Origin of the sequence: Bacillus sp. FJAT-28004, from assembly GCF_001280845.1 — a bacterium.
GTDB lineage: Bacteria > Bacillota > Bacilli > Paenibacillales > Paenibacillaceae > Pristimantibacillus.
Genome location: NZ_LGHP01000001.1, coordinates 2,253,303 through 2,483,988, shown reverse-complemented (window position 1 = coordinate 2,483,988; position 230,686 = coordinate 2,253,303). Strand labels below are relative to the sequence as shown.

Annotated in this window: 217 protein-coding genes and 2 pseudogenes (2 of these 219 only partly in view); 50 read left to right on the top strand and 169 right to left on the bottom strand. The window is 43.5% G+C overall.

The features are described from left to right. On the bottom strand, positions 1-387 hold the 5' end (the start) of the coding sequence (aroC, locus tag AC787_RS10615) for a chorismate synthase (protein ID WP_054024750.1). Its footprint begins 669 nt before the window's first position; only the first 387 of its 1,056 coding nucleotides appear in the window; it begins with the start codon at positions 385-387; its stop codon lies off the left edge, out of view. A 116-nt stretch (positions 388-503) separates the two neighbouring features. Between aroC and AC787_RS10610 the strand changes: the two genes are divergently transcribed. After that, a complete protein-coding gene (locus AC787_RS10610; RefSeq protein ID WP_054024749.1) occupies positions 504-1,382 on the top strand; it encodes a LysR family transcriptional regulator in 879 nt (292 codons plus the stop codon). Positions 1,383-1,437: 55 nt separating this feature from the next. On the opposite strand, the gene AC787_RS10605 is transcribed toward AC787_RS10610, so the two are convergent. Then, complete coding sequence (locus AC787_RS10605; RefSeq protein ID WP_054024748.1) at positions 1,438-2,463, bottom strand: NADH:flavin oxidoreductase/NADH oxidase; 1,026 nt, start codon at positions 2,461-2,463, stop codon at positions 1,438-1,440. A gap of 162 nt (positions 2,464-2,625) precedes the next feature. Between AC787_RS10605 and AC787_RS10600 the strand changes: the two genes are divergently transcribed. From AC787_RS10600 to AC787_RS34450, 3 genes are all read left to right on the top strand, one after another. Then, positions 2,626-2,964: a winged helix-turn-helix transcriptional regulator gene (locus tag AC787_RS10600; protein ID WP_054024747.1), complete on the top strand. Its 339-nt coding sequence runs from the start codon at positions 2,626-2,628 to the stop codon at positions 2,962-2,964. 128 nt (positions 2,965-3,092) lie between these two features. Then, a complete protein-coding gene (locus AC787_RS10595; protein ID WP_054024746.1) occupies positions 3,093-3,989 on the top strand; it encodes a rhodanese-related sulfurtransferase in 897 nt (298 codons plus the stop codon). 98 nt (positions 3,990-4,087) lie between these two features. Then, a complete protein-coding gene (locus tag AC787_RS34450) occupies positions 4,088-4,234 on the top strand; it encodes a hypothetical protein (protein ID WP_162839309.1) in 147 nt (48 codons plus the stop codon). 83 nt (positions 4,235-4,317) lie between these two features. Here AC787_RS34450 and AC787_RS10590 read toward each other — a convergent pair whose 3' ends face one another. The 3 genes from AC787_RS10590 to AC787_RS10580 form a co-directional block, all read right to left on the bottom strand. Beyond that, positions 4,318-4,845 (bottom strand): hypothetical protein, encoded by a 528-nt coding sequence (locus AC787_RS10590; RefSeq protein WP_054024745.1) that lies wholly within the window; start codon positions 4,843-4,845, stop codon positions 4,318-4,320. A 78-nt stretch (positions 4,846-4,923) separates the two neighbouring features. Continuing rightward, positions 4,924-6,018, bottom strand: a complete 1,095-nt coding sequence (locus tag AC787_RS10585) for a glucosaminidase domain-containing protein (protein WP_054024744.1) — start codon at positions 6,016-6,018, stop codon at positions 4,924-4,926. Between the two features lie 326 nt (positions 6,019-6,344). Beyond that, positions 6,345-7,352 carry an SDR family oxidoreductase gene (locus AC787_RS10580; protein WP_054024743.1) on the bottom strand — a complete coding sequence of 336 codons (1,008 nt, stop codon included), beginning with the start codon at positions 7,350-7,352 and terminating at the stop codon, positions 6,345-6,347. Between the two features lie 163 nt (positions 7,353-7,515). Between AC787_RS10580 and AC787_RS10575 the strand changes: the two genes are divergently transcribed. Beyond that, positions 7,516-8,046 carry a PCYCGC motif-containing (lipo)protein gene (locus AC787_RS10575; protein ID WP_268760165.1) on the top strand — a complete coding sequence of 177 codons (531 nt, stop codon included), beginning with the start codon at positions 7,516-7,518 and terminating at the stop codon, positions 8,044-8,046. Positions 8,047-8,147: 101 nt separating this feature from the next. Here AC787_RS10575 and AC787_RS10570 read toward each other — a convergent pair whose 3' ends face one another. Next, a complete protein-coding gene (locus tag AC787_RS10570) occupies positions 8,148-8,657 on the bottom strand; it encodes a hypothetical protein (protein WP_054024741.1) in 510 nt (169 codons plus the stop codon). Between the two features lie 195 nt (positions 8,658-8,852). Between AC787_RS10570 and AC787_RS10565 the strand changes: the two genes are divergently transcribed. Genes AC787_RS10565 through AC787_RS10555 form a run of 3 tightly spaced genes read left to right on the top strand, consistent with a single transcriptional unit; the run spans position 8,853 to position 11,881 of the window. Then, entirely contained in the window at positions 8,853-9,632 is a 780-nt protein-coding gene (locus tag AC787_RS10565; RefSeq protein WP_054024740.1) for an SDR family NAD(P)-dependent oxidoreductase, read from the top strand. 18 nt (positions 9,633-9,650) lie between these two features. Beyond that, positions 9,651-10,439, top strand: a complete 789-nt coding sequence (locus AC787_RS10560; protein ID WP_235560947.1) for an SDR family NAD(P)-dependent oxidoreductase — start codon at positions 9,651-9,653, stop codon at positions 10,437-10,439. A 53-nt stretch (positions 10,440-10,492) separates the two neighbouring features. Next, positions 10,493-11,881, top strand: a complete 1,389-nt coding sequence (locus tag AC787_RS10555) for a mandelate racemase/muconate lactonizing enzyme family protein (RefSeq protein WP_054024738.1) — start codon at positions 10,493-10,495, stop codon at positions 11,879-11,881. A 172-nt stretch (positions 11,882-12,053) separates the two neighbouring features. On the opposite strand, the gene AC787_RS10550 is transcribed toward AC787_RS10555, so the two are convergent. From AC787_RS10550 to AC787_RS10535, 4 genes are read right to left on the bottom strand one after another with little or no spacing between them, the layout of a single operon-like run. Further along, complete coding sequence (locus tag AC787_RS10550; RefSeq protein WP_054024737.1) at positions 12,054-13,058, bottom strand: mannonate dehydratase; 1,005 nt, start codon at positions 13,056-13,058, stop codon at positions 12,054-12,056. Between the two features lie 24 nt (positions 13,059-13,082). Further along, positions 13,083-14,429 (bottom strand): ABC transporter substrate-binding protein, encoded by a 1,347-nt coding sequence (locus AC787_RS10545; RefSeq protein WP_054024736.1) that lies wholly within the window; start codon positions 14,427-14,429, stop codon positions 13,083-13,085. Between the two features lie 38 nt (positions 14,430-14,467). After that, positions 14,468-15,298, bottom strand: coding sequence for a carbohydrate ABC transporter permease (locus AC787_RS10540; RefSeq protein ID WP_054024735.1), 831 nt, complete (start codon positions 15,296-15,298; stop codon positions 14,468-14,470). Next, positions 15,295-16,257 carry a carbohydrate ABC transporter permease gene (locus AC787_RS10535; protein ID WP_082360707.1) on the bottom strand — a complete coding sequence of 321 codons (963 nt, stop codon included), beginning with the start codon at positions 16,255-16,257 and terminating at the stop codon, positions 15,295-15,297. Before AC787_RS10535 ends, AC787_RS10540 begins: the two co-directional genes overlap by 4 nt. 230 nt (positions 16,258-16,487) lie before the next feature. Between AC787_RS10535 and AC787_RS10530 the strand changes: the two genes are divergently transcribed. Next, positions 16,488-17,393, top strand: coding sequence for an RraA family protein (locus AC787_RS10530; RefSeq protein ID WP_054024734.1), 906 nt, complete (start codon positions 16,488-16,490; stop codon positions 17,391-17,393). A gap of 98 nt (positions 17,394-17,491) precedes the next feature. Here the strand turns inward: AC787_RS10530 and AC787_RS10525 are convergent, their stop codons facing one another. Together AC787_RS10525 and AC787_RS10520 are read right to left on the bottom strand one after the other, a co-directional pair. Further along, the gene (locus tag AC787_RS10525; RefSeq protein ID WP_054024733.1) at positions 17,492-18,661 is read right to left on the bottom strand and encodes a helix-turn-helix domain-containing protein; all 1,170 of its coding nucleotides are present in this window, start codon (positions 18,659-18,661) and stop codon (positions 17,492-17,494) included. A 46-nt stretch (positions 18,662-18,707) separates the two neighbouring features. Beyond that, positions 18,708-19,355 (bottom strand): GntR family transcriptional regulator, encoded by a 648-nt coding sequence (locus AC787_RS10520; protein ID WP_054024732.1) that lies wholly within the window; start codon positions 19,353-19,355, stop codon positions 18,708-18,710. A 202-nt stretch (positions 19,356-19,557) separates the two neighbouring features. Here AC787_RS10520 and AC787_RS10515 point away from each other — a divergent pair, with 202 nt between their 5' ends. Then, positions 19,558-20,748, top strand: coding sequence for an ROK family protein (locus tag AC787_RS10515; protein ID WP_054024731.1), 1,191 nt, complete (start codon positions 19,558-19,560; stop codon positions 20,746-20,748). A 54-nt stretch (positions 20,749-20,802) separates the two neighbouring features. Here the strand turns inward: AC787_RS10515 and AC787_RS33195 are convergent, their stop codons facing one another. From AC787_RS33195 to AC787_RS10460, 11 genes are all read right to left on the bottom strand, one after another. Continuing rightward, positions 20,803-21,252, bottom strand: coding sequence for a zinc ribbon domain-containing protein (locus tag AC787_RS33195; RefSeq protein WP_235560946.1), 450 nt, complete (start codon positions 21,250-21,252; stop codon positions 20,803-20,805). 236 nt (positions 21,253-21,488) lie between these two features. Next, a complete protein-coding gene (locus AC787_RS10505; RefSeq protein ID WP_054024730.1) occupies positions 21,489-22,514 on the bottom strand; it encodes an acyltransferase family protein in 1,026 nt (341 codons plus the stop codon). Then, complete coding sequence (locus AC787_RS10500) at positions 22,504-23,355, bottom strand: D-alanyl-D-alanine carboxypeptidase family protein (RefSeq protein ID WP_235560945.1); 852 nt, start codon at positions 23,353-23,355, stop codon at positions 22,504-22,506. The genes AC787_RS10505 and AC787_RS10500 overlap by 11 nt, the downstream gene beginning before the upstream one ends. Beyond that, complete coding sequence (gene alr / locus AC787_RS10495; RefSeq protein WP_054024729.1) at positions 23,307-24,479, bottom strand: alanine racemase; 1,173 nt, start codon at positions 24,477-24,479, stop codon at positions 23,307-23,309. Before alr ends, AC787_RS10500 begins: the two co-directional genes overlap by 49 nt. Positions 24,480-24,484: 5 nt before the next feature. After that, positions 24,485-25,561 (bottom strand): D-alanine--D-alanine ligase family protein, encoded by a 1,077-nt coding sequence (locus AC787_RS10490; protein WP_054024728.1) that lies wholly within the window; start codon positions 25,559-25,561, stop codon positions 24,485-24,487. A gap of 117 nt (positions 25,562-25,678) precedes the next feature. Then, positions 25,679-26,887, bottom strand: a complete 1,209-nt coding sequence (locus AC787_RS10485; RefSeq protein ID WP_054024727.1) for a VWA domain-containing protein — start codon at positions 26,885-26,887, stop codon at positions 25,679-25,681. A 1-nt stretch (position 26,888) separates the two neighbouring features. Continuing rightward, positions 26,889-29,216, bottom strand: a complete 2,328-nt coding sequence (locus AC787_RS10480; RefSeq protein WP_054024726.1) for a DUF5682 family protein — start codon at positions 29,214-29,216, stop codon at positions 26,889-26,891. Further along, entirely contained in the window at positions 29,213-30,304 is a 1,092-nt protein-coding gene (locus AC787_RS10475) for an AAA family ATPase (protein WP_054024725.1), read from the bottom strand. The genes AC787_RS10480 and AC787_RS10475 overlap by 4 nt, the downstream gene beginning before the upstream one ends. Next, on the bottom strand, positions 30,280-32,088 hold the full coding sequence (locus tag AC787_RS10470) for a hypothetical protein (RefSeq protein WP_054024724.1): 1,809 nt from the start codon (positions 32,086-32,088) through the stop codon (positions 30,280-30,282). Before AC787_RS10470 ends, AC787_RS10475 begins: the two co-directional genes overlap by 25 nt. A gap of 21 nt (positions 32,089-32,109) precedes the next feature. Further along, the gene (locus tag AC787_RS10465) at positions 32,110-33,549 is read right to left on the bottom strand and encodes an SWIM zinc finger family protein (RefSeq protein WP_054024723.1); all 1,440 of its coding nucleotides are present in this window, start codon (positions 33,547-33,549) and stop codon (positions 32,110-32,112) included. A gap of 120 nt (positions 33,550-33,669) precedes the next feature. Beyond that, positions 33,670-34,674: an aldo/keto reductase gene (locus AC787_RS10460; protein WP_054024722.1), complete on the bottom strand. Its 1,005-nt coding sequence runs from the start codon at positions 34,672-34,674 to the stop codon at positions 33,670-33,672. A 184-nt stretch (positions 34,675-34,858) separates the two neighbouring features. On the opposite strand from AC787_RS10460, the gene AC787_RS10455 reads away from it, so the two are divergent. Beyond that, positions 34,859-35,659 carry an AraC family transcriptional regulator gene (locus tag AC787_RS10455; protein WP_054024721.1) on the top strand — a complete coding sequence of 267 codons (801 nt, stop codon included), beginning with the start codon at positions 34,859-34,861 and terminating at the stop codon, positions 35,657-35,659. A gap of 51 nt (positions 35,660-35,710) precedes the next feature. Here AC787_RS10455 and AC787_RS10450 read toward each other — a convergent pair whose 3' ends face one another. Next, positions 35,711-36,139, bottom strand: a complete 429-nt coding sequence (locus AC787_RS10450; protein WP_054027015.1) for a GNAT family N-acetyltransferase — start codon at positions 36,137-36,139, stop codon at positions 35,711-35,713. 305 nt (positions 36,140-36,444) lie between these two features. Further along, positions 36,445-37,023: a class I SAM-dependent methyltransferase gene (locus AC787_RS10445; RefSeq protein ID WP_054024720.1), complete on the bottom strand. Its 579-nt coding sequence runs from the start codon at positions 37,021-37,023 to the stop codon at positions 36,445-36,447. Positions 37,024-37,167: 144 nt separating this feature from the next. Between AC787_RS10445 and AC787_RS10440 the strand changes: the two genes are divergently transcribed. Together AC787_RS10440 and AC787_RS10435 are read left to right on the top strand one after the other, a co-directional pair. Beyond that, positions 37,168-38,007, top strand: coding sequence for a sugar phosphate isomerase/epimerase family protein (locus AC787_RS10440; protein ID WP_054024719.1), 840 nt, complete (start codon positions 37,168-37,170; stop codon positions 38,005-38,007). A gap of 96 nt (positions 38,008-38,103) precedes the next feature. Beyond that, positions 38,104-38,904, top strand: a complete 801-nt coding sequence (locus tag AC787_RS10435) for a (2Fe-2S)-binding protein (protein ID WP_054024718.1) — start codon at positions 38,104-38,106, stop codon at positions 38,902-38,904. Positions 38,905-38,993: 89 nt separating this feature from the next. Here the strand turns inward: AC787_RS10435 and AC787_RS10430 are convergent, their stop codons facing one another. From AC787_RS10430 to AC787_RS10410, 5 genes and pseudogenes are all read right to left on the bottom strand, one after another. Further along, positions 38,994-39,929 carry a tyrosine-type recombinase/integrase gene (locus AC787_RS10430; RefSeq protein ID WP_054024717.1) on the bottom strand — a complete coding sequence of 312 codons (936 nt, stop codon included), beginning with the start codon at positions 39,927-39,929 and terminating at the stop codon, positions 38,994-38,996. A 165-nt stretch (positions 39,930-40,094) separates the two neighbouring features. Continuing rightward, positions 40,095-41,312 carry a Ger(x)C family spore germination protein gene (locus AC787_RS10425; protein ID WP_235560944.1) on the bottom strand — a complete coding sequence of 406 codons (1,218 nt, stop codon included), beginning with the start codon at positions 41,310-41,312 and terminating at the stop codon, positions 40,095-40,097. Continuing rightward, positions 41,309-42,403, bottom strand: a complete 1,095-nt coding sequence (locus AC787_RS10420; RefSeq protein WP_054024715.1) for a spore germination protein — start codon at positions 42,401-42,403, stop codon at positions 41,309-41,311. The genes AC787_RS10425 and AC787_RS10420 overlap by 4 nt, the downstream gene beginning before the upstream one ends. Positions 42,404-42,432: 29 nt before the next feature. Further along, positions 42,433-43,881: pseudogene (locus AC787_RS10415) on the bottom strand (spore germination protein); the annotation flags it as partial. A 268-nt stretch (positions 43,882-44,149) separates the two neighbouring features. Continuing rightward, a complete protein-coding gene (locus tag AC787_RS10410) occupies positions 44,150-46,093 on the bottom strand; it encodes an ATP-dependent DNA helicase (RefSeq protein WP_054024713.1) in 1,944 nt (647 codons plus the stop codon). A 272-nt stretch (positions 46,094-46,365) separates the two neighbouring features. Between AC787_RS10410 and AC787_RS10405 the strand changes: the two genes are divergently transcribed. Continuing rightward, entirely contained in the window at positions 46,366-46,758 is a 393-nt protein-coding gene (locus tag AC787_RS10405) for a DUF5658 family protein (protein WP_054024712.1), read from the top strand. A 92-nt stretch (positions 46,759-46,850) separates the two neighbouring features. Further along, entirely contained in the window at positions 46,851-48,074 is a 1,224-nt protein-coding gene (locus AC787_RS10400) for a voltage-gated chloride channel family protein (RefSeq protein WP_054024711.1), read from the top strand. Between the two features lie 51 nt (positions 48,075-48,125). Here AC787_RS10400 and AC787_RS10395 read toward each other — a convergent pair whose 3' ends face one another. The 13 genes from AC787_RS10395 to AC787_RS10335 form a co-directional block, all read right to left on the bottom strand. Beyond that, positions 48,126-48,968 carry an undecaprenyl-diphosphate phosphatase gene (locus AC787_RS10395; RefSeq protein ID WP_054024710.1) on the bottom strand — a complete coding sequence of 281 codons (843 nt, stop codon included), beginning with the start codon at positions 48,966-48,968 and terminating at the stop codon, positions 48,126-48,128. A 113-nt stretch (positions 48,969-49,081) separates the two neighbouring features. Beyond that, positions 49,082-49,957: a radical SAM/SPASM domain-containing protein gene (locus AC787_RS10390; RefSeq protein ID WP_054024709.1), complete on the bottom strand. Its 876-nt coding sequence runs from the start codon at positions 49,955-49,957 to the stop codon at positions 49,082-49,084. A gap of 131 nt (positions 49,958-50,088) precedes the next feature. Then, positions 50,089-50,766 (bottom strand): DUF4166 domain-containing protein, encoded by a 678-nt coding sequence (locus AC787_RS10385; protein ID WP_054024708.1) that lies wholly within the window; start codon positions 50,764-50,766, stop codon positions 50,089-50,091. 26 nt (positions 50,767-50,792) lie between these two features. Beyond that, positions 50,793-51,698 carry a DoxX-like family protein gene (locus AC787_RS10380; RefSeq protein ID WP_054024707.1) on the bottom strand — a complete coding sequence of 302 codons (906 nt, stop codon included), beginning with the start codon at positions 51,696-51,698 and terminating at the stop codon, positions 50,793-50,795. 2 nt (positions 51,699-51,700) lie between these two features. Continuing rightward, a complete protein-coding gene (locus tag AC787_RS10375; protein WP_054024706.1) occupies positions 51,701-52,159 on the bottom strand; it encodes a thiol-disulfide oxidoreductase DCC family protein in 459 nt (152 codons plus the stop codon). A 135-nt stretch (positions 52,160-52,294) separates the two neighbouring features. Beyond that, positions 52,295-52,933 carry a response regulator transcription factor gene (locus AC787_RS10370; RefSeq protein ID WP_054024705.1) on the bottom strand — a complete coding sequence of 213 codons (639 nt, stop codon included), beginning with the start codon at positions 52,931-52,933 and terminating at the stop codon, positions 52,295-52,297. A 24-nt stretch (positions 52,934-52,957) separates the two neighbouring features. Further along, positions 52,958-54,271 (bottom strand): sensor histidine kinase, encoded by a 1,314-nt coding sequence (locus tag AC787_RS10365; RefSeq protein ID WP_054024704.1) that lies wholly within the window; start codon positions 54,269-54,271, stop codon positions 52,958-52,960. A gap of 138 nt (positions 54,272-54,409) precedes the next feature. After that, entirely contained in the window at positions 54,410-54,625 is a 216-nt protein-coding gene (locus AC787_RS10360; RefSeq protein WP_054024703.1) for a cold-inducible protein YdjO-related protein, read from the bottom strand. Between the two features lie 46 nt (positions 54,626-54,671). After that, positions 54,672-55,760: a lactonase family protein gene (locus tag AC787_RS10355; protein ID WP_054024702.1), complete on the bottom strand. Its 1,089-nt coding sequence runs from the start codon at positions 55,758-55,760 to the stop codon at positions 54,672-54,674. Between the two features lie 117 nt (positions 55,761-55,877). Continuing rightward, entirely contained in the window at positions 55,878-56,066 is a 189-nt protein-coding gene (locus AC787_RS10350) for a hypothetical protein (RefSeq protein WP_054024701.1), read from the bottom strand. 24 nt (positions 56,067-56,090) lie between these two features. Next, positions 56,091-56,810 (bottom strand): DsbA family oxidoreductase, encoded by a 720-nt coding sequence (locus AC787_RS10345; RefSeq protein ID WP_054024700.1) that lies wholly within the window; start codon positions 56,808-56,810, stop codon positions 56,091-56,093. Positions 56,811-56,963: 153 nt separating this feature from the next. After that, positions 56,964-57,620, bottom strand: coding sequence for a spore cortex-lytic enzyme (gene sleB / locus AC787_RS10340; RefSeq protein WP_082360964.1), 657 nt, complete (start codon positions 57,618-57,620; stop codon positions 56,964-56,966). Between the two features lie 315 nt (positions 57,621-57,935). Further along, positions 57,936-58,733, bottom strand: coding sequence for a TerC family protein (locus AC787_RS10335; RefSeq protein WP_054024699.1), 798 nt, complete (start codon positions 58,731-58,733; stop codon positions 57,936-57,938). 456 nt (positions 58,734-59,189) lie between these two features. On the opposite strand from AC787_RS10335, the gene AC787_RS10330 reads away from it, so the two are divergent. Next, positions 59,190-59,819, top strand: coding sequence for an NAD(P)-dependent oxidoreductase (locus AC787_RS10330; protein WP_054024698.1), 630 nt, complete (start codon positions 59,190-59,192; stop codon positions 59,817-59,819). 197 nt (positions 59,820-60,016) lie between these two features. After that, positions 60,017-61,111 (top strand): tyrosine recombinase XerS, encoded by a 1,095-nt coding sequence (gene xerS / locus AC787_RS10325; protein ID WP_054024697.1) that lies wholly within the window; start codon positions 60,017-60,019, stop codon positions 61,109-61,111. 48 nt (positions 61,112-61,159) lie between these two features. On the opposite strand, the gene AC787_RS10320 is transcribed toward xerS, so the two are convergent. The 3 genes from AC787_RS10320 to AC787_RS10310 all read right to left on the bottom strand — a co-directional run bounded on the left by AC787_RS10320 (position 61,160) and on the right by AC787_RS10310 (position 65,583). Then, positions 61,160-62,968, bottom strand: a complete 1,809-nt coding sequence (locus tag AC787_RS10320) for an ABC transporter ATP-binding protein (RefSeq protein WP_054024696.1) — start codon at positions 62,966-62,968, stop codon at positions 61,160-61,162. Positions 62,969-62,983: 15 nt separating this feature from the next. Further along, positions 62,984-64,729 carry an ABC transporter ATP-binding protein gene (locus tag AC787_RS10315; RefSeq protein ID WP_054024695.1) on the bottom strand — a complete coding sequence of 582 codons (1,746 nt, stop codon included), beginning with the start codon at positions 64,727-64,729 and terminating at the stop codon, positions 62,984-62,986. Between the two features lie 311 nt (positions 64,730-65,040). Further along, positions 65,041-65,583, bottom strand: a complete 543-nt coding sequence (locus AC787_RS10310; protein ID WP_054024694.1) for a hypothetical protein — start codon at positions 65,581-65,583, stop codon at positions 65,041-65,043. A 208-nt stretch (positions 65,584-65,791) separates the two neighbouring features. On the opposite strand from AC787_RS10310, the gene AC787_RS10305 reads away from it, so the two are divergent. Next, positions 65,792-66,769 carry a YpdA family putative bacillithiol disulfide reductase gene (locus AC787_RS10305; RefSeq protein ID WP_054024693.1) on the top strand — a complete coding sequence of 326 codons (978 nt, stop codon included), beginning with the start codon at positions 65,792-65,794 and terminating at the stop codon, positions 66,767-66,769. A 68-nt stretch (positions 66,770-66,837) separates the two neighbouring features. Here AC787_RS10305 and AC787_RS10300 read toward each other — a convergent pair whose 3' ends face one another. From AC787_RS10300 to AC787_RS10255, 10 genes are all read right to left on the bottom strand, one after another. Continuing rightward, positions 66,838-68,163, bottom strand: coding sequence for a DUF4129 domain-containing protein (locus AC787_RS10300; RefSeq protein WP_054024692.1), 1,326 nt, complete (start codon positions 68,161-68,163; stop codon positions 66,838-66,840). Next, positions 68,160-69,302, bottom strand: coding sequence for a DUF58 domain-containing protein (locus tag AC787_RS10295; RefSeq protein ID WP_054024691.1), 1,143 nt, complete (start codon positions 69,300-69,302; stop codon positions 68,160-68,162). The genes AC787_RS10300 and AC787_RS10295 overlap by 4 nt, the downstream gene beginning before the upstream one ends. A gap of 8 nt (positions 69,303-69,310) precedes the next feature. Then, positions 69,311-70,270 (bottom strand): AAA family ATPase, encoded by a 960-nt coding sequence (locus AC787_RS10290; protein ID WP_054024690.1) that lies wholly within the window; start codon positions 70,268-70,270, stop codon positions 69,311-69,313. A gap of 15 nt (positions 70,271-70,285) precedes the next feature. Next, the gene (locus AC787_RS10285) at positions 70,286-71,209 is read right to left on the bottom strand and encodes a polysaccharide deacetylase family protein (protein ID WP_054024689.1); all 924 of its coding nucleotides are present in this window, start codon (positions 71,207-71,209) and stop codon (positions 70,286-70,288) included. Then, a complete protein-coding gene (locus AC787_RS10280; RefSeq protein ID WP_054024688.1) occupies positions 71,209-72,195 on the bottom strand; it encodes a phosphotransferase in 987 nt (328 codons plus the stop codon). The genes AC787_RS10285 and AC787_RS10280 overlap by 1 nt, the downstream gene beginning before the upstream one ends. A 6-nt stretch (positions 72,196-72,201) precedes the next feature. Further along, entirely contained in the window at positions 72,202-72,882 is a 681-nt protein-coding gene (locus tag AC787_RS10275; protein WP_054024687.1) for an MOSC domain-containing protein, read from the bottom strand. Between the two features lie 383 nt (positions 72,883-73,265). Continuing rightward, positions 73,266-73,871, bottom strand: coding sequence for a response regulator (locus AC787_RS33190; RefSeq protein WP_054024686.1), 606 nt, complete (start codon positions 73,869-73,871; stop codon positions 73,266-73,268). A gap of 62 nt (positions 73,872-73,933) precedes the next feature. Next, the gene (locus AC787_RS10265) at positions 73,934-74,545 is read right to left on the bottom strand and encodes a DUF3298 and DUF4163 domain-containing protein (RefSeq protein ID WP_054024685.1); all 612 of its coding nucleotides are present in this window, start codon (positions 74,543-74,545) and stop codon (positions 73,934-73,936) included. Positions 74,546-74,560: 15 nt separating this feature from the next. After that, positions 74,561-75,073: a GNAT family N-acetyltransferase gene (locus AC787_RS10260; RefSeq protein ID WP_054024684.1), complete on the bottom strand. Its 513-nt coding sequence runs from the start codon at positions 75,071-75,073 to the stop codon at positions 74,561-74,563. After that, positions 75,070-75,795 carry a phosphonate ABC transporter ATP-binding protein gene (locus AC787_RS10255; RefSeq protein WP_054024683.1) on the bottom strand — a complete coding sequence of 242 codons (726 nt, stop codon included), beginning with the start codon at positions 75,793-75,795 and terminating at the stop codon, positions 75,070-75,072. Before AC787_RS10255 ends, AC787_RS10260 begins: the two co-directional genes overlap by 4 nt. A 159-nt stretch (positions 75,796-75,954) precedes the next feature. Here AC787_RS10255 and AC787_RS10250 point away from each other — a divergent pair, with 159 nt between their 5' ends. Further along, complete coding sequence (locus tag AC787_RS10250) at positions 75,955-76,179, top strand: hypothetical protein (RefSeq protein ID WP_054024682.1); 225 nt, start codon at positions 75,955-75,957, stop codon at positions 76,177-76,179. A 345-nt stretch (positions 76,180-76,524) separates the two neighbouring features. Then, positions 76,525-77,259: an HAD family hydrolase gene (locus AC787_RS10245; protein ID WP_054024681.1), complete on the top strand. Its 735-nt coding sequence runs from the start codon at positions 76,525-76,527 to the stop codon at positions 77,257-77,259. Between the two features lie 84 nt (positions 77,260-77,343). Here the strand turns inward: AC787_RS10245 and AC787_RS10240 are convergent, their stop codons facing one another. From AC787_RS10240 to pdhA, 11 genes are all read right to left on the bottom strand, one after another. Then, positions 77,344-79,596: a type IA DNA topoisomerase gene (locus tag AC787_RS10240; RefSeq protein WP_054024680.1), complete on the bottom strand. Its 2,253-nt coding sequence runs from the start codon at positions 79,594-79,596 to the stop codon at positions 77,344-77,346. Positions 79,597-79,854: 258 nt separating this feature from the next. After that, complete coding sequence (locus tag AC787_RS10235) at positions 79,855-81,006, bottom strand: glucosaminidase domain-containing protein (protein ID WP_054024679.1); 1,152 nt, start codon at positions 81,004-81,006, stop codon at positions 79,855-79,857. Between the two features lie 50 nt (positions 81,007-81,056). Continuing rightward, positions 81,057-81,377: a hypothetical protein gene (locus tag AC787_RS10230; protein WP_054024678.1), complete on the bottom strand. Its 321-nt coding sequence runs from the start codon at positions 81,375-81,377 to the stop codon at positions 81,057-81,059. Positions 81,378-81,487: 110 nt separating this feature from the next. After that, on the bottom strand, positions 81,488-82,975 hold the full coding sequence (locus AC787_RS10225) for a glutamate synthase subunit beta (RefSeq protein WP_054024677.1): 1,488 nt from the start codon (positions 82,973-82,975) through the stop codon (positions 81,488-81,490). Positions 82,976-83,221: 246 nt separating this feature from the next. Further along, positions 83,222-83,713 carry a dihydrofolate reductase gene (locus AC787_RS10220; protein WP_054024676.1) on the bottom strand — a complete coding sequence of 164 codons (492 nt, stop codon included), beginning with the start codon at positions 83,711-83,713 and terminating at the stop codon, positions 83,222-83,224. Between the two features lie 39 nt (positions 83,714-83,752). Further along, positions 83,753-84,709: a thymidylate synthase gene (locus AC787_RS10215; RefSeq protein ID WP_054024675.1), complete on the bottom strand. Its 957-nt coding sequence runs from the start codon at positions 84,707-84,709 to the stop codon at positions 83,753-83,755. Positions 84,710-84,764: 55 nt separating this feature from the next. After that, positions 84,765-85,250: an acyl-CoA thioesterase gene (locus AC787_RS10210; RefSeq protein ID WP_054024674.1), complete on the bottom strand. Its 486-nt coding sequence runs from the start codon at positions 85,248-85,250 to the stop codon at positions 84,765-84,767. 112 nt (positions 85,251-85,362) lie between these two features. After that, complete coding sequence (gene lpdA, locus AC787_RS10205) at positions 85,363-86,778, bottom strand: dihydrolipoyl dehydrogenase (RefSeq protein ID WP_054024673.1); 1,416 nt, start codon at positions 86,776-86,778, stop codon at positions 85,363-85,365. 3 nt (positions 86,779-86,781) lie between these two features. Further along, positions 86,782-88,113, bottom strand: coding sequence for a dihydrolipoamide acetyltransferase family protein (locus AC787_RS10200; protein WP_054024672.1), 1,332 nt, complete (start codon positions 88,111-88,113; stop codon positions 86,782-86,784). Between the two features lie 14 nt (positions 88,114-88,127). Next, positions 88,128-89,105 (bottom strand): alpha-ketoacid dehydrogenase subunit beta, encoded by a 978-nt coding sequence (locus AC787_RS10195; protein WP_054024671.1) that lies wholly within the window; start codon positions 89,103-89,105, stop codon positions 88,128-88,130. Between the two features lie 20 nt (positions 89,106-89,125). Then, positions 89,126-90,193, bottom strand: coding sequence for a pyruvate dehydrogenase (acetyl-transferring) E1 component subunit alpha (pdhA, locus tag AC787_RS10190; RefSeq protein WP_054024670.1), 1,068 nt, complete (start codon positions 90,191-90,193; stop codon positions 89,126-89,128). 290 nt (positions 90,194-90,483) lie between these two features. Between pdhA and AC787_RS10185 the strand changes: the two genes are divergently transcribed. Beyond that, positions 90,484-91,221 carry an alpha/beta hydrolase gene (locus tag AC787_RS10185; RefSeq protein ID WP_054024669.1) on the top strand — a complete coding sequence of 246 codons (738 nt, stop codon included), beginning with the start codon at positions 90,484-90,486 and terminating at the stop codon, positions 91,219-91,221. Positions 91,222-91,288: 67 nt separating this feature from the next. On the opposite strand, the gene AC787_RS10180 is transcribed toward AC787_RS10185, so the two are convergent. Both AC787_RS10180 and AC787_RS10175 read right to left on the bottom strand, forming a co-directional pair. Further along, complete coding sequence (locus tag AC787_RS10180) at positions 91,289-91,783, bottom strand: low molecular weight protein-tyrosine-phosphatase (RefSeq protein ID WP_054024668.1); 495 nt, start codon at positions 91,781-91,783, stop codon at positions 91,289-91,291. Further along, on the bottom strand, positions 91,780-92,421 hold the full coding sequence (locus AC787_RS10175) for a trimeric intracellular cation channel family protein (RefSeq protein ID WP_054027013.1): 642 nt from the start codon (positions 92,419-92,421) through the stop codon (positions 91,780-91,782). The genes AC787_RS10180 and AC787_RS10175 overlap by 4 nt, the downstream gene beginning before the upstream one ends. Positions 92,422-92,645: 224 nt before the next feature. On the opposite strand from AC787_RS10175, the gene AC787_RS10170 reads away from it, so the two are divergent. After that, positions 92,646-93,284: a thiamine diphosphokinase gene (locus AC787_RS10170; protein WP_054024667.1), complete on the top strand. Its 639-nt coding sequence runs from the start codon at positions 92,646-92,648 to the stop codon at positions 93,282-93,284. A gap of 79 nt (positions 93,285-93,363) precedes the next feature. On the opposite strand, the gene AC787_RS10165 is transcribed toward AC787_RS10170, so the two are convergent. The 22 genes from AC787_RS10165 to AC787_RS10065 all read right to left on the bottom strand — a co-directional run bounded on the left by AC787_RS10165 (position 93,364) and on the right by AC787_RS10065 (position 120,507). Further along, the gene (locus AC787_RS10165; protein WP_054024666.1) at positions 93,364-95,337 is read right to left on the bottom strand and encodes an endonuclease MutS2; all 1,974 of its coding nucleotides are present in this window, start codon (positions 95,335-95,337) and stop codon (positions 93,364-93,366) included. A gap of 445 nt (positions 95,338-95,782) precedes the next feature. Continuing rightward, complete coding sequence (locus tag AC787_RS10160; RefSeq protein ID WP_054024665.1) at positions 95,783-96,559, bottom strand: MBL fold metallo-hydrolase; 777 nt, start codon at positions 96,557-96,559, stop codon at positions 95,783-95,785. Continuing rightward, positions 96,556-97,230, bottom strand: a complete 675-nt coding sequence (locus AC787_RS10155) for a hypothetical protein (RefSeq protein ID WP_054024664.1) — start codon at positions 97,228-97,230, stop codon at positions 96,556-96,558. Before AC787_RS10155 ends, AC787_RS10160 begins: the two co-directional genes overlap by 4 nt. 14 nt (positions 97,231-97,244) lie before the next feature. Further along, positions 97,245-97,904, bottom strand: a complete 660-nt coding sequence (locus tag AC787_RS10150) for a GNAT family N-acetyltransferase (RefSeq protein WP_054027012.1) — start codon at positions 97,902-97,904, stop codon at positions 97,245-97,247. Positions 97,905-97,947: 43 nt separating this feature from the next. Beyond that, positions 97,948-98,811 carry a carbon-nitrogen hydrolase family protein gene (locus AC787_RS10145; protein ID WP_054024663.1) on the bottom strand — a complete coding sequence of 288 codons (864 nt, stop codon included), beginning with the start codon at positions 98,809-98,811 and terminating at the stop codon, positions 97,948-97,950. Positions 98,812-98,836: 25 nt separating this feature from the next. Next, positions 98,837-100,195, bottom strand: a complete 1,359-nt coding sequence (locus AC787_RS10140; protein ID WP_054024662.1) for a HAMP domain-containing histidine kinase — start codon at positions 100,193-100,195, stop codon at positions 98,837-98,839. Next, positions 100,192-100,890, bottom strand: coding sequence for a response regulator transcription factor (locus AC787_RS10135; RefSeq protein ID WP_054024661.1), 699 nt, complete (start codon positions 100,888-100,890; stop codon positions 100,192-100,194). Before AC787_RS10135 ends, AC787_RS10140 begins: the two co-directional genes overlap by 4 nt. A 203-nt stretch (positions 100,891-101,093) precedes the next feature. Beyond that, entirely contained in the window at positions 101,094-102,644 is a 1,551-nt protein-coding gene (locus AC787_RS10130) for an ABC-F family ATP-binding cassette domain-containing protein (RefSeq protein ID WP_054024660.1), read from the bottom strand. Between the two features lie 86 nt (positions 102,645-102,730). Next, positions 102,731-104,347: a serine/threonine-protein kinase gene (locus tag AC787_RS10125; protein WP_054024659.1), complete on the bottom strand. Its 1,617-nt coding sequence runs from the start codon at positions 104,345-104,347 to the stop codon at positions 102,731-102,733. A 147-nt stretch (positions 104,348-104,494) separates the two neighbouring features. Continuing rightward, positions 104,495-105,526, bottom strand: coding sequence for a glycoside hydrolase family 88 protein (locus AC787_RS10120; RefSeq protein WP_054027011.1), 1,032 nt, complete (start codon positions 105,524-105,526; stop codon positions 104,495-104,497). Positions 105,527-105,551: 25 nt separating this feature from the next. Further along, positions 105,552-106,388 carry a carbohydrate ABC transporter permease gene (locus tag AC787_RS10115; protein ID WP_054024658.1) on the bottom strand — a complete coding sequence of 279 codons (837 nt, stop codon included), beginning with the start codon at positions 106,386-106,388 and terminating at the stop codon, positions 105,552-105,554. A gap of 2 nt (positions 106,389-106,390) precedes the next feature. Further along, positions 106,391-107,290, bottom strand: coding sequence for a carbohydrate ABC transporter permease (locus AC787_RS10110; RefSeq protein ID WP_054024657.1), 900 nt, complete (start codon positions 107,288-107,290; stop codon positions 106,391-106,393). 102 nt (positions 107,291-107,392) lie between these two features. Next, the gene (locus tag AC787_RS10105) at positions 107,393-108,730 is read right to left on the bottom strand and encodes an ABC transporter substrate-binding protein (RefSeq protein ID WP_054024656.1); all 1,338 of its coding nucleotides are present in this window, start codon (positions 108,728-108,730) and stop codon (positions 107,393-107,395) included. A 116-nt stretch (positions 108,731-108,846) separates the two neighbouring features. Next, positions 108,847-110,403, bottom strand: a complete 1,557-nt coding sequence (locus AC787_RS10100; protein WP_054024655.1) for a response regulator transcription factor — start codon at positions 110,401-110,403, stop codon at positions 108,847-108,849. Beyond that, positions 110,396-112,150 carry a sensor histidine kinase gene (locus AC787_RS10095; RefSeq protein ID WP_054024654.1) on the bottom strand — a complete coding sequence of 585 codons (1,755 nt, stop codon included), beginning with the start codon at positions 112,148-112,150 and terminating at the stop codon, positions 110,396-110,398. Before AC787_RS10095 ends, AC787_RS10100 begins: the two co-directional genes overlap by 8 nt. Positions 112,151-112,302: 152 nt before the next feature. Beyond that, complete coding sequence (locus tag AC787_RS10090) at positions 112,303-113,319, bottom strand: SAM-dependent methyltransferase (RefSeq protein WP_054024653.1); 1,017 nt, start codon at positions 113,317-113,319, stop codon at positions 112,303-112,305. A 1,335-nt stretch (positions 113,320-114,654) separates the two neighbouring features. Beyond that, positions 114,655-114,987, bottom strand: a complete 333-nt coding sequence (locus AC787_RS10085) for a cyclic-phosphate processing receiver domain-containing protein (protein WP_054024652.1) — start codon at positions 114,985-114,987, stop codon at positions 114,655-114,657. 28 nt (positions 114,988-115,015) lie between these two features. Further along, the gene (locus AC787_RS10080) at positions 115,016-115,846 is read right to left on the bottom strand and encodes an Fpg/Nei family DNA glycosylase (protein WP_054024651.1); all 831 of its coding nucleotides are present in this window, start codon (positions 115,844-115,846) and stop codon (positions 115,016-115,018) included. A 38-nt stretch (positions 115,847-115,884) separates the two neighbouring features. Beyond that, positions 115,885-116,697, bottom strand: a complete 813-nt coding sequence (locus tag AC787_RS10075) for a TIGR01457 family HAD-type hydrolase (protein WP_054024650.1) — start codon at positions 116,695-116,697, stop codon at positions 115,885-115,887. A 137-nt stretch (positions 116,698-116,834) separates the two neighbouring features. Next, positions 116,835-118,136 (bottom strand): ribonuclease H-like domain-containing protein, encoded by a 1,302-nt coding sequence (locus AC787_RS10070; protein WP_054024649.1) that lies wholly within the window; start codon positions 118,134-118,136, stop codon positions 116,835-116,837. Further along, a complete protein-coding gene (locus AC787_RS35055) occupies positions 118,133-118,264 on the bottom strand; it encodes a hypothetical protein (protein ID WP_268760164.1) in 132 nt (43 codons plus the stop codon). The genes AC787_RS10070 and AC787_RS35055 overlap by 4 nt, the downstream gene beginning before the upstream one ends. After that, positions 118,261-120,507: a DEAD/DEAH box helicase gene (locus AC787_RS10065; RefSeq protein WP_054027010.1), complete on the bottom strand. Its 2,247-nt coding sequence runs from the start codon at positions 120,505-120,507 to the stop codon at positions 118,261-118,263. The genes AC787_RS35055 and AC787_RS10065 overlap by 4 nt, the downstream gene beginning before the upstream one ends. A gap of 329 nt (positions 120,508-120,836) precedes the next feature. On the opposite strand from AC787_RS10065, the gene AC787_RS10060 reads away from it, so the two are divergent. Both AC787_RS10060 and AC787_RS10055 read left to right on the top strand, forming a co-directional pair. Then, complete coding sequence (locus AC787_RS10060) at positions 120,837-121,124, top strand: autorepressor SdpR family transcription factor (RefSeq protein WP_054024648.1); 288 nt, start codon at positions 120,837-120,839, stop codon at positions 121,122-121,124. After that, positions 121,121-121,732 carry an SdpI family protein gene (locus AC787_RS10055; RefSeq protein ID WP_054024647.1) on the top strand — a complete coding sequence of 204 codons (612 nt, stop codon included), beginning with the start codon at positions 121,121-121,123 and terminating at the stop codon, positions 121,730-121,732. The genes AC787_RS10060 and AC787_RS10055 overlap by 4 nt, the downstream gene beginning before the upstream one ends. Positions 121,733-121,766: 34 nt before the next feature. On the opposite strand, the gene rnz is transcribed toward AC787_RS10055, so the two are convergent. Then, positions 121,767-122,708 (bottom strand): ribonuclease Z, encoded by a 942-nt coding sequence (rnz, locus tag AC787_RS10050; protein ID WP_054024646.1) that lies wholly within the window; start codon positions 122,706-122,708, stop codon positions 121,767-121,769. A 111-nt stretch (positions 122,709-122,819) separates the two neighbouring features. Further along, on the bottom strand, positions 122,820-126,236 hold the full coding sequence (gene metH, locus AC787_RS10045; protein ID WP_414730977.1) for a methionine synthase: 3,417 nt from the start codon (positions 126,234-126,236) through the stop codon (positions 122,820-122,822). A 166-nt stretch (positions 126,237-126,402) separates the two neighbouring features. Here metH and AC787_RS10040 point away from each other — a divergent pair, with 166 nt between their 5' ends. Further along, on the top strand, positions 126,403-126,951 hold the full coding sequence (locus AC787_RS10040) for a 1,2-dihydroxy-3-keto-5-methylthiopentene dioxygenase (protein WP_054024644.1): 549 nt from the start codon (positions 126,403-126,405) through the stop codon (positions 126,949-126,951). 73 nt (positions 126,952-127,024) lie between these two features. Here the strand turns inward: AC787_RS10040 and AC787_RS10035 are convergent, their stop codons facing one another. From AC787_RS10035 to AC787_RS10000, 8 genes are all read right to left on the bottom strand, one after another. Continuing rightward, on the bottom strand, positions 127,025-127,813 hold the full coding sequence (locus AC787_RS10035; RefSeq protein ID WP_054024643.1) for an HAD family hydrolase: 789 nt from the start codon (positions 127,811-127,813) through the stop codon (positions 127,025-127,027). 24 nt (positions 127,814-127,837) lie between these two features. After that, positions 127,838-128,344, bottom strand: a complete 507-nt coding sequence (locus tag AC787_RS10030; protein ID WP_054024642.1) for a hypothetical protein — start codon at positions 128,342-128,344, stop codon at positions 127,838-127,840. Between the two features lie 26 nt (positions 128,345-128,370). Then, the gene (locus AC787_RS10025) at positions 128,371-129,360 is read right to left on the bottom strand and encodes an aldo/keto reductase (protein ID WP_054024641.1); all 990 of its coding nucleotides are present in this window, start codon (positions 129,358-129,360) and stop codon (positions 128,371-128,373) included. A 45-nt stretch (positions 129,361-129,405) separates the two neighbouring features. Further along, positions 129,406-129,597, bottom strand: a complete 192-nt coding sequence (locus tag AC787_RS10020) for a DUF896 domain-containing protein (RefSeq protein WP_054024640.1) — start codon at positions 129,595-129,597, stop codon at positions 129,406-129,408. 121 nt (positions 129,598-129,718) lie between these two features. Continuing rightward, on the bottom strand, positions 129,719-130,801 hold the full coding sequence (locus AC787_RS10015; protein ID WP_054024639.1) for an efflux RND transporter periplasmic adaptor subunit: 1,083 nt from the start codon (positions 130,799-130,801) through the stop codon (positions 129,719-129,721). A 26-nt stretch (positions 130,802-130,827) separates the two neighbouring features. Continuing rightward, positions 130,828-132,180, bottom strand: a complete 1,353-nt coding sequence (locus AC787_RS10010) for an ABC transporter permease (protein ID WP_054024638.1) — start codon at positions 132,178-132,180, stop codon at positions 130,828-130,830. After that, positions 132,170-132,889, bottom strand: coding sequence for an ABC transporter ATP-binding protein (locus AC787_RS10005; RefSeq protein ID WP_054024637.1), 720 nt, complete (start codon positions 132,887-132,889; stop codon positions 132,170-132,172). Before AC787_RS10005 ends, AC787_RS10010 begins: the two co-directional genes overlap by 11 nt. Before the next feature lie 166 nt (positions 132,890-133,055). After that, a complete protein-coding gene (locus AC787_RS10000; RefSeq protein WP_054024636.1) occupies positions 133,056-133,430 on the bottom strand; it encodes a LysM peptidoglycan-binding domain-containing protein in 375 nt (124 codons plus the stop codon). A 158-nt stretch (positions 133,431-133,588) separates the two neighbouring features. Here AC787_RS10000 and lexA point away from each other — a divergent pair, with 158 nt between their 5' ends. Then, positions 133,589-134,209: a transcriptional repressor LexA gene (gene lexA, locus AC787_RS09995; protein WP_054024635.1), complete on the top strand. Its 621-nt coding sequence runs from the start codon at positions 133,589-133,591 to the stop codon at positions 134,207-134,209. A 79-nt stretch (positions 134,210-134,288) separates the two neighbouring features. Here lexA and AC787_RS09990 read toward each other — a convergent pair whose 3' ends face one another. From AC787_RS09990 to AC787_RS09875, 24 genes are all read right to left on the bottom strand, one after another. Further along, entirely contained in the window at positions 134,289-134,765 is a 477-nt protein-coding gene (locus AC787_RS09990) for a GNAT family N-acetyltransferase (protein ID WP_054024634.1), read from the bottom strand. Positions 134,766-135,176: 411 nt separating this feature from the next. Further along, the gene (locus AC787_RS09985; RefSeq protein ID WP_235560943.1) at positions 135,177-135,806 is read right to left on the bottom strand and encodes a hypothetical protein; all 630 of its coding nucleotides are present in this window, start codon (positions 135,804-135,806) and stop codon (positions 135,177-135,179) included. A gap of 245 nt (positions 135,807-136,051) precedes the next feature. After that, positions 136,052-136,474, bottom strand: a complete 423-nt coding sequence (locus AC787_RS09980) for a VOC family protein (protein WP_054024633.1) — start codon at positions 136,472-136,474, stop codon at positions 136,052-136,054. A 210-nt stretch (positions 136,475-136,684) separates the two neighbouring features. Further along, the gene (glnA, locus tag AC787_RS09975; RefSeq protein ID WP_054024632.1) at positions 136,685-138,013 is read right to left on the bottom strand and encodes a type I glutamate--ammonia ligase; all 1,329 of its coding nucleotides are present in this window, start codon (positions 138,011-138,013) and stop codon (positions 136,685-136,687) included. 45 nt (positions 138,014-138,058) lie between these two features. Beyond that, positions 138,059-138,469, bottom strand: a complete 411-nt coding sequence (locus AC787_RS09970; protein WP_053376247.1) for a MerR family transcriptional regulator — start codon at positions 138,467-138,469, stop codon at positions 138,059-138,061. 62 nt (positions 138,470-138,531) lie between these two features. Then, the gene (locus AC787_RS09965) at positions 138,532-139,824 is read right to left on the bottom strand and encodes an aminotransferase class I/II-fold pyridoxal phosphate-dependent enzyme (RefSeq protein ID WP_082360702.1); all 1,293 of its coding nucleotides are present in this window, start codon (positions 139,822-139,824) and stop codon (positions 138,532-138,534) included. Positions 139,825-139,943: 119 nt separating this feature from the next. Then, positions 139,944-141,233: a GTPase HflX gene (hflX, locus tag AC787_RS09960; RefSeq protein WP_054024631.1), complete on the bottom strand. Its 1,290-nt coding sequence runs from the start codon at positions 141,231-141,233 to the stop codon at positions 139,944-139,946. Positions 141,234-141,259: 26 nt separating this feature from the next. Further along, positions 141,260-142,249: an AAA family ATPase gene (locus tag AC787_RS09955; RefSeq protein WP_054024630.1), complete on the bottom strand. Its 990-nt coding sequence runs from the start codon at positions 142,247-142,249 to the stop codon at positions 141,260-141,262. A gap of 116 nt (positions 142,250-142,365) precedes the next feature. Beyond that, entirely contained in the window at positions 142,366-143,016 is a 651-nt protein-coding gene (locus tag AC787_RS09950) for a YdcF family protein (RefSeq protein ID WP_054024629.1), read from the bottom strand. After that, complete coding sequence (locus AC787_RS09945) at positions 143,013-143,570, bottom strand: DUF402 domain-containing protein (RefSeq protein ID WP_054024628.1); 558 nt, start codon at positions 143,568-143,570, stop codon at positions 143,013-143,015. Before AC787_RS09945 ends, AC787_RS09950 begins: the two co-directional genes overlap by 4 nt. Positions 143,571-143,794: 224 nt before the next feature. Continuing rightward, complete coding sequence (locus AC787_RS09940) at positions 143,795-144,442, bottom strand: peptidylprolyl isomerase (RefSeq protein ID WP_054024627.1); 648 nt, start codon at positions 144,440-144,442, stop codon at positions 143,795-143,797. Between the two features lie 17 nt (positions 144,443-144,459). Beyond that, positions 144,460-146,928, bottom strand: a complete 2,469-nt coding sequence (locus AC787_RS09935; protein WP_054024626.1) for a PBP1A family penicillin-binding protein — start codon at positions 146,926-146,928, stop codon at positions 144,460-144,462. Between the two features lie 152 nt (positions 146,929-147,080). After that, positions 147,081-147,326 (bottom strand): RNA chaperone Hfq, encoded by a 246-nt coding sequence (gene hfq / locus AC787_RS09930; protein WP_054024625.1) that lies wholly within the window; start codon positions 147,324-147,326, stop codon positions 147,081-147,083. A 17-nt stretch (positions 147,327-147,343) separates the two neighbouring features. Further along, positions 147,344-148,357 (bottom strand): tRNA (adenosine(37)-N6)-dimethylallyltransferase MiaA, encoded by a 1,014-nt coding sequence (miaA, locus tag AC787_RS09925; protein ID WP_082360701.1) that lies wholly within the window; start codon positions 148,355-148,357, stop codon positions 147,344-147,346. After that, positions 148,354-149,130, bottom strand: a complete 777-nt coding sequence (locus AC787_RS09920; RefSeq protein WP_054024624.1) for a class I SAM-dependent methyltransferase — start codon at positions 149,128-149,130, stop codon at positions 148,354-148,356. The genes miaA and AC787_RS09920 overlap by 4 nt, the downstream gene beginning before the upstream one ends. Continuing rightward, positions 149,127-151,202 (bottom strand): DNA mismatch repair endonuclease MutL, encoded by a 2,076-nt coding sequence (gene mutL / locus AC787_RS09915; RefSeq protein ID WP_054024623.1) that lies wholly within the window; start codon positions 151,200-151,202, stop codon positions 149,127-149,129. Before mutL ends, AC787_RS09920 begins: the two co-directional genes overlap by 4 nt. Before the next feature lie 27 nt (positions 151,203-151,229). Next, a complete protein-coding gene (gene mutS, locus AC787_RS09910) occupies positions 151,230-153,929 on the bottom strand; it encodes a DNA mismatch repair protein MutS (protein WP_054024622.1) in 2,700 nt (899 codons plus the stop codon). A gap of 1,342 nt (positions 153,930-155,271) precedes the next feature. After that, complete coding sequence (locus tag AC787_RS09905; RefSeq protein WP_054024621.1) at positions 155,272-156,687, bottom strand: putative amidoligase domain-containing protein; 1,416 nt, start codon at positions 156,685-156,687, stop codon at positions 155,272-155,274. 138 nt (positions 156,688-156,825) lie between these two features. Continuing rightward, positions 156,826-157,389: an outer spore coat protein CotE gene (locus AC787_RS09900; RefSeq protein ID WP_054024620.1), complete on the bottom strand. Its 564-nt coding sequence runs from the start codon at positions 157,387-157,389 to the stop codon at positions 156,826-156,828. Positions 157,390-157,992: 603 nt separating this feature from the next. Beyond that, a complete protein-coding gene (locus AC787_RS09895; protein WP_054024619.1) occupies positions 157,993-158,961 on the bottom strand; it encodes an aromatic acid exporter family protein in 969 nt (322 codons plus the stop codon). Positions 158,962-158,999: 38 nt separating this feature from the next. Continuing rightward, entirely contained in the window at positions 159,000-159,797 is a 798-nt protein-coding gene (locus tag AC787_RS09890; protein ID WP_235561065.1) for an ABC transporter permease, read from the bottom strand. Between the two features lie 82 nt (positions 159,798-159,879). After that, positions 159,880-160,677 (bottom strand): ABC transporter ATP-binding protein, encoded by a 798-nt coding sequence (locus AC787_RS09885; RefSeq protein WP_054024618.1) that lies wholly within the window; start codon positions 160,675-160,677, stop codon positions 159,880-159,882. 27 nt (positions 160,678-160,704) lie between these two features. Further along, a complete protein-coding gene (locus AC787_RS09880; protein WP_054024617.1) occupies positions 160,705-161,715 on the bottom strand; it encodes an ABC transporter substrate-binding protein in 1,011 nt (336 codons plus the stop codon). A 160-nt stretch (positions 161,716-161,875) separates the two neighbouring features. Further along, complete coding sequence (locus AC787_RS09875) at positions 161,876-163,390, bottom strand: carboxypeptidase M32 (RefSeq protein WP_054024616.1); 1,515 nt, start codon at positions 163,388-163,390, stop codon at positions 161,876-161,878. A 141-nt stretch (positions 163,391-163,531) separates the two neighbouring features. On the opposite strand from AC787_RS09875, the gene AC787_RS09870 reads away from it, so the two are divergent. Next, complete coding sequence (locus tag AC787_RS09870; RefSeq protein WP_054024615.1) at positions 163,532-163,864, top strand: iron-sulfur cluster biosynthesis family protein; 333 nt, start codon at positions 163,532-163,534, stop codon at positions 163,862-163,864. Then, positions 163,861-164,421: a beta-class carbonic anhydrase gene (locus tag AC787_RS09865; protein ID WP_054024614.1), complete on the top strand. Its 561-nt coding sequence runs from the start codon at positions 163,861-163,863 to the stop codon at positions 164,419-164,421. Before AC787_RS09870 ends, AC787_RS09865 begins: the two co-directional genes overlap by 4 nt. 35 nt (positions 164,422-164,456) lie before the next feature. Here AC787_RS09865 and AC787_RS09860 read toward each other — a convergent pair whose 3' ends face one another. After that, positions 164,457-164,996 carry a DUF309 domain-containing protein gene (locus AC787_RS09860; RefSeq protein WP_054024613.1) on the bottom strand — a complete coding sequence of 180 codons (540 nt, stop codon included), beginning with the start codon at positions 164,994-164,996 and terminating at the stop codon, positions 164,457-164,459. A gap of 192 nt (positions 164,997-165,188) precedes the next feature. Here AC787_RS09860 and AC787_RS09855 point away from each other — a divergent pair, with 192 nt between their 5' ends. From AC787_RS09855 to AC787_RS09845, 3 genes are all read left to right on the top strand, one after another. Continuing rightward, positions 165,189-165,605, top strand: coding sequence for a hypothetical protein (locus tag AC787_RS09855; RefSeq protein WP_054024612.1), 417 nt, complete (start codon positions 165,189-165,191; stop codon positions 165,603-165,605). Positions 165,606-165,607: 2 nt separating this feature from the next. Then, positions 165,608-165,886: a YxcD family protein gene (locus AC787_RS09850; RefSeq protein ID WP_063847509.1), complete on the top strand. Its 279-nt coding sequence runs from the start codon at positions 165,608-165,610 to the stop codon at positions 165,884-165,886. 180 nt (positions 165,887-166,066) lie between these two features. Further along, positions 166,067-167,986 carry a glycosyl hydrolase family 18 protein gene (locus AC787_RS09845; RefSeq protein ID WP_054024611.1) on the top strand — a complete coding sequence of 640 codons (1,920 nt, stop codon included), beginning with the start codon at positions 166,067-166,069 and terminating at the stop codon, positions 167,984-167,986. 59 nt (positions 167,987-168,045) lie between these two features. Here AC787_RS09845 and AC787_RS09840 read toward each other — a convergent pair whose 3' ends face one another. Then, positions 168,046-169,320, bottom strand: coding sequence for an ATP-binding protein (locus AC787_RS09840; RefSeq protein ID WP_054024610.1), 1,275 nt, complete (start codon positions 169,318-169,320; stop codon positions 168,046-168,048). A gap of 448 nt (positions 169,321-169,768) precedes the next feature. Between AC787_RS09840 and AC787_RS09835 the strand changes: the two genes are divergently transcribed. After that, positions 169,769-170,542: a DeoR/GlpR family DNA-binding transcription regulator gene (locus tag AC787_RS09835; protein WP_235560942.1), complete on the top strand. Its 774-nt coding sequence runs from the start codon at positions 169,769-169,771 to the stop codon at positions 170,540-170,542. Beyond that, complete coding sequence (gene nagA, locus AC787_RS09830; protein WP_054024609.1) at positions 170,532-171,680, top strand: N-acetylglucosamine-6-phosphate deacetylase; 1,149 nt, start codon at positions 170,532-170,534, stop codon at positions 171,678-171,680. Before AC787_RS09835 ends, nagA begins: the two co-directional genes overlap by 11 nt. Before the next feature lie 41 nt (positions 171,681-171,721). Here nagA and AC787_RS09825 read toward each other — a convergent pair whose 3' ends face one another. Together AC787_RS09825 and AC787_RS09820 are read right to left on the bottom strand one after the other, a co-directional pair. After that, positions 171,722-172,600: a helix-turn-helix transcriptional regulator gene (locus tag AC787_RS09825; RefSeq protein WP_054024608.1), complete on the bottom strand. Its 879-nt coding sequence runs from the start codon at positions 172,598-172,600 to the stop codon at positions 171,722-171,724. Positions 172,601-172,724: 124 nt separating this feature from the next. Continuing rightward, on the bottom strand, positions 172,725-173,732 hold the full coding sequence (locus AC787_RS09820) for a zinc-dependent alcohol dehydrogenase (protein ID WP_054024607.1): 1,008 nt from the start codon (positions 173,730-173,732) through the stop codon (positions 172,725-172,727). Positions 173,733-173,946: 214 nt separating this feature from the next. On the opposite strand from AC787_RS09820, the gene yjcZ reads away from it, so the two are divergent. The 3 genes from yjcZ (at position 173,947) to AC787_RS09815 (ending at position 175,177) form a co-directional block, all read left to right on the top strand. After that, positions 173,947-174,033 (top strand): sporulation protein YjcZ, encoded by an 87-nt coding sequence (gene yjcZ, locus AC787_RS35335; protein ID WP_082360698.1) that lies wholly within the window; start codon positions 173,947-173,949, stop codon positions 174,031-174,033. Between the two features lie 174 nt (positions 174,034-174,207). After that, on the top strand, positions 174,208-174,324 hold the full coding sequence (locus AC787_RS33175; RefSeq protein ID WP_082360697.1) for a sporulation protein YjcZ: 117 nt from the start codon (positions 174,208-174,210) through the stop codon (positions 174,322-174,324). A 538-nt stretch (positions 174,325-174,862) separates the two neighbouring features. Beyond that, the gene (locus AC787_RS09815; RefSeq protein ID WP_054027003.1) at positions 174,863-175,177 is read left to right on the top strand and encodes an antibiotic biosynthesis monooxygenase family protein; all 315 of its coding nucleotides are present in this window, start codon (positions 174,863-174,865) and stop codon (positions 175,175-175,177) included. Here the strand turns inward: AC787_RS09815 and AC787_RS35050 are convergent. Further along, positions 175,170-175,301 (bottom strand): hypothetical protein, encoded by a 132-nt coding sequence (locus AC787_RS35050; RefSeq protein ID WP_268760163.1) that lies wholly within the window; start codon positions 175,299-175,301, stop codon positions 175,170-175,172. The two genes, AC787_RS09815 and AC787_RS35050, sit on opposite strands and share 8 nt — an antisense overlap. A gap of 123 nt (positions 175,302-175,424) precedes the next feature. Continuing rightward, positions 175,425-176,444 carry a zinc-dependent alcohol dehydrogenase family protein gene (locus AC787_RS09810; RefSeq protein ID WP_054024606.1) on the bottom strand — a complete coding sequence of 340 codons (1,020 nt, stop codon included), beginning with the start codon at positions 176,442-176,444 and terminating at the stop codon, positions 175,425-175,427. Positions 176,445-176,558: 114 nt separating this feature from the next. Here AC787_RS09810 and AC787_RS09805 point away from each other — a divergent pair, with 114 nt between their 5' ends. Continuing rightward, positions 176,559-176,951: a winged helix-turn-helix transcriptional regulator gene (locus tag AC787_RS09805; protein ID WP_054024605.1), complete on the top strand. Its 393-nt coding sequence runs from the start codon at positions 176,559-176,561 to the stop codon at positions 176,949-176,951. Positions 176,952-177,137: 186 nt separating this feature from the next. Here the strand turns inward: AC787_RS09805 and AC787_RS09800 are convergent, their stop codons facing one another. From AC787_RS09800 to AC787_RS09790, 3 genes are all read right to left on the bottom strand, one after another. Further along, positions 177,138-177,821, bottom strand: coding sequence for a DUF7002 family protein (locus tag AC787_RS09800; RefSeq protein WP_054024604.1), 684 nt, complete (start codon positions 177,819-177,821; stop codon positions 177,138-177,140). Between the two features lie 165 nt (positions 177,822-177,986). Further along, a complete protein-coding gene (locus AC787_RS09795) occupies positions 177,987-180,416 on the bottom strand; it encodes a heavy metal translocating P-type ATPase (RefSeq protein WP_152970693.1) in 2,430 nt (809 codons plus the stop codon). Positions 180,417-180,440: 24 nt separating this feature from the next. Next, a complete protein-coding gene (locus AC787_RS09790; RefSeq protein ID WP_054024602.1) occupies positions 180,441-180,641 on the bottom strand; it encodes a cation transporter in 201 nt (66 codons plus the stop codon). Positions 180,642-181,007: 366 nt separating this feature from the next. Between AC787_RS09790 and AC787_RS09785 the strand changes: the two genes are divergently transcribed. Next, a complete protein-coding gene (locus tag AC787_RS09785; RefSeq protein WP_054024601.1) occupies positions 181,008-181,355 on the top strand; it encodes an EamA family transporter in 348 nt (115 codons plus the stop codon). 354 nt (positions 181,356-181,709) lie between these two features. Here the strand turns inward: AC787_RS09785 and AC787_RS09780 are convergent, their stop codons facing one another. Both AC787_RS09780 and AC787_RS09775 read right to left on the bottom strand, forming a co-directional pair. Continuing rightward, positions 181,710-182,084: a DoxX family protein gene (locus AC787_RS09780; protein WP_054024600.1), complete on the bottom strand. Its 375-nt coding sequence runs from the start codon at positions 182,082-182,084 to the stop codon at positions 181,710-181,712. A 254-nt stretch (positions 182,085-182,338) separates the two neighbouring features. After that, entirely contained in the window at positions 182,339-182,776 is a 438-nt protein-coding gene (locus AC787_RS09775) for an RrF2 family transcriptional regulator (RefSeq protein WP_054024599.1), read from the bottom strand. A gap of 262 nt (positions 182,777-183,038) precedes the next feature. On the opposite strand from AC787_RS09775, the gene AC787_RS34445 reads away from it, so the two are divergent. Both AC787_RS34445 and AC787_RS09770 read left to right on the top strand, forming a co-directional pair. Beyond that, on the top strand, positions 183,039-183,188 hold the full coding sequence (locus AC787_RS34445) for a hypothetical protein (RefSeq protein ID WP_162839308.1): 150 nt from the start codon (positions 183,039-183,041) through the stop codon (positions 183,186-183,188). A gap of 253 nt (positions 183,189-183,441) precedes the next feature. Continuing rightward, positions 183,442-183,870: a VOC family protein gene (locus tag AC787_RS09770; protein WP_054024598.1), complete on the top strand. Its 429-nt coding sequence runs from the start codon at positions 183,442-183,444 to the stop codon at positions 183,868-183,870. Positions 183,871-183,956: 86 nt separating this feature from the next. Here AC787_RS09770 and AC787_RS09765 read toward each other — a convergent pair whose 3' ends face one another. Then, positions 183,957-184,493: a DUF1697 domain-containing protein gene (locus tag AC787_RS09765; RefSeq protein ID WP_054024597.1), complete on the bottom strand. Its 537-nt coding sequence runs from the start codon at positions 184,491-184,493 to the stop codon at positions 183,957-183,959. Between the two features lie 221 nt (positions 184,494-184,714). On the opposite strand from AC787_RS09765, the gene AC787_RS09760 reads away from it, so the two are divergent. Continuing rightward, on the top strand, positions 184,715-185,008 hold the full coding sequence (locus AC787_RS09760) for a hypothetical protein (protein WP_054024596.1): 294 nt from the start codon (positions 184,715-184,717) through the stop codon (positions 185,006-185,008). A gap of 94 nt (positions 185,009-185,102) precedes the next feature. Here the strand turns inward: AC787_RS09760 and AC787_RS09755 are convergent, their stop codons facing one another. The 3 genes from AC787_RS09755 to AC787_RS09745 all read right to left on the bottom strand — a co-directional run bounded on the left by AC787_RS09755 (position 185,103) and on the right by AC787_RS09745 (position 187,338). After that, positions 185,103-186,002, bottom strand: a complete 900-nt coding sequence (locus AC787_RS09755; protein WP_054024595.1) for a hypothetical protein — start codon at positions 186,000-186,002, stop codon at positions 185,103-185,105. A gap of 140 nt (positions 186,003-186,142) precedes the next feature. Continuing rightward, entirely contained in the window at positions 186,143-186,568 is a 426-nt protein-coding gene (locus AC787_RS09750; protein ID WP_054024594.1) for a hypothetical protein, read from the bottom strand. 155 nt (positions 186,569-186,723) lie between these two features. Further along, positions 186,724-187,338 carry an acyl-CoA thioesterase gene (locus AC787_RS09745; RefSeq protein WP_054024593.1) on the bottom strand — a complete coding sequence of 205 codons (615 nt, stop codon included), beginning with the start codon at positions 187,336-187,338 and terminating at the stop codon, positions 186,724-186,726. A gap of 166 nt (positions 187,339-187,504) precedes the next feature. Here AC787_RS09745 and AC787_RS09740 point away from each other — a divergent pair, with 166 nt between their 5' ends. Further along, on the top strand, positions 187,505-188,398 hold the full coding sequence (locus tag AC787_RS09740; RefSeq protein ID WP_054024592.1) for a LysR family transcriptional regulator: 894 nt from the start codon (positions 187,505-187,507) through the stop codon (positions 188,396-188,398). A 106-nt stretch (positions 188,399-188,504) separates the two neighbouring features. Here AC787_RS09740 and AC787_RS09735 read toward each other — a convergent pair whose 3' ends face one another. The 16 genes from AC787_RS09735 to AC787_RS09660 form a co-directional block, all read right to left on the bottom strand. Then, positions 188,505-189,536, bottom strand: coding sequence for a Gfo/Idh/MocA family protein (locus AC787_RS09735; RefSeq protein ID WP_082360696.1), 1,032 nt, complete (start codon positions 189,534-189,536; stop codon positions 188,505-188,507). Beyond that, complete coding sequence (locus AC787_RS09730; RefSeq protein WP_054024591.1) at positions 189,533-190,570, bottom strand: zinc-dependent alcohol dehydrogenase family protein; 1,038 nt, start codon at positions 190,568-190,570, stop codon at positions 189,533-189,535. The genes AC787_RS09735 and AC787_RS09730 overlap by 4 nt, the downstream gene beginning before the upstream one ends. A gap of 208 nt (positions 190,571-190,778) precedes the next feature. Beyond that, positions 190,779-191,798: a LacI family DNA-binding transcriptional regulator gene (locus AC787_RS09725; RefSeq protein WP_054024590.1), complete on the bottom strand. Its 1,020-nt coding sequence runs from the start codon at positions 191,796-191,798 to the stop codon at positions 190,779-190,781. An 85-nt stretch (positions 191,799-191,883) separates the two neighbouring features. Next, a complete protein-coding gene (locus tag AC787_RS09720; RefSeq protein ID WP_054024589.1) occupies positions 191,884-192,693 on the bottom strand; it encodes a Cof-type HAD-IIB family hydrolase in 810 nt (269 codons plus the stop codon). A 4-nt stretch (positions 192,694-192,697) separates the two neighbouring features. Further along, positions 192,698-193,528 (bottom strand): carbohydrate ABC transporter permease, encoded by an 831-nt coding sequence (locus AC787_RS09715; protein WP_054024588.1) that lies wholly within the window; start codon positions 193,526-193,528, stop codon positions 192,698-192,700. Next, positions 193,525-194,448, bottom strand: a complete 924-nt coding sequence (locus AC787_RS09710) for a carbohydrate ABC transporter permease (RefSeq protein WP_054027001.1) — start codon at positions 194,446-194,448, stop codon at positions 193,525-193,527. The genes AC787_RS09715 and AC787_RS09710 overlap by 4 nt, the downstream gene beginning before the upstream one ends. Positions 194,449-194,538: 90 nt before the next feature. Then, positions 194,539-195,930 (bottom strand): ABC transporter substrate-binding protein, encoded by a 1,392-nt coding sequence (locus tag AC787_RS09705; protein ID WP_054024587.1) that lies wholly within the window; start codon positions 195,928-195,930, stop codon positions 194,539-194,541. 122 nt (positions 195,931-196,052) lie between these two features. Continuing rightward, positions 196,053-198,053: a glycoside hydrolase family 127 protein gene (locus tag AC787_RS09700; protein ID WP_054024586.1), complete on the bottom strand. Its 2,001-nt coding sequence runs from the start codon at positions 198,051-198,053 to the stop codon at positions 196,053-196,055. Positions 198,054-198,343: 290 nt separating this feature from the next. After that, positions 198,344-199,159, bottom strand: a complete 816-nt coding sequence (locus AC787_RS09695) for an AraC family transcriptional regulator (protein WP_054024585.1) — start codon at positions 199,157-199,159, stop codon at positions 198,344-198,346. A 4-nt stretch (positions 199,160-199,163) separates the two neighbouring features. Beyond that, positions 199,164-200,051 (bottom strand): sugar phosphate isomerase/epimerase family protein, encoded by an 888-nt coding sequence (locus AC787_RS09690; RefSeq protein ID WP_054024584.1) that lies wholly within the window; start codon positions 200,049-200,051, stop codon positions 199,164-199,166. Between the two features lie 61 nt (positions 200,052-200,112). Beyond that, a complete protein-coding gene (locus AC787_RS09685) occupies positions 200,113-200,862 on the bottom strand; it encodes a phytanoyl-CoA dioxygenase family protein (RefSeq protein WP_054024583.1) in 750 nt (249 codons plus the stop codon). A gap of 160 nt (positions 200,863-201,022) precedes the next feature. Beyond that, on the bottom strand, positions 201,023-201,844 hold the full coding sequence (locus AC787_RS09680; protein WP_054024582.1) for a carbohydrate ABC transporter permease: 822 nt from the start codon (positions 201,842-201,844) through the stop codon (positions 201,023-201,025). Positions 201,845-201,849: 5 nt separating this feature from the next. Next, entirely contained in the window at positions 201,850-202,737 is an 888-nt protein-coding gene (locus tag AC787_RS09675; protein WP_054024581.1) for a carbohydrate ABC transporter permease, read from the bottom strand. A 97-nt stretch (positions 202,738-202,834) separates the two neighbouring features. After that, entirely contained in the window at positions 202,835-204,133 is a 1,299-nt protein-coding gene (locus AC787_RS09670; RefSeq protein WP_054024580.1) for an ABC transporter substrate-binding protein, read from the bottom strand. Between the two features lie 141 nt (positions 204,134-204,274). After that, positions 204,275-205,099, bottom strand: coding sequence for an AraC family transcriptional regulator (locus AC787_RS09665; RefSeq protein WP_054024579.1), 825 nt, complete (start codon positions 205,097-205,099; stop codon positions 204,275-204,277). A 226-nt stretch (positions 205,100-205,325) separates the two neighbouring features. Continuing rightward, positions 205,326-206,408, bottom strand: a complete 1,083-nt coding sequence (locus AC787_RS09660) for a glycoside hydrolase family 172 protein (RefSeq protein ID WP_054024578.1) — start codon at positions 206,406-206,408, stop codon at positions 205,326-205,328. 267 nt (positions 206,409-206,675) lie between these two features. Between AC787_RS09660 and AC787_RS09655 the strand changes: the two genes are divergently transcribed. After that, entirely contained in the window at positions 206,676-207,557 is an 882-nt protein-coding gene (locus AC787_RS09655; RefSeq protein ID WP_054024577.1) for an AraC family transcriptional regulator, read from the top strand. A gap of 83 nt (positions 207,558-207,640) precedes the next feature. Here the strand turns inward: AC787_RS09655 and AC787_RS09650 are convergent, their stop codons facing one another. From AC787_RS09650 to AC787_RS34745, 3 genes and pseudogenes are all read right to left on the bottom strand, one after another. Beyond that, positions 207,641-209,056 carry a sialate O-acetylesterase gene (locus AC787_RS09650; RefSeq protein WP_054024576.1) on the bottom strand — a complete coding sequence of 472 codons (1,416 nt, stop codon included), beginning with the start codon at positions 209,054-209,056 and terminating at the stop codon, positions 207,641-207,643. Between the two features lie 31 nt (positions 209,057-209,087). Then, entirely contained in the window at positions 209,088-209,768 is a 681-nt protein-coding gene (locus tag AC787_RS34750; RefSeq protein ID WP_054027000.1) for a vWA domain-containing protein, read from the bottom strand. Between the two features lie 63 nt (positions 209,769-209,831). Continuing rightward, positions 209,832-210,350: pseudogene (locus AC787_RS34745) on the bottom strand (TerD family protein); the annotation flags it as partial. A 188-nt stretch (positions 210,351-210,538) separates the two neighbouring features. On the opposite strand from AC787_RS34745, the gene AC787_RS09640 reads away from it, so the two are divergent. Beyond that, positions 210,539-210,949: a hypothetical protein gene (locus tag AC787_RS09640; RefSeq protein ID WP_054024575.1), complete on the top strand. Its 411-nt coding sequence runs from the start codon at positions 210,539-210,541 to the stop codon at positions 210,947-210,949. A 159-nt stretch (positions 210,950-211,108) separates the two neighbouring features. Here the strand turns inward: AC787_RS09640 and AC787_RS09635 are convergent, their stop codons facing one another. Further along, on the bottom strand, positions 211,109-211,918 hold the full coding sequence (locus AC787_RS09635) for a helix-turn-helix domain-containing protein (RefSeq protein ID WP_054024574.1): 810 nt from the start codon (positions 211,916-211,918) through the stop codon (positions 211,109-211,111). Positions 211,919-212,024: 106 nt separating this feature from the next. Here AC787_RS09635 and AC787_RS09630 point away from each other — a divergent pair, with 106 nt between their 5' ends. Continuing rightward, complete coding sequence (locus AC787_RS09630; RefSeq protein WP_054024573.1) at positions 212,025-212,834, top strand: phytanoyl-CoA dioxygenase family protein; 810 nt, start codon at positions 212,025-212,027, stop codon at positions 212,832-212,834. A gap of 156 nt (positions 212,835-212,990) precedes the next feature. Here the strand turns inward: AC787_RS09630 and AC787_RS09625 are convergent, their stop codons facing one another. From AC787_RS09625 to AC787_RS09600, 6 genes are all read right to left on the bottom strand, one after another. Then, complete coding sequence (locus tag AC787_RS09625) at positions 212,991-216,683, bottom strand: Ig-like domain-containing protein (RefSeq protein ID WP_054024572.1); 3,693 nt, start codon at positions 216,681-216,683, stop codon at positions 212,991-212,993. 83 nt (positions 216,684-216,766) lie between these two features. Continuing rightward, positions 216,767-218,359: an extracellular solute-binding protein gene (locus tag AC787_RS09620; RefSeq protein ID WP_054024571.1), complete on the bottom strand. Its 1,593-nt coding sequence runs from the start codon at positions 218,357-218,359 to the stop codon at positions 216,767-216,769. Between the two features lie 25 nt (positions 218,360-218,384). After that, on the bottom strand, positions 218,385-219,281 hold the full coding sequence (locus tag AC787_RS09615) for a carbohydrate ABC transporter permease (protein ID WP_235560940.1): 897 nt from the start codon (positions 219,279-219,281) through the stop codon (positions 218,385-218,387). A gap of 2 nt (positions 219,282-219,283) precedes the next feature. After that, a complete protein-coding gene (locus AC787_RS09610; protein ID WP_082360960.1) occupies positions 219,284-220,141 on the bottom strand; it encodes an ABC transporter permease in 858 nt (285 codons plus the stop codon). A gap of 355 nt (positions 220,142-220,496) precedes the next feature. Next, the gene (locus AC787_RS09605) at positions 220,497-222,821 is read right to left on the bottom strand and encodes a helix-turn-helix domain-containing protein (RefSeq protein ID WP_054024568.1); all 2,325 of its coding nucleotides are present in this window, start codon (positions 222,819-222,821) and stop codon (positions 220,497-220,499) included. Positions 222,822-223,110: 289 nt separating this feature from the next. Then, positions 223,111-223,452 carry an antibiotic biosynthesis monooxygenase gene (locus AC787_RS09600; protein WP_321166113.1) on the bottom strand — a complete coding sequence of 114 codons (342 nt, stop codon included), beginning with the start codon at positions 223,450-223,452 and terminating at the stop codon, positions 223,111-223,113. A gap of 215 nt (positions 223,453-223,667) precedes the next feature. On the opposite strand from AC787_RS09600, the gene AC787_RS09595 reads away from it, so the two are divergent. Together AC787_RS09595 and AC787_RS09590 are read left to right on the top strand one after the other, a co-directional pair. Continuing rightward, positions 223,668-224,447 carry a hypothetical protein gene (locus AC787_RS09595; RefSeq protein WP_054024567.1) on the top strand — a complete coding sequence of 260 codons (780 nt, stop codon included), beginning with the start codon at positions 223,668-223,670 and terminating at the stop codon, positions 224,445-224,447. A 176-nt stretch (positions 224,448-224,623) separates the two neighbouring features. Next, positions 224,624-225,391: a class I SAM-dependent methyltransferase gene (locus AC787_RS09590; RefSeq protein ID WP_054024566.1), complete on the top strand. Its 768-nt coding sequence runs from the start codon at positions 224,624-224,626 to the stop codon at positions 225,389-225,391. 101 nt (positions 225,392-225,492) lie between these two features. Here AC787_RS09590 and araA read toward each other — a convergent pair whose 3' ends face one another. Both araA and AC787_RS09580 read right to left on the bottom strand, forming a co-directional pair. Continuing rightward, positions 225,493-226,983, bottom strand: coding sequence for an L-arabinose isomerase (gene araA, locus AC787_RS09585; RefSeq protein ID WP_054024565.1), 1,491 nt, complete (start codon positions 226,981-226,983; stop codon positions 225,493-225,495). A gap of 309 nt (positions 226,984-227,292) precedes the next feature. Beyond that, on the bottom strand, positions 227,293-227,478 hold the full coding sequence (locus AC787_RS09580) for a hypothetical protein (RefSeq protein ID WP_054024564.1): 186 nt from the start codon (positions 227,476-227,478) through the stop codon (positions 227,293-227,295). A 240-nt stretch (positions 227,479-227,718) separates the two neighbouring features. Between AC787_RS09580 and AC787_RS09575 the strand changes: the two genes are divergently transcribed. The 3 genes from AC787_RS09575 to AC787_RS09565 are packed head-to-tail and all read left to right on the top strand — an operon-like array spanning position 227,719 to position 230,566. Beyond that, entirely contained in the window at positions 227,719-228,585 is an 867-nt protein-coding gene (locus AC787_RS09575) for a class I SAM-dependent methyltransferase (RefSeq protein ID WP_054024563.1), read from the top strand. Continuing rightward, on the top strand, positions 228,585-229,298 hold the full coding sequence (locus tag AC787_RS09570) for an RluA family pseudouridine synthase (RefSeq protein WP_054024562.1): 714 nt from the start codon (positions 228,585-228,587) through the stop codon (positions 229,296-229,298). The genes AC787_RS09575 and AC787_RS09570 overlap by 1 nt, the downstream gene beginning before the upstream one ends. Before the next feature lie 20 nt (positions 229,299-229,318). Further along, positions 229,319-230,566 carry a CapA family protein gene (locus AC787_RS09565; RefSeq protein WP_054024561.1) on the top strand — a complete coding sequence of 416 codons (1,248 nt, stop codon included), beginning with the start codon at positions 229,319-229,321 and terminating at the stop codon, positions 230,564-230,566. 20 nt (positions 230,567-230,586) lie between these two features. Here the strand turns inward: AC787_RS09565 and AC787_RS09560 are convergent, their stop codons facing one another. Then, positions 230,587-230,686, bottom strand: the 3' end of a protein-coding gene (locus tag AC787_RS09560) for a MarR family winged helix-turn-helix transcriptional regulator (protein ID WP_054024560.1). Its footprint extends 305 nt past the window's final position; the window shows 100 of its 405 coding nt (coding positions 306-405); its start codon lies beyond the right edge, outside the window — the gene reads right to left on this strand; its stop codon occupies positions 230,587-230,589.

Below are 230,686 nucleotides of genomic sequence, written 5' to 3'. Positions count from 1 at the left end.
TCTTCCCGATGCTCTCCCGCTTCCACGGTGATCACGTATCCCATATTTTTTCAAGTACGTATAGTCCGCATGTCCTGGACGAAAGGAATTTTGAATATCATTATACGCATCAGGCTTCATATCTGTATTATGCAGCATGATAAAAAGTGGAGTTCCTGTTGTTTTTCCTTCGAACATGCCAGAAAGAATGCGAATGACATCATATTCTTTGCGCGGTGTAGTGACAGAGGATTGTCCTGGCTTCCTTCGATCCATTTGTGTTTGAATATATTTCTCATCTAGTTCAACGCCTGGTGTAACGCCGTCTACAATGACGCCTACTGCTTCTCCGTGAGATTCTCCGAATGTTGTTATTTTAAAGCTTTCCCCAAATGTGCTTCCTGCCATAATGTAGGCCTCCCGATTGAATGCTTTGACGCATTCGTTATTTGTCCATTATAATTTTGAAAGTGAAATAAATGAAATCGAAATATCGAAACCTTGTCATAGAGAGGAACTATATCATGTTAATGAATATGGAATGGTATCGTATTTTTCTTCATACAGCCAAATTAGGCAATTTGACAAAAGCAGCACAAGAACTGCATATTACGCAGCCTTCCGTCAGTTATGCGATTAAACAATTGGAAGCGCAGCTTGACGTGAAGCTGTTTGATCGATTATCCAAGGGCGTGAAGCTTACGCCAGAAGGGATAGAGGTACTCGCCTATGTAGAGAAATCGTTTACGATACTGCAAGCTGGTGAAACGCAGTTACAAGCGCTAAAAAATCTTACAGCAGGCGAGCTGCGAATTGGTGCAAGCGGACCTGTGATCAAGCATTTGCTGCTGCCGCTGCTCGACACCTTTCACGCAGAGCATCCCGCTGTGCGCATTCGATTATCCCAAGGAAAAACGTCAGATATACGCAACCGTCTATTAGCAGGTCAAATTGACATTGGTCTTGTTCACTTACCTCTCTCTGATCATGATCTAGTCATCTCGCATCTTACCGAAATTCAAGACTGCTTTGTGGTTGGAGAATCTTATCGTCATTTAGTTGATACCCCCTTTACTGCTCAAACATTAGCAAAGCTGCCTCTTTTGCTGTTATCTGAAGCGAGCAGCACGAGATTGTTTATTGAGCAGTGGTTTGCTTTACAAGGAATAACGCCAGATGCGGATATGGAGCTTTCTAGTATGGATATGCTAATTGAAATGGCTATGCGCGGTTATGGAGCAGCCTTTGTCACACAATCGTTTGTTGATCAAGAACTGGATAATAAAAAACTATTTCAATTACAGACGATTGAACCTATTCCTACACGCTCCGTAGGTTTTGCTACTAGGCGCAATTCCTCACTTCCCATCATCGCAAAACGATTTATTGAGTTGCTTGAATAACAAGAAGAGCCTCTCGGCGTCCAAGAGGCTCTTCCTATTATCTACGTTTTGATTATCAGTATGCTCTTTCATATTGCTTTGCTGGTACTGACTCGCCTTTTACTGCTTGAATCGCATGCAGTGCCCAATAAGGGTCACGCAGCATTCCGCGAGCTACAGCTACTAGATCTGCATCTTCACTCGCAATCGTGGCCTCAGCAAGCTGCGGATTCTCTAGCATGCCGACTGCAATAACGGGTACTTGCAGCGCTTCTTTAAGAGCACGTGCCAAAGGCACCTGATAACCAGGGTAGTTGCCCGGACGACGTGCTCCGACAGGTCCTTCGCCGCCGCTGGATACATGAAACACATCCACTCCAGCTTCTTTGTAACGTCTGCTCAGTTCTATGCTATGGTTCAAATCATAACCATTATCCATATATTCAATGGCAGAAATACGCATGATGAGCGGCATTTCTGCTGGCATCACGCTTTTCACTGCTTGAACGACCTCGACGCCAAATTTCGCCAAATCCTGACCATACTCATCCTCACGAATATTCATACCAGGGGATTGGAATTGATGCACCAAGTAGCCATGAGCACCATGAATTTCAATCGTATCTACACCCGCTTCCACTGCTCGCCTTGCTGCCTCTTTAAATTGATCTACAATAATTTTAATTTCATCAACCGAAAGTGGTTTAGGTGTTTTGTAATTTGGACCTGCTGATATAGCTGATGGACCGACTGGCTGCTTCGCGTCCTCCGCTTTTCGTCCAGCATGCGCGATTTGAATACCTATTTTCGAACCATATTTATGAACTTCTGAAATGATGCGTTTGAAAGCTGGTATGTGCTCATCCGACCAAATCCCTAAATCTTGATCTGTAATTCGACCATCTGGATCCACATCTGTCATTTCCATTATGATAAGACCAGTACCCCCTATGGCACGAGATACATAGTGAACATAATGCCACTCATTTGGTATACCATCTTTCGCGTCTACGGAGTATTGACACATAGGAGCCATTACAATTCTATTCTTGAGCTTAAGATCTTTAAGGGCAAACGGTGTATCTAAATGTTTAAACGACATTATATATTCTCCTCTTTGTTAATTAGATTAGGTATTCGTAATTCTATTTTTACCACAGTAAGTATTAATAGGGAAGTAGTGAACTTTTTTTCATATAGTTTCCCTAAAGTTACTTTTGTATTATACTTGAGAAAAACGAGATGAATTTATAGAGGTGATCTGATGAATGAATTAAAACCGCTCGTTTTAGAGCGTGGCACTTACGGCGTCCCTTGCGTCATAGGCACGGTGCTCGATATTATCGGTACCAAGTGGACCTTTCTCATTATTCGTGACTTGCTGCTCGAAAACACGTTGCGTTTTAGTGAATTGTTGAAATCTTTGGAAGGTATAAGTCCCAAGACACTTTCCCTTCGATTGAAGGAGCTTGAGGATCAAGGCATCGTCAGTCGAACCATTTTTGCTGAGGTTCCCCCAAGAGTAGAATACACCATTACTGAAAAAGGTAAGCGATTAGAACCAATCTTTATCGAGCTGAAGCGATTCGGACTTACTTTATAATACAATCGTTTACAAAAAGGATCGTCTCCAGTCATCGCTTTAGGAGACAATCCTTTAGTTGAAATTATTTGCGATGTCAATTATAATATAGAATGCTTTTATTTGTTTACCGGAAAGGAAAGACTACGATGAGCGAAGCTAATCATTTTCGAGTTTTATTGTATTATAAATTTGTAACTGTACCGGATGCAGAGCAATTTGCCGCTGATCATCTTGCATATTGTAAGGATTTAAATGTAAAAGGCCGTATCTTAATTGCTGATGAAGGCATTAACGGAACGCTCTCAGGAACGATTGAGCAAACCGAACAATATATGGCGCATATGCGTGCGAATCCGCTATTCTCAGACATGGTGTTCAAAATCGACGAAGCAGATAAACATGCTTTCAAGAAGATTTTTGTGCGCTACAAGAAAGAGCTTGTGACGCTGCGTTATGATAAGCCACTAGATCCAAACACATTAAGCGGCACTCGTTTATCTCCTAAAGAGTTTCATGAATACTTACAAAGAGAAGATGTCATTGTGCTAGATGGCAGAAGCGATTACGAATACGATCTCGGTCATTTCCGCAACGCGATCAGGCCTGATCTAGAAACATTTAAGGAATTTCCTGAATGGCTTCGCGAGAATATGGCGGATTTTAAAGATAAGCCGATCCTTACCTATTGCACAGGCGGCATTCGCTGCGAGAAGCTTACAGGCGTTATGCTTAGTGAAGGCTTCAACGATGTTTATCAGCTAGAGGGCGGAATTGTAACCTACGGCAAGGATGAAGAAGTACAAGGCAAACTGTTTGATGGCAAATGTTATGTATTCGACGAAAGAACGTCCGTAGTCATTAATCAAACGGATGAAGCGGTTGTCGTTGGCAAATGCCACCACTGCGAGCAGCCTGCCGATACCTATATCAATTGTGCGGATGACTCCTGTCATTTGCAGCATATCGTATGTAAAGAATGTGAAGAATCGAAACATGGCTTCTGCTCCACTGCATGCGAAGAGCACGTTGTCAGCGTAAATTAATAGGCGAGCAACCGTAGATTTTGGTTATTTTTCTGGAACATGGTTAACCTAAATTAGCCTCGGGGTTTTAGGCAATCACGCTAGTGGAGGTTATTTGGATGGCTAACAACAAACACAAGTCGATTCCAAGCAAAAATCAAGCGTTTGTAGACAGCTCCAAAGAAGCGGAAAATAATTCAGCTTCGGCGAGAGCAGAGAATACCAATCAAAAAGGCCATGTTCCTAATAGCCCATCAACGGGCTAGCCGAATAATCGTTTTGGATCATAAAAAAGAGCTGCCGATGAGTTTTACTCGCGGACAGCTCTTTTTTATGTATTCCAACAGCATTATTTTGTGATGATCGCTTCCCAGCGATGCTGATATTGAATGAGACGTGGATGGAGCTTAGCAGGTTCCTCCGTCAACAACAGTCTGAGTTTCACGATCCACTCCTCGAACGATGAGAACGAAGCGAACAAATTCGCCATCTCACCAGTCATGAGTATAAACAGCGGTTTTGGATAGGTTTCCGCCAAATGTCTTAATGCAAAATCGATTGGCGTATATTTTTTGCGTTTAATTTCAAAACGTTCAACAACAATGTTCGTCTCCGCTCTGTCCCGCTTCCATTCATGCAGCCGATCTTCACGTTTATAAAATGGGCTGACGTCCTCTTTTGACATACGTTTTATGCTTAGCTCATGTAAAGGATAAAGAACTAGCTTACGAAAGGATCGTGCCTTCACCCAATCTGCGGCTAGATCAAGCTCTCGTTCCGTTGTATGCTCAAATGTATCATAGTATATAATCGTACCCTTGAGCTCATCTACTGGCGGCTCATAGCCGAACGGCATCTTCTGAACGTTATCCACCATTTATTTGCAGCCTCCTACTATCCAAGTCGTCAAATGCCTAGGAGCCCAAAATAACATATTTGGTGTGAAAATGCCATGTCAGAGCTTACTATAGTCTCTTTTCATAATATTTTTCACTAAACTTGGCCATTTGGAGTTGGAAGGACAATATTTTCGGGCAACCTTCTCTATTGTAGTTAGCCCCTTGCCAACGTAGTGTTTGGAGAGGAGCTGTCCAAACTTTCGCACACTATCTCCTTTCGTTTTAAAGCTAAACGCTTTATTGTACTTGTCGCCATCTATGGCATTCAAGCCGAATAAGTTATTTTTGCTTTTGGCCAGTCGGCTTTTGCCGTTTCCACTCTCCAGCTTCATGACGGCTATTGTAAAATAAGCATTTATTCCGTATTCTTCCTCGACTTCAAGGATAGCTTGTTCCAAATCATGTCCAGATAGTGCTGTGCCTTCAAATATTTTCTCAATATGTTCAATGGTGAGACCAGAGTCAGACTCAACGGTTGATGTCGGCTTGGTGAGTTCTTCCTCTACTTCCTCTACTGCCTCTTCTAAAATCTCAATTTTATCCAATCGCATCTCTTCGCTTTTTTCATTACGTGTAATTGTAGGTTGAGGAATAGCCTCAGAAGCAAAGGATAACACGGTTACTTCCTTTTTCACCTTTTTGGCATAACCGCCGTGTACAAATCCACCATCTTGCAGCTTGAGCCAACCATTATCCGTTTCTTCCGTTATTTCAAGCTTTGAACCCTTCTCTACAACCTTTATGATATCCGAATTGGCGCTCGGTTTTGTTCGAATGTTAAGGTAATACGCGGTAACCTCATATGTATTTGTAAGTTTTTCGACGATTGCTGGCGGTTGTTCGACTTGTAGATTCGACTCATGAGGGGTGTTTAGAGGCTGTTCAGATGAATTGACTGTTTCTGCGCTTATTTCGTTGAATGTCGGAGATACTGGAGCTGGAGTGGGTGAAGCGGTGACTTTATCAATGAGTTCTAGGCTGTCAACAGCAAGCGGAGATAAGTTGGATAGGGATAATGATTCTATTGCTGGCGTTTCTAACGATTGTGAATCCGATTCGTTATTTAAAGGTTGGACATACATTCCTAAAGTAATGACTAAAGATAAAACGAGCAAGTAAACAAATAAATGCTGATTCAACTTTTTTCGCATGATTATACCTCTCCCTTTTGTTAATGAAGTATACTTGTTACGATATAAGTTAGATGGCGAGAATAAGCAGGCACCAAGAAAACTGGACGGTCTGTGAAGATTATATGTCGCTTATTCCTTCAAAAGACGAGTTTTTGTCATTGTTGTAAATTATGAGAAAAATTTCAGAGTCTGAGGTTCAACTTTATAAATGCCAAAAAAGCTCTTATTCCCTAGAGAATAAGAGCTTTTTTTGAACTTATAAAAGCGTAAAAAAAAATTTCATTTTGCTTCAATTGAGCTGTTCTTCCCTAGATAGTCATCAGCTCATAATGTTTGCTTAAACGTTATTTTTTAAATCCGGCTGCATGTGCAGCGATAATCATATCCATCTGCTCATTCCAAGCTGCATCTTCGGTGCATCGCTCAGGGTGTGCTTCAAACCAAGCAACCGTCCGTTTAATCCCTGCTTCAAAAGTCAGATCCGCTGAAAAATCTTGAACTAAGCTTTTGATTTTGCGGTTGTCAAACACGCTGGTAACGGATTTATCGCCGAGCAAGCCGCCCTCAAGATCTGGATCATGTGAAATGAGAAACTCGGATGAAATGTGGACAAGCTTTGGTTCTACACCGGCTGCTAATCCAATAGCCTCATAAATTTGATTCCAGGTTAATACCTCATCTGAAGTAATATGGTAAGCCTGGCCAATCGCTTCCGCTCGTCCAAGCAAGCCGACAAACCCTTTAGCAAAATCGGTATTATGTGTCATCGTCCATAGTGAAGTACCGTCTCCATGTACAATAACGGGATGTCCCGCACGCATCCGTGCGATCAGAGACCAAGGATGCTGCCAACTATTCAAGGCAGCCGGGATCATCGTATCGCCATAGGTAAACGACGGTCTTACTATCGTGACTGGAAAACCAGTGGACGCCTGCTCTTCGAGCAGCAGCTGTTCACAAGCAATCTTGTCCCGAGAGTATTGCCAATACCGATTCTCTAGCGGCGTTGCTTCTTCTGTGATGATATAGTGCTTAGGCGGCTTCTGGTAAGCAGAGGCCGAGCTTATGAATATGTATTGATTCGTACGACCGCGGAACAACGCAATGTCCGTTCTAACATGCTCCGGTGTGAAGGCAATCCAATCGACGACCACATCAAACTGGTAACCTTCAAGTGCAGAAGCTGCCTGCTCGGGGTCGCGTATATCGCCTTTTATGACCTTTGCACCCTGTGGTACAAACTCGTCCCGCTTGCCTCTATTAAATAGATAGAGTTCAATTCCGCGTTCTAAAGCCAGCTTCGAAACGGCTTCACTTATTAACCCTGTTCCACCAATAAACAATACCTTCATCGACAATCGCTCCTTTTTTATCTTGGCATTTGTTACGATTAAATGGGAGAGCTTACGGCTTAAACGACCGAAATCGTCAATTAATAGTACCATAAGCGTTACTGTTTTAATATTTGAAAATGTTATAATAATACCAATGAATAGAAACAAGGAGTTGCTATACTTGAAACGATTAGCAAAAACAACAATTTATTCGGTTCTGCTCTCTTCTATGCTGCTCAGCGCATGCAGCAGCCAGACAAATTCTACGGGATCAGCGACTAACGCGCATGAAGCAAACAGCGGCAATCATGGTGATCATCAAACGGCATCTGGGGATTTGCAAGAAACGACAGCCTCGCTTGATATTTTACCTACTTTCCTGGACGGCGCTTCTGACAACCTGCGGATCGCCTATCAGACAGCTGCGACCGTCACGGATGTTTTGCCCTATATTCCTTGTTACTGCGGATGTGGCGAGAGCGCGGGACACCAAAGCAATCTTAATTGTTTTATTGCGGATATAGAGGAAGACGGCTCGGTTGTCTGGGACGATCATGGCACTCGCTGCGGTGTATGCATCGAAATTGCCGTAACAACGGCAGCCATGAAGTCTTCTGGGATCGAAGTAGAACGAATTCGCCAAATCATCGACGAAACGTACAAAGAGGGCTACGCCAAGCCAACTCAGACTAAGCTTCCTCCCGCTTCCTAATACGTATAATTTCAAGCTATAAACAAAATGACAGTCCAGAACATGAGCATTCGTTCTAGGCTGTCATTATAGCTTGGCACATACTTGGAGCTCCACATTCTTTATTCCTCTAACACATTTTTTAGTACCGCATATGCCCCCTCTGTTTTCTTAATGATATATTGGGAATGCTTTCGATCAATCATTCTGCTGCTAGCAGTGAAATCAGCTATCGCCCTGTCTAGTGTAATATCAAGGACAACTTCATCATCATTTACAAAAACCAGCTTATGTATCGACTCGTCCAGCATAGGAAAATCCCCTATCATCTTTCTATCTATTAAATACCCGACATATGAAGTTTCAGAGTTCCATGCCACTCCGACTGCTTTTTCCATCTCTTCTCTTGAACCATAAGTCTGAAACATAAACATTTTATCCCAATCAAATGTCGCGACATCCTTCATATCAAATGGTTTTCCCTTTTGCACCGCAGTCTTAAGTTGCTCTGTGAACATGGCTTCATGATCGTTAGTAACCCTAGTCATTCGATAGTTCGAGTAACTCAAAATAAGAGGAAGAAAAATAATGATTAGGAGCGCTATGATCACCCATTTTATTATTTTACGCATGGCTTCCCCCTCAAGCATGATTCCTATACGCTGTTAATAACGAATGCAAGCATTAGGTTGTTGCAGCATTCGAGGATTAAGCAAGAAAACAAACAAAATCATAATTTTACAGCATCGCTATGCTAGGACCAAAGTTACTAAAATAAAGCTATAAGATCATTTTATTAACCGATGTCTGCTTTATGGAGGGGATCTATGCGATTGCCAAATCAGATTGTATTTATTACGGATTCAGACAGTGACAGCGGGAAAGCGATGATTAGTCGTTTGACGGAAAGCGGAGCGCATTTTATTTTGAACAGTTATTCAGGAGGCTCCGCGATTGGGGCGGAATTAAAGCTAGTTCAGGACGCAGGTTTGCAGGCGATTGTTGTCTCGATTGATCTTTGTAAAAGCACTGAGGTGTCTGATATGCTTCTATTCGCAGAACAACAGCTCGGTACGGTTGATATTCTCGTTCACAACAATAAAGAAATTTTCCCAAGCACCATTGAAGACGGCGAGGAAGAGCTTTTCCAGCAAAGCATAGCACTAAACGCCAAATCCGCATTTATTTGTACGCAAGCGGTCGGCAAACAAATGATGATTAAGCAAGCTGGGAAAATCATCTATGTCTCTTCTATTCATGCAGAGAAGCCCACCGGTTCAGCCTTTACCTACAGCATTGCAAAAGGCGCAGTCAAAATGCTTTCAAAAGAAGCAGCCCTTGTATTAGGCCGATACGGGATCAGTGTCAACACCATTGAAGTTGGTGCGGTTGCTGGCGACGATGAGCTTTTTCACAGTAATCTTTCTACTTTGTATAACGATTATGAATTTAAGGTGCCTAATGCTGTTTTGTGCAGCTATGAAGATCTTGCCGAGCTTGTCTATTTTCTCTCTTCCGAAGAAGCGAGACTCATTAATGGAACAGATATTAGGTTGGATGGCGGATTTCTGCTTCATTATATGAATTTCAAAATGAAAAAACCGTAATCGCCGGTAAGGAGGTGTATGATGAGTATCGTTGGCAAAATCGCTTTAGTTACCGGTGCCGGAACGGGAATTGGCAAGGGAGTCGCAATCGAGCTTGCGCGGCGTGGCGTGATGGTTGCCATTCATTACAACCAAAGCGACGCCGGCGCGCTCCACACGAAACAGATTATTGATGATTTCGGCGGAAACGCGATGATCGTACAAGCTAATATTGCACATAAAGATCAAATTGATCGCATGGTTGGTTGCATCGTTAGTCATTATGGCGGCATTGACATTTTGGTGAATAATGCAGCTTTGCAGCTGAATTACGGATTTTTTGAGCATGATGAATCCTCGTTCGATCGTATGATGAATATTAATTTAAAGGGCTATTGGCAATGCATACAGGCTGTGGTTCCTTATATGAAAGCAAAACAATCTGGACGCATTATTAATATGTCCTCTGTCCATAGCAAACGTCCAACCGACTTCGATGTTGTTTATTCGATGACCAAGGGCGGGATTCGCATGTTAGGTAGAGAAAGTGCAATTGAACTTGCCCGTCATGGCATTACCGTAAATACCATTGAGCCTGGTGCTGTTGATGTTGGCAAACAAAGTGCTCGTGAATCTAAGCCAATTATGACTGCCGAGGACATCGAGAAGAACAAAAAAACGAGACGTTCGATTCATGATAAATTTCCGCTTGGCCGCGTTGGCCGTCCACTCGATGTAGCTCAGCTCGTTTGCTTCATTGCCTCGGATGAAAGCGAATTCATGACGGGCTCGTCGATCAGGCTCGATGGCGGCAGTATGCTGCTCTAAATCAGCTGGACCAATCATTTGATCCCTATCCTAAAATCAAGGAGTGACCATTCATGTCCAACAATCCTTCTTTTGAAGAAACACTAGCCTATGTCAGCAAGCATGCAAGCCCTTCCGCACTTCGGATTACAGATATTCGCTTCACCGATATTGTAGGTGGACCTTTTCATAGCAGTCTAATAAAAGTGTATACCAATCAAGGGCTTGTTGGGTTTGGCGAAGTACGTGACGGAGCCGATAAAGTATATGCTCAAATGCTGAAAGGACGATTATTAGGCGAAAACCCCTGCAATATCGATAAGCTGTTTCGCAGGATCAAGCAGTTTGGCGGTCATGCTCGTCAAGGTGGCGGGGTAAGCGGGCTCGAAATCGCCTTATGGGATTTGGCCGGAAAATCATACGGAGTGCCGATCTATCAAATGCTCGGAGGCAAGTTTCGCGACAAAATTCGGATGTACTGCGATACGGAAGTCGTCGGCAAGGATACAGGCACCGCCATGGGGCTTGCACTCCAGAAGCGTATGGAGGAAGGTTTCACCTTCTTGAAGATGGATCTAGGCATCGGTCAAATTATTAATGAGCCCGGTACTTTGAGTGCTCCGATTGGCTTCATCGATGAGATGCGAAATGCCTCAAAAAACCGTTACAGTGCGAACCATGACACCTTAACTGAAGAAGAAATTCGAGATATCCGAAATCAACATTACGATATTCACAATATCCCCCACCCTTTCACGGCGATTCATGTAACGGAAAAGGGACTTGATATGCTGGAGCAATATGTGGCGGATGTACGCGCTGTGATTGGGTATGAGGTTCCGCTGGCCGTAGACCATTTTGGACATATTGGACTTGAGGATTGTATAAAGCTTGGCCGCCGCGTAGATAAATTCAACTTGGCATGGATGGAGGATATGCTTCCATGGCAGTATACCGAGCAATATGCGAAGCTCGCCCGTGCGGTTGCTACACCGATTTGCACTGGTGAAGATATTTATTTGAAAGAAAATTTCAGGCCGCTGCTTCAAGCTGGCGGTGTATCGGTTATTCATCCAGACGTTCTGACGACTGGCGGTATTTTGGAAACGAAAAAAATTGGTGATATGGCACAGGAATACGGCGTCGCCATGGCGATTCATATGGCTGAGAGTCCTATTGCTTGTCTCGCAGCAGCCCATGTCGCAGCAGCGACGGAGAACTTTATGGCGCTTGAGTATCATTCCTGCGAAGTACCTTGGTGGGATGATATTATTATAAGCAATAAACTTCCGAAAAAGCTTGTTCAGAAAGGCTTCATTCATATGACGGATGCACCTGGTCTTGGCATTGATGACTTGAATGATGAAGTACTCGCACAGCATCTGCATCCAAAGATCCCGGGGCTCTGGGAGCATACGGACAATTGGAATCATTACCATTCCAATGATCGGCTTTGGAGCTAATTCGTAAATATAGTCATGCTGATGAAGGAAAATCGAAGCGGGACGCTTAACGGCGCTCCGTTTTTTTATTTTGAAGTCTGTTTGTTTAGGTGAAATTATTCTAAAAAAAAAGCACCTTCAGTTCCACTAAAAGTGGAATTGAAGGTACTTTCGATTGGATGATAGGATGACGCTACCTGGATATGTTAACACTCGTCGCCGTTTCATTTGACACTCGAGCAGCTGCAGCTGCCTCCATCAAACCGCGAATATATCCGATTCCGTATAAGCGACCTAACAGCTCATAACCTGGATTAGCGTTATCCTCGCCTTCCATTGTCGGCACATGATCCGGTCTGGCCGGTCCGTCAAAACCGACCTCAAAGTACGTTTGCATCGCCTCTAACATATTCGTTTGCCCGTCATCGTGGAACGTTTCCTCAAACTTCTCCGGTGTTCCTTTAACATCGCGAAAATGTACGAAAAACATTTTATCCTGATTCGCAAAGTGTCGGATTATGCTCGGAATATGTTCTCCAGCTGTAGCTAATGTTCCTTGGCATAAAGTAATCCCATTATATGCGCTTGGAACTAAATCTATAGCCCGCTGCAGGGCTGCTGCGCTTGTCAATATTCGCGATATGCCTCTAATCGGTGTAATCGGAGGATCATCCGGATGAAGCGCAAGCTTTACTTTCGCCTGCTCTGCAACGGGGACTACATGTTCCATGAAATATTGAAGATTTTCCCAAAGCTGCTCCTCACTAATCCTCCCTGCCTCGGTTAACGGTGCATCCTTCATTAGGCTGTGATCATAGCTGGAGACAAGCGCTCCGCCGCGCGTCCTTGTTGTTGTAGACGTTCGAAACCAATTGAATTGAGCCATGAAATTGTAGCAAAGAACGGGAATTCCTGCTGCACCCATGTTCGTAATAAATTGTTGGAACACTTCGATCTCGGCGTCTCTCCCAGCCGTTCCAAGCTTAATTTCGTTGCTCGGAGGCATCGATTCAATGACGTTAAGCGTAAGACCAAAATCGGCAAACCTCTGTTTCATTCGGATAAGGGGCATTAGATCCCATGGTTTTTCCAGCTTTTCCTCCCATGGCAAGCCCCCCACTGCGTAATCGACACCAAGCTGCTTCGTCAAATGCCATAGTCTGTTCGGTTGAGACGGAAATACTTCTGCTAATTGCATCTAATTAACACCTCCATTTTTTTATTAGCCAGCAACTTTTGCTGCCAAATCCTTGCCCATCTTGTCTATCTTGTTGTAAGCATCTTCAATCGATTGCTGTCCGAATGTAACAGCCTCCATCTCTTTCTTATACGTATCGACCCATTCTGAGAAACCTGCTGCCGGAGGGTAGAACGGCAAAGCCTTGTCTAGCGAGAGATCATAAATTTCTTTACCGAGCTTATCTTTAGCCTCAAGGGTAGGCTCCAGCTCTTTATAAATGTCAGGGTTAATCGGAATGCCGCGTGTGAGACCAAGCGCTTTACCGGCTTCTTTATCCGTAATAAACCACCTTAGAAAGTTTTTTGCTTCGTCTTTATTTTTAGAATTCGCACTTACGCTCATGAAGATCGTTGATTGCGCCCAGCCGCCCCCAGATGGTCCAACAGGGAGGTTAACCACGCCAACCTTTCCTGGCATTAGCTGCTCTAAAGCGCTGACCGAGCCGGTTGTTGCGCCTCTTGTCATCACGACACCGGATGCCATTGGATCAGCTTGCGGGTCATTTTCCAGAAAAGCAGCTGCTTTTTCGGCTGGAGGTACGATCTTAGCTTTGCGGAACTCCTCATACGTCTGGTAGAAGGTCATAAACAAATCCTTATCGAGCGTAAAGGTTTTCCCGCCATCGGACATTACTGGCGGCTTGCCCATCGACGTCTGATAATAGTTAAAGCTATCCCATGTAGTCGTATCGCCTATTGGATATTTACCATCGGGCAGCTTCGCCCGAGCGTCTCTTGCCCACTGAAAAAATTCATCATAAGTCCAATCCTTATGCGGAAGTGCAATGCCGTGTTGCTCCAGCTCCGCTTTATTGAACGCCAAGCCTTGCGCATTCTGGCTAAGCGGAATACCGTATAACTTCCCGTCGATTTGTAAATTAGAAATAACGGATGGATCAACGATACCGCTAAGATCGATGTCGGAGAGATCCTCAAGTTGACCGCGTGATACATATTCTTGAATGTAGGCAGCATCCATTTGCAGCACGTCAGTTATAGACTTCGAGGCAGCAAGTGTCGGAAGCTTCTGCCAAAACGCATCCCATGCCATAAACTCCGGCTTAAAAGAAACGTTTGTATTTTGCTGCGAGTAAATTTCAAGCGCTTTTTTCGTTGCCTCGTGGCGGGCATCGGGCCCCCACCACATAATGCTCAGCGTCGTTTTGGCGCCAGAATCTTTACCGCCTTGATCATCTGGCTTTGCTGTGCTCTTCGTTCCTTCGTTCGTCTGATTCTCTTCATTGCTGCTGCCGCTTCCGCTGCAAGCGGTCAACACAAGCAGTAATGCCAGCATCAACAGCCCAAAGCTCTTTGACCAGTTTTTGTTCATCACCTTGCATCCCCATTTCATTTATAAAATGTAATACCTTACCCTTTTAACCCTGTAGTAGCTATTCCTTCGACAAAGTGCTTCTGCGCAAAGAAAAAGATGATGACCGAAGGAAAGATCGACAGCAAGGACATCGCAAGCAATTGTCCCCACTGGATATCGAATTGATCAATGAACATACGAAGCGCTAACCCAACGGTGAATTTATCGACGGAACTTAAATAAAGCACTTGAGCAAAGAAGTCGTCCCAGCTCCATATAAACGTGAAGATCGCTACCGTAACTAGCGCTGGCTTCAGCAAAGGCAGTATCACTCTTAAAAAAATGCCGTATACGCTTGCGCCGTCAATCGTTGCAGCCTCATCCAAATCTTTAGGAATGCCACGAATAAATTGCACGAGTAAAAAGATAAAGAATGCGCCGCCTCCGAAAAAATGCGGAAGCACGAGCGGTACGTAGCTATCAACAAATCCGAGCTTATTGAACAAAATATACTGCGGGACTACCGTTACTTGCCCTGGTAGCATCATGGTCAGAAGTAGAATTGAAAACCAAAAACCGCGCAGCTTGAAGTTAAGTCTTCCGAAGCCATAGGCTACGATCGCAGCTGTAGCCACGCCGCCGATGACATTTCCAAGCTCCATGAGCAGTGTGTTGCCAAAGAAATGAGCAAAAGTATATTCGGATGAGAAGTGCCAGCCATCCCAATAGTTGCTCCACATTGGCGTACTCGGCCAGATCGTCGGCAAGCTGAGCTCCTCCGTCTTTTTTAAAGAGGCTCCTGCCCACCAGATGACCGGGTACAACATAAGAACCGAGAATAGGGTCAGATACAAATGGCTCGTCAGCTTGGATCGCAGCGAATTCATTTGGTTTTCCCCCCATCTGATTCGTAAAACACCCAGTACTTCGAAGCCGCGAAGTTAATAAGCGTCAAAAGTGCAACAATCGTTAGCAAAATCCAAGCAAGCGCAGAAGCATAGCCCATCTGATAATGCTTAAATGCTTTCTCGTACAAAAACATGGCATACATATAGGTTGAATTAATCGGGCCGCCCTTTGTGATAATGAATGCTGAAGTAAACGTTTGGAATGAACCAATAATGCCCAGTACGAGATTGAAGAACATAACCGGCGAGAGCATCGGCAGCGTAATGCTAATGAACTTCCTTACCTTGCCTGCTCCATCGACAGATGCCGATTCATAAAGCTCTTGCGGCACTTGCTTTAGTCCAGCTAGAAAAATAACCATCGTCGAGCCGAATTGCCATGTATTGAGTAAAATCAATGTGCCGAGCGAAGTATCCGGATTGGATATCCAGCCAACTCCCTCGACCCCAAACCATCCGAGCACTTGGTTGATGTAGCCGTCAATTCCGAACATATTGCGCCAAAGCGCTGCTACTGCGATGCTTCCTCCGATTAAGGATGGAAAGTAAATGGCTGTTCGATAAATATTCATGCCACGGATGTTTTTATTGAGTGCCAAAGCGACCATTAGCGAGAAAAATAGCTTTAGCGGTACTGAGAATAGTACAAACATAAACGTCACGCTGAGTGACTTTGTGAAGGTTGTATCGCTAGTGAATATTTTGGTGTAGTTGTCCATGCCCGTCCAAACCGGGTCCTCCAGCAAAGAATATTCGGTAAAAGACAAATAAAAAGATTGTGCGATTGGCCAAAGCGTCAGCAGTAAAAAGCCAATTAGCCAAGGGGATATAAAAATGTATCCGGCTAGATGAGCAACTCCATGTTGTTTGCTTTTCGTTTTTGCTAGCTTGCTTTTGGGTATAGCTGTTGACGTAGTCTCAGTCTTCACTCCAATCATCTCCTCCCCCTTCATGGATAATGTTCCTTTACTTTATACGAAAGCGGTTACATGATTGAAGGTGAAGAATTTATGAAATCGTTTGTTTTTATATAGTGTGAAAAATTCATAGATTATCGCAAAATGCCTTAAGAAAGTCGCATCGACAAATACGCGAAAGTCCCTAACAATAGATTTAGGAAGCAATCCACACCAGCCATCAACACACTATTTCAAAAAGAGGTGCTCAGATGAAATTTGATAATCCGGAAGACATGATTCAGATTACGCCGCTTTGGGAGGGAGAACGCTTTCCGAATGGACGCCCTAAGGTTTCCGAAGATGTTCTTCGCCGCATGCGTAAAATTACATTGGAGGAAGCTTGGGGTCCGCTCTGGAACAGAGGTTATGCTTACCAGTTCGAAGGGGATTTCAAAATCGTTCACCCGAATAAAATAATGGTCGGACGTGCAGTAACAGCCGTAATGGTGCCAAAACGGCCGGATCTACATGAAACCTTGCTGAGCTATGGGCATGAACAAGAGGATCGCAAAGGCTTTTTCAATCAATGGGTGATCGATTCCCTTGTGGAGGACGATGTTGCGGTCGTGGATATGTTCGATAAAGTACATCTCGGCACCTATGTAGGCGGAAATTTATCCACTGCCATCTCCACGCGCACGAAGCGCGGCGGTGCGGTGATTTGGGGCGGCATTCGCGATAATCAACAAATCGTTGAAATCGAAAACATTAATGTGTTCTATCGCGGCAGCGATCCTACTGCTATTGCAGACGTGACAATGGTAGGCATGAACGTTCCGACACGAATTGGCAAAGCCATATGTATGCCTGGCGATGTCGTACTGGGCACCCCTTCTGGCGTCATCTTCATTCCGCCTCACTTGGCTGAGCTGACTGTCGTTCAAGCGGAAAAATCACAAGTGCGAGATGTGTTCGGCTTCGTAAGGCTGCGTGAGAGCATTTATTCGACAGCGCAAATTGATGCCGCTTGGGACGTTGGGCTTTGGACGGATTTTCTGAATTGGTTCGAAAATGATGCAGCCGCAGCGGAATATCGTCATCTAAACTGGGAAGCAGAGCTTGCGGAAGCACAAATGAAGGATCGCAACGGTCCGCAAAGCGATGTTCGACTTTAGAAGCTCAGGTTGAAACGAGCGCAAGCATGTACATGCATGAAAAAAGGACTCTAGCTGGCTCACGCCGCCGATAGAGTCCTTTTATTATGAGCTGAAGCTTATTTACCAATAGATTCCCGATATTCACTAGGCGAGAGCCCAACCTTTTTCTTGAAGATTTGACTAAAATATCGCGGATCTTGATAACCAACCTTCTCTGCTACCTCATAATTTTTGTAATGAGTGCTCTTCAGCATATCCTTCGCTTTATCCATACGAATATCCGTCAAATGTTCGATGAACGTTTTTCCTGTATTCATCTTGAATAACAGACTCAAATAGGTTGGTGTCATATAAACCTTCTGAGCAACACTTTGAAGGGACACATATTGGCATTCCTGCTCCATATGATGAATCGACTTTTTAATAATGCTGCGGTGACTCTCTTTCTGGCTATGCGTGAGCACTTCCTTCAGACCAATCAGAAAATGAATAACATAATGCTTAATTTCCTCCAGCGTCGCAAGCTTCACGATCGACATGACGTCAAACCTGTCATACGTGCTAACATGCTCTGCTTCTGACAACACACGTTTCTCTATTCCTACGAGCAGCCTAACTGTCACATCGTACACGCTTTGTGTATCGAGCGGCCCCTTTTGAAGCAACACATCATAAAAAAACTGAACACTTTGTTCAATCTCCGCTGTCGTCTCCGCGGCTTTATATGCATCGAACAGCTCCTTCTCTTTATCTGAAGGGTAATGATGCAGCGATTCATATCGTCCCAGCTCACTATAATAAATAATTTTGCCCGTTCCACTATAAAACTTATATTGCAGCGCGCGTGCTGCCTGCCGATAAGAATGTACAATATCATAGAGATGGCTGCATGGCTTTCCTACCCCAATATTAAACGGCTGCCGATACTGCTCTTTAAGCATGGTCTGAATCGTTTTGATAGGTTCCTTCGACACCCATGAGAAGAGCATACCGACTCTGCCCTCTTCATCCACAAAAACGACGCTGCTTTCGTTCATTTTCTTCTGTAAAAAATCACGGATTTGTTCCAAATAAATTATTTTTTCATGCTCGTCCTCAAAATGAACAGTCGGCTCAACTAGAGCCAAAGCCGGAAAGGTGTAATAAGGATTTAGCTGAAGCCTGGATAAGCTTGCCTTCAAATCCGACTTCATTGCACTGGCATCAGACATCAAGTTTCGTAGGAAACGCTCCCTCATCCAAGTAAGAATAACATCTTCTTTAAATAATAACCCCTCGCTTAGCATTCTTCATATCCCCCTCTGGTAAGGTCGACTTGTGAAATGAATGACTTTAATTGAGATGAATCATTTTGTAAGAGTGCATATGCAGAGTAAAGGCTTCTTCCGCTAGTGCAGCATCGCCTGAGCGCATAACATCTACCAGCCGAAGATGCCAATCAGCCAGCTCTTCTGTAGAGTAAAAGCGATTCGATATGGCCATGAACCGCATCACTTTGATTCGCATTCGATTCCACAGATCAAGAATCATATGGTTATCACAGCGTCTATAAAAAAAACCATGAAATTCCATATCCAGCTCCAAAATGTTCAATATATCATTTTGCTCATGAGCGAGATCCATTTGACGGATAATATCTTCTAAGTAGTTAAAATCATTTTCGTTTAATTGCTTCATGGATTGTCGTACAGCAAAACCTTCAATGATCTCTCTCAGCTCGAAAATATCTTTAATTTCCTTATCCGTTATGTAAGAAACAATCGATCCCTTATTTGGAATACCCGTTATAAATCCAGCTGACTTCAATCTCTCCAGCGCTTCGCGAACCGGTGCTTGACTGATGTTGAATTTCTTGGCGATCTCAAGCACGAGCAATCTAGCACCCGGCTGCAGCTCACCTGCTAGAATTTCTTTCTTCAATGCAGTGTAGACCTGCTCGCTAATCGAGTTAACTAAAGGAATCGGCATGTTCTCAAACATCAATTTCACTTCTCCGTTTCCGATTATCGATTATCGATAATCTGCTTTATAACAAGATTATAGAACCAATTCCTATTTATAACAACCGATTATATTGTCGAATAAATATTTTTTTTGGCTTTATCTAGTCATGCAAATCAATAGAGAATATAATAGAGATTGGTTAATATCCGATAAAATTACTTGGACAAATGGAGATTTAATGATGAATGTAAAGCAGCCGACAATAAAAAAACAAGTTTTTGATCTCATTATTCGCGATGGACTCGTTTCCAAAGCAGCCTTAATGGCGCGACTATCGATAACTTCCACCAGCTTGTCGAGATTGCTGGAGGAATTACTGACGGATGGTCTAATTCTTGCTTCTGAGCTAGGACGTTCTACTGGTGGACGAAAACCTATCTTATATCGCGTCAATCCGGAGCATCGTGCTGTATTTGGTTTGGAAATTTCCCGGTTTTTCTCATCTATAGGCTTGTACGACTTGAATTTAAAGCCGATTGCTTTCGAGCGATGGAAAATGGATGAGCGAATGACGCCGGAGACACTAGTGACCAAAATCACTAAAATCGCAGAACGTATGATGAGTGACTTTAACATTGATCGTGATAAAGTGATTGGAATCGGGATTGGTGCCGTAGGCCCCTTAAGTCGTGAAGATGGCGTTATATTGAAACCCCGCTATTTTCCTGCGCGAGGCTGGGTAGATATTCCCATCTGTGACTGGTTAGAGCAGCGGCTTGGCATGCCTGCCCTACTCGATAATGGAGCGAACACAGCAATTATTGGCGAGCACTGGGCGCTGCGCAATGAAGAGCTTGAGCATATGCTTTATGTTCATGCGGGAGTTGGCTTGCGTACCTCCATGATGTCCGGTGGACAAATCGTTAGAGGCGCCGTAGATATGGAAGGCTCATTCGGTCAAATGATCATTCAGACGGATGGTCCAAGGCTTGGTGACGATGGTAACTATGGAGCGCTTGAGGCGCTTGTTTCCATTCCGGCGCTGGAGAAGAAAATACGCTCTCAATTAAAGCTTGGCCGATCAAGCTCGTTAATCGATATTCCGCCAGAAGAAATTCAATTTGATGCTCTTCAAAAAGCTTATATACAAAAAGATGCATTCATTACGGAGCAATTTCTACAAACGGCTACCTATCTTGGAATAGGTATCGCTAATCTTATAAATATATTGCATCCAGAAGCCGTCATATTAGGTGGTCCGCTCGTCAATGTGGATAAAACAATCTATGAAACGGTGATTCAAGTTGCACGGAGCAATATTTATTACTCGCCACAATATGAACCCAAATTTTCGCAAGGCCAACTGACTGAGGATGCCGTGACCGCTGGTGCGGCAATTATGCTGCTTCAGGATTGGGAGCTAAGTTAGAAGAAAAGAAAGAACGATGCTGGTTAACACCTGCATCGTTCTTTCTTTTATGAATCAATGGCCTCTTTGTATAGTCGGATCATATATTTCAACAAACCCGCATTGCATACAGGAAACGAATAAATAATGTTGATATTGAATGTTTAAAAGCTTGCTAACTCCTGCACCTGTCATGGCCACTTCATTTATGTCGCATTCATCATGGTAACATTTTGTGCATTTGAACGAATTTGCAATTCTGCTGTTTATATCACGCTCATCCAGCTCGAGCACAGAATCTTCCAGCTCATGTTCCTGCTCTTCAAGGAAGGGAACTAAATGCTCATCTAGAACTTCTTGTTTACATTCCGGACAATAATTATGCTCGAGAATAACATGGTTGCTGCACCAAGGACATTCAATCATGAAGATACTCCTTCCTTCTAATACGTTCTCAAAAGCAAACTTATGTGAACGATTGCTCAGTATAACGGCATATAAAGATATTCGTTGCTGCGTTGCCATTTCCTTTCCTTTTATACAACCGCGAAAAAAAGACAAAACATCTCTTTCGATGTTTTGTCTTCTTGCGTTAAGAATCCTTCGATCTGTTGGCCATATCGATGATCATTACGATAAGCACGAGTAGTTGAATGAGCAATTCGATACTCATTGCAATCCCTCCTAGCTGCATGTAATGCTCCTTCGCTGCGGCCTCTCCTCTCGTTCCCTTGCCTAACGAACATCTCCCATTACCATATCTATGGTCGAAACTTAAATTTTATGACGGATATTCGTACGGCGACTGCAGCCATAAAGATTGATGTAAGACATACAGCGACAAAATGAATCAAGCTATTTGTGATGAATAAAGCCTCTAGCTTCACAAACTCAGCTGCGCCTCGAACAAGCACGATAGCGATCGGGTGTAAAATGTAAATCCATACTCGCCACTCCCTGAATGCTTTGCCTGTTCGGCCTTTCCAGGATAATGCCCATTGAAACAAAAAATAAGTTGCAGGCCAAGCAAATACGTACATACTGTCATGACGTGGATATTGTATAGCTTTCAGTATAGAGGCTTCAGTAATCATAAGAGCCAACGATACGAGAAACAAAGCGGCGTATGCGATCGGTTTTCTAGCCGGCTGCGGCTTCTTTGCTGCCCATATGCCCAATATGAGATAGATTGGTGCATAGAAAAGACCATTTCGTGTGTAGTCAAAAATATGAAACATCCATTCATAGAAATGCTTTAGAAAGGCTATGTTTTGCGTAATCCCATAATAACTATCGCCAAGAAGTCCAACGGCATAGAGCAAAGAACCAATAACGAGCAACATGGAAAGCGACAATTTCTGATACAAATAATAAGTAATAAAAAGTCCGATGATCAGCGCAGGCAAATACCACAAATGATAAAACGTTCCATCGAAAACAATATCTCTCATAAAGGATACGAAGGTGAAATGATCAGAGAAATCACCTTTGTACACATTCAAAGGAATGTATAACAAAATAGCGATCGAATATAGCCATCCGATTTTTTTTATATAGCCGAATAATGCCTTTTGATCTTTAACTTTATCTCCTGTCAGCTTCCGAAAGAAAAAGAAGCCTGTTGACATAAAAAATATGGGCACCGCTAAGCGCGAGATGATACCGCTAAATAGAAAATCGGTATATTCGTTATAGGAAAGCAGAGGGCTGGTATGGTTGGCAATAACGAATAGGGCCGCAATAAATTTAAGCCAGTCGAGCCCGCTGTAATTTGGTTTAGAGACCATGCGTTATTTGCCCTTTTCCGGTGAAAGCCGTGACGATAAAACCATCCCTGTTATTGCCTGATAAACGATACAGATCACCATTTATAATCGGAACGGACGTGGTTAGTCCATCCTCTGCCGGCACATAATAAATCTGTACAAGCATGCTCTCCGTTTCGACGGTGAGATAATCTCCGCCATACCTAAATTTTCGGACAAAATCGATGTATTCCTCTAAGCACAAATCATGCTGCTCCATGATTTCGGCATGTGGATAACCAACATAACGGAAATGCCATGGCTCACAAGAGATGTTTGTAATGGCCTCTTTTCCTGCTTTGTACCTCTGAATAAAGCCATTTTCCGCAGCAAGCTGCTTAAAAGTCATATAGATACCGCTATCCGGGAAAGACGGCGCAATAAAGTCAACTTGGTCGTCAATTTTTCCAACATCAATGGCAAGTCCAGTTTGATGTTCGCTATGTCCTGGTAACGCCACATAACAAGCCGTATACTCGGCACCGTTTTCCACTAGTGAGGTTTCATAAATTTGCTCCTGCTCCTCTCTCGTTCGAAAAGCGCTAACAGATACGATGTCATTCATTCCTTGCGATTCATGAAGAAGCGCTATGAAATGCTGCAAGCATGTTTTCTCCAAAAGCATGCCATCCTCCAGCTCTATCATGTCAGGATTTGTGCTAAGCGGGATCAGCTTGTCTAAAGGAATGGGCTGTTTTATTGGGTTGGCTTGATTGACCAATACCAGATGTCCTTCATAAATTTCTGCTCGACTAACTTGAACCGCGGTATGTTTTACATAACCGCTTTCTTGAATGGTTTCTGTTTGGTTCGTTTGCCCCAATGTGTCCAAGCCTCCTCTACGTCTTTGTATTTCCTTGTCACTCTAGCTGTTAGCGACGTTGATATTTCTTGTGATACGCTGCCGATATGTGAGGCAAGCTCTGCAAACGTGATTTCTTCTTCTCCTTGTCGTCCGATTAAAGTCACCTGCGTTCCTTCAGCGCAAGGTCCAGGCAGCTTTACCATAAGCTGATCCATGCATATTTTGCCGACGACTTTTGCTCGTTGTCCGTTGACCAGCACCTCGGTGTTCTGCATACCTTGTGACCAGCCATCCGCATATCCAATAGGTACCGTTCCAATCCATTGCTCTTCATCTGCCTGATAAGAATTGTCGTATCCCAGGTACTCTCCTTTGTTCAGCTTCTTAATCTGCATGAGCTTGCTATGCAAGCTTAAGACAGGTTCAAGCTTCACAGAATGTACAAGCTTTTCCGGATAAAAGCCATACATCGCTGCACCTATGCGTACCATATCCATCGCAAGCTTCGGGAAACGAAGCGCAGCTGCACTCCCCGCACAATGATAATGGCGAATATAGAGTCCAGATTTTTTACTCCAATCCATCATCTCCATGAATCGATTCGTTTGAAGCTCAAGAAATGTAGTGTCTGCTTTGCCTGCGGTGGCAAAATGGGTATAAAACCCATCTACTACGATATCTGCCGCCGTTAGCCAAGGCACGAGCTCGTCCCATTCTTTTTGAGATTGAATGCCAATTCTCCCCAATCCCGTATCCACTTTCACATGTATCAGAAGCTTCTTGGCAGATGAGGACGGTTTGTATTTTCTCATCTCTTTGAACCATGAGGCATTTATAACGGTTAACATCAAATCATGCTCTATCGCCAAGTGAACATATTCAGCATGAATGGGTGTCAAAATAAGGATAGGCAGCGTTATTCCATATGATCTTAGGCGGAGCGCTTCTTCTAAATAAGCAACTGCCAGAACATCCGCGCCCGCTTGTTCAGCCATTTGAGCGGATTCAAGATCGCCATGCCCGTAGCCATCAGCTTTCACGACAGCCATCAGCTTGACATGGTTTGACAACGTTTCGCGAATTTGAATCAGATTGCCCCGTATATGGTTCAAATTAATCTCAGCCCAAGTATCTCTAAGCATATCGATCACCTCGTATACTGAATTGATTGTTTTTCGGCATGACGCGTGAAAGCATAATCAATTAATTTCTCGACTAGCTCTGAATAACGGGTACCATTCGTACGCTCCCACATCACCGGATACATGCTATAATTCGTAAATCCAGGCAGCGCATTGATTTCATTCAAATACAACTGACCTTCACCATCTAAGAAAAAATCTACCCTGGCAAGCCCCGAGCAGCTATGCACGTGATAAGCTTTGATGGCAAGCTCCCTAATTTGCGATGTGATTTCTTCGGATAATAGGGCTGGAATCGACATCGTAAGCTGCTTGTCCATGTATTTGGACTCAAAGTCGAAAAATACATGGTTGTGTATGAATTCACCTGGCAGTGAAGCAAACGGCTTCTCATTACCCATAACAGCCACTTGTATTTCTCTACCTAACACTTCGCTCTCAACCACGATTTTGTTGTCATACTTAAATGCTTCTGTAATGCCTGCAACCAACTCTTGTTTGCCGTGGCATCTGCTTATGCCGATGCTTGATCCAAGTGAAGCAGGCTTCACATAACAAGGATAGCCAATCGTTTCCTCTGCCTTTTGCAGCACTTGCGAATGATCTTCCAGCCATTGATCATATCGATATACCAGATAATCGACCTGATGAATATCAGCTTGCGCTAACAGCTGCTTCGATATGGCTTTGTCCAGCGTAAGAGCTGAGGACAATACACCATTTCCAACATACGGAACATTGAGCAATTCCAGCAGTCCTTGTACGGTTCCATCCTCTCCATACGAGCCATGCAGCAGCGGCAAGACGACTTTTTTCCCTGATAATGCTAATTGATTAATTAACACCTGTCCGATGGACTGAGCTTCGCTCCTATGCTTCGGCAAGGCAATGAGATCGTTTAATTGAAGTCCTTCACGATTTAGCTTGTCTGGCGTACACCATAGTCCTTCACGAGTAATATAGATTGGGAATACTTCAAATTTAGAATCATCTATAGAATTTATGACCGTATATGCTGTTTTTAATGAAACCTCATGCTCGACGGATTTACCACCGTATAGGACATAGAGTTTTGTTTGCATGAAAAAAACCTCCTAAAATCGACTTGTTATCTATAACTAAAGATAACCGTCAATCGTTAAGAGGCTTGTAAGTAAAGTTTAATTAAAGCTTAAGATTCCATAAATTGTTTATAAGGTTTATTTGCCCGCTGGATCGATTGCACCGGCAAGCTCCTGCAAATCTCGCCCTTGCAGCGCACCCGCAATCAGCTCTGGGAGCCGGTCTGGCGTACAGCCGAAGCAAGGAATACCGAATGTAGACAGCCGCTTCGCGAGTGCTACATCATAGGAAGGAGTGCCGCTATCCGACAAGGCTAACAAACAAATGACGCTAACCCCAGATTGCCGCATGTTCTCCATCCGCCTAATAAGTGATGCTTGATTGCCGCCTTCATAGAGATCCGAAATAAGAATAAACAACGTTTTCTTTGGGTCGCTGATGAACTGCTCGCAATATTGAACCGATTTGTTGATGTCTGTCCCGCCACCGAGCTGAATGCCGAATAACATATCGACCGGATCATTGGCACATTGCTCACTTAAATCGACAACCTCCGTATCGAATGCAACAACATGTGTATCAAGGGCAGGCAAACTGGCAAAAATAGAGCCAATAATGGAAGCGTAAATGACCGAATCCGCCATGGATCCGCTTTGATCAATATCAAGAATGACTGTCCATTCCTTACTTCGCCGAGCTCGTTCAAAAAAATAAAACCGTTCCGGAATAAGTTTTTGACTATCCAAATCATAATGCTTCAAATTTCTGCGAATCGTCGTTTTCCAATCCAAACCAGTCATCGATGGCAGCGGTGAATGTTTTCTTCGATTCAGAGCTCCTGTAACAGCACGGCGTATTTCATGCTCTAATCGTGCCAATATTTCATCGACTACTTCACGTACGAGCAATCTCGCCGTTTCTTTTGTTTTTTCTGGGATACGCCCTTTTAACGCAATGAGTGTCGCTACCATCCGAATATCGGGTTTCACTTGACTTAGCGTCTCAGGTTCGAACAACAGCTGTGTCAAGCCCTTCCGTTCAATCGCATCCGCTTGAATAACCGACACAATATCAGAGGGAAAGAAGCTCCGTACGTCACCAAGCCATTTTGTTAGTTTGGGAGATGACGCGCCAAGACTTGCTGAACGTCCGCCGCTGTTTTTTTGCTTATCTGTCATGATCTCCGATGTATCATCGTAAATGGCTGCAAGTGCTTGATCCATCAAGCTAAGCTCATCATCGAGCAATTGTTGACCGCTCGCCATGTCTGTCAGCTTATCGTTTGCAGATTGACCCAGAATGAGGCGCCAGCGCTTTAATTGTTCGAACTGCTCATTATTGCTCATGTTATAAGTCTCCAAAGTCGAACTCATTGAGTTCGTCTATTTTTTGTTGCTCCTCATTGCTGAGTGGCCGCTGCAATACATCTGCCGCCTCTATCGTTCCAAAACACCATAAATCACCCAATAATTGTGCAATCGCGTTTTTCTCTCTAGCTTCGAAGGAAGAAAAAGCTCTTCTAAGAAACACAAGTGATCGTCTGAATTGCTCTTCATCAAGTGATTGCGTATAAAGGTCGAGTTGTTCCCATAACTGCCTTCGAGACAGCAGCACATAACGATTGCGGAGTGACATGCCTTCAAACCAGCCTGCTCCGATATCAGCAGGTATGCCTAGGGATAATCGCCTTGACACTTCTCGTGCTAACCGCTCATTGTCAATCAGGTTACGCTCAAGGAGCAAGGCGAATGCTAGACCTGACAGCTTAGCATTACGATCATCGCGATAAGCAAGCTGCTCCAGCTGCTGCACCCATCGCTCGTCATCAACAACCTCAAAGTGCTGCTGCGATACCGCATGTATATCGATGATCGCGGAAGCCATATTTGTAGAGGCATCGTCACTGCATATTGATGAATCAACAAGGAGTAGCGTTCCTCTCAAAAATAACTGTTGAAGCAGAGGAACGAGCACAGCAGTATCCATTTTTCGAACATCGCCGAATTGAACGAGTATAGACAACTCACGAAGTGTCCCTGCAATTTGAGCAAAGTCTCCGGCTTCAACAGCCAGCTCCTGCAGTGTGCGTCGAGCATCTTCCATTGATGTAGGGAGCCCGCATTGCCATGCAGCTTTAACGAGTGCTGCTGCTTCGAGTATGTTAGCACTCTGCGCCAAAGACTCCTTGATCGAGAAAGCCGCAGCTAGCTCGATCGTCTCCCCTTTCATAATAGACTCAACGACCTCAATCTCAGCTTCTGGTGTCCAGCGCAGCACCCAATGCTCTGCCCATGTTGCCCCGTCCTGTTTGACTGCCCTCTTCTTAGCGAAGCTAATTTCTAGGAGCTGAAGGCGCTCAAGAAAAAAGGATCTTCTTAAATCAAGAAAAGCGGCATCCTCCGATTTCACCCTTCTGTTTTCCCGAAGATCAAGCTCTAGGTCAGTCGCCACCGTCGTTTTATATTTTTCCAGCTTCAATCCCTTCAAATTCCGAATGAGATCCTCTTGAATAGGGGTTTGACTTATTCCGTCTGGCAAAGAACCGATTGCGGTGCCGATATTCGTTCTTGCGAGCGCATCAGCTACAATCGAAAGCTCGCCATATCCGAGACAAGTAATTGCGGCATCTTGAAGATCACGCAGTGTAGGCAATCTTCCTCCGTGCAAGGAAGCCAGTGATTCAGCTAGCCTTACTGCTTCAATTACTGATGCGGCTGAACGGAAATTTCCACTCTGCCGCATATAACCCGCAATGGTTGCTAAATAAAGCGAAGACAACTTCCCGTGGTCACCGCTGACTAAACATTGCCAAGCAAGCTCAAAATAAGACGGAGCCGCATTGCCTGCTCCATAGCCTGAATGACTTGATAGCTTATAATACGAATATGGCATAAGCGTCAGCTTGGTCGGTATCTTTGGCAATGCTGCCTCTTCTTGCTCAGTCATGCCATCAAATCCCGCTTCAAGTGCTGAAATGTGATACGCTCCGGTTACGACTACAATTCGATCAGCTGGTATGCCACCATCAATCGCTTCAGCAATCCGTGCACGCATATAAGCCTCGCGAATATCATTGTGAGCAGTCTCTAGTGGCGTATAAATACGTTCATCAGTCTCAGAAATCTGCCGCATCTCGCTTGAAAATGCATGAATGGCATGGCGGTATGTGTTAGGCTCACTGCTATGTTCAAATGAACGTTCCCAATAGGTTTCGTAATCTGATTCTCCCGCTGAAATGGCGACTTGCTCATAACGATCATTGATTTGTTCACGATGCGTGCGTGCGCCTTCAGCATAACCAGCTTTTTCACTAGCAGCACTCAATTTCACGTGAAGGCTAACCGATACATCAGACGGCAAGTCAATGAACCTAGCTTCAACGCCATTTCTAGCTGCCCATAAGAATGCTTGATACTCCGGAGAATATTCCGCTAGCGGAAAAACAAGCGTTCGGATTGGCAGCTGATCAGTATAAGCTAATATGGCAATAGGCGGCTTTACACCCTTTAACGTGATTTGACTAATGAGCTCCGTTGCATCCGAAGGCCCTTCTACGAGCACGAGCTGTGGCTTTACTTCTTGAAGAAAAGCTTGCAAATGAAATGCTCCGGTCGGTGAGAGATGCCGTACGCCGAATAAATGGACGCCGTAATTGGATACGGCAGCCGTACTCACGAACTCAGCTCACGGCAAGCACGATATAGCCCTCGCCACTCGGCTCCCCGTTTTTTCATCACATTCTCCAAATATTCCTTCCACACCGCATCATCTTTTGCTTCATCCTTAACGACCGCTCCGAGCAAGCCTGCAGCTAGATCTTCCTCGGCTACTTGACCATCGCCGAAGCTGCTTGCAAGCGCCATACTATTGATCAGCAAGGATATTGCTTCCGCAGTCGAGATTGCACCGCTTGGCTGCTTCAGCTTTTCCTTGCCGTCTAAAGTCATCCCGCTGCGCAGTTCGCGGAATATAGTAACGACCTTGCGCACCGCTTCCTCTTCGGGAACCGCTTCACCAAGCCGGTAATTGGAAGCAATCTCGCTTACGCGTTTGCGAACGATTGTTACTTCCGTTTCTAAGTCTGATGGTGCCGGAAGCACAACGATGTTGAAACGCCGCTTTAAAGCTGCGGACATATCGTTGACACCGCGGTCGCGCGTATTCGCTGTTGCAATAATGGAGAAACCTCTCGCAGCCGGGATGTCTCTGCCAAGCTCAGGTACAGAGATCGTCTTTTCCGATAGAATGGAAATCAAAGCATCCTGGACTTCTGAGGCACATCGTGATATTTCTTCAAACCGCGAGATTCCTCCTGCTTCCATCGCACGATAAATCGGACTTTTGACGAGTGCTTCCTCGGATGGTCCATTAGCTAGCAGCATCGCATAATTCCAAGAATATCGTACCTGTTCTTCACTCGTTCCGGCGGTTCCTTGAATGACTTTTGATGAATCACCGTGAATGGCTGCCGTCAGATTTTCTGAGAGCCATGACTTCGCCGTTCCTGGCTCCCCTATAAGCAGCAATGCACGGTCAGTTAGCAGTGTCGCAATCGCAATTTCAACTAATCTCGTATGACCAATGTATTTTGGCGTAATTTCAACTTTACCAGCGCGACCACCTGTTATAAAAGTTAACACAGCCCGCGGCGATAGCTGCCAGCCTGCCGGCTTCTCTCCTTTGTCATGCTTTTTCAGCGCTTCCAGCTCATGCGCATATAACAGCTCTGCAGGCAATCTTAAAATAGTTTGTTTTTGATCCATGCTAGAAATCCCGCTCCTTCTGGTTTCGACTCAAGCTCCGCTGGCTTAGCGGCAATGTGTTCGGCTAGCTGCTTCATTTGGTCACGTGAGTGCTCACTAGACATTTTTTCTGCTATTTGCTGAAGCCTCTCCGCATATCTGCCAGGAAGCATAGCAATTAATAGCTGCAAATCTCGGTCCATATAATAAAAAGATTTTTGTGTAGAAAGCTCCAGTGCTGACATTAGCATCTCTGGCGTTTCAGTATGTCCGAGTCGGAATAGCGTGTACAAAATATGGATCGATCGCTGCTTCATTAGCTGAGGCGCTACTTTCGCTTTTTCGACTAAATAGTGGATTGCCTTCTCATTGGGACGTTCGACTAATCGGCATACCAGCTCTTCCTCATTTAATGTGATAAAGCGATCTGCCCATCTTGCATCCCAGCTCCATTGCTCTTGATTATGCGCGAATACGGCTTGAACAACCGAATGAGGTGTAAGTTCATAAATGGCTTGTAAAAGCTCGCGAGCTGTTTTACTCTTTTTCTCTACTACATATCCTTCATATAAATCAAAAACATCTGCAGGGCTCAGCACTTGCTGTGCAGCTTTGAACGAATATGCAATCAAATAGGAGCGCCGATCGCGAATCTCATGAAGAAATTCTAATGCCTCATTATTTTTTGAATCTAATATAATGTCAGCAGCTTGACTCATCATCGGTTCCATTTCTTTGAAATCAAGCTGATCATTATTTATCATTTGCATTAGAAAATCTCTTACGGATAGATCGTTTGTTTTCGATTCTAGACAAGTAAGAACGGCGGTCAGCTTTTCCCTCCAAGCTTCTTCTTGTTTAGCTGAAACGGCGCGTTCTACCAGCTCTAAGCCGAAAGTTAGCAATTGCTCGGTTAATGCAGGGAGTTCACACGCTTGGATGGGAGCGATAGTTATGTCCGTATCTTTTTTCTTAAATGAATCCATCAATCGATCCACGACATGAGCGGAATGGAAGCGGGATAATGCCATTAATGCAGCGCTGCGAACCTCCTTTTTCCGATCATGCGATAGATCGAGCAATTCTTCCTCGAAGCTCGGCAAGCCAGCCGTTAAGGAAATAGCTGCTACGCGAACCGGCAAACCTCCGTCCTTTTGTGCAGACAGCAGAGTCGGCCATAGTTCTTTCTCGTTCTCCGTCAGCTTATAAAGACACACGAGCATTCTCGCGTCGCCGCTGCCTCCCTGCATATCGAACTCCCCATGCAGAATTGGCAAAGCAGTCGAACCTATTAGTGGAATCACATGTTCTGCGACATAATCTGCGATTTCAGAATAGCTGTCCCTCAATGCGTTTACGGCTGGCGCGAATGTTCTGATATCGATAAACAGTCCTGCTTCTACCCCATGCTTAATGACTTCCAGTCGATTTGGCCCTCGAAGCGTCAGTGAATCTATGAGCGGCTTAAGTTTTCGATAAGGGATGCTCGTAATCACTTTGTTATTTGTTTGTTCGATTCCTGCGGGCAGCAGTTCACCTGGCGCTTCGATAGAACTTTGCGTATGCAAGACTGCTTGCAGTAATACCATTAAATCCAATAGCTTGTCTGCCGCATTTTCTTGCTGAGCACGCGTTACACCTTCTACTTCTTCCGCTACTCGTTTGAAAATCGGTGCCTTCTCACCAAACTGCTGCAACTGTGGAAGAAATCGTTTTAAACGCATATCATCTACCGCCATACCCGCACCCGCTATGACTAAACGGCGGGCATCTTCATGCAATTCTCGCAATAATGGGATACTCATACTCGGCTCCTTCGTCAACCATTAATAGAATAAGCGGATCATTTCTTGCTCGGTAATTAGTGCCAACGGCTGAGCGACTAACCTTCCTTCAGTGAGACGATCCTCGAACATAACCAGTACCGCCACATTTGCAAGCAGCTCTTGGTTTAAATTGCGGAACAGCTGTAAAGTAGGATGATCCATTTTTGATATGGTATCCAGCGGAAGTCTGGCTCCTTGCTCATCAACCAGAACATAACCGCCTTCCGTATTTGCCACCTGAGCAGCATGAAGAAGCATGACCGGGTTATGGTCTGCTAATGGGTTTTTAAGTTGATTTTTCACCGTTTTTATTGCTGCTGGAAAGGATCGCTCTGCAAAAGAACGAATTACAATACGATCGCTTGGATTCAGCTCGCGAATCGTCATATCCTCGCAGCGGACTCTTTTATTCAGATCGCCTGGATAAGTGAATAACTCCTTCGTTTGGACAACCATATAGAAGCTATCCTCTTCCTTCATATGTTTGGCGGCTCGGAAAGGTCGGTAGCTGCGCGTGACGACGATTTCGCCAGCTTGAAGCTGTACCCAATATCCTTCATCAACATGCTCGCCGCGTGCTTCGTCGGAATAGGAGCGGAAAGAAAGTTGTATAAGCTCCACATTTTCACGGATAAGTCCATGCTCACGCAATTCTGCTAACTGCCATGCATGGCCGATTTTTTCTTCTAGAACACTTGTGATATCCATTGGGATGTTCGGATCTTCCATACGTGCCTTCAGATAATCACGGCTGCGCTTAATTAAAGCATGCAAAGCAGCAAGCTGTTCACAAACTTCAGAATAAATGGATTCAGGATTATCGCTAGAGCCTACTGAAACCAATATCTCACGAAAGGCCGCTTGTAGTCCGGGTACATAGTGATTGCCAAGCTGCTTTGCTTGCTCCTCATACATGCGAATAGACCTTTTATCCAAGGCCGCTAAACCGGTTTGAACGATTTGCTGAATGAGCTTGTGAGCGAGCTCTACCCCTTCGAGCTGTGAAGCAAGCTTCTTGACGAGGGCGTTTTTGTTAACCTTGCGTTTAGTCTCCGTGCCAGCTGGAATCGCGGCAGCTTCCTTTTTCTTCTCTTCGCGCTTGTCCGCTTTCTCTCGCTTATCTGCAATATCAGCAGGCATTTCTTCAATAGTAAAAGCCTTTTCTCCAGCATATGCGTACATCAATCCCAATATATGTTTGCAAGGAAATTGACGACTAGGACAGGAACAACGAAATACAGGCTGTTCGACTTTAACGAAATCAACGGAGCAGCTATAGGGCTCTTTGCCGCTTCCCTTACATTCCCCGAATAATAACAAGCCATCTTCCGTGCGGCATAATCTCTGAAAGCTATTTTTGCGAACGAGATCATTACCGTTTTTGATTGCTCCCTCATTGGGAGCCATTGCATCGATATAAGCTTCAGTCAGATGGGTCATAGTTTCCCTCTCTTGTCAGGTTGGATTTAAACGTTTATTTCCACAAAACACGCATCATTTCCTGCTTTTGTATGCTATATAAATACAGAAAAACCCAGGCGTATGCGCCTGGGTTAGGTATTACCACGGAATATCTCCAATATTGTGCATAATAGCGTCGATCTGGGCTAATTCCTCAGCTGATAACGGAGCGCTCTCAAGCGCCTTTACATTTTCTTCAATCTGACTAACGCGGCTAACACCGATCAAAGCTGATGTGACTCCGCCTTCGCGCAGTGCCCATGTCAATGCCATTTGGGACAAGGTTTGGCCTCTTCTTGCGGCTAGCTGTTCTAGACTGCGGAATTTTTGAACTCGTTCTGCCGAAATCGCTTCCGGTTTCATCGTGCTGGAAGCTGCCTTGGATTCCGCTTCAATTTTATCGACATATTTATTCGTTAGCTGACCTCTTCCTAGCGGACAATAAGCGATCGATCCTACACCATTCTCCGTAAGTACTTCCTGCAAACCATCCTCAATCCAACGATTCAGCATGGAGTAATTCGGCTGATGAATGAGGCAAGGCGTTCCAAGCTGTTTCAAAATTTTAATAGCTGCGCTTGTCTGCTCCGCACTGTAATTGGATAAACCAACATACAATGCTTTGCCTTGTCTAACAGCATGATCTAATGCGCCCATTGTCTCCTCCAGCGGCGTTTCTGGATCAGGACGATGCGAATAAAAAATATCGACATAATCGAGCCCCATTCTCGTTAAGCTGCGATCCAAGCTGGACAGCAAGTTTTTGCGTGAGCCCCATTCGCCATATGGACCTTCCCACATATAATAGCCCGCTTTTGTTGAAATAAGAAGCTCATCGCGATAGGGAGCCAAATCCTTCTTGTACACAGCCCCGAACGTTTCTTCAGCAGAGCCGGCAGGCGGCCCATAATTGTTCGCCAGGTCAAAATGGTTAATACCAAGATCGAACGCTTTTAACAACATCGCACGTGAATTTTCAAGCGGTTGATTGCCGCCAAAGTTTTGCCATAGGCCTAAGGATATCGCAGGCAGCTTGATACCACTTTTGCCTGCGCGTTTGTACAACATTTCCGAATAACGTGATGGATCAGCAGCATAAGGCATTTATCATTTTCCCCTTTATTAATAAAATAATTTCTTCACTTGAAACATGCTATAATGATCACAACTTTCCGTTTTTACTTTCAAAGTATAGCTTAATACTTCTACATTAAGGAATGTCTACATGCAAGTCATATATGTCATAATGTAATATGTTTTAGATCGATGACAAAGGAAGTGACAACGAGTGAGTGAACGCTATGACCTGATCTACTATTATCACGGGAAACAATTTTGTGAACCAGGCTATCGCTGGGGACCGGGGGTAAAGGATCATTATAAAATATTATTTATTCATGAAGGCAGAGGCACCTATCAGATCAACGGAAAAACATATGCCTTAAAAAAAGGACAAGGCTTTATGGTATTTCCAAACACAATTTGCCTTATGAAGGCGGACATGCAAGATCCGTGGGTTTATTCGTGGATTGCTTTTCAGGGTACATGTGTTGATCGTTTACTTGAACAGGTTCAATTAAGCAAAACAAACCCTTATTTCACATATGCTCCAGCAAATTGGTTTGAGCCATGGTTAGAACAGCTTGATGAAACTGGGGTACATGAGAAAAACAGCGGTCTTATCGTGCATAGTCTCCTCTATCGTCTTATTTCGGATTGGATCGACATGTTGACTGCTCCTAATCAAATGGGTTATTTACCGAAAGCAAAGGATGTGTATGTTCGCAAAGCGATCGATTACATCAAAATGAACTACTATACCAAAGTAAGCATAACCGAACTGGCCAAGCTAATCGGCATAGACCGTATTTACTTATCCGCTTTATTCAAAGAGGTTGTACAGCAATCTCCTCAAACCTATTTACTGCATTATCGAATGGATAAAGCTTGTGATCTAATGAACAATCTACAGCTCTCTGTATCCGAAATTTCCCATTCTGTTGGGTATAACGATCCTCTTCTCTTCTCGAAAATGTTCAAGAAAGTGAAGGGTGTGTCCCCCACTCATTATCGAAAAAAAATCGTATAAAGCAATTAAAAAAGAGAGCCTGTATAAGCTGGCTCTCTCCTTGCATTTTATTTAATGTGATAAAACTTTAACCATCTTAACATGTGGGATATTCTCTTCCATAAAGATGGTGGATGCTACTTCATAGCCCTGTTTTTCATAAAAAGCTGCTGCTTGAACTTGTCCATGCAGCTTCGCTTTCTTAAGCCCTTTTTCATGTGCAATCAACTCAAGCTCATCCATGATAGCTTTGCCAAGTTTATGCATGCGGTGTGAGGCTAAAACGCAAATTCGCTCTATTTTCGCCATATCATCAACGATCCGGACTCTACCTGTTCCAACCGGTACATTCTCGTAATAAACGAGAACATGGTCAGCGATAGCATCGAATTCATCAAGTTCTACTTCCTCCGCAACACCTTGCTCTTTCACGAAAACTGTTTTTCGAATCTTGTATGCTTCTTCCAATTGCTCATCTGTCGATACACGTTTTGTTTCCATGTTTCTCTTTCCTTCCATAAAGAAATCTCTATAATACTGCGACTGAATGGTCTCTATGTATTATTATAATGCTATTTCCCTGATTAGCAAAAGTTTATCGGTATTTCAATCGAAAAGATATTATGGCTGGCGGCATTCAGCTGCGCCTTCCACTTAACTCAAGCTTAAAAAACGATCGAACTAAAAAGCGAAAAAGGGGTACCCACAACATAATTTCACTTATGCTGCGCAGCCCCCTTAGTAGAGTACAAACATTATTTTTCAATTTGATATCCAAGGTTCGAGTAATTTTCTGGATCCTCCTCTCAGCGCTGCTGCTTCTTCCTGCAAATATACACAAAAGCAGGCGGAACGTTCAAAGGTACAAATTTGATTTCCTCAATATGAAAGTGTGTGCTTAATTGTTTCTTCATCTGCTGCGAATACTGAAAGGCAATAAACAATCCTTGATCCTTCAATGATTTCACAATTTGCTCCATCAGCATATCCCTCAGCGTCTGATTGAAATTGAAAAAGGGCAATCCACTAATGACACAGTCCAATTGTTCGATTCCTTCTTGGTTTAAAACTGCTTGCAGATTTGTCGAGTTCTCATAACATACAAAATTAGGGTAATTTTTTTCTAATGTTTTTAACATATAGGGATCCTTCTCAAAAAGAAAAACCTTTGTTTGACTGTGAACAGCTTCCTGAATATACTTTGTGATCGCACCGGTTCCTGCACCAAGCTCTGCAACCGCATAAACCTCATGCCATGGAACACGCTCAACCATCTTTTGGGCTAAAAACTTAGAGCTTGGCATTACGCTTCCGATTTGCCCAGGCTTATATAAGAACTTATATAGAAATAAAAATTTTTCCTGTATCGATTTTTTTATTCCCATTGTTGACTGAAACCTCCCTTACATTAAGATCGGGAAAAATGACCAACTAGAGGAGTAATATGCCAAAAGTGAAGCTTTTTTTCGGCTTGATGCATGCTATGCTAACCTTAGGTTCAAACAATATATTAAAAGGCGGGATAATTAGTGTCATATCTATCGATTAGTACATGGAGCCTTCATCGTAATCTTGGTCCTCTTCACTGGACGGTATGGGATAACGAAACTAACACGCATCTGACGCAGATACAGGATCAACCACTGCTTACACCTTTGCTAGAGCTTCCAGCCGAAGCAGCTTCAAGAGGTTATCACGCACTCGAGGTTTGCCATTTTCATTTTCCTTCAACTGAATTTGATTATTTAGAGCAGCTTCGCCGCTCTTTTGACGAATCTGCTATTAAGTTTGATACACTGCTGCTTGACTATGGTGACCTAACAGCTCCTGATGCGACTAAAAGATCCGCTGATCTCAATCTCATAAGGAATTGGATTGATATAGCTTCACATTGTGGAGCTAAACAAATTCGTGTTATTGCAGGTGAAGCTTCGCCAAACGATCATCAGGCGATTCAATTGTCAGCTTCTGCCTTATCCGAGCTTGCACAATATGCAGCTTCCAAAAATGTTCATGTTATAACCGAAAACTTCAAAGCGCTTACGTCTACATCCGAAAGCAGTCTTCAGCTGCTTGCACAAGCTGGTAAAGATGTAGGATTTATAACCGATTTCGGGAATTATCATAGTGCAGACAAAATTTCAGAAATAGGCGATACTGCGGCGTTAAGCGTCTCGATTCATGTTAAACCTAGTTATAATGAGGCTGGTTTTCCTGATCAAGAAGAACTTCTTTCCTATCTGACTAAAGTTGAACAAGTTGGGTTTAAAGGTGCTTATGTCCTTATTTATGATGGTCCCGGGGATATGTGGGAAGGGCTTGAGCGAGTTAAAGCGATAGTCGAACCATTTATATTGACAGTCCGCTAGCCCCCTCCTATACTTATAGAGTGGAATAATGATAATCATTATCGAGCAAACATACTCTATACGTATTTTTGAGAAAACGAAATGGGGCACAAATAAATGGAACATGACATGGACTTTACACTTGTCGAAACATATTTTCATATTTCCCCGAAAGGAGCCGCTCATCCCTTGCTTGAGCTGCCTGCGACTGGCTTTTACGATAGAGATGTTGCGCATGCAACGCTAATAAAAGCCGGAGAAATGGTGCAAGCAACGGGCATGCAATTAGCTGCTTCTTTTGTAGGAATGTCCTTCTTTAATTTGTGCATAACAAATCTCTTTTTTATCGCTCAATACAACCGTTATTTGGATTTATCACTACATAATTTGACATACCAGCTTGAAAAACACGACGATCATGCTCATCTCGGCTTCAAAATTAATGAGCTTCGCTGGACTGAGGTGCCAATCGAAGAACAGGAAAGAAAACCATTTTTAGAGCATGCCTTCAGAACTAGTTTCATGGATGAGATAAACGATATTGTCGAAGCTGTAGCCATAAGCGCCGGTGTGAAATCCGCTATGATCTGGAACCAAGTTGGTGGACAAATTCATGCCGTTATCGATTTTCTAAAATATAATATGAACGATCAGACGCTTCTGACAGGAGTACAGCGTGATCTCGATGTCATATTGGGTCTTTCTGCTGATGTATTTAACCGGAAACGGAATCCTTTTGTACACAAACCTCGGTATATCGATGATCCGTGGTCTCCAGGTGGTCCTCAGATGGTACTCCGCTCCTCATGCTGCATGTATGATTGTCGTGTTGATGGTGTGAAATGTTATAGCTGCCCGCGTATGCTGCCTGAAGAACGTGAAGAACGACGCAAGCTGGTTGAAGCTGGCGCCAATTAAAAAAAGCTGATGACAGATACCTCGGGTATCTTGTTATCAGCTTTTTTTGAGTTTTTTCATAATTGCGATATAAGTTAACATAATTATTATTACGTAACCATAGTTTGAAACTTCATTGGAATTTTGCTTGAAATGTTGTTCATCGCATTACGAAGCTGTTTATTATCGATATGCGTATAAATTTGTGTCGTCTCGATACTCGCATGTCCAAGCAGCTCCTGCAATGTCCGAATGTCTGTACCGCTGCGTATTTGCATCGTTGCGAAAGAGTGCCTCAGCTTATGGCTGGATAGTCGTTTATCCGCAAGTGCAGGCATCGCTTCTTTTAACAGCTTGATCGTTTCATCGGCAACAGTCTGTATCATACGGATTGATAGCCTTCGACCAAATTGAGATACAAAAAACGGTTGTTCCTTGCCCTGTCTGCATTCCTTGCGTTCGGTGAGCGCTTCATTTAAAACATGCTGCAGTGCATCAGGCAATGGAATGACACGCCATTTACGCCCTTTTCCGAGAATATGGATTGAGCCATCCTGCCTAAAATCCTGCACATTCATTCGATGCACCTCACCTACACGAAGACCGGCATAGGACATTAACAGAACAATCGCGACATTTCGAATATAGTATTTCCCCTGTATCGCCTGCAGTAGTGCATCAAGTTCGTTTTCTTCCAAATAAACGGGAATCCGATTTTTCTCCTGTTTCGACTTTGCAATAAGTGCAGCAGGATTGCCTTCTAGATGCTCCATCTCGATCAACGCTTTAAAAAATGAACGCAAAGAAGAAAGCTTGCGATTGCGCGCTTCGTCTCCTGCTCCCTTCTCACGGCAAACGGCCATATAACGCATAATATCCATTTTCGTAATATTTTTCGTTTCAGTTGGATGTACAGTATGTAGAAAAAAACGAACATCATTTATGTATGCTTGGTGTGTGGACTTCGTCATCCCTTTATTTTTCATCCATATCGAAAATAACTCCATTTCTAATCCGTAGCTATCCGTCACCTCATGTTGTCCCATTCGCAAGAAAATCCTCCATAAAAATCCTATTTTTATGCTCTATTTAAGTGACCATTACTCTATTATGATAGCTTAAAAGTTGATATAAAAGCAAACTGCGTGAAATATGTATTTCACGCAGTTTTTTTGAGAAAGCAAATCAGGATATTTCCGCTAAATTAACGATTAATGCTCCTGTTTTGCGCCAGTATCGGTAATGGTCAGCTTTATGCTATAGGTTATCGGTATCCGACTGAACTCATCATCCCAATCATCCTTAACCTTCTGCCACTGTTTAGGATGTTCGATGCTTAATCGTTTACCAAAACCCACAACATCCGTTTTATAATCTTTTTGAATTTTACGTAATCCTATGTTTACGAGTCGTCTTACTTCTTTCTCTGTTGATTGTAAAGCCTTACTATTCAATTCATTATCTGTAGGTTCATTTGCGACTACCCATTCTTCGATCAACCGGCCTTCTGATTCAATATGCACATGAAAACTAATTTTTCCGTTCTTGATCTGTGATTTCATTTTACTTTTCATCGTTTTTATTTCATAGGCGATAACTTGCTTTGTTTTTTCATCATAACTCTTCACTAAACCCCCTTTTCCTTTGCCTGATAACCACATGACGCCTAACAACTCATCTTCCGATAATCTTCCTCTAAATTTTTGAGTTTTGCCTTTTATGACGGATGCTCCTGAGAACTTTACTTCACCATCAGTAGCAACAACATTTTGCAACAAATAACTTGATTTGGCATTCATCTTACCTTCAACTTTGATAATAGACATTGGTGGTAAAATCTTCAAAGTACGATAACGATTTTCTACCATGTTAATAACGCGAAAGGCCGGAATGACGGAATTACCTTTTGTATCGAATACTTTCCTCGCTAAACCGCTGCTCATGACGATAAGACAATTAGGTCGAAGATCATTGTCCCTTAATACAAAGTTAAGAAGATTATTCATACTGTATAGACGAGATAACTTCTCATTTATAACAATCAGCTTCAAATGATGACCGATAACGGGTCGTTCCATTCGAGCTGAATATTCCCTTACCATTTCAAAGAGGGAATCTCCCGTCTCTGACACATTTATATAGGGTTTTGCTGTAGTACCTCCGCCAGAATTAGCATCTTTTCCTTCAGATTGTTTATCTATGATTTGCAACGTAAAGGTAATTAAATCCTTTTTCCGATATGAAGAAACGAGCCTGTCCATTTTTTTTTCAATCTCGGTTTGGTTAGCTACATCAAGTGCCATGCCAACAAATAAACCAAGATCCTCGATCTCATCCGTGCTCCAACAACCTGTTTGAAAGATTAACACTAGAAAGCTTATACTAACCAAAAGTAAACGTCCCCGTTTATTGCATTGATTAAGCATCATTTCACGCTCCTTTTCTTCCATTTCGTCAACAATAAAAGGATTATTGTCAATGTAACGAACATATAAAGAGCAGTTTTGCCCAGCAAATCACCAAATACAAAAAGCAAGCTTGTATTTTTGGGAAGCGTTGAAACAATAAATACAATGGGTAGCAAAGCATAAAAACATTTCATCATTTTAACCTTGCTTATTTGAGATATTCCTAGTGCAGATGCATAGTACGAGATAGTGAACGACGAATATATCTGCATGATCCATATCACAAGTAAAAATGATTCAAACCTTTCAAATATTAAACCAGAAAGCTCAAAACTTCGAACAAGATCCAATGTTGGCCATGTCCTTGTAATAACGCCTTGTACCGACAATCCGCCTATTACAATAATGACAGTTAGCAAATATATGAAAAATGGTATCATTGTTCCATAAACGACTGCCTTTACCGATTTGTTAGGATTGTCCATAAAAGCTGTTAACACCAATATTATTTCAACTCCGAGAAAAGACAGTGCAGTTGTCTTTACTCCTCTTAAAACAGGAATAATCCCTTCACCCAATACTGGACGCAAATTATCTAATTCAAAAATCCTTAAAGACATTAACATGACTAACACATAAATCACGATAGTTACAGGCAAAATCAACTCGAATAATCTGGCTATAGGATTAATGCCACTGGTCATTAAATACAAACTCACCCACATAAATACCATGACAATGGCCCAGGACGGTGTCCCCTCAAGTAAAAAAAATCCCGTCACTTCCGCAAGGACGCGTACCTGGTAAGCAGCAGTCATAAAGAAATAAAAGACTACCACGAGACCAATCACGCCTCCGAAACTTTTTCCAAGAAGCTTCTGACTATATTGAAACACCGTTTGACTTGCATGCGACCTTGATAATATAGCCATAAGCACGCCTGCCGCAATCGCGACAGCACCCCCAATAATTACGGATATCCAGACATCAGGTGTACCCACCACTGTTGTGGACGCTCTAGGCAAAGTAAGAATACCTGAACCTAACATAAAGTTGGATATGATAACCGCTGTTTGAATGGTAGTAATTCGATCTTTGGGGCTATTACTCATAAGATGCCTTCTTCCAACGCTATATTTATTTACTTTTTCTTCCGCTGATTGTCTTTAGGTTGCAGCATTTCTGGTCTTTTTTTCATCATAAATACAGGCATGCGAACAATAAAATCTTTCCAATCGCTAATGCGATATGGAACCGCCGGACTCGCATAAGGTACGCCAAAGCTCTTTAGTTTGACAATATGCGAACTTAACATGAGAGTAAATAAAATTACGCCATACATGCCGAAGGCAGCGGCGCAGAACATAGCTGCAAAACGAAGCATCCGAAGGGCAATCCCAGCGTTATATTGTGGAATCGCAAAAGAGGAAATCGCAGTAACAGCAACAACAATGACAAGAATCGGACTAACGATTCCTGCTTGCACAGCCGCTTCTCCAATGATTAAGCCTCCGACAATTCCCATTGCAGGTCCGATAGGTTTTGGCAGACGAAGTCCAGCTTCCCTTAATATTTCAATGGCTATCTCCATAATGAGTGCCTCTACGAGGGAAGAAAAAGGAACACCAACCCTAGCGCCGATGATAGAAATAACTAGCTTAGTTGGAATAAGTCCTGGATGGAAAGAAATGAAAGAAATATACATCGCTGGTGTTAGTAATGCAATCATTGCCGCTAAAAAACGAAGCAATCTAAGCAATGAACCAACCATCCAACGCTCATAATAGTCCTCAGGCGATTGTAATAGCATGCTAAAAGTAACGGGAGCGATTAATGCAAATGGTGTACCGTCTAGCAAAATAGCGACTCTGCCTTCCATCAAAGCACTAATCACACGATCTGGCCGTTCCGTACTTTGCACCTGCGGAAATGGACTCAAAAAATTATCTTCGATGAGTTGTTCAACATATCCTGATTCCGGTAGATTATCGATATCGATCTTGCTTACTCTAAGGCGGACCTCTTCAACTAATTCAGGATCGGCAATGTCTTTGATATAAGCAATGATGAGTTGCTTCTTAGCTCGTGTACCAACATGCATACTTATGAACGCCAAGCTATCATTCTCACCATGTCTTCTCAAAATCGCGGTATTGTCTGATAGGTTCTCATTAAAGCCTGCTCGAGGTCCTCTAACTAATGCTTCCGAGATCGGTTCCTCAATGTTGCGAGATTTACTCCTAGCTGTGCCAATGATAATTATTTCATGAATGCCATTTACGAGCACTGCCGTTGCACCCATTAACACCTTCGGCAACATTTCCACTACATTTTGGACTTCAGATAACTGACTGACCGTTAATACTTGATTAGTTAAAAACGATTTGGTTATCGATTTGCCTTCTCCTTGAACAGCCATCAGCGCTCTCAAAATATGCTGATCAATCAAATCACAATCCGCTAATCCATTTACGAATACGATAGCTGCACTAATGCCTGTATCCCCAATGGAGAACTCTCGTACCAAAACATCAGAATGGAACATCATTTGTTCATGAATAGATGCTAATCGATCTTGAATATTCTCACTCATCGGATCACTCACCATCGGCATGGCGAGACCTATTGAATATAAACGATATGAGGAGTGGAATCACGAGGGTGACAATAGCTTCTACGTATACCGTCCACTCAGGAATGTTTATTTGATCGGTAATAGACATGGCAGATACACCCCTTGTAGTTTTTTGTCGAATTACATCTATTTTTGCCGTAATATATGGGTTATAAACTTGTGCGTAATCAAAGAGCAGGAAATAAAAAAAAGGAGAAGGGTTTCCCCTTCTCCTTTACTTATTTTATGAATAACTTAGTGCTACACCTTTCGGAAGTACGCCTTCCACCTGTGAACGCACATAGCTGTCATTCATTTTTTCTCCGAAAATAACGATTTTGCCGCTATCTTCACGTGTTCTAATCAACCGTCCGATACCTTGTCGTAAACGCAGCAGCATGTATGGCATATCCACTTGCTCAAACGGTAATTCCGAATCATTCCTTCTCGCTGCAAATAATGGATCATTTGGAGGAAACGGAAGTTCCCATACAATAACCTGAGAAAGGGATGGACCTGGAATATCTAAGCCTTCCCACAATGTTACTGCGCATAAAATACTTGCTTCATCCTGTTGAAACTGCTCGATCAGATAACTGATTTCGCTTGTGCCCTCATAAAAGAAAGTATAAGCCGAACTATCCGTATGCTTGTCCGATTCTGTCTTGAACTGCTCTAATTGCTCCATGGAAGGGAATAAAATAAGCGTTCTCCCACCCGACTGCTTGAGCAAGCGATACGTTTCATCAACCTTATCATTTAGCCCCTTAAAATGTTCTGCTTTTGGTATTTCCACAGTCATTTGCTGCTCATAGTCATACGGCGATGGAACCGAAAAGGATAGTGAGCTATTCATACCCAATATGTCCATCATATAATTAAAAGAACCGTTAACCGAAAGCGTTGCTGAGGAAAATACGATTGGCATTTTACGAGAGAATACTTGCTCCTTCAGTACTTCCTTCACCACTTTAGGCATTATTACAAGTGATGTGCCTTCTTTATCCTGTGACACCCAGCTAATCGGCTTGTCCTCTTGCTTGAATAAAGAAAGGGCAAATTGGATCATCTCCAAATGCTCTTCGACAATTTTCAACTGATACGTATCTATCGTGTATAAGCCACTTTCGAATACAAGTTCTTCTTCGATAACCGAGAGCGTATCCTGCAAACGATTGATTTCTCGAATGAGCTCAGCACTCCATATGATTTCCTTGCGATCCGAAGCAGGAACCTTCTGACTGTGCTTATTCATCATTTTAAACAAGTATTCACTTTGGGTAATAGCGTCCTCAACAGCTACAGCAAGAGATTCACGAATCTCTTCTTGCAGCAGCCTTGTTACAATTCCTTCAAACACAGCATGATTCAGCTTGTAGGTCAGTGCTTGCTGTGCAGCTGTTTCAAGCAAATGACCCTCATCGAAGACAACCGAACTATACTCTGGCAGCAGCGGTAGCTGGCCTTCGCGTTTTCTAGCCTCATACGTCCATATATGCTCCATATAGAAATCATGCGAGCAAATAATGACATCGGCAGATTTACGATAATGATCGCGTGACAAAGTTTGACCGCAGCGATGCCTCACATCACATACTAAGCAGTCCTGGAATACATCCCAGCCCAGCTCGTTCCACTGCTCGTCATTCAAGCTAGGATAGTCCTTGCGATTTCCGTATGGATGGAAACTCTGCATGGAATCCTGCTTATGCACGAAGCTTGGGAGGTCACGAAAAATACTGTCATACAACTCGGCATCATCTTGTCCAGCTCTTGCATCATCAAGCTTTTTTAAGCAAATATATTGATCTGCTGACTTACCTAATCTAGCATCGATCGTGAGGTCCAAGTACTTTCCAAGCTTTGCAATATCGCCTTCAGGCTTCACGAGCTGTTCAATTAAAGATTCATCGGCACAAGCAATAATAGCCGGTTTTCTTGTGTACCGTGCATAAGTAATCGCATAAAGCAAGTAAACGAATGTCTTGCCAGTACCTACCCCTGCTTCTGCAAAAATCGTTTGCTTATCCGCAAAAGCACGTTCCAATTGAAAAGCCATATAAATTTGTTCATCTCTAATTTCAAAACCAGCTTCAGGCAGTTTCTCATAAAAAACATCAGCGATCCAATCGCTAGCCTGCTGTATAAAAGGTTGTTTCGGGTCAAAATCAAATGGATATTTATTCAAGGTTGCTTGCCTCCATATAGTAGGCACAAACGGCTGCGTGCCTGCACACTGCCGACTGTGAAATCTCCTGTACTAATCGTACATTCAAATATATCACTAGAGTGCCTACTTAGTCAAAGATTGCTAAGCTTTACTTCATTATGTAACCGTGAACTTTCATTTTTAAAGTTCATTATTTACGATCATAGATACCGTAAGCTTAGAACACGTTTCGGGCACAATGATCGTAGGTCCTTAGGAATGATAAGCCATATGAGGCATATGCATCTGATATGCAAGTTTATCATCATTTTTTTCAGAATGGAGGCTCAACTGCCATTACAGCTCTAAAACAATGGGACTTAAAACCGCTGCTGTTCGGATTACTGTTTCTTTGCTTTGCTGATGCTGTGTTCACTGACTTCGGTTTGCGGCTTTCTCTAATTGAGGAGCTTAATCCACTCGTTAGAAAACTTTATAATTGGAATATCGTAAGCTACTATACGATGAAACTGCTGCTTCCCCTGCTTCTTATACTTATTTATTATCGTATGAAAAACCGTTTTTGGATAAACCCGTGTATTCTTATTACCGTGTTCATCTATTTTCTCGTCAATGTTTATCACCTTATATGGATCTCTTATGGCGTCCATGACGGCTGGTTTTCACTCGATTCGCTGTTATGAATTTCTTTACCTCTTTTAAGAGTGTTGTATAATAGCAAATAGATACCATACAAAACACTTTTTCTCTCAGGAGCCTAAAGGAGTTCACATTAATGATCGAAAAAAGGCATTTAGCACCTCTCGTCCTCTCCAAATATATGTTAAAATGGCTGCTCATAGCAGGAGCGGTCGGAATCCTCTCTGGTTCTGCTTCCGCCTTCTTCCTTGCTAGTCTCGACTTCGTAACAGAAACACGGATGCAAAACCCTTGGTTACTATGGCTGCTTCCTTTAGGCGGCGCCTTCGTTAGTTATCTCTACCTCAAGTTTGGGAAAGAAGCAGGAAGAGGAAATAATCTAATCATAGAGCAAATACATTCTGGTAAAGGCATGATCCCGTTAAGAATGGCACCGTTTGTCCTGATTGGGACGTTAATCACCCACTTATTTGGCGGTTCTGCAGGGCGAGAAGGAACTGCAGTCCAAATGGGCGGCAGCTTAGCTGAATGGTTTGGTAAGCAGATCAAAATTAACCAGCTTGACCGGAAAATCATTCTGATGTGCGGCATCAGCAGCGGTTTTGGCGCGGTTTTCGGAACGCCGCTTGCGGGTACAGTATTTGGATTAGAAGTACTTGCTATCGGAGTCATTAGCTATGAAGCGCTGCTCCCCTGCTTTATCGCAAGTTATGTCGGGCATTTGGTTACTACAGCATGGGGCATTAAACATATCTCCTATTCAATAGGTGCTGTGCCTCCGCTCGACTGGCTTCTCATTGTCAAAATTGTAATGGCCTCTGTCTTTTTTGGTTTAGCAGCATTATTATTCACACAGCTGGTTCACGGATTCAAACGCTTATTTAGTAAATGGTTTAAAAGTCCTGTTTACAAAAGCTTTTTTGGCGGAATATTCATTATCGCTCTCGTCTATGCGATCGGAACGCGTGATTATTTGGGATTAAGCATTCCGCTGCTTCAGCAATCCTTTCAAGAAGCGGTTTCACCGCTCGTATTTCTATTAAAAACATTATTCACTGCCATTACGCTTGGGACAGGCTTTCAGGGCGGTGAGGTAACACCACTCTTTGTCATTGGCGCTACGCTCGGAAGCGCACTTGCAGGCTTGCTTCATGCCTCCGTCCCTCTGCTCGCTGCCATTGGCTTCGTATCCGTATTCAGCGGCGCAGCCAAGACGCCAATAGCTTGCTTCATAATGGGCATCGAATTATTTGGCGCTGAAGGTGCAATTTATTTATTTATCGGCTGCATGATCGCTTTTATATGTTCCGGTCGAATCGGCATCTATGAAACTCAAAAACCAGCTGAATTACGCTCTTAAACAAAAAATGGCCTGCTCCTTATCTTACGGAAGCAGGCCATTTTCTTTTGGTTAAAAATAAACGATGTAGATAACTGCAGCAAGCACGATGCGGTAAATCGCAAAAGGTACAAGCTTGATTTTGTTAATGAGCTTCAGGAAAAAGCGAATGGAAATAAGGGCAAATACAAATGCGCTCAGGAAACCTGCGATAAAAAACGGCAATGAGTCTAACGTGAAGTATTCCCAGTTTTTCGCCAAGGACAGCAAGCTTGCACCAGCCATGATCGGCACTGCCATGATGAAAGTGAAATCAGCAGCTGCACGGTGACTCATGCCTAGCAGCACCCCTCCAGAAATGGTGGAACCGGAACGGGAGAACCCTGGCCAGAGAGAGAAACATTGAATCAGACCTACTGACAAGGCTTGCTTATAGGTGATCTGGTCAACCGTATCAATCTTTGGTTTCTTAGGTCCAAAGCGATCAGCAATGATCATAAATATAGCTCCGATAACTAGGCCAACTAGCACTGTACGTATGGAGAATAAATACTCATCAATGTAATCATCAAACAACAGACCGAGCACACCAGCTGGGATAAGTCCAACTATAACATGTGTAAGCTTAAGCTTCTTTTTCGGTTCAGATGAAGCTTGTGATGCTTCCTTGCTTCCTCTGTTTAAACCCAGCAAATCAATAAATCGATTTCGGAAAATAATGACTACTGCTAAAATTGAACCGAGCTGAATGACAATTTTGAAGGTGTTCGCAACGTACTTCGTCAAGTACTGTTCTGTTTGAAGCCACATATCGTCAACAATGACCATATGTCCCGTCGAGGATACGGGTGCAAACTCCGTTAATCCTTCAACAATTCCCAAAATAATCGCTTTTAAAATCGTAATAAAATCCATGTGTAGTTGAATCTCCTAACTCTCTGATTGATAGAAAGACGACAAAGAACAGCACGGAATAAATCATAACACAAAATGACCCTACTCAACAATTCCAACTGAGTACCTATAATTCAGCCGAAACGCTGACGATAGCCGCATTTCCTGCATAGCTCCTCTACTGCTTCCCGTCTTGAGAAACCTTCATAAAGGTTAGTTGATCGTTCGTTCTCAATAATTTCTGAGAAATGAGTATCATGAATGTTTCCTAAATTAATAACGCCTTCTCCGTCCAAGCAGCATGGGATGACCGTTCCGTCAATGAGAATACCTGCTTGATTCCGCAAAGCATGGCAAAAACCTTTCCCATTATACTCAGGTTCTTTTAAATCCGGCCATTTGAATTCAGGATCTTGGTTTAAATAGATGCGCTCCGCTATTTTCACACCTGAGCCAGGTATGAATTTTTCCTCAATTTTATAATCAAGATCAAACGCCTTCTCAATCATGCCCAGCAGCTCGCGATTTTTGTTTTTCTGCTGGTTCGTTTCATTGTCCATATCAAGGTTCCATAGCCGAAACGATATAATAATGTTGCTGGTAGCTACAGCTTCTTTAACGAAGGACAAAATTTCTGCAAGATAGCCCTCTTTATTCGTTGAACCTGCATGGCCGTCAAAGCTGTGCAGCGAGAAGTTGATTTGACGCAAAGCTGGCTTATTCAGAAGCTTTTCTTTGTTTTTAGTAATAAGGGTCCCATTAGACGTAATATTTACTTTGAAGCCCTTCTCATGGCTAATATCGAGCAGCTCGTCCATCTTAGGGTGCAGCATCGGCTCGCCTTTTACATGAAAATAAATATAATCGGTATGCGGTTTGATCTGATCCAGCGTTTTTTTGAAATCCTCTACTTTAATGAAACCTTTCGCCCGAAGTGTGGGCGGACAGAAGCTGCAGGATAAGTTGCATATGCTTGTCGTTTCTATATAAAACTTTTTAAATTTTTTCATTAGTCATGTACTCCGTTTCCCATGGATCCAGCTGCTTAAACCTCGTTAGATTGGATCTGCTTATCGTGTCAGTTTCTATTATACAACGCCGAACACGAAAGTGACAAAAAGGAATAAACAGCAACGGCCGTTTATTCCCTCTTCTCGTCACGCAATGGCCGAATTCCGATAGGAATCGCCTCAGGCTCACTCTTAATGAATGTAGCTTGGAAGGAACCTTCATAGCGGAAGATTTGACCAAGAATAGGATTGCGTACATCAACCGATATTTTGTAACAGTGCTCCTCATCGTCATACCATTCGTTAACCTCTGCTCTGCCCGTAAATAATTTAGGAAATCGAAATTGAAGCCGTCCTTCATAGAAGCGCTGCTCACCAGAGATGATTCGAATTCCACCCTTTGAAGACACTGTAACATCCAAATCGACTGCTAAATGTTGTTTATTACCTAGATAATCAACAATAACTTCCCGTTCTCCGCTATACACCATCGTTGCGTCAAAATGCCTAATTGTCTTTGGAAACTTAAACTTACGGATCCAAGAAACCGTTTCACGCCCCAACGAATCCCTATATGCAAAGTTTTCAATGGAAAAAGGGATGTTTTTACCGCCCTGAGGGAACATGATATGGCGAAAGGATCCGATAAACAACGGCAGCGCAACAAGCTTGTTATACCAGATCAATTGCATTACTCCATGACCAATCGACGCGGAACGGTCCTGACTGCAAAAACCAAAACGCTGCTGTATTCGAGGATGAAGCTTTTGAAAATCAGCTCCTAACGCTTGTTCATATATTGAACTCATGGTGATTTCCCCCATTTCTAATACGACTATTTATATTGTCTCTTACAGCGTCTTGCTTGCGGTAAGTGGCGTCTGCTTAAATAGGCTGTTAAACCTAATCCAATCATTGGCAACGATAGCGTAATCGGATTAAAAGGTGACGTTAACACTTCTGGGTGAAATAGAAGCGCTGGTGTGGTCAACAAAAATAATGCCAAAACGTGAGCGATAAATATCCACTTTCTCCTATGAAAACAAGCTATCAGCACTCCAAATCCCATTTCACAGATGCCTACCAGATGAACCATTGGCAGTTCCATCCCTTTGAACAAGCCAAGCTGCTTCATCATGGCCAGCTCACCTGTTTCCGGAAAGAGAAGCTTAGGAACAAGCCCTTTATAACACCAGAGCAGCACGATGAGGCAAATACTCAAATAATGAATCAAGGCTCTCTCTGCAACGACGGAAGGAGGAATATGTTCCTCTAGCCATATGCGCAATCGATCGAAGCTCCAGGCTGTAGCCCAGCCGAATATGGGGCGAAATATAAAACGATCCAATACTCGCCCTGCAATACCGAAACGTGTCTGATAATTAAATAACGTAATAAAAGTGAGCTTATCTCCCTGATCCTTGTACTTCCAATAACCGCCTCCCATTCGAATAAGCGAGACTGGTTGAGCGGAAGCGAAGGTTAATGTGGATACTCTTTCTTTGCTGTCCTTCATTGTCGTACAGCTTGTTTCTCCGGTACCACTTATTTTTAGACCAAAGCCAATTCTCGTTTCATATCGAAACTTCTGTATGTCGGATTCATTGGTTTGGGGAAGATACTGAATCTGCGAGAAACGTAGATCCCATTGCTCATGAAGCTGAGGATTTTGCGTATGCATCCAGAGCTGATCTAAATTTGCTCGGATTTCAAGCTCGACATAGATCGGTTTATTGTTCATCTTTACTCTCCCTCACTTCGCTTGCTATGAACATTACATTCATCCATAAATCTGTTTATTAGGTCTGGTGTCGGCATAATGCACACATCATTCTTTTCAAACCAACGATAACGATTTCGAGCAATACGATCATAAACAAGGTTTCTCCAAGCAAGCGGCACGAGAATAAACGGATACAATAACCACCACCAACCATCAAGCCTGCGTAAAACTCGAAGCGCAGCTTCAGATTTTGTATAGTAAATCTTCGACTGCACCATCACGAACGTATCCAGATCATCTAGGGGTAAGTTCCCATCCCTCAAGAGATGCTGGCCAAATGGCGACTGAAGTGTAGCGAACCGAAAAAACTTTTTCTTGTCTCTTTTCACGACAAAACGGGTGATTCTATTACATAACATACATTGTCCATCAATTAGAAGCACAGTAGTATCGTCGTTCCGTGAGGTCATTGTTTTCATAATAAATCGCTCCCTCTCTCATTCCATTTTAAACGCAAGCAACGTTTTTACGGCAGTTCTATCTTTCGTAGAACGACAAAAAAAGAGGTACTACATGACGTAGTACCCCTCTGATTCCAAGCTATATCAATACGATTAATGCTTATCTTCTCTTTGAAAAATCCCTCTTCGTTTCACTTTTTCTACTGCTTCTTTACTGCTGCGTACGCCAAGCTTCTTCAGCATTTTATTGACCTGATTTTTGAGCGTGCTCTCAGCCTTGTAGAGCTTCTTCTCAATTTGTGATTGCGTGTAACCTGCTTCAATAAGCTCGAATACCTCTCGTTCTGCACCAGTCAGTTCCTTGAGCTGCTCCTCGCGCTTTAGCCGAGCTAGCTCGTTAAGTAAAGCTTCCATTGGAGCAGGATGATGATAGACGCTTCGAATCGTTTGCGGCAGCTCCTGAAAGCGTGTCTTCTCCAAATACTGCACAGCGCCTGCTGTAAAGGCTTGAGTCATAGTTTGCTCATCATTTAATGACGTTAACATTATTATTTTGGCTGGTGAGTGCTCATGCATTAGAATTGCCGTATGAATACCGTCAAGCCGGCTGCCCTCAAGCTGAATATCCATTAGTACAACATCAAATGTGAGCGTTTGCGCCAAACTGATCGCATCACTAGAATTCGTAGCGGTACCTACAACGAGCAAATCAGGCTCTTTATTCAAATAGGTAGTGAGCGCTTTAATCCAGTCCGTATCATCCTCTACAATAAACACTTTGATGTGACTCAAGATGGCTCTCTCCTTCTCTACGATTTATAAAATCTTTTTTCGCGGCCAAACTAATGCTGCACGCGTCCCTAATCCTTCTTGGCTGGTCAGTATGACCTTTGCACCACTCTTTTGCATGACATTATAAACGTAAGATAAGCCGAGTCCAAAATTCCGCCCGCTTTTCCCGCTGCTATAGAAAGGATCAAACACTTGACTCAGCTTCTCCTCCGCGATTCCTATTCCGCTATCTTGCACAGACAGCTCGGCGCCATTCTTGTAAGCTGCAAGCCTTACCTCAACAGCTCCACCAGTTGGCATCGCATCGCTCGCATTCATAAGCAGGTTCCCAAATGCCTCGCTTATATGAATCGGATCACATAGGATGACGGGACGATACTCATACTTCGCGTTTACTGTTATTCCTTTATTTTTCAACAAACCTTCATGCTGAAAAAGCACTTTCTCGATGAGCTGATCCAGCTGTACCGGTTGCTCTTGCAACGAGATGTCCTTTATTTGACTATGAATACGACTGATCATCTCAAGCATATGATTGGATGCATTCGTAATGATTTGCATATGTTGCATAGACTGCTCATTCGATTCTGGCAGCAAATTTTTTAAGTTTTCCGTGCTGATCGCTATTTTTCCAATTTCATTTTTTATCGTATGATTAAGCATCGTTGTGCCTGTACTAACTGCTCGCATTGCACTCTCCATAGGATCATGCTCGAAGCGAAGTTTAACACCGAGAACACCGTACATGAACGTACATAACAGCGCGACCGACAGCGAATAAATCATAAAAACAGAAATATAATTAAAAAATTCAAATTCAGGAGAAATAACCTTTGCTACATAAATGAAGATAAGAACAGCAAGCAGTGTCGGAACCATAATGATTGTTGTAATAAATCGACTTCGCTTTAACCTCTTATCATGCTCTTTCCAATAGGATGCGAATAATAAATAACAGGAAATTAAGTAATATGGCGCGCTCCATAATAGCAAAAGATTAAAAAACCATTGCTCATCGGAAGAAATCATCACAAACAAAGCCATCAAAAAAATCGGAACAGAAAGATAAAATTTTAGTTTTTTTCTCATTCGATTATTGTTTAGTACAGATGCATATAAGAGGCTAAAAATAAAAACAGCATATGGCGTAAATGTATAGTTGAGAAATTGTAATACATTAGTAAGATGAAATAACCCTTTGTCTAACAACACTTCTGAGAGTCCGCCAATTGAAGCGCTGCATAAGAAAAGCGCGGCCCAGCGATTCGACTCGCTCCTGCGATTGTTTAATATGACAATTACGGCTGCCGTAAATAGAGCGATAAAATAAAACAGCATAACGAATACCATCCTGTCATTGTTTGTATGTCTATCCTAACATATTTGACTATCTGTTAGTCGAATCATTGCAACTTGCCATAAAAAAATCCCAATCCAACTCATAAGAGTGGATTGGGATTTTTTTGGATTATCATGTTAGTAGTCCGATTTCGGCTTACGTGGCTGAGGTTTCGGCTTGTTCTGAACGGCTGGCAGATGCCTCATGCTTCTGAGCATCGGTCCTTTGCAGATGGGGCATGTTTGCTCCGTAGCAGCAAACTCATCTCTAACCCATGCTTTGCATTCCGGATTTTTACATTTGAAAATTTTGGTCGCTTTTAATTTCGGTTTTTCATCTTCGTTAGTAGCCACGCTTTTCTTATTCCCCTTTTCTTTCTATGCTTACATCATTAATTATTTATAGCGTTAAATAAACAGGGACTACACAAACTGGTTTGGATAATGTCATGCTATTACCCGTAAACGTCAATTCTCCACTTGCTTTATTAACTTTGAACGTAACGATATTGTTTGTATCTCGGTTTGCAGCCAGTAAATATCTGCCGTTTGGTGTCAATGCAAAATGACGCGGATGACCGCCTTCTACTGATATATGCTGCACCAGAGACAATGATCCAGTCTGCTCATCGATTGCGAAAACAACAATACTGTCATGACCACGATTGGAACCATATACAAATTTGCCGTCCGTAGATACTGTAATTTCGGCGCAAGAATTTTCATCCTTAAAATCTGCCGGAAGAGTACTTACGGTTTCTTTTGTCGTCAACTGGCCGGTCTCTTTATCGTATGTAAACGAAGTAATCGTTGAATCCACCTCATTGATGACGTAGACGAACTTTCCATTCGGATGAAACGATAAATGACGCGGGCCAGCACCTGGATGCAGAGAAACCTCGCTTTGATGAATGAGCTTATTAGCAGCTTCGTCCAAGCGATAGGTTACAATTCGATCAAGACCCAGATCGGAAACTAACAAATAGCGACCGTCAGGACTATAGAACGAGGAATGAGGATGCGGTCGATCCTGGCGTTCTGGATGCTGACTGCTGCCTACATGTTGTTTCACATCAAGCTGTTGACCAATAGCACCCTCTTCTGTAATGTCAAAAAGTCCAATCATACCGCCATGATAGCTCGTTACCGTCAAAAATCGGCTATTTTCATCACGCTGAATATGGCAGGTCGTTGATGCGACCGTCTCTTTACGGTTTATGAGCCGTAATGAGCCCTCCTTGGAATCAATGGCAAATGCAGCAGCTTCTCCAACCTTTTGACCAGATTTATTTATGGTCTCAGAAATTGCGTACAATAGCTTGCGGTCTGCATCTACATTGAGAAACGTCGGATTTCTAAATTCAGCAACCGCGTCCGTCAACGTTAATGTACCCGATTCTTCATCGAATGCATACACGTATACGCCATTCTCCTCGGCTTCCGCATAAGAGCCCGCGAACACTAGTAGACGTTGATGTTCATTTGTCACGTTTAATACCCCCTAAGCATTTGCATGTCAACATATCTTAATAAGCGTCTGACTTTTATACCGTTATCTATTATAAGTTGTGAAAGCTAATCCGACAAATTGGTTTTTTTATACTATTCATTTACGACTCCAGCTGCTGCCTGTCCAGACAACAAAGTCGCCGAGGTTTACTCCCTCAGCGACCTTTGTTAATGGCACTTCGATACGTTTTGCATTTACAAGTATAAAAGCAGCTTTCTCGTTCAAATCAATGATTTCACCTATTCGCTCAATTTGACAGTTTCTCCTAAGAGTTGCATCCTCCACGAGATTGCCGCCTCCCGTAAGCTATTAAGACTTGGGTGAGTCAGGAACGCAATAACCATCAGTACAGGTAACATCAGCGTCCCCTTCGTTTACTTGAATAAAGTTCGGATGTTTTTCTTCCCACGCTTTGTTTAATGTATCCAAAAACACCTCAGGCGATTGCGCGCCGGAAACTGCATATTTACGATCAACAACATAAAAAGGAACACCACGTATGCCGAGCTTGCTGCCTTCCTCTTCTTCTTCACGAACGTTGTCAGCGAACTGGTTAGTCTCGAGCATCGCAGCTACTGCTGCTGCGTCAAGGCCAGCTTCTGCAGCAATTTCAGCAAGTCGCTCGCGATTGCCTACGTTTACACCATCCGTGAAATATGCTTTGAACAATCTCTCGGAAACTTCCTTTTCCTTGCCCATCTGAGTAGCAAAGTGAACGACACGATGCGCGTCGAACGTATTTGTAGAAACCGTACCATCAAAATGGAATGCGAGTCCTACTGCTGCAGCTTGTTCCGCCACATTAACCGTTGTTTCCTTCGCTTTCTCCACGCTCATTCCGTATTTAGAAGCAAGCATGCTATATGTGCTTATATTCGAATTAGGATCAGCACCAGGGTCTAGCTCAAAGCTCCGGAACACGATTTCGATCTGCTCTTTATGTGCGAATTTCGCAAGCGCGAGCTCGAACTTTCTTTTTCCTATATAACAAAACGGACATACATAATCCGACCAAATTTCAACTTTCAATGCAGACACCTCCAGAATGTTTTAAAAAAAGTATGATACTATATTTCTTATTGTAACATGTTTGAACAACTTTTTGAAAACAACACGTTGGACTTTATTATAAATACAAAAAGATTCTTATCGCAAGTTTCCTTGTCGATAAGAATCTTTTGTTTATACTGCAAATATATGACGTCCGATTTTTAATGTTTGCTTGCGGGACCAAATCCATTCAGAAGTAGCTGTCTCCGGATTAAAATAGTAAAGTGCTCCACCCGTTGGATCATACCCTTTTACAGCTTCCTGTGCTGCTTTATAGGCTGTTTTGTCCGGAGTAAGTTTATATTGTCCATCATCAACAGCAGTAAATGCTCGCGGCTGTTCAATAACACCTCTAACTGTATCTGGGAAACTGGACGATGCCAATCGATTCATAACTACGGCTCCAACCGCAACTTGTCCTTTATACGATTCACCACGAGCTTCTGCATAAATGATTCTTGCCAGCAGATCAAGCTCACCTTGGTTCACAGAAACACTTTTAAGTGTTTTCCAAGTCTGTGTGCCTGCAACACCATCAGCAACTACACCATAATCCTTCTGAAAACGTTTCAGTGACTCTAGCGTTGTTGTGCCAAAATAGGCAGTTACATCTTTATTAAAATAACCAAGTGTTTTTAACCGATATTGTAAATCAGGCACATCAGGTCCCGAGCTTCCTACCTTTAATGTTGCAGGCGGAGCAGCATGTGCAGCTTCGAGTGGAATTGAAAATGCCAGCATAAATATTATAATAAGCGCCATACTATGTTGTATGAATTTACTGTTCATCATTAGGAATGAACCTCCTTTTTCTTTAGCGTACATACAAATTGTCCGCAATTTGGAAGAAGATTGGCAACTCTTCAACAGACTCGTTTGAGTTTAGCACAGTTAAAATGGAATTGTAACCGAATTTGCAGAATTGCATTTATTTACTAATTTACAAGATCGCAAAATTCTGAAACGAAATAGGAATTGGAAAAAGGTCTTTTCAATAAATTGAAATATGCGATTCTGGATAAATCGAGAGCTATTTAAAAAGAAAAAAACTGTTGAGTTTTCTCAACAGTTTTTTCTCGTTTATCATGATTAACATTAATAGATTTAGTTATTATTAGTAGCTACTTTAGCGTCCGTTGACTCCTCTTTGTCGCTCGATAAGAACCAACCTATAACTGCGATCAAGACAAGGACAACATAGAAAGTGATTTTCCAAGCAGGTGAATGGGAGAACGATTCTGGTATAATCGCCAGTTTAGGGTGAGACAATGTTACAACAGCCAACTTGACGCCTACCCAACCGACAATAACAAATGCAGCAACTTCAAGTCCAGGTTTGCGCTCAAGCAGTTTCACGAAAGCTGAAGCGGCGAAACGCATAATGATTAGACCAATAAAACCACCGATAAAGATTACCGCAAAATGACCGCCATCCATTCCGCCAATCTTCGGCAAATTGGTAGTTGGAAGTGCCATAGCAAGCGCAACAGCTGCTAAAATGGAATCTACTGCGAATGCGATATCCGCAATCTCCACCTTTAATACGGTTAACCAGAAACCGCTCGCTTTTTTATTTTCTTTTTTGTCTACTGTAACATTATCGACATGTTTCTTGAAAATAACTTTTCGTAAAATATGGTTTAACGCAATGAACAATAAGTACAACGCTCCAATTGCTTGTACCTGCCACACATCCACTAAGAAAGAAATAGCGAATAATGAAGCAAATCTGAAAACAAAAGCTCCTGCTAAGCCATAGAACAATGCTTTCTTACGTTCCTTCTCCGGTAGATGTTTGACCATAATAGCCAACACAAGTGCATTGTCTGCTGCGAGCAAACCTTCAATAGCTATGAGGATGAGCAGAACCCATCCATATTCCATTAACAAACCAAAATCCATACTAGATTCCTCCCTTTCGACTCTGCATAAGTAAATTTAACTTGCGCTTACACCCAAAAAATAGACCTTTGCCGACTAGTGGCAAAGGTCTCGCTAACAACGTTAAGTTGCCAATAAAGCCGGAGATCGTTAGATTCTCGTAATGACGACTTTACTGTAGCAGCTACTCCCCTTTGGAATGAAGCACGATGAAGTTATAAAAAGGTATACGGGCTGTTTATAAATGGGTTTCAAAATTAAAAAACAATTTAACTATTTTTTATTTTAGATGAGCCGTTGTGCGAATCTTCATAAACCCAAAACTTCATATTGACAAAAATCTAAACTTGTAACTATAATAGTTACATCAAGCGAACGCGTCGCTTTTATTTTTTAGTCTGATTGTAACAATTATTGTTACAACTCATGAAGTTAGATTGCAAAATAATAAAACCTTAAGAAAAAGGAGTTTTTCAAATGAAAATAGCTGTTATTGGTGCTGCAGGACGTGCTGGAAGTCGTATCGTAGAGGAAGCCAAAAACCGAGGTCACCAAGTTACTGCCATCGTACGTGATGCATCAAAACTCACGAGCACGCAAGGATTCGAAGTTTTGGTTAAAGATGTGTTTCAAACGGGCGCTGAGCTAAACGAGTTTGATGTTGTTATTAATGCTTTCTCAGCGAAACCAGGCGTTGAGCACCAGCATGTGGAAGTAATCAAGCATTTGATCGAGGTACTTAAGAAATCCCCTAATACCATTCTTTATAATGTTGGCGGCGCAGGCAGCTTGCTCGTTGATGACAAGGGTACGCTTTTAAAAGACACACCTGAGTTCCCATCCATCTATTATGCTACGGCTAATGCACAAAGCGAGCAGCTTGAAGTACTTCGCGGCGAGAAAGAATTGAAATGGACTTTCTTTAGTCCAGCTGCGATGTTTGAGCCAGGAGAGAAAACAGGAAAAGTTCAACTAGGCAACGATCATTTTCTATTAAATGCTAGTCATGAGAGCAAGATCAGCATGGAAGATTATGCTGCAGTATTGCTTGATGAAATCGAAAATCCGCAGTTTCTAAATCGCCGCTTCACAGCAATCAACGTATAAGGATCATACCGAGGACAAGTCTCTGTTAAGAGGCTTGTTTTTTTGCAACTAGCCTATTCTGACGTTGTACCCCCCTACTGTAATTGTTACAATATAACTATTCATATCAATGATGTCTTCATTTGTTTACATAATTATTATTATGTTCATTTAGCATCATTAATCATTCATGCCATTAACTTTAGGAGTGACTCGTCATCAACATTATTAAGCAAAAAGATCGCGAAGAGCTCGACAAGAAGCTACCTACTATGCCTTGGTATATTGAAAAGTTTATCAATTACAAACTTCCGGATTTATCCCCCTCATCACTTGTAGAATATATGAGAGATTATGAAACGTTTCTTAACTGGTTGATGGCAGAAGGTCTATCTGAGGCAGCAAATATTAGAGATGTAGCGTTACTTGAACTGGAAAAGCTGCATATGGACAGCATTGATGGCTTCCGTATGTATTTATCGACACACAAAGTGGAGCGTAACAGTAAAACGACGATCTCACGCAAGCTTTCCTCCCTCCGTTCGTTGTTTCATTATTTAAGCCAAATTGCTGAGGATGAGGAATTTTACCCTCTGCTTAAACGAAATGTAATGGCTAAGGTAACGATCAAGCGGACTCATAAGCCGAAAGATACAGCCGCAAAGCTTGAGGGAAAATTGCTTCAAGAAGAGGAAATATCCGAATTTATGGCTTATATAAAGCAGCATTATGGGACGGATGTCGCCAAAAACAAGCAGGCTCTTTACGCATATGAGTTAAATATGACAAGAGATGCATGTATCATTAGCTTTATTTTACATTCAGGCTTACGTGTATCTGAACTCGTCAACTTAAACGTCGATGATATCGACCTTAAGAAAAAACTTTCCTATGTTTATCGCAAAGGTAAAAATGATGATACGTTTAAAACCCCTGTTTATTTTCGCCAAGAGGCCGTTGAGGATTTACAAGCTTACTTGACCCTAAGGGATCTCCGTTACAAAGCACCTAAAAGAGAGAAAGCTTTGTTTCTAGCCGTTGCTAATGGGAAAAACGAAGGCTCACGCATGACAAAACGAGCTATTCAAGAAATGGTGCTCAAATATGCCAAACGCTTTGGAAAACCCTACTTATCCGTACATAAGCTCAGACATAGCTTCGCCACTGACTACTACTTGCGAAACGACATTTACAAGACCCAGGAGCAGCTTGGGCATGCCTCACCGGAAACGACGCAAATATACGCACACTTAACCGATAAAACGATGGCACAAGCAATCGATCGAACAAAAAAAGAGGACGAGACGAGCTAACGCAACTATGCGTTAGCCTGACTTGACCTCTTTTCTTTATTAATGCCATTAAGAACTTGTTTGCAAAATAACAGATTCCTGCATAGAAAGCTGCGTTAGAACAAGATTTGAGTAGATGCCGCCTTTCTTCATCAACTCCGAATGCGACCCCTGCTCAGCAACTCGGCCGTTCTCAATGACGAGAATGAGATCAGCGTCCTTAATGGTGGATAGTCGGTGCGCAATAATAAATGCCGTTCTGCCCGCAAGCAGCGTCTGCAATGCCTCTTGGATATGCTGCTCTGTTTCCATATCTACGCTAGAAGTAGCCTCGTCTAATATGAGTATGCTAGGATCTGATAACAAGACGCGTCCGAAGGCAAGCAGCTGCCTCTGACCGACAGAGAGCTTCGATCCTCGCTCCTCCAGCTGTGTCTGATAGCCATCTGACAGCTTGCTTACGACGCGGTCGAGCCTCACACTCTCGGCTGCTCTAAGCATCTCTTCCTCCGTGGCATGGTCGTTTCCATAACGTAAGTTCTCTTCTACCGTACCCGCAAAAATAAATGAATCTTGCAGCACGATTCCCATTTGCTTGCGCAGAGATTCGAGTGTTGCCTGCTTGACATCCATTCCATCAATACGAACGGTACCGTCAGTTGCATCGTAGAAACGCATCAATAAATTAACGATCGTACTTTTTCCTGCGCCAGTTGGTCCGACTAAAGCGACTCTTTGCCCTGGCTTGACGTGGAAGGAGACGTTATGAAGCACGTCAGGCTTATTTTCCTCATATCGGAACGATACATTATCAAAGTCAACCTCGCCACGAACCTGCGGCAGTTCTAGTGCATGCTTACTATTTTTTACCTCAGGATCGGTGTCAAGCACTTCAAAAATGCGCTCGGCTGAGGCCATGGCGGACAACAGCTGACTGTACACCTTGGATAACGCGCTCAGAGGACCCCAGAACCGCCACAAATAGTTAATAAAAGCCATAATAAAGCCAAGCGTTATTGCACCCTCAATGACCCTCATAGCTCCAAACCATACAACGATGCAAGTACCCAGCATTCCAATCATTTCAACTAGTGGATATACGGTAGATTCCAACGTAATTGCCCGCATGAACGCGCCTTTGTTGCGAGTATTTATGGCTTCAAATCGCTCATTATTTGTCCGTTGGCGGGAGAATGCTTGAATGACACGTATCCCTTGAATCGTTTCGTTAACATTACCGTTAATCGATGACATTGTTGAGCGTGAACGCGACCATGAACCTTCGATTTTTGGACGGAGCTTCGCGACGATGAAATAGAGCAGCGGCATCATAATAAACGAAAGCAGAGCGAGCTGCCAATCCATCCACATCAAAATAATGACGATGCCGAGTAAATGTGTAACCTCCATCACCATCGTAATCAAGCCGCCGTTGATCAGCTCACCTATCGCATTCGTATCGTTAGTAATTCTGGACATGATTTTACCTGCCGGCCGTCCGTCAAAAAAACGAAATGACAAGGTTTGCAAATGATTAAATAATTGCTGACGAAGATCAAACAAAATGCGTTGTCCTGTAAAATTGATCCATTTGGTATGCATATAGCTGAACAACCAGCCTATTAGCTTAACGCCAAGCAAGACGGCACCTAATACATGAATAACGGAATAATCTGTTTGGTTGATCCCTTTATCTATGATATACGCAAGAATAATCGGCTCGGATAAGCTTAATAGCATATTAATAAGAACGATAATAATGACCCATGTCATTAATTTGCGATACGGGATAAGATATTGCAGCATACGCCGCATGTATTTGCCATTAAACGGCTTCTCCTCCACATCATTATCCATATCCCATTCCACTTGACTCATGATCTCACCTCTTTTCTATTGATGAGCGATTTGCTTCTGTCTATCGAACAATTGACGGAAGAAGCCACTGCCTTCGTTTAATTCCTTATGTGTACCTTCTTCAGCCACGCGGCCATTTTCAAGAACAATAATACGATCTGCATGCTGAATGGAAGAAAGCCGCTGCGCGATAATAAACGTCGTCCGCCCTTTCATTACTTCTAACAGAGCTTCGTGGATTGCGGATTCAGTTGCTGTATCTACGCTTGCCGTCGCTTCATCCAATACAAGAATCGGTGGATCCATTAAAATAGCACGAGCAAGCGCCACACGTTGTCTTTGCCCGCCTGAGAGTCCGACGCCTCGCTCTCCGATCCGCGTATCATAACCGTTTGGCATGCTTTCGATAAAGGAATGAATCTGTGATTTGCGTGCTGCTTCCTCAATTTGCTCCTGCGAAGCATCAGGATGACCGTAGGCGATATTATCTCGAATCGACGCTGAGAACAAGAAGGTCTCTTGCGGTACGATGCCTATGCTGCTCCGAAGTCCGTCAAGGTCGTATTTCCGCACATCTACGCCATCGATGAGAACACTGCCTCCGGACACATCATAATAACGTGAAAGCAAACCAATGAGACTGCTTTTGCCTGATCCCGTTGCTCCAAGTACACCGATAACCTCACCTTGCTTCACTTGGAAAGAAACCTCATCCAATATTGGCTTATCCTTCGCTGTATCCTGATCCGAAAAGTAGAATGTTACTTGATCGAATACTACATTACCGCGCATACCGCTTGTATCTTTAGCTTGATCGGGATTTTGGATATCAATCGGTGTATCCAGCACTTCAAATACGCGCGGAGCCGCTTTAATCGCTTGCTGAAAAATATTAATTTGCCAGCCAAGCATATTAAGCGGCCAAATGATGCCCCATGTATACCATTGGAACGCCATAAAGGTACCAATTGACATTTCGTCGCGAGCGACAAAGATAGCTCCGATCCAGATCATCATGACAAAGGTGAGACCGCCGTAGAAGCCCATTAACGGAAATGCTTTTGCCTCCAGCCTTGCCCGATCCATATTCGTATCGAAATTTTGCTCGTTTCGCTCTGCGAACTTCTGCTGCTCTACCGTCTCGGTCGCAAATGATTTGACTACTCGAATGCCTGAAATATTTTCTTGAAGCGTTGTCGTTAAACGCCCCATTTGTTCGCGAATATTGGACCAAGCTGGTCCTACCTTGTGGTTAAAGCGAAATAACACTAACAAAATAAAAGGGATTGTTATTAAGCTGATTAAGGTTACCTTCCATTGCATTGTCATCATGAAAATAGTCGTTCCGACAAATGTAAGCAAGCCAGTAATTAGGTTCATCGCTCCAAACCCGACAAAGTTTTTTACCGCGTCAATATCACCAGTCATTCTCGACATCAATTGCCCGGTCTGTGCGCGGTCATAATAAGAGAATGATAAGCGCTGCAGATGCTCATATAGCTCCTTCCGAAGCTTAAACACCACATTTTGACCGACCAGCTCTTGGGAATATCCTTGTATGAACATGCCTAAGCTTTTTAAAGCTTGAATGCCTGCCAAAGCAAGTGTTAATCCTATAACGACGGACATATTGCTTTTTCCAATTCCTTCATCAAATATTAAGGCTAATACCCACGGTGCCACCAAATCAAATATCGTCGCAAAAATCATAATGATTACCGCTGTAAATACCCATTTGGCACTTGGTCTTACATAAATCATCAAACGTAACAGCGTTTTCATTGGAGTGCCCCTTCCCCTGTAGGAAACAAAAAAAGACCTCAAGCCAAAGTCGGCTTGAGATCTTCGTATAATAGCGTGCAACGCTTAAAATAGCTACGTTGACACCAATGAACGAAGGCAGCCCGATCGGCATGTTTGAATAAATGGCTGGAATTTCATGCTAAACTGTGCGTCGCCGTCAATCATTCCCATCCAATTATTAAACATTCGTGAGCCCCCCTTTTCGTATCCATTTGATCATATTTTCCTAACCCATCCAAATCTTAACATCAGTTTCTGCCTTTACGCAAGAGGTGTTTACAAAAAAAAATTTAAAACCTGTCCGACTCGTTGGGCAAATCAAAGTCGCTTGAGGAGATGCCTTCCTCCACTGCAAACTCAAAATCCTCAATATCGTAAATTTGTACTGGAACCTCAGCTTCAATAAGCTTATCCTGAAACTCAAACTGATCAGACAACAATGGTACCTTCAGCTTCAAGCCTGTTAACAGCAATTCAGTTTCGATCGGATCGAACATTTCACCATAATACGCGTTATCGACAGCATGCACGACCGTAAAATGAATGGTATCGTTTAGAATTAGCGGCGAGCTTTCTCGCCAAGGCACCTGCATCGCCTTTTCTATTTTTTTGCTGTTGAGCGCGTCCTCAAAAAAAGCGATCAGCTCATTTATTTTGGATTTTACATGACCATCATCATCTGGATCATCCATGACAGGTTCAACACCGTCTCTCATATCATATAGCTCAGCTATGGAAGAATAAGGAACGACAAAATCTATTGGACGACTCGGAACAAGAAGATGTCCATACGTTGCCACCATTACTGCCTCTATTACAAAACGTCGCCGCATGTGATCTCCTCCTATCATATTGTGAAGTAAAGCTAGTTTCAAAGAACCGGTATACAAATAAGAATGGTTACACATTATTATACAATAATACATTGCATGTAAACGAGAGCCATACATCCAAATTTGCACAATATGTGTGCCTCGCAGTAAAATGATCGTTATATTAGAAGTTATAATAGCTTCGTTATATTATAGGAGGGTAACACGAATGCAAAAAGAAGAAGCCATTATTATTGGAGCCGGCCCGTGCGGCTTGGCAGCAGCGATTGAACTCGAACGAATTGGTCTTCAGCCACTTGTCATAGAAAAACGCAACATTGTTCATTCGATCTCGCAATATCCAACCTACATGCATTTTTTTAGCAGCCCTGAGATGCTTGAAATCGGTGGAATACCCTTTACGACAGCTAACGATAAACCTTCCAGACTGGAAGCACTCCATTATTATAGAACGGCCGCTCAGCGTAATCACGTTCGTGTACAAGCTTATGAAGCGATAAAAAGCATTACGCCTGAGGACGGTCAATTCATTTTACAGGGTGAAGATCGGTTTGGGGAGAAACGCCTATACAAAAGCAGATATGTCATCATTGCTACAGGTTATTTCGATCATCCAAACGAACTGGGTATTCCCGGCGAGCAGCTCAATAAAGTCAGTCATTTTTTCCGCGAATCGCATCCTTACGTTGGAATGAAGGTCGCTATCATTGGCGGAAGCAACTCAGCGATCGATGCGGCATTAGAGCTAGAACGTGTCGGTGCAGATGTAACGGTCGTCTATCGCGGCAATGATTACTCCACTAGTATTAAGCCTTGGGTCAAGCCAGGTTTCCAGAGCAAGGTAACCAAAGGCTCCATTCGCATGCTGTTCCAGTCAACCGTAACCTCTATCGAGAACAATTATATAACGGTTCATGGTCCTGAAGGCGACATCCAGATTGAAAATGATTTTGTTTTGGCTTTGACTGGCTTCCACCCCGATCGCAACTTCCTTAACGCAAGCGGCGTTACGATTGAGGAAGAAGGTTATCCTACTTTCAACGAAGATACGATGGAGACGAACATTCCTGGCATATATCTCGCAGGAGTCGTAGCATCAAGACATGAAGCAAATGAGATTTTCATTGAATCCGGACGTTATCATGGTCATAAAATAGCCGAGCATATTCTAAACCTCAAATCATGATATTGCTTTACTGTAAATAATATCAAAAAAAAAGGAATCAGCCCAATTAGGCTTGATTCCCTTTTTTTTTACTGGTTTTTAAAAGCATTGATTTGTTGGTCATCCGGCTGCTTATCGCCATACCTTGCTTCCTCATACACCTCAATAAACCGAGGCATACCCTCAATCTTCAACTTACCATCCTGCCATTTACTAAGATCTTCCGATGTTTCGCGAGGAGTCATATGTTCTTTGACCATATAACCCTGCTCGGCGCTGCTCTTCAGTAAACGAGTATATAAAAACCTGATTTTTTCCGTATTTGTACGCAGCTCATTCCATTCCTGTGCAAAGGACCGTTTCTTTGGCAGCAGCTTTTTCAGCTTATTACTCATTTGCTCTCGTAAATTAGTTAATGTCATTAAACTCTCGACTTCATCCGTAAAGCCGACCCCGCCATTGCGGCTATCTGCTCCTCTCTCCTGCAGTTTAGCAGCAAGCAGCTTCGCCCATTGCATTAACTTTCTAACGATAAAATAGAACAAAATACAGAAGATGATGATGACTAGCACGATGGCAAAGATTTTTGCAATTTGTTCCAGCAGCAGCATCCAATCGGATGGCGGCTTGGACTCCTCCATGGGCATTTGAGGAGTTGAAGAATCAATAGGAGGCTCATCAAGCGGTGCTTGCTGCCTCGACTGATTAAACCAGTTCATCATTCGCTCAATGATCGAATGAAAGAAGCGCTCAATCATCTGCTGAATTTGGCGGAATAAAGCAAGGATACTAATGATACTAACGATTACAACAATTAAAATACGATTTTGGCGTTTAAAAGCAAGAGTCGCCGACGTTTTACCTGAATCTACTGTTTCACTGTTCAAATGCCGTTCATTTGCAAAAAAGAAAAATAAAATAACGGCAGCAATTCCGCATACGATTAAAATCCCGTTATACTCTGTCAGTCTTTTTAACACAATTACTTTTAAGGGCTGTACTGCTACATAAAGGATAACGCCAATCAGCATCTGGGTATTGGGAAACGAGAAGGACCATCCGCGCAATTGCGACGACATGCCTCTCATTGCAGCGAAAGCAGCAATAAGTCCGCATATAACCATTGGAATGATAGCCGTATCTCCTACCCATGCGACAAAGAACAACCCGCTATGCAATGCCCCTATTGCGATCGCTAAAAGCAGCTTCACACCGTAGCGTAATCTTGAATAATTTCCAAGGATTACCGAACTAGCCCAGTAACAGAAAGGAATAGTCGCTATCCAAGGCCATACGGCTGCTGTAGGCAGCAGGTAAACTGCTATAGTGATAAATACGGGCAAATAAAAGAGCAGTTCGATAACGCCTTGACCAAAGATGTTTAAAGTAAGAGATCGCTTCTTTGGCTCATTCACGCGATCACCTCTTCTCTGCCGCGACTTGATATCGCTTGTCCATCATCGTTATTTGCGGTCTGAGCTTTATCTGTCAGCATCCAAACCGCTACGGCATTTCCGTTGTAGCGCAGCTGATCGGCTTGCTTCTCCAGCTCTTCGTTCCAATAGGCTGTAATCATGAGTACATCCCGTTCGCTGTATCCGCTTTTTGCTTCACGTTCTATTAAATGATGAAACAGCTCGGTTCGTTCAATGTCAAGCTTCGCCATTTCCTCCCAAATAACGATTAAATGCTCATGTCCGCCTCGCGGCTCGATGTGAACGCTTTCCATCATACCAGTTAAAGGCATATTAGATGCAAATCCAACTTCCATGCCCTGCTGTATGACAGCTTGGGCTGCTCCAGCTGCCCATTCTATGCCGCGCTCGATTAATCCAAGATCAGTTACGTTTCGCCACATGCCCTCTACATCGTCAACATTCAAATAAATCATTAGCCTGCGGTCCGCAGTGAAATCATACTGATGTACTTGAAGGCTTCCTGTCTTCGCCGTTGCTTTCCAGTTGATTTGCTTATACGTATCGCCAGCTTGATACTCACGCACACCCGCAATGATGAATGGATCATTGATGATCCAGCGGCGAATTGATTGATCCCCCTGCCAGCTATGATAAGGAAGCTCATGAATGGGCACATCTGCAGGCTTTGGATAGACGAGCAGCTCACCCTGAAGGGCAATTTGAGCGGACGCATTGGTTAAACCTAGCGGATCACCGCCCGTTAACGTTACGGTTTGAAGCTTGTACCAACCTCGCTTCGCACAGGTAATGCGATGAGTGCGCGTAATTTTCGTATACGGTGAAAGGCTGAAGAAGCTCTTATGGTTCTGATAAAGCTGCCCGCTGCTGACAGAGAAATTATCTAGCTGTTGAAAATGTAAATGCGTGGAAAGCTGCGACTCCACACGCAGCCAAGGAACCGGCAGCCATTTAGCATTGGCCATCTCTTCGATCATCTCGACTTGATCACCGCTAAAACATGATTTGCTCGTAAAACGCCGTTCATATTTAATACGGCGCAATACGAGCTTTTGAAATAATTTGCCCTGTAATGACAAAATGACGATTGCAGCCAAAATAAACCAGAATAAAATCATCGTGCCGCCTAACGAACCGATACGCCTGCTTCAGCAGGCACGGCCGTCAAACGAATAATGTCATCAATAATGGATTCCGCCTGATTAGCGGTACGATGCATGCCGCGAATGGCTAATCGGTGGGACAAAACAGGCTTTGCCATTGCCTTAATATCATCTGGTGTTACGAAATCGCGCCCTCGCAAAATGGCATGCACCTGAGACGCACGCAGCAGCGCTTGACTGCCACGCGGACTAACACCAACGGAAACCTCCTCACGCCTCCGTGTCTGCTCTACGATTTGCAGCAAATACTGAAGAATGTCATCCGTCACTTTCACGGCTGAATACGCTTGCTGAGCCTTCTGAATGACATCGATGCCAGCAACCGGCTCGAGCTGTGCTAGCGGATCATGATCTTTAAAACGCTTTAATAGCTGCAAACCTTCTTCAGTCGTCGGATAACCCATTTTTATTTTGAATAAGAAACGATCTAGCTGTGCTTCCGGAAGGGGAAACGTCCCTTGATGCTCAACAGGGTTTTGTGTAGCAATAACCATAAAAGGACGCTCCAAATATTTGGTTTCCCCATCGATGCTAATTTGGCGCTCTTCCATGCATTCAAGCAAACTCGATTGTGTGCGAGGCGTCGCACGATTAATCTCGTCAGCCAACAGTAAATGAGTAAATAATGGACCAGCTCGGAATTCGAACTCGCTTATCTTTTGATTATAGAAATGAATGCCACTCAGATCCGACGGAAGCAAATCTGGCGTAAATTGAATTCGTCTAAATGATAATGCTAATGATTTGGCCATGGATTTAGCAAGCAATGTCTTGCCTGTTCCAGGTACATCCTCGAGCAGCACATGCCCTGAGGTAAGGAGTCCAATTAGCAACAATTCTACAACTTCTTCTTTGCCTACGATGACGCGTCCAATATTGGATTTCACTTGTTCAGCTAGTTGTTTAATCGTTTCAAAAGACATAAGTCAACTCCTTCATTATGTTTTAAAGCCAGTTCGATCACGCTGCAGCTTCTGCAGTTCCCGCCAGCGAATCATGCGGATGCCTTCACTTTGCATCGTCTTCTTAATCTCAGGATCACGGAATAAATCTAGTTCCATTCCCCTCTTCAGAGGCTGCATGTGAAAAGCATTCAGCTCATCGGTTACAAGAGACGGATGAATAATGATTTCAGAAACACCTGATTGCAAGCCTTCAAGCACCTGCTGCATGCTTGCCTTTAGAGAATCATACGTTTCGCCATCCTGCAAATGAAATGGCAATCCGATTAAATAATCAAGGATAACAACACCTTTCGAATCCGCAAGCATAGCAAGCTGTTTCGCCTGCTCTTCAAGCTCTGGCGAGGCCACTTGGCCAATATTTTGCCGTAAATTACGAGGCAAACGGAATGGCAGGCCATAGGAAGCGCATACATCCAAAACTATAGACAAGAAATTCCTGCCTGTTGCTAATCCATACAAACTTCCCATGTGATTGTCAGCATGGGATGGTTTCATCCCCATAGCAATAGCCATTTCAATTTGTGCGATAAGTTCTTCCTTTACTTGCTCTGGATCTGCTTGCAGTTCAAAGGTTTTGCTGTCCTTCGGGAAATAATTTTCATGAGTAACAAGTGAACTTGTGCTTCCTTTACGGTTAACAGGACCCCAGCGGTACATGTCCCATTCACTAGTAAATGTAAAGTGGACACCTACATCGATTTGCGGGTGACGCGCACTCCAAAGCGCTGCTTCCCTCGCCCAACCACAAGGCATCATAATAGTCGCCGAGCTAACCGTCTGTTCAAGCAGCAGCTGCTGAATGCCGATATTTACCGAATGGCATACTCCGTAATCGTCTGCGTTAATAATCAGCAGTTTCTCGTTCTCGCCGTAACCGAGTGCTTTTGCTAAGCTCATTAATAATCATCCTCCCAATGTTCATTGATCCAGCTGAACCCAAACGTTGTCTGATCGATAATGCCACAAAGTATTTCCTCTTTATCTAAATTATCTCTTAAACGCACGGCAAAATGCAATGCTACATCTAGCAATCTTAATTTCATTAATATCGGCAATATCTTTAATTCATGATGAGTTAACGGATTCGTATCTTGATAACCCTGCAATAAACGTTTCACATTAGCTCGTATATTAGGGTCATCTGGTTTAAGGATATCGACGATAATTACAGCAAGCTCCATCGCTCTAACATCAACTGTTGTGAACTCAAAATCCAGCACGCCTATGATCGCATCGCCCTGAGAAACCGTATTATTAAAAACCAAATCGCCATGGATCCATTGTTTCGGCAGCTCTTCAAGCTTATTGCATTCCTCTATGAGCTTAAGCCGCTCCTCATGCAATGCCATGAAGCTTGATTTTCTACTCGCAAGATCTTCTGATTGAGATTGATATGTCATTGCAAAAAAGGCTTCCTCATCCATAGAGGCATATGTATTCTCTAACATGTAATATGGGCTGTACAGCGGCTTTCCTCTCAGGTTTATGCTGCTTAAGGCACTCGAGAGCTTCGCTGCTGCAACACCTAGTGCATAAACATGATCTGGGTTTGAAACCGTCGGTCGGTCACCCTCAATATAATGAAATAGTGAAGATAATGTACCATCCGCTGCAACGCTGATCGTATCGCCCTTTTTATTATGAACCGGAATCGGCACCTGAAAGGTCAGATCTTGTTTATTCAATGCGTCCAGTACTTCATGCTCCAGCCCCACAATATTGCTATCCTTATGGTTATTGTAAATACGCAGAACAAATTTTCTATTTCCCGACGAAATGATACGGGTCGTATTATTCATCCCGCTCTCCCGATGCTCAATAAGGCAAGGCTCTGCGAACTCATATTCATTTAAATAAGCCGTAAAATCTATGCTGTCTTTCAAAACTGACTAGCCTCCTTGATGGTCCAGCTGCAATCTATTCAATCGAGTTCCAAGCTGTTCCAGCCAGCTCGCAGAGAGTTCTTTTACGTCAAGCAGCTCACTTATGCCTTTTAAGTCTTCCTTATCTCGGTACATGACACGGTTAGCTTCCAAGACCGTCTTGCGAGCAGGATGTTTATATGTAATCTCAAACGTCATTCCAGCCTGTATACTGCCTTCTTGAAGTACACGGAAATAAAGTCCTGTATAACCCTCTCGCTGAATATGACCCGGCAATTCTGGCAGCTTATGTCGTAACCCAAGCTTATAGCACGGCTGTCTTGGCTGACTCACTTGGAGGATGACATCGCCAGCTTGGATAATGTCACCGATACACAAATCCTCCTCTGTCCAATTGGATAGTGTGAAGTTTTCGCCAAAGGCTCCGTAATCAAATGGCTCCTCGTATTGCTCACGCCAATAAGAGTAACGCTCCTGGAAATACACACACACCGCTTTGTCCGGACCTCCATGATGAACGGTATCACCCTGTCCATCACCCTGCAGCCCCGTTGTGGTCAGCGCATGGGCTGTCAGAGTAGGCTGCTTGAAGATGCCCGATAAGATCTCTTTGCTGCCATAAGCAATCGATACAGGCATGCCCACATTGAGTGATACGAGACTCGCAGTCTCTATCTGATGAGTCATATGTATTGTCCCTCCTAAGTTTATCTCTTATTTAACTATTATAAGCTTCATAGGGAGATGTTGGCAAAGAGATCTAACCACATCTATTACTCATGTGGTTAATCCATTGCCAACCTTACTTTCGACACATTCTACTTTCGTTAGCCTCTGAGTTGTCGAAAACCTCTCTTTCATGTTACTTATTGCGCTTCCCCGGGAAATGTTTTTTAAATAGTCCGACTATTTCCTGAAATGGTTCCGTATTATTTCCCGCAGCAAACTATGAATATTTAATAGCTTGCTGTATGAGCTGCTGGGGTGTTGCATGCAAAAGGACAAACGAATAACGCTCAAAATAAAAAACTCGCATCCAACTAGATGCGAGTCAATTGATTATATTTTTTTTACTCTGCTTGATTAGAATTCTGTTCCAGAATGCTGAGAACGAGCCCTTTGAGCTCTATAATATCAAAGGGTTTCGTAAAGCATTGGGTAATTCCGAGAGCAAGGGCTTCTTCCATTTTCTCGGGATCGGCATATGCCGTAATGAGGATTACAGGCACCTCTGGCGACAGTTTTCTTATCCCTTTTAAAATATCAATACCGTTTATTTCTGGCACTTTCAAATCGAGCAGCACACAATTTGGCCTTTGCTGTTCAAAAATGTCCAATGCGATGCTGCCATTCTCAGCTTCATAAACTTCGATTCCCTGAGCGGTAAACAATTCGGCAAGCATCTTTCTAATGTAGGGTTGATCGTCTACAACTAAAATCTTATCATTCAAACCCGTTGATTGGTGAACCGAGTTTGTAGTGGTTTTTACAATGGATCCAGAAAGCGGTTGATCAAATATTCGATTAGTAGATATTGAAGTAACCATTACGGATGGGAGATCTGGCATACTTGCTTTGAAGTGTTGCTGCTCCTTTTCCATTTTTCGTTGATGAAAGAAGACAAACGACACCGCGACAATCATAGCTGCAGCGAAAAGAATGAGAAAATAAATCAATGCGTTGTCTCCTTATGTTCTTAGGCTGAATTACTGCTTAATGAAAATGGACTAATTCAGATTTAGTCATTAACGAGCATCGGTCCAAGTGGACCATCTTCATTTATAATATCTTGAAGTTCGTAAACGGATATCGGAAAATACAGAAACCCAAACACATATGCTGCCAGCTCATAAAGCTGGAAGTATACCACGAGTGAACGATCAGCCACGTAATAGTCCTGGTCAGGCCTTATCGTTTTGAAAGGCTCCAGCGTATCAATCTTTCTTGCCAAGATTTGTGCGCTTACGATGGCGCTAATCTGTCCAACATAGTCCGATCCAGGTTTAAATAGCTGAGCAAGCGTATAGGTTTGTCCTGTCGATTGCTTAAAGGTCAGTGATTGCTGAAGCGTCAAGCCATGAGCTCCGCCCGTATAGGCATAATTGAACAACGAGAGACTAAGATAATCCTTTTGATTGTTCTTCTGTTCATAATAGCCAATCATCTGAGCCCTCGGATCATCAAGCGAGCCTTGATTATGAACCATCTGCTGCACCGTATGATGAATTAAATGGTTAATCTTCTTATCTGCGGCTTCGCTTCTGCCTCCGCTCACATACGGCAATGACAGCTCAGCTTTCGGAAAATCAGCTTTTGCAGTTTGTATAACAACGGGCGGTTGAAATGACATATGAAAGACACCTTCCTATTCGGTAAGATGCTCCATTGTATGCAAAACACGTCTCATCTCATGCCAAACGATTCCACCATGCGTGGAGGCTGATACCCCTCTTCGCTCGAATTGCTCCGATTCATAGAAGGGAATAAGATGCTCCTCGCACATCAAAATAATCGAATCGATGCGGGATAACATGCATTGTTCGACTAGCTTCCGCAGCAATAACGAACCGATGCCTTGTCCTCGAAAATGGTCATCTACTGCGATCGTAAGGATGCAAAAGTTGTTCCCATCCAAAAGATCGGCTTGATTTCCCTTCATCTCGTCACCGCAATCAGTCTGAGAAGTACGAATACCATTTGTTATTCCAATTAATTGGTCACCAAGCCAAACCGACCAAAAAAATGAACGGTAATGCTTATAGCGAAATTGAAAGCCAGCCATGGTAGCAGCAGCTTCTGGCGAATAGCATTTTTGTTCTAGCTTAATGGCTGCGTCGAGTTCCTCTTCTGCGATGGTGCGTAGTTCAATTTCGTTCACAGGAGCGCCTTCTCACGTTCAGTCAACCTTCTGCCACTTACGTTAAGAACAAGCTTTCCGTCTTTCAAGCCGAGAATTTGATCAGCGAATCGCTCCGCCCAGTCACCCTGATGCATAACAGCTATCACGATGACACCTTGCTCCTTGCATAGCGCTTTCAAATCAGTTAGAACTTGATCAGCCGTATGAGGATCAAGACCGGAAACGGGCTCATCTGCTGCAATGACCTTAGCGCCATGAACGAGTGCTCTTGCGATGGCCATACGTTGACGTTCGCCGCCGCTAAGTGTACTCGCCTTCTGATGCGCTTTATCGATCAAACCACGCTTTTCAATCATGTCCATTGCACCCATGTAATCGTCGTTACGAACCATGCCTGTCCATCTGCGCCAAGCAGGCGTCTGTGAGATTGAACCGATAATAACATTTTTCAGTCCAGTCTTGTTCGGGAATAAAAAAGGCTTTTCCTCCACATAAGCAACCTCTCTCCGAACTTTAAGCTTGCCTTTGAATCCCTCTTTGAAAATATCTTTGCCGTCAAATTGATAGGAGCCTTCGCTCCACTTTTCTTGCAAAGCAAGGCATCGTAGCAGCGTGGACTTCCCACTTCCGCTATCGCCTTTAATGGCAATAAAATCGCCAGGATAAGCCTCAAAGCTAATATCATCGAGCACCTTAGGCCCGCCGGGAATTCGTCTGGATAGGTTCTTTACTTTGATCATTTTCCGCTCTCCTTCTGTTTGCAGCAACTAATTCTATGAATCTAGTTTACGTTAAACAAAAAACAGTTTCCATACGAACAAATGTTTGGTATAATAAAAAACAAGAACAAACGTTCTAATGATCGACGAATTCAACATTTTGAAGGAGGCCTGATCACCATGAATAACATCTGCGAAAATTTCCGATATGTAGAAAATGAACGTCTAGGACGCGACTTAACTTTTAAGTTTTATGCCGATGGACGGCTTATTATCATCGATAATGTAGCAGAGGAGGTGATCACTCCCAAGGATTTAAAGGGCGCCAGCAAGGACTTCTACGTTCGTAGACGTATCGCTTTCATTAAAAATCAATTAAGAGCCTCACAGCTAAAATATGCATAGTATTTGTTAAAAGGAGAGCTGAAGTTATTCAGGCTCTCCTTTTTCGTTTATTAAAACTTGCTTCATTAAGTGAGTTGTTTGTTAATGCCGTTTAAGCTCGACGGTCGCTTCGCGAATTTATCAGTTTTAAGCTTTCCTGCCTGTCCGCGTATGCTAGAAGTATTTTGTCGATCACTTTTACCGTTTCTGTTAAATGCCAATCTAATCACCTCCACTATCATTATGCCGGTTTTTTTGGATATCTATGTAAAAGAAATTCATCACTCGCTCCTTACATTGACTCGACCCTACCACTTGCGGTAGATTGATCATACAGTTTCAAGTTTCGCAAAGGAGATCGAATAAATGAAGCAACAAATTATGTTTGACCTCGACGATACATTAATTCACTGCAATAAATACTTTTACTTAGTCATTGATCAATTTATTGATGCGATGACTACTTGGTTCGGAAGCTCTCCCCTCGTTTCTGTTCAAGCTATTCGAGATAAGCAAATGGAGATCGATATTGCAGGCGTTGCTGTGTTTGGATTTAAAAGTGAGCATTTCCCACAATCATTTGTTGATACTTACATTCACTTCTCTCATTTGATCGGTCGCAAACGATCCACAAATGAAGAAAATTTTTTGTGGAAACTTGGCTTAAGTGTATATGAGCACGATAGCGAGCCGTATCCAAATATGGAGCAAACGTTATTCTCACTGGCGGAAGCCGGTCATGAGCTTCATCTTTACACGGGCGGCGAGCTGCCCATTCAACGACGCAAGATTGAGAAATTTAATCTCGAGCGTTACTTCGATTCACGGATTTACATCCGCCGCTTGAAGAATAGCGATGCATTAGAGACTATTTTGTCCGCGGGAGCCTTCGATCGCAACAGTACGTGGATGGTTGGTAACTCCATTCGAACCGATGTTGTCCCTGCTTTAACAGCTGGTATCCATGCCATTCATATGCGTGCGATAACCGAATGGGAGTATAACGTCATTCAGATTGAAGTCGAACCAAAAGGTGCTTTTTTAACCTTAGATCATCTGAAGGACGTTCCTGACGCGATTCACGGCTACGTAAATCGATAATTAATCGACTAAATCAAATAACCCGAATTCGTCACTTTTTGCTAATGACGAATTCGGGTTTTATTATGTGAGAAAAAAGATCTACTATTCGATTGCTAATTCTCCGGTATCCACATCTCTAAGCACAATTTTTCCTTCTCCAGGCGAACCATCCGGAAGCTCAAGCTTCAGTTTTGTCGTCTTCCCCTTCTCGACTAAAGCTTTCACCTGCGTGTCCGTCAAATCCCGTCCAAAGCTCTGCTTCCATATGACGAATTTACAGCCTTCTTTGTAGTGAGAACAGCCATAACCTTTGCGGCCCATAAAGATCGAACCACCGCAGCCAGCCCTCGGACAAGTGGCGATCACAGTCGGAGTGCTTGACACCGCAGCTGCCGCTGTACTTTTTTTCGCCGTTCCTGCTGTTTTAGTTGATGCTGCACGGGTTCGAGTTGCCGTCCCTGCCTTGCCGCCAGAGCCTCTAGCGGGAACAGGAGCTTCACTCTCAAAAGATGTTTTAGCAGCGCGTGACTGAACGCGAACCTTGTCCACAATCATCGTGGCGAATTTTTTTACATTTTCCATGAACTGTCCATCTGAAGCGGTTCCTCTGGAGATTTCGTTTAGACGTCTCTCCCATAACCCCGTCATTTCAGGTGAGGTAAGCAAGTCGATGCCTGCACCACGAATCAGCTCAATGGCCGTCCGGCCTTTTTGTGTAACTTGTATTTTCTTGCCCTGCATTTCCACATACCCTACGTTTTTCAGCCGCTCAATCGTAGCTGCACGTGTAGCAGGCGTACCTAAGCCGGAATCCTTCATCGCATCGCGGACATCCTCGTCCTCAATTTGCTTGCCTGCGCTTTCCATTGCTTTAAGCAGCGTTCCCTCAGTGTAATGCTTAGGAGGCTGTGTGTCCTTCTCTTTCACAATGGCATCCGAGCAAGTAATCCCTTCATCAGCGGATATCGAGAAAGGCTCATTCACCTCAATTTCCTCGTCCTCAGCTTCTTCCTTATCCTTGCTTTTAGCCGTTGTCTTTGCCTTCTCCTTCTTCTGATCAGCATAGATCACCTTCCAGCCCAAGCTTAGAAGCTCCTTAACCGTCGTTTTGAACATTTCGTTCTCCACCTCAGTCATAACCGTGTGCACCTTGTATTCAGCAGCAGGATAAAACTGGGACAAAAACCGTCGCACAATCAAATCATAAAGCTTTTGCTCATCTGGGCTAAGTCCATTTGCTTTGCGATTCGTTGGCAAAATAGCGTGGTGATCCTCTACCTTTGTCGGATTGCAAATGAATTTATTCCCCTTATGCACAAGGCTTCGATTTGCCCCTTTTACGAGATCATCATAGGCTGTGCCTTGAAGGGCATTCAACGTTTTGTGCATCTCCGGAATGTTCTGCTCAGTAACGTAGTTTGAGTTTGTTCTTGGATAAGAGATGACTTTATGCTTCTCGTATAACGCCTGCGCTGTATCCAGCGTTTTTTTTGCAGAAAAAGCATACTTGCCATTGGCTTCCCGCTGCAAAAGAGTGAGATCGTATAGCTTAAACGGATACTCCTTCGTATCTTTAACCTCATACGACGCAATACGCCCCTCCTTGCCCTTAACCTTAGCAGCAATGGCCGCAACTTTATCTTGATCCGTCATTCTCTCGCCTTGCCACATACCGCGGTAAGACATCTCATTTTGAGTGAAGTGCCCTTCTAGTTCAAAAAATTTCAATGAAGAGAACGCTTCGATCTGCTTCTGCCGATCATAGATAAGTGCGAGTACCGGCGTCTGAACTCTTCCAACCGACAGCAGTACATTATGCTTCGTTGTAAAAGCGCGAGATCCATTCATTCCGATGAGCCAATCCGCCTCGCTCCTTGCTGTTGCTGCACGGGTCAAATTCTCATATTCGGCGCCCTCTTTCAGTTCCTCAAACCCTTTTCGGATCGTCTCCGGTGTAAGGTCTGAGATCCAAAGCCGCTTAACGGGTTGGTTTAATTTAAGATGGCGCTGTATGAGGGAGAAAATATATTGGCCTTCTCGCCCGGCATCGCAAGAGTTTACAAGCAGATTGCTGCGCTTTGCCAGATCGCCGATTACCTTAAGCTGATCGATTGTTTTTTTGTTCGGTACGAGCTTGAATTGTGTCGGTATTATGGGAAGATCATTTATATTCCACTTTTTGTAACGATCATCATATGCATCAGGCTCTGCAAGTCCAATCAGATGACCGATAGCCCACGTAATAATATATTGTTCGCCTTCTATGTAGGAACGGTGATTTTTTGCTTTAGGATCGATTGCGGCTGCTATATTTCGTCCCATATCAGGTTTCTCCGCAATGATTAGTGTCTTCAAAAGATAATCGCTCCTTCTTTAAACATTTCGAAAGTCTAACGCCTATCACTCTCCACAAATCGTAATAGAACGTTTCGCACTGTACAGCCACTAGAACATTTTACAGATTTCTAGGTGAAAAAGAAATGCTTTTCCTAATTTCAGAGTATGGAAGTTGTCCATAGAAAAAAGTAAAACCCAACGGGAGGGTTATCCCAATTGGGTTCACTGATAGTCCAAATCTTTATTTTACGTTCATTTTTCTGAAGTAAGCGAACACTATTTATTATTAGGCGGCGTTTCCATATAGGCAATGATTTTGGCGAAAATTGTCCGAACGCCGTCCGACCATTTTGGGTCTTCCGCATACTTCCGATTTATCCATGTAAAAGGGTCTACATCCGCTGGTCTGTCTTTGCTTAAATTAAATACCGTGCGCGCCGCAATTTCTGCGGATTGTTCAATATCTGTATTAAAATCCTGCCAGCTATGAAAAACATTAAAAGGATTATTCGCAATCTTCTTGTGCTGCTTATTCGACTTCGGTACAAACCCTTGCTCTTGACCAGTAATGGCAAATAAGACAACAGGATGTATATCGAAGGTTTGCGCAGCAGTTATAATCGCATCAAAATAAGGCTGTTCAGCTAGTATGGATGATTTCGACTGTAAAAATGATACCAACCGTGTTTGATCAAATTCTTGATAACGAAGCTCGGCAGGCAGCCCATCTATCGGAACGACAATCGGTTGAACTTGTTTTATGACAACCGGTGGCTGCAGCTTATTGTTTGACGGCTTATTTAAGGACCAGCCATACATTAAAGTAGCAGCAATTAATAAGAAACTTAAAGTACTGTAAATATAAGTTCTTGTACTAATCCTGCGTGTTAATGCTTCGCTCCACTGGGTTATAGGAAGAGATATGACTTCAGCAGTGCTCGAAGCCTGCACCATGGTTCGCGATTCGACACCTTCAGATGCTAGCAAACCCCTCAGCTGCGTCAAAAGGCCGTTCTCAGCCTCGTTCGAATCCATACCCGATTGGTCCCTTGTTAATAAGAGCTCGTCCATTACACGCTGCATGAGCGGCTTCTTACAGCTTACGAGCAGCTGTTCCTCCAACCAATCATGGAACGGATCATATATATCTGTCGAAGTTCGGTCTAGTCCTAAACAAACTTGAAAAATGTCTTCCGCTCTAACAGGTCTTTGTCGCTCCAAAACGGTTGTTTTTATGAGCGTCTCTGTGACGTAGCGTTTGATGCTGCTCTCGAAATTCGGCAATTGCTTATGTATAATGCGTTTGACTGCGTCGGCTACGATTTCCGCTCGTTTTTCCCCAGGCATCGCAGCGTATTTGTGCTGAACATAACTTCGAATATTTCGAACGTCTGTTGGTGACAAAACATATGCTTCATCGGCTGGCATGACGAATCGCCCCTTTGCGTCATCTCAAACCGATTTTACCACAACTTTCCTTATGACAGTGAGCTTAGTTTTTGAATTTCTTCTTGAATATATGATTGCATAATAAAGGCCGTTATTTGTTCCTTCTCGCTTACCGTAAATTGATATTCGCAATCACAGCCTTCATCATGCGGGACCATTTGTGCTATCCTTCCATCAATGGTACAAATGACGAGTATCGTGAAATCGATCATATCATCCGGCATTTCCGTCTCAGAAGCATGCTCGACATGCAAAATGATATCTATCCATTGTTCATTCCTGCGTTCGATCGTTGGCTGAAAAGAACGAAATATCAGTTCTGTCATTTTCTCTGATTCGTATTTGATCATAATGTGTCTCCTCTGTACGATGTATTGCCTCTATTCTCAGCAAGAAAAGCGCCCTAAGGCGCTTCTCATACATCTTATTATACTTTTTTTAATCATCTCTCGTCCAATGATTAAGGAAGCATCGATGTTCCCATCAAATATTTATCAACTTCACGTGCTGCCTCGCGACCTTCGTTAATCGCCCAAACGACTAAGCTTTGACCGCGACGCATGTCGCCAGCAGCAAATACTTTATCAACATTGGTGTTGTATTTACCATAAGTTGCTTTTACGTTAGTACGACGGTCTTGTGCAAGTCCAAGCTGTTCAATCAGTGTCGTTTCAGGTCCTTCAAAGCCGACCGCGATAAATACAAGATCTGCAGGCCATACTTTTTCTGTGCCAGGAATTTCACTATATATTTTGCGTCCAGTCTCATCAACTGTGCGTTCAATTTGAACCGTATGAAGCTCTTTTAGGTTTCCGTTTCCATCGCCAACAAATTTCTTCGTCAGTACAGAAAACGCGCGAGGATCTTCGCCAAATAGTGCTTTTGCTTCCTCATGAGCATAATCCAGTGTATAAACATTCGGGAATTGCGGCCATGGATTTTTCATGTTGTCACGCTCAAGCGGCGCTTTAGCATGTGTGCCGAATTGCGTAACCGACTTGCAACCGTGACGGAGTGCAGTGGCCACACAGTCAGAACCTGTATCTCCGCCGCCAATAACGATAACGTCCTTATCTTTTGCGGAAATATAGTTGCCATCCTCTAGATTAGAATCCAAATAGCTTTTAATTGTGCCATTCAAGTAATCCATCGCCATATGAACACCGTTTAAATCGCGGCCTTCCATCTCAACGTCGCGAGCTCTTGTCGAGCCTCCGCAAAGAACGACTGCGTCAAAGTTATTAACCAGCTCGTTAGCTGTAATATCTTTGCCGATTTCTGTATTGGTTACAAAATCAACGCCCTCTGCTGCCATCAAATCAACACGGCGCTGAACGACATGTTTCTCAAGCTTCATCGTAGGAATACCATAGGTTAGCAAGCCGCCGATGCGGTCTGCGCGCTCATATACCGTAACGGTATGTCCTGCTTTGTTTAACTGGGCAGCAGTTGCCATACCCGCAGGCCCAGAACCTACTACGGCAATCCGTTTGCCAGTGCGTACTTTTGGCGGTTGTGGAACAACCCAGCCCTCTTCAAACCCGCGATCAATGATTGCTTGTTCAATCGTTTTGATCGTTACAGCATCACCTATTAAGCCAACCGTACAAGATCCCTCACACGGCGCTGGACAAACCCTGCCAGTGAATTCAGGGAAATTATTCGTTTTATGCAGACGGTCAAGCGCTTCGCGCCATAACCCACGATAAATCAAATTATTCCATTCTGGAATCAGATTGTTTACCGGACAACCAGAGACCGAACCTGCCAGTTCAATGCCTGTATGGCAATATGGCGTACCACAGTCCATGCAGCGAGCCCCTTGCGTCTTTAATTGCTCATCCGAAAAATGCTTATGAAACTCTTGCCAGTCTTTGATACGCTCTAGCGGGTCGCGATCGGCCGGCAATTCGCGCTGAAATTCCATAAAACCAGTAGGTGTAGACATGATCGCATTTCCTCCATCCATATTTCCCGTTAACCACTGCTTAGATTCTCTTTCAAACTATATCGGGAATTCTTCAAATATTCAATAACAAACTTTCTGAAAAAACGAATATTTTGTCTAAAGCACTCGTTTACTATTTTACAACATCCTAGCATTCAAGTACTTATGAAGGTAATGGATTATGCGTACAATCATTTGCACTTTCTGACATATCGTTCGTCAAACGTTCGGTTTTCACTCTAAAATCTATACATCTTGTCGAATAAACGTTTGAAACGTGAAAGCATACTTATTTTTTTCATCGCTCTCTCTGCTCTCGCTTTCCACGAGCTGCCATTGCAAATCAGAGAAAATAGGGAAGAAAGCATCTCCGCCTTCAATATCAACTTCTACTTTCGTAAGCAAGATCTTATTAGCAAAAGGCAGGAACTGCTCATAAATATCAGCTCCGCCTATGACCACAAGCTCTTCGTCTGTATAGACTTCAAGCGCTTCCTCGATCGAATGAACGATCACACAGCCTTCTGGGTGGAAATCCGTCTGACGCGTCAATACGACATTTTTCCGGTCATCAAGCGGCTTAGGAAGCGATTCAAACGTCTTCCGGCCCATCAGCACCGTTTTGCCAATCGTCATCTTCTTGAAAAATGCCATTTCCGCAGGCAAGCGCCATGGAAGTTTATTTCCTATTCCAATCGTCCGGTTACGATCCATTGCAGCAATCAACGTAATATTCATATTCGTTTACTCCTTCCTATTCCTAGTCGATAATAAACTTTAAACCGCTACTGGCGCTTTAATAGACGGATGCGGGTTATAATCCTCAATGGACAAATCTTCAACAGCAAAGTCGAAAATCGTTTTTTTGTCAGCGTTTAATTTTAACAGAGGAAGTGGTTTAGGCTCTCTGCTGAGCTGAATATCGATTTGCTCCAAATGATTCGTATAAATATGAGCGTCACCAAGCGTGTGAATGAACTCTCCAACCTCAAGCCCGCACTCATGCGCAATCATATGCGTCAGTAACGCATAACTCGCGATGTTAAACGGTATGCCGAGGAAAATATCCGCACTGCGCTGGTAGAGTTGACAGGATAACTTGCCGTTTGTTACGTAGAATTGGAACATCGTATGACATGGAGGCAGAGCCATGCTCGGCACATCCTCTGGATTCCAGGCCGATACGATCAGCCTCCGCGAATCCGGATTTTTCTTGATCGTCTCAACGACGTCCTTAAGCTGATCGATGGCACTGCCTTGGGTCGTCTTCCAATCCCGCCACTGCTTGCCATATACGTTGCCAAGCTCTCCAAATTCAGCGGCAAACGGATCATCGGTCAATATATGCTGTTTAAAAAGATCCATCTGCTCGTCATAAGCTTTGGCGAATTCAGCATCCGTCTGTGAACGTAGGCCAAAATTTGTCATGTCAGGACCGTTATAGGATGTACTTTCGACCCATCTTTTGAATGCCCATTCATTCCAAATATTGTTATTATGTTGAAGAAGATAACGAATGTTCGTATCTCCTTGAATAAACCAAATCAACTCACTTGCAATTAATCGGAAAGGCACACGTTTCGTTGTAAGCAGTGGAAAACCCTCACTAAGATCAAAACGCATTTGATATCCAAAAGTTGAAATGGTACCCGTTCCAGTGCGATCCTCTTTTTTGGTTCCATGCTCTAAAACATATTTTAACAATTGCAGGTAGGTTTGTTCGCTTTTGCTCATTTGGACATTGCTCCCTATCATGAAAAAATCAGAAAAATAACAATTTATTATATCATCATCCGGGATTTCTGTCCTGTTTTCGTTTCTTTCTGAGCGCATGCCTCTCAGGGGCTGAACGATGCAGCTTAATCTCTTCTTCCGTCTCTGGAACGACAATCGGGACAATAGCAGGCTTACCGTTATCATCGATCGCAACAAAAGTAAAAAAAGCAGTAACTGTCGTTTTGCGCTCACCGCTAAACAAATTTTCAGATTGCACTGACACGAATACTTCCATGGAACTGCGATTTGTCCACGAGACAAAGGCTTCAACTTCAATGACTTCCCCGACCCGAATCGGCGCCAAAAAATCAAGGCTGTCCGTGGAAGCAGTTACGGCTTGCATGCGTGCATGTCTCATGGCAGAGATCGCAGCTACTTTATCCATATACTCCATCAGTTTTCCGCCAAACATCGTATTGAAATGATTCGTATCCAAAGGAAAAATAAGCTGCGTCATAATTGTTCGAGAATCTTTTGCAGGCTTGGTCGCTTGCTCCATGTTCGTGTACGCCTCCTTATTATTGCATTGCAGTCCTTGATGCGCAAAGAGGCCCCGCCGGCTGGATAGCCGCGTGACCTCTGATTTCGCAAAACGATAACATTATTGCGATTTATTTAATAAATGTGTGGATTGGGTGGCCTAGTGCAACTTCAGCTGCATCTAGCACGATTTCACCAAGTGTAGGATGCGCGTGAATCGTAAGCGCGATATCCTCAAGAGTTGCACCCATTTCGATAGCAAGAGCAAGCTCAGCGATCATATTGGAAGCCTCAAGACCGATGATTTGCGCACCGAGCACAAGACCGGAATCTGCGTCGGATACTAGTTTAACAAAGCCTTCATTTGCGTTAAGCGACATCGCGCGTCCATTGATTGCGAACGGGAATTTGCCAACCTTCACATTATGGCCTTTGTCTTTTGCTTCCTTCTCACTGAATCCAACGCTTGCGCATTCTGGATCAGAGAAGCAAACTGCTGGTACACATTTGTAGTCAATAACACTGGATTGACCAGAAATAGCTTCAGCTGCAATACGACCCTCGTACATTGCTTTGTGCGCAAGTGCAGGACCCGCAATGATATCGCCAATCGCGTAAATGTGCGGAATGTTTGTACGGCATTGCTCATCAACTTCAACTAAGCCACGATCGGAAAGCTTCACGTTGATTAGGTCAAGACCAAGCTCACCATCGGTATTTGGACGACGTCCAACCGTTACAAGCAGGTAATCCGCTGTTACTTTCTCTTCTTTATCACCAACTGTATAAGTTACAGTTACGTCTTTATCCGTTTGCTCAGCACCTTTTGCTTGTGCGCCAGTAATGATATCAACATTCGTGCTTTTCAGTTTCTTAGCAACGATGTTAGACATATCTTTGTCAAAGCCCGGCAAAATTGCGTCGGAACCTTCAATTACTGTTACTTTTGTACCGAATTTGGAATACATTTGACCAAGCTCGATACCGATATAGCCGCCGCCGATAACGACAAGGCTCTTCGGAATTTCTGGCAAGGACAATGCACCTGTTGACGATACGATGCGACCAGTGAAAGGGAAAGCTTTAAGTTCAATTGGACGTGAACCAGTAGCAATAATACAGTTTTTGAAACGGTAACGAGGCGCTTCTTGATCATTGAATACACGCGCTTCGTTTTCGTTAATAAACATAACTTCGCCTTGGAAATATTGGACTTTGTTTGCTTTCAGAAGTGAAGCAACGCCGCCTGTCAATTTTTTCACGATGCCGTTTTTGAACTCTTGTACTTTAGTAAAGTCAACTTTAGCTTCTCCAACTTCGATACCGAATGCAGAAGCATGGCTGATTGATTCATATTGATGTGATGCGGAAATAAGTGCTTTCGATGGAATACAGCCCACATTCAAGCATACGCCGCCTACATGTTCTTTATCCACGATAAGTACGTTTTGACCTAGTTGAGCAGCACGAATCGCTGCTACATATCCACCTGGGCCCGCACCAATAATTAGAGTATCAATATCTAGGGAAGCATCACCAACAACCATGTCTTATACCTCCATTATGAACAGTTCTGGTTGACCCAGAAGTGTTTTGATGTAATTCATAAAGTTTTGTGCTGTTGCGCCGTCGATAAGACGGTGATCGAAGCTCAGTGAAAGAGCCATTACAGGAGCAGCAACGATTTCACCATTGCGAACAATAGCTTTCTCTGTAATTCTACCTGTACCAAGAATCGCAACTTCTGGGAAGTTGATTACTGGAGTGAAGAACATACCGCCAGCGGAACCAATGTTGGAAATCGAGATTGTGCTGCCTTTTAGCTCGTTAGCAGCAAGTTTACCGTCGCGACCGCGAGCAGCTAGATCACGAATCGAGTCAGCAATTTTGAATAGGTTTTTACGATCTGCATCTTCAATAACCGGCACGATTAGGCCGTTATCTGTATCTGTTGCGATACCGATATTGTAGAATTTACGAAGAACGATTTCTTGGTTTGCCTCATCAAGCGTAGCGTTCAAGATCGGGAACTCGCGGCATGCTGCCACAAGAGCTTTCACGATGAACGGCAAATACGTAAGCTTGGAGCCTTTTTTCTCAGCATAAGGCTTATATTTAGCACGAAGTGCTACTAGCTCAGTTACATCAACTTCATCCATAATCGTAACGTGTGGAGCTGTATAAACCGACTTCGACATTGCATTAGCAATGATTTTGCGAATGCCTTTGAATGGTACACGCTCTTCTGGACGATATGGTGTTCCAGATGTTGTTGCGGCAGGCTTAGCTTCGACCTTCGCTGCAACTTCTGCATTGCTTGGTTGTTCAACTGCAGGAGCAGATGCATCTGTAGCCGTAACTGCAGGAGCGCCGCCAAAACCAGTTACGTCATCACGAGTGATACGTCCGTTTTTGCCAGTTCCGCCTACTTGCGTTAGGTCTACGCCTTGCTCGCGTGCAAATTTGCGAACGCTTGGTGTTGCTAGTACAAGACCCCCTGTAGCTTTTGGTGCTGCTGTTGCTGCTGCCTGGGCTGCTGGAGCTTCTGCTTTAGGAGCCTCTACTGCTAGAGCTGCCGCTGCAGGCGTTTCTGCTTTAGGAGCCTCAGCTGCTGCTGGTTCTGCTTGCTCTGGCAATTCGCCTTCTGCATCAATGATGGCAACAACTTCGCCAATGTTGCAAACTTGACCGTCTTTTACGAGCACTTCTAGTACTTTACCATTTACAGGGCAAGGTACTTCCACGATCGCTTTATCGTTTTGAACTTCCATAATAATGTCATCATCTGTAACCGTGTCTCCAACTTTGATATGCACTTTAATGATTTCGCCTTCGTGCAAACCTTCGCCGAGCTCTGGGAAACGATATTCGAATTTAGCCACCGCTTTAACCTCCTTTAAAAGTTCAGTACTTTGTTAACCGCTGCAGAAATACGAGCTACTGAAGGAAGCCACGCATCCTCAACTAGAGCAAACGGATATACGGTATCCGGTCCAGCTACACGAAGTACTGGAGCTTCTAAGTGCAGAATTGCTTTTTCATTGATTTGGGCAATGATTTCTGCTGCTGCGCCAGAAGTTTTTTGTGCTTCTTGTACAACAATTGCACGGTTTGTTTTCTTAATTGAAGCAACGATGGTATCGATATCTAAAGGAAGCAGTGTGCGAAGATCAATTACTTCTACACTTACGCCTGTTTTTTCAAGCTCTTCTGCTGCTTTGACAGCAGTGTGAACCATAAGACCGTAAGAAATGATCGTTACGTCACTGCCTTCGCGAACAACGTTAGCTTTGCCGATTTCAACTGTATATTCACCTTCAGGCACTTCAGCCTTGAATGCGCGGTACAAGTTCAAGTGCTCCATGAAGAATACTGGATCATTTTCACGGATTGCAGAAATCATCAAGCCTTTTGCATCGTAAGGGTTTGAAGGAATGACAACCTTGATACCCGGAGTTTGAATGGCAAGACCTTCAAGGGAATCCGTGTGCAGCTCTGCCGCTTTAACGCCGCCGCCAAAAGGCGTACGGAATACGATTGGCGAGTTGTAGCGTCCGCCAGAGCGGTAACGCATACGAGCAGCTTGGACAAAGATTTGGTCAAGCGCTTCATAAATAAAACCTACGAATTGGATTTCAGCGATTGGACGGAAACCTTGCAAACCCATACCAACTGCCATACCTGCAAGAGCTGACTCAGCAAGAGGCGTATCAAATACGCGATCTTCACCGAATTCATCCTGCAAACCTTCTGTCACACGGAATACACCGCCGACCTTACCTACGTCCTCACCGAAGATGACAACGTTCGAATCACGTTTCAATTCTACGCGCATCGCATCGCGAATTGCTTCCAACATATTCATTTGAGCCATGATCGTCTGATCCTCCTCTACTATTGAAAATCGTCCTTTTGCTCTTCCAAGTATTGCGGTGTTGTTTCAAACATGCTATCGATCAAGCCTGCTACAGTCATTTTTTCAACTGCTTCAGCTTTTTTGATGTGCTCAGTTACTGTTGCTTTTGCTTCATCTTTCACGCGGTTTGTGTCCTCTTCTGTCCACAAGCCTTTTTTCTCTAGGTATTTACCAAAACGAACAAGCGGATCTTTCAGAGCCCATTCTGCTTCTTCATCTTTTGTACGGTATTTAGTCGTATCATCCGCCAAGGAATGCGGACGGAAACGGTATGTCAGAAGCTCGATCAATGTAGCGCCTTCGCCATTGCGTCCACGCTCTGCTGCTTCACGAACGGCTTTAATAACCGCAAGCACGTCCATTCCATCAACTTGAACACCTTTGATACCAGCAGCAACAGCTTTATGTGCAACTGACAACGCGCCTGTTTGCTTGGAGTAAGGTGTAGTAATGGCATAACCGTTGTTTTGAACAACATAAATAACTGGCAGTTTATAAGCGCCTGCGAAGTTCATGCCTTCATAGAAGTCGCCTTCTGACGAACCGCCGTCGCCTGTATATGTGATAGCTACACGCTTTTCATTCTTTTTCTTAAATGCCATTGCAACGCCAGTAGCATGCAATACTTGTGCGCCAATAATAATTTGCGGCATTAAAACATGTACATCCTCAGGAATTTGACCACCTTGTTGGTGTCCGCGAGAATATAGGAATGCTTGATATAATGGCAAACCGTGCCATACAAGCTGTGGCATATCACGGTAACCTGGGCAAATGAAATCATCTTTGTTCAATGCGTATTCGCTGCCGACCATCGATGCTTCTTGGCCAGACACTGGAGCATAAAAACCTAATCTTCCTTGGCGTCCTAAATTAACAGCACGCTCATCCCATGTACGAGTAAATACCATGCGGTACATAATTTCTTTTAATTGGTCATCAGACAATTCCGGCAATAAATCCGGATTAACAACTTCCCCGTCGAGTGACAAGACAGAAAGCGGAGTTACCGGTTCCGTTTGAACTTCGTATGGCAATTTGCTCATTTTGAACGCTCACCTCAATCGAAATATTTGAAAATCGTTTACCTCTGTTATAGAATTATTATAAACCTGTTTAATGAAAATGGTCAAAGCAAAAAACACAAAAACCGTTGTTTTTTCACCGATTCTCATCATTCTTTTAAGAAATTGTATATGCTACAGACATTTTTTTTTAGTATAACAGCATAATACAATAGGACAGAAATAGATGTGATTCCTTTGATTGTCTTTATATTGTTTACCCACAACAGATGTTTTCCATTCAATAAATCAAATAGATAGGGGAGAAAGAAATGACAGATGAGCGATATTTAAAGAGAACGATAGTGAAGGAGACCGTACCAAGCCAATTTTTACCGGAGCAAAGTCGTAATTTACGTATCTTTTTGCCGCCTGGCTATAATGAAGTACTTAGCTACCCAGTCATATATTGCCAGGATGGTGAAGATTTTTTCAACTTCGGGCGTATTGCGACTACTGCCACTCGATTAATTTTGGATGAAGGACTTGAACCTTTCATCATTGTAGGCGTCGATGTCGACAAAAAGCAGCGCACTGAGGAGTATACGCCAGACGGCAATCGACATGAGGCGTACATTCGTTTTTTCGCAGAGGAGCTACTACCGTTTGTTGAAGAACGTTATGCCGTAAGACAAGACCCCGAACAACGTTTATTAGCGGGTGATTCGCTTGGCGGCTCGGTTTCCTTGCATTTGGCTCTCTCCTATCCGCATCTCTTTACACGCGTCATGTCCTTATCCGGTGCTTTTTATGGTGTATCACAAAATATTATCGCTTCAGCAGGCGACCTAAGCTGGCTGAAAATCTATATGATCGTTGGACTCCAGGAGGATGCCTACGAAACCGATCGTGGTATATTTGATTTTGTGGCCTTGAATCGCAATGCCAAAGCGCTGCTCGAGCTTAATCAGGCGTCTGTCTTCTATGAAGAGAAAGATGGCAAACACCAATGGGGCTTTTGGCAAAAAGAGCTCGATCAAGCGCTAACCTATTTCATTGATGTAGAATAATCAAATGAAAAGCTGTTCAGCAAGCTCCATTCGGAACTGTTGGACAGCTTTTTATTATTAAAATTTATTATTTTATTTGTAAATCAGCTTTAACCCGGTTAAGAAGCTCCTTGCATCCACTGTCCACTAGCTCATAAACAAATGGGAAATTACCTTCATAATAAGGATCAGGCACATCAGCTATTCCCTTGCCCGGCAATAGCTCCATAAAAGTAAACAACCGTTTCGATTCATCGGCAGAGGCTTGACCCTCCCCAAAAAACAGCTTGCGTACATCGCGTAAATTGTTCGTATCCATACATACGATGTAGTCAAAGGTTTTGAAGTCATCCGGTGTTACTAATCGAGCTTTCATCCCCTGGTGTGAAATCTGGTGCTGATCCAGTTGCTCCCTCGTGCCCTCGTGAGGCGGATTCCCCAAATGCCAATCACCGGTACCGGCGGAATCGACTGTTATTTGATCTGCTAAGTTTGCTAGCTCAACCTGATGGCGCATAACAGCCTCTGCCATTGGAGACCTGCATATGTTTCCGAGACATACAAATAAAATACGTGCTTTCATGAGATTCCTCTTTTCTGCTGTTCATTAGATGTATCAATATGTAACGAGCGTCTGGGCAGCTTCCACTTGAAATAAACAGAAAGCATTCGGAAGCTAATTATGATAACGAATAGAACCAAGAGCTCCAAGGATGATTTAAACCAACCAAGTCCAATCGCGAGACCTGCAAGCATTGCCCATACGGCATAAATTTCATCTTTTAGCACAAGCGGTTTACGACCAGCCAGCACATCGCGAATAATGCCGCCGCCTATCCCTGTCAGCATAGCTGCAACAAGTACTGCACTAAGCGGATGTTTCATCTGCGTAGCATAAAGCGCCCCCTGAATAGCAAAAGCAGATAATCCAATGGCATCAAAAAAAGCCTCGCTCCGTCTCCAGCGCTGAATCCAGTCGACTGGCAAAAGAAATGCAATCGTCATTGCAATAATGGCTATTTTCAGCAGGTATCCTTGATTCCAAAGTGATGTAACCGGCATGCCGATCAAGAGATTGCGCACGACGCCGCCTCCAAACGCTGTGACAAGGCCAAGCACGAATACACCTAGTATATCGTATTCTTCCTCCATAGCCACAATCGCTCCACTGACTGCGAAAGCAATTGTACCGATTATGCTAAAAATACCAAAAATGTCCATACTCATAGCAAATGCGCCTCGCTTCCCGTCCATGAACCGATCCCTTCATCGGTACTTTCATTCATCATTTTAGCTGGGAGTTTGTGGATACGCAATGACAATTTTCGTGATATTTATCAAGTAATACATAGAGTTATTCCGCTGCCTCTAGTTTTTTTAGAACAAAAGGCTTTATACTTGTGTGAATAACATTCGATAACGTGAATAAGAAAGGAAAATTCGTCATGCAACCTCGCATCGTAATTTGCACAGGCGGCCAGCTTGGCGCTTGGGCACTTGCACATATAAAACCAAATGATCTGCTCATTGGAGCAGATAGCGGTGCTCGTTTCCTGATCTCAAATGGATTGCGTCCAGATATTTCCATCGGAGATTTTGATTCAGTATCCGAAGAAGAATTGATAGAGATTCGTAAAAACAGCGGTCAAACGATTGCCTGTGACCCTATCGACAAAAATTATACCGATACGGAAATGGCCGTTCGTCTAGCCTTGGATTTGCAGCCTACCGAATTAATCCTACTTGGCGCGCTGGGCACAAGGTTTGATCATTCTCTAGCAAATGTACATCTGCTTGCATTATCGACAAAGCAGCAAGTGAAAACGACGATCATTGATGATCATAACAAAATTTCTCTCGTGACTGATCAAATCACGATCGAACAGCAAGGATACCCGAATGTCTCTTTACTTCCTCTAACACTAAGCGTAGACGGAATTACACTTCATGGATTCCAATATCCGTTGACTGACGCTGAGTTAACAATTGGCCAGTCACTCGGAATCAGCAATGTCCTTGTTTCGTCTACAGGCATCATCACTATACGAAAAGGCTTATTACTGGTCATCCAAAGTCGTGATTAGCTAATCCATTCTTCAACAAAAGACCCAGCCTAGGTGATTGCACCCGCGGCTGGGTTTCTTGTTTTACATGTTTAAACCATCAGAGAAGCTCTTCCTCTTTTGTAACAATCTCTAAGCCTTCTACATGCTTGCGATTCATCAACTTGCGAGTTTTTCTGTTTTCTTTTGATTCAAACACGATATCGAGGTCATACTCCTCATTTTGATCCGGGTAAAGCTTTATTTTGGCGATATACAGCTTCAACCGTTTGTGATTAAACGTAAGCTTTTGTCCTTGTATCTGTACAATAACGTTGCCTCGCTCATCTGCTGGACGATAAACAACACCCATTTTATTAAGTGGATAGATCCATACCGCATCGCCTTTCTCAAATGGTTTCGTTGTTTTTTTCAAGCCCTGTGTGTTACTTTCATTAGGCACACTCTTATTCAATTTGGGGAGCTCAGCTTCAGCTATAGAAGACGTTTTCTGAACTTTCTTTTCATTTCGCGTGTGCTCGCTTATGCGTTTCTCTCCCGATTGATTATCCTTCCGCACTAGCAATTGTTCTGCACGCAACATGACCTCTTCCGGCAACCCGAATCGTCTTGCAATCGCAAATGCATGGCTTTCTCCTGCTTCACCCATCTCCAAGCGATACAACGGCTTTAATGTTTCCGCATCGAAAGCCATTTTCCCATTCTGACATCCGTCAGTCCGAGCAGCAAAAGCTTTAATTTCATTAAAATGTGTTGTTGCCGCTGCTAATGCCCCTCGTTTCAACAATTGCTCCAATAGTGCGATGGAGAGAGCAATGCCTTCTGATGGATCGGTACCCGCTGCCAGCTCATCGAGCAGAAGCAGAGCTCTCGGACCAGCTGCTTGAAGCATATCCTTCAGTACGGTGATATGAGAAGAGAATGTGCTAAGTGACTGTTCCAGACTTTGACCATCTCCAACATCGGCGATGACATGCTGGAAGACGCCCATCTCACTCCCTTGCTCGGCTGGAACAAGCAACCCCGATTGTACCATGAGCACGAATAATCCAATGGTTTTCAAAGTTACCGTTTTACCACCCGTGTTCGGTCCAGTTATAATCAACTGTTTCCATTTATAACCGAGCTCCACATGAAGCGGTACGCTATTTTGCCCAAGCAGTGGATGACGTGCGCTAACGAGACGTACAACAGGCTGTTCTGATAAAGTAATTCTTTTACCTTCATAAGAACGAGACAACTTCGCCCTAGCCGTAATGAAATCAAATGAAGCCATAGCTTCTACATTACGAAACAACTCAAAGGAGAACGACTCTGTATATTCGGACAATCGGGATAAAATAACGGTGCGCTCCCGCTCTTCATCTGCCTTCCATTGCTGCAGCTCTACCTGAAGCTCGGATGCATCTAATGGTTCCACGAATAAGGTCTGACCACTTGCGGACTCATCCCATACCGTCCCGGGTACCTGCTTGCGATGCTCGCGTTTTACCGCAATAACAAATCGATCATGGCGTTTACTGATGACTGGCTCTTGCAGTGAAGTTCGGTACTTATAAAGCGCATTCTCCATTTTTTTCTGGATTTTATCCTCCGTTGCGTAAATATGTCTGCGGATGTAGGCAAGATCAGGGCTAGCTTGATCGGTTAACTGTCCGTAACGGATACAACGTTTTAGTTCATCCCTCAGCACAGGGCAATCGTACATGGATTCCGCATAGGCAGCTATCGTTGGCGCAATTTCACGCTTGCTGAACATATACTTTTTCATTTGCACAACAGATGTCAGCCATACTGACAACTGCTCGAGTTCCTGTTCGTTATAAATTCTACCCTTGCCGAGCAGCGACAGAAATGAATCAATTCCATCCATCGCAGATAACGGAATACTTGCGCCACTTCTGAGAAGCTCAGCAGCCTCATACGTTTCTTGCAGCCAAGCTTCAACTTGACGATGCTTCGTGCTTGGTTCAAGTCGTTCAGCTAACAATCGTCCTGCTGGTGAAATCGTGAAACTTACTACACCTGCTTTTACTTTATCAAATTCTAATCTTCGCCAAGATGCTTCATTCATCTGTGTGGCCTCCTCTATTTTTGAAAAAAAAAAGACAGAAACAGAACGCGGGCGCGTTCCATTCCTGTCTTCGATCGACAAATGCTCCAATACCATTTCCATTGATAACGAAATCGTTAACATGTAAATGGATATAAAAAAACCGCGCTGCGAGAGCACGGTGATTGGGCCGCTGTCGAATTGCTTCAGGCGGAAATCCTCATGTCCAGAACTCTTGGCGTCAGATCACGAAATAAAGCCTCGCATCTCAGTGTTTTCACACACCGGGAATCGTTGCAAGACCAACGTTCATCTGACTATATCCAATTTATGAGTTATGGACACCAGCAAACATTAAAATTTCCCCTTTAAGCATAAAGTTAATAGTAGATCCAAAAAAGGATTCATAAATACTGTACAAAAAAGACAAGCATCTTGTCAAGCAAGACTTAACCTATTCCTAAAGCTATAACGAAATTGCCATTCCCGTTCGTGCAAATTGAAGTTGTTCGGGCAGCTTATAATCTCTTCTAAGATCGATATCATGCGACATATGTGTGAAAATGGTTTGTTTTGGCTTCCACTTATGGATAAGCTCGATAGCTTCAATAACATCATAGACAGAACGGGTTTCATACGCAAAAGGCTCTTCGTAAAAGCTTGTACCAAGCACAAGCAAGTCAAGATCTACCAAATGTTTCTGCTGCTCATCAGTCAAGCCGATGGAGTCTGAGCAATATACCCATTTACAGCCTGTTTCAGTATGTTCGAATCGAAAGGCATAGGCATAGCCGTTTTTACCGTGATTGACACGCCAGCTATATGCACGCCATTTACCGAACATAACAGGAGAATCGAAAGAATGGAATTCGATCTGCCGGCTTAACCAAGGAAATCGATCTAATACTTCTTGAATGACTTCCGCAGGCGCGTAGGCTTGACCACGTTTTCCCGTCCAACGGCAAGCGTCTGCCCACTCCACTAATCCGCCGATATGGTCAAAATGAGCATGCGTGATAAGCAGTGTATCGATTTCACGTATTGCTGCCATTTCCAATTGTTTTGCGAAGTCCGTCCCGCAGTCAATCCACACCGTTCCTGCTTCCTGATCCTCAATCTGCAGCGATGACCTATAGCGACGATTTTCCTGCGTATCCCGTGCTTCCATACAAACCTCGCATTCGCAATAAATGCGAGGTACACTCATGGAATCTCCGGTTCCTCTGAAAATCAACTTCGTCATAGCGGCAGCAGCTCAAACGTCTCCGATGCACGGATTTGTTCCATCATTTGAAGCCATTGTTCAGGCTTGTTTGGCAGTGCTGCATAGTAGCCTTCTAGGAATGTGGCAATAAGAGCTGCGTCAATCGTAGTTTGTTCTTCATCTTTCGGCAGGAAGCAAAAATCCAGTTCAGAGACTGCTTGACCTTCGTGGTCCCAAGAAGGGTGAACGTAAGGAAATGCGATTCGCTTGTAACCGATATGCGACAGAACTTCGCGACGAACAAACGGATTCATAGGAGAAACTCCGCCGAATGCATGCTCTTCAGCACGATATGGATCGTATACTTCAGCGAACATGCCAATCGAAACCGTACCGGATTGCTCAGCTAGCTTCTGCAAATCTTGTTCCCGTTTACGCAGCAGAAAGCGACCAATACCGAGTGATGGTTTTCCGATAATCGTAAAGTCAGTCATAGCCACACGCAGCTCTGGATAATAACGGTATTCGGTTGAGCCTACCACTTCCCCCTCATGTATCGCCACATAAACATGAATGGTTGGATCTTCAAGAGGTTCCCGCCATAACTCATAAGCAAGAACTTCCTCAGGTGGAAAAATCGTTTGAAGAAGCTTATGTAATGGACCAAAATACTTGTCTTCAATTGTTGTGATACGATGATAGATTAGCATATATGTACATCTCCTTATTTAAATGGATTACGCCACTCCATAATGGCAGCACAATTGTGTGATTGCTCATCGTCTAAATAGTTATGAGCAACGCCAATTGGCATTCGTCCGCATTTAAGCAAAAATGTAATAACTGGGTCTTTCCATTCACCCTGCATCACTTTATCCAAATACTCCTCTGGAGAAATCTGATGCGAACGAGCTCCATAACCAGGCATGCGACCGCCACCGAGCAATCTCAGAAGTCCTAGCTGGACAACGGTCTCATACATCGACTGCATGAGCCATTTGCCAATACCAGATTTACGGTATTCCGGTATGACGCAAAGGTCTATTACATAAAGCGTATCTCCGCTCTCCTTATGATTGCGAATATAACCACTGTCAGAGATAGTCTCCCAATTATGATCATGACCATATTCATTCATATCGATTCTTAATCCGGTCATGGAGCCAATAATCGAACCATCAACCTCAGCGCATATGGCACCCTCTGGGAAACGAGTCACATGTTCAGTTAATTGATCTTTATTCCACCATAGCTCCTGCGGGTAAGGTGGGGGGAAGCTTAGCCGCTGAACATGAATTAAACCCTCAAAATCGGCTAAATTATAATGACGAATGATAGCTTTTTGCGGTTTTCCGTCAATGAACAAGTACAACTCTTTACGCATCGCTTCGCCCATTCTCCTCTTATTGAAGAGCTTTCTTATTTGATCAATTCCAATCCGTATACAAATCTGTTCGACGATCACGCCATGTGGTGACTGAGCCTTTCTGTCTCACTTCCTCAAGCAGAGACAAATCAAGATCGGCCACGATGAGCATATCATCGTTGATGATGCCTTCGCTCAAAATGCCGGCAGGCGGGAAAGGAATGTCATTCGGAGCTATAATAGCAGCTTGACCGAAGTTTGCACGCATGAGATCTACTCTCCGAAGTGATCCAACCGTACCCGTTGTTACGATGTACACTTGATTCTCAACCGCTCTAGCATGACAGCAATAACGTACACGATAGAACCCATGACGATCATCCGTGCAAGATGGGCAGAAAATAACATCTGCTCCTTTAGCCCTTGCCATTCGAACGATCTCTGGAAATTCAATATCATAACAAGTAAGCATCGCAATGGTTCCAAATGCGGTCTCGAATACCTCAAGACCTTCACCTGCCGACATATTCCAGCCTTCTACTTCAGCTGGTGTGATGTGGATTTTATGCTGAACGTCTATTTTTCCATCAGGATGAAACAGATGTGCAGCATTGCGCAAACTTCCATCCGCTTGCTTAATAACGTGGGTGCCCCCAACAATGTATACCGCATACTCAGCAGCTAGGGAACGAAATAGAGCTAAGTAACCCTCGGTAAAGTCGGGAAGACGGTCGATAGAAAGAAGCGCATCTCCCTGCTCATCTCCAATCGACATCAATTGTGTCGTCAGAAACTCTGGGAATAAAATAAATTGTGACCCGTATTCTGAGGCATTACGAACATAGTGAGTCACTTGCTCTGCAAATTGCTCAAACGTGTTAATATCAGCAAGCTTATACTGAACGGCTGCCGTACGAAACTTCATTCGTTATGCCCTCCAATGATATAGGTTATTGTTTACGCTGTTTAAACTGTATGGTAATCGTTGTGCCTAAATCCGGCAGACTAAATACATCTACCTTTCCTTCATGCAAATCAATGATTCGTTTGGCGATGGACAAACCAAGTCCAACACCGCCGGTTGCGCGGCTTCTGGCACCATCGACACGATAGAAACGCTCAAAAAGATGCGGAATTTCGTTTTCTGGTATGCCCATTCCTTTATCCTTGACCTCGATTTTCACGATATGTCTAACGAGCGTAATCGTTATATCGATAGGGTCCTTCGAGTATTTAATGGCGTTATCGAGCAAAATGACTAGCAGCTGCCTAATTTTGTCCTTATCTCCGACCATTCGAACGACCTTGGACATCGCCTTCACCCGAATCGGTCTGCCAAACGTCGTTTGCAGCATCGTTGCAAGCTCATCAACCACTTGAACAACGTCAAACAGCTCCTGCCGCAGCCAATCCTCTTGCTCTGCCTCAGCAAGCATTAGCATCGACTTCGTTAAATTTTGCAAACGATTCGCTTCTTTATCAATGGCCTCTATCGCTTCATTTCGCAAGCTCTCATCATCACGGCCCCAACGTTTTAGCATGCCAGCATAACTGCTAATAACCGTAAGCGGCGTTTTAAGCTCATGAGAAGCATCTGCAACGAACTGCTTCTGTTTTGCAAATGTACGGTCAAGTCGTTCGATCATCTGATTAAATGCACGGACCAGCTGCAAAAGCTCGGCAGATTCCTCGCGGTTACTAAGCTCGATTTGTCTAAGCTTTCCGCTTCGATCAATTTCGCGCATCGTGTTAACCATTTGTTGAATAGGTGCCGTTAGTCTTGAGGTAAACCAATACGTACCGAATATGGCGAAAAGAATAGCACCGCCACTCGTCACGCTTAACGCAGCAACCAGTACCTGCAAATAATTGTCCAATTCATCTAATATACGATTAATCTCAAGCATAGCAATAACACGATTGCCGTCATATAGCGGAACTCGCATAAACAGAATTCGCTCTCCGCCCTTCGTAATCATCCCCGTATGGTGATGTACCTCAAAGGTCGCTGGCAGCTGTTGCAGCAGCTCATCCGTTCCTGTTATATTTACGACCCTGTTATTAGGCGCAATGATGCGGATCATTTCGTTTACGTTGTAATACTCATTGAGCAGCTCCGGATAGTTTAATCCTCGGCCGCTCTGAATTCGGGGATTCTCAAGCATGAGATTCACCTTATTCGCAATGACCTCTTCTTCACTTTCAGTCGTAATTTTGATCACATAGAAATACACAAAAATATTAAATAGTATCAAAATAAAAATGAGCCAAAAAATGGTGAAAAGCGTGAACCGTTTGCGCAGTGTCATGCATCGGGCTCCTTTATCATATAACCTACTCCTCGTACCGTATGAATAAGCTTATGACGATAACCCTTGTCCAATTTTTGACGCAAATAACGGATATAAACATCAACTAGATTTGTTTCACCGATAAAATCATATCCCCAAACTTCTGATAATATATCTTCACGCGACTTCTCATCATTTTTGTTCTCCACAAGGTAAACGAGCAGCTCAAACTCACGCGGTGTTAGTTCGATTAATATGTCCTTGCGGTAAACTTTACGCGTGCGTAGCTCAATAGTTAGGTCTCCAACCTTTATCATATCAGAGCCTTCTGCTTCCTTCGGATACTGCTGGAATATACGCAAAATGTTGCGAACACGCGCCAACAGCTCCTCCATTGCAAACGGCTTAGTAACATAATCATTAGCACCATGCTCGAATCCGCTTACTTTATCCGGTACGGTGTCGCGAGCAGTCAATAATATAATGGGTACTGGATTTCCTGCTTGGCGCAGTAATCGCAGCACTTCAATTCCACTCATTTCAGGCAGCATCACATCGAGCAATACAAGCTCCCACTCACCTGTCGAAGCCATCTCATATCCAGTTCTGCCATCAGCTGCAGTTCCTACGGTATATCCCTCATGTTCAAGTTCAAGTTGTAATATTCGGGAAATACCCGATTCATCTTCGACGACTAGAATACGTTCTTTCATCCTAGAGGACCACCTGCTTCCAGTTGTAAATAATATTAATTCTGTTGATCAACCATATCATCATCTATAAGAACGGTTAAATTTATCATAATGAAGACGTTTCACAAATGCAAGCAAGCCGATCTACAGGAAGAGTAGACCGGCAATTGCCACGGAGGGTGTTTATCTACACGAAGATAAATCATATTAAGCTAAAACCACTCCTAGTTTTGCATCGACCAGGCTTCTACATCCCATGTTTTGGTAGCCATATCCTCGTAAAATTCCGGTTCGTGAGAGACGAGAACGACAGTTCCTTTATAAGCCTTAAGTGCACGCTTCAACTCTGCTTTGGCTACGACGTCCAAATGGTTCGTCGGCTCATCGAATAAAATCCAGTTGCTCTCGCGCATCATAAGCTTGCAAAGACGAACCTTTGCTTGCTCACCACCGCTAAGCTGGTTAAGTGAACGTGTTATATGCTCATTCTTCAAGCCGCAGCGCGCTAGCGCACCCCGAACCTCTGATTGGGTCATAAAGGAGAACTCATCCCATACGTCCTCTAGCGGCGTCATCGTCGGAGCTTTCGCTTCTTGCTCAAAGTAAGCAGGATTTAAATAATCCCCTAAATAGGTTTTGCCATCAAGTGCCGGAATTACGCCAAGAATGGTTTTGAGAAGCGTAGATTTACCAACGCCATTGCAGCCAACGATAGCAATCTTATCACCGCGTTCAATGACCATATCCATCTTAGGCAAAAGTGGTCTGTTGTAGCCGATCACCATGCCTTCTGCTTCAAAAACAGTCTTGCCGCTCGTTCTCGACTCTTTAAAACTAAATGTTGGTTTTGCTGCTTCTTCCGGTTTATCGATACGGTCTATACGATCGAGCTGCTTCTCACGACTCTTAGCACGTCCAGATGTCGAAGCGCGCGCTTTATTTTTTTGAATAAAATCCTCTTGTTTCTTAATGAAATCCTTTTGCTTCTCGTAAGCGTCGATGTGCTGAGCCTTGTTCAAATCAGCCATTTCAAGAAACTTATCATAATTGGCCGAATAGCGCGTCAGCTTCGTAAATTCAAGATGATAAATAACGTTGACGACTTGATTCATAAAACTCGTTTCATGCGAAATAAGAACAAACGCATGCGGGTAGTTTTTCAAGTAATTGGTCAACCAATTGATATGCTCTTCATCCAAATAGTTCGTAGGCTCATCGAGCAAAAGAACACCTGGTTTCTCAAGGAGCAGCTTAGCTAATAGCACCTTTGTCCGCTGACCACCGCTAAGTGCGGTAACGTCTCGATCAAGTCCGATCGCATTAAGACCTAGCCCGTTTGCCATCTCATCTACTTTTACATCGATTAAATAGAAATCGCCAATCTCCAGCTCTTCTTGAATTTCGCCCATCCGCGATAGCAGCTCATCCAATTGATCTGAATCTGCATCGCCCATTTGAGCTGCAATGTTATTTAGCTCTTCTTCCAATAGCAGCAAAGGTAAAAACGCATCCTTCAGCACGTCGCGGATCGTTTTGCCTGCTTCAAGCTTCGTGTGCTGATCCAAGTATCCGTAACGAACACGCGGTGTCCATTCGACTTTTCCTTCGTCTTTAAGCAGCTTGCCTGTTAAAATATTCATCAGCGTTGATTTGCCTGTGCCGTTCGCTCCAACTAGGCCAACATGCTCCCCGTCCAACAAACGAAAGGATACATTTTTAAAAAGTACACGATCTCCGAACGTATGTGATAATTGCTCAACTGTTAACAAACTCATTTGTCTTTATCTCCATTCATATATGAACCATAATCTTAGCTTGAGAATTGTGTCGTTTTGCCCGTATCATTGTACCACAAATATGGTCATTCTGTGTTCATTTCCTTATAAAGGAGCTTCAAAATGGGCAATAGCGCATGTTTTAATGTTTTGTTTAAGCGTAATTCATCCGTTGCCCATCGCCCTTTCCATTGCATCGAAAGCAGTGTCTCTTGTGGGAGGAGGGGCACGATTGCCTTCGGCTTATCAGGAAATAAGGAAAGCCATTCGTTACGTCCATGGAATGGAATATCCTTATTGGCGATGAAAAACAATTTACCGCCAGAGGTTTTCAATTCTTCTTTCAAGTTCATAAGCTTCTTTAATTCACTTGTTTGCCATTTGACCACGACCGGATCTCCGATTACAAAAACAAACTGCGCCTGTTTCAGCAAGGATAATGAATTTGATTCATTCCATCTCCCAGAGAAATCGATGAGCTGAAATAAACATTGTGAATAACGAAACATCTGTTCAAATGTCTGAGCTTCATATTGATATTCGGAGCATCGTTCAGGGTGAAATGAAAACCAATTTACAGCAAAATCATTATGTTTATATTGGACGTAGCGTTTATCAAATATGATCCGATCAGACTGTCCTTGTTTGCTGATATTTTTATGTCCAGTTAACCATGCATGCCATTCAGGACGAATATCGTCGAATTCGACTGCTGCTACAGAGGCACCTTGCCGACCAAGCATAACAGCAAGTGAATGCGTCAAAAAGGTAGCCCCTGCACCTGAAGATATGGATAATAAACCAATACGCTGTTGGTTTATTGGTGCCCTTGATTTGTTTTTCTCTTGAAACGAAACGGATAATTTCGTACGGTTGGGCTCGGCAAAATCAGCCAGTGCCTCCTCTACTTCAACGATAGTGCCATATCGGTATTGCGGATCAGACTGCAGCAGACGTTTCAAGACGATTTTGAATGCTTTTGGAACGTCTGACTGCAGGCAGGCGAATAACTCAGACTCCGCTGCTTGTCCAGCTTTTTGACGATAAACGTTACCCTCACTGGCCATAAAATACAGAAGCGCTCCGAGTCCATAAATGTCCGTTCGCTCGTCGCTTTGCCCTGTGCCCGCTTGTTCTGGAGCTGCGAATCCAATTGTGCCCAGCTGCACGGTATCCTTTTCCTTTCCCGTTATGTACTGGCGTGAAATGCCAAAATCAATTAATTTTACATTCCCTTTTATATCTATCATCACGTTTGAAGGCTTCAAATCTCGATGTATGATTGGAGGAGTATGTTCATGCAAGTAACGAATGGCTGAACAGAGCTGTAATCCGATAGCTATTAATTGTGGAAATGTTAACCATGCTGTGTCTGCATGGAATATGTGTGCAACAGTATGACCGTCAATATATTCCATTACAAGTGCCTCGTATTCTTGATCATGCGGCGGGAAGTAGTCAACCATCAAAGGAAGATGAGGATGCTCGATCTTCATCATCATCTTTGCTTCTTCCGCGTATTTTCTGCCGCCTGGCAAAGGTGCGATTACTTTGATCGCTCTACGTTTATTTGCGAGCTTCAAATCATCTGCGGCGTATACGACACTCATGCCTCCTCGTCCCAAAATACTTACAATTCGATATCGACCACCGATCACCGCACCAAGCGCATACGGGGCAAATACAAGTTCCGAACGATCCATAATGATCCCTCCTTCATGAAATAAAAAACAAAAAAGGCATCCCGACGCCGCTTGTAAAGTTACAAGCGGCATCAGGATGCCTTCCTGAATGCTTATCTATTAGTGCTAATGTAACATATAAATGAAGAATGGAACAACAAGCATTATTTAAAATACACGTTTCTTGGATTTCAGCAGCTCTGCTAGAAATGCAAGCACGAGTCCTTGACCCCAGCCTTGCACTCGTTTGTGAGCAACATCTCGGTACCCCTGCAAATCGTTCATAACAGCTGTGCCAGCAGATACATTCAGCACTGCGCCTTCCTCGGTAATTTGGCTTAAAATACCATCGATCGAGCGTTGAATGTATTTGTTGTACAAGGAGCCAAAGGCGAATAATCCAGTTGCTATCCCTGCTGATCCTGACGTTTCAAAATAGGAACTGTCATCGTTCAGAACCGTATGCCAAAGTCCATTTTCTGCCTGCAAACGTACTAATGTACTCAGTTGATCACGCATCGAGCCTTCAATAATCATGAATGAAGGATGCTGAACAGCTATATGCGGCAATGCCTTTGCCATCGTAAGAGCAGCCCATGAGTTGCCGCGTGCCCAGAAGATCGAGGACATATGATTTTGTGCGATATTGTCCCAGCCATGATAGTATAGGTTTGAAACTGAATCCTGTAGAAAATGCTCATGTCCGTGATACTGCTTTAATCCATCTTCCAAATAATCGTTACGTCCCAATAGATGCCCCATACGAACGAGGAAATAGCCCGCCATCATCATCGTATCCACCCAAGCTTGCTCGGGAAAAAGATAAGTTTCTGAATTGACCGTGTGCTGGAAGATGCCATCTGCGAATCGAACGGCATCATTTTTTAGGTACTCCGCCTTTTGAATAGCAACATCTAAATATTTTTGGTCATCGGTCGCTTTGTATAGCGAGATTAAAACATGACCAATCGATACACCGTTGACCGATAACTTTGGCAATCCGTCCTCAAGCTTCTCATCAATCCATTCCTGTAATAGCTGAATGTAGCGTTCATTTCCTGTTGCTTCGTAGGCTTCCGCTACCCCATAGAAAGCGACACCGCCTGGCCAATCCCAGCTAAAATCCATTCTAAATGTGCGATCTACTACACGATCTATAACATCTTTTATATGATTTTCGTCAAATTGAAGCTGTGGCATTTCCATCTTCCTCTCCCCTATATCATTATTTCAATCCACTTGTGCTAATGCCTTCAACAATGTACTTCTGGAAAGCAAAGAAAATGGCAAGTACCGGAATGAGGCTGACGATCGACATCGCGAACATGGCACCCCAGTTTGAGACGGTATCACTATCAAGAAACATTTTCAGACCCATCGACACAGGATACAAACTTGGACGATTCAAGTACAGAACCGGACCGAGCAGGTCCTCCCAGCGCCAGTAGAATGAGAAAATTGAAGCTGTTGCTAGTGCTGGAACAACGAGCGGCAATATAATTCGGAAAAACAAGCGGAATTTGCCGCAGCCATCGATTGTTGCAGCTTCATCAAGCTCATTAGGAATGGTCCGAATGAATTGGATGAGCAAAAAGATAAAAAACGGAATGCCAAAGTACTGCGGTATAACGATTGGCTTGATTGAGTTTAGCCATTCAAGCTTGGCAAACAAAATATACTGCGGTACAAGCACCACATCATGCGGCAGCATAAGTGTAACCATCATGATGCCAAACCAAAACGTTTTACCGGTAAAATTAAGTCTTGCAAAACCAAAAGCGATAAAAGCAGATGATAATACAGCTCCAATGGTAGATAAAACAACAATTTCGAGCGAGTTCATTATAAAGTTTCCGAACGATTGACCAGCGATGCCGATCCAGCCTATTTTATAATTTTCCCAAATCCAAGGCTGTGGAATTAACGAATCGGCCGTTGCAAAAATGAGATTGCTTTGTTTGAATGAACTCATTAACAGCCATAACACAGGGTATACCATTACTAATGCGAGCGCAGCGACAAATACGTGGTAGATCGGCCATTTCACCTTTTTGAATGTCATGTTTAATGGCCACCTTTCGACTCGTAATGAACCCATTTTTTAGAGGTATAGAACAGGATACCTGTCAGAATAGCGATAATGATGAGCATTACCCACGCCATCGCTGATGCAAATCCCATATCGAAATAAACAAAAGCCTGACGGAACAAATAAAGTGAATAAAGAAGTGTGCCGTCTAATGGTCCGCCCTCGCCTTTTGAAATAATGTAGGCAGGAACGAAGGTCATAAATGCCCCGATGGTTTGCATGATTGTATTAAACAAAATGATTGGACTAAGCATTGGCAATGTAATTTTGAAGAAGCGAATGACGGGTCCTGCTCCATCCACATTAGAAGCTTCGTACAATTCTGGCGGTATATTTTTGAGTCCAGCTAGAAAAATAAGCATCGACGAGCCAAATTGCCAAACGGATAATGTAATGAGCATCCACAGCGCAGCTGCAGGTTCAGCAAACCATCTCACGCTATCTAAACCGAGTGCATTCAGAAATATGTTTATAACGCCTTCGTCGCCGTACAAGTTACGCCACATGATCGATACTGCAACGCTCCCGCCAATAATCGAAGGAAGATAATAAACGGTCCGATATAACCCGATTGCTTTCGAGGCTGTATTCAAGATCATTGCAATAAATAAAGCAAATGCCAGTCTAAGCGGTACACCGATAAATACGTATAAAAAAGTTACTTTCAAAGATGCCCAAAACTTCGAGTCATCCAAAAACATCGTCTGGTAATTCTCTAATCCGATGAAGGATGGTGTCGATAAGAGATCATAATCCGTAACCGAGAAATATAACGACGCGATGGCTGGAACCAAGGTGAACAATAAAAATCCGATTACAAATGGACCAATAAAGGTGTATCCGATCAAGTTGTTTTTAAATGATAGCGATTTCATCTTATCCAACTCCTATACGAAGTCTAGCGTGCCACAGGATCTTTATTAATGAAGAAGCGATGATCGATCTATCGACCAACCATCGCTTCTACTCAAACAATATTACTTGTTTTTCTTCAGAATGGAGGTTGCTTCGTCTCTAAATTTCTTAGCTGCATCTTCTGGCTTAATTTTGTTGTAGTTCATTTGCTCAGCAAGACTAGTCAACGATTTGAATACTTCAGCAGAACCGATTGGATCAGCTGGATCCATTGGTGAGCTGTTCGTTTCTGCCCAAGCTACATAATCATAAACTTGAATCTGAGCTTCAGTGGAAACCGCTTTTAACGCTTCTTTCACTTTTGATGAAACAGGCACGCCGCGATCGCCTAATATCAATTTGTTTGCTTCGATATCATTTACGAAGAAGTTGATAAATTTAGCTGCTTCTTCTTTAACTTTCGAATTCTCAGATACGGAGAAGAACATACTTGGCTTAAGGAACAAGCCTTTATTCATATTAGGACCAGCCATCGGAGCTATGGCTAGCGGGCGGTTAGCCACTTGCTGCAAGCCAACATATTGGTTCGACCATTGCCATACGCCAATGCCTTGGTTCAATACGAGATGGCTGTCTTCCGCTCCTTTGATTTGAGCAAGTACATCTGGTGATGGCACTGCGCCATCAATAACTAGTTTAGCCAGCATACCGAAGAAATCGGTGAACAACTGATCATCTTCATAACCAAGACCATTGCCTTCTGCGTTAAACAATGTTTTATCTAATGTACGTAGGTAGTAGCCGAAGAACACTTCTGGACGCATACCGCTATCGAAGAAAAGTCCTGCTGCTTTTGCTTTGCCAGCCATATCTAAGTAATCATCCCAAGTGAAGTTTTCAGGGATGGATTCAATACCAGCTTTTTTCAATAGTGCTGGATCGTAGTTAAAACCAAGAGCATTGACACCAAGGTTCATACCATATAGTCCATCGCCTAGTTTACCGCCATCAATCGCGTTCTGGCTGATATCGCTGACGTCAATTTGATTGCCGAGGAACGGAGTCAAATCAGCCAGTTGTTTTCTACCAGCATATTGGGAATAGTTTTGCGTATCGATTTGGATGATATCAGGAAGCTCATTTGCAGCTGCTTGAGGAGCGAGCTTTTTCCAGTAATCATCATAGTTTGCATATTCCATTTCAATCGTGACATGAGGATTTTTTGCTTTGTACATTTCAATAACTTTCATCGTGTAATCATGACGAGGTTGACCACCCCACCATGCGATACGAAGAGTAACCGGTTTTGCTTCTGCTGACTCTTCTTTCACTTCATTAGTTGATTTTGGCGCGTTGGTAGCGTTAGTTGATTTTTCATTGTTTGCGTTTCCGCCGCAAGCGCTTACGAGAACGAGTGCAAAAGCCATGAGCAGTAAAAGCATTTTCTTCGGTGCTTTCATTGTGTTACGCCCCTTCCAGACTCTTTAATGTTGTTTACAAGCTTTATTATAGGGTGAATGTTTAATGGTCGGAATTAAAAAAACCGCTTTCTTTGTTAAAAAAACAGAGGTCGCCATTATGGCGACCTTTTGAATTCTGATGGCGTAGACCCCGTGTGCTTTTTAAATACCTGACTAAAATATTGCGGATTATCTCCAAACCCAAATTTCTCAGCAAGTTCAAAAACCTTCACATCGCCTGTCTTCTCGATCTCTTCCATCGCCCGCTCCATCCTTAATCGAACGACGTAGTTTGAGAATTTCTCACCCATTTCCTTCTTAAACAGCTTGCCTACATAATCAGCGTTCATATATAAAATTTCACTCGCAACCCAGTTTAGCGATAAATCTGGATTTGAAATATGTGCTTCAATTACTTGAATCATCTTTTGAATAATACCGGAGTGCTTATTAGTATGTGTGTGGAAATTGTTCAAGCAAATTTGCTCTGCGCATTCGGTAACGAATTGTTGTGTCGTTTTTAGTGTAGTAAATTGATCGAATCCAGCAATCTTTGTTAAATATTCATTGATTTCTTCAGGTTTGCCTTGTCGAACGATTGATATGTAAAGCGGAATAACATAAGATTTCGAGAGATGCATATCCATACGGCTGTCGGCGAGCATTACAAAATAGTTTTGCAGCTCTTGCTGAACAAATGCCCAGTCCCCTGATTTCACGTGCATGCAAAGTGGTTCTTCATCATAAAAGAAAGGCTTAAGCGCAGTGTCATCTCCTCTTTCGACATCCTTCTGCGTAATGATGCTTCCTTCTCCTAAATAAAACTGATAGTTTAAACATTCCAGCGTATCACGGTACATTTTACGAGCATCGATTATTTGACCCGCATTGCTGACTGCCACCGTGGCATCCAATTTATAATAGGAAGAGAACGTTTGCTTAATTTCAATTAATTGTGCGAATAAGACTTCTGGTTCGTCGATTTCTTTAATAAGCAGCAGCACATGTTTACCTATCGTCGTACTGAGGAGTACCGTCGGTTTGCCGAGTACATCCTGGGCGATATTTTTGACGGCAAACAAATGCTCAAATTCAAAAACACCCTCAATTTGAAACAAAATCAGCTGAACCTTCTCATTGTCTACCGTGATATGAAATAGGTTGCCATAGTCATCCCAATCACGCTGACCATATGTCTTATTCGTAACAAGCTCCTTAAGAAATTGCTCCTTCGCGTGAGGAAGCACCTTTGAGAGCTCCTTTTGGATATGGAGCATGAAGCTTTCTTGCGTATGCTGCTTCTTTAGCTCTGAAATGACCTCCGTCAAAGCATCTGTAATCGTATTTTCATTGCATGGTTTCAGCAAATAATGCTTTACACCAAATTGCATCGCTGTTCGAGCATAATCGAACTCACTAAAGCCAGATAGTAGGATAAAAGCGATATGCGGGTACTCAGCGTTCACTTTTTCCACTAATTGCAATCCATTCAAGCCTGGCATTTTGATATCCGAAATGACGATATCTGGCATATGGCTCTCGATAAAAGCCATCGCTTCAAGTCCATTGCGCGCCGTTCCTGCCAGTTCAGCCTCATATGCATTCCAATTCACTGTGCGCGATATGCCTTCTACGATTATTCGTTCATCATCAACCAACAAAACCTTATACATCGGAATCCCTCATTTCATAAGGAAGCATTAACTTAACACTTGTACCGCCACTCGGCCTGCTCTCCACCATTAAACCATATGATTCACCGTACAGAAGCTTTATGCGGTCTTCAATGTTTTTCAAGCCTAAACCTGAGCCTTTCGTTTGCACCTGTCCGCTTAATAACTTCATGACAAACTGCTCTTCCATGCCTGGACCATTATCCTCTACTGAAATAAACCATAACTCATTCTCAACATAAGCATGAATTTTTATTTTACAAGTGTCAATCATTTGTTCAAGCCCATAGTTAATAGCATTCTCAACGAGCGGTTGAAGAGAGAGCTTTGGAATACTGCAGTTAAGCAGCTTGTCCGGTACATCGATGTGGAAATCAAGCCTTTCTTCAAAACGGTATTTCTGAATCGTGACATAATGATTAATGATGGCCAGTTCCTTGCTTAGCGGAATGAGCGGCTCCTTTAGATTGATTGACGTTCTGAGCAATGAGCCCAGAGCTTCAACCATTTGAGAAATATGCGTTTGATTGCTTAACTTAGCGGACCAGTTAATCGATTCTAATGTGTTGTATAGGAAGTGAGGATTGATCTGAGCCTGCAGCGCTTTAAATTCGGTATCGCGTATCGTAAGCTGCTTCACGTAGTTTTCATGTATAAGCTCATTGATTCGTTCAATCATAATTCGAAAGTTTCGATGCATTTGACCGGCTTCATCCATTGCAAGTGCTCTCTCATTCGGCTCTTCGGTATATTCAAAGTTGCCCAACTGTACCCTTTTCATTTTTGCGTTCAAACGTTCAATGGGCTCAGTAATGCCGTTAGCGAAGCCAACAGCAATCAAAAGGATCACGATAAATAATATAGCAAAAATAATAATAATCGTATTTTTCACTTTCACAACACGTTCAAAAATATCATCGAATGGAATCAGTGTGTAGTAGGTCCAATCTGTATAGGTTGACGCTATATAAGTAACGAAATATTGCTTGTCCTCATACTGAATAACTTTGTAACCCTCTTTGCCAGGTAACGCGGATAAGGAATTTTTAGAAAAAGCCGTTTCTTCTGGATACACCGCTTCATTATTTTTCATAATGATTAACTTCGCATCGTTGCTGTTCATACCTTTAGCGAGGTCACTAAATAGTTTGTTCATATCGATGCGAAGCGCTAATGTCCCAAGATAGTCTAGGCTGAGCTGCTCAAACGAACGCACCTCACGTGCAGCAATTAAGGACTTATCATTGCTGTAGGGGGCAATCCAGGTGTTTCCCCCCTTTCTCACTGCTGTAGCATTTTTAAAAGCATCCAAACGATCCTGGTAAATCGTTATCGAATTTGCACCCACCGCGTACTCATTATCATTTACGTCATACAGCTGGGCGGAAAGCACATATTTATCGAGCGCCCCGATATTGACCATTCTCTCCTTTACCGTTAATTGCACGACATAGTTATCGTAATCGGACAATCCACTCTTAATGGATCTCAAATAATGCTGGATCGTTGAATCCGTTGAAAGCATAAAGGTGAGCTTCTCCATTTTTTTCAGCTCGTTCTCGATACTTAGCGACGATAAACTGAGCGCTTTGGACGATTGCTTGTATATTTCCTGATCATAAAAATCAAATGCATATTGTTGAATGATAATTGCAAGCATGGCAACGACTAACATGATTACTGATATCAACACAAACATTTTGTGCTTGATTCGCAAATTCATATAAAGCGCTTTCAAATTGGGCATCGACCAAGTCTCCTTCAAGTGATTACAGCTATTATCCATATATTTTCAACCTGATTCGACTAATTGTGAATAGACATAAGCTGTTCCTCGTAACCATGGTTTGCTAGATGCGAAAAAGAGCGCCCTCCTTGCAGTAAGGGGGGCGTCTCCTGTTATTTTTTGATCAAATAAAGTGTTATTTCTTCTCTATTATGGAACAGTTGCTTCGCTTTTTGTAGCTTGAATTCCGTTGAAAGCCGTGAAATCACATCTCGGATCGTTTGGAGCGGTTTGCGGTGCATAAGCTTAACCGTAATAATGGCTGTTGCACCCTTCGTTAGCGCAGGCTCAAGATCGAGAACCAGCTTGCACATCATCATAGGACTCCAGCTCATATCACAAACAAGCAGCTGGAATGAATCTGGATTAAATTTCACTTCCGATGCATTTCGCTTTAAATAAGTTAACGTTGGATAGGCCATGAGAGATGGATGCAATTCAGCAGGATCGATCGCGGTAACCCGCAAGCCGCGTTCCAACAAAAGTGAAGTCCAGCCTCCTGGTGCTGCACCAACATCGAGTGCATTCTGAAAACCAGCGTAGTTCAAGTTGAATGCACGTTCCGCTTCTAGCAGCTTGAATTTGGCACGCGAGACTTGTCCTTCTTCACGCTGAAAACGAACCGCTCCACCCGGCCAATCCGACAGCATGTCCGATGGCGATCCAAAACCGACATATAGCTGATTTACCGCCGCATAGATCGCAATAATAACGTCTGGCTGCTGCACAACAGGCTCCGCGTCAATTTCCTCGAGCACAGCATCAATGACCGCTTTTGTATCCGAAGCCGAATACACAAACTCAGACTTAGATGTACGTCGAATATGAACGGCAACTCGTTTATTTTCAAAAGTTAATACTGCATTTCGGACCATGCTAGACAATTGTTCTAAATCATTAGCATTTCCTGTTATTTCAATCGTACGATCCACCGGCTGCACATGGCGTAAAAAGATCGGCTCTTGCTGATGAATAGATTGCAGCGTCTCTTCCCGTGTGAGCGGGCTCGACATTAAGAACACTTCGCCTGCTGCTAGCTGTGTGAAGGCTACACCCTCAATTAGCCTCCGAAGCTCCTCCATCGCATATGGTGCATAAGTTTGATTAGCTGTTCCGATCCATTGACTCACGTATGTTAAACCTCTTTCGTGTTTGATTACCCTTGGTCCCTAGAGGGATTTTTTCACCCTTGCCCTCGAGGGTTGCAACCCCGAGCCCTTTAAGGGAGTTTACAACCCCCAGCCCTGAAGGGAGTTTACAACCCCAAACCCTTAAGGGAGTTTACTACTCAACTCTACAAGAGCTTTACTACTCAAACTCTTCAAGCGCTTTACTACCCAACCCAAAGGGCTTTTCGAACCCACCCAAACCCTCCCTTCCAAGGGAGGGCCCCAAGGGTTGCACCCTCTGGACACCCGCAACTCGACTAACGTTGGCGTTAATGCGGCGCAGGTTTGTTATGTTTGCTTAGGATCGCTTTCGTCCCTTCGGGACACGCTGGAAGTTGGTGTAAGAATATTGGTGGAAGTGAACTGGTTGAACTTGTCGTTCTCCTGCTTACTACTTGAACCATCAAGTGCAATACTGCCCTTTTCATTAGGGCTTTTCGACCTCACCCAAACCCTGACCTTCCAAAGGATTACAGAAGGGTTGCACCCTCTGGACACCTGCAATTGGACTAACGTTGGAGTTGAAGCAATTCACACATGTTATGTTTGCGTAGGAGCACTTCCGTACCTTTGGGACATCCTTAAAGTTGGTGGTGTTTAAAGGTATTAATAGTTTTAAGTTGTGTGGGTTAGGAAGCCTTTGTAATTACTAATTAGATTCAAAGCAATCATTTTCATATTTTAGGCATTATTTAATGACCTTAAACATGTCATTTGTTTATAAATACATGATTAGAACCATTTATATTTTTAACCTTTGTTTGCATTATAACCGAATAAGTCACATTTCGTGAAATTATTCGAGTGATTTTTTCAACCAATATTACTTCTAGTTCTCACAATAGAAAAAAATCCATTCCTTCCTATTGTCTTTTAATACCCGTTTATGTATCAAATCGACGAAAATAGATCTAAAAATTAGACTTATGGTAAACCCGAGCTTGTCCATGATCTTATCTCGTAATGTTGATTTTTAGAGAGGGTGAAAGCCTCTCCAGTGTAAGCGTGTCCTAAAGGGACGAAAGCGTTCCATGCTCTACCCAAACTTAGGAGCGCCGGTTAGACTCTCACGTTAGTCCAGTTGCGGGTGTCCAGAGGGTGCAACCCTTGGGGCCCTCCCTTGGAAGGGAGGGTTTGGGTGGGTTCGAAAAGCCCTTGGGGTCGAGGTTGTAAATTCAATTAGAGTTTCGCAATAAAAAGCCCTTAAGGGTCTGGGTTTGTAAATAGCCCTTAAGGGTTTGGGTGTAAATGCCCTTAAGGGTTGGGTATAAAAAGCCCTCGAGGGTTGGGTGTATATTAACGACCCGCTATATTATTGATTAGCGCGTCCGGCATCGGACCATTGAACAGCTTGGTCTCAGCCGGCGCATTCGTTGAAAGCATATGATACATTTGCATGCGACCAGCGGCACTTGAGGTGTGTAAGTATATTTGATCGGGATAACGACCCGTCTCAACAATATGGCGCACAACCTCATAGCCTGTAGGCTGAGACCACCCTAGATCGTAATCCAGCGACAAAATACCTACTTCCTCAAGATCAAGCAGCTGCTTGCACTCTTCTGCGTTGCTTGCCAAAACAAATCCTTTTGGACAAGTGCGATAATCGTCTAAATAAACATGAATCATGAGTGAATCCCCCGTTCAACCGATAGACTCAAAGCTTACTTATTCCCTCATCTTGTTGACAATTAGGACAGGCATACGCTTTACGACCAGACACATCGATTTTCTCGATCACAGTATCGCAGCGTGAACATAATAGACCCTCACGCTCGTAAACTTGAAAGTGATTACGATGTTTCCCAGTCAAGCTGTCCCCCTCATAAAACGGATACTCCGCCGCTCCGCCTTGTGAAATCGCTTCCTTTAGTACATTATGCATCGCTGCGTATAGGCGTTCCCACGCTTCGCTTTCGATCGCTGGAATTTTGGTATCGGGACGAATGGCTGCAGCAAAACAAATCTCATCCGCATACACTGCACCTATTCCTGAAATCACGTTTTGGTCGATTAGAGCCGTTCTAATCGCAACTCGTTTTTTGGCAAAAAGTGCAATGAAACGCTGAAGTGTCACTCTTTTGTCCATAGCATCTGGTCCAAGGCGTCCAAGTTTACCCTCGACTTCCTTCACGGTCAAGAGCTGCAAATCTTCCGCTCGCAAGCCCACTCCGTACAATACGACTTCGCCGAAAATCAGTTTCAACTGAACATTGCGGTCAGGTTTGTCAGTCGCGCTGCCTCTATACAAATAAGCCCCTTGCCCCAAATGAAGCAATAGACGTTTTCCATTATCCAAGTGTAAAACTAAATGCATGCCTCTTCTTTCTATAAACCATACAACTTTACTAATGACATCACGCCCAATTTGTTCTTCACTTGCTTGAAAAACTTTAACATTAGTTATCTCGATACCGGTAATTTGGGCGCCTGCGAATTGCTCCGCCAATAAAGCCCGATAATTTTCCAGTTCCGGCAATTCATACATGAAAACTCGCTTCCTTCCTATTTTCTTCGTTATAAGTCTTAACAATCTCTATGATCAGATATATAAGAACGAAGCTCTTCTAAATGATTACAAATAACAGTCGGCTTACACCCTGCCTGACCCATATAATACTCGATGTTCTCAGCTGTTGTAAGTCCAGTCAGAACAAGGATCGTACCGCAGCCAGCTGCTTCACCAAAAGCGATATCTGTTGCCAAATTGTCGCCTACTACCCAGGTTTCATCTGCTTTTAAGCCAATTGCTCTTAATGAATAACTCATGAGGATGGAAGAAGGCTTGCCAATGAGGATAGGCTCTTTGCCGCCTGCTGCCTTTAACATAGCGCCTATAGAGCCCGCTCCCGGAATGAGGCCATCGCTGGATGGCAGCAGCAAATCAGGATTTGTCATAACGAATATTGCCCCGCTGTGAATATACCGAACCGCCTTCGTTAATCGCTCATAGGTGAACGAGCGGTCTATCCCTTGTAAAACAAAATCCGGTTGTTCCTCTGTCAGAACTAACCCTGCTTCTTGCACAGCCTGCTTTAATCCAGCCTCACCAACGACAAATACTGAAGCAGCTGGCTTGATCGAAGCGATATGCTCGGCAGCCGCTTGGGCTGATGTACATACATCTTCAGCAGCAGCAGGAATGCCCATTCTCATTAGCCTCTCAGCAACCTCATCTGGTGTAGACGAAGAATTGTTTGTAACAAAGCGATAGGGGAGCTTTATCTCTCTCAAATAAGAGATGAGCTCGGCTGCACCATCGATTTGATGAGTACCGTGATATAACGTTCCGTCAAGATCAATTAATAAGCCACGCATAACTGGCAGTCCTACTGTCATAGTTTTAATCCTCCTAAGCGTAAACGGCAGTCGCCACTATATGGTGGTCAAGCTTACGTTTTCCTTTGAAAGATAAGCTATATAATAGATCTGCAACTGTCTGTTCACGCTTTTATCCTATTTTAAAAAGTAGCTTCTTATTGAACATTTTTGGTTGATTTGCGTCGCAGCCTTGTTATTCGATTGCGCAAAGCCTCGAGCTCCGCTCTTTTTTTGGTATCGCGACGAACGAGCTGCGAATGATTCAAAGCATGTTCAAAAGCTACATTCGCATGTCCTAATGCCGACTCGAAATCTTTGATCTTATGCTCATAATACATAGCAAGCTCAATGCTTGCCTCATGGGCTGCAGATCCAAAATTTGTCGAAGAATGAATAATAGCCTTCTGCCACAATAACACAGCACGATCCCAATTTCCAGCCTTCTTGTCCCGCGCGGCAAGCATGACTAACGTAGATGGTTTCGAGTTCTCTTCCTTCATGGCCATATCGAATAAATGACAAGGAAGCTCGTTTTTGCCCATACGCTCGAGCCAAAGTCCTGTGCGCACCATCTCCTCCGGCTCATCCGGAAGCGGAATATACTTGCTGATGTTGCCGTTTAATAAATGCCCAAATCGAATCGCTAGACAAGCTAGAGAGAGCATATCAATTTCGTTATGGCGAAAAACCCCTTCAAGCGGCGCTGGATCTCCATTCGCCAAAAATTCAAAATAGAGTTGAGGAGCTAATGATCCTGGAACATCGTCCTCTCGGTGAATACCGAGCCGTTCTTCTTCAACATGGCTTAATTTACAAGAAACGAGCGTATTTCGCCAAATGGATCTAGCGGGATGCAAAAAATCAAGATGCTGAGGTTCCCACATTTTACGGCCAAGGCCATTCATAATAAAACGACTTTGAACGAGCGGCCAATCGAATGTTTTTCCGTTATAGGTGGACAAAAAAGTATAATGATTCAGCTTCTCCATTAAAAAATGAAGCATCGCTCGCTCTTCAGCAGGGTGCCTAATCAAAGCTTGCTCGATAACAAAATGCTCCTTTGACATATAGCCTATTCCAACCATGAAAGGAACGTTCCCTGCTCCAACGCCTAATCCTGTTGTTTCCAAATCGAGAAACATAATTTGTTCAGCAGACATTTGAGATTCAGGATGAAACGCCGTTAAGGCAGGCGCAGAATCGTGCAGCTCTACTAAAGCATGGTGACCATGACGATAATCTGACGGATAAATGATTTTTCGAAGGAGAAAGCTTCCTATTTCGTTCGTAACCAACTTGACATCGAATGTCTCCCACACGGGTGAAAGCCATTCTTCATCGTCTTCAGGTTGCTGTACTATCTGCTCTCCACTTGCAGCTCCCGCTGCTACAGGCTGTTTGTCTTCCTCTCTGCTGTCTCCCCGCAAACGATTCATTCTATCCCGTAATAAACTCATCGATTGCCCTCCGCTTCATTAAGAAGATAATGTGTTTGCTTTTGCAGACCAACAAATTGAATCGGTCCTAGCGGAGCAATATGAACGAACTGCATTTCGTTCTTGCTAATAAAACCATAGTTAATCATAATGACCTCAACAGCTCTAAGCTTGTTTGTTTTGTATGAAGTCCATGTATCTCTGTACCGATACAAGAAGGACAGCCGTCTTCACATGGACATTTTCTAATTAATTTTATTGCCGCTTCTTTTACTTCATCAAACCGTTTATAAACGTCCTCAGAAAGTCCAATACCTCCGGGGTAATGGTCATATATGAATATCGTAGGCAGCTGCGTATGTTCAGCCCTTATTTGTGAAACGACATGAATATCATTTCGGTCACACATAACATGAATGGGTACGATATGCCTTAATACATTTGCTATTCCAAGCAGCAGCTGTTCAAGTGTTTTTGTTTCAATTGTCGGGTCTACCTCTTTTAATTCTATCCAAGTTGCGCTGGTGTGCAGTTCATCTTCTGGAAGGTTAACTTGACCATACCCGATATTTTCAAAACTGCTCAATCGAATTTTTTTGAAAAGTGTGGCTAGGAAATTTACTACGACGTCTCCATATATAATAGATGAAGTACGCCTGCTCTCCGTCCTGTCTGCAGCTAATACTTTAAGTTTTACCGCCAGGTTCGCGTCTGTATAATACTCTACATCGACTTTCCGGACATAAGCCTTCTTATGCTCCCAATCCAGTTTTTCGACTTGGTACTGTACCCCTTCATGTAAATATATAGCTTCATCATGTAAAAGGGTCATTGCGCTAAAACGATCCATTTCTCCAATGATTTTCACGTTCGCTATTTCTGACTGGTCGATAATGACTACATTTTCCTGCGCGGCAGAACGCAGACTAACTTCACTCGCTGGGAAAGCCAGATTAGCCCAGTAAAACGTATCACCTGCATGGGTTAGCACCCGTTCTTCTACTAGATATTCCAAAATGTCTACAATTTCTATGGTGCCGAATTCTTCCCCCTTCTTAAAGGGTAGTTCATAGGCTGCACAGCGTACGTGATCGACTAGAATGAGTAAGTTTTCCGGGTTAATTCTAGCGGATTCCGGGGACCGATCAAAGAAGTATTCAGGGTTTTGGACGATATACTGGTCTATAGGCGTATTACTTGCTACCATTAGTACAAGAGCTTCTCCATGACGTCTTCCAGCCCGGCCTGCTTGTTGCCATGTACTTGCTACGCTCCCTGGATAACCAGTCATAATACAGACTTGCAGTTGCCCAATATCTACACCTAGTTCCAAAGCATTTGTACTGACCACGCCTAATATTTCGCCGTTCCTTAATCCTCTTTCGATTTCCCGCCGTTGATTAGGCAAGTAGCCGCCACGATAGCCCCGTATGGATTTGGTCCCGATTTCATTTTTAACCAGTTCCTGTATATGGCTTAAAATGATTTCTACCCTTACCCGGCTGCGAGCAAAAACAATCGTCTGTATTTTATTCGTTAAAAATTCCTTAGCTAATTGGTTTACCTCTACAGTAGAACTTTTTCGTATATTGAGTGGCTTATTCACGATTGGAGGGTTATAAAAAACAAAATGTTTCCTTCCTCGTGGTGCACCGTTATCGTTAATTAACCGCATAGGGTTCCCTGTCAACTGTTCTGCTAGTTCCTTTGGGTTTGCTATTGTGGCAGAAGTACAAATAAACAGTGGATTGCTTCCATAAAACTTGCATATCCGTTTGAGCCTGCGTATGACATTCGCTACGTGACTTCCGAATACGCCCCTATAAGTATGAAGCTCATCTATAACGATATATTTAAGATTGCTAAATAAACTTACCCATTTTGTATGATGAGGAAGTATTGCAGAATGTAACATATCGGGATTCGTAATTACGATATGCCCTACATTTCTTACTATAGTTCGAATGGCAGGGGAAGTATCGCCGTCATAGGTAAAGCTCTTAATATCAATTCCCATTTCGTTTATGATTTCAGTCAATTCGCTTTTTTGATCTTGTGCAAGAGCTTTTGTTGGAAATAAATAAAGCGCTCGGCTGCCGTCGTCTTCCGCAATCGCTTGTAATACTGGAAGGTTATAGCAAAGTGTTTTTCCAGAAGCGGTCGGCGTTACAGCTACAATATTTTCACCTTTACGTATTGTTTCGTAGGCTGAGTGCTGGTGTGTATATAACTGTTCTATTCCTCGTTTTACGAGAGCCGATTTAATCCTAGGATCGACACTTTCTGGTAGAGGTTTTGTTTTCGCTTCTTGAGGCTCTATTTCAGTCCAATTGATAATATTTTCATTGGCTCTTAAATTTTGTATCATTTCCGAAAGTGATTTCTTTTTTATCATTTCTTAGCACCTCACTATACCCTATATATTAGCGAATATCTGTTCCCTTTACTAGTCTTTACTTCTGGGCACGCAGCGCATAAAAAAAACCGCTTAGCAGCAAATAACTTGTTGCTAAGCGAAAAGGGTCTGCTTTGCCATTTGACAAAAAACGCCTTTCTCCATCTGCGACATTTCCTGCACGACAAAGCGTTTGTGAATGGGTTCGCTCACGTATATCAAATTGACAGCCGAAACTAGAACCGATATAGTAAATTTATATTATAATTAGATGGTTGTTTAAATATCTAACAACGACATAAGAATAGCTGGAAAGGACATCTTATATGTCAATCAATCTAGCCTTTAAAGCACTATCTGACCCTACAAGACGGAAAATATTAGATTTATTGCGTGAGCGAGATTTGACTGCTGGAGAAATTGCTGACCATTTTCAAATGACAAAGCCGAGCATCTCTCATCATCTCAGCCTATTAAAACAAGCAGAGCTTGTATCCGATGAACGGCATGGCCAGCATATTTATTATTCACTCAACACAGCCGTCTTCCATGATTTAATGAACTGGATGAATTCCTTTCAACAGAGCGAATCCGAAGGGATTGTAGGGAAATGAAAGCAAGTATATTCTCTTGGATTATTGTTGCCATTGCTTTAATCGCGAGCATCGTGACCTATCCGGATTTACCCGAGCAATTGGCGATTTACTGGGATATGAACAATGGAATCAATGGATTGGCGCATAAAGCATTTACATTGCTTCTGTTCCCTGCATTCATGGTCATCTTAATAGTCATCCTTCCAAAAAAACATGCTTCCCAAGATCAAAAGCCTAATCTGCATACGGTTCAAAATGTAGTTTTGATCAGTTTGCTCGTGCTTCATGGTGTAACCATTGCTTCTGGCTACGGATTATCCATTGATATCACCAAAGTCATCGTCTCTATGATCGGCATTATTTTCACAGCAGCAGGCTTGTATATGCCGCATTTTCAGCCAAACAGCTATATTGGAATTAAGACAGTAAATACACTTGGTAGTGAAGCCGTTTGGAAAAAAACACATCGTGCAGCATCCAAATTTTATGTGTTTGGCGGATTACTGATGATAGCATCGACATTTATCCCAAGCCCTTATCAGATGTTCGTTTTCTTTGGTATTGTTATCATCGTCGTATTAGCATCTGTATTCCTATCGTTTCACTTTGGCAAAGATAATAAATAAAGTAAAAACACGAGGTTATCCTCGCGTTTTTACTTTATTCCGTATGGTTCACTCGCTTTATTTCAATATGAAGAAAATCTGTTGCTGCGGTGACAGGTGAGAAATGTACGCCTGCCTCCTCCTCTAGCTGCACGAGATCCTCATTGCTGTATCGCCCGCTAAAATGAGTCATCACTAGCTGCTTTGCGTTTGCTCTTGCAGCTGTATTTGCCGCCTCCGCCGTAGTACAGTGTCCAAACTCATGCGCCTTCTCTTCCATTCCAGCAGCGAAGGTTGCTTCATGAACGAGCAGATCTGCATCTTTAGCTAATGTGATAGCATTATCGCACGGCTTCGTGTCTCCAAGCACAGTGATTACTCTCCCAACATATGTAGGCCCTGTAACATCCTCCGTCCGAATGAGTAATCCACTCGGTGACGTGACAGACTGTCCTCTCTTCAAAGCGCCATACAGAGGACCTGCTTCTATCCCATAATCCTTAAGCTTATGAACAAGCAGCTTGCCCGGTTGATCTTGTTCGGTTACGCGATAACCAAAGCAGGTCACACGATGCTCCAGCGGCGCAACCTCAACCTTAAATCGCTCATCCTCAAAAACAATTCCTTCATTACCCGTTATTTCGTGAATAATCAGCTCATAATCAAGCTGTGTTGCACTAATAGAAAATGTAATTTCGATGTAGCTCTTTATTCCTACAGGTCCATACAGCTGGACGGAAGTAATACCACCATCGAATGAACGACTGCTAAGCAAGCCAGGCAGCCCATAAATGTGATCACCATGCAGATGCGTTATAAAAATGAATTCAAGCTTATTCAGCTTGAGCGGCGTTCGCATAAGCTGGTGTTGTGTAGCCTCACCAGCATCGAATAACATCCAGCTGCAAGCAGGCTCAGGAAGCTGAAGCGCCATGGCCGTTACATTGCGATACTTCGAGGGTCTGCCAGCACCCGTCCCCAAAAACCACATATTCATGTTATTATCCACCTCACTCTTAGCACTGTGGCCTAGACTTCTAAAATTGAAACGAAGAGCCCTCTCAAGCTCGTTCGTACGAACGCTTAGGGGGCTCTCATTTATTATACGCTATAGTTTCTCTACATTAAAATATTGTGCTTCAGGATGAGCGAATACCATCGCAGATACCGATGCCTCAGGCTCCATCATGCAGCCTTCAGTCAATTCGACTCCAATATCTTGCGGTCTCATCAGATCGAACAACGGCTCCTGATCTTCAAGGTTTGGACATGCCGGATATCCGAATGATACGCGAATACCTTGATAACGTGCACCATGACGCTGCTTCATCGTCATTTCAGCTGGATCTGGATAACCGCAGATGTCACGCATAATATGATGGACGCGCTCAGCCATACCTTCTGCAACCTCAAGGGCTACGGACTGCAGTGCATGTGAGCGCAAATAGTCTCCGTTATCCTTCCACTCATTCGCAATTTCTCGAATGCCGTGTCCAGCGGTTACCACAAGAAAACCAACATAATCCATAACGCCGCTGTCCACTGATTTCAAGAAGTCGGACAAGCAAAGGTACGGCTCAACCTGTTGACGAGGGAAAGTAAATCGCTTAATCTCCTGCCGTGGATCCACTGGGTTGTAAATAATAACATCATTGCCCGAGGATTGCGCTGGGAAGAAACGGTACATTCCGTGGGTCTTGATAATGCCATCGGTTGTCCCTTTTTGTAAAATTTCATCAACAGTAGCTTTGAGTTGAACCGCTTTTTCATTGCCATCCTTCAATAATTGATCGACGTTGCCTTTTAGTCCGAGGTGATGACCAAGCAGCATCTGCATATTTACATAAGGAATGACATGAGGAAGCGGCACGTCACGAAGAATATGCCGATCTAGATCCGGTGGCGTAAATACAGGCGCATCCGGTGAAATCTTAGAACGCACAGCCCGTGTTAATTGTGGCAATGGTTTCTTTTCTTCTTCGTATATTCCGCCAGATGCCTTGAATGCAGCCATCTCGTCTTCAAGCCGTGAGCGATGCTCCGGGTCCATCAGCTTGTTGGCGATATCCAGACCGTCCATTGCATCCTTCGCATAAAGAACAAGACCGTCATATTCCGGACCAATTCTCGTTTTGGTAAATTTACGTGTAAGCGCCGCGCCACCAACAAGAATAGGTGCATCAATGCCGGCAGTTCGCAAATCCTGCGCCGTAATAACCATTTGTTGTGCTGATTTAACGAGCAAACCAGACAATCCGATGGCATCGGCCTTCTCATTGCGATAAGCCTCGATTAATTGCTCAGGCGGCACCTTAATGCCTAGATTTATTATTTTGTAACCGTTGTTTGACAAAATAATTTCGACAAGGTTTTTACCGATGTCATGCACATCGCCTTTCACGGTTGCCAAAATAATTTTACCTTTGACGGAGGATTCATTTTTTTCCATAAACGACTCTAGATAGGTTACAGAAGCTTTCATGACCTCAGCGCTTTGAAGCACCTCTGCTACGATAAGCTCGTTTCCGTTGAATAACCGTCCAACTTCCTCCATCCCGCGCATTAGCGGCCCGTTGATGACTTCCATCGCCGTATATTTCTTTAGCGCCTCATCAAGATCTGGGATAAGTCCTTCTTTTGTACCTTCCACTACGTAGGAGCCTAGACGTTCCTCAAGCGATAGATTCGAAATTTTCTCTTTCTTCTCTACCTTCTTGTCACGGAATGCTGCAACGAACGCAGCAAGCGTCTCGTCCGTCGTATTGTAAATAAGCTCTTCAGCAAGCCGCCGCTCTTCATCAGGAATCGAAGCATAACGCTCCAGCTTCTCCGTATTTACAATGGCGTAGTCTAAACCTGCTTTTGTCGCATGGTATAAGTACACGGAGTTGAGTACTTCCCTTCCCGCATCCGGCAAACCGAAGGAAATGTTGCTTAGTCCCAAGATCGTTTTGGCAAGTGGGAACTTCTCTTTAATCATCCGAATTCCTTCAAGCGTCTCGACGGCAGAACCGATATATTGCGGATCACCCGAGCCGACAGGGAACATGTTTGGATCAAAAATAATGTCCTGAGGATTCATCTTGTACTTCTGAGTCAGAAGATTGTAGGAACGTTCCGCAACTTCCATCTTCGCATCGCGAGTTACTGCTTGGCCGCGTTCATCGATTAAAATCATAACTACAGCTGCTCCATAACGATGAATCAAAGGCAAAATCTTCTCAAACTTGGATTCACCATCCTCCAAGTTAATGGAGTTAATGATCGCTTTGCCTTGCGAATATTTAAGACCCAGCTCAATAATATGATCATAAGTTGAATCCAGCATCAGCGGGGCTTTAATTTTCTTCACGACTTGCGGTAAAAATTGATGAACCGCATAAGCTTCATCGATATCGGTATCCTGCAAGTTGATGTCGATAACATGAGCGCCGCCTTTAACCTGTGCACGCGCAATTTCTGAAGCCTCGTCAAACTTCTCTTCCTTAAGAAGACGTTTGAACTTCCGTGAACCGGATATATTTGTACGTTCTCCGATCATGATCGGACGATTTTCCGGCTCAATAAATACTGTCTCTATTCCTGATACAGCATCAGGATGCTCACCCATCTTAGTACGCGGAGCATACTTCGCCATCGTCTCAGCCATCACTCGAATGTGATCAGGCGTTGTTCCGCAGCAGCCGCCGGCAATATTCAACCAGCCCTGTTCAGCGAATGCCGACATCTTCTTTGCCAGTGACTCTGGTGATTCGTGATAATGGCCATTCTCATCCGGCAAACCTGCATTTGGATAACAGCTAATTGCTGCGTTAGCGATGTCGCTCAGTGTCCGAAGGTGATCCCGCATAAACTCAGGTCCAGTCGCACAGTTTAGTCCGATGGAGATCGGCTTCAAATGTTCTAACGAAATGTAGAACGATTCAATGGTTTGACCTGCGAGTGTCGTTCCCATCGGCTCGATCGTACCGGATATCATAATAGGCAGTTCTTTGCCTAGTTTGTCAAAGGCGTTGCGGATGCCGATGCTGCCCGCTTTTACATTAAGTGTATCTTGAGAGGTTTCAAGCAGCAGAGCATCCACATCAGCTTCTATTAAAGCAAGCGCTTGCTCATAGTAGCTCTCAACGAGCTCATCGAATGTAACGCCACCGGTTACGGATAATGTTTTCGTCGTTGGTCCAAGCGCTCCAGCAACGTAACGTGGCTTGTCTGGCGTGCTGTATTTATCACATGCATCACGTGCTAATTTAGCAGCTGCTAGATTGATCTCTCTCGCTTTTTCAGGAATATCATAATCATCGAGTACAACACTCGTCGCGCCAAATGTATTGGTTTCCAAAATATCTGCGCCAGCCTCTAGATACTGCTCATGAATAGACTGTATAACGTCAGGACGAGTCAGAACGAGCATTTCATTACAACCGTCCAGCTCCGCTCCACCAAAATCATCTTCAGTTAATCCAGCTTGTTGAATCATCGTGCCCATTGCGCCGTCCAAAATAAGTATGCGCTCCTGAAGCATTTGTTGTATGGTCGGTTTTGACAAAATACTACACCCTTCCCAAAAATCATTAACACATAGTTTATCAGAATACCTGTGATGTGAAAAGGTAATCCATCGACAATCCATTTGATTTGTTTTATAATCATTATATCATTTAATCTCTATAGGAAAAGAGGGAATGTTCATGGCTGAAATTAGAATTCGCAATACAGAGGAACGGATTCAAGGGGAAGAGGCTGTTCGTGCATTTCTAGAACAGCAAGAGGTGCTTTACGAGCATTGGAATCCAAGCAAGCTATCAGAAGAATTACAGCAAAAATTCGTTCTCTCCGATGAAGAGAAACAGCAAATTTTAGCTACTTATGACGAAGAAATTAAAGATTTGGCACAGCGTCGTGGATATCAAACTTGGGATATTATCGCATTGTCCGATGCTACACCCAACTTAGATGAGCTACTTAAAAAGTTTGAAAATGTACACACGCATACAGAAGATGAAGTCCGTGCGATTACAGCAGGACGAGGCATCTTTATTATAAAAGGTACCGATGACGTAGGTTATTTTGACGTCGAGCTTGAAGCTGGTGATGTTATTTCCGTACCGGAATACAAACCGCATTTCTTCACGCTTATGGATAACCGCCAAATCGTAGCCGTTCGTCTCTTTATTGAAACAGAAGGCTGGATCGCTCATCCTTTTGCAGACGATAAGTTTGCTGCTAATCAGGCCTAATAACAAACATAAAATAATGCAAGCCCCTCTACAGCAGCACAAGCTGTCCGCGAGGGGCTTTTTGTTACATGATTTAAGCTTCAAGCAATGGAAGAAGCTCTTCCAAATGTTTAATTTCATGCGAAGGGACAATCTCATCATTGCGAACAACACCGTGACGATTAATCCAAACCGATGTCATACCGATCGTATTTGCGCCAAGAATATCCGTTGTCAGCTTATCTCCGACCATGATGCCATGATCCGTTTCAACGCCAAGGCGCTCAAGCGCATGCTTGAAAATCGATGCGGCTGGTTTTCCTTCACCAAATTCACCCGAGATTATAATGTGATCGAAGTATGGCACGAGTTCCGGCACGCCGGCAAGCTTCTCACGCTGCAAATCAGGCGAACCGTTCGTAAGTAAAAGCAGCTTGTATTTTCCTTTGAGCGCGTCTAGGACGCGGAATGTTTCTTCATATACGATAGGTCGCAAGCGGCGCTCTGCTGGGAATTGCTCAGCCAGCTTCGCACCTAGCTCCTCGTTATCAACGCCTAGTGCTTTCAAGCCCTGTGTCCATGCCGCTTTCCGATATCCGGGAGCAAGTGACTCAAGCTTACGGAATTCCGCCTGCTCACCTTCAAGAAATGGTGCCCAGAGTCCTTCGAACGGATTGATTCCGATCATCTTCGTGAAAGGGAATGTTTCATAGGATTCGTAAAGAGCTCTTGCTTCACGTCGTACGGATTCCTCAAGCTCACTCGGATCAACCCCACACGCTGCTGCTGCCGCTTGGCATGTTGCTTCAAAAGCTTCCTTAACGCTGCGATCATCCCACAGCAATGTGTCATCCAGATCAAATAATACTGCTTGTTTAGCCATCGTTGTTCGAACTCTCCTGCCTATTTATTTTTGCTGAAAAGCTAAGCCGTTAGCATTTGCAAATACTTTCAGCTTCTCGCCAATTTCATCGGTTGGAAAACGGTTGGTCAACTTAGAGAAAACCCAGTTTCCACCTTTGTGCATCTCTACGATCACATAACCCTTTTGCACGCTAAACCCTTTGATCGAGGCTACTGGCACACGCTTATCTCCAGTGAGTCGACGTGATTGAATGTAGTCTTTGCCGATCGTAATATACGGTCTGCGGAAAAAAAATAGTGACGCGAGCAAAACATAACATCCTACTGTAATCCAAAACATCGTATCCATCTTAAAAGTAGTTGAGCTTGACATCAAGATGACGTACATGCCAATAAACAAAATCAAAAGTATTGGCGCAATGAAGTTTCGGCCCACAATTTTTTCTGATTTCTCTGCATTGAAAACGATCTGACCATTTCCTTGCTTCTTGCGTTGCTTATTTACAACATTCATATTTTTGCGCACTTTGCGCTCCCAGGAACGTGACAAACGAATTCTCCTCCTAATTAAAAACGCTATTCAAACGGTCTGCGAAACTTTTCAATAAAACGATTGGGGTAATCTTCTTCAAGAGCACTTACCTGCTCCAAACGGTTCCATACCTCGCTTGGCATTTCCCAACCAATGGCTCCGATATTATCTTCAAACTGCTCTAGCTTGCTAGCGCCGAAAATCGGAGAAGTAATGCCTTCACGCTGAATAAGCCATCTTAATGCAACCTGTGCAGGTGATTTGTCCAGCTCTTTTGCTGCTTCGAGCAAAGCATCGAGAATGACAAAATTTTTGTCATTTGCACGCAGTGTCCACGCGCTCTCGCCTGCTTTTGAAGTCAATCGTCCTTCCGTAGGCTCTTCCCTCGTGTAGCGTCCAGTTAGAAAACCGCCGCCAATCGGTGCCCAAGGAATAATACCTACCTTCTCCTCTAAACAAAGCGACAGCATTTCACGATCCATTTGTCTGCTAACTAAGCTGTATTGAGGCTGTATCGATACAAAACGCACATATCGGCTAGCATCGCTATAAGCTAGTGATTTCATCAGCTGCCATGCAAAAAAATTAGAACATCCTATGTAACGAACTTTACCCGAAGTAACGAGATCATCCAGCGTGCGCAGCGTCTCCTCTATAGGTGTCGCATGATCCCATACATGCACCTGATACAGATCGATATAATCGGTCTGAAGCCGCTTAAGGCTAGCTTCCACGCCGTCCATAATATGTTTGCGCGATAAGCCTACTCCGTTGATATTACTGGATGTTGTCATTCGTACCTTGGTTGCAAGAACGATGTCAGAACGTTTGTTTTTGATCGCCTTGCCGACTATTTCCTCGGAACGACCGCTCACATAAACGTCGGCCGTATCGAGAAAATTGCCCCCACGATCTACAAAACGATCGATCATCTCGATCGAATCATCCTCACTTGTCGTATTGCCAAATGTCATTGTGCCTAAACAAAGCTCAGAAACAGCTAGTCCGCTTTTGCCTAATAGTTTATATTTCATCTAATCACCCTTTCATGGATATTAAATGATTACGCTAGACATTCTTTAGTGCTTGATATTATCTTTGTCATCAACAATTTCAATTTTATCAAGCTGTTGACGGAAGTTGCCTTTGAAAACGGTCAAATATTGCTTGCGAAGCTCTTCTCTCTCAACCATTTCCTGATCGGATAAACCCTCCGATTTATTTTTACGAGCCAGCTCGTTAATACGCTCTATAATTTTTTCGAATTCCATTACTTGCTCTACTCCTCTCATGATGAAAAAAACTCTACTCTCTACTTTTACATTTCCACCATTCAGTTGTCAAGGTAACAGAGCTCATCTCGAATAAAGTAGCGATTGCCTACAGCATTCATTATTGCAAAACAACTTGATCCCCTGGCTTCAATCCTTCTAGCACTTCCGTCTGTTCAGGCGTTTCCAGACCAATCTTTATTTCCTTCCGCTCATATTGCCCGTTACCTGTATCTAACATCACGAAATGTTTATCTTTCTCACGTATAATCGCAATCGATGGAACCGCAGTCGCTTTTTCTTTTCGTTCAGTCTCAATTGCTCCGCTGAGGCTTAGACCCGCAATCAAATACTCGTTAGGTTCGAGTACGATTACGACTTCAAACTGCGCAGCTTGATTTAAATTGTTTTGATCCGTTCCCGTTTTTGCGAATTTCGATACTTTAAGCACTTTTCCAGAAAGGTTCAGCTCTTTCATCGCATTCATCTTGACCTTAACCGGCATGCCTGCTTTAATTCGGAATACATCCTGCTCGCCAACTAAGGCGATAAATTGCAATTTATTCAAATCAACGACCTTACCGACATACTCATTGACGCCTAGCGCTTGTGGCCGTTTGTTAGGATTATCAAATAAAAAAATTCCCGTTGCTGGTGAGCGAAAACTTGATTCATTAAGCATCTTTTTCTTTTGCTGCAGCTCCTTGGCTTGTATGCTCGCTGTTACTTCATTAACATCCTTGGACAAACGAGCGATTTCCCTTTCGACGAGCACCTTTTTCCGCGTCTCTTCCGTTGACTCCAACACGGCTGATTCATCATTCAATTGATTGAGATAATCATTTAACTCAGCCTCAAGCTTAGCTTTGCGCAGTACAGCTTCCATTTGCAAAATATCGTTCTGCACGGCTGTCTGATCCAGCTTAAACAATACATCGCCCTTCTTTACCTGTTGTCCGTCTTCTACCGCCCACTGTTTAACCTCAGAACCATAAGGTGCATAGATGAGTGTCTCCTGCTCATACAATGACTTTCCTTTTACCTCAACCGTATTTGATATCGTTTCATTCGTCACTTGAAAAGTTATCGGCTGAGAATCGGAAACGATCTCTGTAGGTCGTGAAGGATTACCTATTTTATATAGTCCAAAACTTATCCCAATAATAATAATTCCGATGATTCCCCACTTTATTTTTCTTTTCATATGTAAGCTCCTTCTTCAACCATAAATTAATCGCGCCTAATCGCTGTCAAAGCATCTGTTCTAGAAGCACTTATTGCTGGATAAATGCCTGATAAAATACCGGTACCAAGAGCGAACGCCATGCCGATTGGTATTGTTATTAAGGGAATGAAAATAATGACAGAATCCTGCTCGCCGGATAAGTTATAAATGAGGGCATTTATGCCCCAGACGATCCAATAGGAGAATAATACACCGAGCAATCCGCCGAGCAAACCAAGCAGCGCTGCCTCAATGATGAACATGTTGCGAATTTGAGCCAAATTTGCACCAAGCACCTTCATTATGCCAATTTGCCTTCGTCTCTGATATGTAGACATCGTCATTGCAACAACAATCGATATCGAAGCTATAATTAGAATAAAAACACCTATTCCAAGTGCCGCAGCTTTAATGATTTTAAACTCATTAGCGAGCCGTTCCTTCTGCTGAAGATTAGTTCGTGTTGAAACGACTAGTTTCTGGAGCTGCTTCTCAACTTGCTCAATCTTAGATTGATTATCAACTTTTACTATAATAGAGTTGTAGGCCTCCTGCTCACCGCCCTCTAACTTCAACTCTTTCTTAAGGAGTTCAGCCGTCTCTAAGGAGACGTAACCCTTCTTGTCATACATCGCCTGCTCATCGCTGACTCCTACTGGCTTCTTCAACACCCCTATTACACGCAGTGGTCTGCTAACGATTTGACCTTCTGGTGAATAAGAACGAAGCTGTATTTGTTTCTGATATAAAGCTCCTGGCACACGGTTTAACTTTTCAAATTGCTGATAGACTGTTTCGTCATATGGATTTGCATCGATTTGCTCTTGAATTTTTCGTTTCGACTCTTCATCAATAAATCCCATTGTAGCGCCGTAGCTAAGGACAATGGTTCCCGCTAAATTTGATGCTTCTCCTTGATTGATTTCATTTCCAAAAGCTGAAAGCATCTCTATATCCGTACCAATGATTTCAGTTTGCATTTGTGAAGTAAGCCCATCTAATGTCATCGTCTCCATATAGTTGAGCTGTTGATATGGTGTAGCAGCTTTGACATGCTCAATTTGCCTCATGATGTCCAGCTTTTGCTTCGTGAGCTTGCCTTTCTGCAATGAATCTGCTTCAGCAGTGGAAGCTCCACCACCTGAATATGCACCTGTACTCGCTGTCACCGTTATTTCATCCATCTTCAAATAACTATTCATTTGTTTCTCGATGTAAACTTGTGCCGATTCTCCAATACTGAGCGCAATGATAATGGCCGCACATCCAATGGAAATACCCGCTGCGCATAATGCGGTTACGACCTTTCTACGCCTTACCTGATCCCATGATAATCTTGTAATATCACTAATTCTCAATTTGAATTCCCCCCGCAAGCATACTTTCTCGAGCGGCTTCCTGCTCCGTTACGAGATAACCATCTCGCAGCGTGATAATTTTTTTTGTTTGCGCTGCTACCTCACGTTCATGAGTAACGATAATAAATGTTGTATCCATCGTTTTATTCAACTGCTTCAAAATCGCAATAATTTCTTCCTCTGTTTTCGTATCCAAATTTCCGGTAGGCTCGTCCGCAAATATGACAGACGGCTCTGTTATTAATGATCTTGCAATACTGACACGCTGCTGTTGTCCACCGGAGAGCTGCGATGGAAACAACTCTGCTTTATCTGGAATGCCTACCTGCTCTAGTAAAGCAAGAGCCTTCTTCTTCCTTAATGAAGGATGCATGGATTGAAAGACAAGCGGCAGCTCCACATTTTCCCTAACTGTCAAATTAGCAATCAGCTCGTACGCTTGAAAAATAAATCCGATATGTTTTCGTCTAAACTCTGCCAAGCGGTTTTCATTCATCGATACGATATTATAGTCCGCGATAAAGATTTGACCTTCCGTCGGCTTCATTAAGCCGGCCATTAAGTTTAGTAAAGTGGATTTACCTGAGCCGGAGCTCCCTAACAATGCGATCATTTCTCCCTTATGTACGTGAAAGCTAATTTGCTGCAGTACAGCGGTCGTTTCATGCCCATTCATAAATGAATGGGATAACTCTTCAACTCGTAACAAAATAGCATCTCCTTTCAGTCCCCTTTAATAGACGACAGCATATAGGGGTTACCCTGCAGTAAACACAAAAAAACTTTCAAAACCAAGTAGATAAGCCAGCATCTACTTCATTCAGAAAGTAATTATTTGTATAAAACATCCTATTGAATTGTAATTGATTTTAAAATTAAATGCTAGGAATTATTAACTTTTGTCCCGGTTTGATTACCGTTGATTGTAGGTTATTTCGATCTTTAATCAGAAATACAATATATCTAATGTCTTGGCTGCCATCCGAAAATTGCTTCGCAATATTCCAGAGAGTATCACCTGACTGTACCCTAATGCTTTGTTCTTCCGCTGTTGCTGCTTCAGGAGTATTACTCGAAGCGTATGTTCCCATAAGCAGGAAGCTTGTAAACAAAAGGATAAACACCCCCGTACAAACTACGAGCTTAGCAGCATGACGCTTCATTAATTGCCTCATAGAATGGTTGATCTTCGTTGCTTTGTTTGCATCTTGCTTATGAATGGTTCTATAAAAACTTGGACTGGTTATCATTTTTCAACACCCCAAACGTTTGTTCTGTTTTTAGATTACACGAACAGACGTTTGGTGTCAAACAAAAAATACGAACCTCTGTACTTAAGAACTTATGTTTGTACGAACTCGAGTTCTATGTTATAATTTTTTGCAAACCTACTAATGGAGTGATTGCAGTGTCGAAGATTTCTAACCGACAACATTCAATTCTTGAATTTATTAAGAATGAAGTCCGGGAGAAAGGCTATCCACCCTCCGTTCGAGAAATCGGCGAAGCTGTTGGATTGTTATCCAGTTCAACCGTTCACGGTCATTTAGACCGTCTAGAGAAGAAAGGTTTAATACGCCGAGATCCCACGAAACCGCGTGCTATTGAAATTTTAGATCAAGAAGGTTCGGATGGAATTATCCCGCTTTCTGTAGCGAGAGTACCAATTGTCGGTAAAGTTACGGCTGGTGTTCCGATTACTGCTACAGAAAATATCGAAGAATATTTCCCTCTTCCCTCTCATTTTGTTGGTGACAGCAGTGTTTTTATTTTGAATGTCATGGGCGAGAGTATGATTGAAGCAGGTATTCATGACGGTGACTACGTAATCGTTCGTCAACAACAAACGGCAAACAATGGTGAGATTGTTGTTGCAATGACTGAGGATGACGAAGCAACGGTCAAAACATTCTACAAAGAAAAAAATCATATTCGCTTGCAGCCAGAGAACTCCACAATGCAGCCAATATTACTTCAAAATGTAACGATTCTGGGTAAAGTCATCGGACTTTTCCGTGATATTCATTAATTCCCGCTTATATGTACATAAAGAATAGGCTGAATCCGTGCATAAGCATCGTTGATTCAGCCTTTTCTTTGATTTTATGCTAATTGTTATTCCGGAAGGTTTGGTATCGTCTTCCATTCTCATGCCTTTCAGCATATTCCCCATGAGTAAACTCCCCAATGACATGTGACCAAAAACGTTGCGCTGGAATATTGCGATCGAGTTGATACAGCTCCCACTCACCGCAATGATTTTTAATGACTGTTATCGCTGCTTGCTTACCCACACTGGCCCTTCTATATTTTCGCATGATAAAAAAATGTGCAAGGTAATAATACTTTCTATTTTCTTCCGTTACTTTTTTTACAAATGCAAAACCTGCGATCTCATTATTCACACGAATTATGTAAGGAAAATGAGTATTGGATTCCAACCAATAGTTATCTAAATCAGGCAATAGCGCGAATAGTCCTGATGAATTTACAGCTGCATCCGTATACTCAGTAAAGTCGTACATATAAAGCTGCAGCAGACGAGTCAACGTTGTTTTATGTTCAGATTTGGCGATTTTAACCACAACATTCAGATTAACCACTTCCTAACCATTCGTATGTTGTTAATACAAAACAAGCAGCTTCTTCTGAATAACTCAATGACTGCATGATTTAAAGAAGCTAATGACATACACCCAATCACTACGCATTTATCACGCATATTATATTGTGTATTCAACTCGTAAGGAGGTGCATTGAAAAATGTCCGGTTACGTGGGTGGAGCTTTTTCAAACTTAGGAACCATTTTAGTGTTATTCATTTTATTGGTGATTATCGCGTGCAGCTGCGGCTTTGGCTTCGGCTACTAATTTAAATTTTAAACTATGTTCGATTTTAGCACAAAAAGATCCAATTTATGGATCTTTTTGTGCATTCAGGACATACCCTAACCTTTAATTTAAAGTAGGATAATGAGTACTCAACGGTAAGTTATTTAAACCACACGTTTTCTGAAGAATACAGCCGTTGTTCTGGAATTCGAGTTTCTATTTAGTTTCTTACGGTTAAGCTTCGGATAATCATAAAGTAATCCTTCATATACGACTTGAAATTGTTCGTGTTTAAGAAAATCATGAGGGGTCACTTGCGTGGATGGTCGGTTCCACAAGTTTATACCGCTGCTCCGCATGGCTTCAGCAACAAACTGTGAGCAGAAATAAGAATCAGTTGGCTGAATATCCTGCTCTAAAAGTACACCTATCAATCCGATGAGATTATATCGGTAATTTTCTTTTTTCTTTTCAAACTCACGAACGACTTGAACCAATGCAGCCCTTTGTTTTTCCTTAAGAGTGATCCGAAGCAGAACACATCGTGTATCAGGAAATTGTCGAAACGTTCCAGCATAGACATCCTCTTTGACAAAACCAGCGATAAAAGGATTATTCGCACGTTTTCGCCCAAAGCTATATACATCCTGCAAATTTGAATCCAATGCAAGAGAAGCATGGTTGTAAGGTGCGCTTGTAAATAATTTGATCATCCGCGTAAACCATGTACCCGTGTCGGTAAGTAAAACATAAATACTATTATTCGAATCATCATCCATTCTGGCTTCTGTCATGCTGCACACCTCGTTTATCGTTGATTATCCAGATTAGATCGTTCATTTTCATGATAAAAAATATATGTAGTAATTGCTATAATTAGCTGGAATGATTGGCTGATATGAATATAACAAGAATACAACTATCCGAATAGTACTAAATCTATATGGTACTGGCTCTAAACAACAAAAAAACCAGTCACAAACACATCAACAATGTGTTGGACTGGTCCTCATTAATATTTGATACCATGCTACTCGTTTCATTCTATGTTAGACGAAGAACCTAGTACGTCCAAATAATGTGAATTGTACATGATCCCTAATATATTCCCAAAAGGATCGACCACAGAAGCAGTAATAAATCCTACGCCTCGGTTAGTGAGTGCTTCATACTCTGTCGCTCCCAAAGATAGTAATCTATCTAGCGTCGCTGATACATCATCGACATGCCAGTACACGACAGCACCTCCTAGACTTGTTATCCTGCCTTTTGGCGCATATCGGCTATCAATTAACCCCAACTCATGTTGGTAATCTCCAAGGCGGAACTCAGCGTATCCTGGACGTTCGAAGTATGGTTTGATGCCAAGCAATTTGGTGTACCACATCTTTGCTGCCTCTAGATCATCCGCCCAAAAACTGACGGTGGTGAGTCCTCTTAATGTCGTCTTAAATTCGCTCATTATTCATTTCCTCCTTAGAATTAAGAAAGTACCTTCAATTGTTGCCTATTTAGCTTCGCTGAATAAACGCTTTAGACACTGTATCTAAAGCAATTATAATTGTTCAACGTAGACAACAGTATGTCTGTGATCTCGCTCAATCAAACTTTATTTGTATATAAATGAACGCAAAAAAACCTCAACGCCAGAAGCGTTGAGGTTTTCAATTTTTTAGTAAAGAGTCAGATACTGATCGCGTTCCCATTGATGAACTTGTGTGCGGTACATATCCCACTCGATTTCTTTAAGCTCGTAGAAATGGGCAAGCGCGTGATCACCTAGTGCTTCGCAAATGATGTCGCTTCTCAGCATTTCGTCCAGTGCTTCTTTCAAATCTAGCGGCAAGCTTGGAATACCTGCATCCTGACGCTCTTCCTCTGTCATAATATAGATGTTCCGGTCCGTTGGTGCTGGTAATGGAAGCTTGTTCTGAATGCCGTCAAGACCTGCTCTGAGCATAACAGCAAGTGCCAAATACGGGTTAGCAGCCGGATCTGGATTCCGTACTTCAACACGAGTACTTAGACCACGCGAAGCAGGAATACGGATCATTGGCGAGCGGTTGCTTGCAGACCATGCTACGTAGCAAGGAGCTTCATAACCTGGTACAAGACGTTTATAGGAGTTGATCGTCGGATTCGTAATCGCAGCCATTGCACGTGCATGAAGCAGGATTCCTGCCATGTAGTGACGAGCGGCAGCACTAAGTCCAAGCTTGTCCTTCTCATCGTAAAACACGTTCGTATCGCCTTTGAACAGCGATTGGTGACAGTGCATACCGGAACCATTCACGCCGTACAATGGTTTAGGCATAAACGATGCATGCAAGCCGTGCTCACGAGCAACTGTTTTAACAACAAGCTTAAATGTTTGAATTTGGTCAGCAGCTTTAATAGCATCAGCATATTTAAAATCGATCTCATGCTGGCCTGGAGCTACTTCATGGTGGGATGCTTCAATCTCGAAGCCCATTTCTTCAAGAGTCAAAACAATCTCACGGCGACAGTTTTCGCCCATATCCATTGGAGCTAAATCAAAATAACCGCCTTGGTCATTAAGCTCAGTCGTAGGCTCACCGCGCTCATCGGTTTTGAACAAGAAAAATTCCGGTTCTGGACCAACATTCATTGCAGAGTATCCTAGATCTTCTGCTTCCTTCAAGGCACGTTTCAAAATACCGCGCGGATCACCAGCGAAAGGTGTTCCATCTGGCATGTAAATATCACAAATCAAACGAGCAACACGATCTTGCGTTACCCATGGGAAAACAACCCAAGTATCAAGATCAGGGTATAAGTACATATCAGATTCCTCGATACGTACATAACCTTCGATAGAAGAACCATCGAACATCATTTTGTTATCCAGCGCTTTTTCAAGTTGGCTTACAGGAATTTCAACATTTTTAATTGTTCCAAGTAAATCCGTAAACTGCAAACGAATAAATCGAACATTTTGTTCCTGTGCTATACGTCTAATATCGTCTTTAGTGTAACTCACAGAATCATCTCCTTAATTTGCATAGCCATAGTTATCGTTGTGAAATTAGCGCTTATTTAAGAAACGCGTTAATTGTCCTTGAATTAGCGAAGCTTGTCCAGGTCTTTTCTCAAGCAATTGTTGTTTAAGCAGTCGGTGAAGCTGCTGATCAGATAGCTCGCGGCGCTTCACTTCTGATTGCTCACTGACAATAGTCGCATCATCAGATTCCTTCGAGACCGGATTCATTACTTGTTTAATGCCGGCGATATTAACGCCCTTCTCAATTAACGATTTTATTTCCAATAGCCGTTCTACGTCATTAAACGAAAATAACCGTTGGTTACCTGCTGTTCTTGCAGGAACGATCAATTCATGCTGTTCGTAATAACGGATTTGGCGGGCTGTTAAATCCGTCAGCTTCATTACGATGCCGATGGGAAATAAGGCCATATTTCTGCGAATATCATCAGCCATGTCGCATCAACCTTCCAGTCGCTCATTTATATGTTCATTCTAACCGTTACTACGCAAATGTGTCAAGTTATGTAAGGTTTAATCACAATTAAACCACTATCTACAAGGCGATATAAAGCGGTTAAAACACCATATTTAGCATGAGCATACGTCAGTCCACCCTGCATATATGCGATGTAAGGTTCGCGAATCGGAGCATCAGCTGATAGTTCTAAACTGCCACCTTGAATGAACGTTCCTGCCGCCATAATGACAGCATTCTCATACCCAGGCATATCCCAAGGTTCAGGTACAACATGCGAATCAACAGCAGCCGCTTGCTGAATCCCTTGAACAAAAGCAATTAAATGATCAGCTTGTCCAAAACGAACCGCTTGTATGAGATCCGTGCGCGGCTCATTCCATCTAGGTTTCGTTTCGAAGCCAAGCTCTTCAAATAAGGCCGCAGCAAGTACGCTTCCTTTAACAGCCTGTCCAACCAAGTGAGGGGCAAGAAATAATCCTTGAAACATGGGGCGAAGCGTACCTAACATCGCGCCAACCTCTCCACCAATGCCAGGAGCAGTCAAACGATAGGCAGCCGCTTCTACAGCAAATGCTTTCCCGGCGATATAACCTCCAGTTTCGGCTAAGCCCCCGCCTGGATTTTTGATAAGCGAGCCAGCCATCAAATCTACTCCTACTTGAGTAGGTTCCAAAAGTTCTGTAAATTCACCATAACAATTGTCCACAAAAACAATCAGATCTGGTTTTATTTCTTTTACCCTATTTACGATGGTTTCAATCTCTGCAACAGTGAACGAAGCTCTCCAATCGTAACCGCGAGAGCGCTGAATGCCGATGACCTTTGTTTTTTCCGTGATCGCTTGCTCAATTTGAGCCCAGTCCAATCCACCATCTTCAAGGAGCGCGACCTCAGAATATTTCACGCCCCAATCCTGTAAGGAGCCCATGCCATCTCCAGGCTTCCCGATAACTTTATGCAGCGTATCGTAAGGTCTCCCAGTAACATACAGCAGTTCATCCCCTGGGCGAAGCACTCCGAATAAAGCACAGCTGATCGTATGCGTGCCAGAAACGAAATGCGGCCTAACAATGGCAGCTTCTGCCCCCATTACCTCTGCATATACAAGATCAAGGATTTCACGTCCGCGATCATTGTAGCCATAACCTGTTGAGCCCGTAAAATGAAAATCGCTCACTTTGTGATGTTGAAATGCTTCAATGACTTTCCATTGATTCCGTTCTGCTATCTTGTCAATTCTACGAAAAGCTTCTGAGGCAAGCACCTCGGACTGCTCTGCTAGCTGCTCTAGATGCTCCCATAGTCTTTGGTTTATATGTTGCCTGTTCATTCTGATATCTTCTCCTTAAATTTTGCGAAGCAAAATTACATCGTAAGCATGAGCCTTAAATTTTGCGAAGCAAAATTACATCGTAAGCATGAGCCTTAAATTTTGTGAAGCAAAACTTCTTACTCAATGTATTGTTTCAAACGGTGGCCATGCTGTTCGTATTCCTGCTTACTTACATGAACGGTTAGTCGTAAACTTTCCTCATTCACTTCTTGATTGATTACCTCGCCGCTTCGATAAGCAAGTGCAATCAGATCTCCGCGCTCAGCGGGCACATTAAATACCACTACATCACCGCTTAGCTTATCTTGCACGATTTGCTTTAACAGTTCTAAATCCTCAGCATCGTAAGCGCTAATAACAAGATTATCGCCGCTTGTAATCGGCAAATCTGCTAGTGAACCGTTATTTACACACATATCCTTCTTATTGTAGACCATAACATATGGTTTATCCGCAGCGCCAAGCTCACCTAAAATTTTGTTAACGACAGCAATTTGCTCATCACGCATTGGTGAACTGCTATCAATGACATGCAACACAAGATCAGCCTCGCATACCTCTTCCAATGTCGCACGAAATGCCGCTACGAGATCAGTCGGCAAGTTTTGAATAAAACCAACCGTATCCGTAAGAATGATTTCTCTGCCGTTTGGCAGTTCAAGAGTCCTAGAGGTTGGATCAAGCGTTGCGAATAATTGATTTTCTACATAAACATCTGCATGCGTAAGCTCGCGAAGCAGCGTCGATTTCCCGGCATTCGTATAGCCAACAAGTGCTACTTGAATGGCACCGGATTTTTTGCGACGCTCGCGATGTAATTTACGGTGGCGAACAACCTCGTCAAGCACCGTCTTCAGGTCAAAGATTCGATCCCGAATATGACGGCGATCCGTCTCAAGCTTCGTTTCACCCGGTCCGCGGGTTCCAATACCGCCGCCAAGCCGAGATAAGTTTTTGCTCTGCCCTGATAGACGTGGCAAAAGATAGCTGAGCTGTGCCAGCTCAACCTGGATGATTCCTTCACGAGTTTTGGCTCGACCTGCGAAAATATCCAAAATCAGCTGAGTACGATCAACGATTTTCAAATCAAGTGCTTCTTCCAAATTGCGAACCTGAGCACCCGACAATTCTTGATCGAATATGGCCGTCGTAGCGCCCAGTTCATCGGCTAATGCTTTTACCTCTTGCACTTTGCCTTTCCCGATAAACCATTTGGAATCCACTGTCTCTTTGTTTTGCGTAATTGTCGTCAAAACTTCGACCCCTGCTGTTTCCGTAAGCTGCACCAATTCTTGTAGCGAAAGCTCGGGGTCTCCGCCCTTTCGCTTATCTTTTGAAGTAACTAAGCTTATCAGTATAGCTTTTTCAATCATGTTAGTATTGGTATCGAATGTTATCTCGCTCATCTCATACTCCTTCTAATGCTACGCAATCATATTGGCTTCGTGTCCCACTTTAAATCTTCTGGTCTAATCGTCATTAACTCCTGCTTGGCGGGAACGGAACTGGCATACTGCGTAAGCAGTCGAACAGCCTGAAACCTTATCGCTTTCTCAATCGCATTTCTTACATACCGAGCATTGCTGAACGAGAACATGGTGTTTTGCTTTTCCTGCATTAAATGCTGTCTTAATTTAAATATGGTCTGAGGCTGCAATATATAATCGCGGTCCTTCGCCATAAGCTCGCTGATTTGAATCAGCTGATCAACTGAATAATCCGGAAACTCGATTTGAATTGGAAAACGAGAAGGCAAACCTGGATTTGTCAGCAAAAAATCGTCTATTTCAGCTGGATACCCCGCGAGTATGAGCACAAAATGATTTTTGTGATCCTCCATCGCCTTAACAAGCGTATCGATAGCTTCCTTGCCAAAATCTTTTTCTCCACCTCGAGCTAAGCTGTACGCTTCATCGACAAACAATACTCCGCCGATTGCTTTTCGAACAAGGTCTCTCGTCTTTTGCGCAGTATGCCCAATATATTCGCCAACAAGATCAGCACGCTCCACCTCGATTAAATGTCCTTTGGTTAGAACACCCATCTTCTGTAACAGCTTCGCGACGATACGGGCGATCGTTGTTTTGCCTGTACCTGGATTACCCTTAAAAATCATATGATACACATGAGAGCCGCCAAATAATCCTGCTTCAGAACGCATTCGACTAATGTAAAGCAACGCATATATTTCGTAAACGAGAGATTTCACATTGTCCATACCAATCATCGGTTCAAGTTCTTTCTGGATGTCAGCATAATGATCAACACCTGGCAGCGGCTTCACAGCAGGCAGCGGCTCTGCCTCTAAAGCGGGAGCAGAAGCACCAGTCTGAAATGTCTCTTGTGTTCTTAGGACCACATTGATTTGACGGGAAGGCCTTGCGGAGACATTACCGGGTCCCGATTTGACGTGTCCACTCATCTGTGGCATCACCTATCCTTTGCTTCGAAAGCTGTAGCGGCTAACCGCACTACAAGTTTATTCTACTTTGCAGCAGCATATTAGCAGATTTACAGCGTCGAATCAGAAGAACGAATTCAGAGACTTAGGAGCAAAGAGTCGAGCTTCCATTTGGTAAAAGCAAGTACTTCACGTGACTCATTATAGACAGGATTTAGTACCTTTGATTTCGTAGCAGCAACTTGAAACTGAGCAAAATCAAGCTTTTTGGCAATTTCCTTCGATCTTGCAGCATGATAATCATGTGTGATGACGATTAATGTGGTCAGGCCCTGCTGTTCCGCTATCGTCTTACTGAATTCAAGGTTTTCGTACGTGCTAGTCGCCTTATTTTCTAGCAATAGCTTGTCATCTGAAATACCTTTTGCAAGAAGATAGTCCCGCATGCCCTCGGCTTCTGTCTTCTTCGAACCGTTCCCATCTAATCCGCCCGTCAAAATAAGCTTGTCCACCGTTCCTGCCTTGTACAATTGCCAAGCAAAGTCAAGCCGCTCCTTAAGTGCCGGACTTGGCACATCATTCCACAAGGCTGCACCCAGCACAATGCCTGCATCTGCTTGAACAAGTGGTTTACTCGTATCGAATCCATTAATTAACCACAATAAATACCCGCACCAAAACACGCCTGCACATATCATCCAGGCAACAACACGAAACAAGAGCAGCCACGGACGCTTTTTCTTCGATCTTCTGCGTGGGCTGCTCCTAGAGACTGTTGCCTTCCTCATGATTCGCTTAATTCCCCGGTTCTTGCAAGTAAACTCTTGCGATGTTTAAGGCTCAGCGTAAAATACCGAAACCTTCCATTACGTATGCTCGAAAGTAATTTTCCTGCTGTTTTGCGTGCTAATGCGACATCCTTGCCATTAACATCACCTTGTCTTAAGGCATCCTCCAGCTCATCCTCATCCATGAGGAATACCTCGCCGCTAGGCAGCACGACCACGTCCAAATATAAATCATCGAACCAAGGCACCTGCTGATCGGTTAAACCTTGTGTTTTGCACACATCGATATACCATTGCACGACGCGTCCTTTATCATCAAACATCGTCGTTACGACAAAATGCTCGCCTCTTGGAAAATGCTGCATCCACAAGTATCCGCGATCTGCCAAACATAATCTACGTCCGTTATATTCCTTCCATAACGGCTCACGCAATTCATGAATCCGATAAAACGTCACGAGACCTTTGAACTCTTCACCGTCCAGCGCTAGGCACGTATAGCTTTTGCGCAAGATACGCCGCCAGTTAGCTCGGTCTGAAAATTTTCTCTTCATACGGAACGTACCCTTCCGTTCAATTGGGAAAAGCTCGCTAGCAACCTACATAGCACTTCTTGGCTTTGATTAAACAACGAACATCTTGCGACCAACGACAGTTGACATTTACCTATAAAAAAAGATTACCATATCTTAACGTCCATCTCCAGCCGACAGACAAAATAAACCAAGCTCTTCGCGATAAAATAAAAAGAATACCGCCCCGAAGGACGGTATTCCTCTTATTGCTCAACGATTTCAATCGAATTGATGATAATTTTTTCGCTGGGCAAGTTATTTTTCATTGGCGTCTCTGAAATAGCTCGTACAACATCCATACCGCTCTCTACCTTGCCGAAAATCGAATAATTAGGCTCACGATTTAAATTTGCAGCATCCGGTCCCGTGCAAATGAAAAACTGACTGCCTCCCGAATTGGGCTTGCTAGCGTTTGCCATCGCAACAATGCCTTCTTCGTATTTTATATCCGTACTAAGTTCGTCTGGTATTGAGTATCCTGGCGTGCCATAGCCGTTTCCTTTGGGATCACCGCTTTGAATCATAAAGGACTCAATAATGCGGTGAAACGTCAAACCTTCATAAAAGCCTTCTCGAGCAAGAAAAACAAAATTGTTCACCGTTACCGGCGCGTCTTCCGTAAACAGCTTGACTGTAAAATCGCCTTTAGTCGTTTTAAAATTTGCTAAGTACGACTTGTCGAGATCAATCTGCATGTCAGGCATCTTGTCCCAGTTCATCAACTTGGCTGAAGCTGCAGCACTATCCCCTTTTCCAATTCCTGAACCATTCTTGCCGCAGCCAGCTATTACCATAACTGCTGCGACAACAATGATCAGATATAAGAATGGTGCTCTCTTTCTATTCGCCATTGCTAACCACCCGTTCCTTACGTATTGCCGCCGGTTTCAGGATTTCCTAAAGCATTGTTGGTATTGTTGTTTGCGCCTGTGCTTGGAGTTGGCGTCGGACTAGGTTCACCAGTCCCGTTTCCTGGTCCTGGTGGTTCGGTCGTTCCAGGATCTGTTCCATCAATTGGAGGCAGCGTTGGTTCTCCATCCCCGCCATCTACTGGAGGTGTGGTCTCCCCTTCACCTGGTTCATCAGGGTTAGGTTCCATTGGGATGTCCGGTATTACTTCCGTTTCTGGAATGCTGACCGTAATCTTCTGGGATGGAGCACTTACCAAATCCTGCTCTGCATCATAAGCAACAACATAATATTCATAGGTCATGCCCGGGAATGCGCTCATATCGTCAACCCCAGTCGAGGTGAGCGAGTCTACGAAACGGGTGTAATCACTCTCTGAAGCTTCCTTGCGGTAAACTTGATAAGTGACCTTTCCGTCCTGATAAGGATCCCACGACAGTTGAACCTTCATTTCTTCCGGTATAAATACCGCTTTAAAATTCGTTATCGTAGCCGGCGGTTTATTTTCCTTAATGCCTTGCGGTTTCTTGAAGCTTGACTTCGCTACATCTTTCATTGCGGTTCTCATAACCTTCGAGAACATGGCCGCTGCTTGGCTGCTGCCTGTCTTAAGGATATGATCCACATTTGTCTTATCGTATCCCATCCATACTGCTGCTGTCCACTCCGGCGTGTAGCCAACGAACCATGCATCTCGAATTCCCGAGCCTTTGTAGCCAGGAATACCATGCTGTGTAGTTCCGGTTTTCCCCGCCAATGGACGATTAATAGCAGCTCTTGTGCCCGTACCGCCCTTCTGAACGACCGTTTGCATCATCTCAGTCAAATAATAGGCTGTACTCTCCGACATCAACTGCTTCGAAGGAGGGGCTTTATATTCATACTTATAATTATTTTTGCCTTCAATCTTCAAAACAGCATGAGTATCGACAGATTTACCTCCGTTTGCAAACACGCTAAAAGCCGTTGCCATTTGCATAGGAGTTGCACCTTTGGACAACCCTCCAAGAGCGGCTGTTAAATTGCGATCATCTTTTTCAAGTTCGATGCCAAGCTTGCTTGAAAAAGCAAATCCATCCTTCAAACCAACCTGATTGAGCATCCAGACGGACGCAAGGTTCCGCGAATCTTTAATCGCCTGCTGCATCGTAACTGGAGTCGCTCCCCATCTATCGGTTGGACAATAGCTGCCATAACATTTCTTATCATTTGCAAGAACAGTCCAAGGATAATACTTGCCTGATTCAAGAGCAGGGCCGTACGAGATAATCGGTTTGAAAGCTGAACCTGGCTGACGAGGAACCTCAACGCGGTTTAGCCCTTTTTTCACGTAATCTCTACCGCCTGATAAAGCTTGTATCGTGCCGTCACGGTGATCGATAATGATCATTGCGCCCTGCACCTTTTGCTCATCTTTGCTCTTCTCAAAGTTGTCATCGTCGTTAAACTGCGTATCCATCGTATCTTGTGCTTGCGGGTTAAGCGATGTATAAATCCGGTAGCCGCCAATTCGAAGCTCTTCCTCGGATTTCTTGGTTTTCTCCATCGCCTCTTCAACCACATAGTCAATAAATGCTGGATACTTTTCTGAATTTCTTTCTTCATGATTTGCTGGAATCTCGTACACAACAGCTTTCGCTTCTTCCATTTCCGCTGCTGTAATAAAGCCTTGATCATACATAAGCTTAAGCACTACCGCTCTCCGGTTCATCGAATCCTCAGGATGGTTAATCGGGTTGTAGCGATTTGGCGCTTTTGGCATAGCTGCAATTGTAGCAATCTGCCAAAGCTCCAGCTTATCAAGATCGGTATCGAAGTAAAACTTAGCTGCTTCCTTAACACCATGCACTCGCTTGCCAAAAAATATTCGATTCAAATACATCGTTAAGATTTCCTGCTTAGTCATTTTGTGTTCAAGCGCTACTGCAATCGATGCTTCTGTTGCTTTTCGGAAAAACGTTTTGTCAGCGGTTAGAAATACATTTTTCGCAAGCTGCTGCGTAATCGTACTCGCACCCTCAACAGCGCTGCGCGCGATGACGTCCTTAACGACAGCACGGCCGATGGCAAAAAAATCGATGCCTGAATGCTCATAGAAACGTTGATCTTCGGTTGCCACAATTGCATTAAGCAGCTGCTCAGGGATTTCCGAAAATTCAGCAATCTCACGATTTTCATCTGGATCGGACAATCGTGAAATTTCATTCCCATTTACATCGTAAATAATGGATGCTTCACCCATAGTCAGCTTATTCGCGTTTTCAGTCAGAACTCGCTCGCCATTCAAAACAATAAGCAAGTATCCAATGATGCCGCACACGATTGCGATTACCGCGGTGAAGAATAATCCATAAAACCATTTCTTACCTGATATTTTCTTTTTCCTCTTTGATTTAGGCGTCGTTGTTTTGCTTGGTCGTTCAGCCATAGCCGACTCCCCTCCTGTTGTTCAATAGTCTGTCTAATCTAGTTTTACCACAAAATGAAAAGAGCAACCCAGCTTGGAGCGGGGTTGCTCTTGCCTGCCGCTATCTAGTTAAACGAGACACGTTATAAGAAAGTTTCACTATCTGATTAAGCCTATGAATCGGAACTGCTATTATCCTGCTGCATAAGAGAAACATTCCGCTGCGGGGTGAACGTCGAAATAGCATGTTTATACACCATTTGTTGCCGACCTTCGCTGTCGATGATAATAGTAAAATTATCGAACGCTTTAATAACGCCCCGAATTTGGAAGCCATTCATTAAAAAAACCGTAACCGGTATGTTGTCTTTGCGAAGCTGATTCAGGAACGTATCTTGAATATTGATCGATTTGTTCATTGGACGTTACCCCCGTCTTAAAAAGATTGATTAGAAGTATATTCAAGATTAACTTGAAACTTTCCTGCTATTATATCATGAACAGATTGCAAATTGTTGTGAAAATTTTCCCCCATATCAATCCAATGAATGTCATTCATATGACGGAACCAGGAAAGCTGGCGTTTGGCAAACCTTCTCGTATCCCTTTTTAGGAGCTGAGTCGCTGCTTCCAATGAGCATTCTCCACGCAAATACTGCGCAATCTCCTTGTAGCCAAGTCCTTGCATTGCTACCGCTGCTGGCGGTAAATCTCTCTCAAGTAAACGCCTCACCTCATCTACTAAACCTAGATCCATCATCTCATCTATCCGCTGCTCTATTCTACGATACAACTCAGCACGGTCCATAGTCAAACCGATAATGCAAAGCTCATATGGTGAAACCTTCGTTTGGCCTGCTTGCTGATCGGAAAAGGTTTGTCCCGTCATATGGTAAACTTCCAGTGCCCGAATGACTCGCCGCATGTCGTTAGGGTGCAATCTCTCCGCAGCTTTGGGGTCAATGGCAGCTAATCGCTCATGCAAAGCTTCGGCGCCAAATTCAGTCGCAAAACGCTCTTGTTCTTGCCGGAAAACAGCATCAGACCCCATTTCTGCAAACTGAAACTGATAACAAACCGACTCCACATATAAACCCGTTCCTCCGACGATAAACGGCAGTTTCCCGCGCTCGGCTATTTGCGAGATCGCTTTGGTTGCACCTGCTTGGAAATCAGCAGCGGAATATGCTTCATCCGGCTCACAAATATCAATAAGGTGATGCGGAATGCCTTCACGCTCTTCAATCCCTATTTTGGCTGTGCCAATATCCATACCTCGATATACCTGCATCGAATCGCCCGAAATAATCTCAGCATTCCATGCTTTGGCAATATCTAGACTCAAACGCGTCTTGCCTACAGCTGTTGGACCAATAAGAACTAACAAGGGCTGCTTGCGCACCGGCTGTCCTTCTTGATCTTGCTGTGCATTGTTTGTTTCTTCACTCAAAGCTGTATCACTCCATATGCAATTTTCGAAGTATTCACATGCCTGCGTTCAAATCCAAGTCTTGTAAATTCTCCGCTAGCTTGATGCTCCTTAAGGACTACGCTTTTCCTTGCTACACGCTTCGCCTGTTCAATGACTTCCTCCGTTAAGGCGTCCATATTTGCAATTGCACGAAGCGGCTCCATCGAGCTGGATTCGTTAATTGGTTTCCGAAACATAGGGTCAAAATAAACGATATCAACACTATTGTCCGGCAATCCGATTAAGTATTCCAAATGATTCATGCATTTCATCTTAATACGTCTCATCGCCTCATTCACATCAGGAAGACTCGTTTGATAACCTGCCAGACCCTCTCGAACAATTGCGCATAGGACGGGCTCGCTCTCTATCGCTGTAACTACTCCTGTAGGTCCTGAGGCATAAGAGAATACAAGAGAATCAGAGGCTAAACCAGCTGTACAATCAATGATTTGATCCCCTTCCAAACATCCCGAAAGCTGAATAAGCGGATCTGTTTCACCGCGTCGCAATCGTTTTACCCTAACAAATGCCATGCTGGGGTGAAAATAAAGCGGTGTCTCAGATTGTCCGTCGTAATACCGAACCTCTTCTTCTGTTACGACGATTAATTGATTGTCATGGCTTAACGTCAAAAGCTTATTGACTGTCAAATTTCCGCGTGCTCTTAGCGGAGAGGCTAACTCAGTTGAAAGCCGGCTTGCTTGCTCCAAAATACGAGCTGAGGGCTTAGCCGTCGTTGTAACAATCACGACATCACCCGCTTGAACATTTTTTCAAGCTGATAGGTCGACAGATGCACAATGATTGGACGACCATGCGGACAAGTATAGGGCTGTTTGCAATTTGCAAGCCTTGTCAGCAGCGTCTCGCCTTCTTCACGGTTCATGCGATCATTCGCTTTAATGGAAGCTTTGCAAGCACACATGATAGCCGCTTTCTCCCGCAGCTTGCCGATATCAATCGTTTTTCGCTCAGATATGAGCAAATCTGCCATTTCCTCAAGCAAGGACTGCTCCTCACCCTGAGGCATCCATTCCGGGTATGAACGGACAAGAAACGTTTGTGGACCAAAGGACTCAAGCTCAACTCCGGCTTGTGCAAACATAGGAATAAGGTCCCTTAGCTGCATCGCTTCTCCTGTTGTAAATTCAAGTGTTAACGGAACAAGTAATTGTTGGCTAGCGGCCTCAGGATTACCGAATTTTTGAAAGAAGTATTCATAATTGATCCGTTCATGCGCAGCATGCTGATCGATTAAATAAAGACCATCCTCGGATTGCGCTACGATGTAGGTGCCATGATGCTGTCCAATCCAGTGTAGCTCAGGAAATGATGGCTGATCCTCTATTGTATCCTCTTCTGTTCTCAGCTCAGCTACCATTGCTTGAGAAGCTGGCGGCTCTTCTATATGGTTAATTTGCGGCAAATCGACTTGGTACGCTGTAGCCTCTACATATTCTTGCGTTACAGCTGCCTCTTGCTGCGCATTCAGAATCGAAGCCGTATTTACAGGTGCTTCAAGAGAATCTAGCATCGAAGCTGTATTTATAGGTTCTTGCTCCCGAGGTGCGTACGTTTCACGGACTGTAAAATTGTCCGTAGGAGACGTTGAAGGCGGAGCATACAGCTTCTCAGCTGCATTCCTAGGAACGTACTCCCGTTCAATGACCGGCTGTTTATAAGGCGTCGAAGACGTTTTATTCGTTGCTGTCGGTTGGTATGGCTTAAACGATTCCGCCATCGGCTCAGGCCGATGGAAAGAAATCGCGTCTTGAACGAACAACGGCTTTGAACGCTCCAGCTTATTGCTTGATTCTGGTCCGGGAATATGACGCTGGCGGCCTAGCACCGCTTTAATCGCATCCTCAATCATCGTACGTAGCTCCGGTTCTTTACTGAACCTGACCTCCATCTTAGATGGATGAACGTTTACATCCAGCAAGCTAGGGTGCATTCCTATTTCTAATATCGCAAGCGGAAAACGATTGATGGGCAGCAGCGTATGATACGCCTGCAGCAACGATTGATTAATCGTATGACTGCGAATGTATCGTCCATTTACGATGGCTGTAATCCCATTTCGATTCGCACGAGTGAGCTCCGGTTTCGAGATATAGCCGCTCAGCTCATAATCCGAGGTTTCCGCTTCGATTTTGAGCATTACCTTCGCCGTATTTGAGCCATATACCGCTGCAATTACTTGCAGTCGATCGCCAGTTCCTAACGTGCGGAGCAGTACATTTCCGTTATGCTTGAACGTAAAAGCAATGCCAGGATGAGCGAGCGCAATCCGATTAATATAATCGGAAATATGTCCAAGCTCCGTTTGGATTGCTTTCATATATTTTAATCGCGCAGGCGTATTGTAAAATAAATCCCGCACGGTCATTTCCGTACCTTGCGGCGCATTTGCCGGTTCATCAATCGTAACCTTGCCGCCCTCAATTACAATCCGGCGAGCTAGTCCTGTCGATGTTTCCGAAGAGGTACATTGCAGCCTCGAAACAGCTGCAATACTCGGCAGAGCTTCTCCGCGGAAGCCAAGGCTCGCAATACGGAACAAGTCGCTCGCCGCTGAGATTTTGCTCGTCGCATGACGCTGGAACGCGGTAACGATATCAGATGCCTCTATGCCGTAACCATTGTCGATGACCTTAATAAGCGATAAGCCGCCTTCTTCGATCATAATATCAACCGTTGTACTGCCAGCGTCGACCGCATTCTCAACAAGCTCTTTGACGACCGAGGCAGGTCGCTCTACCACTTCACCTGCGGCTATTTGGTTGGCAAGCTGCTCGTCCAATATATTAATTTTTGCCATGACGTTGCCGTTCCCCCTTTCACGAAACTAGTCATTTAATTTCGATTTCATATCGTTCAGCCATTGCATAGCTTGCATTGGCGTCAAGTTGAACAAATCCAGCTTACGTAATTGCTCCGCCAGTTGCTCGGCTTTCGGATTCGCCTTCTTGCGTACTGGCTCCGCTTCAACAGCAGCTGCTGGCTCATCAAATATCGACAGCTGTACCATTGCATGGGACTCGTTAACTCTCTCATTTCGAATCTTTTCATCCGAGAACACAGAAGTCTCCTGGTGTGCTGGATATGAGAATCGGTTGCTTTGAACAGTCGTTTCGGTACCGGTTACTTGTTTCGGAGAATCATGTACGATCGTCTCATCAAGCAGCTCATAAGCTCGTCCAATGATCGATTGCGGCAACCCAGCCAATTGTGCACAATAGATGCCGTAACTAGTACTTGCAGCACCGGGAATAAGCTTACGTAGAAACGTTACATTATCGCCGCTTTCTTCGACAGCCATACGTGCGTTGGATAATGACGGCAAAGATTCCTCTAGATGCGCAAGTTCGTGAAAATGCGTTGAAACAAGCGCTTTACATCCGATATGGTGGTGCACATATTCTATTACCGCTTGTGCAATTGCCATTCCTTCACCCGTTGAAGTGCCGCGTCCCAGCTCATCAATAATAACTAGGCTCTTAGCCGTAGCTTTCTCCGTCATCAGTTGGATATCCTTCATCTCAACCATAAAGGTGCTCTGCCCACCAATAAGATCGTCAGCTGCTCCTATACGAGTAAATATGCGGTCGATAAGCGGGATAACGGCTGATTTAGCAGGAACAAAACATCCCATTTGAGCCATGATGCAAATAAGAGCAACTTGACGCATGTACGTGCTTTTGCCAGCCATATTGGGTCCTGTAATCAGAAGCATCCACTGCTCATCTTTATGAAGCGCGGTACCATTTGAGATAAATGGCGTTCCATCCATCATCGCTTCAACGACAGGATGTTTGCCTTCCTCAATTTGCAAATCATACTCTTCGGTCACGCGCGGACGAGAAAACCGGCGCTCAGCGCTGACAGTCGCTAGTGACTGATAAACATCAAGCTCTGCGATAATAGCAGCGGCTTTTTGCAGCCGATGGAGATGAAGAGACAAATGGTCACGAAGCTCAATGAATCGCCCATGTTCCAAATCGACCATTTTATCCTCGGCTTCGAGAATAAGACGCTCCTTCTCTTTGAGCTCTGGCGTTACGAACCGTTCCGCATTAGCTAACGTTTGCTTGCGCTCATATCTACCTTCAGGCAAGCTTGACAAATTCGCTTTTGAAACTTCTAAATAGTAGCCAAAAATGCGGTTATAACCGATTTTCAACGTTTTAATGCCAGTTGCCTCACGCTCTTGACGTTCGAGCTCAGCCAACCATTTTTTCCCGTTCGTGCTCGCCTCGCGCAATTGATCCAAATAAACATCGTAGCCAGCACGAATTAGTCCTCCTTCTCTAATCGTTACAGGAGGATCGTCAACTAGTACCGTCTCTATCAGATCAGCTAAATCAGCGCAATTGTCCGTCCCGTCCACAAGAGCCTTTAGCACTTCCGACCCAGATTGCTCACATAAAGCAGTCAGCTGTGGAATACGGCGAAGCGAGCTGCGAAGCGCATTTAAGTCACGCCCGTTTGCACTGCCGAAGGCTACTCTGCCTACCAGCCGTTCAAGATCATAGATGGGCTGAAGCTCCGAGCGAATATCGTCTCGTAAAATCAAATTTAAGTATAAGGTCTCCACCGCATCCAAGCGGGCTTCAACAGCAGCACTGTTTAATAGCGGCTTGTCGATCCAGCGGCGAAGCAGCCGCGCCCCCATAGACGTTTGCGTACGATCCAGCAGCCATAACAGTGAGCCTTTTTTATTGCGATCGCGAACCGTTTCAGTTAGTTCCAAATTTCTACGTGTATAATGATCCAAAATCATATATTGATTTGGCTCATAATTCGTTATAGTGCGAACATGCCCAAGCGAACGTTTCTGAGTTTCGTCCAAATAACCTGTAAGTACGCTAACGGCTAGCAGACGGGCTCCTGAAATTTTGGCAAGCTCATGATCTCCGAACTGCTCTGCAAGCTTGTCAGCCGCCATTGGCTCACGAGCTGTTAGCAGCAATTGCTTGTTCCAAACGGCAGCTTCTTGAACACGGTCAAGCAGTTCTTTGTCTCCAACCAGCTCAGACGGCTGATACACATTTATTTCATCGATTAACGCTTCAACATGCTCTGGGAATGAGGTTACATAAAGCTCCCCTGTCGATAAATCACAAGCGGATAGCCCAAATGAACCCTGAACGCGGATGATCGCAGCGATAAAGTTATTCGAATTCCCATCAAGCGCCTTCGATTCCATAACGGTACCTGGTGTAATGATCCGAACAATTTCTCGGCGAACAACGCCTTTTGCCGCTGACGGATCCTCCACCTGCTCGCAAATCGCTACTTTGTAGCCTTTGTCGACTAGTCTGCTAATATAATTCTCGGCGGAGTGATAAGGTACACCGCACATCGGTATTTTTTGCTCGCCGCCGCCCTCTCGCCCTGTCAGCGTAATTTCCAGCTCGCGTGAAGCGGCAATGGCGTCATCAAAAAACATCTCATAAAAATCGCCTAATCGAAAAAATAGAAAAGCGTCTTTTGCTTCTTCTTTTATTGATAGGTATTGCAAAATCATTGGAGTATATCCAGCCATTCCGATCCTCCTCAAAAACGTGGGCAGCATGCTGCTCCGTATATATTCATATAATTAATATCGTTAATTACATGGGCGAGTAAAAGTAAACCTTTTGCGCCCTTGCAGTAAACAGTAGATATTCATTATAACAAGCGGAACAGATGTGCGCCATAAGTGAAAAGACTTGAGAGTGGTTTGAGGGTGTGTAGGAGAATGTTTGGGAGTTGTTTTAGCCGTTTAGCTGCTAGGATTATTGTAATGTATGAGAATGCAGGTGAGCGGAATTACATTAAGATTTGCGACTGTTTATGTAACATTTTTTTGAGCTAACTTGGGAGTTTTATTAACAAACACTAGATACGTTATTATGCTCCATTTACCTGTTGATGCAGCACTACGGTTAGCCCCCCTAATGATGGAGACATACCGACCAAATCACTACTTCTCGTATTTCAGTGGCATATCTCTTCGTATTACTCGTCTCATCAAAGTGCTCGATTGTATGTCCGTTAGGAAGTTTGAGCTAACTAAGTAGAAAAGTTAACGGACATTAGAAACGTTATTATGCGCAATACCCCTCTTTTTGCAGCACTAACGGACATAGAAGCTCTTATTTGGCTCCACGAGTTCGTTTTAGCTCCATTTTGCCCGAATAGCGGATTTTATGTCCGTTAGATTCAAATTTGAGCCCGATTCTTCAAAATAGCGGCTTGTATGTCCGTTAGGAAGTTTGAGCTAACTAAGAAGAGAAGTTAACGGACTCTTGATACGTTATTATGCGCTATACCCCTCTTTTTGCAGCACTAGCGGACATACAAGCTCCTATTTGGCTCCACGAGTTAGTTTTAGCTCCATTTTGCCTGAATAGCGGATTCTATGTCCGTTAGATTAAAGTTTGAGCCCGATTCTTCAAAATAGCGGCTTGTATGTCCGTTAGGAGGTATGAGCTAACTAAGAAGAGAAGTTAACGGACACTAGATACGTTATTATGCGCAATACCCCTCTTTTTGCAGCACTAACGGACATACAAGCTCTTATTTGGCTCCACGAGTTCGTTTTAGCTCCATTTTGCCCGAATAGCGGATTCTATGTCCGTTAGATTCAAATTTGAGCTCAATACTTTAAAATAGCGGACTGTATGTCCGTTAGGAACAAGCCTAAGTTTTTGAAGTCCACCACAATTTCATTTAGCGCGCATATCGGAGCTCTCCACCCCCTGTCCCCCTTCTCCATGCAGCATTGAATTATAACTTGTTGTAAAAGACGAATGCCGTGAAGCGTGGTAACTGAATGAGCTCTAATCGTTGAGCCAAAATTGCTGAGGTGATCACGACATACAGGTCAACAAGGAGCAAGCCTATCACTTCAAAGGCAGCCTCCATTTCACGCGTATATCAGAGCTTTCATTCCATGTTGTGCCTTTTCTTGCGGCATCAAATAATGGCTCAATGTATGAGGCTAGTGCGGAGTAGCTTGCTGTGGCCGAGAGTGCTGAGGCGAGGCCATCCAAACAGTCGACCAGCTCGGCACGGTCGCCTGAATAATAGGCTTCTACAAAATGCTCATCCAGTGCAGGGATGTAGGATAGATTTAGTTCCTCGCGGGCGCAAATAAGCGCCAGCGCGAAGGAGGCTTTGGCTGCCGCAGGCGATACTAGCCAGCTCGGTAGCGTTCGGTACTCGAACCCGCCATGCGGCTGCAATCGGAAGTCCCCAAGCGTTCCATACCTTGGACGGCGGGCCCGCCCTGCGGGGTCCTCAACAAGAGCAAGCGGGAATGCCGCGTAGCTGTCCAGCAGGCGGAGCAAGCGGCTCGTTAGCGGCGTTCCGCTGAGGTGAATATGCCCGCCGAGCGCAAGCCCCGGCACGGGCATAGCTCCAGCGGCCCAGCGCAACGCGGGGTCGCTGATGCGATCGGCGGCGCGCAGCAGCAGCCGCCGCACGTTCGCGGCGAGCGCGGCCGGGCTATCGGCCGGCTCAGGCCGCAGCTCGGCGACGGGATAGAGCAGCCGTCGCCCTACGAGCAAAGCGTCGGCACCGGCCGCCCCGCCGACGCCAGCTCCAAAAAACCGCGACGCCGACGCAATCTTCCCGGCCGGCGTCACTAGCACAAACTCCGGATCGGCGCCGATGAGCAGCTGCCGATCCACAGTCCCCGCTCTCGCCGCGGCATGCCACGCGGCGAATCGCCTTAGCGAAGCAGCCTCCAGCCTCGTATCCCTCAGCTTCGGCCAAGCATCATGGACGGCTGTGCGCCCGTCCCCGCCAAGCCACACCTCGGCCTCACCAATATCGAGGCCAAGCGCATAAAGAGCCGCAACCGCGATACGCGCCACTCTGCGCAGCGCTGGATCATCAGGCCATCCGCCACTGATCGGAAGCAGCGATTTCCCCTGCATCGGCCTCCCCGTGGAATCAATGCGCAGCATTTCGACGGGCTCCAAATGTACGACACTGATGCGAAACAAACGTTCACTATGAAGAGCGGGACCGCCGCATAAGCCTGCTCGACGCCAAATACGCCGTTTCTCCGTATTGTGCAGCTTTTTTGCAATGTAGCCGTTTACATTAAGAATCCATGCCCCAGTAAACCGGCTGCTATCTATAGTGCGAGCATCTGACCATGCGAGCACAGCATCGCCAGGACTCACCACAGTCCAAGACTGCGCATGCAGCGGCTGCCCATTGCGCTCTCCAGAGGTATGCGGCTCGTTGACATCGTATGTAATTTTCTCCAGCCGATCATAGCTGCCTCGCCATATCCACGTCGAAGCCATTGCGTTCCCGCCTTTAATCTAGGTTTCTAAAGCTAAATATTGCTTTTTTAATAATTTCAAAAAAAAAGAGGGCTTTCGCCCTCGAATTTGCCGCTCTCGCAGCATATGATACCTTGACAGCAAAGCTTCCCGGCTTGCTTACAACTCATCGTCCAGCAAATCTGGATCCAAATCCTCATAATCATTATCGCCGAGGCTGAATTCCAAATCCTTGCCGTCCAGGTCGCCGCAGCCGCCTGGAAGAACTGCTACACAAACCTTAGTCTCGGCAACTAGTTCCACCGAAAACTCACGCTCTACACGAATCACGACGCCGGAACCGCTCGAAGAAATATTCGCTTCGATACAGTTTGGCTCCTGAACTACCTCGGCTGACACTTCCACTGTAGAAGGCCGATGTTTCGGGTCTACATAGGAAAGATTGACATGCTCGACGTAATGCACGGATTCCTTAGCTACGTCTGTTTGCGAGTTTTTGCTGTACGAATACCAAATGTTGATATCGTAAGTACCAATTACCTCAATGCCGTCGCCCGAACGAACCGCTTCATACTGATGGTTAATGATCCATGCTCCCAGGATACTGGTTGGATTATGAGGCGGCGTTACGGTATGGGTTACAGTGGAAAACTTACGACCTTTGCCGCAGACAGCTTTCGTAATTATTTCTCTGTATTGTAGCTGTTTATCTGCAATAGTCATTGATTTAACCTCCTCCATACAATCATTCATTTAAAGTGTATGCAGGACATTCGTCTAGGGTGACTGTTTATTTTCTCGAAATATAAGATTATATAAGTTTTATACTTATAACGATCCATATAGATCTCTGCGGAACGTATACTAGAGCCGCCCGACGTCGGAAGTAGCCGTTACGCATGAAATATAAGAATACATAAGTTCCATACTTATAATGATGCTTATATTTCTCAGCTAAACGTATGCTGTAACGAAATGGCATCCAGAGCTGCTTGCGAATGACATGCATGCAATTATAGTTTTCATCTCTAAAATCACACTTGCATATCTGCGCGAAACGATAGCACTGTTTACCAATGTCGCCGCAGCCGTTTACGTCCGAAATCCAAGCGATTATAGCTTCACCCCTATAATCACACTTGTATTTCAACGTGAAACGATAGCTATGTCTACGAATGTCTCCACAGCCGTTAACGCTTGAAATCAAGCAATTATAGTTTTAACCATATAATCAAGCTTGGATTTCTACGCGAAATGAATGCTATGTTTACGAATGTCGCCACAGCCATTTACGCTTGCCTCGCAACGAATTTTTCCCTTTACATTCTATGGCCGAAGTTCGGACGTCATGACTTTTCTTTTTTTTAATTGCTTCGCGATGCCTAAATACCGCTCCAGTTCCCTTAAAAGCATGAGCAGCGAAGCGCGAACTTCGAACTCATCTCGCGTTTTCGGAAGCTCCATCTCTTGGAATAATCGCGATAGTTCTAGCAACCGCTCTTCAACGCTACCCTTATAAACATCTGATTTCACATCACTAGACAGTTGATCAAACAGATCTGCTATCATTATCGCTTGGGGAAACTTCTCATAGACGAATGCCAGCTTAACCATCATCTGCTGAATGGATTCGAGCTGTTGGCGTCTCATTTCGAAATAGGTGGACCAATATTGCTCCTGACCCCAAAGCCGATTCTCACGATTGCGAACGGAGCGCTGAGCCCCTTCTTCAATTGCGTTATAGGCTTCCAATATTTCGGCGCCGTTCCATATATGCGTAGGATTGCGCAGCGTCATCCCCATTTCTTGAAATATGACGGCGAAGTTTTGCTCAATCGCAGAACGATAGAAGCTGAGCTGATGCTCATCCTTCGGCATATAGATGATGTTCACGATGGTTGCCCATCCCAAACCTGCAAATAACAGCATGATTTCGTTGCCAATAATATCGGTCGTCACTTCTGCCCGATTAAAAAGGTGGAACACGATTACTGAGCTCGTAACGATGCCATCCTTCAGTTGGAAGCGTGACAAAATGGGAAATGTTATGAGAATAAAAACAGCAACTGCCCAGATGTGAAAGCCAAACACTGTAAAAATAAGCGATGCAAAAAAAAGTCCGAGCACAGAAGCGATAAAACGCACAAATGCGCTCTTGAGTCCCTTCATCCTCGTCACTTCAACGCCAAGTATTGCAAGAATACCCGCGCCAAGCGGAGGCTCCAGTCCTAGATATACTGCGGTATAAATAGCTGCAATGGCGGCTAACGCCGTTTTGATAATACGAATGCCCATAAAATAACCTCGAGTACGTTAGGATTTATTTCTACATCCTACCGCTCGCGCCAACCCGCCGTCAACTTTCTCTCAAGTACAGCGACAAGCTGGTACATAACCGTTGCAACAACAGCAATCACGATTAAACTCGAAAGCACTAATGTGAAATTGAATACTTGAAAACCATATATGATCAAATAACCTAATCCCAGTTTCGCGACGAGAAATTCACCAACGATTACACCGATCCATGCGAGTCCGACATTTACTTTTAAGGTTGAAATAATGACTGGAAAGGAGCCCGGCAAAATAACAAGCTTGAATAATTGCAGCCTTGAAGCGCCAAACAGTCTAACTACCTTAATATAACCGGAGTCAATTTCGCGAAATCGATTATAAATGTTTAAAATCGTAATGATGACGGTAATCGAAAGCGTAATCGCCACGATCGACATAAAGCCTGGTCCTAGTCCCACGATAAAGATTGGACCAAGCGCCACTTTAGGCATACTATTGAGTACAACCAAATAAGGGTCGAACACGCGTGATAGAAATGGAAACCACCATAGCACAGCGGCAATCAAAGTACCTAATATGGTTCCTAACAAGAAACCTACCACGGTTTCGGTTACGGTCATGCCCACATGCGGCCATATTGAACCGTCCACCATTGTTTTCCAAAGCTGAAGAAACATCTTGGAGGGATAGCTGAACAGCAAAGGATCAATCCAATTTTTGCGCCCCGCCACTTCCCATAAAAAGGTAAACAGCAGCAGCAGCACAACCTGAGTAGCGATGACCGCAGCCGTTATTCGTCGTTTACGTTCTTTGAAGCGAGTGTGCAGCTCGCCCATCCAAGTATGGCGATCTTCTTGTATACCGGATATTGCAGCTTTACCTGGTTTATCCTTATTCCTCAAATCCAGCTCGCTGCGTTCATCCACCATTCCCACCCCCTTCCATGTCATCCTCATCAAGCTCCGCCCATAAGCGATCAAACAATTGTTGAAAGCCTGGAAGCTTGCGAGCCGCCATTGGGGATGCTTGACGGATTTCTTCCGGTATTTCCACCTCGCAACGAATATGTCCAGGATTTCGGCCAAGCACGACGACGCGATCACTCATCGCAGCCGCTTCCGCCAGATCATGCGTCACGAGTACAGCTGTTTTACCTAGACGCTTTAATGTCTGATGAACCAAGTCCTCCAATTGAAGCTTTATATGCAGATCAAGCGCCGAGAATGGCTCATCGAGCAGAAGCACTTCCGGTTCCGTTGCAAGTGTCCTTGCAAGTGCGACACGTTGCCGCATGCCGCCTGATAGCTCATGTGGATATTTGCGCCCTGAATCAGGCAGACCTAGCTCGTCTAACAGCTCATCCACCGCTTGAAGCGCCTTCTCTGATCTACGTCCGCTTATTTCAAGTCCAATTGCGGCATTTTCTTTTATGGAACGCCACGGAAACAAATAATCTTGCTGCAGCATATAGCCTACCTTGGGCGAAGGTCCCACAACCCGCTCACCATTTAGCAGTACTAGCCCCTTAGTCGGTGGAAACAAGCCAGCTAGCAGACTAAGCACCGTCGTCTTGCCGCAACCGCTCGGACCGACCAAGCTGATAAACTCCCCGCGGTTGACCGTCAGCTCAATCTGCTCAACCGCAAGGGAGGCTCCCTTTTCATTCACATATACATGTGATAATTGCTGCAGCTCAAGCACGGGTACAGTCATCATGCCTAAGCCTCCATTTCTTGCCCGCAGTTATTTCACTGCTTCGATTGCTTTTTTGGCAAAGCTTGTATCTACAAGTTCATTATGCTCAGTACGTTTCTGAAGTTCTCCCGCACTTGTAATGACGTCTAGAAGGTTATTCCATTCCCCTTCGTCAATAATGGGATCCGTTGCGAACGAGCCTTGCTTTTTGTAGCGATCAATTGAGCTAATAAGAATATCGCGATCTACATTTTCAAAATATGGAAGCACAACATCAGCAATTGCTTCGGCGCTGTTGCTATCTACCCAAAGCTGTGCTTTATGAACAGCATTCGTGAACGATTGAATTACCTTTTTGTTTTTGTCGATATAGCTTTTCTTAGCCATAAAGACAGTGTATGGAAGGTGACCGCTTTCGGCTCCAAATGATGCGACCACATGTCCCTTGCCTTCCTTCTCAAAAATCGATGCCGTTGGTTCAAACAACTGAACATAATCTCCTGTACCAGAAGCAAATGCTGCAGGAATGTTGGCAAAATCTACGTTCTGAATCAGCTCAAGATCAGCTTTCGGATCGATGCCGAGCTTTTTCAGTGCAAACTCGCCGGCCATCTGCGGCATTCCACCTTTTCTTTGGCCAAGAAATACTTTTCCTTTTAAATTGTTCCAATCGAAGCTTGCATCAGCCTCTCTGGCTACAAGGAAAGTGCCATCGGTTTGAGTCAACTGGGCAAAGTTAATGATCGGATCATCCGTTCCCTGCTGATAAACATAGATAGAAGTCTCCGAACCAACCAAAGCGACGTCAATAACATTCGAAAGCAATGCAGTCATCGTTTTGTCCCCGCCTGGCGTAGTCGTTAACTCCACATCAAGCCCTTCCTCTTTAAAAAAGCCTTTCGCGACAGCAACATACTCAGGCGCATAAAATAAGGAGCGTGTTACCTCCCCAATGCGAACCTTTACATTACCTGATTCGCTTTTACCGCAGCCTGCCAATACACTTGTCATGACAAGTGCAAAGGCTAGCAGCACCGTCAATAAAATACGTTTTTTCATTCTTCCAGTCCCTCCTGCGCAAATTTGCGATTATAAATGTACTTCAGCCTATGCGGTTCAGTCATGGGCGGTGAATGCATGCACAAAAAGAAGGCTGCCCCGTTATCGTCGATCGACGATAGGACAGCCTTCAAATTATGCTTGTATGCTGAGCTACATACTACAGCTTATAGATGTCTGTATATTTCTTCGTTAAATAGGTAACCAAATGCTGTGGATCAAGCGGTTTTCCAGTAACGCTCTGAATAAGCTCAGATGGCGTTCTCAGCTTGCCGTATTTGTAAATACGTTCGCTCAGCCATTGCTTGATCGGCAATAAATTCCCTTTTTCTACACTACCCCAGAAACCTTGCAGATCACGCTCCATCGTATCAGCAATCTGTGCCGCATACATATTGCCGAGAGAATACGAAGGGAAATAACCAAAAGCTCCACCCGACCAATGGACATCTTGAAGTACGCCTTCTGCATCATTTTGCGGAGTCACACCTAAATACTCTTTGTATTTCTCATTCCAGATAGCTGGAAGATCTGCAGCCTTCGCGCCGCCATTAAATATTAGCTTCTCGATCTCGTAACGGATAATAATGTGCAGATTATAAGTCAGCTCATCTGCTTCTATTCTTACTAGCGATGGCTGCACAACATTATTTCCACGATAAAATTGATCGACGCTCACATCAAGCTGTCCAGGAAAGCGTTGTTGAAGCTCGCCGAAATAACGATTCCAGAACGGTCTGCTCCGGCCGATTACATTTTCCCAGAAGCGGGATTGCGACTCATGAATACCCATGGAAGTACCGGTGCAAAGCGTTGTCCCGATAAGCTCTTCCATAATATTTTGCTCATACAGCGCATGACCACCCTCATGAATCGTGCCAAACAAAGCGCTCGTTACATCGTCTTCCAAATATCTTGTCGTAATCCGAACATCGCCGGGACTCAGACCAGTGGCAAATGGATGAGCGCTCTCATCCAGCCTGCCAGCTTCAAAGTTGTAGCCCATCTGTTCCAATATGTATAAGCTAAAAGCTTTTTGAGCTGATTTATCATAATTTTGTTTTAGAAATGAAGTATCAGGCTTATGTGGCGAGCTTGCAATCGCCGCTGCTAAAGGTACTAGCTGCTCCCGTAAACCACCAAATACTCGGTCCAGTTCAGCAACAGTCATGCCAGGCTCATATTGATCGAGAAGCGTATCATATCGAGTCGCTTTTGGTCCCCAAAGATCAATAAATTGGTTCGTATAGGAGATGACCTTCTCCAAATACGGCTGGAAGCTTGCATAATCATTGTTTTCCTTTGCTTCTTCCCACTTGTTTTCAGATTGAGAGGATAATACCACATATTCTTGATAAAGCTTCGGCGGTATTTTGACACTGCGATTGTACTCCTTGCGAGTCTCCGTAACTAGACGTTGATCGATTTCACTGAGCTCTGAATAGTTAGAAGAATCCTCAAGTGTTGAAAGAGATTCTCCGAGTTCGGGTGAAGTTGCCAGCTTAAAATGGTCGGCTGATAAAACACCGATTACTTCCGAGCGATTGTCCATTCCTTTGCGAGGTGCGCCTGTGCGCAAATCCCAGTAAAGAACACCAAGTGCTTCCTCATAACTCGAAATTTTGCGTATGGTTTCTTTAAAATTTTGCAGAGCTTCCGCATGTTTTGTAGACATCGTTGTTCCACCTTCCTACTTTAAGTTTTTACATTGATCATTATTCATGGGATCTTTACTTGATCTTACTTATTTCAATCCTTATAATCATCTTAAACCTGCAAGACATCCAGTGCAATAGATAGAAAGAGAGGAAACCATATGCATATTTTATTTTCCAAAGCAGCTACTGATCGGTTAACTCCTTATTTAAAAGAGGGGAAAAATCAATTGAAACTGCTTCATGATACGGAAGGCTGCGGTTGTGTCGTTAGCGGCGTTCCTGCCCTTCAGTTAATTAGTGAGCCCTCCGTGGACGACAAACTCGCTCAAGGCGAGCCATTGCCCTTCTATTATGAACCTCGTCATGAAATATATTATGAACCCCATCTTCGAGTTGATTATAACCCGGAACGAAACAGCTTTAGTCTTAAGAGTGATAGTCAAATCTATACGTTGAACCTTCGTTTTCTCAGCGGCGGAGGTGCAGCATGAACAAGATTGATGAAATATTAAGCTACAACAAAGAATTTGTAGAAAATCGGAAATACGAGAAATATTCCACAAGCAAATATCCAAACAAAAGAATGGTCATCGTCACATGCATGGATACTCGGCTGACAGAAATGCTGCCCAAAGCCATGAATCTCAAAAATGGCGATGCTAAAATAATTAAAAACGCCGGTGCTATCGTTACACAGCCCTTTGGCAATATCATGCGTAGTATCCTCGTTGCTCTATACGAGCTTCAAGCAGATGAGGTGTTTGTCATCGGTCATACTAATTGTGGTATGACTGGAATCAATCCTGAACACATTATTCAGCATATGGAAGAACGTGGTGTTTCCAATGAGACGATTACTACCTTAAAGCATTCCGGTCTTAATCTGATGCGCTGGTTAACAGGGTTCGACAACGTAAGAGACAGCGTCCTTAACAGTGTAAGCATCATTCGCAATCACCCACTGCTACCTGCTAATATTCTTGTTCATGGATTGATTATCGATTCCGAAACCGGAGAATTAGAACTAGTAGATGCTGCAACTCCTTAAGCATAATTATAAAAAAAACGGGAACATAACGGTTATTAAATCAAACCGTTGCGTTCCCGTTTTTTTGCTGCATAAGCTGCAAGTCTTGCTGCTATCACTTCAGATCTGTCTCGCTTCGTGTGCCTGTGAATAATTGCTTCTTCATCTAATGGACTTGGCGCTCCCCATATTAAGCCTCTTTGGTCACAAGTCTGCTGACACAATAAAACAAGATCATCATTTATAATTTGCAAATTAATGTCTGTATAGGTTGATTCGTCCGCTGCTTGTAAATAAGACAATCTCGAACTTATTTGCTTCTGCAAGCTGTACTTATCAATACCAAGCTCATCAAGTGGAGCTGCAGACAATCTCCGCTCAGCTTGTATAAGCATCTTAACTGCGCCAACAACATTGCCTCTGCGCTCGTGATAGAGGCCTACTGCTAGCTGAATAAGACCAACCCACGTATCTGCAAATCGATCACCGGGATTCTCTTTCCAGTACTCCTCAAGAAGCTCGTGACATTCGAAATAGTCTCGGGTTGCATGAAACTCCACTAAATAAGTGATATACGCTTTCGGAAAAGAAATCATAAAAACCTCCAAACTTCTTGCTCCAGGCAAATTCATCAATATATTGATAATAAAAATATTAGCATATGTAGCTTATACTTTCATACATTTTGACCAATCCTATATTAATAAATGAAACCATCGTCTCTATTAGCCGTATATTATCTATGTTTGTTAAGAATGTATTAAAGATATCAGGAGGAGAAAACACAGATGAAAAAGGGATTCATGGTCATGCTGGCACTCACACTATTCATCACACTAGGTTTCGGACAGTATGCCGATGCAAAACCACGAGGCGGAATGAAATCTCCGAAACAAAGCGTTACACAAAACCCTAAGAAATCGGATAACGTTAGTCAAACGAACCCAGGAAAGAAAGCAGGTACAACTACTGGTACTACAAAACCTGGATTCTTTGGCGGCGGTAGCTTGATGAAAGGTTTAATGATAGGCGGATTGGCAGGCTTGATGTTCGGCGGTTTGTTTGCGGGCATGGGTGCATTCGGTAATATTCTTGGTCTTATGATCAATCTAATGGCTATCTTCGCCATTATTATGTTGATACGCGTAGCGTTCGTTTATCTGCGCAGCAAGCGTAACCCACCCGATCAACGGAGACCATACTAATCGTGCGTATATACACGGATGAGATTATTAACGCGATCTGCCTTCACATGTCCGAACGTCGGGGAGTAAACCCTACCGATGTGGAAGTGCAGCTTTCATGGGAAGAAGAGTATGGTTATACGGCCGAGGTTTGGGTGAAAGGCCGCAGCCAGTACATTATTGAAGCTAATATCCTCGAGGCTATCGAGCAATATATGTTCAAACAATATAATCGGCGCGTTTTCCGCTCAAACATTACGTTAGATGCGGATGAAGAATTTTGGGCAGACATTTCCGATTAACAGGAATAAAGCATCCAATAGCATGCATTATCTTACAGATAAGCATCTAGCGGATGCTTTTTTTTGCTTTATTTTTCTCCTCCCAATAATTACTAGAGAAAAATTAATAGATTTCCAGCAACATCCACGCCCTCCCTGCGTCTAAACATTAGACTAGAGAGGAGTGTATGTGACATATCTATGAAAAGAAAAATGAGTACAGCACTGCTATTGCTATTCTTTTGCCAAACCATCATGACAGCAACGGCAGGAATTGCAGATGCAGCAACGAATCAAATGACGAAATTCCGTGTTTATCAGAATGACCAGGTGCTTCGTGAGTTTACTACGGAGACACAAGCCATTTCATATGCCGGGAAATTCGGTTACAGCCATGTCGAGAAAATTTCGGATCGAGCTTGGGTGTGGGACAACTTCCCGCGTTACAAGGTTTATCAGAACGGTCAAACCATCCCAAAATGGGAATTTAGCAATTACAAGCAAGCATTATCTGTTGCTAAAAATCTGACAAACGTGCATATTCGAGATCTTGAAAATATTGGCTGGAGCTATCAATCCTATTCCAAATTCAAGCTTTATCAAGGCGACAACACGCGTGACAATTGGTCCTTTCTAACGCTTGCTGCTGCTAAGCAGGAAGCCAAAAAATGGGGCAACGCGCACATTATCGATCTAACAACGAACAAATGGGTATGGGGGAACCTGACAGCCGCACAAACTAAAGCGCAACGCGCTGCTACACCTGTCTATCAAATCACTGTGGATGGAGCACCTGCCGAGGAACTTCCGCTTTACTCCTTCCTTCTTGATGCAATCAATGCCTCTTATGCCATTTCAGGCAGTGAGGTTTTGAATACGGCAACGAGCAAGGTTGTTCACTCGAATGTCCCTGCATATTTGGTAAAACAAAATGGCGCCGTGGTCGGCTCCTCTATTAACTTAGATGCTGCTGTACAGCTTGCGAAGAAAACCCCAAATGCTGAGGTTACCTTCAATGGAAAAGTATATTGGTCTGGCATTCCTTATTTAGCCGTCTATCAAGGTGACAAGAAATTAAGAACATTTAATACAAAGACCGGCGCTATTGCCTATGCGAAGGGATTTGCCAATAGTACAGTTCAAACTAACGAAGGTCGCAAAATCTTCAGTAATACCAAAAACCTTGTCTATATGGGTTGGAATGGCAGCGCGACAAGTGCAACTTTAATCAGCCATGTTGCTAATACACAAGGATTATCGATTGATTCGCCTACTTGGTTCGAATTATCCGCGGCAGACGGTTCGATAACCGACACGTCAGATCAAGCCGTCGTAGACACCTTCAAAGAACAAGGAATTAAAGTAATGCCGCTTGTTCACAATCAATTTAACAAAAAAATGACGACGGAATTTTTAAAGAACAACACAGCAAAGGAAGCCTTCATTAGCGCACTCACTGCTAAACTTTCAAAACTTGGTGTTGCAGGTGTCAATCTTGATTTTGAAGAGGTTGCTGGAACCGATCGAGCTGCCTATACCGCCTTTGTTACTGCACTCGCTAAAGCCGTACACGCCAAAGGGATGCAAATATCGATCGACTTGCCTCGCGGAAGCTTAAGCTGGAATCATATGACTGCTTATGATCATACTTCCCTAGCAGCAGTAGTCGATACTATTATTATTATGGCTTACGATGAGCATTGGAAAGGCAGCGAGATACCTGGTTCCGTCGCAGGTCTTAGCTGGGTCGAAGAAGGTGTTAAGCAATTTTTGAGCTATGGCATTCCGCGTAACAAGCTCATGCTTGGCATACCTTTTTACGTACGGGAGTGGAAGCTTGACAGCACGAATAAGCTTGTCAGCAACCGCGCCATCTTCATGAAGGAAATTCCTAAACTTATTGCAGATACGAACGCTCAAGGTGTACTAGATTCGAAATCTGGCCAGATGAAATATAAGTACGTCAAAGACGGCTTTACCTATTTATTCTGGGCTGAGACGGAAAGCACTGTGAAAGCACGTATCGACATAGCCAAATCATACGATCTGGCCGGCGTTGCAGCTTGGCGCCTCGGTTATGAAAGCTCAGATTTGTGGACGATGATGCTGCGCAATAAATAATGCAAAGAGCCCCTCTTCTCTAATGTTGGAGAATGGGGGCTCTTTGTTCATTGGAATATTTAATTCTCTGGCTCCACAGCCGGAAATCTCAGCAATACCTTCGTCCCTATTCCGAGCTCGCTTTGAAAAGCAATTTTCCCCTTTAGCGCCTCGACAATTCGATAAGTCACCAATATTCCTAAGCCCGTCCCCGATTCTTTTGTCGTAAAAAAAACGGTACCTAACTGCTCCAATTCCTCTTTGGATATCCCTTTTCCAGTATCAATAATTTCAATACAAATTTCTTCATTGTAATAATAGGCATTGACAGTCACTTCACCTTTATCAGGGATCGCTTCTACACCATTTTTTATTAAATTTAGTATCACTTGAGTCAGTTTCGGCTTGTTTGCCCATACATAAAGATCCGTTTGATTGCAATTTAGGTGGATTTGTACGTTTTGAATTAATCCATAAGAATTCATAATTTCCAAGGTATGTACAAGAAACTCAGAAACCTCGATTATTTCAAGCTGATCCGCTTGCGGCTTAGCAAGATTCAAATAATCCGAAATAATATATTCTGCTCTATCCAATTCCGATAAAGCAATATTCAAGTAATCCTTTCTTTTATCATCGACCGATTCTTTTAATAGCTGCAGAAATCCTTTCACAACCGTTAAAGGATTACGAACCTCATGGGCAACAGAAGCGGCAATTTGGCTTACGATCTTCAACCTTTCACTTCGCTCCAGCTCATGCTTCAAATAAGCAGTCTCGATAAAATGTTCTTTCAATAAAGTAGAAATTCCCATCCCAATAAATGAAGATGCAGCTAAAACCATTATAAAAATACCGTGAGAACGAATCTCAATAGAATTAGGATTACTTTCCAGATATAAAAAAAGTGATGCAATCAAAACAATAACTGAATTAATCGATAAGATCATACAAATCAGCATGCGTTTGGCAGCTTGATTTTTACGCAACGATTTTAAGAAAAAGAAACATGGCCCAACACTTAGCAATAATGATGCTGTAGAAAGGACGACGTCATCCCCTCCGATATATAAGCAGTACAAGACTGCAACAGCAAGGGCAATAACGCCCGGCAAATAGTATTTATAACCGTAAATAATTAAAACAATCAAAGGAATGCTTCTCAAATCTCCATGAAAGCTTCCTGTGACATAAACAGGATAAGCCATACACAAAATGGAAGCTGCACCAAACACAAATCCATTCAGTACTTGATATCGAATTCTATCAATTATTTTTTTTCGTGCATAAAAGAACTGTTGGATAAAGATCGGAAAACTTATGATAATAAGATGAATTAGTAATTGATTTACCATATCTATTTATCAATTCCCTCTCCTTTTACTATATTTTCGTATTTCTTCAGCACTTACTTGTCACCTGTATAATATCACAAATAATATAAATTGATCATGAAATTTTTGGTAAAAACCAGCTCAAATTCTAATTTCGAATATTAGTATAATAACTTAATGAGTCTACCTAAGCATTGATGATTTTCAGGGAACCTTTATAATATAAAAATACCCAAAAATGGTATAAATAAGATATTTTTTTCGATGCTACCAAATGAGGTTCAAGTTATGACTTTGCTTTTACTCAAACTTCCAATCATGTGTTGGTATTTAATGTTCATAATCATAGAGGAGCGATCGAATTAGAGAGTATTACTTCCAATTACTTAAAAATTACTTTCATTTACTTAAATATTGCGATAAACTTACTTATAAGGAGGTGTCCATCATCTATCAAGAGCAGCGACTATTGAAAATACTCGAATATTTAAAAGAACACCAAACGATGAGTGTCATGGATATTTGCACCCACCTCGGCGTATCAAGGGATACAGCTCGAAGGGATATTGTTAAATTAGTGCAAGAAGGTGTCGTCAATCGGACACATGGCGGTGTAGCTTCACCGCAATTACAGAAGGAGCTTGCCTCCTATCAGGATCGATTAATTGATGAAACGGATAGCAAAATCAAAATTGGGATGGTAGCAGCAAAGCTTATTCATGATCATGAGACGGTCATACTAGACGTATCTACAACGGTACAGGCTGTTGCCGAACAAATTTCCGCCAAAAACATTACGGCTGTCACTCAGTCAATAGACATTGTAAGAATTCTATCTGGCCGAGATGATCTGCAAGTCTACGTACTCGGAGGTTATTTACATGTTAAGAATCGCTTGCTGTATGGTCCCTCCGTCATTGACAAGCTTCGAGAAATGAGAGCTGATAAGGTGTTTATTGGAGCCGCGGCGATTCAAGCAGATGGGCTTTACTACCCGTATGAAGAGGATGCTCATATCAAAAAAGAAATGGCACGCAGATCGGATCAGGTCATCGTTGTTGCTGATTTCACGAAATTTAAAAACAAGTCGGTTTATCGCTTAGATTTTGACTTTGTAGATATTTTAATTACCGATCAAGAAGTGCCCAGCGATATAGAAGAAATACTTGATCAGAAAAACATAACGATTATTCGCTCTGAGATGAATAACCAACTCGAGGAGGATAACAAAGATGAATTATAAAATATTGCGTAACGTTCAAATCGTGCAACCAGACAACATATTGCCATCCGGCACAGTATGGATTAGAAATGGGATCATTGAGAGAATAGAAAATGATCATACTTCTCTTCCAGAGGGGGAATATGAAGTTATAGATGGGAAAGGTCAATTGTTAATCCCCGGCATGATCGATGTGCATATTCACGGTGCTAACGGGTTCGATATGATGGATGGCAGCGAGGCGAGTATTCAGGAGGTTTCTCGGGCTTGTGCCGCAACGGGCTGCACCTCGTTTCTTGCTACATCTGTAAGCTCTACAATGGATGAATTACTAGCTATGATCCGTAGTGTTAAACGCGTAGTTGGACTTGAAGTCGGCGCCAAAATTGCTGGACTTCATTTAGAGGGCCCTTACCTGAATCCGAAGCGTAAAGGGATGCAAAATGAAAAATATTTACGTCATCCTCATCTTGGAGAAATGAAGGAAATTTTCGAAGAAGCAGATGGACTTATTAAAATGGTCACGATTGCCCCTGAATTACCAGGTGGAATGGAACTCCTCTCTTATTTGAAGGAAATGGGAGTGATCATTGCAGTCGCACATTCTGATGCTACGTATGAGGAGGCTAAGTTAGCCTTTGATGCCGGAGCTAGCCACGTAACACATTGTTTCAATGGCATGCGACCGATTCATCATCGAGATCCAGGTCTCGTTGTCGCGGCTTTTGAAGCAGAACATGTGAGTATTCAAGCGATTGTCGATGGCATTCACCTCCATCCTGCTATTATTCGTATGATGTATCGCTTAAAAGGACCGGATAACATGGTGCTTATCACTGATGCTTTACAAGCTATGGGTCTGGGAGATGGAAGTTATCTATTTGGCGGCCACCATGTCACGGTAACCGAAGGCGTTGCGCGACTTGATGATGGGACGTTAGCCTCTAGTGTAGTTACAATGAATGAAGCGCTTCGCTTAACGACTGAAACCGGTATTTCCTTGATGGACGCAATTCAAATGGCTTCAACTACTCCTGCACGAATACTAGGTATTGATCATACGACAGGTACAATCAAAACAGGTTTAGATGCCGATATTGTTTTATTGAATGAACAGTTCAAAGTGGAATGGACAATGATTAAGGGTCAATTCATCTAAATATAAAATAAAAAAGGCCGCCAGATATCTGGCGGCCTTTCTCACAAATGAACCAATCTTGACTGCGCACCAGCAAATCTACTTGGCGTTATACCTACAGCCGTTTTGAAAGAGCGACTAAACAAATGTATGCTGGAAAAACCAACTTTCTCAGAAATTTCAGTCAGGGTGTGCTCACCTTCCATAATCCAACATTTTGCTTGCTCAATTCTAATATGGGTTACATATTTATGAATGGATATTCCAAGCTGCTGCTTGAACAAGTGTGACAAATGGTTTGTCGACACACCGACGTATTTGCTTATGGAAACATTATTTAAAAGTGGGTCTTGATAGCTGTCATGGATGTACTGAATGGCTCTTTCAATGAATGCCCAACCTTTGGTCATTTTACCTTCATTAAAATCGGCTTGATTTTTAAAAAATAAGTATAACAGCTCCAAGCAGATAGCTTTGGTTATTAACAAATGCCCCGGTCTTCTCTCCTGAAATTGCTTGTGAAGCAGCAGAAACTTCTTTTTCATCTCTATTCGATCCGCTACTTGTATATGGGAAATGGGGATAATGGATGTTAGCTGCATTTCCCTCTCTACGATGTCAGAATTCTGGAATCTAGCGGCGGTTGTGAAATTCAATAAACTTCGTTTTTCGTCATAATTGAGGTCAAAATGAAAAATATATTGAATTAATGGAATAGCTGAGGTAGATCGTATAATGTGAGACATGTAGGGATGCATCAACAGCACATCACCTTCTTGAACAACATATTTGACACCGCTCAAGAAAAACTCAGCTTCGCCTTGCTCGATGTATGTGTACACATGATCGTGATCCATCCATTCTCCGGCCAAGGATGATGTTGTCATCATTCTCACTGCCCTTACGAAAGGCGAAATGCTGTTCATCCATGACTCATTCATTAATTTCACCCCTAAAATCGTTTCTCTTCTATCAATCCTCCTCCAATTATAAATGAAGTATATTCACATTAGCCATACCTAAACGAATTAATGCTCTTGCAATACAGGATATGATGAATTCCACCTAGGACCAATCAAACAAAACGCCATTATACTGATCTTTATTAGTTCTCAATCCCTCGTAAGCTTCTTGAGCTTGCTCTGGCTTAATCACATGACTGATTAATGGTTCTATCTGCAGCCTTTTTTGCTTCATAAGTTCAAATACAATTTTCGAATTTCTCACTAAAGAATGTTTAACAAACTCATTAGGTTCAACCGGATAACGCCACTCATGTGCGCCCTTAAACGTAATACAGCCTCTGCCATAAAGATGACAATAGTTTAAAATATCAGTAACATCCGTGTTGTACTCTCCGCGTGGACTTCCTAAAAATATGATTTCACCCAACTTTGCAATCCACTTCAGACTTTCAACTCCCACGGCTGATACACCCGTTGCCTCAATATGAGTAGAAACACCTACACCATTGGTTAATATAGCGATCTGTTCCTTTACATCTTCTTCTCCACCATTAAACGTGTAATCCACGCTGCACGCCTCGGCAGTTCGAATTCTTTCTTTGGATAAATCGACCCCAATAACCGTAGCACCCTGAAGCCTTGCTAGCTGAGCAGCCAAATTCCCGACTAGTCCAAGACCAGTAACACTTACATAATCACCAATTTCGATCTCAGATACTCTTACCGAGGTGAAGGCGACCGTGGCCATTCGAGTGAATGGCACCCATTTCAAATCCAACTGTTCAGGAACTTGAATACAAACATCAGCAGTGTTTACAACTTGATATTTAGAATGCTGTCCGTAATGAAACACGATATCTCCTGCCTTAAAATCTTTGACACCCGAACCTGCCTCAATCACTTTACTCACGCTTGCATACCCCGGACATAGCGGAAGCTTGGCCCACTCTTCTTTACCCGTTAACATTGCAAGCTCAGTTCCAGGGCTAATAAGGGAATATATCAATTGAACAAAGATTTCATTTTCATTCAAGGTTGTTGGATTAAAACTCTCTTCGACCGTCTCAACAAGCAAGGGGCTCACAAACATCACTTTTTTATTTTTCATCGTAATCACTCCTTGTTATCACTTTCGATACTAATATAAGTCATAGCAGTGTACATGTCTTTGCTTGCTTAAACGATTTTTTATCTAAAACACCGATAATAACGATAATCGCTATTTCTATTTTATATAAGGCTACTATCATACCAGTACAACCATCCAATCATTAAGCTCTATCAATACATAGTTTATATTGTAGTCAAAACACAGGGGGTGAATGTTGATGTCAGGAAATATTGGTTTTATTCTGGTACTGTTCATTTTGTTGGTCATTATCGCTTGTAGTTGTCGTGACCGCGCCTAAATCGATATAGCACAAAGGAGACAGCCCATTTTATGGGCTGTCTCGATTATTATGATACTTAATAAGCGTACGGCATCCTACTGGGCAAATATCATTACAGAACAAACGTCCAATCACACAGCACCATCCGCACATAAACTACAGTGTACTTTAAACATTGGAGGTGAATGTTTGATGGGTGGATTTGTTGGTGGTGCTAATCACAATGTTGGTATTATCCTGGTTCTATTCATTTTGCTGGTGATTATAGCTTGTAGTTGCGGCATCTTTGGCGGCGGCTGTGGCTACTAATTGAAATGCTTTATACCCTCCATCTATTCAGACTGCGAATAATTTCTTAAATAGAATGAACACAAAAAGCCCATTGTATGGGCTTTTTGTGTTACTCCACATCGTACATCGGATAATGTGCGATCAGGCAAGTACAAACATCCAATCATTTAGCTCTATCAATACATAATCTACATAGTAGTCATTAGGTATGGAGGTGAATGTGTGATGTCAGGATCAAAAAACAATATTGGTATTATTCTAGTTTTGTTCATTTTGTTGGTGATTATCGCTTGTAGTTGTCGCGACCATCATTAAAAAACATAAGGAGGGAAATTAAAAAATGCAAAATAACATTGGTACGATTCTAGTTCTTTTTATTCTATTAGTAATTATTGCTTGTAGCTGTGGTATCTTCGGCCGTAATAATCAGCCTTACTAAAAAGCATTCATGAGAAAGCCCTATCTAGGGCTTTCTTTTTTTGTATGGCTCTGTTATCGTTTATTGTTGATATTTGACCAAAAGAGATCATAAAAGGAGTTATGCACATTGGAAGAAATGATTCATTCTACAAAAGATTCGTATTATGCGGTTATATTTTCGAGTCAACGTTCAGCGGAAGATAGCGGATATCATTTGATGGCAGAAAAAATGGAAAAGCTTGCGTCGCAGCAACCAGGTTTCTTAGGAGTGGAAAGTGTACGGGATGCTGCGGGAGCGGGCATTACCATATCCTATTGGGAAAGTATGGAGGCAATAAGTAATTGGAAGAAAAACGAATCCCATCTAGTTGCCCAGGAAAAAGGCAAACAAGAATGGTACCTGAACTACAAGGTGAAGATTTGTAAAATAGAAAGAGAATATTCTAGCTAATTGTTTGTTTCATTTCTATTTCTTTAATCCAATCTTTAAATGAAGGTTCCACATCGTTAATTGGATAAGCCAGTTTCGTCTTTTCATCTATAAAAACAGACCATGTACCCGTTATCTGTATCATTATCGTGTCTCCGTACCATTAACCTCCCAATTCATTCGTCATATAAATGACGGCATCGAACTGGGAGATGCTGCATCTGCGGTTATATCATGAGATATCATCTTTTACTCTAAAATAATTGAATTAATGTTTAAATGAAATAACAATTTTTCCAAAATACGACCCCCTCGTCAAGTACTGAAGAGCATCAACCGCGCGTTCAAATGGAAACACTGAATCCACTATCGGGTGAAGGCCGCTATGTTCAATTGCATGATTCATCGATTCGAACATATCCCTGCTGCCTACGTTGATCGCTTGCAAGCGAGCTTTCCTAATAATTGCCGGGATGATATCGAATCCTTCTACACGGAAACCCGATAGACCGCCTATCATGCTGATTTGTCCACCTACTCGCAGCGCTGAGATCGATCTGTTTAACGTAGCTGATCCACCGAGATCGACGATATGGTCTGCTCCGCGTCCCTCCGTGAGTGCAAGTACCACCTTATCCCATTCGGGTGTTTGTTTATAATTTATTCCAAAATCAGCACCAATTCCTTTAGCTCTTTTAAGCTTCTCGTCACTGCTTGATGTCACGATAACTGTTGCTCCATACAGTTTTGCGAATTGAAGCGCGAACACGGAGACTCCGCCTGTTCCTTGTACGACAACGGTATCACCCGCTTTTATCTTACCTTCCTCAACGAGAGCATGCCACGCTGTCACACCTGCACATGGCAAGGTTGCCGCTTCTATATCCGTCAATAGATCTGGTACACGAATTAGCCCTTCTTCTGACAGCACTACATATTCCCCGAGCAGCCCATTCAATGGACTTCCAAGTGTACTTACCCAATTTTGTTGTGTTGGCTCTCCAGTAATCCAGCTTTGAGTGAAAATTCCGCTTACTCTATCCCCTATTTTGAATCTGTTTGAGTGTTCTCCCAAAGAGACAACCTCGCCAACACCGTCAGATACAGGAATTAATGGCTTATTTAAATTTGGGTTATAAAACCCATCGATGACACCCAAATCTCTAGAGTTTAAAGAAACCGCACGCATTTTGATCAGAACTTCATTTGAACGGGGCACTGGTATTGGACGATCAGCTACTTTCAGATTTTCAATTCCAAATTCACCATTAATTTCGTATACTTTCATGAGAACCTCTCCTTTATGGATAATATAGACATACAATAATATACAAACTAAAATAAAGTAAGTAGGCACTTTAGAGTTTCCAATGAACCAAAAGGTGTATAAGGAGGGCGTTCAATGAAAGCATCAACCTCAGCTAAAACCGTTCAACCTGATATTTCGATAACCGCATGCTCATACAACAAAGTACTTGAAATTATTGCTAACAAATGGTCAGCATTGGTCATTTACGCATTGGAAGACGGTATTATTCGATACGGAGAAATTAGTAGGCGGATTGATGGCATTTCCAAAAAAATGCTAACCCAAACTTTGCGGCAGCTGGAACGTGACGGTTTGGTTCAACGCGATATTACTCCGTCTGTTCCGCCAATCGTTGAATATTCCTTAACCTCGTTGGGCGAGTCTTTGCTCCAGCCTTTAAGTGCCCTGAAGCAGTGGACAAGGACAAATTATTCACTTGTTGAAATGGCTAGATTGTCATTCGATCAAACTAAAGACAAGGAATAATAAAAAAACATGCAAAAAGACACCAACTGAGCGTTAGTGTCCTTACGTATGATTATTTGTTAGTTCATTATTTCCACTATTATATTTGCCAAACTTTTTTTCAACAAGCTGACTATCATTTTGACGAATAACCCACGGAGGGATAAAAAAGAAATCACCTCCTATGTAATTGAATTATCTTGAGCGTTACTTAAAACTCGCTAGAGGCTTCATAAGCTCTCTCCAGCTCTCAGGTATATCTTTGCTATTATCGACATAAACAGAACGTAAATATTGGGTCAGATTAACGACTTGATCTTTGAACAGTAACTCATGGATTTCGGATGCTTTTGTAGGAACTGTGTTATTCACCATGTTCTGGAAGTCGTCTATCGGAAGGAACATCTGTAAACTTTTCTTATAATTGCAGTGCTTTGGGAACCTTGGTGAACTCCCCGAGTCGTATTTAGACAACTTTACTGCCGAATAATGATCCAACAATAAACGATATGCCTCGAACTCTAAAATAACAAATGCTTCATCCGGTTCTCTTCGCTTGTATGTGTCCAACATTTTACGACAATCCTTAATTGTGGGCCAAAAAAACACATGCTGATCGAGATAAGCCCGAAATTGTTCCTGTGTACAATCGGCATCTATCATACTATCAGCAATCCTTAGATGAGCATTAATTGTAACCGTATGTTCGAAATATTTGACTTCTTTGACTATAGATCGTCGCTCCCCTGCATGATGGGGATAAAGATGATAACTAGAAGAAAGTGCATCATTATGCACGATAGCAGGCAAGTTCCTTACTCTTGTAAAATGATATAGACTCTTCCTGCCCTTTGATTTGGTTATGGCTAATAATACGGCTTCCTTATCCACAATGCCCCCTCCTTCCACTACTATGATTTCACAAATGCGTTTGTATCATTCTCACAATGATGTAAAAGTAATACATACGAAAAAAAAGGTTGCCGAGGGCGACCTTTTTCCCGTATATATTATTAATGAATACCAGCTTTGAATACGATCACCCATTGTATCTAGTTACACTTTCATCCGTTGCAGACGTAGTGCGTTTAAAACAACGGATACGGAGCTAAGTGCCATTGCAGCACCAGCGACCCATGGGGCCAATAATCCGATTGCTGCAATTGGAATACCTAACGAGTTGTAAGCCAACGCCCAGAATAGATTTTGCCTAATATTGCCCATCGTCTTACGGCTCATAAAGATTGCATCCGGGATACTGTTCAGATCACCGCGCATCAATGTGATGTCAGCAGCCTCCATCGCTACATCAGTCCCCGTTCCGATTGCCATTCCAATATCCGCCATAGCTAGTGCAGGTGCATCATTTATTCCATCACCGACCATCGCTACTTTTTTGCCTTGTGCTTGCAATTTTTTGACTTCTTCCGCTTTACCCTCCGGTAGTACTTCTGCCAACACATGATCAATTCCGACTTGTTTTGCAATAGCTTGAGCTGTACGTTCGTTGTCACCGGTAATCATAACAACTTGAATACCCATTTGTTTTAAACGGGAAACTGCTTCTTTAGATGTCTCTTTAATGGTATCAGCGACGGCTACCATTCCGGCATAATTGCCGTCTATCGCAAACAACATCGTTGTTTTTCCTGCTTGCTCCAATTTCGACATCTGATCAAAAGCATGCTCAGCCTGAATATTGTATTTCCCCATCAACTTCCGAGTCCCTGCAAGTACTTCCTTACCATCAACGATAGCGCGAATTCCGAAACCAGGAATAGCTTCAAATTCACCAGCATTCGGGAGTTCAATGCCTTTAGCCAATATGCCGGATACAATGGCTTCCGCAAGTGGATGCTCCGAATTTTTCTCAGCTGATCCGACGAGACGCAAGAAAGCTGCTTCATCCATCGACTCTACAAAAACATCCGTAAGTTCTGGTTTACCTTTGGTCACAGTACCTGTTTTGTCTAAGATAATGGCATCAATTTTATGCGTGGATTCGAGGTGCTCGCCGCCTTTAAATAGAACACCAAGCTCTGCTGCACGACCTGAACCCGCCATGATCGACGTTGGTGTTGCAAGACCAAGCGCACACGGACATGCGATGACAAGAATTGCGATCGCTATCTCTAACGCGTTAGCGAAGTCGCCAGGGCTTACCCAGAAGTACCATACAAGAAAGGCTGCAAGTGCAATACCTACAACAATCGGTACAAAAATACCGGAAATAACATCCGCAACCCGCTGAATTGGCGCTTTTGAACCCTGTGCTTCTTCCACGACTTTAATAATTTGCGCTAATGCCGTTTCTTTGCCAACCTTTGTTGCTTTCACTTTCAATCGTCCATTTTTGTTAATTGTTGCTCCGATAACATGGTCACCAATTTTTTTATCAACGGGAATACTTTCACCAGTCAACATCGATTCATCTACTGCAGAAATTCCTTCGATAACCTCTCCGTCCACCGGAACTTTCTCACCCGGTTTCACCAATACATAATCTCCCGTAAGCACTTCTTCGACAGGAATCGTCAATTCTTGACCATCGCGCTCCACTAAAGCTGTTTTAGCCTGTAAACCCATCAACGTCTTAATGGCTTCAGATGTACGACCTTTTGCCAGTCCTTCAAACAATTTACCGAGAATAACCAGAGTAATTAAAACCGCGCTTGTTTCATAATACATAGATGGGCTGTGATGCATATTTCCTGACATTGTAGCCCAATCTATTGTCAAGTATAGGCTGTAAAAGTAAGCTGCTGACGTTCCAAGTGCCACCAATACATCCATATTGGCGCTTTTGTTGCGAAGAGCTTTGTAAGCCCCGACATAAAAATGTTTACCTACATAAAATTGAACCGGAGTTGCAAGTGCAAACTGAAACCAAGGATTCATGAAAATATCTGGCATCCAGATCCATGAAGTAAATGAAAAGTGGGTCACCATGGACAAAAGCAGCGGCAGCGACAAAATGGCGGATAGCAGAAGTTTGCGCTTTTGTCGTTTAATTTCTTGTTGACGATGCTCAGCTGGATCGCCTACCTCTTGTTTTGGCACTGCTTTGTATCCGAGTTTCTCGATTCGCTGCTGCATATCTGACAACGATACGTCGGAAGGATGGTATTCCACATGTGCGGTTTCTATTGCGAAATTGACTGTAGCATGCGTGACACCCGGTAGTTTATTTAATGCTTTCTCTATTTTGAGTGCACATGCAGCGCAAGTCATACCCTCAAGTTGCAAATCGACACTATCTTTTGCTGTGCTATACCCTAGCTTCTGGATGCTTTGTTCCATATTCAAAATGTTCGTTTTATTCGGGTCGTAAATGACGGTAGCACGTTCCATTGCAAAGTTTACATTCGCTTCTGTAACACCTTCAAGATTATTTAATCCTTTTTCAATCCTATTTGCGCAAGCCGCACACGTCATCCCTATAATTTGCAGAGAAGTTTGCTTGGTTTCTGAACTCATCTTTTCCATCATCTTCACCTCTTTTTTTCTCGCTTAATGTACTTCATATCCTTGTTCTTCAATGACTTCTTTTATAGTTTCAAGCGTTAGTTTACTTTCGTCATACACAACATCAACAGATTCATTCGCCAGATCCACTTTTCCTTGTGCGCCTAACGTTTTCAAAGCTCCTTCAATCGAATTGACACAGTGACCACAAGACATGCCTTCAACATTCAATGTTACATTTTTCATTGTTCATTTCTCCTTTATGTGGATGATTTATTATCATCGTCTTATTATAAATACAACTTTTATGAGGTATGTTGTTCCTCTTCTTATACATACTATACCCCCCTACCCTATATTGTGTCAATCGTTAATATCTTTTTTTGTATATTGTGCCAATGCCCGCAAGCTTACTCCCATTAAAGCAGAGAAAGTACTATTTTATTTTCACTCGACTTTACAAGAATTCTATCAGAAAACTGTTTCTAAATTTTAATCATGGATAAAAAAGTTGGTCGCGGGAAACATTAATAGACGAAAGAATTCGACCATTTTCTAAATGATTACAAACAATGTCGCACTCGGTAAAATGAAAATAATTTGGAGGTTCATATGTATTACTTATATAGCTTTGGACTTCTATTTGGAGGATTGTTTGTAGTCAATCTCATTTTTTCTTATCAAGGTAAGCATATCGATCCGCAATTCTGGTCTACTTTAAAGTTTCAATTGCTGATGCTTCCCCTCTTTTTAATGGCTAATATGTCCATAGGATATGGCGTAAAATATGGGCTTAAATCTACTGAAAATCTAAGCTTTACCCTAATAACAGCTAAGTGTTTGGAAATTTTAATTTCGTTAATTATGGGCTATTTGTTTCTAAAAGAATTCCCCAATTGGAAAAATTGGATTGGCTTAGTCATTATAGTCATTGGGTTGTTGCTCGTTAAACAAAAATAAACATCTATCCTTTAAAAGAATTGTGTCTCGATACAGCTAGGTTATTTCTTCAAGAGAAAATCGATCCTTCATTTGATGCAAAAAAAATATTTAGAAAGTATACGAAATATGCCGCATCCATTCATTTGTCGAACGTCCAAATCAACGATACCATTCAAAATAGACATTATCCGGTACTACGTGAACTCGTTCGAACACAAATCTGATGTCATTAGCGAACAACAATTAGAAGACTGCTATTTATGGGTGGACAGCATTTTAAATAAATAAACAGGAGCCATCGCATTTGATGGCCCCTTTTTTCATTTTCCATGAGCATTTAACCACATGTCGCCAGAAGATCGATTGCTGCTATTAGTTAAACCCCGGAAAATCAGACAGATCAGATAATCGGATGAAAAATAAAACAAAAGATAAGACACCGATGAAGATGATTGGGAATGTTTGTTTTAAAGAATCCTTAACACGAACATGAGTCAATATTCCTCCAATAGCTGTAACGCCAAGTAATAACGCTCCTGCTGCTGCCCAGCTCTGCTCCCAAAAGCCGATAACTAAAGCAATGGCAGCGACTAATTCAACGACTCCTGTAACAACCCGAAACCATTGAGGCAATCCCCATTGTTTAAAACCGTCAACATGCATCTTGGCCCCCGATATTTTACCCAATCCTGCCATCAAAAACATAAGACCTAATAATCCTTGCAGTATCAATGCTAATATTTCCATTTTTATCTCTCCCTTTTTTCTCGTATAATGCAACCTATGAAGGCACATTATAAATCAGACTTAACTTTTCGAATTTTACGAATTCTTACAAAGTGCTACCCCAATTCAGGTCATTCCCCCCATAATCTCCACTTTAAATTGTGCTTGTTACGAGCACATATTAATCAAAAATAAAAGCGCAGCGTAAACTGCAACTCATTTAAGCACATTATAATTCCTTTATTAACGTTTGACTAGTACCTTCTTGAAAAAAGTTAGACTACAAAAAAATCCACACGTTCCATCACATCAGCAATGGTATACTGCTTAAGGTATTCAATCGTTTGTTGCTCAGCTTCAAAAAGTATTTTCTCTAGTTCTACGTCCAGTTTTTGACCTGTTTCTCCACAATTAACATCAACTTCCGGTTCAGATGAACATGTATTTACAGCAGCGTAAATTTCACCTAACGTAATTTCATCAGCTGTTTTTCTTAAATTATAGCCGCCTTCTCTACCGCCCTTTGACTCCACAATGCCTGCTGTCGCTAATGCTTGCATTACTCTTCTCATAAAAGTAGCATGTGAATTTACCTGATTCGCGATCATCGCGCTTGATAAGATGCTGCCGCTTTGCGCTAACCAGACGATCGAATGAACGGCTATTTTAAAGCGTGGTGGTCCAATGTTTACTCCACGGTTTGCTGTACTCATGCTCACTCACTCCTTCAGCCACTTTTGTGACTTTTGCTGCATCATTAAATGTACTTACATTAAGCACATTATAAAGTAATGCATTTTTATGTTCAAGTTCGTCTGTTTGTGAAAAAATGGTACTGCTCCGTTTTCATTTCTATCTACTATGAATCTGGGCAAATGTCATGAATCATTTGACTACGTAACAAACACCCAATCATCAAACACCCAGCTTGCATAAATTACACAGTACCCTAATCGTTAGGAGGTGCATTTAAAAATGTCTGGTCACGTTGGCGGAGCTTTCTCGAACTTAGGAACAATCCTAGTCCTGTTTATTCTCTTGGTGATTATCGCTTGCAGTTGCGGATTCGGCGGATACGGCGGTGTCGGCGGAGTTGGTAGCGGCGGTTATGGTAAAGGATACTAATAAGAAGGTCTGAACGTCCCTGAAGACGTTGAGACTGTTAATTTCTCCACAAGGACCAGATCATGGGCCTTGTGGTTTTCCTTTTTCTATTGAATAATCCAGTAAAAATGCATCCTTGATTCTTTTTTCCAAAGTTAGGATGGTACATGAGATATTCTCAAAAAAAAATTTGATTCCAGGCAATCTAATGATACAATTGGAATGAAAATATTGGAGCAATAATGAACCAATAACCATGAAGGAGTGAATAATAATGGCAGTTGATGTGTATTTGAATTTTAATGGAAATTGTCGTGAAGCAGTCGAGTTTTATGCTCAAGTGTTTGGAACTGAAATCACAAACTTCACTACCTTCGGAGATAATCCGCCAAATCCAGAGTATCCGCTTCCTGAGGAAGCAAAAAACTTAGTCATGCACGCTCGTTTAAACATTTTGGGAAGCAACATTATGTTTTCTGATGTTTTTCCTGGCATGCCCTTTATTGAAGGGAATAATATTAGCCTTGCAGTCGTTAGCAAAAACATGGATGAAATAACTACATTATTTCATAAGTTAAAAGAAGGCGGCACTATCGGCATGGAGCTCCAAGAAACGTTCTGGAGTAAAGCCTACGGCCAATTGAAGGACAAGCTTGGTATTTTGTGGCAATTCAGCCATGAAAGTGAAGGAACGAGCGTATAAAAAAACAATCGTCGCCAAAAAGGATAGGGCTCTATTTTTCTAACAGAATAGCTGCCCTGTCCTTTTTTTATTGGATATCGCCGCAATTATTTTAATGCTCTCGCCATGGCATCGAGCTTCATAATCGTTTTCCAGTTCCGGGCTGTAGCTGGGAGCAGATTCTGAAATTTTTTAAGCAGCTTGGAGTCAAGTATGCTGTTTCGATAAAGCACATAAATTTCTTTGCCGTCTATATGATATTCGTCATCGCCTTGGTCTACAACGGGCAGTTTATCGATTTGTTCTTGTGTGGGCGCCTCTTTTAATAAAGTGAGATGAATGCTTTGTCCTTCCGTCAAGACAAGCTCCCCGAATGGTGATTTATCAATAATGCTTGATAGTTCATCTGCCGTTCTCAATATTGTAGCGATATTAAATCCAAATACTTTACTGATCTCCCTCTCTATTTGATCCTCTATTGTAATTACATTTTCGCTTGATTCGAAAATCACATTCCCGCTATTGATATACGTTTGCACTCGCTCGTAGCCGAGCTCCTCGAACATTCGTTTAAGCTCCGCCATTTTTATCATGTTATGACCGCCCACATTAATTCCCCGTAAAAGCGCAAAATAAATGGTCATTCGCACACGCCCTTTCTTCCAACCGCTAATGCTATTTAGACATTAATAGTATAACTGATTTTTCCATATATCAAGTACGGCAATATTCGTCAAACAATCCTATAATTCGTTCCTACCGTTTGACATACTTTTTTGACGAAATCGTATATTCTTGTTTTGTTCTTATGCAAGCATACACGCTAATATGACAATAATTTTTATAAAGAAAGAGGAGATGAACCATGTTGATCAAAAAGAAAAATGATATTGTATTTATTTTAGAAAACTTCAAGGAATTAGCCCAGTGGGATGCCTCCGGTCAAAAGTTTTATTTCGTGTTTGCAGATCGAAAACGCGGTGGCCAGTGGACTTTGATGAATAACAGCGAGGATCGATTCAGCGTTCATGGATTAGGTGAAGATTATTTGGACGAGCAAGAGTATTTCTTTGAAGAGTCTAGTCAAATCCACTCATTTCTGTGGGAGAATCGAGCTGCTTTTAATGCAGCCTTGAAACCAACTACCATGTGCAGCTAGTTGTAGAGTACAAATTGTCTATTTATGAAAACACAAAACACACCTTTTTTAGCGTGTGTTTTGTGTAATGCTTCTATATATAATTGCATATCTTCTACTTCTTAAAACTTAACCGCTGTTGAAGCAGCCCTGTCAATTCCTCCACATTAGCCCACATGATTGGCCTTATAGACTCTGGTTGAACGAACAGCTCGTCCGTCTGAGTGCTTTTCATCGTCCAAACGACGTCTATATTTCTACCAAGCGCATAACCTGCTGTAAAATAAACTTCCGGCGAATGGTTCGTTATATCCGCAATAATGAGCTTACTGTCTGTGAGCTTGGTCATTGCATGATATTCAATGCCTTCCACATCTGATTGTTGAAACATGAAAGGCAAATAACCGAACTGCTCTAACTTGGGAAATACATTTTCGAACCATTCTTCTTTCAAATCTTGATTATCTGACAACAGCACACAGCATGTTTTTAGCTTCCTGCCCCCTGCACTTGCTGCCGCTTCGTTCCAACCCTTCTCCGTAAGCTTAAAGTTAATTCCTTCTCTGACAATGAATTGCCCTTCCCTTAGCTTCTCCACAATATAAACGAGCTCTTGCAGGTTTGGAGAATACGTTAAGTTGAAGTTTTGCGATAGCGGCTGAATAATAATCGATTGTCCTGGCACATCGGAATTTCGATATAAATATTGCAGAAGCCGTCCTTCTTTATCTTCAATGGTTAATGGAATATGCGGAGCTTTTTCAATCGTTTCTAAGTCATCAATCGAAAGGGTAACCTTTTTACCGCAATCTAATTGTTCTCTAATGTACCCCGATATAATGGGAAAGCGTTTATTTTTTATTGGATAGGACAATGAGTTTATGGCAAGGTAACTATCTCTCAATAAACTGTAATAACTTCCCGGTGCGCAGCAGCAGCCCAAATAGCGGTCATACTCACCTTTTTCTTCGATGGGTACGATCTCAGAACAGAACAAGCAGCGTTTCTTTTCCATGATCATATAACCTCCCTATTTACATATCTTTCGCATATCTTATATGAATTCGGGGGTATTATGTCATTAATATTTATTAATTAGGCTGGTAATATTTGCTGTTAACCATCCTAACATCGATGAGAAGCTTATTCTTCCCGTTATCGTTTACGCTCATCCTGCTTACAATTTCTGCATTGCGTGGAACATTGTTCTAATTCAATGCCCTGATCACGTTCTCGAATGATGCGGAACAATGCCTCTGTTTCTCCATTCCAACAATCAATATCTCGATAAATTTCATCAAGTGGCGGTGGTGTCTCCTTAGTATTTGGCCACTTACCAAATGATTCACGTTCTAAGTGATCTATTGAGTAATAATGATCTTCTCGTGAAAAGGAATGATTGATGCTGCTGAGTTTGACGATACTATGGAGAATCAAAGCGGATATGAGCATCACCATGCCAGATTTTAAATTATCCGTTAGAAAAAGCACTAGAATGGAGAACAGGATAGCGGGAAAAATAAAAAGAAGCGAAAATAGATTAAGGATCAGCTTCAAAAAAAATGTCCCTGCATTATGCATCGCATGCTCCTTTAAACGAATTTCTGCTCATTAAAAGATATGCGGTCACAGGTTATCCCTATTTCCAAAAACATACAGGTCAATTTTTCTAACTGAAGCAAACAAGAAAACTGCTGTGATCATTCACAGCAGCTTTGTGTAACCCACTTATATTTTTACCAATCCGAGCCCCAAGCAGATTCGTAACCTTTGTTAATTGAATGCTGCGGTACGGCTTTGGCTTGTGTTTCTTTAAACGCATAATCTGTTCCCATATAGTTAGCGAAATGCTTGCTCTCTTGTCTGCGTATACGTCTCGCCTCTTTACGGTCAGGTGCAGTAGAGAACAATAAGCGCTCTTCATCTGATTCGGCTTGTACGCCCGGTACGACCGTTGGTTTGTCATCTTCACCTAATGCAACAAACGTTAAGAATGAGGTAGCACATACTTTGCGTCCACCAGTGAGCAAATCCTCAGTCACTACTCGGACAAACACCTCCATGGATGTTTTATGTGACCAAGTAACAAAAGCGGATAAGCTTACAGCATCGCCTTTTCTTACGGGGTGAAGAAAATCGACGGAGTCAGTTGAAGCCGTAACAACAGGACGACGAGCATGCTTAGTTGCGGCAATCGTAGCCACATCATCTATATATGCCATAAGCTTTCCACCAAAAATCGTTCCGTGATGATTGGTATCTGGCGGCAGGACGATCGATTCCTTAATGGTTAGTGATGCTGATGCTGGCCTTGATGATAAAGGCACAACTAATTCTTCTAATACATTCATGGTAACACCTTTTTTCTTCATAAAATTTTTCGATAACGCTAAGTTTACACCCAACTCATATATAGGTAAAATACATATATCGCATAGTTTTCATTCCTTTTCACTATAGGTACTCATAAAGCAGCATAGTTTTTAAACCTGCTCTAAAGCTGAAGGAGCAACCCAAATGGACCTTAAACATTTAAATTACTTTGTCGCTGTCGCCGAAGCCGGCAGTTTTACACAGGCAGCACGCAAGCTGCATGTCACTCAGCCCTCATTGTCCAAAATGGTTCGTCTGCTGGAGGAGGATCTTGGGGTACAGCTTCTTGATCGTTCAGCCAAACAGATCGAATTAACGGATGCTGGTGTATCCATTCTCCGTTCAGCGAAACATATCATTCAATCGTTCGAGGATATGTCGAGTGAATTGGAAGAGGTCGTCACATTAAAGAAAGGAACGCTGCGTCTCGGCATTCCTCCTATGGTAGGCAGTTATTTTTTACCGTCGATTATCGAGAAGTTTTTAACTCACTATCCGCAAATTCGCTTGCAAATGATTGAACAAGGCGGGAAAAGCTTAGAGCAAGATATCTTAAATGGTGAATTGGATTTCAGCATGGTCATCCTACCAGTAAAGGATGTCGAACGATATCATGTCCTTCCTTGCATTAATGAAAATCTGCGGCTTGTTGTCCACGCTGAACATAAACTAGCAGCTCAAAATACAATCGAGATGATTCAGTTGGAATCAGAGCCTTTCATCATGTTTCGCCAAGACTTTACGATCCATCATCTAATTAAAGAGCATTGTGTGGCAGCAGGATTTGAGCCTAAAATCGTGTTTGAGAGCTCCCAATGGGATTTTATGACCGAAATGATCGCAGCTAAATACGGAGTCACTCTTTTGCCAGAAGGAATATGTAGGCAGCTTGACCCTAAACGCTTCGCTACGCTATCCGTCGTTCAACCTGCGATTCCGTGGCAATTATCGATGATATGGCGCAAAGATAAGTATCTATCTTTTGCCTCTCGCGAGTGGGTTCGATTTATCGAAGCTGAGCTTCAGAAAAAGAAGTGAAATCATGCGTTGAAGTACAGCGAGTAATATTTCTATTTCAAATAAAAAATAGCCGAATGAAATTCAGGACATACTCCTGAAAATCAACGGCTTTTTTAAAAATACGCTAAACCATTACTCGTCTACCGCTTTCAAAAGATTGAATTGCTGCTTCCGCAATTAATAACGCCCTGTAGCCTGCTTTAGCGTCGACTGGTGGCTGCTGCTTCTCCCTTAGGCTATGAAGCAATGCATCAACGTGTTTATCGAAGGTCCGATGGAAATCACGATCCTCGTCGTTGAAATATCCTGCTTCCCAGCTTTCACCGATTTCATTACCCACCGAGTGAAAGGTGTATCGCTTCACCGTATCGTATATGACAGAACGTCCTTTTGTCCCGTCTAACTCCAGGCGATGCGTGTCCGGATAAGCATAAGAAGAATCATAAGTACCGATCAAGCTGCCCACCGCTCCGCTTGCGAACCGCAATGTAATCGACAGTGTGCGATATCCGTTTCCCGTTTTATCCGTCATTTCCGCCATGACCGATTCAATCGGCCCGCATAAATGCTCCAGCATATCGAATCCATGGCATTGCGTCTCAATCAGATTCGCGTGCAAATGGTCACTTGCGCCATCTCCTCCGAATCTCCATGAAGCAAAGGTTAGCTCGCCTAACCGATCGGCCTTAATGGCTTCATAGGCAAGCTGCACCGGTTTCGCAAAGCGATGATTGAAATTAATAGCGAAGAAGACATTTCGTTTCGCCGCTTCGTTCAGAAGCACATCGGCTTCCCTAAGGTCAAAGACGAGCGGTTTTTCGACGAATAAAGGAACTCCTGCCTGAATGACTTGAAGGGTCGCTTCAAAATGCCCTTGATTCGGTAGGCACATGCTTACCAAGTCAGGCGTTTCCTTCTTTAACATCTCTTCAATGCTTACGTACCCCTTCGTGCCATATTCTCTCGCTTTTCCCTGCGTCATCTCCGGGTTTCTTCCAACAATAGCGCAGAAATCAACATCCGGTCTCGTAGCGAAAATGCGCGCATGCTGAAGACCCCAGCTCCCGGGGGCATTGAATCCTGCTGACAATCCGAGACGATTCACTTTGCCACCTGCACCGACGAGCGCGACCTTCACTTTGTTTGGCCGGCTCACAGTTCGATAATCACCTTACCCGTATCACCGTTGAAAAACAGCTCATATGCCTCTTGGATTTTGTCTATACCGAAGCGATGCGTTATGATTTGACTCAAATATGACAGATTTCCTTTTATTAAATGATGATTTTCCTCTAATTCGTTATATTGAAAATACTCACTACCGAGCACCGCGCGTTCCGTTGCAATGAGATCGCTTGATACTTGCAGGTTCAATTCTTGTCCGTGCCCCACACAGACGAGAACTCCTCGTTGATTTAATGCGTCCAATGCTGTCTGCCGTCCTGCCGTCTTGCCGCTTGTATCGATTGCAATGTCGATGCCACTAAGACCGATTTTATGGATGGCCTCCGTTATGGTTTCGCTTGCGAGATTGACAGGAATCGCCCCCATCTTTTCGGCCACGTCCAGGCGGTATTGCACAAAGTCCATAATAAAGACTGGCGTTTCTTCTCCCAACAACAGCTTCGCCATTGCAAGCACGCCTAAGCCGATTGGCCCTGCTCCTGCTACCAATACCGAGCCCACATCAGGATGAACGAGCTGTGCGCGTTTGATAGAATGTCCACCCGTTCCCATAATATCGAGGAGCATAGTCGCTTCGGTAAGCGGAATGGACGGATCAACTGCAAAAAACACATTTTCGTTGACGACCATATAAGGACCATAGCCGCCGTCATGCGAGAACCCGTAGTCCGCTCGCTTACCGAGGCATTGATTCGTGAAACCTAGCTGGCAGTTGCGGCACTCACCGCAGAAATCCATTAAAAATACGACGCCTGGCGTGCCTAGGGCAGTCTTTGTATTCGGTCCTGCTGCCGCAACGATGCCAGCAGCTTCGTGCCCAGGTGTCGTATGCGTGCCTTCGAAAAACTGACTCCGATCAGAACCACAAAGCGCGTTCGCCTTTACCTCAAGTAATAATTGACCCGGCCCCGGGACAGGCACTTGCTTTTCTCCGTACTCGATCTTCCCCTGCCCCACAAAAAGCGGTACCGTCATCGTTTGCGGTACATGTTTAACTGTTGTCATTCGTTTCCTTCCTCCCTCTCATCCACGTAATAAATCGATTATTAGACCACGGAAACGGTTATAACTTTGGCAGGATATGTACGTCCATAAGTTGAATAAACTCATCTCCGAATACTATTAACGATAATGTTAATGGTAACATTATCGTTAATGTAAAGTTAACATTGTACTCAAATAGCTGTCAACAGATTTTTTGAACGACTTCCCATTATACGTAACTGCGTGTGCTTTCCCTCAAAATCAGCCGTGTCTCAACGGTTTCATGAAATCTGTTCTGGTACATCGGATTATTGATTTTGTTCAATAAAATATCCAAGGCTCGACGTGACATCTTGCTTTTGGAATTACTGATGGAGGACAATGAAAACGGAAAGAAGTTTCTCGACTGAATATTATCGAATCCAATCACGGCAAAATCTTCTGGAACGCGATATCCCATTTTTCGGATCATATAGATGGCTTCCCATGCGAATACATCATTGAACGCAAAGATAGCCGTGAAGTCAGGCCCTTCCATTACAAGCTCCTTCACCGTTTTTCTCGCATCACCCGTCAAAACTCCGTTTTCCGTAATAAGTTTGCTATCTACAGGTATACCATGCTCCTTCAATGCGTGCTTGTATCCCTCTAACCGGTCTCTGGCGCTTGAGATGCGGGACGGCCCATTAAGCAGCAGTATTTTTTGATGCCCCACTTCGATAAGATGGCGAGTCGCCTGATAGCCGCCGTTATAATCGTCGCTAATCACGTAATCGAAATCCGTCTCGTCCACAAATCGTCGGCCTAGCAACACGAAAGGGATACCGTTTTTTAGAATGAAACGAATATTATCAGAGCTATGTTGAGCCGGACAAATGATGATTCCATCGACGTTTTTGCCAATCGCGGTATAGACGGCTCTCTCTTCCAATTCATTATCTTCTTCCGTATTTAGGACGATAATCGTATAGTTATGCTTTCTTGCAGCCTTCTCGATATCTTTGACCATGATGGCAAAATGGGGGTTCGCTACGTCGCCAACAATGACCGCGATCGTTCGTGTTAGTCCCGACCGAAGGGAACCCGCCGAGGAGTTGCCTACGTACCCCATTTCCTTCGCAACGCCTTGGATCATCTTGCGCGTTGCTTCGGCAATGTCATCTTTATCCTTTAAAGCTCTTGAAACTGTATTCGCAGATAGCCCTGTGGTTTGTGCAATGTCTTTTAGCGTTATTTTCTTTCCATCCATTTCTTCTCTTCTCCTCAACAAAGATCGCCACCATATGCTGACAATAGCATCAATGCAGGAAGCATATCATGTTACCTACTTGGCGTCAATCTTGAAGAAAGGCAGGAATATCCCCATTCCTCACGGATTCCAAAGCCTCCGCCACGCCGCTTGCCGAATGGGCCGCTACCCTCCTAACCGCTTCGTCAGCTGCTGTCATGGCATAGCTGTAAGGTGTTAGCCTGAACATGGCGAGATCATTATACGAGTCTCCGATACAAGCCACCTCATCGCTTCCGATGTTCAAGCGACTCATCAACGAAAGTAAAGCTGTCCCCTTATCTACCCCGGCAGGCATGATGTCGACCCCGTCTGCATCGGAGAATGAAGCCGTAACGTTTTCCCCATAGACGTTAGCCAGATCCTGAAGCAATCGCTCTAGAATCGGCACCTCTCCGTAAATCGAAAATTTAGTAGGGAAAAACTCCTGCTCTCGGATTGATTCGAGGAGATCGCTTTTCTCACGCAGTGGAGTTAGAAAGCGCTCGCCCACTGTGGCCGCCGCTTCATTCATGTTAACGACGTAATTTCCGTCCGAAGCGCAAATTAACGGTACCAATCCGGGAATATGAACGAATTTAAACAAAGAGGATGCCAGTTCGCTCTCAAAATGATTGGCGCTTAATAAGACACCAGTATCACTAATAACGGATGCGCCATTCTGACAAATTGCATAACAAGGTTTCGCAAGCTCCTCTATTACCATTTTTATTTCGCTGTACATTCTCCCTGAAGCTAGGCACACGATCATCCCGCTCTCCATTGCCTCTCGCACAGCTTGGATATCTCGTGAATGAATCTCTTTTCGCCCATTCATCAGCGTTCCGTCGATATCGCTTGCAAACAATTTAATCATAGCCTCACCCCTTTACCCCGGACATAACGATGCCCTCAACGAAATACTTCTGACCGAGAAAGAAGACGATGACAGCCGGAAGAACGACCATCGCAGTCGCTGCCATCATTAAATGCCATTGCGCGTTATACATCCCTTTAAACAGCTGCAAACCTAAGGCAAGCGTAAATTTTGCTTCATCGTTTAAATAGATCAACGGTCCAAGGAAATCGTTCCAACCGTTAAGAAAGGCGAACAAACCAACTACGATTAACGCCGGCTTCGCAAGCGGAAACATAATATGAGTAAAGATTCGGAAGTAACCGGCCCCATCGACCAGTGCAGCCTCATCGAGATCTTTCGGAATAGCAACTAAAAATTGCCGGATCAAAAACACATTGAACGCACCGCCCCCGAACCATGCTGGTACGGTTAGCGGGATGATCGTATTAACTGCATCGAGAGCCGACCATGCAAGAAATATCGGTATCAAAGTTACCGCTCCGGGCAGCATCATACTTGTCAAAATGATCATGAACACCATATTTCTTCCGGGCCATCGCAAACGTGCAAACGCATATGCACAAATTGAGCTTGTCAGTACGACGCCACTAATCTCCAATACGACAATGAGGGATGTGTTCAAAAAGTATTTGCCAAACGGCAGAATCGTCAGCGCTTCTGAATAATTACTAAATTGAAAAGGTGAAGGTATCCAGACTGGCGGGGTTTCATAAATTTGAGACATATGCATTAAGGAGCTTCTGATAAGCCAAATGAAAGGGAAAAGGCACACGCACGAAAGCAAGATCAAAACCACGTACGTTAAAATCTTCGTTTTTTTCGAGCGGATCATCGTTTCCCCTCCTCATTTTCGCTATACACCCACAAATTAGAAGATTTAAACACCAATAGCGTTAAAATTAAAATAATGACAAACAGCACCCAGGCAATAGCTGAAGCGCTTCCCATTCTGAAGTTGTCGAATGCTTCCCTATATAAATAGAACGAATAAAAGAGCGTGGCATTATTGGGTCCGCCCTGCGTCATAATGTAAGCCTGCCCGAAGATTTGAAAGCCTCCGATCAATCCCATGACCGTATTAAAGAAAATGGTAGGCGTCATCAGTGGAATCGTCACGTACAACAGCCTATGCCAGCCCTTTCCACCATCAACTTCAACCGCTTCATATAAATGCCGTGGTACCCCTTGCAACCCTGCCAAGAATATAACCGTTATACCTCCGATCGACCATAAACTCATTAACACAAGCGAAGGAACGGCCATCTTTTCCGAGTATATCCACTGTGACTTAGGGAGCCCCAAAAACTCAAGTATCTGATTAAATAAGCCGATATCTGGATTAAGCAGCCATAAGAACAGGACCGAGGAAGCGACGACAGGTACGATGGTTGGCAAGTAAAAAATCGTCCTAAAAATCGATTTTCCCTTAATGTTTTGATTTAATAACAGAGCCATTAAAAATGAGCAAACGATTTGCAGTGGTACGCTAAGAAGCACATAATAAGCAGTAACGCCCAGAGATTTATAAAAAAAAGGATCAGTGCCGTTGAACAGGTTTTGATAATTGCGCGTGCCGATAAAATTCATCTTGCTGATCACATTATAGTCCGTGAAGCTATAAATAAAGCTTGCGATCATCGGACCCAGAACAAAAATAAGAAATCCTAATATGACGGGCGATGCAAATAAGTATCCATAAAAAGCCTCATTTTTTCTCCTCGTTTTGAACGACGATGACGACGGCTTCACCATAGGAGTTGCCACTTCGATCAATCAAATCACCTTCTTTCTTCGTCTCATTTGGAGCGGCTAAACCAAATGATTAGCCGCTCCCCGATCAACCTACCGCTTATAAACGCCCTTCAGGACAGCCTCCACTTTTGGCTTTACATCGTTTAGCGCTTCTTGAACTGATTGCTTGCCCTGCCAGATCAAGTCAAATGCCGGCTGCAGAATCGAATTGATTTCCGGTACGTTTTTCACGTAATATACCGTATTTTGAAAACCATTATTAAAACCGTTATCCAAAATCGCCTCTACATACCCTTCTGGGTGAGCGGGGTTGCCTTGCGCCCATTTTGCGATCAATTCTGGATCTTCATACCACTTTTTGAGGACGGGCATCCACAGACCACTAGACTGAAGCTCTAGCGTATTCTCTGGATTCATCATCCATTTCAGAAGAAGCCATGCTTCCTGTGGATGCTTCGTATCTTTAAAAATGACGATTGGTTCACCCAGATTCATCGTTTTCATTTGCTTCATATTCGGGAGCACCCCGATGCCGAAATCCAATTTCGACACGCCGAGATCAACGAGCGTCCACTGTCCATCCATTGAGATAGCAAATTTTTTACTTTGAAGCCCGACCGCTCCACCGGGGAAAGATGCTGATTGGGTTGGCGTCGGCGCCACATGGTATTTATAAATCAGGTCCTGCCAGCGCTGAATCGCTTCGACGGCCTCCGGTTCCGAGAGCAAGAACTTGGTACCGTCCTCGTTCACAAACTTCCCGCCGTTGCTCTCAACGGCATTCATATAAGCCCAAGTAGGCAAGCTTACGCCAAACTGCTTAATCTTTTGCGAGTTGAAGGCTGGGTCGAGTGCATTTTTCCCGTTGCTGTCGATGGTCAGCTTCTGAGCGACTTCGACAAACTGATCCCAAGACAGTGCGTCCTCCGCCCTGGTCGGAAGCGGATCTACACCAAGCTCTTCAAACATGGCTTTGTTATAAAAGAGTCCGAACACCTCGAGCGCGCCGTTGATACCGGCAAGCTTGCCTTCATCCCACCAGTATTGGGTGTTTTCCAAAACATCCGATAACTGAATTTCAGAATCGTTGTCGAAGAAATCCTTAATATTATACAATCGGCCTTCCTCTGCCCATTTCATCGTGTCTTCGCCGTACAGAAGCCCGATATCGGGAGTTTCGCCGCTTACAGACATCGTTTGGATTTTTGTCGAGTATTCCTCAGGGATATGCTGCGCTTTCACCGTAATCCAAGGATATTTCTTCATAAACCCTTTAATGGCCGCTTCTTGCACCTTCTTCTCGTTTGGGCTACCCCAGAAGGTGTATTTGATCGTTACGGGCTCTTGCTTGCTGCTTCCGCCTTGATTCACATTTTCCTGCGAGCCTGAATCCTTCTGGCCGTTGTTTGTACCAGTGCCGCTGCAAGCGGCAAGAACGAGGGTAATCAACGCCAAAATAAAATAGGTTTTTATCGTCTTCATCCCAATTAGCCCCTTCCCTCTTTTTGTACATCAACGATAACATTATCGTTAATGTACAAGTGATAATGAAAAGTGCTTCTGCACAAGAAAGCACTTTTTAAGTAGCGTATTCATTCAATCAATTAATTCAAACTGACCGTATTTAAAGGAATTTTACGATATAGTTGGTTTTCCCATCCACTCAGCTCATTTAGCTTCTCATACTGCAGCCAAATGTTCATAGCGCCGCGTGAACGGTTATTCCAATAAGGATATGGAATGGCGATGAGGTCTTGATTGTCTGCATCTTTCGTATGGACAATAACGGCGCCATCGAAAAAGTCCTTCACGTAATCCGTCTCAAAAACCGGCTGCTCAGGAAGCAATCTCTTCAAGCCCTTCCCTTTGTCCAACGACTCACGGGTATACTGCGCCATGCCGCGTTTAATGACATACCGTTCATTGTCCATCGATTCAAGGCAGTAGAGCATCGGCCCCCGTTTAATGGCTACCATATTCTCATGGGTCGTCACATAAGGGTGAGCTTCAATAAGATCGACGTTCAAATCCAGCTCAAGCACGATGACGTCGCTAAGTCCCCATACCCTGTTGATCACGGCGTATCCGTTCTCGACACTATATTGTGTCAGCTCGTTATTAACGCGTATTGCGTAATTCTCGCACCACCCCGGAATGCGCAGACGAACTTGAAAACGGGCTTCGCGCTCCGGCTTTACAGTAATACCGATCGAGCCTTCCCATGGATAATCGGTTTGCTGCGATAACTTAACGCCCATGCCGCCAATCTCCATGTCGACTTCACCTTCTACATAAAGATTGACGAACGCCCCATCCTCATCGTGAGCATAAATGAAAGCAGGTAATTCCGGAAGCATCTTCACGATCATCGGTGGGCAGCATGGACAGCTATGCCATTCCCATCTGTTATGTCCGCCATTACTCACAAGAGGGTTTTCATAGAAGTATTTATGGCCATTCATGGAGCGACCAGCGAGTAAAATATTATAAAGAATAGTTTCTAGAGTATCGATATACTGGCTTTCGCCCGTCGCCAAAAACAGATTCCAGCTAAAGTATCCCATTCCTACGCCCGCACAAGTTTCCAAATAACCATCGTCGGGAAGCTCGTAATTCTGCCCGAATTTTTCTTCATTGTGCACAGCGCCTACTCCACCGCTGATATGTGATTTTTGGTGCGCGATATTGTTCCAAAGCTTCTTCGCTGTTTCTAAATAGTTCGGATCCCCCGTCGATAAATGGTACGCTGCCAGACCCGTGTACAGAAGCGTCGCACGAACAGCATGACCAACCGCCTCTTCCTGCTCCAAAACTGGCTTGTGATCCTGCGCGTATTCCCCCCAACATGGACGGTCTTCGTAGTTGCCGCGGTTTCCAATCCAGAATGTGACCAAATCCAAATAGTCGGATGCCTCGAAGGGGGTGTTTAATATCTTCGCGAGCGCCGGCTCATCTATGGCTAGCTGGTATAGCTTTAATAGTGCCTCTTCCGGAAGTGAATGAGCAGGTACGATATTTCGTTTTGGTGGCGGCCCCATATGATCGCACATATGGTTCGCGAACTTCACGCCAACTTCAAGGAGCGTCGTTTTTCCGGTCGCCTTGTAGTGATGAACGGCTGCTTCCACCAAACAACCGGCATTATAGACGTCGTGCTGCCACCGCAGATTGCCGCCGTTGTCGCCCCATCGCTGGTTCGGACGATCGAGCAACGTATACGTGTTAATATAGCCGTCCCCAACGGCGCTTTGTGCCAGAGCAACCTTTTCAATGATCATGTCAACTCTTTTGTCTAAAACCTCATCGTAATGTACCGCCAAAATATCCGAAATGCCTCGAATCGTCTCATAGATCAATCCGTCAAACCACGGCTCGCCAGAGTGGTATCCACCTTCCCCCACAATCACGAAATCAAAATTTCTCAATGCTCCGTCGCTTTCGAACTTATTTAATACATCATGAGCGGTTACTTCCCGAATGACATTCAATTTGGGCGCCCAAAATGTATCATTAATTCGCACCGCGCTGACGGGAAGATTTTTTACCCGTTGATGCTTATAAGTAGTCGGTCGTGTTTTAGACTTCGTCGTTTGAAAATTTGACACCGCACACACCCCTTTTCTAGATTCATACTCATCTCAAGAAAACGCTTACTAAATTTAATTATTTTAAAATTCGAACCTCCTTTTTAGGTGGTTTAACGTAATATTAATGATAACATTAACGTTAATGTAAAAATAACATTGAACCTTCATTGTGTCAATCGTTTGTTTAGAAAAATTCTTCCACCAAGAGCAGCTCGAACACCAAGGCAGTTTCATACCTTTACGAGAGAATCTGTCAGCTTTGCAATGTCTGCAAATAGGGGTCTTTACCAGATCGCTGCGAACTTTTTTTATTCAATATGATTACCCTTCCAAGAAAAACGCCTCACTTCCGTAGGAGTCTTTCCGGTCTGCTGCTTGACCATCCTTGCAAAATGAAAGGTTGACTTAAATCCACACCTTAATGTGATCTCTGTAATCGACAAACCGGTATGTGTCAAAAATTCTAATGCTCGAACTACCCGATAATGCCAAAGGTATTTAATCGGAGTTGTATTCTCATGATTTCTAAACAATCGCACCAGATGTTCTGGTGAGACGCCTGAATGATCAGCTAGTATACTCAAGCTTATTTCCTCTTGATAGGTACTATGAATCAGATTCTTCGCGAGTATTATCGACGGATGAACCTCGGCTAGCTCGCGTGTTCGCGACGTTTCTGATATATATAGTTGAATTGCGGACATACCCAAGCTTCGAACTACATCGCTTTCTGATGAATGATTGGATTGTACAGAAAGCATCACATCAGCCAAACGATTAAGCTCTTCCGAGATCGGTTGGACCAGCGGCAGCCCCTCAAAATAAGCTTTCTCTATCTCTGAAAAGCTCTCCATGTGTACGGATATCCAGCGATGCCAAGTCTCCCCTCTAGTGGAGAAAGTGAACTGTTCATGATGCCCTGGCTTTAGTAATACGACGGAGCCTGGTGTAACCAAGTGAACTTCGCCGTCAATCTCGATTCTCATTTCTCCAGAATGCAGCAGCACTAGCTGCAAATCATCCTGCACCCTTGGGCCGTATCGGCCACCAGAAGGATAGATAATTGAGCCTGCCCAAGCTAATTTTATGCTGTTGAATGAAATGCGATACAGTGCGCTGCTCATATTTTCAACCTTTCCCGACTTCCAGCCAAAGATTTTCGGCTATTTTCTTGAATAGCAGTGCTTGTTCCCATCGATCCGAAAACTCGAGTTCATGCTCCGTATCCTCTCGCCATGTAATGGCATAATGAGGAGGTCCAAGCTCCGTTACAAACGGCAAAATATCTCCTGGTCCTGCTTGATTTCTCCAATTCCTCATCCCAGTCAGCCACCAACGCTTAAAATGCTCAACCATCGGATGCTCCCCATTTGGTCCCACATCTATCTGAACCTGTTCCCCGTTTGATACCCTTGCATGTATCGTTGCTGTACGAGTCAACAGCTTCTCGAAGTATGATTCTGCAATCGGGCTTGTACCATTCATTTCACCTGCTACAACATAATGCGATAGGTCGATAATAAGCTCGAGTCCTTGTATTTGATCAACATAACCTGCTGTTCTAATCAAATCCTGTGTTACAGTGCCTCTATGTGTTTCAATAAAGTTTGGAATTGCAGCTTGTTCTGATACAGCTAAAATCTCATTAAATAACTCTACCGCCTTGTCATCTACGATAAAGGAATCCATAACTTGCGTACTCATGTACTGTACATTGCCGTAACGCTTGGCAGCTTCAAGTGATGCAGCCATGTCTGCTGGAGTACTCGGGAAAGCCAATCCGCTAAACGTTAATTTATTTTTTTCCAGCAATCGCTGCCAGACTTCCGTTTCCTCAGGATTTGGCACAAATCCAACGATTCCAGTGAAACCTGCTTCTGCGATTTTCTCGACTTTTTCCTCAACAGACCATTCTCTGCCATTCTCCCCAAGTCCACTCATCGCCCACCATGCTTGCTGAACAGCTAGTCTTGGCGCACAATCAGATCCATCGTTAACCCGATTCCACTTTGTCATGCCGCAACTCCCCACTAGATATGTATAAGCCCAAGCGAAGATCGCTCGGGCCAACAGTCATTTACTTCAACGAATATTTCTCACGCAAGTCCTCACGCAGAGTAACCGCCGAATCCTCACGAATATAGTGACACACGTATGAACGGCGCCAGCGATCTGTACTTCTGTTGCGGTTCGAGGAATGAATGAGCAGTTCGTGGAAAAAAAGTACATCACCTTTCTCCATAATAACTGGAATTTGCTCCTTTAAATTGATACCCTCTGTTTCGTGAGTATGTTCTTCATGTTCTACGAGATCCTTCACCTTACCATGTGGAAGAAGCCCTAGCTTGTGTGTGCCTGGTATCACCCACAGACAGCCGTTTTGTTCATCAACCTTATCCTCCATAGCAATCCAAGCAGCAATCATCGTCATCGGATCATTTTTAATATAGTAAAAATCTTGATGCGCGGCCTGACCCTGTGATCCAGGTTCTTTATAGAAGAACATGCTTTGTACACAAACCGCTTCCTTCTTCATGAGCTGGGCCAAAGCACCGCGTACGATAGGAAGCTTCATCACTTGACGAGAGAAGCTGTCATGCTGATGCGGGTTAAACAATCGTGAAGAAAAACGTGCTTTCTCTGATGTCCGTGCCCAGTCCGGCGTTTCATCGAGCGGTGCAGAGCGTATTTCGAAGATGTGTCTATTAAAAGCATCAATCAAATCCGAGCTGCAACCATTTTTTATAATGATAAATCCGTCTCTATTATATTGCTCCAGTTGTTCATTTGATAATGGCATAAGAAGTTCGCTTTCTGTTTTAAGCATAAAAATTTTCTCCTCTCAATTATGCGATTGCGATTGACCCTGTTTTTCATGCATGGCTATAAATGTATAATACTGCTCAGAGTGTTCTTAAACAATAGCTCTGATTATCAACTTTGTGTCTATAATTGATATTCAACATTTTCATAAACGGATTGGAGCACTATCCCTTAATCGATCCAGCAGTCAGTCCATCTACAAAATATTTATGTCCAATTACACTTAGCAATACGAGCACCGGCAATGACATTAAGAATGCACCTGTAATAGGTGAAGCATAATCAATCTGATAAGGGTTATTCATCGTTGTAAGGCCAACAGCTAGCGTCATCTTCGATCCTGAGGTTAAATATATGAGTGGTCCGATATAATCGTTCCATGCGTTCATAAACGTCAATAAAGCGACTATGCCTATCGCACTGGCACTTAGCGGAAACGCAATACGAAAGAAGGTGCCGAGCTCCGTGCTTCCATCAATTTTTGCGCTTTCATAGATTTCTCTAGGAATGTCGATCATCACTTGCCGAATGAGGAATACGCCGAAAGCGCCAACGATACCCGGAAGGATAAGCGGCAGGAATGAATCCAGCCAACCAAAGGAACGAAACATAATAAACGATGGCACAAGTGTCATTTGACCAGGAATCATCATCGTAGCAAGCATCGCTACAAACAAGGTGTTCTTATACTTAAAATCGTAACGAGCAAACCCGAATGCTACTAATCCATTAAACAGAATGGCTAGCAGCGTTAGAGACACTGCAATAATGAGACTATTAACTAGCTGAGTGAAAAAAGGCAGCTTCTCGAATAAATGGATAAAGTTATCGAAGGTAGGACGAAGCGGCAGCGGGTTTAAAGGATCACCAACAATGTCCTCGTATTTCTTAAATGATGTTCCGATCATAAAGAGGAATGGTGTCAGAAACAGAAGGCTCAGTAAGGTGAGCACGCTATAAATGATTACGTTAAACAGTTTGTTCATCCTTCTCATGCCCCCTGATTTTTGACATTAAACAATTTGAGTTGAATGATTCCGATGATCAGCATCAGAATCGTAAATACGTAGCCTAAGGCAGAGGAATAAGTGAAATCTAATCTTCGGAAAGCTTGATCATATAAATACGAGGTCGGAAATACGAGAGAGTTTTCTGGACCAAACCCGCTTCCTGCCAAAATAAATGCTTCACCGAACATGCCGTATGAACCTAGCAGCGTTGAAAAAACGACAAAAGTCATAATTGGCCGCACAAGCGGTAATATGATATACCACAATCGTTGCATCGGTCTTGCTCCATCTATTTTCGCTGCTTCAATGAGCTCTTTGGGTACGCTTTGCAAGCCCGCCAAAAAATACAAAATATTTATACCAAGATATTTCCATGTACACAGGATGATGAGCGCAGGCATCGTCCATGAAGGGTCCTTTAGCCATCCAATGGGATCAACGCCGAAAAAACTTAATAAGTGATTGAGAACTCCACTGTCGCGTTCAAGAAGAAGCTTAAATATAATGCCGACAGCAACCGCCGACGTGATGTTAGGTGTGAAGAAAAATGTCGCAAAAAAGCCCTTTTTACTGGATATATTCGGACGATTCAGCAGCAATGCAACACTTAGAGCAATCGGTAAAATGATAAACAAACTTCCAAAGGCTAGCTGCGTCCCATTCCACATCGATTTCCAAAAAAAAGCGTCCTTTAGAACAAATATATAGTTGGAAAACCCTGCAAAAGAATAATCCGATGTCCCCTTTTGCAAACTTAACCAAAATCCATATAACATAGGATAAAAACCAAAAACGGCATATGCCAAAAAGAAGGGACTAATAAAAAGAAACGGCGCCTTACTCCATTTCGGTCGAATTGTTGCATTCATCTATATCGCCTCCAATAGAAGAAGAGATGTGGCCTTCACACCTCTTCTACCTCGCTGTTTATGAATCAGTGATTTATGAGTCAGTGCGTCTACTACCTCATTTCACTTCTCTCGCTTCCTCCGTTGCAATCAAGTTTTTGAGCTCTGTTTCTACATTCGCTAAAAATTCATCGGGCGTTATTTTTCCTTTTTGGAAATCAGGCTCAAATTTATCCCAAGCCTTTCCTACCAATGAACGCCACCACGCTTGATTTTGACTAGGTGCTTGCTTGCTGAGATCTGCATATAAGGCGGCAAGGTCCTGATCTCCAAAATATTTGGTCATTGCGCTTTCCTGATGCAGCGCCTCGGATTCAGCAGCACTTGTCAGTGCAGGGAACAAGTTAATAATTTGAAAGCTGCGTACAACATTTTCAGTATCCAAATGGGTATACCGAAGGAAATCGAAAGCGATTTCCTTGTTTTTGCTAAATTTAGATACAGAGAGTCCGGTTCCTCCAAGCACGGTAGTCTGAACCGAGTCTGGTCCACCTAGCGGCATTGGAACAGCAGCCCATTTCCCAGCTAGATCAGGTGCATTTTGCACCAATTGTCCTGCCCACCAATCCGGACCTATCGCAGCCACGTAATTCCCCTTCGTATAACCTTCCCAAAATTGAGGGCCTTCAGGACTCGTCTTACTCATCAATCCTTGATCTTTCCAAGCTTGGATACGATTCATGACCAATTTACCTTTATCGGTATTGAAGCCGATTTCCCCGCTTGCTGTTACAATATCTCCACCCTCTTGGCGAAGCATGCTTTCGAAGGTGCCAAAATCTTTTTCGGAACCGCTCATAATATATTTGTCTTTCCCAATGAGCGGCTTTGAAGCCTCCATAAATTCATCCCATGTCTTCAGCGTCGTCACATCGATACCAGCAGCATCATAAAGATCCTTTCTGTAATACAATGCAGCTACGCATGCTGCAATTTCAATCCCATAGATGTTGCTGTCTACCGTGTACAAATCCATTCGTCCTTGTGGTATCGCAGTTATTAACCCAACTGGATCCAAATAGGAATTCAATGGCTCGAATGGAATGTCACCCTTGATATATCTTGGGAACGCTCCCTGTTCAATATCAATTAAATCAGGAGCATCCTTCCCGCCGGATTGAGCCACAACAGTGTACTTATCGTTCATTGCCGCGTGCTCGAGAAGCTCAATTTTGATTTTGACGTCCGGATGCTCTTCCTCGTATTTAATTTTCATTTCATCGTAAAATTGCTTGTGTGTATCCGCGAATGTCCATAACGTTATTGTCGTTCTGCCGTCGTCTTTGTTAGCACCGCTACATCCAACCAACGCAATGAGAAAACTAAGAATTAATGAAATAACAAACCCCTTTTTCATCTCAATCCCTCCACGTCCTATTTATGGAAGCGCTTTATATTCTTCCTGAATAAAGGTTATCATTGCATCCGTTTTCCAACAATACCACCCGATTGATAGTTTATGAACTGAAATTGATATACCTTTATTCGACAAAAAAGACTAGGCATGGTTCGTATTTTTCACATGCTCCCATGCGGATTTGCGAACATCTGTTGGACTTTGACCCGTTCGTTCCTTCATACATCTTGCAAAATGCACCGCCGTTTTGAAGCCACAGCGCTCCGATATTTCAGATATAGACAATCCGGAGTGCGTCAGTAAATCAATGGCTTGTCTGATTCTGAAATCCCATAAATATTTGATCGGCGTCGTATTTTCATGCTGTCGGAACAATCGAACTAAATGCTCTGGCGTAACATTAACGCAGGCTGCCAAAGCATTTAGCGACCAGTCCTCTGCATAATGTGCGTGAATCTTTTTTTTCGCTTCACTGACGGATGGATGAACCTGATGATTGCCATGATGTCGCAAATGCTCTGAAGCATACAGTTGCAAGGCAGACAATCCCACATATTTAATCAGATGACCATCCAGCGGAGCGAAGGTTTTGAGCTCCAGCATGACGTCCGTAAGCTGATTTAATTCTTTTGAAATGGGCATTTGCAAAGGTAGACCATAGATCGCTTCAAGCTCAAGCGAAGTGAGATCATCAAATCGCACAGCAATCCAACGATGCCAAGAATCGGAATACTTCGCAAATTCAAAAAATTCTTCATGTCCAGGCTTAAGCAATATGACATTCCCGGGCATCAGAGTATGACTACTTCCGTCAATCGTAATATCCACCTGACCGGTATGCAGCAATACAAGCTGAACATCATATTGAAAACGCGGACCGTAATGCCCTCCTGGTGAATACACAATGGTGCCACAATCAGCGAAGACGGTATGTTCGAATGAAAATAAATGGTGATCTGAATACAAGTTCAACATCTCCCTTCTATCAATTCTTTTATTTTGTTTAACGATTTGAATAGGTTATTGCCTCCCATTCCATTTAGAAACATTTATTGAAATGCATAGAAAAAGCCTATCGAATTCTCTTCCTAAAGGGAAGAATAATTTCGATAGGCTATTTTAATAAGAACATTTTTCATTATGCGTAAAATGATAACTTTTGACAACGAACTTACAACATTGGTTTAAACATCTAAATAACTTCAAGTTCTTCTCTGCCCGGAAGCTCTGGATGTGGCTGGTGAGGCTCCGTTTGATACCAGTATGCGACAGATGCGACATCATCTTGAAGCGGCAAATATTTGCCGTGTGAACGCCACCCTAGCGCTTGCACAGTCACACGCAAGTCATCCTCGAATCGAATCGGATCCATCACATGCCAACGGTACATGCCGAACCTTTGATTTGCACGGTAAAGACCATCTGGTTTTATGTGTTGGTGCATACCCATGTATGGCGTAGAGTGGGTAACATACTTCCGATCCATATCCCAGTTCCAAGCACCACCGATATAATCCTCCAGTCCCGTCGAACATATGGTTGGGAAATCGGTATCGCCATCCATATAAAACTTAACCTCGCCTTCACCCCACCAATTGTTGCTATTTACTTGCCATGCAAGATAAGTTCCTACATAATGGCCCTTTCCTTTAATGCCGTCTACTATCGTGTGCACATCTTTATATTTCACCGGGTTGCTGCGTCGCCATTCGGCATGGAAATAAGCCATATCATCTGGAACCTCAGTTAATGTATAGTTCACTTGATAATAGAGTACCGCTGTTTGCGTGCTCACGTTTTCCATCGTAATCTTAGCTTTCTTGCGGAAAGGCATCTCCCAGTAGCTATTAAATCCGTTTGCAGGATTAACGGAAATTGGCAGCGAATTCACTAAACTGCGTTCGCACCAGCCATTGCAGAAGAAGTCGCCTACAGGGACACGTACAGATGGATGCTCTTCATCATCCCAATAAATGTTTAAGATGAGGTGGCGCCAAAATTCAACCGGACAGGTCAGCCAAAAATGCTGAATAACACCTGAACCATCAATTTCTGCCATGGTAAAGGTTGTACTCGGCTCGATCATAACCGATGGAGATATTTTCCATCCTTGACCTAGAGTTCCGGCTGGAGCTGCTCCGGTTCCTTCAGTTGCCATACCGCCCTTTCCTTTGGCACCTGTAAAGTTCTCAGGCGAAATCGAGCGTGTTACTGCATTTGACAGTCTAGCAAGATTTCCTAAACCCATACCAATTCCGTTAAATGAATTTGTCATTTTTAATTTCCTCCTTGTAGTTCCGGCGATTATTTAAAATAGCGTTAATGAATTTTGTATTTGCTTGTCCCATCCTTCGCTTGAATAAGATCAATTGTTGAGCAATATGTTGATTATTTGCTAACGCTTACATATTTTCTTTCAGCGCAATTATATAACGAAAGTGTTTACAGGTATTTAGCAATTGTTATATTTTTTTTATCATTTATGTACTATTATTTAAAATAAATTATCTAAAAATTTCACGCTTGCGAGGAGCTGATCCATTTGTACTTAAGGCAACTTTCTCCATATGTTCGTGTTGCCATGGACCATTGGCTGCAACCGGGAGCTATGATTTTGGAGCGCATGATCTGGGACTATGAAATCTTGTACTTAAAACAAGGGGAGCTTGAGGTAACTATTGAAAACTCCGTCTACCAAGCTGTAGCGGGAGATGTCTTCCTGTTTAAACCAGGGCAGCGACATTCTATTCGTGTTGTTGGTGAGTCCCCCGTTGATCAGCCGCATGTGCACTTTGACATGATAGAAAGACCTGACAGCGAGGACGTCAGCGTTTCATTTAAATTAGACCATGAGATGGATGAAGTGGAAAAAGGATGGTTCCGCGAGGACGTACTTTCTGGAAAAGATTTGTTTCTGCCTAATCAGATACGATTAAGAAATACCCCTCCGTTCGAAGATATTTTGTTTAAGATTATACGTGAATATCAAATGAAAACTCCGTTTTTCGAATATCGGCTCAAAGGTATGATTTTGGAGTTGTTAGTTTGTTTGCTCAGGGACTTCAATTGGCTTCAGCGCGTGGATGAACCGGAGAAAATGGATCTACTAGTGGAAATTCAGCGATATATGAATATTCATGCTAACCGGCAGCTTACATTAGAAGAATTATCGGATCAATTCCATATCAACAAACACTATTTAATTAGTCTGTTTAAAAGTGCATTTTCTATTACTCCCATGCAATATCATCAGCAAATGCGAATAGAACGAGCAAAAAATATGTTGAGCTATTCTCAATTACTCATGCAAGAAATAGCAGATACACTAGGCTATCCCAGCATTCACGCTTTTAGCAGAGCATTCAAAAACAAAGAAGGCTGCAGCCCCTCTTCTTATCGTTCGTCTATATGTAAGTCGGATTAACTTTTTAACTAAATAGGCGGTGCAAGGATTTATCCCTGCACCGCCTCTCTTCTATTGGATCTATCTATTATACGACAATTCCATCACCCTTCAATTTCAGCAACCGCTTCCACATTATAAAAGGACAGCATCGGTAAATAAGTGCCCGTATCCACAAGGAATTGTGATACCGGATTTGTTTGGTAAGCTCCATGGACGTATATCTTTCCGATTGGTTTTCTCGATAATCTAAGCTGTACTTCATTGTTAGAAATAGTATGCCATCCCTCCAGACCTATTGCGCCCGCTTCATCCTCCACTGCGAACAACTCTGCATGCGGATTTACGGCATATAAACTTTCAGTTATATACTGAAACCGAAGTCGAATGGTATGTGAGTCGGACTCGTTATCCGATATGTATAAGGCCTGTTCCAGATTGGGAGGGATCGCCTGATGCTTTAAGCTATAAACTTGCTGGAAGGCAATATTCGCCGCTCTGCTTCCAATCATTAAATTTCCTGCTGGACTATTATGAATATCGTCAGACATCGGACAATCAATCGAAGGGATGACATAAACCGAAGAAATAGTTAATCCCGCTTGTCGCTGAGCTTCACGTACCTTACCCCATTGCCTGTCATGATGCTCCTTATCTCCTTGAATATTTGTGAATCGGTTTAGCTGGACAGAAATGAATGGAAGCTCATTTGAATGCAGGTCATTACGCCAATATTGAACAACCCTTGTAAAACGCTCCAAATAAGTCTCCGCTCCCTCGGGATTACAATCGGAGCTGCCTTGATTCCACAACACACCAGCGGCTTTACCGCCGCAGCTTTGTACGATATCAATCATATTGCGATAGAGGTGACCTTCTTCATCTGGATTCCAAGCGCTCAGAGCCGATCCTCCAAGAGCCGTTTCGATGAAACCAATGGGAAAATCGAGCTCGCTCTGCAACAACTTGCCAAAGTGCAGCCACGGAGAATGTGCTGGATTTACCCATTCCGAATTCACCTCATGAATCGATGCAGTGGAGTCGTTGAACGGATGCGCTGCCAGATCCCATAAGCCGTTATTCCGCAGCAAATGTACCCCTAGAGCAGGACTATCCTCCACCATTCCTCTTCCGTATCCGGCTGCATTACTTTGACCTGCTATGATCCATAAATCTCCCACACCGACATGATGAATCATATCTCCTCGTATAGCACCAGCACCAAGCAGTACATTTCGATCATGCTGCAAGCAAGTTTCGATCCGGTATAAACCGCCAGCCGGAACGCTCAAGCTGACTCGCCAGCCATTCTCGCCCTCCATTTCGCATGCCGTCCAGCTCAATGCATCTCTGCCATTTTTCTCCCAAACCACTCTTGCAAATACCTGAAATGGTCCAATGATAGCTTCGCGGTCCACCTCCCAAGTACCAGACAGCTCAATTTTCCCTATCCCCTTAACTTGCTGAACAATTTCCCAAGCTTTAGGACCGCTCGTTAAAAGAACACCAAATGGTGCCATCCTATTCATCCTTCCTGTACCTTATTTTAGGCTAAATAGGTCTTATAATCCGCTTCTCTTTAGCAGCCTTTAGCCAGCTAGGAAATTCATTTAATAGCTGATCATACAACATTTCATCCGAAACTGCTGAAATATCCTCCAGATGGATGAAGTTCGCATTATCTACGATCCGACCTTCCATTGTATCGAGCTTCTTCAGCACTTCAAAGTCAGAATCACCAATGCCAACGAACTGCCAGAAAATTGGCTGAATCGCAGCGGCTGTAATGACCTTTTTGATCGGTTTAACAACTCCGCCATCGTTAATAAATATAATAAAGACAGGCGTTGCTGCATCTTCTTCCACTGTATATTTCTGTATGACATCCTCCATCACCGGCGGCTCATTGTTACGTCCAAACTTATGAATGGTGTTATTATCCATAATATGACGTTTCACGTATAGGTCAAAATCTTTCTCCGAAACAGAAGGCAATCGGCTAAAGTGTGTATCGTAAACCCATACGTCAAGAGTTCCGTTGTCATCGAATTTGCTCGCAACCGCCAAGATTCGCTCAACAACCTCCTGAACCGTTCCATTTCGATACATGGTTTGCATTGAGCCGGTTACGTCAAGCACGATACCGACTCTAGCTGAAACATTAGTTAATTTTTTCTTTTCCAAAGTAATTTGAACGATCTTTTTCCGCAAATCAATAGATGATAAGGTCATTTCCGCGACTGCAGCAGCAACCTCTGCGTCTTCCTTCTCAATCTCTAGTCCAAAGCTTGTACATAACGCTTCAAGCCCGCCATAAAACCCGCTTCCTATGGCGTTAAACTTCCACTCCCCGTTATATCGATATAATTCGCCAACTACTACAGCCGTTTCCTTCGTAAACTCAGCGCCGTATTCGAAGCGAAACAACTCTTCTCCTGTGCTCCCATCTACTAGCCGAACATACAAACTCGATGTGTCCTGCATAAAATGACCTTGGCGCTCGCCCTCATGTATTGTCACCGTAAAAGCTATCTTCGCCGTTTGCTCGCTTAGCCGGTTCAGGTTTATCGTTATTGCTTCCTTATCTCCATTCTTTACAGTTACAGCATGCGAGATAGAACCATCACGGGCTAACGGATTTCCATAAAATATGAAGTCTTCATCTTTCTCACAGCGATTGCGTTCGGATAATAGAAAAGCTGCAGCATCTATGCTCATTGATGACTCTCTAGTCGTCCAACCAAATTGAATACTAACGGATGTGAGATCGCGTCCTTTTGTAATATCTACCTTTTGACCCTTTGACAATTGCATGAATCCAACTCCATTTCTATATCCCTATTATTCTACATTCTATTATCCACGAAACTACTGCTAAAGTCCCCCTCCAAACTATCCATTTTTCACAAAATGTTCGTTTACAAAAGGACTTATTTATTATAAAATTCTTTATAACGAACATCAAGTTCGCAATTAGAGCGTGGACGGGAGGTGTTGATGTCATGTCCAAATTCAAAAAAGTCTTATCACTTACGTTACTAATAACGATCTGTTTGTATCCAGCTTCTGCATTTGCTGCCTCAAGCAAAGAATCATATGATGATAAGAAAAGCTTGTTATCCAGCATTTTTTCGGTGTTCTCCGTAACGAAAAGCAATAACAACAACGGCAATAATAACAGTAATCACAATAATGATAAGCAAAACAACAACAAGAATAATAATAACAACAATAATCATTCTAACCAACCGGACAAAAACAAGAACGACAAAGATTGGGACAAGAAAGATTGGTTTGATTGGTTCGACAAAGATCATTGGTTCGACGATGATGACTGGTGGGATGACATCTGTTGGTGGGACAAAAATAAGGAAGATTCACATAAAATTTGGGAGCGTTATTATTGTTATTGATTCCAGCTTATCTCGTAACCGTTGGTTAAAACCAGCGGTTATTTTTTATTTATGAGGCTTGCAGGAATGATTTATAGGCGTGTGTTTACTTTGAATTACCTTAAACTCTCCCACCCGCAAATCCTAAGTCATCCCAAGGTATACTTGAACTTCAATCTGTTAAATCGTATAAGCTTTCCGATAAGAAGACGGGTTCATGCCATACGTTTTCTTGAAGCTTTTGCTCAAATGATGCTCATCCGTAAACCCGCACTGCTCCGCTATTTGTGCTAGCGTTAATGAAGAATTGACAAGCATAAGCTTAATCTTATCCATTCTGAGATTGGCGGCGTACGCGCTTGGTGTCGTATGAAATTCATGCTTAAACAGCCTAGTTAATTGCACTTGGCTGATGCCAAGTTCCATCGCGATCACCTTCAAGGAAACACCCGCTTCCGCTTGCTGCTGAAGCATACGTACCGCGCGCTGCATGACCTGGTTCTCGCTATATAAAAGATTTATTTTCCGGTTCAAGCATTCGATCTGATAGACATACATCAAATCCCTTAACAGATGTTTCTTGTATTCCAGCACCAGACTATCCTTCACATAACGAGCTTCGCGAAACAAGGAAAGCGTAGAACTCATTCTTTTGTTGTTCAGCAGAATAAGCTTTCCTATAGGGGGCAATTCGGTGTTGTCCTCCCCGCTAGCGCTAACGGCATTCCGCCACTGGAAACCGATGAGGTGAAATGACAAGCCATCTGTTTTGCGGTAAAAGGTCATATTGGGCGGACAAAGCACCATTTCCCCTTTTACGGCTCTCTCACTCCTCGAATTTCCCATTCTATACTCGAAGCCGCCCTCTTCAACTATGAATAAAGCCCAGTGATCGTAAGTATCCTCCGTCTTCTGAAAATGTGCAGCATCCTTCACGAACACATGGTAAATCAGCTCGGGCTCGCGAAACGAAGGCTGGTTCAATCTCATCATCCCTTTAATGAAATTTTTTACAAGAAAATAGATTGTTCTATACATTATACAACAGAAATTTGTAACATATAATTAAATTAATTACAAGAAGGAGGAGAGGCTAATGCGTATAGCTTCGTTAAATATTCCAGAATTGATGAGCCGTTTTCATGAACAAGGATACTTGGTTTTACCCGATATACTCTCACAGGAAAAGGTATCCCTCCTGAATGCAGCTATCGATGAGGTCCTCGCAGAGGAGGAAGACACGTTTGCTCATAATATCTATAATAGCGTCTCTCGGCACACTGAGATTGCCTCATTGATCGATCACGATGAAATCCTTCCCTTAATCGTTAATTTGCTTGGACATAATATTCAGCTGCATATTTCTCATCTAACAGTGAGAAAACCTAATCCTAATGATATAAAAACTGCTTCCCACAGCTTTATCGATTGGCATCAAGACGGCCCTCATCCAAAGTTTCCGGTTATTGCAGGCTTAACGGCTACTTATTATATAAAAGTCTGTTATATTTTGAGCGATATGACACAGCCGAACCGCGGCAATACAAAGGTTATTCCGGGCAGCCACAAGCAGCCCTATAATCCGAACCATAAAGATGTACGCCAGCAATTAGATGGCGAGGTTCAAGTGTGCGGAAAGCCGGGTGATGTATTTATTTTCGCGCAAAATCTATGGCATGCCGGATCGATCAATCAATCCGAATTTACAAGAAGGCAGCTCTTTCTCGGCTACAGCCCGATCTGGATGCGACCGATTGACTATCATCAAGCAGACGAGCATCTATTGAAGGATGCCGATCCGATCCGCCGTCAGCTGCTTGGACAAATCAGCGATAATAAATTCAAATATTATGTCCCGGAAGAATCGATGGTACCGCTCAAAAAGATGCTTATCGGCAGCGTCTAATATTCGACTTCAAATCGAGTAGGAGGGGGCGGCTAGCCCCCGACCTCTGTCGACATTGGAGTAACAGAGAGCAGAAAGAGAGCAGGCCGCCGTAAAGGCAAACTGCTCATCTCCTTCCTTTCAACGCGTATCGGTTAAGGTCCGTTCTCTGGCGCTTTAGTCAGTTGGCGCCGGGGTCACTGGATTCGGAGTAGCTTCAGGCACCCCCGTCTCTGGCGTTTTACTAGGTTCTGGTTTTACGGTTTCACTAGGTTCTGGAGTTTCACTTGACCCCGGCTCCACAATTTCACCTGGCTCCGGTTCAATGACTGGAGCAGCTGCGACTGTAACGACACAGCTGGCTGTAAATAAACCATCCGTTGTCGTCACCGTTATCGTTGCCGTACCCGCTCCTATAGGCGTTACTTCCCCTGCATTTACTGTCGCAACATTCGGATCGCTTGTTGTCCACGTTACCTCTTTACTCTCTGCATTCTCGGGCATCACCGTTGCAAGAAGTGCAACCGCAGGGTCACCCGCAGTCATTTCAAGTAGACCTCTGTCAAGAGTCACGCCGCTAATGCTTACCGCTCCCGCCCCGCCGATCAACATAGGCTTGAATAGTTTAGACTGCTTATTGGAGCCGATGCCTCCACCCCACTCCAACCAACCTTTGCGTCCGTTGCCATCATTCTCGTTAACTAGCGCGGACAAGCTTAGAATCCCGTCACTCGGAGCGATCGGCGATAATTCCGTCCAAGGCAATGCGAGCCGGTAAATCGTATCCTTGTTTGTTTCATCTCTCGTAATCTGGAGCTGGTGATTTGTAACCGGTCCGGTCAGTACGCCAGACATCGCCATCCACCGATACAATTCCGGTCCGTTTGGCGTCAGCGCCATACCGTATTCGTACCATTCGGCTGCCTCTCCCGGCGTTCCCAAGGAAATAGCGAATTGAATGCTGTCTCCGCTCCAAATCGCGTCACCTGTTTTGGTTTGCGTAAATTGATCATCATGGATCTTAGCCGACAGGTAGATGTGGTCATTATCGTACGTGACCCATAGCTTGCCGCTCAAATCCTCTGGCCCGTTATGCGGCACCACTCTTGAATGGCCTTCCTCAAACAGGTCGATGCCGGGGAGATCGTCGACATCGTCAAGCGGGCCATCCACCTGCACGGTGCGGTTAACGATTGGCGTCATGCTGGCGACAGCGATATTTTGCAAATTGCCTGAAAGAGACAATACGGTGCCATCCTCCAAATAGACGGTAAGCTGGTGAGGGGTTAAGGTTTCCCCTGGCAAAGCCGGTATAGGAAGATCAATCGTGTAATCCGTAAAACCAGGCAGCACCGTATTATAGGTTTTCGAATCGGTTATTCCGCCCACTTGCCAATCGATCTGTGTCAGCCGCCTATCCACTGGTTTCGTATTATCGATTCGAACTCTCAGAAAGTCGCTGCCCTCTTTCAATACATGTTTGGCAGATAGCTCCTCTGATTGCTTGATCACCACCGTATTTTTTAACGCGCCGATTTTTTTGCCGCCAACAACAAGCTCCGCTGTCGCTGTGTAGCTGCCAGGCTCACCTATTCCTTGAAATACGGTAGGATAGGTACCGACCGAGGAAGCCTTTATATTCTGAACTGCTCCTTGCAATTGAATGCGGGCGCTTAGCGGATTCCGAGATGATGCTTTGTATACGGATAACGTTACGCTGACAGGATCACCGGTAAAGTACGGCTCGCTCTTAAGCGTGTATTTGCTGCCTTGAATGACTTTATCGATTTTCCCTTGGATAAATAAAGGCTCGCTAGAAGCGGTAATATAGATTTCCCCATCCTTTGGCATGTAGGTTGCCGTGCGGCCCATCATGTCCGTTACGACAAGCGGTTCTTTTGTTTTCAGAGTCAGATTCGTTTCCGTATCCGTTCCTGACCAAAGCACATGAATGGATTTCTGGTTCTTCTTAAATTTATAGCGATAGATGCCGTTCGTAATCTCCTGACCGATTAAACTTGCGCCAGTCAACTGACGCGCTGCCGTCGCAAACGCCACATAACCCGGTTTTGGCGTATAAGCGCCAAGCGGATCACCGCCATTATGAATAATGCCGAAGTTATGCTCGTTATATTTCTTATCCGTTCCATCGTCCATCAGATCGTACCAGAAAATTTTCTCCACGCCCGCTGCCATGCCAAGTACATAGGTGCGAATCAAATAGGCCGCCTGCGTCTTCTCATCCACCCCACGAGGGTCAAGCTGCGTCGGCCATCCAATCTCCGAGAACCAGATCGGCTTCGTCTGTCCGTTGTTATATGTTTTCACCAGCTGGTTTAACGAGGCTACCTCATTAAGCAATCCTTCCGGCTTGTCGGGGTAACGGTAAGGATGTACGGACAAGGTGTCCATGTAATTTAACCCGCCTAGCTGGAACAAATCCTCCAGCCACTCTTCCGGAATGCCAGCGGTCGCGCCTCCAAGCACATTCAGATCCGGGCGCACCGATTTGGCAGCCTCGTAACCTGCTTTCATTAGATTGAAGTAAACATCCGGCTGTGATGCGGCGGGGCCATTTCCTCCAAAACTAGGCAGGTTGAACTCATTCCACATCTCTCCCCATTTGATTTGGCCGCCGAATCGGTTCAGCACGGACTTTGTATAATTCGCATAGGCAGCGTGGGCTTCTGCGGAATATGGCGTTTGAAAATTATCATAAAATTGATTGGAAAAAGCGAAGGTCATTAGCGGATCGATGCTGTTCTCAAGCAACCCTTCCATATAGAGCGTAAATTTAGGGTTATAGGTGTATATGCCTTTTTTAAGCTCGATCTCAGACCAGAACATCGCATCCCGCACGCTTTTGGCGCCTGCATACTTGACCAAAGGAAGCATCTCGCGGTTCCAGCTATGGGCAAAATGCGTCTGTATGCCAAACGGTGATGCCGTCACCGCCGACAAATCAAACGTTGGCACTGTCGCAAAGGTCGTCTCTGTTGTTTTAAGCAAAACCCCCGCTTGAAAGGCAGATAGCTTTAATCGGTAATAGCCATCTGATTGTACCGGCACCTCAAGCCTGATCTTCCCTCCGGTTACCGGCGCGCTTCCAGATGAACCAGGCTCACCCCAAGCATCATAGGTTTGCCATGTGACGGTGTCCCCGGTCGTTAGAACATCAAAAGTGCCTTTGCTTGCACCCGCAAATACGTTGCCAACCTGCGTTTGAGCGATGGCTAGATCAGGTACGGTAACCTTGATTCTGACATCGTCGAACCAGACCGAGCCGCTCTTAAGGCCTGTGCGCAAGCCCGCCCGTGCCACCTTGATCGTCATCTTCTTAAGCGACGGATGAAAGACTCCGTCATTGGCGCCTCCCCAGTGCATATATTCGCTGCCAGCATTAAAAACATTCACGGTAACCTTCTGCCAAGCCGTTGTCGGCTGAAGCACCAGCCTTTGCGAGTGATTTTGGTTCGTTCCGTCCATTAGAACAAGGTAAATCGATGCGGCATCTGCAGTCTTTACCCAAAAGGATAAGCTTACCGCTTCCGCCGGAACAATTCGTTTCGTCAGATACCGCTCTAGTGCAACGTAAGAACCTCCGCCATTAAAATCCCCAGTCACTTTGGCCGAGGAGAGCCCTGTTTGGAACGCGGACTGATCTCTTGTAAAGCTTCCTTGTGCCCCGGGAAATTCGGCGCCAAGCAGGAAGTCCCATACTTCGTCGGAGTTTTCATAATCGCCTGCTTGCAGCTCTGCAACCACCGCTTCCGCAGCCGCCGCAGGTTCATTTTTCCCAAGTGTACCTGATGCCGTTATGATTAATGCAAAGATGAGGAATAATGAAAAAACTTTTTTCATGGTCATCATTTTCCAACCATCCTTTGCTACTCGGATCGGCGATTAACCCTTCCCGAAAGGGCAATGACCGAATACGGGAAGGGCCTTCCCCTCTACTTCAGATGCTCTTTGTTCACCTCATACCACTCCTGCACCAACTTTTCTACATTTTCACCGCCCAAACGCTTCCACTCCTTGCGAATATCCTCCATTCCGGCCTGCGGCGTAAGCGCGCCTCCTCCAGTTACAATCTTGGCTTCAATTTGCTGCGCAATCGGAGCAAAGGTAGCAATTAGCTGACTAACCTCAGGCAGATCAGGATTATAGGCAATGTCCCGTCTGTATTTATTTTTCATCGCTGTCTCAAGACCCGCTGCTTTAAGCACTGCCTGCTCTTGAGAAATCGGATCCTGAGCCGCCATCACCGCATACCATTCCGGCTTTGGATCCCATTCGTTCAAGATGGCATACTCTCTTGCATAGAAAACTTCTTTCTTGAACTTATCAGCATCGGTCTTCTGCGGAACTTCACCAACGAGCTTATAGTGAACGTCCTTCTCTCCGATTCTGAGCGGCTCCCAGCCTTTCTCCAGCATCCAGTCCAAAAATTTGACGCCTGCTTCGATTTTATCCTCCTTCATATTGGTATTAAAAGCGATATACATATTGGCCGGCACTTCCTGGTAAAGGCCATTTTTACCGTACTTCGAAGCGACTGGCTCCAAAGGCACAACTTTGGCATTCGGCACATTTTTCTTCAAATCAACAAATTCCGCGCCCATCGTCCATGAGCCGAGATAGATACCGGATTTGCCCGTCGTCCAGAGTTGAAGCGAGCGCTGAAAATTTGTATCCGTAATGTATTCCTTATCGATTAATCCTTCGTCAAAAAGCTGCTTTTGCAAAGCAAGCGAATCGGTATACCGATCCAGTATCCGGCCGAACGTGAGCTTGCCATCTTCCAGATACCATTGGTTCTCGTTATTGAAGAAAAGTGCTCTTAAAATCTGTACTCCGTTGTAATTAAAGGTGATCGGAACCGTGTCCGCCGTGCCGTTGCCGTCTGGATCACCCTCTTTGAACTTGCGCGCAACCTCAATTAATTCTTCAACTGTAGTAGGAGCTTTCAAGCCCAGCTTATCTAACCAATCCTGACGAATCATAATGCCATGATTGGCTATCGTTTCTTGTCCACGCGCGCTTGCAATCGCATACATTTTTCCGTTAATCGTGAGGAAGGGTTTTAGTTCCGGATGCTTCGCCAAATAGGCTTTGTACGTTGTGCTGTATTTTTCGATATATTCGTCAATCGGTTGGATCGCGCCCTGCGCAGCGAGCTGGCTAATATAGCTGCGGTCATATTCCCATATCAGATCCGGCGCCGTGCCCGATGCAATCAGCGTATTTAATTTTTGCTGCACCTGCGTGCGCGGTACGGGTACCCATTTGACCTTAGCAGGAGCATTCTCATTGATCCACTTCGTCCAGCGGTTGTTTTCGTAGCTGCCTTCCTCCGTTGCCACTTCGCCCCGATCAAGTATAGATACGCTGATCTCTTTCTTTTGCTCTACCACTGGCGCTGGCGCATCGGTCTCGTTTGGTGCAGCAGAAGGTTTAGTCGGCTCGGATTTCCCCGTGCAGCCTGCCAGCAGTACAAGAATTAAGCTAGCCGACATAATAAAATTGCGGATTTTGTTCATTTTCATCAAATACATCATCCCCTTTTCCTTATTAACCTTTGACCGAACCGATCAAAACGCCTTTTACAAAATGTTTCTGAATGAACGGATATACGCACAGAATCGGCGTGACTGCAATGACGATTGCCGCAGCTTTGATGCCCTCGGGCGTTAACAAGATTTGACCCGCACCCTCGCTTCCCCCGGTATTGTTAAGTAGGCTTGCATCCACTTGATTGATCATCTGGTACAGCTTCACCATCAAGGATTGCGACGTCGTTTTTGTTATATAAAGAAGAACACTGAAATAAGAGTTCCACCAGCCAACAGCATAGAACAGCGACAATGAGGCAATAATCGGTTTGCATAGTGGAAGCATGATCTGCATTAAAACCCGCCAATCTCCAGCTCCGTCCATAGCAGCCGACTCTTCAATTTCCTCCGGCAGCCCTTCCATGAACGTTTTCATCACGAACATGTTATACGTGCTGATCAGCCCTGGCAGCCATAATGCCCAGTATGTGTCCATTAAGCCCAGCGTCTTGACGAGAATGAAGCTCGGAATGATCCCAGAAACGAATAACATCGTGAACGTAACGAACATCAGCAGTCCGCTGCGGCCCACCAGGCGGCGTCTTGAGAGTGGATAGGCGGCCAGTATCGTCATGATCATATTCAAGGCGGTTCCGACAACTGTAATCAAGACCGTATTTCGTAAGCCGATCAGAATTTGTCCGTCATCAAAAAGCCGATCGTAAGCATGCAGGTTGAATTCAATCGGCCACAGCATCACTTCTCCGGCTGTAATTGCCCGGCTGCTGCTAAAGGATGCCGCCACCTCGTACCAAAGCGGGAACAGGGCAATTAAGGACGAGAGGCCAAGAAACGTATAAAGGATGATTTTGCTAATCGAAGACAGCGCGAGGGCTGCGGCAGCATTCCTTTTCACCGTTACCATAACCCCCTTTCGCCGAACTTCCGTATAAGCCCGTTAACGCCCACGACTAGAATAAACCCAATCAAGGACTGGAATAACCCAAGCGCTGTCGTGTAGCTGTAATTCATATTTTGCAAGCCGACACGGTATACGTAGGTGCTGATGACATCCGCTACGTCCAGCACGGATTGGTTTTGAAGCACCAGCGTTTGCTCAAGGCCAACATCCATCATATGCCCCATGCGAAGGATCAATAAGATGGCAATCGTGCTGCGAATGCCGGGAAGCGTAATATGCCAAATTTGCCGCAGCTTGTTTGCCCCGTCGATTTTGGCTGCTTCATAAAGCTGGGGATCAATCGAAGCCATCGCTGCTAAATAGAGAATCGTCCCCCAGCCCGCTTCGCGCCAAATACCGGATACTGTATAAACGACAGGCCACCAAGACGAATCCGCCATAAAATAAACGGGCTCGATGCCAAATTGTTTTAGAATCAGATTCACGACGCCTGTACTCGGCGATAGGATCGCGATAACGATTCCGCCCAGCACAACCCAAGAGATGAAGTGAGGCAGATACAACAGGTTCTGAACCGTTCTTTTGTACCATTCTCTGCGCACCTCGTTTAGCAGCAGGGCAAGCAGGATAGGTACCGGAAAACCGAAAACTAGACTATAGATGTTCAACAGCAGCGTATTTCTAAGAATTCTCCAAAAATCCAAGCTTGCGAACAGCATTTGAAAATGATGAAACCCAGCCCACTCGCTTCCCCATATTCCATCAATAAACCGGTAATTTTTGAATGCGATAATCTCGCCCGCCATCGGTGCGTATTTAAAGATTACATAAAACAAGATGACAGGCAGAAGCATCAAATATAAGTGACGATCCCGTTTAAGCCGTATCCAAATCGTCCTCCCCCCCTTTATGTTCCGTCTACAATTCGATCGTACACAAAGCGCGGGAAGCTGAATATAGACATGTTCTGTGCCTGGTGTCTTTTATTGTGAAATGGCCTAGTCACCTTTCTTGAACAGGTTCATTCTTTTGCTGTGACACCTAAGAAAGCCCGCGATTACAAGCAAAAACGCCTTCAGCATCCTCTGGATGCTGAAGTAGCTTTGACGGAGAAATATAAGCCCTTTATAAGCTAACAAACTTATAAATTCTTATATTTCAAGGAAAAAACCGGGGCGACGCCTCCGCTTTGGAAGTGTGCCACCGGTCTTACGTTTGCTCCGAGTCTTGCCCCGTTAGCTTGCTGATGGTTTGCTCGCGGAACTCTGTCGGTGTCATCCCTGTATATTTTTTAAACGTCCGCAGGAAGCTTCGGGTATTCATATATCCAATCGCTTCGGCGATGTCGTTCACTTTCTTGTCCTTGTCAACGAGCAGTGCTTTCGAGGCGTCAATTCGAATTTCGATTAGATAGTCGATAAAGTTTCGCTCGGTATACTCTTTAAACTGCTTACTGATATAGGTTGGGCTCAAATGAAACTGCTCGGCGAGCCGATCGAGCGACAAATCATTTTCATGGTAATGGGATTGAATGTAAGTAAGCATCCGCTCAATCGTGTCATTCTTTCCTCTCAGGCTTCGTTTGCTCGAAAGCTTGGCCGCCAGCTCTTCAAGAACAGCGAGGACGAGGCCCTCTGCCTGCTTCCAATCCTCACTGTGCTCGATCTTCTCATAAATACTGTCCAAGTTGCCCATCGACTCCTCGGGTCCGATCCCGATTGCATCCGCAACCTGCAGCGCCTTCACGATTAAGTCGAACGAAAACTGGCGGATGAGGTCAGGAGGCAAGCCTAGCTCCACCGCCTTCTCGAAGGCTTGGTGCACATCCTCCTTCATTTTGTCCGTATCCGTCTGCTTGAGCGCCTCCATAATCCGAGTTGCCTTCCGGTTCAAACGATAATAATCCTGGCTGTCTGGCGGTTGCAAATCCTCTATAGAAATGACTGAATGACTGCCAAAAAGCATCTTGTAGCGGAGCGCCTTACGCGACTCGCCGTAGGAGCTTTGAATGTCGGCGAGTTCCTTGACTCCTCTGCCTACGCCAACCGTGGCGACTAAGCCAAATTGCTTTTTAATGACCTCCAGTATCCATTCCAAAATAGCGAGCGCACGCAAATGGTTTTGCTCCGCTTCGCCTTCCGCGAAGCTAAAGACAAGAGCCGCGCGTCCGCCGCCCAAATCGATAGCGACTCCTGCATCCTCTTTGCCCATCAGCTCTTCCGCCACGTTGCAAAACACATACGTATACAACGTTTCATCGCGCGGGCTCAAGCTGCCTTCTGCTATACCGATTTCCGCTGTACATACAAGGTAGCGCTCCGAATAGAGCCTTATGCCGGTGAATTCAAGATGATGCCGCAAAGCTTGGTAGTCCGTTTGGTAGCCGGTCAGCATATCCATAATCAATCTCCATTTGAGCACGGACTTGGAATCCCGCACATGCTTCTCCAAATGCTCCCGATCCTCCATCATCTGCTCGAACACCGACTCCAAATAGGTGAAACCTGCCGTATCAAATCCGCGCTTCTTATCCGGCTGATAGGTGCCTGCAAGCTTACCGACCAACCGGTCAAGCGGCTTGAAGGTTAATCGATTGACGTAGAACAGTACAATTAACGCAAGGACGACCATTACGCCAGCCAATATGAACAGCAGATTGCGGGTAATCTGAAGCGGCTCGTAAATTTGCGATTCCGGCATGATGCTGACCATTTTCCAACCTGTATAGGCGGATGTCCGGTAAAACACGGTTTGCGGGACGCCGTCCTGCTTGATTGATAGGGATCCACTGCCTTCGGAAGAAAGCACGTTTTTCATATAGGGCAATTGCTTCAAATTTTGATATAGCAGCGTTTTGTCGTCGTGGCTGACGACTTTTCCATCCGCGTCGAATATAAACAGATGGCCAGCCGAGCTTTCCTCATAGACGGATTTAATCATGCTGTAGAGCACATCTTCGTTAATGTTGACGGCAACGATGCCGTTACGGTATCCGGGACTACTGAGCGTCGGGTAGGAGCGCACCAGTGTGACAACGTTTTGAGTCGTCGTTCCATCCCATACCGGATGGGTCGTCATCCACTTGAAATAACCCGGCATGTCCATATAAGCAGCCAGCCAGTTGTCTACCGGTGAAATATCATTCATATAAGCCTTTTCGGTCAAAATATCGCCGTTTACAGCAGAGTAAACGAAAATCGATGAGAAAGTAGGATTCGCGTTAATAAAGTTTTTTAATTTTGTCGTAAGCCCATAATAGTTGCTGTATTTTTGGGCGTCATCATTGTAGCTGTCCAGCATGAAGTACACGAATTCGAGTTCTTCCATAAGAGCAAGCAAATCTTTCTCGGTCTGGCGGAAGGCCACTTCGATCTTTTGGTCTACTTGCTTGAGTAGAGCGAGATTCGTATTGGTCAGATCGGCCTCAAGCGGGCCAACCGTGCCCCGGTAGGACAACCAGAAGGTTAAAACAATAATCAGCAGAAAGATGCTTCCGTAAATGGTCATCACTTTTCCCGAAATGCTTGATTTCATTCACAACCTCCTCACGGGATGCAGCTTGTTCATTACTATATGCATCATATGAGTTCGGCATTATACATTAATAGTTTTTAAAACAAATAAGTAGCACAAAAAATAGAGCCCTGCAGGCCAGTTGTTGACCCGCAAGGCTCTTTGTTATTTTCGAACAATCGTTTTAATCTATGTTTTTTACTATTTTGAAAGATTTTGAGAATGATGTTTCAATTGCAGATGATGGAATTGGACTTGTAGTAAAATAAAAAAAAGCGACATTGCCCTGCACGGGTAAGTCGCTTTCCATTTATTTTCCAAAAGTACCTGGTTTGATTTTTTTAACATCATATATGCTAACAGACGAATCAACAATATATGAAGGACGTTTCTCATCTTTTTTGTTCCGATGGCCTGCAATATGGACGGGATCCTTCTCCCAGTTTTTCCACGCTTCCTCAGACTCCCAACGGATCATGATAACAACTTCCTCATTCTCTTTTGCTTTTCTATTAACCATAATATTAATATCGATTAGGCCTTCCTTGCCGTCAATATAGCCCTCTTGCCCAAAATTGTCGACTACTTGCTGCGAATTTCCTTTTTCCACCACAATTGTTCTCAATTGAATGAACAGAGAAATCCCTCCCATTTCATTTTCAAATCTTCCATTCAACTATATCGATAACGATTCTCATTGTCAAATAAACATTGTTAAAATGTTCCTATTGCGGCGACATGTTTTCCCCTCCACTCCCTTCTTAATCAAATAAACTAGTATGAATTTAATAATCATCAGCAAGTACCGACTAACAAGCCAAAAAAATGATAAAATAGATGATGATAATACAGAAAGGCGGAGATTACATGGGACATCCATTCATTATTGAACCGATATCGTATCAAGCCTTCGAAAACGAAGCAGAGCAAATAGAAAAATGCAAAGAATGGGGTTTGCTGTCTGAGAAGGCTGCCAAAACAAAAGTATTTTTCTACAAAGGAAACGGCATGAATCTCGAATGCTCTATTATTGGGTTCGTGGATAAAATGACTGCTGTCATTTCATTTGAAAACGAACAAAAGCATTGTATTCATCCCTCCTACTTAAAGGAAATGCAGGCTTCTAGTTATGGTCAGAAGATTTCCAGTGCAGTAGAAGAATCTACACCAGCTCAAGAGATTGAAGCTATAAGAACTGATGCCCCGATAGAAGCATCACAAAACACAGAGCTAGCATCCATTTCAGAAACAATAACATCTCCTGAGTTAGCAGAAGAAGTACATAAAGAACCTAAAGCAGCAGCTGCTCCAAAGGAAAAAACAAAAAAAGAAAAAGCGCCAAAGCTCCAGCTTCCCGAAGAAAAGGTCAAGATGGTCGCAACCGTAAAGGAATTTACTACTGTGCCTAACAATTTCTCAGATACAGATGACGAGATCGTTATTTATGACACGGTTGCAATTCAAGATCCTGCTATGGAAATCGGCGACGCATGGTCCAGCCATAGTGCAACGCTCAAAAAACTAGAGCTGGAAATCGGCGATATCCTGATTTTCGAAGGAAAAATAGTTGCTAAAAAGCTGACGAAACATCCGATTCCTTACAAAATCAATAATCCTGCGAAAATTCAAAAAGAAAAATCGGAATAAACCAATTAATAAACGCTGTTGATAAACAAAAAGCTTTACTTCTAATGATAAGAAGTAAAGCTTTTTTTGACCGATTATTAATAGGTGTAAACTATAAAGGCGATAGGAATGATATATTTTACTTATATAGCACCTTTGTGTGAAAATATGGTTACCAATGGTTAGGGGATGATGTTATGAGTTCCAGTCAATTTTGGAAAACCGATTTATATGACAATAAACTAGGTTTTGTTTCTGAATACGGGAAGCAAGTCATTGCATTATTAAATCCCGTTTCTGGCGAGAAAATATTCGATTTAGGTTGTGGTACGGGAGATTTGGCTTATGAAATATCAAAAACCGGAGCAATAGTAACAGGTATGGATTTTTCTGCGGAAATGATTGAAAAAGCAAAAGAGAAATATCCAATGATCCATTTCTTCACTGGAAATGCTGAACAATTTCAGTTGGATGAAACATTTGATGCAGTATTCTCTAACGCAGCATTGCATTGGATGAAAAATGCGAAACAAGTGGTTGAAAACGTATGGAGTGTACTGCGTAGCGGCGGTAGATTTGTTGCAGAATTTGGTGGTCAGGGCAATATTGAACAAATAGTTAATGCAACAAGCGAAGTCCTTGATGAAGATTACGGTATTGATGCTGATAAGCTAAACCCTTGGTTCTTCCCAAGTATTGCAGAATACAGCACTCTACTTGAACAACAAGGTTTCCGTGTAACTTATGCCGTTCATTTTGATCGCCCCACTCAGATGGAAGACGGTGAAGACGGACTAAGTCATTGGTTATCGGGTTTCGCAAATAACTTTTTCAACGAAGTAACCGATGAAGAAAAAAGGATTATATTCAATAAAATAGCTGCGAAACTAAGAAATGACTTATTCCATGATGGTTCCTGGTATGTGGATTATGTTCGGATTAGAGTCAAAGCAATTAAACGATAATCAAATCCCCCATGAAGGTAGAGAAAGAGACTGTTGCTTAAACCTTGGTAGGTTTAAAACATCAGTCTCTTCTATTTACGATTACGCAGATTGTATGATGATTAACGAATGCGGTAGCTGAGATCGTTCCACCGAAGCTCGTTGCGAACACCGCGAACCGTTGAATGTTTATCGATCACTACGGTTTCAATGCCAACATGATCAGCCCAATCAACAAGCTGCTCCGTCGTTACTACGTAAGAGAATACAGTGTGGTGAGCGCCGCCAGCGTAGATCCAGCTTTCTGCTGCATCACGAAGCGATGGCTCTGGCTTCCACAATACACGAGCAACCGGAAGTTTCGGCATATCATGCATCGGTTTTACTGCATCCACTTGGTTAATGATCAAACGGAAACGGTTTCCAAGATCGATGAGCGAAGCATTAAGCGCTGAACCTGAGCGTCCGTCGAATACAATTCGTGCTGGATCCGCTTTGCCGCCTATGCCAAGCGGATGAACTTCGATTTTTGGACGGCTATCCGCGATCGTAGGACATACCTCAAGCATATGTGATCCAAGTACGAGCTCGTTGCCTTCTTCAAGATGATACGTGTAATCCTCCATGAATGAAGTCCCTTTGTTGTTTGCAATTAGCTTCATCATGCGAGTAAGCGCGGATGTTTTCCAGTCGCCCTCACCACCGAAGCCATAACCTTGCTCCATCAACCGTTGAACCGCGAGACCTGGAAGCTGCTTCATGCCGTGCAAATCTTCAAATGATGTTGTAAATGCAGAGAAACCGCCCTCTTGCAAAAATGCTTTAAGACCCAGCTCAATGCGAGCTTGTTCACCGATCGATGCCCAGGAAGCTGCATTGCTGCGTGTCTCGGAAGAAATGTCATACTGCTCATTATATTGTTCAAGCAGCTGTTTCACTTCTAAATCTGATATCTCATTCATACGAGCAACAAGATCACCAATACCATAACCATTTATCGACCAGCCGAATTTGATTTGCGCTTCAACTTTATCGCCTTCCGTTACTGAAACTTGACGCATGTTGTCACCGAAGCGAGCTACTTTAAGATGACATCCCTCGTTAACTGCAATTGCCGTGCCCATCCAGCTAGCAATTCGCGAACGTGTAACTCCATCCTCCCAGTGGCCCGTCACTACTTTACGCTCAAGGCCTAGACGAGAGAAAATATGTCCAAATTCACGATCACCATGTGCTGATTGATTCGTATTCATGAAGTCCATATCAATCGTTTCCCACGGAATATCGCGGTTGAATTGTGTATGTAGATGCAGTAATGGCTTACGCAGCTCAGACAAACCATGAATCCACATTTTTGCTGGTGAGAAAGTATGCATCCAAGTGATGATGCCCGCACAGTTCTCGTCCGCTTTCGCTTCTAAGCAAAGCTTGTAAATTTCTTCTGGAGTTGTTACTACAGGTTTAAATACAATTTCGGATGAAATAACAGAATCATCATTCAATGCCGCAGCAATAATGCGTGAATGCTGTGCGACTTCTTCTAATGTTTCTGGACCGTACAAGTGCTGACTGCCAGTAACAAACCAAAATTGATAAGGCTTAACTTGTAACATTTGGTTCCTCCTTAAGTTTTGCGAATGCAAAACAGCTACGTAAGCACCCGCTTTAAGTTTTGCGAATGCAAAACAGCATCGTAAGCATCCACTTTAAGTTTTGCGAATGCAAAACAGCATCGTAAGCATCCACCGAATAAAATAATTCGCGATAATAGAGATAATTAAACTTTTTCAACTTGTACGGACATTAGCACTGGTTATCATGAGTATTATTATGCACTTGTACATACAACTTAATTTACGTTTATCATACTCTGAACGGTTGATGTTTTCAATATGTAACCGATATAAAATTTCTAACGATGATCAAATTTGTTCCAGTCGGTATGTATAGCCACAAAATGAACAACGGAATAGTACGCTTTTATCCCCGATTTTAAAAGTTAGCCTCTCATCGTCCTCGATTTCAATGAATTCTCTCCCCTGCTCGTCCCGATCTCCTGTTGCAAACATTACTGTTTTATTCCCGCACTCGCACTCAAAACTCATCATGATATCATTGCTCCTCTATTATTGTAGATTTACTTCATAATGTTCGTAATTACGCTGATTTTCGATATTTCAGCAACAGCTTGTACATTTTTAATGAAATAAACAGCCTCTTCACCACTTACGAATAAATACCAGCCTCTAATTGCGTCGGTTTCATTGCTTCATTGTGTTAGCTTCGATATAATTATCGTTGACATTATTATATTACAAAAACAAGGTCAAGGAAGGGTTACGAATAACATGTACATAGCAGATAAATGGGTAGACTACGAGGTTATAGATACAGGAGACGGAGATAAGCTCGAACGTTGGGGCAATTATACACTTCGCCGTCCCGATCCACAAATTATTTGGCCAATTACGAATGAAACTGGTCTTTGGAAAAAAGCTGACGGTCATTACCACCGGAGCACTTCTGGAGGCGGTCAATGGTCGATGAGCGAATCATTGCCTGAACGCTGGACAATCTCATACGGAGAGCTCAACTTTCATATTAAACCGACAAACTTCAAGCATACAGGACTATTCCCTGAGCAAGCAGTTAACTGGAGCTGGATGATGGACAAAATCCGTAACGCAGGACGTCCTATTCGTGTCTTGAATCTATTTGCTTATTCAGGTGGCGCAACTGTTGCAGCTGCGGCAGCTGGTGCTGAAGTGTGCCACGTTGATGCAGCTAAGGGCATGGTCCAATGGGCAAAAGATAACGCCCAGCTGTCTGGACTTGAATCCGCTCCAATTCGCTATATTACGGATGACGTGTTCAAATTTGTTCAACGCGAACAACGCCGTGGCAAGCAGTATGATGCGATTATTATGGATCCACCTTCTTATGGGCGTGGCACAAATGGTGAAACATGGAAGCTCGAAGAAAATTTGTTTCCATTCTTACAATCCTGTACATCGATTTTGTCTGACAATCCATTGTTCCTACTCATCAACTCCTATACAACTGGATTATCGCAATCTGTTCTGCACAACCTGCTGCATATGACAATGAATGCCAAGTATGGCGGCGAGATCAACTGTGGAGAAATCGGATTGCCGATTACGAAATCCGGCCTTAATTTGCCTTGTGGAATATTGGGACGTTGGGAGTCTAAGTAATGTCGATCAAGGTTTTGTTCGAGGACAATCATGTAATAGCTGTCGTAAAGCCACCTGGCATTCTCTCTCAAGAGGATGACACAGGTGATGCTGATATGCTGACGCTGCTTAAGCAGGATATAAAGGAACGATACAACAAGCCGGGAAACGTCTTTCTCGGCCTCGTTCACCGTCTTGACCGTATGGTTGGCGGCGTTATGGTTTTTGCCAAAACTTCGAAAGCCGCCTCCAGACTATCCGAATCGGTTCGCAATCGACATTTTGACAAAACTTATGTTTGCGTTGTACAAGGTACGCCAAGTAAGCCGCAAGCGCGTTTAACTCATTATATTCTTAAAAACAGCAAACAAAATCAAGTAACTGTCTATAACAAACCAATGAATGAGGCTAAAGAAGCTATTTTGGAATACGAAATAGCAGCTGTGACTGGTCGTTATTCATTGATTGCTGTGAAGCTGCATACCGGCAGACCTCATCAAATTAGAGCGCAGCTGGCTCATATCGGCTGTCCCCTCGTAGGCGATCTGAAATACGGCGCGAAACCAACAAGCGGCATATCCGAAATCGCGCTATGGTCAACCTCGGTTTCAACTCCTCATCCTGTAACAAAGGAATGGATGAGCTTTCGTTCCATTCCAGCCGGCTCTGATGTTTGGAATTGGTGGTCTGGTTCGCAGCTTGAAGCCGCCTCCAGTATGCTGAGCAATACGTAACAAGGAAGGACGAAATTCCAATGCGCCGTAAAAGGCACCGAAAAACCCAATCTGTATTATTAGTACTAAGCTTACTCGGCTTACTGGTTATATTTTTAATGCCCTCCATTATCGAGAGGGCTTCTGCACCTGCTAACTCGTTCCCTACAGCTTCAGTTGAACCTACTCCTACTGAGATAGCAGTCGTCTCCCCTTCTCCATCACCCGAACCGACAGCACCTCCAGAGCCTGTATATGCCGATGCCGTGTGGATGGCAGTAGGCGACATCATGATGCATACGCCACAGCTTCCCGGAGCTTTCGACAAGACCACGAATCGTTATAACTTCAAGCCTTTTTTTGCAGAGGTTAAGCCGATTTTGGAGCAGGGAGATTGGGTCATCGCCAACCTAGAGACACCCATTGCAGGTGTAGATTACGGCTATACTGGTTATCCAGCCTTCAACGCTCCAACTGAACTTGGTGAAGCTCTCAAGGACGCTGGATTTAATTTGATAACTAATGCTAACAATCATTCGCTTGATAAAGGTGAATCAGGCGTGCTGCGCACGCTTGAGAATCTAAAGGCGCTTGATCTTCCAAGTAAAGGAACAGCCGCATCGCAAGAGGAAGCAGACCGAGCCGCCCTAATCGAAAAAAATGGTATTGTTATGGGATTGTTAGCTTACACCTATGGTACGAACGGTATTCCCATACCAGATGGCAAGCCTTACCTCGTATCGCTGATTGATGAGGAAAAGATTAAAGCAGATATCATACGGCTACGTGAAGCAGGTGCAGATTTCATTACCATCTCTCTTCATTTCGGAACCGAATATCAGATTACACCGAACGATGAACAAAAACGTCTGGCTCGATCACTTGTTGCAGCGGGAGCAGATATTATTGCCGGCTCACATCCCCATGTCGTCCAGCCATATGAAGTGTTTGAAACAACCGATGAGAATGGTCATGTAAAAATGGGACTTATTATTTATTCTATGGGAAATTTCATTTCTAATCAGCGGGGCGAATCGAAGGATTACGGAGTTATTTTTAAAGTTAATATTCGTAAGAACATGACAGACGGCACTATTTCTTTAACTGATGTTGAACCCATTCCTACATGGGTGCATCGGTACAAACCAGATCGTTCGTACCGATATCGCATATTGCCGATTGAAGAAACAATAGCTGCTTCAAACGATACTTTGTTAACAAAAGCCGACTATGATGTGCTTCAGAAAAATTACGATATGTTGCGCAATCGGCTCGATTCTATGAAATAAGCTGCATGATCAGAATATGTTTATAAGTTTGCAACTTTGCCTAACAAGTAAACCAGCAGTTGCTGGTTATGAGAGGAAATGCGGTCCAGCGATTGTTCGATCATTTCGGTCCGAATCGTT

Bases quoted from the DNA above. Each gene is read 5' to 3' on its own strand.
- AC787_RS10610 (WP_054024749.1), top strand. From the start codon at position 504: ATGTTAATGAATATGGAATGGTATCGTATTTTTCTTCATACAGCCAAA.
- AC787_RS10605 (WP_054024748.1), bottom strand. From the start codon at position 2,463: ATGTCGTTTAAACATTTAGATACACCGTTTGCCCTTAAAGATCTTAAG.
- AC787_RS10600 (WP_054024747.1), top strand. From the start codon at position 2,626: ATGAATGAATTAAAACCGCTCGTTTTAGAGCGTGGCACTTACGGCGTC.
- AC787_RS10595 (WP_054024746.1), top strand. From the start codon at position 3,093: ATGAGCGAAGCTAATCATTTTCGAGTTTTATTGTATTATAAATTTGTA.
- AC787_RS34450 (WP_162839309.1), top strand. From the start codon at position 4,088: ATGGCTAACAACAAACACAAGTCGATTCCAAGCAAAAATCAAGCGTTT.
- AC787_RS10590 (WP_054024745.1), bottom strand. From the start codon at position 4,845: ATGGTGGATAACGTTCAGAAGATGCCGTTCGGCTATGAGCCGCCAGTA.
- AC787_RS10585 (WP_054024744.1), bottom strand. From the start codon at position 6,018: ATGCGAAAAAAGTTGAATCAGCATTTATTTGTTTACTTGCTCGTTTTA.
- AC787_RS10580 (WP_054024743.1), bottom strand. From the start codon at position 7,352: ATGAAGGTATTGTTTATTGGTGGAACAGGGTTAATAAGTGAAGCCGTT.
- AC787_RS10570 (WP_054024741.1), bottom strand. From the start codon at position 8,657: ATGCGTAAAATAATAAAATGGGTGATCATAGCGCTCCTAATCATTATT.
- AC787_RS10565 (WP_054024740.1), top strand. From the start codon at position 8,853: ATGCGATTGCCAAATCAGATTGTATTTATTACGGATTCAGACAGTGAC.
- AC787_RS10560 (WP_235560947.1), top strand. From the start codon at position 9,651: ATGATGAGTATCGTTGGCAAAATCGCTTTAGTTACCGGTGCCGGAACG.
- AC787_RS10555 (WP_054024738.1), top strand. From the start codon at position 10,493: ATGTCCAACAATCCTTCTTTTGAAGAAACACTAGCCTATGTCAGCAAG.
- AC787_RS10550 (WP_054024737.1), bottom strand. From the start codon at position 13,058: ATGCAATTAGCAGAAGTATTTCCGTCTCAACCGAACAGACTATGGCAT.
- AC787_RS10545 (WP_054024736.1), bottom strand. From the start codon at position 14,429: ATGAACAAAAACTGGTCAAAGAGCTTTGGGCTGTTGATGCTGGCATTA.
- AC787_RS10540 (WP_054024735.1), bottom strand. From the start codon at position 15,298: ATGAATTCGCTGCGATCCAAGCTGACGAGCCATTTGTATCTGACCCTA.
- AC787_RS10535 (WP_082360707.1), bottom strand. From the start codon at position 16,257: ATGATTGGAGTGAAGACTGAGACTACGTCAACAGCTATACCCAAAAGC.
- AC787_RS10530 (WP_054024734.1), top strand. From the start codon at position 16,488: ATGAAATTTGATAATCCGGAAGACATGATTCAGATTACGCCGCTTTGG.
- AC787_RS10525 (WP_054024733.1), bottom strand. From the start codon at position 18,661: ATGCTAAGCGAGGGGTTATTATTTAAAGAAGATGTTATTCTTACTTGG.
- AC787_RS10520 (WP_054024732.1), bottom strand. From the start codon at position 19,355: ATGTTTGAGAACATGCCGATTCCTTTAGTTAACTCGATTAGCGAGCAG.
- AC787_RS10515 (WP_054024731.1), top strand. From the start codon at position 19,558: ATGATGAATGTAAAGCAGCCGACAATAAAAAAACAAGTTTTTGATCTC.
- AC787_RS33195 (WP_235560946.1), bottom strand. From the start codon at position 21,252: ATGGCAACGCAGCAACGAATATCTTTATATGCCGTTATACTGAGCAAT.
- AC787_RS10505 (WP_054024730.1), bottom strand. From the start codon at position 22,514: ATGGTCTCTAAACCAAATTACAGCGGGCTCGACTGGCTTAAATTTATT.
- alr (WP_054024729.1), bottom strand. From the start codon at position 24,479: ATGCTTAGAGATACTTGGGCTGAGATTAATTTGAACCATATACGGGGC.
- AC787_RS10490 (WP_054024728.1), bottom strand. From the start codon at position 25,561: ATGCAAACAAAACTCTATGTCCTATACGGTGGTAAATCCGTCGAGCAT.
- AC787_RS10485 (WP_054024727.1), bottom strand. From the start codon at position 26,887: ATGAGCAATAATGAGCAGTTCGAACAATTAAAGCGCTGGCGCCTCATT.
- AC787_RS10475 (WP_054024725.1), bottom strand. From the start codon at position 30,304: ATGGATCAAAAACAAACTATTTTAAGATTGCCTGCAGAGCTGTTATAT.
- AC787_RS10470 (WP_054024724.1), bottom strand. From the start codon at position 32,088: ATGAGTATCCCATTATTGCGAGAATTGCATGAAGATGCCCGCCGTTTA.
- AC787_RS10465 (WP_054024723.1), bottom strand. From the start codon at position 33,549: ATGACCCATCTGACTGAAGCTTATATCGATGCAATGGCTCCCAATGAG.
- AC787_RS10460 (WP_054024722.1), bottom strand. From the start codon at position 34,674: ATGCCTTATGCTGCTGATCCATCACGTTATTCGGAAATGTTGTACAAA.
- AC787_RS10450 (WP_054027015.1), bottom strand. From the start codon at position 36,139: ATGGAAACAAAACGTGTATCGACAGATGAGCAATTGGAAGAAGCATAC.
- AC787_RS10445 (WP_054024720.1), bottom strand. From the start codon at position 37,023: ATGGGAATAAAAAAATCGATACAGGAAAAATTTTTATTTCTATATAAG.
- AC787_RS10435 (WP_054024718.1), top strand. From the start codon at position 38,104: ATGGAACATGACATGGACTTTACACTTGTCGAAACATATTTTCATATT.
- AC787_RS10430 (WP_054024717.1), bottom strand. From the start codon at position 39,929: ATGGGACAACATGAGGTGACGGATAGCTACGGATTAGAAATGGAGTTA.
- AC787_RS10425 (WP_235560944.1), bottom strand. From the start codon at position 41,312: ATGATGCTTAATCAATGCAATAAACGGGGACGTTTACTTTTGGTTAGT.
- AC787_RS10420 (WP_054024715.1), bottom strand. From the start codon at position 42,403: ATGAGTAATAGCCCCAAAGATCGAATTACTACCATTCAAACAGCGGTT.
- AC787_RS10405 (WP_054024712.1), top strand. From the start codon at position 46,366: ATGCAAGTTTATCATCATTTTTTTCAGAATGGAGGCTCAACTGCCATT.
- AC787_RS10400 (WP_054024711.1), top strand. From the start codon at position 46,851: ATGATCGAAAAAAGGCATTTAGCACCTCTCGTCCTCTCCAAATATATG.
- AC787_RS10395 (WP_054024710.1), bottom strand. From the start codon at position 48,968: ATGGATTTTATTACGATTTTAAAAGCGATTATTTTGGGAATTGTTGAA.
- AC787_RS10390 (WP_054024709.1), bottom strand. From the start codon at position 49,957: ATGAAAAAATTTAAAAAGTTTTATATAGAAACGACAAGCATATGCAAC.
- AC787_RS10385 (WP_054024708.1), bottom strand. From the start codon at position 50,766: ATGAGTTCAATATATGAACAAGCGTTAGGAGCTGATTTTCAAAAGCTT.
- AC787_RS10380 (WP_054024707.1), bottom strand. From the start codon at position 51,698: ATGAACAATAAACCGATCTATGTCGAGCTTGAAATCCGAGCAAATTTA.
- AC787_RS10375 (WP_054024706.1), bottom strand. From the start codon at position 52,159: ATGAAAACAATGACCTCACGGAACGACGATACTACTGTGCTTCTAATT.
- AC787_RS10365 (WP_054024704.1), bottom strand. From the start codon at position 54,271: ATGCTGTTTTATTTTATCGCTCTATTTACGGCAGCCGTAATTGTCATA.
- sleB (WP_082360964.1), bottom strand. From the start codon at position 57,620: ATGAACAGTAAATTCATACAACATAGTATGGCGCTTATTATAATATTT.
- AC787_RS10335 (WP_054024699.1), bottom strand. From the start codon at position 58,733: ATGGATTTTGGTTTGTTAATGGAATATGGATGGGTTCTGCTCATCCTC.
- AC787_RS10330 (WP_054024698.1), top strand. From the start codon at position 59,190: ATGAAAATAGCTGTTATTGGTGCTGCAGGACGTGCTGGAAGTCGTATC.
- AC787_RS10320 (WP_054024696.1), bottom strand. From the start codon at position 62,968: ATGAGTCAAGTGGAATGGGATATGGATAATGATGTGGAGGAGAAGCCG.
- AC787_RS10315 (WP_054024695.1), bottom strand. From the start codon at position 64,729: ATGAAAACGCTGTTACGTTTGATGATTTATGTAAGACCAAGTGCCAAA.
- AC787_RS10310 (WP_054024694.1), bottom strand. From the start codon at position 65,583: ATGCGGCGACGTTTTGTAATAGAGGCAGTAATGGTGGCAACGTATGGA.
- AC787_RS10305 (WP_054024693.1), top strand. From the start codon at position 65,792: ATGCAAAAAGAAGAAGCCATTATTATTGGAGCCGGCCCGTGCGGCTTG.
- AC787_RS10295 (WP_054024691.1), bottom strand. From the start codon at position 69,302: ATGATTTTATTCTGGTTTATTTTGGCTGCAATCGTCATTTTGTCATTA.
- AC787_RS10290 (WP_054024690.1), bottom strand. From the start codon at position 70,270: ATGTCTTTTGAAACGATTAAACAACTAGCTGAACAAGTGAAATCCAAT.
- AC787_RS10285 (WP_054024689.1), bottom strand. From the start codon at position 71,209: ATGAGCTTAGCAAAAGCACTCGGTTACGGCGAGAACGAGAAACTGCTG.
- AC787_RS10275 (WP_054024687.1), bottom strand. From the start codon at position 72,882: ATGACTCATCAGATAGAGACTGCGAGTCTCGTATCACTCAATGTGGGC.
- AC787_RS10265 (WP_054024685.1), bottom strand. From the start codon at position 74,545: ATGTCATTTCAACCGCCCGTTGTTATACAAACTGCAAAAGCTGATTTT.
- AC787_RS10255 (WP_054024683.1), bottom strand. From the start codon at position 75,795: ATGATCAAAGTAAAGAACCTATCCAGACGAATTCCCGGCGGGCCTAAG.
- AC787_RS10250 (WP_054024682.1), top strand. From the start codon at position 75,955: ATGAATAACATCTGCGAAAATTTCCGATATGTAGAAAATGAACGTCTA.
- AC787_RS10245 (WP_054024681.1), top strand. From the start codon at position 76,525: ATGAAGCAACAAATTATGTTTGACCTCGACGATACATTAATTCACTGC.
- AC787_RS10235 (WP_054024679.1), bottom strand. From the start codon at position 81,006: ATGCCAGCCGATGAAGCATATGTTTTGTCACCAACAGACGTTCGAAAT.
- AC787_RS10230 (WP_054024678.1), bottom strand. From the start codon at position 81,377: ATGATCAAATACGAATCAGAGAAAATGACAGAACTGATATTTCGTTCT.
- AC787_RS10225 (WP_054024677.1), bottom strand. From the start codon at position 82,975: ATGTCTACACCTACTGGTTTTATGGAATTTCAGCGCGAATTGCCGGCC.
- AC787_RS10220 (WP_054024676.1), bottom strand. From the start codon at position 83,713: ATGAATATTACGTTGATTGCTGCAATGGATCGTAACCGGACGATTGGA.
- AC787_RS10215 (WP_054024675.1), bottom strand. From the start codon at position 84,709: ATGAGCAAAAGCGAACAAACCTACCTGCAATTGTTAAAATATGTTTTA.
- AC787_RS10210 (WP_054024674.1), bottom strand. From the start codon at position 85,250: ATGGAGCAAGCGACCAAGCCTGCAAAAGATTCTCGAACAATTATGACG.
- lpdA (WP_054024673.1), bottom strand. From the start codon at position 86,778: ATGGTTGTTGGTGATGCTTCCCTAGATATTGATACTCTAATTATTGGT.
- AC787_RS10195 (WP_054024671.1), bottom strand. From the start codon at position 89,105: ATGGCTCAAATGAATATGTTGGAAGCAATTCGCGATGCGATGCGCGTA.
- pdhA (WP_054024670.1), bottom strand. From the start codon at position 90,193: ATGAGCAAATTGCCATACGAAGTTCAAACGGAACCGGTAACTCCGCTT.
- AC787_RS10185 (WP_054024669.1), top strand. From the start codon at position 90,484: ATGACAGATGAGCGATATTTAAAGAGAACGATAGTGAAGGAGACCGTA.
- AC787_RS10180 (WP_054024668.1), bottom strand. From the start codon at position 91,783: ATGAAAGCACGTATTTTATTTGTATGTCTCGGAAACATATGCAGGTCT.
- AC787_RS10175 (WP_054027013.1), bottom strand. From the start codon at position 92,421: ATGGACATTTTTGGTATTTTTAGCATAATCGGTACAATTGCTTTCGCA.
- AC787_RS10170 (WP_054024667.1), top strand. From the start codon at position 92,646: ATGCAACCTCGCATCGTAATTTGCACAGGCGGCCAGCTTGGCGCTTGG.
- AC787_RS10165 (WP_054024666.1), bottom strand. From the start codon at position 95,337: ATGAATGAAGCATCTTGGCGAAGATTAGAATTTGATAAAGTAAAAGCA.
- AC787_RS10160 (WP_054024665.1), bottom strand. From the start codon at position 96,559: ATGACGAAGTTGATTTTCAGAGGAACCGGAGATTCCATGAGTGTACCT.
- AC787_RS10155 (WP_054024664.1), bottom strand. From the start codon at position 97,230: ATGCTAATCTATCATCGTATCACAACAATTGAAGACAAGTATTTTGGT.
- AC787_RS10150 (WP_054027012.1), bottom strand. From the start codon at position 97,904: ATGCGTAAAGAGTTGTACTTGTTCATTGACGGAAAACCGCAAAAAGCT.
- AC787_RS10145 (WP_054024663.1), bottom strand. From the start codon at position 98,811: ATGAAGTTTCGTACGGCAGCCGTTCAGTATAAGCTTGCTGATATTAAC.
- AC787_RS10140 (WP_054024662.1), bottom strand. From the start codon at position 100,195: ATGACACTGCGCAAACGGTTCACGCTTTTCACCATTTTTTGGCTCATT.
- AC787_RS10135 (WP_054024661.1), bottom strand. From the start codon at position 100,890: ATGAAAGAACGTATTCTAGTCGTCGAAGATGAATCGGGTATTTCCCGA.
- AC787_RS10130 (WP_054024660.1), bottom strand. From the start codon at position 102,644: ATGAGTTTGTTAACAGTTGAGCAATTATCACATACGTTCGGAGATCGT.
- AC787_RS10125 (WP_054024659.1), bottom strand. From the start codon at position 104,347: ATGGATCGTTCGGAACTTGTATTTGCCCCGTATGCGCTTGGTGCGGTG.
- AC787_RS10120 (WP_054027011.1), bottom strand. From the start codon at position 105,526: ATGCCACAGCTTCAATTTGACGAAAATCATATAAAAGATGTTATAGAT.
- AC787_RS10115 (WP_054024658.1), bottom strand. From the start codon at position 106,388: ATGACATTCAAAAAGGTGAAATGGCCGATCTACCACGTATTTGTCGCT.
- AC787_RS10110 (WP_054024657.1), bottom strand. From the start codon at position 107,290: ATGAAATCGCTATCATTTAAAAACAACTTGATCGGATACACCTTTATT.
- AC787_RS10105 (WP_054024656.1), bottom strand. From the start codon at position 108,730: ATGAAAGCACCGAAGAAAATGCTTTTACTGCTCATGGCTTTTGCACTC.
- AC787_RS10100 (WP_054024655.1), bottom strand. From the start codon at position 110,403: ATGTATAAGGTTTTGTTGGTTGATGATGAACGAATAATCGTAGAAGGC.
- AC787_RS10095 (WP_054024654.1), bottom strand. From the start codon at position 112,150: ATGCCCAATTTGAAAGCGCTTTATATGAATTTGCGAATCAAGCACAAA.
- AC787_RS10085 (WP_054024652.1), bottom strand. From the start codon at position 114,987: ATGATTCATGTTTATTTAGACGATTATCGCACTTGTCCAAAAGGATTT.
- AC787_RS10080 (WP_054024651.1), bottom strand. From the start codon at position 115,846: ATGTATGAATTGCCGGAACTGGAAAATTATCGGGCTTTATTGGCGGAG.
- AC787_RS10075 (WP_054024650.1), bottom strand. From the start codon at position 116,697: ATGACAGTAGGACTGCCAGTTATGCGTGGCTTATTAATTGATCTTGAC.
- AC787_RS10070 (WP_054024649.1), bottom strand. From the start codon at position 118,136: ATGAGTTTATTACGGGATAGAATGAATCGTTTGCGGGGAGACAGCAGA.
- AC787_RS35055 (WP_268760164.1), bottom strand. From the start codon at position 118,264: ATGATTAACTATGGTTTTATTAGCAAGAACGAAATGCAGTTCGTTCAT.
- AC787_RS10060 (WP_054024648.1), top strand. From the start codon at position 120,837: ATGTCAATCAATCTAGCCTTTAAAGCACTATCTGACCCTACAAGACGG.
- AC787_RS10055 (WP_054024647.1), top strand. From the start codon at position 121,121: ATGAAAGCAAGTATATTCTCTTGGATTATTGTTGCCATTGCTTTAATC.
- rnz (WP_054024646.1), bottom strand. From the start codon at position 122,708: ATGAATATGTGGTTTTTGGGGACGGGTGCTGGCAGACCCTCGAAGTAT.
- metH (WP_414730977.1), bottom strand. From the start codon at position 126,236: ATGCTTCAGGAGCGCATACTTATTTTGGACGGCGCAATGGGCACGATG.
- AC787_RS10040 (WP_054024644.1), top strand. From the start codon at position 126,403: ATGGCTGAAATTAGAATTCGCAATACAGAGGAACGGATTCAAGGGGAA.
- AC787_RS10035 (WP_054024643.1), bottom strand. From the start codon at position 127,813: ATGGCTAAACAAGCAGTATTATTTGATCTGGATGACACATTGCTGTGG.
- AC787_RS10025 (WP_054024641.1), bottom strand. From the start codon at position 129,360: ATGAAATATAAACTATTAGGCAAAAGCGGACTAGCTGTTTCTGAGCTT.
- AC787_RS10020 (WP_054024640.1), bottom strand. From the start codon at position 129,597: ATGGAATTCGAAAAAATTATAGAGCGTATTAACGAGCTGGCTCGTAAA.
- AC787_RS10015 (WP_054024639.1), bottom strand. From the start codon at position 130,801: ATGAAAAGAAAAATAAAGTGGGGAATCATCGGAATTATTATTATTGGG.
- AC787_RS10000 (WP_054024636.1), bottom strand. From the start codon at position 133,430: ATGATAACCAGTCCAAGTTTTTATAGAACCATTCATAAGCAAGATGCA.
- AC787_RS09985 (WP_235560943.1), bottom strand. From the start codon at position 135,806: ATGACAGAAGCCAGAATGGATGATGATTCGAATAATAGTATTTATGTT.
- AC787_RS09980 (WP_054024633.1), bottom strand. From the start codon at position 136,474: ATGAGCGAATTTAAGACGACATTAAGAGGACTCACCACCGTCAGTTTT.
- AC787_RS09970 (WP_053376247.1), bottom strand. From the start codon at position 138,469: ATGGCTGATGATATTCGCAGAAATATGGCCTTATTTCCCATCGGCATC.
- AC787_RS09965 (WP_082360702.1), bottom strand. From the start codon at position 139,824: ATGAACAGGCAACATATAAACCAAAGACTATGGGAGCATCTAGAGCAG.
- hflX (WP_054024631.1), bottom strand. From the start codon at position 141,233: ATGAGCGAGATAACATTCGATACCAATACTAACATGATTGAAAAAGCT.
- AC787_RS09955 (WP_054024630.1), bottom strand. From the start codon at position 142,249: ATGAGTGGACACGTCAAATCGGGACCCGGTAATGTCTCCGCAAGGCCT.
- AC787_RS09950 (WP_054024629.1), bottom strand. From the start codon at position 143,016: ATGAGGAAGGCAACAGTCTCTAGGAGCAGCCCACGCAGAAGATCGAAG.
- AC787_RS09945 (WP_054024628.1), bottom strand. From the start codon at position 143,570: ATGAAGAGAAAATTTTCAGACCGAGCTAACTGGCGGCGTATCTTGCGC.
- AC787_RS09940 (WP_054024627.1), bottom strand. From the start codon at position 144,442: ATGGCGAATAGAAAGAGAGCACCATTCTTATATCTGATCATTGTTGTC.
- AC787_RS09935 (WP_054024626.1), bottom strand. From the start codon at position 146,928: ATGGCTGAACGACCAAGCAAAACAACGACGCCTAAATCAAAGAGGAAA.
- hfq (WP_054024625.1), bottom strand. From the start codon at position 147,326: ATGAACAAATCGATCAATATTCAAGATACGTTCCTGAATCAGCTTCGC.
- mutL (WP_054024623.1), bottom strand. From the start codon at position 151,202: ATGGCAAAAATTAATATATTGGACGAGCAGCTTGCCAACCAAATAGCC.
- mutS (WP_054024622.1), bottom strand. From the start codon at position 153,929: ATGGCTGGATATACTCCAATGATTTTGCAATACCTATCAATAAAAGAA.
- AC787_RS09905 (WP_054024621.1), bottom strand. From the start codon at position 156,687: ATGGCTTCGACGTGGATATGGCGAGGCAGCTATGATCGGCTGGAGAAA.
- AC787_RS09900 (WP_054024620.1), bottom strand. From the start codon at position 157,389: ATGACTATTGCAGATAAACAGCTACAATACAGAGAAATAATTACGAAA.
- AC787_RS09895 (WP_054024619.1), bottom strand. From the start codon at position 158,961: ATGGGCATTCGTATTATCAAAACGGCGTTAGCCGCCATTGCAGCTATT.
- AC787_RS09890 (WP_235561065.1), bottom strand. From the start codon at position 159,797: ATGGGCGAGCTGCACACTCGCTTCAAAGAACGTAAACGACGAATAACG.
- AC787_RS09885 (WP_054024618.1), bottom strand. From the start codon at position 160,677: ATGATGACTGTACCCGTGCTTGAGCTGCAGCAATTATCACATGTATAT.
- AC787_RS09880 (WP_054024617.1), bottom strand. From the start codon at position 161,715: ATGAAAAAACGTATTTTATTGACGGTGCTGCTAGCCTTTGCACTTGTC.
- AC787_RS09875 (WP_054024616.1), bottom strand. From the start codon at position 163,390: ATGTCTACAAAACATGCGGAAGCTCTGCAAAATTTTAAAGAAACCATA.
- AC787_RS09870 (WP_054024615.1), top strand. From the start codon at position 163,532: ATGCATATTTTATTTTCCAAAGCAGCTACTGATCGGTTAACTCCTTAT.
- AC787_RS09865 (WP_054024614.1), top strand. From the start codon at position 163,861: ATGAACAAGATTGATGAAATATTAAGCTACAACAAAGAATTTGTAGAA.
- AC787_RS09860 (WP_054024613.1), bottom strand. From the start codon at position 164,996: ATGATTTCTTTTCCGAAAGCGTATATCACTTATTTAGTGGAGTTTCAT.
- AC787_RS09855 (WP_054024612.1), top strand. From the start codon at position 165,189: ATGAAAAAGGGATTCATGGTCATGCTGGCACTCACACTATTCATCACA.
- AC787_RS09845 (WP_054024611.1), top strand. From the start codon at position 166,067: ATGAAAAGAAAAATGAGTACAGCACTGCTATTGCTATTCTTTTGCCAA.
- AC787_RS09840 (WP_054024610.1), bottom strand. From the start codon at position 169,320: ATGGTAAATCAATTACTAATTCATCTTATTATCATAAGTTTTCCGATC.
- nagA (WP_054024609.1), top strand. From the start codon at position 170,532: ATGAATTATAAAATATTGCGTAACGTTCAAATCGTGCAACCAGACAAC.
- AC787_RS09825 (WP_054024608.1), bottom strand. From the start codon at position 172,600: ATGAATGAGTCATGGATGAACAGCATTTCGCCTTTCGTAAGGGCAGTG.
- AC787_RS09820 (WP_054024607.1), bottom strand. From the start codon at position 173,732: ATGAAAAATAAAAAAGTGATGTTTGTGAGCCCCTTGCTTGTTGAGACG.
- yjcZ (WP_082360698.1), top strand. From the start codon at position 173,947: ATGTTGATGTCAGGAAATATTGGTTTTATTCTGGTACTGTTCATTTTG.
- AC787_RS33175 (WP_082360697.1), top strand. From the start codon at position 174,208: ATGGGTGGATTTGTTGGTGGTGCTAATCACAATGTTGGTATTATCCTG.
- AC787_RS09815 (WP_054027003.1), top strand. From the start codon at position 174,863: ATGATTCATTCTACAAAAGATTCGTATTATGCGGTTATATTTTCGAGT.
- AC787_RS35050 (WP_268760163.1), bottom strand. From the start codon at position 175,301: ATGATACAGATAACGGGTACATGGTCTGTTTTTATAGATGAAAAGACG.
- AC787_RS09810 (WP_054024606.1), bottom strand. From the start codon at position 176,444: ATGAAAGTATACGAAATTAATGGTGAATTTGGAATTGAAAATCTGAAA.
- AC787_RS09805 (WP_054024605.1), top strand. From the start codon at position 176,559: ATGAAAGCATCAACCTCAGCTAAAACCGTTCAACCTGATATTTCGATA.
- AC787_RS09795 (WP_152970693.1), bottom strand. From the start codon at position 180,416: ATGGAAAAGATGAGTTCAGAAACCAAGCAAACTTCTCTGCAAATTATA.
- AC787_RS09790 (WP_054024602.1), bottom strand. From the start codon at position 180,641: ATGAAAAATGTAACATTGAATGTTGAAGGCATGTCTTGTGGTCACTGT.
- AC787_RS09785 (WP_054024601.1), top strand. From the start codon at position 181,008: ATGTATTACTTATATAGCTTTGGACTTCTATTTGGAGGATTGTTTGTA.
- AC787_RS09780 (WP_054024600.1), bottom strand. From the start codon at position 182,084: ATGGAAATATTAGCATTGATACTGCAAGGATTATTAGGTCTTATGTTT.
- AC787_RS09775 (WP_054024599.1), bottom strand. From the start codon at position 182,776: ATGAGTACAGCAAACCGTGGAGTAAACATTGGACCACCACGCTTTAAA.
- AC787_RS34445 (WP_162839308.1), top strand. From the start codon at position 183,039: ATGTCTGGTCACGTTGGCGGAGCTTTCTCGAACTTAGGAACAATCCTA.
- AC787_RS09770 (WP_054024598.1), top strand. From the start codon at position 183,442: ATGGCAGTTGATGTGTATTTGAATTTTAATGGAAATTGTCGTGAAGCA.
- AC787_RS09765 (WP_054024597.1), bottom strand. From the start codon at position 184,493: ATGACCATTTATTTTGCGCTTTTACGGGGAATTAATGTGGGCGGTCAT.
- AC787_RS09760 (WP_054024596.1), top strand. From the start codon at position 184,715: ATGTTGATCAAAAAGAAAAATGATATTGTATTTATTTTAGAAAACTTC.
- AC787_RS09755 (WP_054024595.1), bottom strand. From the start codon at position 186,002: ATGGAAAAGAAACGCTGCTTGTTCTGTTCTGAGATCGTACCCATCGAA.
- AC787_RS09750 (WP_054024594.1), bottom strand. From the start codon at position 186,568: ATGCATAATGCAGGGACATTTTTTTTGAAGCTGATCCTTAATCTATTT.
- AC787_RS09745 (WP_054024593.1), bottom strand. From the start codon at position 187,338: ATGAATGTATTAGAAGAATTAGTTGTGCCTTTATCATCAAGGCCAGCA.
- AC787_RS09740 (WP_054024592.1), top strand. From the start codon at position 187,505: ATGGACCTTAAACATTTAAATTACTTTGTCGCTGTCGCCGAAGCCGGC.
- AC787_RS09730 (WP_054024591.1), bottom strand. From the start codon at position 190,570: ATGACAACAGTTAAACATGTACCGCAAACGATGACGGTACCGCTTTTT.
- AC787_RS09725 (WP_054024590.1), bottom strand. From the start codon at position 191,798: ATGGATGGAAAGAAAATAACGCTAAAAGACATTGCACAAACCACAGGG.
- AC787_RS09720 (WP_054024589.1), bottom strand. From the start codon at position 192,693: ATGATTAAATTGTTTGCAAGCGATATCGACGGAACGCTGATGAATGGG.
- AC787_RS09715 (WP_054024588.1), bottom strand. From the start codon at position 193,528: ATGATCCGCTCGAAAAAAACGAAGATTTTAACGTACGTGGTTTTGATC.
- AC787_RS09710 (WP_054027001.1), bottom strand. From the start codon at position 194,448: ATGGTGAAGCCGTCGTCATCGTCGTTCAAAACGAGGAGAAAAAATGAG.
- AC787_RS09705 (WP_054024587.1), bottom strand. From the start codon at position 195,930: ATGAAGACGATAAAAACCTATTTTATTTTGGCGTTGATTACCCTCGTT.
- AC787_RS09695 (WP_054024585.1), bottom strand. From the start codon at position 199,159: ATGAGCAGCGCACTGTATCGCATTTCATTCAACAGCATAAAATTAGCT.
- AC787_RS09690 (WP_054024584.1), bottom strand. From the start codon at position 200,051: ATGACAAAGTGGAATCGGGTTAACGATGGATCTGATTGTGCGCCAAGA.
- AC787_RS09685 (WP_054024583.1), bottom strand. From the start codon at position 200,862: ATGCTTAAAACAGAAAGCGAACTTCTTATGCCATTATCAAATGAACAA.
- AC787_RS09680 (WP_054024582.1), bottom strand. From the start codon at position 201,844: ATGAACAAACTGTTTAACGTAATCATTTATAGCGTGCTCACCTTACTG.
- AC787_RS09675 (WP_054024581.1), bottom strand. From the start codon at position 202,737: ATGAATGCAACAATTCGACCGAAATGGAGTAAGGCGCCGTTTCTTTTT.
- AC787_RS09670 (WP_054024580.1), bottom strand. From the start codon at position 204,133: ATGAAAAAGGGGTTTGTTATTTCATTAATTCTTAGTTTTCTCATTGCG.
- AC787_RS09660 (WP_054024578.1), bottom strand. From the start codon at position 206,408: ATGACAAATTCATTTAACGGAATTGGTATGGGTTTAGGAAATCTTGCT.
- AC787_RS09650 (WP_054024576.1), bottom strand. From the start codon at position 209,056: ATGGCACCATTTGGTGTTCTTTTAACGAGCGGTCCTAAAGCTTGGGAA.
- AC787_RS34750 (WP_054027000.1), bottom strand. From the start codon at position 209,768: ATGACCTTATCATCTATTGATTTGCGGAAAAAGATCGTTCAAATTACT.
- AC787_RS09640 (WP_054024575.1), top strand. From the start codon at position 210,539: ATGTCCAAATTCAAAAAAGTCTTATCACTTACGTTACTAATAACGATC.
- AC787_RS09635 (WP_054024574.1), bottom strand. From the start codon at position 211,918: ATGAGATTGAACCAGCCTTCGTTTCGCGAGCCCGAGCTGATTTACCAT.
- AC787_RS09630 (WP_054024573.1), top strand. From the start codon at position 212,025: ATGCGTATAGCTTCGTTAAATATTCCAGAATTGATGAGCCGTTTTCAT.
- AC787_RS09625 (WP_054024572.1), bottom strand. From the start codon at position 216,683: ATGATGACCATGAAAAAAGTTTTTTCATTATTCCTCATCTTTGCATTA.
- AC787_RS09620 (WP_054024571.1), bottom strand. From the start codon at position 218,359: ATGAAAATGAACAAAATCCGCAATTTTATTATGTCGGCTAGCTTAATT.
- AC787_RS09610 (WP_082360960.1), bottom strand. From the start codon at position 220,141: ATGCTTCTGCCTGTCATCTTGTTTTATGTAATCTTTAAATACGCACCG.
- AC787_RS09605 (WP_054024568.1), bottom strand. From the start codon at position 222,821: ATGAAATCAAGCATTTCGGGAAAAGTGATGACCATTTACGGAAGCATC.
- AC787_RS09600 (WP_321166113.1), bottom strand. From the start codon at position 223,452: ATGGGAGGGATTTCTCTGTTCATTCAATTGAGAACAATTGTGGTGGAA.
- AC787_RS09595 (WP_054024567.1), top strand. From the start codon at position 223,668: ATGGGACATCCATTCATTATTGAACCGATATCGTATCAAGCCTTCGAA.
- AC787_RS09590 (WP_054024566.1), top strand. From the start codon at position 224,624: ATGAGTTCCAGTCAATTTTGGAAAACCGATTTATATGACAATAAACTA.
- araA (WP_054024565.1), bottom strand. From the start codon at position 226,983: ATGTTACAAGTTAAGCCTTATCAATTTTGGTTTGTTACTGGCAGTCAG.
- AC787_RS09580 (WP_054024564.1), bottom strand. From the start codon at position 227,478: ATGATGAGTTTTGAGTGCGAGTGCGGGAATAAAACAGTAATGTTTGCA.
- AC787_RS09575 (WP_054024563.1), top strand. From the start codon at position 227,719: ATGTACATAGCAGATAAATGGGTAGACTACGAGGTTATAGATACAGGA.
- AC787_RS09570 (WP_054024562.1), top strand. From the start codon at position 228,585: ATGTCGATCAAGGTTTTGTTCGAGGACAATCATGTAATAGCTGTCGTA.
- AC787_RS09565 (WP_054024561.1), top strand. From the start codon at position 229,319: ATGCGCCGTAAAAGGCACCGAAAAACCCAATCTGTATTATTAGTACTA.